The sequence below is a fragment of the Arthrobacter sp. R1-13 genome, from assembly GCF_054161475.1.
On sequence record NZ_CP096420.1, the window covers coordinates 4,009,029 to 4,234,660 of the forward strand.

Below are 225,632 nucleotides of genomic sequence, written 5' to 3' on the forward strand. Positions count from 1 at the left end.
TGCTGGCCGTGCCGGCGTCGCGGTTCCGCTGGCTGGGCAGCACCCTCGCCGTTGCGGCATTTACGACGACGGCGGTTGCCGTTGCCGCCGGAGCCTCGGCCGCCGTCGTGCTCGCCCTGGGGCAAGCAGGGGGCAGCAGCCCCGGCACGGTTTTTGCCGCCGCGCTGGCCCACGTCCCGGCGGCGCTCGTCTTTCCTGCCGTGACCGTGATGGTGTTCGCGCTGGCACCACGCTGGAGCAGCCCAGCCGGCTGGAGTGCCTTGGCCGCCGCACTGGTCCTGGGGCAGTTCGGGGAGCTGCTCGGCCTGCCTGTGTGGCTTCAGGACCTGAGCCCGTTCCGGCACTCATCAGCCATGCCCGTTGAAGCTTTCAACCCCGGAGGCGCCATGCTGATGGTGGCCGTGGCCATCGCTGCGGCGGCCGCCGCAAGCCGCCTGATCAGGGAAAGAGACCTGACGGTGTAAAGGCGCTGGTAGCCCTGTGACCGCCACCGGGTTATACGATCGTCTTAAACAGTCGCATGTGCTCGGGTCAGTGAGCACTGAAGCTGCCGGTCCAACGGTGTGAGCGGGGTTCTAAATGGGACGCGACTTTGGTCCGTTGCTGGTGACCGTCGGCGTGCTCGTTGTCCTGGTCGGTGTGCTGGCGTGGAGTGGCTGGCTGTCTTGGTTCGGGCGCCTTCCAGGAGACATCCGAATTGAACGCGACAACATGCGCGTCTACATTCCGTGGGTCTCCATGCTCATAGTTTCTGTTGTGGTGAGCATCGTTATGTCCCTCTTCCGCAGGTGACATTCGGGGCATAAGGGGGGTCCAGTGGCACTTATGTCGGGACCGGAACCGACGGGCATGGCGCCCGTGGTTCAGTGAGAGCAATATGGGGAGATGAACGTTCCCAGCGACGGTGGCGGAATCGCGGGTGGCACTCTTGATGACAGAAATGGCCTGCACCCTTGGAGCCGATACGTGGCTTTGGGCGATTCGTTTACTGAAGGGGTGGGGGATCCCGAACCGCGGAGCCCCGGAGGCCTAAGGGGCTGGGCGGACCGTGTTGCCGAGGAGCTGAGTATCGGTCACGAGGATTTCGCCTACGCGAACCTGGCGGTGCGGGGACTGTTGCTGCGGCAGATCCTGGATCAGCAGGTAGGACCGGCTCTTGCCCTGAAGCCTGATCTGATCACCCTCAATGGGGGAGGCAATGACCTGATTTTCAGGAGAAGCGATCCGGACAAACTATCCGCCAGGCTGGACGCAGCAGTGGAGTTGCTGGCCTCCACCGGCGCAACGGTGGTGCTGTTCGCGGGCCCGGACTGGGGTGCGACCCCGGTCCTGGGAAGCACCCGTGGCAAGGTGGCCATCTTCAACGAAAACCTGCGGATCATCGCGGCCCGCCACGACGCCGTGATTGCTGACCTGTGGGCACTGCGAGAACTCACCCATCCGCTGATGTGGGATCCTGACCGGCTGCACTTCTCTCCCCTGGGTCAGCACACCATCGCCGCCATGGTGCTGGATACCCTCAACATCCCCCACACCCTGGAACCGATGATGCCCAAGGAGCTGCCAGAGCGGAGATGGCGGGAGGCCAGGGCGGATGACATTCTCTGGGCACGCGAACACCTGTTCCCCTGGGTTCTGCAGCGGTTGAAACAACGCATCGCGGAAGAAGAACGGCACGCCAAACGGCCGAACGCCGCTCCCGTCTTTGGGCCGGGAATGCCGCCGGGGTCATTCGTGGGGACCCGTCCGAGAAAGAGTTGATGGGCCTTGGCCGAGTTATCACTCGGGAGCTGCCTTATGAGCACGAATGAAGGATCCGATCAACTCGCCTAATACGCTGAGCTAGTGCAGATTCGTGAAGCGGCGGCGGATGACTTGGAACATGTAAATGCAGCTCGCGATGCCAGCGGACGCCCACACTGGACCAACGAGATGATCGCGCCCGGACACATCCGCCTCGTGTTGGTGGCTGTCATGAAAGGTGAGGTCGTTGGGGCAGTTAAGACGCATTACCACTCGGACCCCGATGGAATGGCCCCTGCAGGGCACTATTTGGCTGGCGTCGTGGTCGCCCCGCGTTTCCGGCGACGATGAAACGCTTGGCTTCCGCTTCGTCGCCCGTTCCGTCGAGATTCATGGAGTGACAGGCTGACGACGGATGCTCAGAGCTCGTTCTCTCCGAGGCATCCCTCTAGAGATAATCACTGGCGGATCTCTTTCTATATGGCGCCACAAATACCTGCACGCTTCTCCAGGCGGCCCGATCCTGACGACCGAGTCTGCTGTCCCTTAAGCTCGTCGCCGTGCAATAGTAAGCAGAACCTGCCATCGGGGACCGGGGCGATTCACCAAAACACGACACAAAGGACTGGCATGAATCCGATAGCAGCTCAGATAGGCATGGTTTTCATTCCGGTCAGCGACCTTCACAAGGCACGGGACTGGTACTGCGACGTGCTGGGAGTTCCTGCCAACGGGGAGATCCTGCACAACCACCTTTACGTCCTCCCCATGGACGGCACCGGGCTCATCCTCGACAGCAAGATCTACTCCCCGGACGCTGTCTTTCAAATTCCCGCCGTCGTTCTCAACACAGGCGATATCCGGACAGCGCACCGGCACATGAAGGAAAAGAGTGCCGAGGTGGAGGAAATCCAGTTTGATAAGTGGTTCAACTTCAAAGACCCCGACGGAAATTCGCTGATGATCTGCCAGAGGTAGAAGCCTGCAACTGCCAGCGGTGTCCGTGAACGCTACCACGCTGTGGGATCGAGAACGAGGTCAGATCTCTGCTGATTTCAAGGGGTCAAAGTCGTAAGCGGGAAGCCCGTCGATGCTTGTGCGGTTTTTGCCGATCCGGTAGTCGGCGCTGCCGTCAGTCCCTTTACGTTCGAAGTACGGCCCGAGCACATCGCGATGGCCCTCAAAGCTCATGAGAGGGACGCCCCACCCGCAAGAATCGGAAACACGGGTAACGTCAGCCACAATGATGGCCCTCGTGCCGGGTTGGTCGTCGAAATGCCGGGCGAGTGACTCGAATTCGTCGTCGTACCGGCTGATGACGCGCCCCGTGCCGTGGAGGCGGACGATGTTCGGTGGGCCGTCGAAGGCGCAGAACATCACTGTGACGCGACCGTTCTCCCGAAGGTGGGCGATCGTTTCGCTCCCGCTGCCGGTGACGTCAAGCCAGGCAAAGGTACGCTCGTCGAGGACTGCAAAAGTGCCTGGCAGTCCGCGGGGCGACACATTCACGTGACTGTCGGCCGACAGCGGCGCGGTGGCCACGAAAAAGACCGGCTGCCGTGCAATGAATTTCGTCAACCGCTCATCAATCGCACCGTAGACCTTGCCCATGACAACACGCTCCCACGGGCGGGAGGGCTGTTCAAACCCGTCTCAGAACGCGGGACCGAAGAAAGGACCGCTTACCTGGATATGGTCCAGACCGCTTACGGCTCGATGAGCCCGGTGCGGATGGCAAACCTTGTCAGGTCCAGCCTGTCGCGCAACCCCAACTTCTGCAGGATGTTCGCCCTGTGGCGATCAACGGTCTTCACGCTTATGGTGAGGATTTCCGAGATCTCCTTGGCGGAGTTGCCTTCTGCGATCAGCTTAGTAATCTGCTCCTCGCGGGGAGTGAGAATGCTGTCCGGCATTCGGTCACCACGGCGGTCGCGCTCGAGATAGTCGCGGATGAGCGCGGTGACAGCGCCAGGATAAAGGAAGGACTCCCCTCGCATCGCTGAACGGCACGCCTCGATAAGGTCGCGGTCGGCGACCGACTTGAGCACATAACCTGAGGCTCCTGCCCGAAGCGCCTCGAAGAAGTACTGTTCGTTGTCGTACATCGAGAGGATGAGGATCCGCACGTCGGGTGCGCTCCGCGATATCTGCCGCGCCGCCTGAAGGCCGGTCATCTGGGGCATTGCGATGTCGAGAATCGCGAGGTCAACCCCGCCCGCAGCCGCGGCTGCGACTGCCTCTGTTCCATCGGCCGCTTCGGCCACGATGGTAAGGTCCGGTTCCGCATCAAGGATCAAGCGAAGGCCGCGGCGGACCAGGGCATGGTCGTCGGCAAGCAGGATGCGCGTGGGTTCGCCCATCGGTTAGCTCCTCGCCTCGACGCCGGGAACGATGAGGCGAACATCGGTCCCCCCGTTCCGCGGTGAGGTGATCGTCAGCTCGGCGCCTATGAGCAGGGCGCGTTCGCGCATCCCGCGAATGCCTGCGCCTTCGCGGAAGTCTCCGCCCTGCCCGTCGTCGGCAATCGTCAGGGTCAGCCCGGTCGCGGTCGAGGTGAGTGCGAAATCGACTCGTGTCGCGTGCGCGTGCCGGGCGACGTTGGTGAGTGCCTCCTGCGCGATGCGGTAAAGCACCAGCTCGATCTCGCCGCTGAGCTCCGGGAGCTCGTCGTCCAGCTCCCAGATCAACGGGATCCCGCTCGAGCGGGAGAACTCCGAGCCCAGCGAACTCAGCGCGCTCCGCAAGCCTAGGTCCGCGAGTACGCCTGGGCGCAGACGCTGCGCCACCTGGCGTACCTCCTCCAGGCTCGCGCGGACGGCCTCTTGGGCGACGAGGCTCTCCTGGCGGAGATCGTCGGGAGATCGGTCGACGACTCGCTTGAGACTGAGGAGAGCAACGGTCAGGCTCTGGCCGATCTGGTCGTGGAGTTCCCGCGAGATCCGCTGACGTTCCCCTTCCTGCGCAGCCAGCGCGAGGGCACTGCTCGCGCTGCTCTCCGTCTCCAACCGATCGAGCATCTTATTGAAGGTGTACATCAGATGCGCGAGGTCGCCGTTGCCGGCTTCCGCCGCCCGATCGCCGCCGCGCCGCAACAGGCTCACTCGGCGCATCACAGCCGTCAGGGCGTCAAGCGGTGCGAGGCTGGCCCGAACCAGGGCGGCGTTCGCGGCGAGGATGAGAGCCAGTCCAATGAGGAGGACCGGCACCTCCGTGAGCAGGACGGGTGACGACACCGTTGCCGGAGAAACTGCCAATACGAGCGTGCCCACCGCGAAAAGCAATCCGTTGATGATGAACAGCCGCCAGAACAGCAACTGTGCCGGTCCTTTGAGAGGCAAGCCATGTGTCGTGCCGGCCGCCATGGTTTCGGGCAGGGTCCGCATGCGACTAGCCTTGCGCGGCCCACGTCCTTTGTCCATGAGGGCTCGCACCCACGAGCAATAGAGCCCGCGCATTTGACCCTTCGGAAATGGGTGTCAGCCCCGATGGCAGCTCTGTGCCACCACAAGTAATACTGAATCCACATCTGGAACCGGCGGAAGGAGGGCCAAAATGGAGGCTACCCACTCAACCGTGCCCGGCTCCGGGGTGCTGCACGACTGCCAGACCCGCGGCGGCCAGCAATTCCGCATCCTCGTGGCGCGTCCTGGCACACGCGAGATCTTCGTTTACGACCCGGTGGAGCCCGATCGGATCGTGGCAAGGATCGTGCTCGAGGAAGACGAAGCCGATCAGGTCGCCGAGATCCTGCACAGCCAGCCCATCACCGAACTCGAACGCCGGGTCGCCCAGCTCGCAGAGAGCTGGCGATGACGAGCGTGGACCCGACGGGCATCGCCTCGGGTTGTCGACATGACTGGGCTGGACCGGCAAACTGAGCCCCCTGGTACTCACAGGATCATTCCCGGGAGAGGACCGGATGGAGCACCTCAGCCGATTCGCCAGCGAATTCCTTAAGGCGCTCAAAAACCTCCTGCCCATCGTTGTCGTCGTTGTTCTGTTTCAACTGCTGGTCTTCCGCTCCATGCCCGATGAGCCTCTGGGGCTGGTGGCGGGGCTCGTGATCGTAGCTGTGGGCATTGCCCTGTTCTTGTATGGCCTGGACCTGAGTATCTTCCCGGTCGGCAAGAACCTGGCCAATCAGTTCGTCCGTCGCGGTGCACTGCGGTTGTTGCTGCCTTTTGGATTTGCCATTGGCTTCGCTGCCTCTATCGCGGAGCCTGCGGTGATCGCTGTCGCGGACCAGGCCCAATTGGTCAGCGATGGTCGGGTCAATGCGCTGGTGCTGCGCTTCGTCATAGCTGTATCGGTGGGGCTTGTCCTGATCCTGGGGATCCTGCGTGTCCTGCGTGGCTGGGCAGTGTACAAAATCCTGATCGCGGGCTATGCGATGGCGCTGGGACTCACCTATATTGCCCCGCCGGAGATCATCGCGCTCGCCTACGATTCGGGCGGGGTCACCACCAACATCGTCAGTGTTCCGTTGATCGCAGCAATAGGGCTCGGTCTGGCCAACTCGATCAGGGGACGCAGCCTGCTCGGGGACGGCTTTGGTCTGGTGGCGTTGTGTGTGATGGTGCCCATGATCGGGGTCCAGCTCTACGGCATCTGGGTTTACACTTTTGGCGACTCCGGGGGCGTGCCGCCAGTTACCGATTCCGGGGAGGGCCCAACGGACTGGGTGGTAGGGATGATCTTTGGCCTGGTGGGGATGGTCCGGGAGGTCCTGCCAATTGTGGGTGTTGTTCTGTTCTTTCAGTTCGTTGCGCTCCGGCGAAGACTGCCCCATGCCATGCTTGTCGTCGTCGGGTTCGTCATGGTCCTGGTCGGACTCCATGCCTTCGTGGTGGGACTCAAGCTCGGTCTCTTCCCGATCGGGACGTTGATGGCCGAGCAGCTCATCGAACAGGGTGCCCCTGTCTTGATTGTGCTGTTCGGGCTGCTTATCGGCTTCGCTGTCACCATGGCAGAACCTGCGCTGGTGGCGATCGGTGAGCAGGCAGAGGACACGGCCCCCGGTCGGATCAGCGCGTTCGCCGTGCGCGTCATTGTCGCCGTCGGAGTCGCGTTCGGCATCGCTTTCGGCGTCTACCGCATCTTGGTGGGAGGGCCCTTCCACTACTTCATCATGAGCGCCTACGCAGTTGCCATCGTCCTGGTGTTCTTCGCCCCGAAGTACATCACAGCGCTGGCCTTCGATCTTGGCGGGGTGACGACGTCGGAAGTCACCGTGCCGCTGGTAACTGCCCTCGGCATCGGGCTGGCCGACGCGGTGGAGGGAAGAGACGTATTGATCGACGGCTTCGGTCTGATAGCTTTCGCCTCCATCTTCCCTGTCATATCCGTCATGGTGTATGCCATGGTGATGGAAAGATTTCCTCGGCTGAGGAGGGAACCGGCATGAGATTCACCGCCATAGTAGTCATCGCCCCCGACGACCTGGAAGAGCAGGTAATTGAGCACGCCCAGCGGGTCGGCGCGACGGGGGTGACAATTCTGGCGGGGAAGGGAATCGGCGGCGAAGCCAGAAAGACGTTTTTCGGCCTGACCTTCGAGGGGACCCAGTCTGTGTTGCTGATGGTTGTCGGGGCACACCTGACCGCCCCGATCCTGAAGGAACTTCACCAGGTCCTGGTCAAGGGCGTTGAATCCCGGGGCCTGGCGTTTGCCGTCCCCATCGAGCACCTGACGGGCATAGACAGGCGGCAGGTAGTCAGATTCGAGGAGCACCTGCGCCGCGAGGGCCTCTGAACACGGCCCAAACTCGTTTGCGAGAGGAAGAGAAGATGATGCTAACGGTCAAAGATGTCATGGTCCCCCAAGTGGTCACGATCTCCCCCTACAGCAGCCTGCGAGAGGCACTGTCCACGATGAAGGAGCGCCAGGTCAAGAGCCTGGTGGTGGAGCGACAGCACGCCCACGACGCCTACGGCATGCTGAGCTACAGAGAGCTCCTGGACACCGTCGTCGCCCAGGAGGGCGATGTGGATCTCCTGAACGTCTACGACGCCGCCACGATTCCTGCCATCACAGTCAACGAGGACCTGTCGGTGCGCCAGGCAGCAGCCCTGATGAGCCGCTACCACCTCAGCCGGCTCGTTGTGGTCGAAGGCAACCAGCTCGTCGGCCTGCTCGCGATGAACGACATCCTCGCCCGCCGGATGGAGGAACTGACCTGACTTTCACCTGGCTGCGCTGCTTCACTTGATGAGCAGAGGCACATGAAGAAGCATTGGGGCCCTAGAGATGCTTGTCGTAGACGTCCCTGAACTTGAGCAGGATGCTGTACTGGGAGTCTGGGTCCGAGGGATCCATGGTGATCTCGTTGATGAGCCTCCCCTGCTCGTCGTACTCCTTCTCATCCAGGCGTACTCCCCACTCGTAGTTGCTCTCCTGAGCGAGCTGGCCGTTGGCATGCCACTCCTTGCGGTTGCCATAGGCGGCACCAAGGCGGCATCTGAACTGCGAGCGCAGGTGGCCATGCTCGTCCCAGGTGCGCGAAAGTCCGTCCTTGAGGCCATCCTTGTAGGTCGATTCGCTCTCGATGGGGCAATTCGGAAAGCGCCACACTTCGATACCGGTGAAGGGCCGGGCCGTTCCAGATCTGAAGCTGGCCCTCCCACTCGAGGTCGTCGCCGTCGACCCGCGGCAGCGGTGCACTTTCATTTTCCATCCAACGAGGATCATAGTCCCGGTGGGCGGTGCTGTAGTCTCGTGACACCGTTGCTCCAGTCACTTCACGTTGTGTACAGGAAGATCCAGCATGCAGCTTGCAGTATTTAATGCCCTCAAAGGAGCGGATGCCGTCGCGGCGCTCCGCCCCTGCCTCGATGTGGAGCGTTGGCTGGGGCAGATTGTGGACGCCCGCCCCTTTCCCTCGCTGCCGGCCCTCATAGATTTCGCCCGGACTGCCGCAAGCCCGCTGACAAGCGCTGAGATCCAGCAGTCGCTAAGCCATCACCCCCGGATCGGGGAACGCCCGACGGCGGAAACCGCCGAAGCCTCCATGTCCCGTTCCGAGCAGGCCGGAGTGGATCCTGCGGACGCGAAGGTGGTTCAGGAACTGGCTGAGGGAAACCGCGCCTACGAGGAAAAGTTCGGACACGTGTTCTTGATTCGCGCCGCCGGACGAACGGCGCCTGAGATCCTGGCCGCCCTCAAGGAACGCCTCACTAATACCCCGGACCTGGAAGAGGCCACCATTGCCCAACAGTTGCGGGAAATTGCCCTGCTTCGCCTGCAAGGAGTGATCAGTGAATGAATGTTTCACAGATAACCACACATGTCCTGGACACCGCGTCGGGACGCCCCGCGGCGGGAGTCGCCGTCGGGCTTTATACGCACGACGACGGCGCGTGGCACCTGCTGGCCAACGGCACCACTGACGCCGACGGCCGGATCAAGGACCTGGGACCCGCAGCATTGCCTGCCGGGACCTATCGCCTCAATTTCGGCACCGGTAGCTATTACGAAGGCCTGGGTACAGAGACATTCTTTCCCGAAGTGGACCTGGTGTTCACAGTAAACGGCACCGCCGAGCACTACCATGTGCCCCTGCTGCTGAGCCCCTTCGGTTACTCCACGTACCGCGGCACCTGACGATGCCCACTCAAGAGGACGTGCGGAGCATCTGTCTGGCCATGCCCGGGGTGACCGAGCGGCTCAGTTGGAACCAGCCCGCGTGGTTTGCACGGACCCTCATGGCCAGGATCTGGGAGCCAGGGGTTCTCACAGTCAAAACCGAGGAGCGCGAGGCGTTGGCCGGAACGGACCCCAATACCTACTTCTGGACTCCCCATCACCAGCGCTCGCCTCAGCTGGTCCTGGTCCGGTTGGACAATGTGACCAAAGAGGAGCTCGGTGAGCTCCTCGAAGATTCCTATCTGCTGGCCGGAGGCCCGGGGAGGACAGGTCAGGCCTGACATCCACCGGGTCGCACCAGCTAAGCGTCCCTTGTGGGCCGTCCTTATGCTCGCGCCGGTGCCTGGTGGTTCCGGCCCCGGGTCAGAAGCAGTGCGAGCGCAATCATGGCCACGCCCAGCAGCAGGTGAAGCCAGTTGTCAGCAGCGTTCAGCGGGACAAAATTGCCGGCCGATTCCTGATCAACCACCAGACCGTAGATCCACAGGACGAGGTAGATGATGCCGCCGAAGAGCAAGTAGGAGCGGGCGCCTGACGCGCTCCGGGCAAGGACCAGTCCCGCCACACCGAACAAAAGGTGCACGGCATTATGCAGCACGGAAACCTGGAACAGACCCAGAAGCATGGCCCCTGAATGGTGCCCCGCGAAGCTCAACTGGTCCACGTTGCTGGTGATCCCCGGGATGAAGCCCAGGACTCCGACGAGGAGGAAAACGGCACCGATAGCCAAAGCTGCCTTTTGCACGTTAGTGCGCACCCCGGCGCGTGAGTTGCTGACTGTTGTCATGATCGCTCCTGATCAATTCCTATATGGGATGGGTAACAGAACCTGCTGGTTCTAGCTGGTATTCGGGAGCGACGGCACAACGGATGGGCCATCCTTGAATTTTTTCTTAGTGCTTGTCCGACGGCGGCTGCCCGCTATCGTCCTCGCCTTTTACGTCAGGCTCTTCCTCATTTTTGTGGCGTGCTTCCTGGAGGTGTTGCTCCAGTTTTGCTTCCGCGTCACGACGCCGGTGACCGATCGCCCGCAGCTGCCCGGTGGTCGGGGTGCGATGCTCCCGTTCCCAGGCATGGTCGTTGACTCCGGTCCGGTACAAATCGTCGTCGCGATGCTGTTCCCGGTCTTCACCCATAGCTGTTCTACCCTTCACACTCGGTGCAAAAGGTCATGCCGTTGGACTGGCGGGCTGCTTGGGATCTGTGGCGGACCAGGAAACACGACGAGCAGACAAACTCATCCTTTTGGGGCGGGATGATCTCGACTGTGAGTTCTAGTCCCGAGAGATCCGCGCCGGGCAGCTCGACGCCTTCTGCAGTCTCAGCTTCATCGATGTCGGCATCCCGTGTCCGTACTGCACCCGGAACGGCTTGAAGCTCGTCGAGCGATTCCGGAACCACGTCTGCTTCAGACTTCCGGGGTGCGTCATAATCGGTAGCCATGCCAGGTCTCCCTTCAACGATCTGGCCGGGACCAATAAGCCCCGGAGTGGCTGCTAGGACAAGCAGGTGTCATCCTTTGGTATGCAATAGTAAGCGTACTTATTTTCTATGTACAGTTCCGGCAACCTGACCCGGGGTTGAGCTTGAGATGACCTCTCAGGCCCGGTTTCGATCCCGCAGCATCTGAAGGTGTTCCTTTCTGGCGGCCGCATTGAGCGGGCCAAAAAGCGCCAGATACAGTCCGAGGGCGATGAAGAACGCTGTCCAGAATTCCAGGAACGTCATCAGCACCAAGCCGAGCCCTACGGCCAACACCAATCCAATGGACCCCCACTTCGCGAGCCTTCGCGCTTTAGGCGGGAGTGATTCATATGCTTTCATCGGCCTCCTCCCGGAATTAATCGTAAGCAGCCCCGGTAAGCCTGTCGATTGCTACCCGCATTCACTACAGGACAACCCGCACAGTAGGCTTGATGGCATGGCTTTCGAAGAAAACCCCGCCGCTGCAGGCAACAACCCACAGCCGGCTGAGACAGAACGCCGGGACATCACTGTTCGCAGGGCTCCGAGGTATGTGCCTTTCCTCATATTGGGAGGCCTCGTGGGTATTGCGGTGGCAGCCGTCGTCGCCTTCGCCGTGCCAGGGAGCGCCAGCTACGACCCCGGCTCGGTCTTTGGTTTCTTCATGATCCTGTTCGCCGCGGGTGGAGCCCTCCTGGGCGCCGCTGCGGCCCTTGTGCTGGACCGTTTGAGTGTCCGACGCGCCGAGCACGCCGTCGTCGAATCCGTTCCCGAAACGGAAGCGGACGCGGGCCCTGCCACAGGCACCAACACCGAGCCGGGCGCAAACGGCCGTCCTTCTCCGCAGTCATAAACGCCCTGCCGGAAAAGTCATAGCGTATGGCGTGAGATAATCGACCAGTGGCACGCGGCGACGGAAAACTTTCTCATGATCTTCTCCCTGGCGAAAAAGGCCCTCAGGACGCATGTGGCGTCTTCGGGGTCTGGGCACCAGGTGAAGAAGTAGCAAAACTCACCTACTACGGGCTGTATGCATTGCAGCACCGCGGTCAGGAGTCGGCTGGCATAGCCACGTCCGACGGCAAGCGGATTAATGTCTACAAGGACATGGGCCTGGTATCCCAGGTCTTTGACGAGACGACGCTGAACACCCTGACCGGGCACCTTGCTGTAGGCCACTGCCGCTACTCCACCACCGGCGCAAGCCACTGGGCCAACGCCCAGCCCACCCTCGGCGCAACCTCAACAGGCACCGTTGCTCTGGCACACAACGGCAACCTCACCAACACCGCCGAACTCAAAGCCATGATCATGGGACGCAACGGCGGCCAGCTCAGCGGCGAAATGAAGCAGGGAAACACCTCTGACACCGCCCTTGTCACGGCGCTCCTCGAAGGTGAGCCTGGCAAGTCCCTCGAACAGACCGCCATCGAGCTCCTGCCAAAGATCAAGGGTGGATTCTGCTTCGTCTTTATGGACGAAGGAACCCTGTACGCGGCACGCGACACCTACGGTATCCGCCCCCTTTGCCTCGGCAGGCTGGAACGCGGCTGGGTTGTCGCCTCCGAGCAATCCGCGCTTGCCACCGTGGGCGCGAGCTTCATCCGCGAAATTGAACCCGGCGAATTCATCGCCATCGACGAAGAGGGTGTCCGGTCCCAGCGCTTTGCCGAGGCGACGCCGGCCGGTTGCGTTTTCGAGTACGTCTACCTTGCCCGCCCTGACGCCTCCATCGCAGGGCGTTCCGTGTACGAATCCCGTGTGGAAATGGGGCGCCAGCTCGCCCGGGAAAACACCCAGGAAGCCGACCTCGTCATCCCGGTCCCGGAATCAGGAACGCCGGCGGCTGTAGGGTACGCCGAAGAATCCGGCATCCCCTTCGCGCATGGGTTCGTCAAGAACTCCTATGTTGGCCGTACATTCATCCAGCCGTCCCAGACGCTGCGCCAACTGGGCATCAGGCTCAAACTCAATGCCCTGGAATCCGTCATCCGCGGCAAGCGTGTTGTTGTAGTGGACGACTCCATCGTTCGCGGCAACACCCAACGGGCCATCGTCCGGATGCTTCGCGAAGCCGGCGCCGCCAGCGTCCACGTCAAGATTTCCTCGCCGCCGGTCAAATGGCCCTGCTTCTACGGCATCGACTTCGCCTCCCGGGCCGAGCTCATTGCCAACGGTGCCACCGTGGATGAGATCACCCAGGCCATCGGCGCCGACTCCCTGGCCTACATCTCCGAAGACGGCATGATCGGCGCCACGCAGCAGCCACGCGAACGTCTGTGCACGGCCTGCTTTACGGGCAAATACCCCATCGAGCTCCCCGGAGCGGACAAGCTCGGCAAGAACCTTCTGGAGCGCACCGACCTCGGCGGCATCCCGGCCAGCGGAGCCTCAGCCTCTGGCAGTCCCTCTGATGAGGTCCCCGCTGACGAGGACCCCGCGGAGAAGGCGGGCGCTACCGGCTGCGATCCCGGACCGGACTCCGAATTTGAAAACCTGCTGACTGACGCTGATCGCCTGATCGACTCTGACAAGAAAGAGCCAGTATGACTTCCGCTTCCCCAGCCGCCGGAGCCAACAGCGCCGGAATCACCTACGCCTCTGCCGGCGTCGACGTCGAGGCGGGCGACCGCGCCGTCGAGCTGATGAAGGGCGCCGTCAAGGCGACCCACAATTCCTCAGTGCTTGGTGGAGTGGGCGGCTTTGCCGGCCTTTACGATGTCTCCCGATTGCTGACCTACAAGCGTCCGTTGCTGGCGACTTCCACGGACGGCGTCGGCACCAAGGTTGCCATTGCCCAGGCGATGGACATCCACGACACCATCGGCTACGACCTCGTGGGCATGGTGGTGGACGACATCGTGGTGGTGGGCGCCGAGCCGTTGTTCATGACTGACTACATTGCGTGCGGCAAGGTTGTGCCCGAACGCATCGCCGACATCGTCCGCGGGATCGCCGCAGCCTGCTCCGTAGCCGGTACCGCGTTGGTGGGCGGCGAAACGGCCGAGCACCCGGGGCTCTTGGGCGAGCACGAGTACGACGTTGCCGGTGCGGCCACCGGTGTTGTCGAAGCCGATTCCCTCCTCGGCCCGGACCGCGTCCGTGCGGGAGACGTTGTGATCGGCATGGCCTCTTCCGGGCTGCACTCCAACGGCTACTCCCTGGTCCGCCGGGTCATCAACCACGCCGGCTGGGCCCTCGACCGGCAGGTTTCCGAGCTGGGACGCACCCTTGGCGAAGAACTCCTGGAACCCACACGCGTCTACGCCGCAGATTGCCTGGACCTCGCCCGCACATTCCCGGTAGGTACTCCGTCTGCCGCCAGCGGCGCTGTGCACGGCTTCAGCCACGTCACCGGCGGGGGCCTCGCGGCAAACCTCGCCCGCGTCCTCCCCCAGGGTCTCGTGGCAACAGTGGACCGGGCCACCTGGGAGCTGCCCGCCATCTTCAAGCTGGTCTCCGAGCTCGGCAACGTGCCTCTCGCCGACCTTGAGCGCACGCTGAACCTGGGCGTGGGCATGGTGGCCATCGTGTCTCCGGAAGCCGCCGACGCCGCGGTGAACCGCCTCAATGACCGCGGCCTGCCCTCGTGGATCATGGGCACCGTGGAACAGGACTCGGACTCCATCCTCAAGACCGGACCGGACTACGTCCAGGGTGCCAAGGGTGTTGACGGCGGCGCGGTCCGCCTGGTCAACGCCTACGCCTGATAGTTCTCAATGGTGTTTAAGGAGAGGTCTCAGTCTCCACGACACTGAAGACGCCGCCCTGCGGATCCTTCAGTGTTGCCACGAGGGTTCCCGCATCTTCAGTGAACTCCGGCTCCACCAGAACTTCCGCTCCCGCGGCCGCAGCTGCCAGGACGGCCTCAGAAGCACTCGATACACCGAAGTACACCTGCCAACCGAGGCCGGCCGGTGAAGCCTTGGCCGTTTCCTCGCCTTCAACACTTCGCGCAGGTGCTATCCCAGCCACCTCGGCGCCGTCCACCGTCAACGTAATATACGTGCCGCCGTCGTCCTGGGCATATTCGGTGACGTCATGGCCAAAGAGGTGCTGGAAGAACGCGACGGCGGCCTGCGGCTCAGGCGTCAGCAGCTCGGCCCAAGCGAATGCCCCGTGCTCGTTGTACAGCGCGGAACCGGTATGCGTGCCTGCCTGCCATACCCCGGTTGTTCCCCCGCCGGGTACCTCCATAAACAGCATCACCCCTGTATCGTCCACATCCTCCGGGCCGAACTGGACTGTGCCGCCGGCATGCATGACGTCGTGTGCGAGGCTCCGGGCGTCATCCGCAGCAAAGTAGACGTTCCATTGAGCCGGCTGGCCCGCCGCCTCCTGACTGGGGTTCTGGGGCGCGATCACACTGACCAGGTCCTCACCGATGAAGGCCTTTGCGTAGCTTCGGCCATCCGGAGTGGGAAGGTCCTGAAAGGTCCAACCGAACACAGCGGCATAAAAGGTCTTGGCTGCCTCCACGTCAGGGGTTTGGACGTCAGCCCAGCAGGGTTCGCCTTCTTGGTAGCGTTCGACTCGCGACATGATCATCCCTTCGCAGCTTTCTGTAACCCAATCAATCTAGTGCCGGGAAGGGTCCCTACCAACAGTCGGATCGCAGGCCAGCAAGGCGGATTGGTTAAACAGCAGGGCCCGTTGGTACGCCAACATACGGCGTGGCCAACGGGCCTGATAACTAGGGTCGGAACTCCTCGTCCATACGTACATGGATTCGGGGTACCGCAAAGAAGCATCGCACTCTGGGCACGACGGCGGCACGCTACTGAGAGTGCCTTACGGCAAGTTCAGTGGTGACAACTAGCCGATGCGACGGGTGTCTACCTCGTCGTCGTCTTCTTCCAAATCGTCCGCGTACTTATCCACATAAGCTGAATAGTCCGGTTCTACCGGCTCATCCGCGAAATGGCTCGTGGCACGACTTCCCGGGCCCGTCAGCTCGCGCTGAAGTGCCGTGTAGTCAGTGTTCGGGGAGTAGTACTTGATGTCCCGAGCCTGCTTTGTAGCTTTTGCCTTTTGACGGCCGCGCCCCATGGCGTGACCCCCTTTTGTACTTGGACCGGAGGTGGTCACCTTGGCGATCGGTGAGGCCCCGGAATGTTTGGTCAATTTGTCGTACACCTAGGTTACATGCTTTCTGGAGCAACTGCGCGCCAGATAACCGCCCCTGTGGCAAGTGTCTCGCGCAGCACACTCTTCGCAGACCACTTCCTTGATTGTTTCTTGGGTAGAGTCGGGGTGGGGGATGCACGGATTTGCTGGCCACCGCCGGTATCCCGCATCAGGAATAGCAGGGAAGAGGTGAGCTCCGGAGTGGATAAAAAAGATGCTGGGCAGAACAAAGATGACTCGCATCAGGGCGGCTCCGGCGCGGGCAAAAGCGCTCCACGTGTGCCGCCGCAACCTGCAAAACCTCCGACCGTTCCCATCGCGGTGATCCCTCCCGCCCCGCCACGGAAACCGGCGGCCGTCCCGCCGCCCGCCAAAGAGCCAAGCGCCGCGGACGTACTCACGCCGGGACCAAGCTCCCGTGAATCCGTTGAATACATACCAATCGCAGCCGAACGCAAACCGAGACAGCCCATGTCAGATCGTTCCAAGCAACTCCTCATCAATGGCAGCATCATCGGAACCGGCCTGTTGCTGCTGGGGCTGATGGCCTGGGGCCTGCTGACGTTCTTGAACACAGGCTCCCAGAACGGACAGGCTTCCGACGGCGGCACCCCCACGGCCACTGCTGACGCCAGTCCCCTTCCGCTGCCCCGGGAAGGGGTGAGCCCGTTGGACTTCCGCCTCGGTGACTGCTTCAAGGACTTCGACCCCAACGCGACAGCCTCCACCGTGGTGGCATGCGATACGGAGCACTCGGCGCAACTCGTCGCTGTCCATCACTATCCGGAAGGTGATGACTACCCCGGACAAGATGCGCTCAGGAACAAGGGCCGCGAAGTCTGCCAGGGCGCCAAACTCAATGGCGCCGAGGCAAACTACGTGCTCCTGCAGCGCACTGCGTTCCCGAGCACTACGAGCTGGGAAACGGGCGACCGCCGCGTGGACTGCTACGTCACGGCCGATGCTGGCAATGTCATCAAGGAAAACCTGCTCCCCTGAGCGGCGTCACCCAGCTAGCCCTTCCGGCCGCGCCTAGCCCTTCCGGCGGACCGAGAGACCGCTCCCTACGAGTTCCCTGCCGTCATTCCCGCCTGCTGACATCAGGCCCTCAACCGTGAGTTCGTCGACGTCGGCTGCCGTATCCACCAGGACCGTGTCGCCGTCGGCGATTTCCCCGGCGAGTATCGCCTTGGCCAACCGGTCGCCGATCTCGCGCTGCACCAGGCGGCGCAATGGCCGGGCGCCGTAGGCAGGGTCAAACCCGGACATCGCCAGCCAGGCACGAGCACCGTCGGTCACTTCCAGGGTCAGCCTCCGCCCGTGCAACCGCGCGGCCAGCTCGTTCACCTGAAGCTCCACGATTTTCGCAAGCTCCTCCACGGTCAGCGCATCGAAAAGCACCACTTCGTCAAGCCGGTTGAGAAACTCGGGCTTGAACGATGCGTTCACCGCAGCCATCACGGCATTGCGCTTCGCGTTGGCATCCAGGGTCTGATCCACCAGGAACTGGCTGCCCAGGTTGGACGTCAGCACGAGGATCACGTTCCGGAAGTCCACGGTGCGCCCCTGGCCGTCGGTGAGCCGGCCGTCGTCGAGCACCTGCAGGAGGATGTCGAAGACCTCAGGGTGAGCCTTCTCCACCTCGTCAAGGAGGATCACGGAATACGGACGACGGCGGACGGCTTCAGTCAGCTGGCCGCCTTCCTCATAGCCCACGTAACCGGGAGGGGCACCCACCAGCCGCGCCACAGAGTGCTTCTCCGAGTACTCGGACATGTCGATCCGGACCATGGCCCGTTCGTCGTCGAACAGGAAATCCGCCAGCGCCTTGGCCAGTTCCGTCTTACCCACGCCGGTGGGTCCCAGGAACAGGAACGAACCTGTGGGCCGGTTGGGGTCGCTGATCCCTGCTCGGGCACGGCGAACAGCATCGGAGACGGCAGCGACTGCCTTGGTTTGACCGATAAGCCGGGCTCCGAGCACCTGCTCCATGTTCAGCAGCTTCTGGCTTTCACCCTGGAGCATCCGCCCCGCCGGGATCCCGGTCCAGGCGGAGATGACTTCAGCGATGTCATCCGCCGTGACCTCCTCCGCCACCATCTGGTTGGACTTGTCCGTTACGGCAGCCTCGGCCTCGGCGGCGGCGTTCAGCTCCCGCTCGAGGGCAGGAATTTCGCCGTAAAGCACGCGTGACGCAGTCTCCAGGTCACCTTCACGCTGGGCCTTGTCCGCGGCAGAGCGCAGCTCGTCCAGCTTCGCCTTGAGGTCGCCCACGCGGTTGAGGCCGGCCTTTTCTGCTTCCCACCGGGCGTTCAGGGCGTCGAGCTGTTCCTTCTTGTCAGCCATGTCCGCCCTGAGGGCAGCAAGGCGTTCCACAGAAGCGGCGTCCGTTTCGCCAGTGAGGGCCAACTCCTCCATGGTGAGCCGGTCCACTTGGCGGCGCAGCTGGTCGATTTCTTCCGGGGCGGAGTCGATTTCCATACGCAAGCGGGAAGCGGCTTCGTCTACGAGGTCGATCGCTTTGTCAGGCAGCTGCCGCCCGGAAATGTAGCGGTGGGACAACGTGGCAGCAGCGACAAGGGCGGAGTCGGCAATGGCGACCTTGTGGTGCGCCTCGTAGCGCTCCTTGAGCCCGCGAAGGATTCCGATGGTGTCATCTACGCTCGGTTCACCCACGTAGACCTGTTGGAAGCGACGTTCGAGCGCCGGGTCCTTCTCGATGTTCTCGCGGTACTCGTCAAGGGTGGTGGCACCGATCAGGCGCAGTTCGCCGCGCGCAAGCATGGGTTTGAGCATGTTGCCGGCGTCCATGGAGCTGTCGCCAGTTGCACCTGCACCCACCACGGTGTGGATCTCGTCGATGAAGGTGACAATCTCTCCCTCAGAGTTCTTGATCTCTTCCAGGACAGCCTTGAGACGCTCCTCGAATTCGCCGCGGTACTTGGCCCCGGCCACCATGGAGGCAAGGTCCAAGGCGATCAGGCTTTTGCCGCGGAGGCTTTCCGGGACGTCTCCGGCGACGATGCGCTGGGCCAGACCTTCGACGACGGCGGTCTTGCCAACGCCAGGCTCACCGATGATGACGGGGTTGTTCTTGGTGCGACGGCTCAGGACCTGGATGATGCGGCGGATCTCGGAATCGCGCCCGATGACGGGATCCAGCTTGCCTGCCCGCGCCATGGCTGTCAGGTCCGTGCCGTACTTTTCGAGTGACTGGAAGGTGTTTTCCGGGTTCTCAGTGGTGACCTTCCGGTCCCCCCGCAGGCCCGGCAAGGCGGCAAGGAGCGCTTCATGGGATGCACCCGCGTCGCGCAGCAGTCTCGCTGCAGCGTCGTTGCCGGCGGATATTCCCAGCAGGAGGATCTCAGTGGAAACGTACGTGTCTCCAAGCTTGTCCGCTTCATTCTTGGCATTCTGGATTGCCTGTAGGGCAGGCCGGGACAGCTGTGCCTGCTGCGTGGATGATCCGGAAGTCGCTGGGAGAGCTTTGATGGCTGAACTTGCTTGGACGCTGACCGCATCGACGTCCGCACCGGTGGCACGCAAAAGCGCGACGGCGACGCCCTCGCGCTGATCCATGAGCGACTTGAGCAGGTGGGCCGGCTCCACCTGCGGGTTTCCTGCCGTGGAGGCATTCATGGCTGCTGCCGAAAGAGCCTCCTGGCTCTTGGTGGTGAATTTGACGTCCAAAGAGGGCTCCTTTCGAAGTTGTGGTCTAAGTTGAGTGTACTACGCTCAACTTTCGGTTAGTACCTCACGAGGTGCATTTTTTGCCGTGGGCGAACAGTCGTTTTCAGCGTTTCCGCCGCGTCCACTCCAGGAGTTTTTCCAGAGGCCAGGTGGTGACGATCCTGTCGGCCGGCACCTCATTCAGCACAGCACGCTCCGCCCCGTACTGGAGGAAGTCGAGCTGACCGGGGGCATGCGCATCGCTGTCGATACTGAAGAGGCATCCGGCGTCGAGGGCAATTTGGATCAGGTTGTCCGGCGGGTCCTGGCGCTCTGGACGGGAGTTGATTTCGACCGCGACGTCGTTCTCCACGCACGCTGCAAACACCCTTTCGGCGTCGAACTCTGATTCGGGGCGCGTGCCCCTGGAGCCGGTGACGAGCCGGCCGGTGCAATGGCCAAGGACATTGGTGTGGGGATCCCTGATCCCTCCCAGCATTCTCCGGGTCATGGTGCCTTTCTCCGAGCGGAGCTTCGAGTGCACGCTTGCCACCACGACGTCGAGGGTGTCCAGCATGACGGCCTCCTGGTCCAGGCTGCCATCCTCCAGAATGTCCACTTCGATGCCGGTCAGGAGCCGGAACCCGTCGGACTGTTCACCCCCGCTCTGTTCATTAATAACGGCTACAACGTCCAGCTGTTTCGCGAGGCGTTCAGCTGTGAGCCCGTTGGCAACTTTGAGATTCGGCGAATGGTCCGTGAGGGCCAGGTATTCGTGACCCAGTATCCGCGCCGTGTCCGCCATAACCTCAATGGGGGAACCGCCGTCGGACCAGTCACTATGGCTGTGAAGGTCGCCACGAAGGGCTTTCCGCAACCCTTGGCCGCCCTGGACAAGGGGCTTGGCCGCGCTGCGAAGCTTCTCCAGGTAATCGGGCACCTGGCCTTCCAGCGCCTGCCTGATGACCTCGAATGTCCTGTCCCCGATTCCTCCCATTTTCCGCAGCCGGCCAGTCCGGACCCCCTCAGCCAACTGGTCCTCGCCCATTCCCTGGATGGTCTCCGCTGCATTCCGGAATGCCTTCACTTTGAACGTGGGAGCGAGGTCACGCTCGAGCCAGAAAGCAATCTCATTGAGTGCGTCAGCGGCGTCCATTTCTCCATCTTGCACGAACTTCGGCTCTTCGCGCAGGGTCCCGCAGCTCTGATTGCCAACGAGTTGGCGTTTCATCATCTGCTCAAAACATTTTCTTGACCGGCGATAGTTACCGATATATCGTTAAGTATCGTCGAAGCATCGGCGATACTCTGACAAGAGAAAACCAGATGGAAGGACGATGCCGTTATGAAAGGCATTCACGACAATAAATTTGTAACCCCTGAACAAGGCGGACCAGCAGGACAAGTCGGCCAAGCACTAGGACGCTTCGGGCGGGGCAGGAGCCGACGCGGACCCCATGGACATGGCGGTTTCGGACCAGGCGGATTCGGCCCGGGGGGCCGTGGTTTCGGTCCCGGCTTTGGGCCTGGCTTCGGCCCCGGTTTTGGTCCCGGCGGATCACGGCGGGCCAACAGGGGGGACGTTCGTTCGGCAATCCTCTCCCTCCTCGCCGAAGCACCATCCAACGGGTACGGGCTGATCAAGACGATCGCCGAGAAGACCTCAGGTACCTGGCGCCCCAGCCCGGGCTCCGTGTACCCCACTCTGCAGCAGCTCGTTGATGAGGAACTCATCACTCCTGTTGGGGAGGGCCGGCGTACGGAGTTCACGCTCACTGACGAGGGCAGGGCGTATGTGGAAGAGAACGCCGAGGAACTGGAAAACGCCTGGAACTCCGACCCCAAGGGAACCGGTCCTGCGTTTCATCAGAGCGTGGGCAAGCTGATGGGGGTTATCCACCAGTTCCGCTTCTCGGCCACCGAGGAACAGCGCAATGCGGCCATCGAGAAAATCGACGAAACCCGCCGGGCGCTCTATCACATCCTTGCGGACTGAGGCGGGCAATGATCAGGGCGGCGATATGATCAGGCCGGCACGACCTGACGAACTCTCCAGGCTTCAGGACATCGAAGTGGCCGCGGGGGCGATGTTCCGGCTGGCCGGGATGGACGCGATAGCCGAGGATCCTCCCCCGGAACTCAGCCACTTGGCTGCCATCAGCGGGCAGGCCGGATCCTGGTGGCCACAGACACGTCGGATCTGCCCGTTGGGTACCTGATCCTGGAGGAACTTGACGGGTGGGCGCACATAGACCAGGTGACCGTCCCCCGGACCATTCCCGTCAAGGCCTTGGCCGAAGCCTGATTATCGAAGCTGCGGGCAGGGCTGCCAAGTGTGTTCTCCAGGGGCTGACTCTGACAACGTTCAGGGACCTTGAGTGGAACGCTCCCTACTACAGGCGCCTAGGCTTCACGGAAGTCCCGGAGAACCGCTGGTCTGAAGGCATCCGCGGGGTCGTGGCAGCAGAGACTGCGCATGGGCTGAACAGGTGGCCGCGGGTCGTCATGGAAATGCCCGCTATCCCTCCGCCCGCCTGACCTATTGTGGGAGTCATGAACCAGAGCCCGCCTGACGATACCCCTACAAAACATGTCTTCATCGACAAGCAGCATCCTCCGCTCTGGCGGTCGCTGAACGGAGTTGGCCTGAAGGTACGGGAGGCCGCCGAGGAGGCTGGAATCAGCCGCATGCTGGTCGAACTGCTGTACGTCCGCATCTCCCAGCTGAACGGCTGCGCCTTTTGCCTCGACATGCATGTGAGTAATGCGTTGAAGCAAGGCGAGACCACCCAGCGGCTCGCAGTCCTTTCGGCTTGGCGGGACACCGACCTCTTCACTGAACAGGAAAGCGCAGCGCTCGCCCTAGCAGAATCCGTCACGGAACTCCCTGATGCGGCCGCCCGCGAGCGGGAGGAAGAGTCCGCACGCCAACACCTGAGCGATGAGGAGTTCTCGGTTGTGACGTGGCTGGCCATCACCATGAACGCCTTCAACAGGGTATCCATGATCAGCCATCACCCGATCCAGGACGACGCCTGACACCTGGCCCCGGGAATGGATACACCTCAGGCGGGATAGACAGAAACTGCTGCTGCCTTGGTCACGAAGTACACCCTCATCCCCGGCGCCAGCCCGAGGTCCGCCACTGCTGCCGGCGTGACATCGGCCGCCAGCTCACCCTGGGCCCCGGCACGCACGCGGATCTGGTCACCGTGGGGTTCAAGGTCCGTTACGGTCACCGCCATGGAGTTCCGCGGGCTGCCGTGGGCCTCGCCAAGGAATACGGAAACGGCCGACGGCGGGAAGGCAGCCACGCCGTCCTGCCCGGGCTCCAGGCCGTCGTCGTGCTGGCCTGAAAAGTGCACGCCTTCCGCAGTGGTGATGCCGTCCTCCGTGACGGTCCCCGCCAGGAGGTTCAGCCCGGCCAGCCCGGCCGCAAACCTGCTCCGGGGCCGCTGGAGAACCTGGCGCGTGGGCCCGTCTTCGGTGATCCTGCCGTTCTCCAGGACGATGACACGGTCAGCCAGCATCAGCGCGTCGAGGACATCGTGCGTGATGATGATGGCGCTCCGGCCGGCGAGTACATGTTTAAACAGGCGGCGGAGCAAGGGAGCGGCGTGGATATCCAGCGCGGCGAGCGGCTCGTCCAGCAGCAGCAGTTCGGGACTGGCCGCCAGTGCCCTTGCTACAGCAACCCGCTGCGCCTGACCGCCGGACAGTTCACCCGGCCGCCTTTGAGCCAGGCCTCCTGCTTCGACGGCGTCCAGCCACTCGTGCGCAGTGTTCCGGGCGGAGGTCCGGCTGGCTCCGCTGCTGCGTGGACCGAAGGCGACATTTTCCAAGGCGCTTAAGTGCGGAAAGAGCAGCGGGTCCTGTGCCAGGAGCGCGGTACCCCGACGGTGTGGCGCCAGCCAGTTACGGCCGCCGTCGCGGGCCTCAAAAAGGACCCTGCCGCCAAGCACCGATTTTCCCGAATCGGGATGGAGCAAGCCCGCGATGAGATCCAACAGCGTGGACTTGCCTGCTCCGTTCGGTCCCATGACCGCCACCGTCTCCCCCGGTCCTACGGTGAAGGAGACGTCGAAATTCCGCTCGCGGACTGCGGCGCTGAAGGTGAACGTCACCGGAGGCTCCCGCCGGTGACAACCGCCGTCGGGGATTCCTTGGACGTGCTGCCGGTCCCGCCAAGGAAACCCTGACGGCGGTACGAGAGTCCCACCACGGTGACGGCAACTGCAACAAGGACCAGTGAAAGGGCGACGGCGGAATCGGCATCCGATTCCCGCTGCAGGTAGATTTCAAGCGGCAAAGTCCTGGTCACCCCCTCCAGGCTCCCGGCGAAGGTCAGGGTGGCGCCGAACTCTCCCAGGCTCCGGGCGAAGGACAGGACTGCGCCCGAGACCAGGCCGGGCAGGACCAGGGGCAGCGTCACGCGGCGAAGCACGGTGGTGGGGCGGGCCCCGAGCGTGGCGGCCACCGCTTCGAACCGGCCGCCCGCGGAACGGAGGGCCCCCTCAAGGCTCACCACCAGGAACGGCAAGGCCACAAAGGTCTGCGCGAGCACCACCGCCGTCGTCGAGAAGGCAATCTGCAGGCCCAGCACCTCAAGCGTTCCGCCGAGCAGGCCCTGCCGGCCGAACGTGTAGAGCAGGGCGATGCCACCAACCACCGGAGGAAGGACCAGCGGCAACAGGACAAACGCGCGAAGGATCTGCTGGCCCCGAAAGCGTCCCCTCGCCAGAACCAGGGCAAGCGGAACGCCCAGGAAGAGACACAGCACTGTGCTCGCCGCGGAGGTCCGGAGACTGAGGCCAAGCGCAGCGAGAGAGGATTCGGAGGTGATCAGGGGGATGAACTGAGGCCAGTTGACCCTGGCCAGCATCGCCACGAGCGGCAGTATCACCAGCAGCGCGCCCGCGATGGCTACTGCATAGATCCACGAAGGTATGCCGCTGTACGCTGCGGGATGGCTGGCCGGCTTTCTGGACGGCATAGCGCTAGTCCCCCTGAGCCGGACCGAAGCCGGCGACCGACAATATCTGCTGACCTTCGCTGCCGCGGACCATGGCAATGAAATCGTCGGCGAGTTCCGGCTCTCCCGCAGTCTTCAAGGCAGCGATCGGGTAGGTAATTCCGGCTGCTGATGCTTCAGGGAACGGAATGCTTTGAACTCTGTTCCCCGCAGACCGGACGTCGGTCACGTAGACAAGGCCGGCGTCGGCTTCTCCGGAGGCCACTTTTCCGAGCACATCCGTGACCGACGATTCTTCGCTCACAGGCTTCAGCTCCACTCCTGCGGACTGTGCAACAGCTGACGCTGCAGCACCGCAGGGAACCTGAGGGGCGCAGACAACAACCTTCACCTCCGGCCTGCCGAGGTCTGTGAAGGAACGGATGGACGCCGGATTGGAAGGCGGCACGGCGATGGCCAGGGTGTTGCTCGCGAAGGCCTTGGTGCTGCCGTTGACCAGGCCTGCGTCTGCTACTTTGGCCATGTTCCGGGTGTCCGCGGAAGCAAAGACGTCCGCGGGCGCACCCTGAATGATCTGCGTTGCCAGGTCAGAGGAGCCCGCGAAACTGAGGACCACCTTGACGCCGGGATGCCGGCTTTCGAAGCTGCGGGCCAGCTCGGTGAAACTCCCCTTCAGGGAGGCGGCAGCAAAGACCGTGACGGTCTCAGATCCGGACGCGCTGGTGTTTCCGCAACCGGAAAGCCCGGCGACGAGAGCCGCAGCCAGGCCAGCCACCGCCAGTCGCGCCGCAAGCCGTACTAACCGCTTGGTGGGCCCGCTCATCCTCACGACTTGCCCTGGGGCGTCTCGATAATAACCGTGGTGGCTTTGACCACCGCCGTGGCTACCGAACCCAGTTCCAGCCCAAGTTCCCGGACGGCTTCGCTGCTCATGAGGGAGACCACCCGGAAAGGGCCGCACTGGAGCTCGACCTGCGCCATAACCTTGTCCATTGTGATGCCGGTGACCAGCCCGACAAAGCGGTTCCGGGCCGAGCTGCCAACTTTGGTGGGGTCATCGGGAAGCTGGGACTGGTCCTTGGCGAGTCTTGCCAGGTCCAGTCCATCCACGGCCAGGCGTCCGGACTGGTCCTTCACCGGGGCTAGCGTTCCGTTCTCGGTCCAGCGCCGGACGGTATCGTCGCTGACGCCTAGGAATCTGGCAGCTTCAGCAATGCGGATCATAGGCATGGCTCCAGCATAATCCTCAAATGCGGAGTATTGCCCCCGTTTCCTCCGCAAATGTTCTTTCCTTCCGAACCGGGTCCAGCTGGGTCCGCTCCTTCCCGCCCGGTTACCTGATTCCCGTTGGCGCCTGGACCGGGATGTCGCGGGCAACACGCCGCAGCCGGGCCCAGTAACTGGGCGGGAAGGCGCGCCAACCCCCGGCACTAGACTTCGTCCATGGCCATCTACCTGGATCCGCCGCTGTGGCCGGCCCACGGAACGCTCTTCTCGCACCTGATCTCGGACACCTCCCTTGATGAGCTTCACGCCTTCACTGCCAAGGCCGGCATCCCGCCGCGGGCATTCGACGGCGACCACTATGACGTTTCCGAGACCCGCTACCACGCCCTGATAGACGCGGGTGCCATTCCCGTTGAGGCCCGTATCCTGGTCCGCAAGCTGATTGCCAGCGGCCTCCGCATCCCGGCACGCTTTCGGAACAAATCCCTCAAAGTCCCGCTCCTGAACCGCTGGAACACCGTCCTTCCAGGCCATGATGCTCTGTTCCTGGATCTGCTGGACCGCTGGGGTGAAGAGCACCGGAAGTACCACGGTCGCACCCATCTCCTGTCGACCCTCGAGGCGCTTGATGTGCTCACCGAACCGGAGGAACCACCCCGGACTGTGATCCTGGCTGCCTGGTTTCACGACGCCGTCTACCACGGGATAGCGGGCCAGGACGAGGAGGATTCGGCCGTCCTGGCAGAGGAGCGCCTTCACGAGGCCGGACTTCCCGCTGCGGAGGTAGCGGAAGTCGCCCGGCTGGTGCGCATGACAGCTGACCACCGCCCGGAGCAGGGAGACCGCGACGGCGCACTTCTGTCGGATGCGGACCTTTCCGTTCTGGGCGGAGAACCCGATGAATATGCCCGGTACGTCAGCGCCGTCCGCCAAGAATACGGACACATCGGTGACGCCGACTTCGCTGCCGGGAGGGCCGCCGTCGTCCGTCACTTGCTGGAGCTTGATCCGCTTTTCCACACACGGCGAGCTCGGGATCTGTGGCTGGAAGCAGCGCGTCGGAACCTTGCCGGCGAGTTATCCGGCCGGAAAGAATCGGGGCAGTAATGCTGGCACCTTATGTTCACGAGGCGGTTCTTGCGGTGAGCGGGAACTCCGACGACGACGCCCCCGGCGCCGCGGTGACGCTGGAGTTGTGCGGCAGCCTGGAGCATCCGCCGCCATGCCCTCTGGCGCCGCATAACACCAGGGCGGAACGGATCGACGGAACCCTGACTGTGCGAGTGGTCTTCGCGACGCATCCCGAAAACGAAGAGCAGGTGCGCAAACGTATAGAGAAGGCGTTGCGGGCCGGATCCGTCACCAGACCCGACGGTACAGCTGCCCACTGGGACTTCCTGGAGGGCGCAGCAGCCACGCTCAGTCCTTCTGAGGCAGCCCTGGCCGGTCGCCTCGCAGGGAGGTGAGCGGGCCTGCTGTGATCGTCCCGGCCGCCCTACTACGCCCCTTTGACGGCGGCCCGGTAACGTTCAAGGATCTCCGGCGTCGGCTCAGCGCTGACCGTGATGGCTCCTTCGGCTTCCCAAACAGGGAGTTCTCCAAGCAGGATGCCCGCGGCCTGACGAGCAGCGCCGTCGGCCACGTACTCCCCCGGTTCGGGGACGGTGACCGGCAGACCGAAGACCCCCGCCAGGATGTGCTGCAACGCGAGTGACCGGCCGCCGCCGCCGACGAGGATGACCCGCTCCGCCCCGATTCCGAGGTCGGTGAGGGCCTTCAGTCCGTCAGCCAAGGAGCAGGCAACACCCTCAATGGCCGCCCGGGCCACGTTTGCGGGTATGAAGTTGGCGAGCGTCAGGCCATGGAGCGAGCCGGTGGCATCGGGCAGGTTGGGCGTCCGCTCCCCCTCGAAGTAGGGAACCAATGTCAGGCCCCCGGCCCCGGCGGGGGCAGTCAGGGCAAGCCGGGAGAGCTCTGCCAGGTCCACGGAGAGCACGGCAGCCGTGGCATCGAAAACCCGCGAGGCGTTGAGGGTGCAAACCAGGGGAAGGAAAGCGCCCGTTGCGTCAGCGAAGCCGGCAACCAGCCCTGTGGGGTCAGCGGAGGGTTGCCCGGCGATGGCAAAAACGGTCCCCGATGTCCCGACCGACACCACAACATCGCCCAGTTTGGCGTTCACTCCGAGTGCCGCTCCTGCGTTGTCGCCGGCTCCCGCGCCAATCAGAACGCCCGACGGCGTTTTCAACTCCGCTTCCAGCGGACCGAGGACTTCCGGAACCAAAGGGACGTGTCCCAAAGTCCGTTCCAGAACCTCGGGCAGGTACGTCCCGGTAGCCGGCGACCAGTAGCCGGTGCCGGAGGCATCCGACCGGTCTGTCCGCAGGGCAGCGAGCCCCACCGCACCGCTTCCCGGCCCGAACCCAGCCAGGCGCCAACTCAGCCAGTCGTGAGGCAGGCAGACGGCAGCAGTGCGGGCAGCGTTCTCCGGCTCGTTTTGCGAAAGCCACAACAGCTTCGTGGCCGTGAGCGACGCCACCGGGACAGTCCCGGTGGCGTCCGCCCAGTATCCGGGGCCGCCAGGCGCCTCACTGATCAGGAGCTCGGCCGCAGCTGCCGATCGTGTGTCGTTCCACAGCAGTGCGGGCCGGACAACGCCACCGTCGGCATCAAGGCACACCATTCCGTGCTGTTGCCCTGCGACCGAAACAGCTGAGATATCGTCCAGCCCGCCGCCGGCCTCGATCGCGTCCTGGAGTGCGCTCCACCATGCTTCCGGCTCCACTTCCGTTCCTTCCGGATGCCGAGCCTGCCCTTGGCGCACCAGAACTCCCGTTTCAGCATCGCGGATGACGATCTTGCAGGACTGGGTGGAGCTATCAATTCCGGCTACCAAGGGCATTGCTGGGCTCTTTCAGAGGAGGGCTAGTGAGGTGGACGGTTCAGCGGGCGACCCGGATTGTCAGCGGGCGCCGAGGAGGTGCTCGATGGCCAGCTGGTTGAGCCGGACAAATGCGAAGGAGCGCTCGGCGGCCTTGTCGGCGTCGAACTCCGCGAAGGCTGACGGATCGGCCAGCAGATCAGCTGCGGACTCGCCGGCTGCCAGCGTGGGCTCTCCGAGCTCGAACACGCCAGAGGTCTTGAGGGCATCCTGGACCTCGGCGTCCGCGCGGAAGGCGAGGGCCCGTTCCTTGAGCAGTAGGTACATGGCCATGTTCGCCTTGGCCGATTCCCAGACTCCGTCGTAGCCGTCGGTGCGGGAAGGCTTGTAGTCGAAGTGGCGGGGGCCGTCGTACTTTGGGCCGCCGTTGGGGAAGCCGTTCTCCAGCAGGTCCACCGTGAAGAACGCGCTGGTGAGGTCGCCATGGCCGAAGACGAGGTCCTGGTCGTACTTGATACCGCGCTGGCCGTTGAGGTCGATGTGGAACAGCTTCCCGGCCCACAGAGCCTGGGCGATGCCGTGGGTGAAGTTCAGGCCTGCCATCTGCTCGTGGCCGGTCTCCGGGTTCAGGCCCACGATGTCGCCATGCTCGAGCTGCGCGATGAAGGCGAGCCCGTGCCCAACCGTGGGGAGGAAGATGTCGCCGCGGGGCTCATTGGGCTTGGGTTCAAGCGCGATCCGCAGCCCGTAACCCTTCTCCTTGATGTAGCCGGCGGCCGTATCCACGCCTTCCTTCATCCGGTCAAGGGCTGCTGAGAGGTCCTTGGAGCCGTCATATTCACTGCCTTCACGGCCGCCCCACATCACGAACGTCTCGGCGCCCATTTCAGCCGCAAGGTCGATGTTGGCGAGCACCTTGCTGAGCGCAAACCTGCGCACCGAGCGGTCGTTCGACGTGAACCCGCCGTCTTTGAACACGGGGTGGCTGAACAGGTTGGTGGTCATCATGGGGACCTTCAGGCCTGTCTCGGCCAGGGCTGCCCGGAAGTTCTTCAGAATCAGCTCGCGCTCTGAGGCACTGGCGCCAAAGGGGATCAGGTCATTGTCATGGAACGTGATGCCGTAAGCGCCTGCCTCGCTGAGGCGATGAACTGCCTCCACCGGGTCCAAAGCGGCACGGGTGGGCTGGCCAAAAGGGTCTGCGCCGGTCCAGCCGACCGTCCAAAGGCCGAAGGTAAAGCGGTCCTCAGGTGTGGGATGTGTTGACAATTCAGGCACCTCGTTGGGCTTGTAGGAGAAAAACGCAATTAGTTTTCGTTCTGAACTATAAGTGGCATGATCAACTAAGGTCAATGACCTGCTGACAATTACAAGGAGTGAAATGTCAACGGCACGCCTGGAAGACAGACCCACCCCCGGCCGCGTGGGCGACGTGCGTAAGCAGAACCTTGCACTGGTGCTGCGGAACGTCCAGCCAGTCGTCCAGACAACCAGGGCTCAACTGGCGGCCGAAACGGGTCTGACCAAGGCTTCTGTTTCCAGCCTCGTGGCCGACCTCCTGGGCGCAGGACTGCTGACGGAGGTGGGAATCACCCGCGACGGCGAGAGGGGAAGACCCGGCGTTGCGCTGGCACTCAATCCTCTACGGGGCGCCCTTGGAGCTGAGGTGAACGTCGACTACCTGGGAGTGGGAGTTGTCGACCTCAACGGCAATCTCCATTTTCAGGAAACTGTTGAGCGACACAACAGCGGGAGCAGCCCCGAGGACGTCCTGAGGGCACTGCGGCTGCTGGCCACACGCGCGGCTGATGCCGCCTCGAATGCAGGCATTCTCCTCCTTGGCGGAGGGCTTGCCGTTCCGGGCCTTGTTGACGCGGACAGGAATTACGTGGCGACCGCCCCGAACCTCGGGTGGACCGGCGTCGAACTTTCCGGCGAGCTTGAAGCCTTGCTTCCCCACAGCCCGTTCGGAGTCACACTTTCCAACGAGGCCAACAGTGCAGCCCTGGCGGAGCTTTGGTACGGGCAGGGAGCGTCCTTCCGCGCGTATCTGTATATTTCGGGTGAAGTGGGCGTCGGTGGTGGCCTCATCATTGATTCGCGGCTTTTCACCGGACCTGCCGGTCACGCAGGCGAAATCGGACACACCGTGGTTCAGCCAAAAGGACCAAAGTGCACCTGTGGGGGCCACGGCTGCCTGGAAACATTCGCGGGCCAGGAAGCCATATTCTCGGCTTCGGGCATCGGAGATGGGCCCACAGGACACCGAATGGCACAGTTGCTGGCAGCCCTGGCTGACGGTGAATCGCGAGCCTTAGCGGCGGTCGAGGAGGCCGGCTACTATCTGGGAGTGGCGACTGCGACCACCGCCAGGCTCATGAACGTGGCCGCTGTGGTGCTGGGTGGCCATTTTGCCGTGCTCGAGGAGTGGATCCGGCCGGCCCTGCAGCGAAGCCTGGACGACTTTGCCCCCGGCGTGGTGGCGGCGGACGCCGTCGCGTTTTCCTCGCTGCGGCAGACTGCCGCGCTGATGGGCGCAGCGGGAAGCTGCCTCCGCAGGGTTCTGGCAAACCCGCAGGAGCTTTTCCCGTAGGCCGGCTTCCCGTCAAGTCAGTCATGGCGGACCCGGCCCCCTAGGTGGAGAATCAACTCACGATTCAAACAGTACTTCACCTTGCTGGGTGTCAGAATATTCACGCACCTCAACGATTCTGTCCCCAGTGAAGATGAGGTTGGCGCTGTAGGAATTCTTGTAAATACTGCCCGAAGCTCTTGTCGCGGTTGACTGCCATTCGAGCACGGCGTTGCTTCACCAACAGTCGCGCTGACAAGGTCGGTGGAGACTGAGCCTGGCACCATCTGAGCGGCAGTGAGAGCCGGTCCGTGGTTTATTTGCTGAAGCCTGCCGTCAAGCCAGCCACAAGCTGCCGGCGTCCAACGATGTAGACAAACACGAGCGGCAGGGCGGAGAGGACGACCGCGGCGAGAATCGCCGGAGTGTTGATGGTGAACTCTCCTTGGAATGCCCAAAGGGAAAGAGGGAGTACGCGGTTTGACGCGCTCTGGGTAAGGATCAGTGGGAAGAGGAAACTGTTCCAGACATTGAGGGCGTTATACACGGCAATGGTGGCGATGGCCGGGCGGATCAGCGGAAACGCAAGCCGCCACATCATTGACCAGTCCGAGCAGCCATCCAGGCGCATGGATTCAAACAACTCATTCGGAACGTCACGCAGGAAGTTGGCCAGGATGAGCACTGACACCGGGACCGCGAAGGCGATGGAAGGAAGAATCAAGGCCAGGAGCGTGTCGTACAGGTAGAGGCGGGTGATGCCCCAATAGATGGGGATGATGATTGCCTGCAACGGAATGGCCAGTCCCAGAAGGAACATCCGGTTGACCCCGGTGAGCAATCGCCCGCTTCCGCGGACGATCGCGTAGGCGGCCATGAAGGAGATCAGCACTGAGGGCAGCACAGCTCCCGCCGTCACGATGATGCTGTTAAGGAAGTACTGAAGGAAGTCGTTTTCCAGAACGAGCACGTAGTTCGCGAGTGTGGGGTTTGTTGGTGGCAGCAAGGGGTTGGAGGCGAAAAAGCCTTCTTGGTCCTTGAAGCTGGTGATGACCACGTAGTACATGGGAAGGATCACTACGGCTAGCCACAGCCATCCCGCAATCCCTGCGGGGATGTTGAAGGTTTTTTTCGTCTTGCGGACGCTCGTCTTGTTTGAGTCTGCCGCCACGATGCGGTCGAGGACGGGTGTTGCACTCATCAGGCACCTTCCAATTGGCTTGCCTGGCGGTTCTTGCCGCCGAGTCGTTGAATGATCAGGGCCAGTCCCAGACCGAATACGGCCAGGATGACGCCGAGGACGCTGGCGCCACCCATGTCGTTGGCACGGAACCCTTCGAGGTACATGAACAAGGGCAGCACGTTGGTCGCGTTGCCGGGTCCTCCACCGGTCAGGACGAAGATGAGGTCGAAGAAGGTCAGGGTTCCAACGACCATGAGCGTGGTGGACGTGATGAACGTGTACTTGAGCTGGGGCAAGGTGATGGTGAAGAACTGCTGGACCACGTTGGCTCCGTCGATGCTGGCTGCCTCATAGAGTGACTTGGGAATCTGCCGGACTCCGCCCTGGTAGACCAGCGTGTGGAACGGGATGTTCTGCCAGGAGAACACGAACACGACGACCATGACGGCCAGGTCAGGGTTTCCGAGCCAATCCTGCTTCAATGCGTCAATCGGAAGCGCCCCGCTCAACCCGAAGTTGGGATCCAGGAGGGCCGTGAATGCCAGGGCCACTGCTGCTGAGGACAGAAGGATCGGAACGAAGAACAGGACCGACAGGACTGCCCGGTAGCGCTGGAACCCTGCCGTGAAAACACCCAGCAGCAGGCTGATGGGAATCTGGAAGGCGCAACTGAGGAGGATGACCTTCACCGTGATCCACAAAGACTCCGCCGTCACCGGGTCGGTGAGGATTGAGGCCCAGTTGGCGAAGCCCGCCCAGCTGATCGCCCCGATGCCGTCCCACTGCATGAAGCTCAGGACGAAGACTCCGCCCAGAGGAACAATGGCGAAGGCAAGGAAGAAGACCAGCGCGGGAACTGTCAGCCAGGCCAGGGAAGCGCGGGAACCGTCAATGCTGGGCGCTGCTTTTCCGGTTCGGTGCAGTGTGGTGGTGGTCATTTATCACTCGCTGCGTTCATGGCGTCAACGAACTGCTGAGGGGTTTCCTGCTTGAGGAAGACCTGGCCCAGGTGGGTCAGCAGAGTATCGGCAAGGGATGGAGCCAGCGCCTGGTCCCAGGAGAGCTGGAACGTGGTGGCTTTCTGGGAAAGGTTGTAGGTGTAGTTCAGGAAGTCGCTGTCCGGGGCCCCGGAGAGCTTGTCCTCAATGCCCTTCAGCGGGGGAACGGCACCGGTTTTGATGATGCCTTCTGTGTAATCACTGCTGTAGAGCCCGCTGGCGAGGAAGTCCTTCGCTGTTTGTTTGGCGGGCTCCGAAGCCGCTGTTGCCACGGAGAAGAACGTGGCGGGGGTTCCGACGATGTAGGAGGGGTCGCCCTTTCCGCCATTGATGGTCGGGAACGGGACGTAGCCCAGCTTGTCCTCGGAGATGAAGGTCGGTGCGCCTTTCTTCATGGCCTGGAATTGGGACGCGAGCTGCAGGGACATGGCAGCTTTGCCCGTGTAGAGGAGGGCAAGCTCGGATCCGGAGGTAGAAGCGGTGGAGGCGAAGCCTTCCTGGAATCCTCCCGCGTCCACGAGCTGCTGGATCTTGGTCAGCGCATCGATGACAGCCGGGTCAGACCAGGCCCCGCGTTCACCCTTCTGAATCCGGTCCCACACAGCGGTCCCGCCCTGGCGGTCAACAAGGTATTCCAGCCAGATAAGTTCGGGCCACTTGGACTGGCCACCCAAGGCAAACGGGGCAACGCCGATAGCTTTGAGCTTGGGGACGGCGGCCATCAGTTCGTCCCATGTTTTGGGCGGCTGCACCCCGGCGCGCTCCATGAGCTCCTTGTTGTAGTACATGGTCGCGGGGTTGACCTTACTCATGGGCAGCGCATAGGTCTTGCCGTCGACGACGCCGTTCTGGAGCACGCTGGGAAGGTAGCGGTCTGTGACTTCGGGCTTGTCCTTGGCCAGGCTGCTCAGATCTTCGACGGCGTTGGCGTCCACATAGGATTTCAAAACGCCGCCGGTCCAGTTGAAGATCAGCGTTGGGGGCTGGCCGGCGCCGACGGCGGTGCGCATCTTGGCCTTTATGGCGTCGGAAGCGAAGAATTCGACGGTGATGTTCCGGTCGGGGTTCTCCTTGTTCCATTTTTCAACAGCGGCTTCAATGACCGGCTGGTCCCCGGTGGTCAGTGACCACATGGTGGCGTTTGCTCCGGTGGCTTGGGTCGGTCCGCCGCTGCCGCAGCCGGCGATCGTGGCACCAATTGCTGCGGCCATCGCGACGGCTGCAAAACGCCTGCGGGTTTGTGTTGTGGAAAGCGGTGAAAGCATGAGGATTTTTCCTTCTTCTTTGAGGGTTTCCCGTCCGGTCCGTGGGAGTGTTGCGGGCCGTGGTGCGTCTGGAGGGCGATTCAGGTTGGGTTCGGTGGAGTCTCTTTATTAAGTTGGCGCAACAGATCGGTCATTCGTCAGATGACCGGGCCCTGTGCCCCGGAGAGGCAGGCGGTGTTCAGAGAGATCTTTTGTCACTAGCCTCCGACCAGGGTTTTGGCGTCTTGAATCAGGCGTTCTCGGGCCCGTGTGATGCTGTCAGTCAGTGAGACAAGAGTGCGGTGGTGCGCCTCGATATCCGCCGCTGCCTCGGCCGCCAGTTCGCGACGTCGGATGCTCGAGGTCCCGCCCGCGCTGGCGCGGCTTTCCACGAAGGCTGCCGGGTCCAGGATGGCCGTGAGTTGCTGCTTGGTGTACTCGCTGAGGGGCGCCTCACCCAACTCCGGCCGGAGGCTTCCTTCGGGCTCGTCGGCTGCCTCATGGGCGGTGACGAAGCGTGCGACTGCCTCATGGGCGGGGCGGAAGCTCATCCCTTGCGTTCGGGCCAAGTCATCAGCCAAGGCGCTTGCGGTTGTCCAGTGCCGGCCCGCTGACTTCTGCATCTTCTCGATATCAACTTCCAGGGTGGCAATTGATTCCTTAAGCAGGGAGATGGCTCCGGAGGTCTCGCGGCAGTAGCCGGGAATCAGGTTGTGCACATAGGACTGGTCCGCGTCCGTGGACGTCGCGGTGTGTAGTACTCCGAGTTGGCTCGCACCCCACCCAGCGGCGTTTCCGGCCAAACCGCGGATCCGTTCAAAGACCATGGGGTTCCTTTTCTGCGGCATCATGCTGGAGGTACCGCACAGCGACGGGTGGAGCCGTACCAGCCCAACTTCCGTGGACGACCAGTAGTACAGATCCGATGCCAACCGGCTGATTCCGGCAAGTGCGAGCCCGAGGGTGGCAGCCAGTTCAGCACCGACGTCCGTGGAGGCCATGCCAGCGTCCCTGGCGTTTGATATGGGACGGACAAAACCAAGATATGCGGCGGTCTCTTCGCGGTCGATCGGCCAGGATGTTCCGCTGTACGCCGCTCCCCCCAGAGGGCTTTCGTTCAGCCGCGCGTAAGCCTCTGCAAGGCGGGTCAAATTGCGGGAGACTGACCAGTAATGGGCGTTGAAGTAGTGTCCCAATGTGGTCGGCTGGGCATGCTGTAGATGGCTGTACCCCGGCATCAGCGCACCGTCATACCGGTCAGCAGTAGTCAACAAGACCTCGCCCAAGGCGAGCAATTCGGTCATCACAGACAGGACTGCCTTGCGGTTGATCATGCGCCAACCGGTAGCCTTTTGATCGATCCGGCTACGGCCCCGCTGGATGTCCAGCCCACCAGGGCCACACTGCTCCTCCAAGTAACGCTCAATCTGGAGCCCGATGCTGCCAATTTCGGGGTCGCCGGCCAGTACTGACCGCGGGTCATTATCGAGCAGTGCGAGCAGGGCTGCTACCAGGGACCGCCCGTGCCCCTCCTCGAAGATACTCTGCCGCGTCAACATCACTGAATGGGCGATGTCTATCAGGACGAACTCTTCGGCCCCGACGAGTTCGTCGGTGAGTTCGAGGCCGTTGACATGCTCAATGAGCCCTCTGGAAGGTCGGGCACCGAGGCGCCCATCGGTCAAAGTAGTCCTCATCGCAGTGCCTGGTTCGAAGCGGCGGCGCAAGCTTTTACTTCGGCCTGCTCACCGGCTGTTGTCCATGCGGACATCTTTGTCTCCTCGTTTCATGTAATCGTCAACATAGCCCAGTATTAGGGCGAACATCCGCCGATGTCAACGATTACATTAAATCCATGTCGACGATTACACTAGGAGGACCAGACCCATCAAAGGAGCAGGAATGGCAGATCTCGAACAGCAGCGCGTGACGGTCAAGGACGTCGCGCGTCTCTCAGGGGTAAGTACTGCCACTGTCACGCGGGTCCTCCAAGACTCTGAAAAGGTTATGCCTGACACCAAGCGGCGTGTCCTCGAAGCAGTGGAACGCCTTGGTTACCGCCCAAACCCGATGGCCCGAGACCTCCGACATGGAAACCGCACGGGGGCGGTGGGACTCGTCATGGCGACGTTCACCAACGTGTTCCAGGCCGGAGTGGCAGCCGGCGCAGAGAGGGAGTTGCGGCGGGCGGGCCTGCAGCTGCTCCTCGGATCAACGGATGATGATTCTTCACGCGAGCCGGAGCTAGCAAAAGCCATGATCGATCGCAGAGTCAGCGCACTGATGATGATGCCTGATGGAAACGAACGCAGCTATCTCACACCAGATCACCTTTTCGGCACACCCGTAATTCTGGTGGGTCGGCCCGCTGACGGAATCGACGCGGATGTGGTCATGACGGACGACGACCGGGGCGTCGAGGAGGCAACAAAGCAACTCCTTGACCTTGGACACCGTCGAATTGCTGCCTTGGCCGGTAGAAATGACTCCTTCCGTGCCAGACAACGACTCAGTGGCTACAGTGCTGCCCTGACAAAGAGCGGGGTCACACCGGACCGGGATCTGGTCGTGGACGGCCTCATCACGTCAGAGCAGGCTCGTGCTGCGATGTCCGACCTGATGAAACTGCCTTCTCCCCCAACTGCGGTACTTGCGCTGAACCTCGGCATCAGCACTGGAGTGTTGCTGGACCGAATCGACAACCAGCGTCAGCTGGCTTACATCTCGCTCGATGAAACCGAGCTGTCCGCAGGACTGCATATTTCAGCGGTGGTCCGTGACCCGGAGGAAGTCGGCCGGCAGGCAGCCCTCCTCGCTATCGCCAGGATGGCTGATCCTGGACTGCCCCCGCGCACCGTTACCCTTTCGAGTCACCTCATCAACCGCGGATCAGGCGAAATCTCTCCAAGAGAGTCCGCTGTGCCCACAGCTTCGGCGAGGTAGCAGTCGGCCCCCGTCCCGACGTGACCAGACCAGCGCCAAGACCAGGAGCCCCTAGTGCCGGACGAGATGGCAGTCGTTTTGGCAGAGCACATCTACGCAGCCGCCCGGGCCGACATGGAATTTGTAACCAGCCTGACGTCCGCCCGGCACCACATCGAAAATCTGCTAAGCGCATTCAGCCACGCGGTCTGCGTCCGTGACGCCAGCGCTTTGGAAGAACTGATCCGCGACGTAGCCGTCAGCCTCGACGGGCACATCCCATGCGGCACATCCAAAGCTGCCAAAATCATGGACTGGTTCGACGGAACCGATCCTGCCACTACTCAGACCATCACTAACATCAGCCTTCGATTCGATGAAAACAACGTGCTCTATAGCGCCACCTATCAGGACTGGAATACAGCATCTCCACCTCAATGCATGGCCATAGGCAGGTTCACCGGACGACTCAAGGCAGGACCTCAAGTCTGGCGCTGGGAGGAACACAAGGTAGCCACCTTCACCGATCATTTCGACCACCCCGAGGCTGTCGTCCAGCAAAACCCAACGTGTTACCCAGCCCGGTCCTCGCTTCCTTAGGGCGCGAGCTAATGCCTAGGTGGAAAGAATCCATGTCCACCGGCTCAGCCGCTTACACACCTAAGCGTTAGTCTGTGCTGTCTCTGGAGGCTTCGATGTCAATGATTCCCACACCATCCTGAATTTTCACAACGGTTCCAAACGCCCGCGAAAGCCAGGTAAGACGCTCAAGGATCGCGTCCGCTATCTGCGGAGGGGCCACCCTGGGAATGCCTCGATCGGCATCCCGGGCACCGTCCCAGTGCAGTTCAATGGGCTGCAGGCGTATTTGGCGGAGCTGACCTGTTTCACCGAAGACACTTGTGGCCACAATGCTTTCAAACCAGACCCGTTCACCGAAAACCCCTTCCACCCTGCGCATCTCGGTGAACTCGGCCTCGGTTATGGAAGTCGGATCAATTTTGTCCTTTTCCCACTCATCCCGGGCGAGAGGCTGCCAGGTGTTGTCGGTGAAGAAGAAGTTTCCCAAGGAGTAGAAAATTGGCTTGCCTTTATAGATTTCTATTCCTCGCAGCTGATGCGGACCGTGGCCGATAAATGCGTCAGCGCCGTTGTCGATCGCTTCTCGCGCCAAAGTTTCCAGGAAGTCGGGCGGGCTGTCACTGTAGTTTCCCGGTTCATGGGTATGCATGGTCACGATGGCAAAGTCAGTGGATTGCTTGGCTTGGCGGATGGCCCGAATGATCTCTTTACGATCCCGGTCATCCATCTCGAAGGCGAACGCAAGTTCACTTTCGATCTGATCGCAAGCTCTGTATTTGGCGCCGAATAGGGTAACAGTGCTCGTTTTTGCGTCTGACGCCAGCACTGATTTCCGAACTGATCCGGCAGGTTGGGAGTCCCTTATGGCAGCTAACTGGGAGAACTGCTCAGGTGTCACTAGGGCGTAACGAGTTGTGCGAAGTGAGTTCAGCCCTGGACGCCCTGGGATCTGGCCTAGGGGGTCGATGGCCCTTGCGTTCTCTTCGTAGCGCGACGCGATGGAGACAAGTGCTACACGCCCTGCTGACGTCGATAATATTCCTGCGGCCCGTGCCTGCTCCAAAGATTCGCCCGTGCCAGCGTGAACAATTCCTGCTTCATTAAGTAGCTGATCGGTATACCGCATTCCAGCCACTCCCCAATCGGCAGTGTGGTTATTAGCGCGGCCCATGAGATTGAATCCCATGGCACGAAGGTCACCAGGCACACCCGCTGAACTTAGAAGCCACGCTCCGCCGGACAATGCTTCCGGATAGCCGCCAAACTTTTGCAGATCAAGCGCAGTACTTTCGAAATTTCCAAATGTAACCTCTGCGTCTCGCAAGACCTTCAGCAGGTCCGGACTGGTGCGTTCCATCCGGGCGAGGACGGCCTCCGTCATGATGACGTCTCCCACTGCCGCGAGAGTGAACCCGTCCGGAACGTTGGCAGCCATCCAATTCGACTGAAGGTAGTTGTCTTTGTCCTGAAGGTGCAGGTTCGGATGGATAACGTCTGCGCTGTTGTCCCTGGCGTTACCTGTCGCTGCTTCGATTTCTTCAGCTGTCATTTTTCTGAACTGTCTCCATATTTCTAGGTCAAGTCGCTCGGTGCCGTACTAGCCTGCCGAAGCTGCTACGAAAATGCGGAACCTGGGCGTCGGTCTTCGCGTCTAGACGTTGCAGGTCGCCGTGTGCGACTTTTTTGCTTCGCGGCAGGGTCGCAACTTCTGTATCAGGAGAAGGTGACGCTCTCGGCCTCCCGCCGCAGTTCCTCGGCGTCCTCGGGCAGCAGAAAGCCTTCGGCAAGCATTCTGTCCACCACTTGGGCGTGTACGCGGCGGTATTCAACAGGGCTGGAATAAGTTTCCAGCAACTGATGAAGGTGCAGAGGAATTTCGTGTCCCTGATACCAAGCCGGTCGACCCATGGGCGTGGCTGCGACCAAGGTCGACAGTGCCGCATCGGTGTACGTAGTGCGAAGGCCTCCCACCGCGTTCCCCCAGTCGTCCCTGACGATGGTGTCGGTGTCCCCTACCGTGGCGAGGAGTCTCGATGACTGCGGCGTGCGCAATCCCTCCGCCCAGTCGGCGAGCAACTCCAGCAGGGCGTTGTAGATGTGAGAGTTGGGGAACGTTGACCATTTGGCACCCTCGGGCAACGGGCAATTGCGCAGCCTCTCCTTGTCTTTCTCGCTCATGTGGCGGGTTTCCCTGTGGGCCATTCCGGCAACTTCAAAAAGCCGGAAGGTCGGGGAGTCCTTTCGCCGGTGACTGAGGCCCCGGACTTGGCCGGACACTCCGCAAGCCCAGCGAACAGACTGGAATTCTGCTTCCCCTAGTACTTCGATGACAGGTACATCAATATCAGGCAGGGCATCTCCTCCCGATGCCCCGGGAAGGTAGCCGTCGAACACGGGACCTCCATCAGGGCGCCGGCGTAGGTTGTGGTGCCTCTCGATGAAACGCCGCACCACTCCGCCTGTCTGGGAAATACCAGCAAAGAGAAGAGTTCTGACGGCCGACTCCGGAAGGCCAGGCAAACCATGCCTCAGGGAATTGGCCACCTGGGCGATGATTTCAAAAGACTGGGGAGTTGCAGTCCACCAGCGTCTCTTGAAGTCGTCGTACTGCCGGGCTAGCAGTTCAGGTGTGGGATTCTCCGTGAACGGGATGGTCGCCAAGAAGTTGTGCGCCAGCTCCCCCTGGATGAATGTCATCTCGGCGTAGCGCTCCGGGTTCGCGCCTTTGATGAGGTCCACAGCTGATGGGGACTGGGAATCAATTTCCACCCAAATGTAACCAGCACGCATGATTTGCCGGTTGTAGGCGCGCCAGACGGAGGTGCCGCCCCAAATGTGGCTGACTTCGGTAAGTGCACGGCCGTTGAACTTACTCATGTCCGCGGGCCGGCGGACGAGAATCCGTGTGGAGTAGTCATGCTCTGCGGCTACTCCTGAGACGAAATATTCCTCTTGGATGTAGTCGTAGCCGGGTAGCCTGTCCAGGCCATACGTCTCAAGGACGACGGCGTGATCGCTTGGGGATTCCGAAATTGGGCCCTTAACTTTAGCTTCCAGTGCAATGGAAGGTGTGCGCATATGCTGCATCTCCTGTGGGTCTCTGTTGTAAGTTGTGTGGCTCAAAGGCTTGGTGTGGATTCCAGCAGCACCTGCGTGTAGGGCTTCGAGGGCTGGCCAAAGACCTTCACCGCAGGGCCGGATTCGACAATTTCGCCCTGATACAGCACCGCTACTTGATCGCTCATGAACTCGACCACAGCCATGTCATGGCTGACGAAAATCATCGACAGGTTGCGGGCTTCCTGAATGTCCTTGAGCAGGTTCAGCACGCGGGCTTGGACTGATACGTCCAGCGCGGAGACGGGCTCGTCCGCGACGATGAGTTCCGGCTCCAGGGCAAGCCCGCGTGCAATCGAAATCCGCTGCCGCTGGCCTCCGGAGAACTCGTGTGGCAGACGCCCGAGCCAGCTTTCTGCGAGCTGAACCTCATCTGCCAAGGCCCGGGCGTGCTGGTGACGGTCCGCTGGGCTGTACAGGTTCTGGACCCTGTATGGTTCCTCCAGAAGTTCCTGGAGCGTCATTCTGGGGTTCAGAGAATTGGACGAATCCTGAAAAATCATCTGCATTTTGCGCCGGTAGAGCCTGAGCGCTTGAGGCTTCATCGCAAAGATGTCCTGGCCTAGAACGCTGACTGAGCCGGATGTGGGCTTAATCAGTCCAATGGCGATCCTACCCAGCGTGGATTTACCTGACCCCGACTCGCCTACGAGACCAAGGATCTGGTTGCGTCCTACCGTCAATGATGCGTTCTTTACCGCTGTGTGCTTCGTTTTACGAAGGGTCCCGCCAAGCTGGAATTCTTTGGTAACACCGGACAGTCGCAGAACGTCCTCTGAGTCGGTTTGGTCTGAGTTCTGGATCATTTCATCACTGCTTTCGTGAACTCGCTTTTATCGACCACCGGCAGGCGGTCAAGCCGCTGACCCAGGCGCGGTGCCGCCTCGAGCAGCCCCCTGGTGTAGCCAGAACGCGGGTAGGAAATAACCTCTGCGGTTTTCCCGGCTTCCATTTCGTGCCCGTCCAAGAGGACGACCACATCATCCGTGTACTTGGCGACTAGTCCCAAGTCATGGCTAATGAGAACCAAGGACAGTCCCAGTTCTTGGCGAAGCTCCATCAACAGGTCCAGGATCTGCTTCTGAATGGTGGCATCCAGAGCCGTTGTTGGCTCGTCGGCCAACAACAAAGCCGGCTCGCATGAAATGCTCATGGCAATCATGACGCGCTGCCGCATTCCGCCGGAAAGCTGGTGGACGTAGGAGCTCTGGACGCCCCTCTGAGCCGGTATGCCTACTAGATTCAAAAGCTCTTGAGCCCTGGCCCGCGCCTGCTTCTTGGACAGACCCAGGTGCAGGCGCATCGGGCGGATCATCTGTTCGCCAATGGTCATGGTCGGATGCAGAGCGCTCATTGGTTCCTGGAAGATGAACCCCAACTCTGGTCCGCTGAGTTTCCGGCGGTCTCCGGGAGTGGCCTGCAGCAGGTCTTTGCCCTTGTAGAGAATCACGCCTTCAGCGATCGCAACGTCGGGAAGGATGCCCATGATCGCCGTCGCCGTCATGGACTTTCCAGAGCCTGATTCTCCAACGATGCCCAGGGTACGGCCGCGTTCAAGCCGGAAATTGAGGTCGTGTACGACTCGCTGGGGGCCGGTGTCGTTGACGATGTCAACGTTGAGCCCTCGGACATCCAGCAGGACGTTTTCCATGTTGTTGTTCATAACTAGACCTCGATATCCAGACGGATCCGAGGATCCAGGAACGCGCAGACGACGTCCACCAGGAGGTTGACGAGCACGAAAATGATTGCAATGAAGAAAACGCACCCCTCAATGAGCGGGTAGTCCCGCCGCTCCACGGCTGTGAGGAGCAGTTTGCCCAACCCCGGCAGCGAGAACACATTTTCAGTGACCACGGCCCCGCCCAAGAGCGATCCCATGCTCAGACCGACCACAGTGACGACCGGGACAACTGCGGACCGGAAGACATATTGACCTGTGATGGTGCGCTCGGATAAGCCTTGTGAACGGGCCGTGGTAACAAAAGGCTGATATTTTGCGTCCAAAACGCCGTTGCGCGAGTAGCGGTACAGCGTCGCTGCCTCCAAAACGCCCAACGCGACGGCAGGGAGGGTCATAAATCGCAAGAACGCACCAAAGTCTGCAGTTGGCGAGGCGTAGCCGGCTACAGGAAACCATCTGAGCATGACGCCGAAGACCAAAACCATCAGGATGGCAAGCCAGAAGGTTGGCGTTGCGATTCCCACTGCTGACCCGACGACCATGGACTTGTCCAGAGATCGGGACTTTGTAGTAGCAGAGATGGCCCCCAGGACAGGTCCGATAAGCACTGCAACGAGAAGTGCAAGGACAGCGAGTTGGGCTGTCACTCCCGCCGAGGCGAGGACTGAGTCACTCACAGGGGTGTGAAGGAAAATGGATTCGCCAAAGTCAAAGCGAACCATTCGGCCGAGCCAAGCAATGAACTGGATCCAAAGGGGATCGTTTAGACCCATTTCCTGGCGAAGGTCTGCAATGTCAGCCGCGTTTGCTTCTTCCCCAAGGATCACGGCTGCCGGGTCCCCGGGAGTGAGCCTAAGCAAGACGAACAATATGACCATGGGGACGGCCACTGTCGGGACGAGCGCGATAAGACGCTTGAAGATGTAACGAAGCATGGGTTAGTTCCCTGCCTTTGTCGCAACTCTGGCAAGCCCATTGAGCTTGGCCAATCTGGCGATCCGCCGTGCCCGAGGATCTAGTGCATCCCTGAGTCCGTCACCGACGAGGATCAACCCGAGAACGGTAAGGAGAATCGCCACGCCTGGGAACACTCCGATCCACCAAGCCACAGCAATGTATCTCTGGGCCACAGAGAGACTGGCACCCCAACTTGGCACCTCGGGGGGAAGCCCAATCCCGAGAAAACTGAGCGCCGCGATGGACAGTACTGTCGTGGCGAAGCCGAGCGTCGCCTGAACAATCAGTACCGAAACCGCCTCTGGTGCCACGTAGCGGGAGAGTATCCAGCTGTCCTTCGCGCCGATGGCACGGGCAGACTCAACCATTGCAGTGGATTTGATACTTACAGCTGCAGAGCGGACAACGCGGGCGATCGGCGGGATCAGCACAATTGTCAACCCGAAGATCACGGGGCCCACGCCACGGCCCATGACGCCAACCAGGCTCATGACCAGGATGATGTTGGGAAACGACATCATCCCGTCGACGACCCGCATGACCACAGCATCAACCTTGGGGAAGTAGCCACAAGCGATGCCCAGGAGGAAGCCTGTGATGGTGGCCAAGACGGTGCATAATGCGGCAATTCCAAGGGCCGTTTGCGCTCCGTAGAGCAGGACTGTCCACATATCCCGGCCAAGTTCATCAGTGCCCAGGGGAAAAGAGCTCTGTGGTGGCTTCAACCGGTTCGCCGGATTGATAAAGTTCGGGTCACCGCCCAGAATCGGCGCGAGGAGAGCCAAGGTAACTAAAACGGCGAGAATACAGACGCCGGTCATGGCTGAGGGGTTTTTCACCAAAACCCTAAGATTCGATTTCATTGGTCGCTCTTCGTGCTAGTGCTCATGCCCTATTTGTTAAGCCAGACGTTGTAGAAGCCACGAACTGTCCCTTGGGTGGCTTCAAAGCCGCCCACCTTCGCTGCCGTAACCGTCAACCGTGGGTCATGGCCAAGTTTGACGAACGGCAAGTCTTCCCAGATAAGCTGCTGCACTTTCTCCCAAGCTGGTTTCCGCTCCGCCTGGTCCTTGCCAGCAGCGACTTCTGACATGAGCTCCGTCTTCTCCTCTGTCACCCACCATCCGGGAAAGTCATCACTGAGGAACACAACCGTCATGGGATCTGAGTACGCAGTTCCAGATGCAAGGAAGAGGTCCCACTTGGAAGCGTCCGTTCTCGTGGATCCAAAGGTTGCGGCGTCCATAAGCTGCAGATCGACAGTGAAGCCGACGGACTCCAACTCCTGCTTCAGGAGAGGTCCGAAGGCTCCGGTCTCCTGGCGGTACAGTATGCGGACCGGGGCACCGTTGTACCCGGCCTCCTTGAGTAGCTGTTTTGCCTTTTCGGGACTGCGGTTTTCGTAAATATCTTTGCCTGCGTCTGAGTACCAGGGAGAGCTCTTGGGAAATAGGCTTGAGATGTTTTGAAAGTATTCGGTGCTCCCGAGATTTTGAGTAGCAAGTGCTTCCGGATCGATCGCGTTGAGCACGGCTTGCCGCAACTTCAGATCGTTCATAAGCCCTGCCTTTCGGTTGAACTGCACAAGGGAGAACTCCGATCCCTCGCTCACGACGGGCTTCAGTGTCGGGTCAGACTCGTAAACCGAGAGCTGGTCCATGGTCAGCCACTGGGGGACCACATGCACTTCGGAGGTGCGGAGCTGGTTGAGGGAGTTGGACGCGCTAAAGGGGATGAACTTGATGGAGTCGGCATAAGCGGTCTTCGCGCCGGTCGCTCCGTCTGCTTTCTCGTCACGCGACACATAGCCATCGAACCGTGACACCACTGCCTGCTGGTCGACTGTGAAAGAGTCCAGCTTGTACGGGCCGGTGCAGTCCAAGGTGGTCAGGTCCTTGTCGCCTGCGCTCCTCAGCGAGGCGGCGGACATGATGTATGCCCCCGTGTCGGCAGTAGCAAGCAAGGCGGGAAGGGCACCAGTAGGGGTTTTTGTTGTTATCACAACCGTCGCAGGGTCAGCTTCGCTGATGTCTTTGACCAGGTTCTTGAATGTCTTTCCTGCGTCACCATTGCGATACCGCTGTAAGGACTCAACAACATCCTCCGCAGTAAGTTCCGCCCCGCTGTGCAGCTTCACACCTTTGCGAAGGTGAATCGTATAGGTCCTGAATTGGGGTCGTAGTCGTAATTGTCGGCCAGGCCGTTGCCGATTGAAGTGTTTGCTGCATTTGCGAAGAGTCCCTCACAAACCGAAGCTGCAACCATCCAATTGGAACGCGAGCTGGTGAGATGCGGGTCGATCACAGTTGGGAGTGATGCGACCACCAACTCTCCCCCCTTGACAGGATCGGAACTTGCTTCGGTCCCCTGAGCCGGGGAGCTGCTGCACGCGGAGAGCAGGAGCGAAGCACTTATCACGGTGCCAACAACACCGGCGTTCGTTTTGGATATCACAACAAAGCCTTTCAAGAAATGTTCCGGGGCGTCCCGGGGCTTGGTAAAAGAAGCGTATGTCCGCCGAGTGTGACCTGCGCCATAAATTACCGCTTGGGCGGTAAACCAAGGTTTGTCTTCGGCAAACGTCTGCCACCGCACTACAGCAAACACCCCGATCCTTTTGGGAATATCGAAAAACCATTCAGTCCCCTGTAGGTGGTCTGAATCTTGGGTGCGCGACGGGCGTCGGTAAAGCTGCGAGGGTTGCCAGCCACAAGGGGCAGCGTGTCAAGAGTTTGCTTTGTTCCTCAAGGAACAATCGGATGCATAGAGACTATGCACTCCTCAAACCTGGACGGCATGAATTACCACTACCTCGGTAAAGGTGCGGAAGGGCACTAAGCCGGACGCCGAGCCGGACGCTTACCGCCACCTATCTCGTGGCTGCCCAGGACTTGCAGTCAAGCGAGCATTGAACTGATGAAATCGACGCCAAGCCGCTGTATCACTTCCAGCTCAAGGTTGTAATAAACGTAGCGGCCCTCACGGGAAGACGTAACCAGCCCCAAACGAGCCAGCTGTTGTAGATGCCGGGACGTCTGGGGAACCGTCATGGAACAACTTTCAGCTAAGGCCGAGGTTGACATCGGTTCCCTTGACAACAGCCGGCACATCATTGCCCTCCGGGGGTCGGCAAGCATCCTCATTCGCGCCAAGGTTACTTCGCCGGTCTGCCGCAGTTCGTGATAGAGCGGGTAGTGGAGCAACGGCACGAACCCAGGTTCATTCTTAACGAGAAGGTGGGGGCGTCCGTGCCTGCTCGGGACGACCACAAGACCTGTTTTCAGCGGCTTAAGAATTGCGTTCTTGTTCTTCTCAATGTGCACCCGCAACGGGGCGGTCAGAACACTGGCGTTGCCGCCGATGCGCGCCAGGCCGAAGGCCGGGCCTTCCTTGTCGAGAACTTCGCGTAAGTGGGACTGCTCCTGTCTCAGCGCGGGCAGTATGGACTCCCACGTGGCGTCAAAAAAGACTGCACGGCATTCCTGCAGAAACGAGATCAGTTCCGAGCGAAACCTTTCAGGGTTGGTGAGAAGTCTTTCAGACAGTTCCAGCCTTCGCCCGGAATGAGCCCCCGCGGCAGCGAGTAGGTTTGCAGACTGCGCAGGGTCAGATTGAAGGTCGTCGAAAAGGCCTCGACTGTTGCCCCCCGCACACGCCCAAGCGGTCTCCTGCATGAAGCTCGACAACGACAGCTCTCCCAGACGCCCAATTTCAGAGTCAAGGCTTTCCACACTGTCGCCCCCACTTTGGCAGCCGATGTAGAAGTATCTGGCCCTATAGGCCATCCACAGAGGCGAAAGGCGCATCATGTTCTCAATGAAGTCGCTGGAGGCGGACTCAATAACGTTGGAACCCCAGCTCTCCTGACCTCGATGATGGTCAGACTCTGTCAGTGCGTGTAAGCATGCGGAAAGCTCTGCCAGAGGTGACACGACTATCGAAATGGCCCTGTCGCTTGTTCCAGCAAGCAGGATTAGAACGCTCATACGGGAAGTCTATTCATAGAGAAAATGGGTACTGACGGCTTAGCGCGTTTATCATCCCGCGATCCTGACGCCCCAACCATTGGGGCTGCGGACCCACTGTTCAGCCGATCTCCTCTAATAAGTGGCAATTCTCACGTTCGCCGTTTCGGTCTCCAAGGGCCCCAGCTACCGGTAGCTTTGCACAAACGGCCGGTCCGTCGGAACGATCTGCTTTCCCAGCGGCATGAGCGAGACCGGAATGAGCTTAAGGTTGGCGATGGCCAGCGGAATACCGATGATGGTGACGGCCATTGCCACCGCCGTCACTACGTGGCCGATCGCGATCCAGACGCCCGCCACCACCAGCCAAATCACGTTGCCGAGCAGCGCAAACACCCCGTTGCCGCCGGGTTTGTCCACCACCATCCGGCCAAAAGGCCAGAGCGTGTAGGCGGCGATCCTGAAAGACGCGATGCCCCACGGAATGGTAATGATCAGCACACAGCAGATGACTCCCGCGAGGAAATAGCCAAGCGCGAGCCACAGGCCGCCAAACAGCAACCAAATGATGTTCAGGAGTGTTTTCACGCGGCCTGCTTCACCATTGCGGCGTCCACGGTGATCCTGACTTTGTCACTGACCAGCAGCCCGCCCGTCTCAAGCACCGCATTCCAGGTCAGCCCGAATTCCTTGCGGCTGATTTCGGCCTCGGCACTGAAACCTGCACGGGTGGCACCGAACGGGTCAACAGCTACGCCCGTGAACTCGACCTCCAGCTGTACGGGCTTGGTGACCCCGCGGATGGTGAGGTCGCCCGTGAGGGTGTAGTCCTCGCCGTCGCCCTCTATGCCTGTGGCATGAAAAGTCATCTCCGGATATTTCTCGACGTCGAAGAACTCGGGACCGCGCACATGGGCATCTCGGTTGGCGTCGCCGGAATCGAAGCTGGCAGTTTTAACGGTGGCATTCAGACTGGAGTGCGCCAGCGAATCGCCCACGTGGGCTTCTGCTGTGACATCCGTGAAGCGCCCGCGTACCTTGCTGATCCCGGCATGGCGGACGGTGAAGCCGACCTCGCTGTGGGAGGGATCCAGAGTCCAGATGCCTGGAGTCAGTCCTTGTGGAAGTGTCATTGCTGTCTCCTTCGTGCCGGGTGGGCCGGGAGCGGCGGCCCCAACCAACGATGCGCCGTCAACGGGGTGCTCCCACTGTGCATGCTAATCGCGACACAATCCCAGCCGCTACCCCGCCCGCAGTCACGGGAAGTGTGTTGAGGAGTAGGGCTCGCTGGGGAGTCGGCCCGCAGTCCACGGGCGATGGGTGGGCTCCGGAGGCAGCGTGCCGTGTCCGTCCCTCCGCACAAGGGAAACAAGAACGGCTGCGGGAACGAAAACCAACAGGACGACAACGGCGACTATCAGCAACATTTCAAACTCGCTTTCTTGAAGGGTGAGTACGGGCCCCGTGTGCCGGCTCCGCTTGAGGATGAGAAGGGGTGGCTGTTTTCGGGCGCAACTGATCGTCCTGGCGCCTTTTGGGCACAGTGATGCGCGGCGGTGCCGTGATTTACGACCGGGGAGGGTTCGCGGAAAATCGGCGCTAAAGAGGCCTGGCGGGAGAGTAGCGCTTTCTTCCGATGGACAGTAGCGCTATTGTTGTCTTTCATGAACCACGATAGCAGTAGCAGCAAGCGGACAACAGAGTATCTGCGGCAGCTATCTGGCGGCCTGCGGCCCGGAACGAAACTGCCCTCGACCAGGAGTCTCGTTGCCGAGCTCTCCGTGAGCCCGGTAACGGTACAAAGCGCAGTTCAGAACCTGGTGAGTGAGGGGTTGATCGAAACCCGGCCGGGATCAGGTAACTTCGTCGCCGCCCAGCGGCCGAAAGGGAAGTCAGATTTCAGCTGGCAGACCACTGCCCTGGGACCTGCCCACAGAACCTCTCAGTTCGGTTCCATTATGTCCTCGCTCCCCGATGGCGCTATTGCCCTGCACACCGGTTATCCGACCTCGGAGCTTGTGCCGTTGCGCCTTCTTCGCGCGGCGCTCATCAGGTCAAGCCGTTCCGATGCCATTGAGGTTCGGCCTGCTGCAGCAGGCCTTCCCGAACTACGGAGATGGTTCGCCAGCGAGTTGGCTGCCGGTTCCCGGAGGGGCGGACCGGCGCCGGACAAGAACGACGTCGTCATCACCCCCGGCGGGCAAAGTGCACTCTCGTCCATCTTCCGTGCCCTTACGGCCCGTGACGGTGCGATTGTCATGGAGTCGCCTACCTATTGGGGAGCGATTGCCGCTGCCCGGCAGGCCGGGCTGCGCATCATCCCCATCGCTTCCAGCGGTTCCGCCGCCCCCGACCCCGAAATCCTTAGGACCGCCCTCAGCTCGAGCGGCGCGAGAGTGTTTTACGCCCAACCCCATTTCCACAACCCCACCGGGTACCAGTGGACCGAAGCTGAGTCCGAGGCAGTTATGGATGTCATGCGGGACACTGGCGCGTTTCTCGTCGAGGATGACTGGGCCCATGACTTCGCCATCGATTCGACCCCCAAACCGCTAGCCGCCGACGACGCAGATGGTCATGTGGTGTACGTGCGGTCCCTGAGCAAGAGCGTGTCCCCGTCAATCCGCGTCGCGGCCATCATCGCAAAGGGTCCAGCCATGCAGCGGATCCAGACCGACAGGACGGTTGACCACCTTTACGTCAGCGGGTTCCTTCAGTCAGCAGCGCTAGACGTTGTGACCCAGCCTGGATGGCACTCCCACAACAAGCAACGGATCAGGGAGTTGCGTCAGCGCCGTGACGACCTCGCAGCCCTGGTCACCAAATACCTCGGGAAGGAAACAATCACCCGCATACCCAAGGGCGGGATGAACCTTTGGCTCCAGCTTCCCGACTCCGTGGATACCCTGCAACTGGCCCAACGCTGTGAGGCCAATGGTCTGTTGATCTCGCCGGGGCCGGAATGGTTTCCTGAGGAACCCTCCGGGCAGTTCATCCGCCTGAACTACTCTGGCCCGCAGCCTGAGAGATACGAGGAAGCGATCCAGATCCTGGCGTCCGCAGTGAAAAGCCTCTCGGACTCCACGGTCTGACAGGGCCAGCCACTAGCGAAGCGCCCGCACCCACCTGCCCCTAACCTGAAGTGTTGGGCTTCCAGCCGATGGCCGGGGCTATGTGCCTCGCGATGTTCCCCAAAAGCTTGGCGTTGTAGTCGACCCCCAACTGGTTGGGGACCGTGAGCAGCAGTGTGTCAGCGGCCTGGACTGCGGAATCGGCCGCGAGCTGCTCGGCCAGCACATCAGGCTCCCCCACGTAGCTCTTGCCGAACCGTGCCGTGAACCCGTCAATGATTCCCACCTGGTCCCGCGTTTCCCGCAGGGCGCTGAGCCCGAAATACCGCCGGTCCTCGTCATCCACCAAGGGCAGCACGCTCCGGCTCACGGAGACCCTCGGCTCGTGCCCGTGACCGGCATCAGCCCAGGCCTTCCTGAACATGCTGATTTGCTCGGCCTGGAGTTCGTCGAACGGCACACCGGTGTCCTCGGTCAGCAGGGTGGAGCTCATGAGGTTCATCCCCTGCTCCGCAGTCCAGACAGCCGTTGCCCTTGTTCCGGCGCCCCACCAGATCCGCTCGCCGAGGCCGGGAGAATTGGGCTGGACGGGTAAGAGTCCGGTCGCCCCTCCGGCGTAGCGCGGGTCAGCTTCGGCAACTCCGGCGCCTGTGACGGCCCGCCGGAAGACTGCTGCATGGCGGCGCGCCATGTCAGCGGCAGTTTCGCCCTCGATCGGGACATGGCCAAAAACAGCGGCGCCGTCCCGGGCCGGTTCCGGTGAACCACGGCTGATGCCGAGCTGCAGGCGTCCTCCGCTGATCAGATCAGTGGCGGCTGCCTCCTCGGCCATATACAGCGAGTTTTCGTAGCGCATGTCAATGACGGCCGTGCCCATCTCGATCCGGGTGGTCCGGGCAGCGACGGCGGCAAGAAGCGGGAATGGTGAGGCCAGCTGGCGGGCGAAGTGGTGGACCCGGAAAAAGGCGCCATTCACTCCCAGTTCCTCGGCGGCTACAGCAAGTTCTATGCCTTGGAGCAGGGCATCGCGCGCGGTCCGGGTGCGTGAACCCTCAACATTTCCCCAGTGGCCGAAGGAGAGAAATCCAATGCGCTTCATGGGAACGGCAACAAAGCGGGCGGCAGTCTCATTCCCGCTAGCGGAGGCGCAGTCTAGCTGTATTGACCGGAGAGGTTAGTGACGCGGCTGGCCGGTGTCTGACCTTTGAGGGCAGTGTGGGCTCGGTGGTGATTGTAGGCATGGAGCCAGTCCGGGAATCCGGCAACACGCTCAGTTTCTGATCGGTAGGGGCGGGCGTAGGCCCATTCCTCGAGCATGGTGCGGTTGAACCGTTCGACTTTACCGTTGGTTTGGGGCCGGTAGGGGCGCGTGCGTTTGTGCTTGACATCCGGGCCCAAGGCCTCGGCGAAGAGGCGGGACCGGTAGCAGTTTCCGTTATCGGTCAGAACCCGTTGGATCGTGATGCCACGGGACTGGAACCACGCGTTGGCTCGCTGCCAGAACGCTGCTGCGGTTTCCTTTGTCTCGTCGGTGAGGATTTCGGTGTAGGCCAGGCGAGAATGGTCATCGACGGCGTTGTGGAGGTAGTGGTAGCCGGGCCTTCGGTTGGACGGGGTCCTGGTCCTGTTCTGTATTCCGGTGGCCCTGCCGAGGGCCCTGTGCCCGCCGCCGTCGGGGATCCTGCCGAGTTTCTTGATGTCAACGTGGACCAGGTCTCCGGGGTGGGCGTGTTCGTAGCGGCGGATCACTCGTCCTGTGCCTCGGTCCAGCCAGGTCAGCTTCGCCAGCCGGTAGCGGGAGAGGACGCGGTGCACGGTGGAGGGGTGGATGCCCAGCAGATACCCGATTCTTGCCGGACCCCACCGGCGGTTCACGCGCACGGCAATGATCCGCCGCTCCGTACGCCTTGCGGTCCGTTGCGGCGAGGAGTGCGGCCGGCTGGAACGGTCGGTCATCGCGGCCGGACCGTGCTCGCGGTAACGCTGTGCCCAGCGCGCAACCGTGGGTACCGAGACCTGAAACCGCTCAGCTGCGCGGCGCAGGCTCCAGCCCTGCTCAACAACACATTGCGCGAGGTGCAGCCTGCCACGTGGGGACAGGAAAGCGTTAGGGTGGGACATGAAGACCTCCGTGCGTGGAATTGGACTCTAGACAAGCCCCACTCCACCCGGAGGTCTTCTTCATGTCACCAAACCACGCCGAGCGTCACTAATGTCCGTGGTCAATACATCTAGCCTTTTGCGGCCCTGACAAAAGCAGTGACTTTAGCCAGGTCCTTAACACCGCGGGAACTTTCGACGCCGGAGGAGACATCCACTCCCCGCGCCCCTGCCTCTCTCGCCGCATTGGCCACGTTGAAGGGGTCCAGTCCGCCTGCGAGCAGCCACACGCGGTCTTCGAGTCCTTTGGCCAGGACCGATGCGTAGTCCCAGGCCTCGCCCGAGCCAGGTACGGCCGCGTCGATCAGGAGCAGTTCCTCACCCCAGTTCGTGAAGGCGTCAGGAGTGGCACTCATGGTGACCGCCCGGATAACCTTCATTCCGGCGTCGTGCGCTGTTTTGACGTCCAATGGAGTCCGCTCGCCGTGAAGCTGGATCCACTCCAGGCCTGCCTGCCGGGCCAGCCCAATCGCCTGGTCTACCGGTTCATGCCTGAAGACGCCTACGGCCCGTACGCCAACGGGAACGTGCGCCAGCAGCTCCAGTGCCTGCGCCGGAGTCACTTCGCGGGGACTGCTGGTAAGGACAAAGCCGACGGCGTCCGCACCGGCCTGGACGGCAGCCTGGACCGATTCCGGGGTACTGAGACCACACACTTTGACGAACATCGGGCTCCTTCCATTTTCTTGCTCATCTGACGTTAGCAAGCAATCGGCGGCAGCGGGTTGCCCATGGTGCACAATGAACCCTAAGCGGCACCCATCCCGTGGAGAGGAAGTCACCGTGACCGAAACAGATGATCCGCGCCGGTCTGCGGAGCGGATGGCGGAAGCCGCCTTCCAGCTTGCGCACTCCACGAGGAGCCTGAGCCGGCCCTCCGACAGTTACGTGGTTTTGGGTGAGCTCCTTGAAACCCAAAGAGCCATTGAACAGACCCTCCGGCAGCTCGCCGAATGGCACCGTTCCACTTCTCCCGGTGTCCACTACGCCGAGGGGCACGAGGAAAGCGCCCTCGGGATCATGACCTCCGTTGCCGAGCTTGACCTCGCCGCGCAGCAGGCCGAAGGGCTGCAGGAAACCCTGGCCCGCGCCTACGGCGGCAACAGCGTGGTCCAGTGGTTCGACTCGATAGGTTGAGGAGTCCAAATGCAGCATGAACAAGCACCGGATGCGGGACAGGGAGCACAGCAGACCCCGCAGTCCTTCGAGGGACGAGGCCAGCTCCCCATTGCCGGACAGAGCCCGGCCCAGTATCCCGACCAGCAGCCATTGTCGTGGGGCCAGTTCCGCTACCACATGCAAGGCCTGCAACACGCCCGGGATGGGCTGGTCCTGGCCGTCATCGGCATTGTCTTCTTAGGCATCGTCTTCGGTCCTCTGGCCCTTGCCCAGGCAAAAAAGGCCGAGGCCTATGGCATCAACGCCCAGAATACGAAAGTAGTGGCCTGGGTTGCCATCGGCTGGTTCTGCGCTCAGTTGATCTTCCTGGTGCTTTATTTTGCATTCTTCTTGTTCTTCATTTGGCAGGCCTACTCGCAACGCATCGGCCGCTGACCCATTGATCCGGTTCCTACCTGTCCCGTTAGGCTGGGCGGATGGAGATCATCCGTTATTCCGAGCTGAAACCCCAACCATGGCGCAACGGCGGCGGGGTGACCAGGGAGCTCGCCAGCCACCCGCAGGCTGCCTCCGCCCAGGATGGTGCCTGGGACTGGCGCGTGAGTATCGCCGAGATCTCCAAAGCGGGACCATTTTCCGCGTTTGCGGGCACAGACCGCGTGCTGACTGTGATCGACGGCGAACTGCTGCTGCTCAATGTGGACGGTGCGGAGCAGCCCCTGGAGAAGCACCGGCCTTTCCGGTTTTCCGGTGACGCCCCTTCCTCGGCCACCCTCCCGACGGGCAACGTCCAGGCCCTCAACGTGGTTACCCGCAAGGGATTGTTCAAGGGATACACCTCCATCATCGAGCTGTCCAAGAAACGCGCCCACCCCGTTTTCGGTGGCCAACTCGGCGTCCTGCTGCATGGCCAGGCGACCGTCACTCCGGGTGGTACAGCTTTAACGGGCACGGCTTCATCCAGCACGGGTCCCGACGGCGGGGCGGAGCCGCTGGGCCGCTATGACGCCGTCGTCGGTTCTGATAGCGAGACGCCGGAAATCCTTGGCCGGGGTTTCCTGGCCGTGGTGTCCATCGACAGCGTGGATCCGGCCCCATCCGCAGGCTGAAGAGTCGCTCTGGCAAGTTCCGCCGGACAAACCCTAGACTCGGTCCATGAGAAAAGCATCCTTCAACGATCTGCTGAGCACTCAAGTTGGCAACGAATTCTCGGCCTCCCAGCAATACATTGCGGTGGCCACATGGTTTGCGAACCAGGACCTGCCCCAACTTGCCAAGTACTTCTACCGGCAATCCGTTGAGGAACGGAATCACGCCATGATGATGGTGCAGTACATGCTGGACCGGGACCTTCCCGTGAACATCCCCGGCATTCCCGCCGTCCGCAATGACTTCACTTCCGTGACCGAGCCGTTGGCGCTCGCTCTGAAGCAGGAGAAGGAAGTCACCAAGAACATCGAAGACATGTTCCGTGCTGCCCGCTCCGAGGACGACGCCCTCGGCGAGCAGTTTATGCTCTGGTTCCTGAAGGAGCAGGTGGAGGAGGTGGCATCCATGACCACGCTTTTGAACATTGCCCAGCGGGCGGACAACCTCTTCGACATCGAGAACTTCATCGCCCGCGAAACCGTCGGCGACGGCGGCCACGACTCCTCGGCACCGGAAGCGGCAGGCGGCACGCTCTAGGTCCGCCGGAGCATCCAGGCACACTGGGCATCAAGGGGTCCGGTCCCTTCCGTACGGAAAGAACCGGGCCCCAACTCGCCCGTCTAGCGGGTGAGGGTGATGGAATCGATCTCGGCAAACCCGGTGCCGCCCCCATAGTTCGGGGCACCCTTGGCGAGCCGGATAGTGTTGAATCCGGCTTTGAGACTCAGCGGGGCCGTGACACTCTGGGAGAAGTTGCCCCAACTGCCGGTACTCGGGTAGGACACCTGCGTGAACGGGCTGCCGTTGGCGGCCAGACCCTGCGTCGCAGTTCCCGTTCCGCCATTGGCGTAGCGGATGGCCATGGAGTACGCACCCGCAGCGGGGACTTCAACCACGAAGTCCACGAAGCTGCTGTTCCGCGCGTTTGCTGCACCGTCGATGCGGCCCACGTAGGAACCGTTCGAGGCGGAGGCGGCGCTGAGGATGCTGGCGTTCACTACGGTGGCATTCTCCGCCTCATAGACCTGCTGGTAGCTGGTGGTGGGTCCGGCCGCAGGAGTTACCACGATCTGGTACGCGCCCAGGTAGTCCTGGTTAGTCACGGGAACAGTGATACTGCCGTTGGTGATTGGAATTGTTGTGGTGGAGACCGTGGTGGGTGCATCGACGTTGGTCTGCCGACCCGAGCGCGGAGTGTAATTCAGGGTGACCTTGGCCGAGGTACCGAATCCGGAGAGACCCTTGACTTGCACTGCGTTATCGCCAAAAGTCCCACCAAAGGCCACGTTAACAATCTTGCGGCTGGAATCGTAGGACGCGAAGCCATCCAGGTCACCGGAAGGCGTGACGGCGAGCATGTTGCCTGCCATTTCGCCGTACCACTTGTAGAGCCAGTAGGAACCGGTGGGGCGGTTGTTCCAGACCAGGCCGCCCACAGTCCCGGACTCGTACCAGTAGGCCCGCTCGGCGTCTTTGATGCCGGTGCGTTCGAACTGGGCAATGTAGTGAGCAGCCACGCTGGGCGAATCCACTTGGTTGGGCGAACCGTACTCATTGATGGAAATAGGACGTGGGGAAATACCCAAAGAGCGTTCAATCGCCCGGTAATCGGCTACGTGCTCATCCACCGCATTCCAGGTTCCGTCTTCGAGTTCGTGCCAGGAGATGACGTCAGGCAGCGTGTTGTCTGCCTTCGCCCGCGTGAGAAAGTCCCGCAGCCACTGACTCTCATAGCGGCTGTAGCTTGGCCCGACAATGGGCGTCACCGTGTCCTGGAGCTTGACCTGGCGGAACGTGCGGGTCCAGCCGTCGAGGAAGGGACCCGCCTTGGTAGTATCCCAGGTCCAGTCAGGTTCGTTCCACAGCTCCCAGCCGTTGATGTTGGTGGTGCCCGTGGCGTCCATCCTTGCTTTGACCATGGTGTTGACCTTGGATTCCCAGTCCGCCCAGCTGATCCAGCGGTACGGGAAGTCGGGGTATACGTCAGGCATCCGCGCGTAGGACTGCGCGCCGTCGGACGTGAACTGCGGGGCGGTCTTAAGGATGTCCCCGGTAGGTGAGGTGGCACCATTGCCCAACTGCAGGACTCCAGGAGCCGGCTGCGTGTGCTGCTTCAGACGCAACGGCGTCAGGAGACCAGGAGCCGGATCCGTTGCGGTTGCCAGGGCGTACAAGCCGCCGGCACCCACGCGGGTAACCGGGCGGATGGGCGAGGCGGCGTCCACCACGAGGGTATTGCCGGCGGCTTCTGCCGGCGGCGCTGGGACGGCCAGAGAGGAAGCAAGGACAGCCATGGCGGCTGCCCCGAGGACTAAGCGGTTTTTCTTCACGTATTGCTCCATTGCGTAGGTGAGATTGGCGGCCGGGTGCTGCCCGGCCGGGTGCTGCCCGGCCGGTTACTGCCCTGTTTCAGTTCTCCTTTCGGTCCGGTGCTGCAGGGATGGCGGAACCGGGCTCTGCGGCGGGAATCCAGACGCGCATGGTGGCCGGACCTCGGTTTCCCCACGTGTAGTAGGGCATCAGGTTCAGGTCCACGGTTCCGGTTGAGGCGGTTTCGTCGTGGTCTGCATAGGGCCAGTCGGCGGCTGACGGATGACGCAGGTGTGCGCGCGCCACAGTGCAACCGTCGGATGTGGTGCGCAGGCCGTGCGCCGCGTCCAACGCGATGTCGTTGACCGTGTAGCCGGCGGGGAGGTCCACATCCTCGGCGCACAGGACGAGAGGTCCGCGTTCCACGGCGACGGTGCCGCGTACTGCGTCGATCTGCGGGTGAGGGTGCGTGATGCGCGGCTCCATCGGCAGTACCAGGGCCACCACGTCGCCGGTTAGGAAATGACGCCGGAGAACCCCTCGCGCGGGCACGTCCTGGCCATTGAGGCTCATCCGGGCGTCGGTGGCCCATGACGGGATCCGGAGGTCTATTCCGAACTCGCGGTCCGGGGCCTCGAGGATCTCAACCCGGATGCTGCCGTCGTGGGGATATCCGGTGCGCACGGAAAGGGCAACGTCGCCGGCGCCGTTCAAAGTGGTGCGGATGTCTATGTCACCGAACTGGTGGATCTGGACTGCGTCCCCGGTAGCCGTGACGAAGTAGAGCTCCACGCTGGCGAGAGTGCGGGCCACGTTGGTGGGGCAGCAGGAAACCTCGAACCAGGGCGCCCGAAGGGTGGACAGCGCGCGGACGTTGATGCTGTCGTCGTCCGGGACCGTGCTGGCTGTCCGCTGGTGCAGCGTGTTGGTGTAAAAGAAGCCGCGACCGTCCTCGCGCGGGGAAGCCAGGATGTTGTTGAGCAGCGTCCGTTCCATCAGGTCCGCGTATTTGGAATCACCCGTCTGCAGCAGCAGGCGCCAGCTGAGCATCACAGAGGCGATGCCCGCGCAGGTTTCAGAGTAGGCGCGATCCGAGGGCAGCTCGTAGTCCGCGCCGAAGGCTTCGTCCTGGTGGTGGGACCCCATACCGCCCGTAATGTAGGTCCGCTTGGCCACCGTGTTGGCCCACTGCTGTTCAACGGCATGGATGAGACCAAGTTCATTGGCCTCGGTGCCTACGTCAAGCGCCCCGGAAGCGAGGTACAGGGCTCGAACTGCGTGGCCCCGCAGGACGGTGGCGTCACGGACGGGCATGTCGTCCTGGAAGTATTCCTGGCCCCATTCGATGGTGGCCAGTGTCCCGGTCCCACGGCGTTCCACGAACAGCCGCGCCAGTTCCACCGCCTGCGCGCTTCCGGTAGCGCGGCCGAACTCCACAAGGGCGGGCTCGATCTCCGGGTGTCCGCAGACTGCCGGCCGCCCGTCAGGGCCGAACTCCCGGTACACATGGTCAACCAGCCGGCGGGCCACAGTGACCAGTTTGTCGTCGTGCCCGGTGCGCAGGCGCGCGACTGCCGCCTGGATCAGGTGCCCAAAGCAATACAGTTCGTGGCCCCATTCCAGATCGGAATACCGGTCGCGCTGGCCGGGGCGGCCGAAGCTGGTGTGGAGGTATCCGTCCTGGTCCTGGGCGGCGGCCACCCGGGCCACGAGGGCGGCATACCGGTCCGCCAGGTCCTGCTGGTGCCCACGTCCCAGTTCCCAGGCCATGGCCTCAAGGAGCTTGTAGACCTCGGAATCCACGAACTCGATGCCCGAGTGGTTCGTGGCCACGGTGCCTTCTGCCGCCCGGTCAAAGTTGGCGATCCAGCCAATGCGTTCCATCCAGTTTTCGCAGTGTGCCAGGATGACCTGCGAATTGAGATCAACCAGTGCACCCCAGAAGCCGCCTGCCACCCTGACCTCATGGGCGCCGAGGGGACGGAGAGTGGCGGTGCTGGGCTGGACTGGACCGCCGATCAGGGACAGGTTGGTGATGGTCACGAGGAATCTCCAGGGGTAAATGGGGTTGGTGTAGACAGGCAAAGGCCGGGGCATGCCGCAGGTTCGGAAGGGCCGGTGCGCGATGCTGCGGTGGCACTGCGGAATGTTCGGGGGTGCGCTAGTCCTTGACGGCGCCGGCTGTGACTCCGGCCGCGACGTAGCGCTGGGCGATCACCAGGAGGATGGCGGCAGGAACGGATGCAATGACGGCGGTGGCCATGATGGCGTTCCATTGGGTGGTGTTGTTGCCGATGTACTGGTAGATGCCCAGGGTGATGGGAATCAGGTCACCGCTGCGGTTGAGCGTTGACGCGAAAATGAAGTCGGACCAGGCCCAGAGGAAAGCGAACAGCGACACCGTGAGGATCGAGTTCCTGCTGATGGGCAGCACGATCATGGTGAACGTTCGCCACACACCCGCGCCGTCCAACCGGGCCGCCTGGATCAGTTCGCGCGGAATCCCGGACATGAACGCTCTGAAGAGCAGCACCGCGAACGGCACCGCCACCGTGGAATTCGCCAATATCAGGCCCGGCAGCGTATTGAGCAGGTCCAGTCGGAGGTATATGGCATAGAACCCCATGGCCATCACCACCGCCGGGATCATTTGCGCCACAAGGAGGACAAAGCCCAAGGCATTGCGCCCCGGCAAGACCAGGAGGGACATGGCATAGCCAGCGGGGGCAGCGATAACCAGGGTAAGAGCTACGGTGGCGACGCCGAGGATCAGGCTGGTGGTCAGGTGCGGCAGCTGCTGGTCCAGGGCTGCGGTGTAGCCTTCCAGCGTCGGGTTCAGGGGCAGCAGGCTGGGTGGGGACTTTCGCAGGTCCGAAGTCCGGGTAAAGGACACGTTCACGATCCAGTAGACCGGGAACAGCATCAGAGCGGTGAAGATGAGGCCGAGGCCCGTTTTCCACCAGGTTCGTGTGGCGGTCATGATTCCTCCTGGTTTTTCTGCACCCGAAGGTAGAGCAGGCCAAAGGCGAGAGCTATCAGGATCAACAGGTTTCCTACTGTGGCTGCGGGGCTGAAGTCCGGCGTCCCCGTGCCGAAGGCTTCACGGTACGACCAGGTGGCGAACGTGGTGGACGTGTCACCCGGGCCACCGGAGGTCATGATCCAAATGATGTCCACCACTTTCAGCGTGTAGACCAGGCCCAGGAGGAGAGTAATGGCCGTAACCGGCCGAAGGAGCGGGAAGGTGATGTTCCAGAACTGCTTCCAAGAGGAAGCGCCATCCAGTGCGGCCGCCTCATAGTAGTCCTTGGGTATGTTCTGCAGTCCGGAGTAGAGGATCACCAGGTTGAAGGGGATGCCTAGCCAGATGTTGGCGATAATAACCGATGTCAGGGCCAACCCTGGGCTGGTCAACCAGTTGAGCGGTTCGAACCCCAGGCCCACCAGCGCAGCGTTGACTATCCCGTTGTCGCTGTTGAGCATCCAGGACCAGGCTGATGCAGAAACGATCAGCGGCAGCAGCCACGGGATAAGGAACAGGCCCCGCAACACGGAGGACAGCCGGAAGCTGCTCCTGAAAAACACTGCAAGGGCAAGGCCCAGGGCGTACTGGAACACCAGGGAAACTGCCGTGAAGACCGCCGTGTTGGTGAGGGCTGTTACGAAGGTGCTGCTGCTGAAAACGGCAAGATAGTTGTCGAGGCCCACAAACTCAGCCTTGCCCTGCACAAAAGCCCGGAGGGTGTAATCGTGAAGGCTCAGTTCAATGTTCCGGTACAGCGGGAACGCGTAGAACACGAGCAGGTACACCAGCAGTGGTGCGGCGAAAAGCGCTGCCGCGATACGGGGGCCAAGCGAACGCTGCCGCCGGTTTCCCGGCACTGCAGCGTCCGCCTTCTTCCCCACGTCCGGCCGGCTCTCAGCCGTGTGGGTCACAGTCATCATCTTGTCCGTTCTATGTTCCTGGCCCCGGGCTATTTGCCGGTGGCGGCCGCGGCTTTCTGCTGGGCGGCCTTGAGCGCATCCTGGGATGACTGGGCGCCACTGAGGGAATTCTGGACGGCGGTCCAGAGTTGTTCCGAGATCACGGGGTAGTCCGTGCCCAGGTTGTCGCTGGTACGGCCCTTGGCCTCGTTTACCGCCTCCACCCATACCTTCAGCTCCGGGTGTTCCTTCAGCAGCAGCTCCTGGCCCGGGACTGTCGCAGGGATGTAGTAGGCGAACGTGTTGGCAGTTTCCACCTGACCCTCAGTGGTGCTCATGCACTCCACGATCTGTGTCGACGTTGCGTAGCGGCTTTCATCCTTCTGGACGGGCATGAGCAAGAATTCGCCGCCGGTAGGGGCTGGCGCCAGGCCACCGGCCTTGGACGGAATGGGGATGTAGCCGGTGGCGAAGCCGGCCTTTGCGGCGCTGTTGACCTGCCACGTGCCGTTGACCACGAAACCGAAGTCACCGGTGAGGAACTCCTCCCACGTCGTGTTCTGAGAGTTATTGATCACCGAGTTGGGCGCCAACCCGTCCTTGACCCACGAGCTCCACAGGTCAAGCGCGCTGACCGCTTCGGTTGAATCAAGAGCGCTCAGCTTCGCCCCGGAGCCCCAGAAGAACGGCAGGAATTGGAAGGAGCCTTCCTCGGTGCCAATACCGGCGAAGGTAATGCCCTTGTGCCCGGAACCCTTGATGCTTTGCAGGGCTGCGGTTAGTGAATCCCAGCTGGTGATGGAAGCGGGGTCAACGCCGGCTTGGGCCAGAATGTCCTTGTTGTAATAAAGGGCCAAGGTGTTGGCCCCTACCGGGATGCCGAATGTCTCGCCGTCCAGCTCACCGGCCGCGAGCAGGTTCGGTTCGATGGCTGAGGTATCCAGGCCCGCGGTCTTCATGTCCACCAGCGCCCCGGTTTCAGCCAGGGTGGAAACTGCAGGGTTGTCCAGCAGGATTACATCGGCGGACTTGCCCTCCTGCGCGGCGAGGAGTGCCTGGTTGGTAAGAGCCTGGGTGTCGTAGGCCGTGCGGGCAATGGTTACGCCGGCTTCCTGTCCGCACTTGTCGATCCGCTTGGCCCAAGCCGATGACGCGTCATGCTGGGGATAGGGATCCCAGACAGTGAAGCTTCCGCCGCCCTCCTGGGAGGCTGTTGCCTGCCCGGTTGTTCCTGAGCAACCAGTGACAGCTAAAGCCAGCGACAACGCCCCGACAGTGGCAAAGGCTATCTGGGTAAATTTTTTCGACACGGCTGATTGTCCTTTTCTCCGTTGAAAGATGACTGCTGACTGCAAGACCGACTGTTCCGCCAATTTCCACAAGACCGTAGCCTTCGTTTTCCGAAAATTCCGAAACTAGTTTCTGCCGGAAAACGTACCAGTGAAAATGGCGCTGGTCAACGGTCAGTCCAGCGCTTTCGGAAATGGCTGCGAAAGGACGCTTGATCATTTCCCGAAACTTTTCCGTTTGTGCAAGGATGGAGATGACGAATGCGAAGGGGACGTGATGGCGAAGACCAGCAAACGGGCGGTACTCAACGATGTGGCGGCGGCAGCCGGCGTTTCGGTGGCAACCGCGTCGAAGGCGCTCAACGGCAGGCACCACGTCAACGAGGCCACACGCAAGCGGGTGCTCGACGCCGCCGAACAGCTGAGATTCACGCCCAATCCGTTTGCCCAGGCGCTCAACTTTCCGGTCACAGGCACCATCGGAGTGCTCACTGCAGACCTGTCGAGCAGGTTCGTCCTGCCCATCCTGATGGGCGTGGAGGAGGCGTTCGGCGCCGGCTCCACCTCCGTGATCATCAGCGACGCACGCAACGACAGGGTCCGGGAACAGTTCCTCCTGCAGACGCTGGTTGCCAAGCGCGTGGATGGCATCATCGTCCTGGGTGCAGACGCCAATCCCCGCCAATCAATCTCTGCTGACGTCCCCGTCCCCGTGGTGTACGCCTACACACCCTCCGTTGTGGAAACCGATTGTTCCTACACGCCGGATAACGCCATGGGTGCCCGGCTGGCCATCGACCATCTGGTGGCCCGCGGCCGGAGAAACATTGCGATGCTCAACGGCGAACCCCGCTATGACGCAGCGACCGAACGTGGGGACGCGGCGGTGGAAACCCTCAAGAACCACGGGCTGGGGCTGGTCACCGGCGAAGTGCTGTACGGGGACTGGAGTGAACGGTGGGGCCGTCAAGGCGTGCAGGCGCTCCTCAATTCCGGGCTGCCCGTGGACGGGATCTTCTGCGGCAGCGACCAAATCGCCCGCGGCGTCGTGGACGAACTGCGAAATGGCGGAATATCCGTACCACACGACGTCGCGGTGGTGGGCTTCGATAACTGGGAACTGTTCAGCACCACATCCCAGCCGCCCCTGACCACAGTGGACATGAACCTCGAAGAGATGGGCCGGGCAGTGGCGGAGGAACTCCAGGCCGCCATCTCGGGAAAGCCGCGTACAGGAAATCACCGGTTACCCGTCCAACTCATTCCGCGCGAATCCACCGCCAGCCTCGCTCGCGGCGCGGGAAATCCCGGCGCATAGCAGCGCGATCCAAGGGCCAAGGTCCCAGCAGGAAACAGGGATCTGGACGCCGAGGAGGCTAAGGGAGCGGGTGGTGAGGTTGGCCACGAAAACTGGCCCGCCGGCGTCGGGCGTTGCTAGGCTGGAATGAAGGGTCCGCACCGGACCCTCCGGACGACGGTTCAGTACCCGGCACGCGACAAGACTGGCCAAAGGATCTGTCATGTCGTGGATAATTCTTATCCTCTCCGGTGCGCTTGAGGCCGTCTGGGCCGCTGCCCTGCACCGGACCTTCCAAGCCACAGGCCGCCGTCGGGCTCTTCCCGCCCTGCTGTTCCTGGCCTCCGTCATCGCGAGCACTGGCGGACTGGCCATCGCCATGCAATCCATCCCCACCGGCACTGCCTACGCGGTGTGGGTGGGCGTGGGAGTTGTGCTGACCAGCGCCTACGCGATCATCACCAAAGTGGAACAGGCGACGGCGGCGCGGCTCCTGCTGCTCGGCGGGATTGCAGCCTGTGTCGTCGGCCTGAAAGTGGTGGCGTGATGCTCTCGAAAGCCGCAATTGCCTGGGGTGTCCTACTGGCTTCGGCCGTTCTCGAAGCCGTGTGGGCCACCGCCCTTGGCTTATCCGACGGCTTCACCAGGCCCCTGCCCACCATGGTTTTCGCAGTCACGGCAACCCTGAGCATGCTCGGCCTCGGCCTGGCCGTGAAGCAGATTCCGCTGGGGACTGCCTACGCGGTTTGGGTGGGAATCGGTGCGGCCCTGACCGTTGGGTGGGCGATGGCCACCGGCGTCGAACCGGCCAGTCCGCTGAAGCTGCTGTTCATCGCTGGAATCGTTGCCTGTGCGGCGGGGCTGAAGATGCTGCCGGGCCATGGTCCGGCGGACCCGGATGCGCTCCCGCCCAGTTAGTCGAGCCCCTGTCGGCGTGTTGCGGGAGGCACGCCGCGTCAGGGGCAGGCGCCGGACAGTAACTGGGCTGGAGCGTCCGGAGCACTAGGATTTTGGCATGGATTCTCCCGAAATTGCGCTGGCAATGGATACGCTGCGCCACCGGATCGAGGCGGGGAACAGGACCCTGCTGGGCATCACGGGCTCCCCGGGAGTGGGTAAGTCCACGTTTGCTGCCTACCTCCGGGACGCCTTCGGTCCCGAAACCTCCGTGGTGGTCCCCATGGACGGCTTCCACCTGGGCAACGCGATTATCGACGGCACGCCCCTGAAGCAGCGCAAAGGCGCCATTGATACGTTCGACGTCGGCGGTTACCTTTCGCTGCTGCAGAGGCTCAGGCGGCGGGATGAGGACGTGGTGTACGCCCCGGACTTCCGGCGCTCCATTGACGAACCGGTGGCTGCATCCATCGCCATTCCTGCGGCGGTTCCCCTGGTGATCACCGAGGGAAACTATCTGCTCGCGGACCACCCGCAATGGCGCGAAGTCAGAGCCCAACTGGACGAGGTCTGGTTTATCGAGGTCCCGGCCAGCATCCGGATGTCACGGCTTGTGGAACGTCACGTGCTGTTCGGCAAGGAACGGAGCGCGGCGGAAGCGTGGGCTGGCGGTTCTGACCAGGCCAACGCAGAGCTGATCGAAAAAACGAAGGCCTTTGCAGACCGGGTCATCAGCTGGTCCTAAGGGACGCCTTCTACGATGACGGAATACCTTGACCGGCCGTGGGGTTCTTGGCTGGGACAACACTTCAGAGCAGCGAACGGAGCGCATTATGACTGCAGCATCAGTAGAGCTCGGCGACGGCCTCAAGGTCAGCCCACTGGGATTTGGCGGGATGGCGTTGACGCCGGTTTACGGAGAAGTGGATCAAGTCGATGCCCTGCGTACCCTTCATCACGCTGTGGATGCGGGAATCAGCTTCATCGACACCGCCGATATCTACGGCGGAGGCAGCAATGAGGAACTGATCGCGCAACTGCTGGCCGAGCGGCGGGGTGAAGTCCAGCTCGCCACCAAGTTCGGCATCGTCGGGAACCCGCACGATGGCTACACCGGCATTCGAGGGGATGCCGCCTATATCAAGCAAGCAGTGGAAAACAGTCTCCGCCGTCTGGGCACGGACACCATCGACCTTTACTACATGCACCGCCGGGACCTCCGCGTTCCGCTAGCGGAAACCGTTGAGGCCATGGCAGAGCTGGTTCGCGAGGGCAAGGTCCGGCACCTTGGTCTGTCCGAGGTGACCGCTGCTGAGCTGCGGGAAGCCAACAACATTCACCCCATCGCGGCAGTCCAGAGTGAATGGTCCATCTGGAGCCGCGACGTGGAAAAGAACGTGGTTCCCGCGGCTGGCGAGCTTGGAGTGGGCTTTGTCCCCTACTCGCCGCTCGGACGCGGATTCCTGACCGGAACCGTGGACGCTACCCAGCTTTCCGACACTGACTTCCGACGCCGGATCCCCCGTTTTGCCGAAGACGCTGCTGATGCGAACCAAGGGGTGGTGGCCGCCGTGCAGTCTGTTGCTGAGGATCTGGGAGCAACTGCGGCACAGGTTGCCCTCGCCTGGCTGCTCGCCCACGGCCGGCGTCTCGGCCTGCCGGTCGTGCCGATCCCCGGTACCCGGAAGGCGCACCGGATCGACGAGAACCTGGGGGCGCTTTCACTGGACTTCACCCCATCACAACTGGAGACGCTCGACGCCGCTGCGGACGCCGTCGTCGGCTCCCGGTCCGCTGACCCGAAGTGGGTATCGCAGGGGCGTGAATAGCGCATGGACACGCTCATTCACTCACTCCGGGACATCACCATCCGCAGCATTTCCGTCAGCCAGATGGACAACAATGTGTATCTGCTCACCGCCAAGAAGTCCGGCGCGCAGCTGTTGATCGATGCCGCGGATGACCTGCCTGCGATCCTGAACCTGCTCTCTGACGCGGCCGCCGATACTGCTGCCGCACCCAAGCTGGCACTGATCGCCACCACCCACCAGCACTGGGATCACGTCCGGGCGCTTCCGGAGCTCGTGAAAACCACCGGTGCAAAAACAGCGGCCGGCACTGATGACGCTCCGGAACTGCCCGTGCCCGTCAATGTACTGCTGGACCATGGGGACGTGGGCAACTTTGACGGCTTCGATGTGACGGCCGTGCACCTGCGCGGGCACACCCCGGGCTCGGTGGCACTGGTCTATGAGGACCCGAAGGGACCGGCCCACATCTTCTCGGGGGATTCCCTGTTTCCGGGCGGAGTGGGCAACACCCAGAAGGATCCCGAGCGGTTCAAGCAGCTGATCACCGATGTCACCGAGCGGCTGTTTGACGTCTACCCGGATGACACTGTGGTGCACCCGGGCCACGGCAAGCCGACTACCCTGGGCGCCGAACGTCCGCACCTGGAGGAGTGGCGCGCCCGCGGCTGGTAACGGCCCGGGTGGCGCCCGGACGTTGAGACGCGCTACGAAAAAGGACGGCCGCACCCTGGATCCAGGGTGCGGCCGTCCTTTTTTTGGCGGGGTAATTCTTATAGCCAGAAGACCTTAGCGGCCGCGGCGTTCGTTCGATGCCGGAGCGGAGGCGCGACGGGGGCCGCTGCGCGCCGGACGGCCTGAGCCGCCGTTGCCGCCGGACTTCGAGCCGCCGTTGCCGCCACCCGAGTAGGATCCGCCGGAGGTGCCACCCGTGTTCGAGGACCAGACGGCAGCGTTTCCGCCCGACTTGGCGCCGGCAGCGGCACGCTGACCCGTTCCTGCGGCACGCTGGCCGGTTGCCGGACGTCCGCCACGCTGGCCACCTGTTGCGCCGGAGCGGGCTGCGCCGCCACGGGTATCAGCAGCGCGTCCGTCCGATCCGCGGCCAGCCGCTGCACGGCCACCTGCCGCGGGAACGTCATTGCGGTGAGAGTTGTACGCAGACGTCCGGGTGCGGGCGCTGCGACGGGCAGCGCGCTCGGCATCCAGGCGGTCCTCGTTGCGCTCGGTGACGCGCTCTGCAGCATTGCGGGCAGCGGCCTGGCCTTCGTAGGCCACAGCACGACGCTCGGCGCGGGGCAGGTCGGTGCGGGGCGCCTCAGCTGAAACGCGTCCGCGTCCGCCACGTCCACCACGGCCACCGGCAGTGGGAGAACCCTGGGTGGATCGGCGGGCGCGCTTGCGCTCGGCGTTGGCACCGGTGGAGGTGCCACCGCCCTGCTGCTGCGCCTTGGCAGCAAGGAGAGCTGCGCGGGTGCGGGGATCGATCTTGTCGGCCATTTCGCCCACCAGTTCAGCAACCAGGGGTGAGTTGGCGGTGACGCGCTCGAAGTTAACCTCGACGCCGGCAGCCTTCATCAGCTTCTTGACGTCCGACTGCTGCTCGGGCAGGGTCAGCGTGACCACAGTTCCGTCAGAACCCGCGCGGGCCGTACGGCCTGAACGGTGCAGGTACGCCTTGTGCTCGGTGGGCGGGTCAACGTGGATGACCAGTTCGACGTCGTCCACGTGGACACCGCGGGCGGCGACGTCGGTGGCCACCAGGACGCGGACGTCGCCGTTGGAGAACTCGGCGAGGTTGCGGTCACGGGCGTTCTGCGAAAGGTTGCCGTGAAGATCGACGGCGGGGATCCCGGCGTCGGTCAGGGTCTTGGCAAGCTTGCGGGCGTGGTGCTTGGTGCGCATGAAGAGGACGCGGCGGCCGGATCCCGAGGCGAGCTCAACGATCAGCTGCTTCTTGACGGTCTGGTCGTTGACCACCAGCACGTGGTGCTCCATGGTGGTCACGGCGGCCTGCGGATCGTCAACGGAGTGCGTCAGCGGGTTGGACAGGTAACGCTGGACGATCTTGTCCACACCGTTGTCCAGCGTGGCCGAGAACAGCAGGCGCTGGCCCTGGCTGGGGGTCATGTCCATGAGCTTCTTCACGACGGGCAGGAAGCCGAGGTCAGCCATATGGTCGGCCTCGTCCAGCACGGTGATCTCGACGGCTTCAAGGGTCAGGATGCGCTGGCGGATCAGGTCCTCGAGGCGTCCGGGGCAGGCGATGACGATGTCGACGCCGGCGCGGAGTGCCTTCTCCTGGCGCGCCTGGGAGATGCCGCCATAGATCACGGTGGTGTTCAGCCCGGCAGCCTTGGCAAGCGGCTCGATGGTTGCGTTGATCTGGGTGGCCAGCTCACGGGTGGGTGCAAGAACCAGGCCCATGGGGCGGCCGGGCTTGCGGAAGTGCTTGGCTTCCCGCTCAGCGAGTCTTGCTACAAGCGGGATAGCGAAGGCAATGGTCTTGCCGGATCCGGTGCGGCCGCGGCCAAGGACGTCGCGTCCGGCCAGGGTGTCCGGAAGAGTCTTGACCTGGATGGGGAACGGTTCCACGATCCCCTGGGCTGTCAGGGTGTCGGCGAGTGCCTTGGGCGTGCCGAGGGCAGCGAAAGTAGTCATGTGTTTCAAAGGTCTTTCAGGCGGTATCCATGCGGATATCGGCCCCCAACGCCGGTTGGCTCAGGGGTTCGCCGAAGAAAAGTCAGGTGATCAACCAGGCTGCTGCCATATTGCAAGGGCGGAAGTCGGGACCAAATAGAACGCGTTCATCGACGCAGGATGTGCCTCTCACATGAAAAAACCCACTCCCTTCCGGATAAATCCTTCGGGGAACCGGTTGATGAACCGGTTCAAAAGTGGGCATCACTGCACATCAAGTTCCACCAGCTTAGCATCCGGCTGGACCTTACCCTGCATCGCCACCGCTTCCGCTCCTCCAACTGGGTAGCAGTAGATGCTGTGGTGAGAAAGGTGTTAAGCGGAAATTACACAGCCCGCAGAAGGCTGTAACACGGCGAGCGCAGGATGGCCCTATGCCGGGATAAGTGCACCACTTGCCGAAAGGGTCTGCCCATGAATCTGAAGAACCTCTTCCTCCAAGGCATTTTCCCCTTTGTGGGAGCCGGGTTGGATAAACCCGTCCCCATTCACAGCCAGCTCTCCCATTTCGTTCCCGACGGGGTCATCAACCAGATTCTCTACTTCCGCGGTGGCAACTCCTCTCCCGAGCTGATCACCGTGGCACTTATGAGGGACGGCATCCCCTTGCGGTACTTCCCGATCGGAGCAAAAGGTGATGTCCATGTACCGCTGCGCGTAGTAGAGGACATCGACGGCGGTTCGCTGATTGAGCTGAGGCTGCTGGCGGATACGGGGGTCACCGGCTCAGTGGTGGTGGATCTGGGCATGGTGGAGCACTGATGACCGCCATGGCCAGCAGGGCCGCCCGGTCCGTAACCAAGGACTCCCGCCGTCGGCTTGTGGTGATCGGCAACGGCATGGCCGGAGCCCGTGCAGTGGAGGAGATCCTGGCCCGCGGCGGGGGCGCCCAGCACAGGATTACCATGTTCGGGGACGAACCCTACGGCAACTACAACCGCATCATGCTCAGCCATGTTCTGTCCGGCGACGAGGATGCCGGTGACATCTTTCTCAACTCCTTGGCCTGGTACCAGGAAAACAACATCACCCTTCACGCAGGAATCCGGGTGGAGAGGATCGACCGCTTCGCCAAGCTGGTATTTTCCGACGACGGGAGGGCAACCCCCTACGACGTCCTGATCATTGCCACGGGCAGCCGTTCGTTCATGCCCGCAGTGGACGGGCTGTACACCGCGGGCGGACTCCTGCGCCCAGGGATCTTCGCTTTCCGCACCATCGACGACACCCAGAACATGGTGGCGTACGCCCAACAGGACCATCATCACCGTGCCGTTGTGATCGGCGGCGGCCTGCTGGGCCTGGAAGCCGCACGCGGTCTTCAAAGCCACGGTATCGACGTCGAAGTGGTTCACTCGGGCGGGCACCTGCTGAATACGCAGATGGGTCCGGACGGAGGCGCCGTCCTGCGGCGCAGCGTCGAGGCCCTCGGAATCAAAGTCCACACCAGCAGCCGGACAACAGCAATCCTGGGAACGGACAAGGTGCAGGGCGTCCAGCTCCGGGATAAGCCGGACATCGCGTGCGACATGGTGGTAGTTGCTGCTGGGATCCGGCCCAACGTCGACGTCGCCGTCACCAGCGGGCTGCCGGTGGAGCGCGCGATTGTTGTTGATGACCAGATGCGGGTACCGGACGAGGACGAGATCTATGCCGTGGGCGAGTGTGTCCAGCACCGCGGCGAAGTGTACGGGCTGGTGGCACCAGTGTGGGAGCAGGCCGCCGTGCTGGCCGACCACGTCACGGGGGCTGATCCGTCGTCGGCCTATCTCGGTTCCCGGACGGCCACCAAACTCAAGGTGGCCGGCGTCGACGTCGCCTCCATGGGGCTGCAGGCCCCGGAACGTGACACTGACGAGCACGTTGTTTTCTCGGAGCCCAGCCGCGGTGTTTTCAAGTCCATAGTGATCCGGGACAGCAAGATTGTGGGCGCGACGCTCCTGGGAGACAGCCGCAAGGTGGCCTACCTGACGCAGGCGTTCGACCGTGGGCTGCCGCTGCCGGAGGAACGGGTGTCCCTGCTCTTCGATATTGGCGGCCCCGGTGAGGAAGCGGGTGTGGCTGAGCTGGATCCGGACGCCCAGGTCTGCAACTGCAACGGCGTCAGCAAGAAAGCGATCGTGGAAACCGTCAAGGGAGGCTGCAACACCGTAGCAGGCGTTATGGATGCCACGCGGGCCGGAAAGGGCTGCGGCTCGTGCAAGCTGCTGGTGCGGCAGGTGGTGGAATGGGCCGCTGACGGCGCCGTGGCGGAGGATCCCGCTTCCGGCTATTACGTGCCGGGGGTGCCCCTGGAGAAGGCCGCGCTGATGAAGGCCATCCGGCAGCAGGGGCTCCGCTCCGTCTCCGCGGTCTTTGCTGCGCTGGCCCCGGGCGGTGCGGAGGACGCGAAGTCGAAGATGGGCCTGGCGTCGCTGCTGAAAATGATGTGGGCAGACCAGTACATCGACGAGCGTGATGCCCGGTTCATCAACGACCGCGTCCACGCCAACATTCAGCGCGACGGCACCTTCTCGGTGGTGCCCCAAATGAAAGGCGGGGTTACGACGCCGGACCAGCTCCGCCGGATTGCCGACGTCGCGGACAAGTACAGCGTTCCGATGGTGAAGCTGACCGGTGGGCAGCGGATCGACCTCCTGGGGATCCGGAAAGAGGACCTCCCGAAAGTCTGGGCTGACCTGGACATGCCCTCCGGTTACGCGTACGGCAAGAGCTTCCGCACCGTGAAGACGTGCGTGGGGAAGGATTTCTGCCGCTACGGAACCGGCGACTCAACCAAGCTTGGCATCGAGATCGAATCCAGGTTCCAGGGGATCGAGTCCCCCGCGAAGCTGAAACTGGCAGTCTCCGGCTGCCCGCGGAACTGCGCAGAGTCCTTGGTCAAGGACGTCGGCGTGGTGGCGGTCGACGGCGGCCGCTGGGAAATCTATATCGGCGGCGCTGCGGGCGCTCACATCCGTAGGGGAGATCTGCTGGCCACAGTGGACAGTCCTGAGGCTGTGAAGCTCTTGACGGGCCGCTTTATGCAGTACTACCGGGAGCGGGCCAACTGGCTTGAGCGGACGTATTCATTTGTTCCCCGTGTGGGCATCGAGCACCTCCGCTCCGTGATTGTTGATGACGCTGAGGGGCTGGGAGCCCAGCTGGATGCGGCCATACAGGCGTCCATCGGCAACTACGTTGACCCTTGGACTGAACGCGGCGACCCGTTCACTCCCGGGCAGTTCCGTACCTCGCTTCCGCTTGAGGTCCTCCCCCAGGTGCCGGTCCGATGACTTCCGATACGTCAAGCGGGGAGCTGCACAGGCTCGGGCCGATCGAGCAGGTGCCGGTCGGGGAAGGCCGGTCTTTCGGCGTCAACAGCCAGCAAATTGCTGTGTTCCGCCTACGTGACGGTTCCCTACGGGCTGTCTCTGCCGTCTGCCCGCATCGGGGCGGCCCCATCGCTGACGGCACCATCGACCAGCGGGAGGTCTTGTGCCCCCTCCACCAGCACGCGTTCGCTCTGGATACTGGATGTTCCACCACCGGAGCCCCGCCGCTGCAGACCTACCCGGTTTTTGTAGACGCCGACAAGAACATCATGCTGCAACTGGAGTGAGGATCCCCGCCCGGGGCAATTGGCGCTGTGAGCTTGGCGCTGCGAAAGCGGCACTGAACCCCTTTCGAGGGGTTTGCAACCCATTCGTGTCGTACCCCTCCCCCACAATGGACACCACGCGATTCGGAGAGAGTTACCGGTAACCTGCCCAGTAGCTTTTCCATCAATAGCCGGAAGCCTCTCCTCCTTGTTTGGCGAAACCCCTCAGAGGTCTCTGAAAGACTGATCGCATGGAACTCGACCCGTCAACTTGGGGAACCGCTGGACAGTGGGCGTCAGCCGTCTTCGCTGGCTCGGCCTTCGCCACCTTCTACGTCATCCGCAGAGATGCAAAGCTCCGTCGCACCTCTCATGCCCGCCGTATCGCTTATTACTCCAGGTACTTCCTTCCGGATGAGCTGATGGACGATCGCTGGTTCCACATCCGAAACAACAGCGACGAGTCGGTCTACGACGTCTTCTTCTACGACCACGGTGGCCGACAGATTGAGCAGGGAGCCAGACAGGTGCTGCACCCTGGCGAGGAGACCAAGTACCGGAGCATGGAAGCGCCTCGGATATCATTTCGGGACGGGGCGCAGGTGCGGTGGCTGCGGAACATCGACGGCGATTTGAAGTCCGGCCGACCCAAGTACAGCAAGCGGTTCAGGCAGCATCAACGAATGCTGGGGAAGAAACCGAGCTAGGCATATGCCTCTGGTCTATTGCTCTCGATGCCCTCTGAGCCCTAGATGCATGAACGATTGATTCGCCTGACGTTTTTTGATGTTAGGCAACGGCAGGTTCGAGCTCGTCTGAAAATTATCGTTCCGGCTCGCTGATTCTGATCCAATAGCGCCACGCAGCCTCGTTTTCGCTGTCGCGGCCCACCTCTAGGATGCCGCCTTGGCGTTCGATCGTCTTGGCAGAGGCTCCCTTGCCGGCCTCGCAGACGACCATCACCCGGTCCATGCCGAGCACCCCCGAGCCTCATCTAGTACTTGACCTAGGCCCAAGTAGCCAACCCTCGTCCGCGAGGAGGCCCGGATGCCCTAGCCGATATGTCCGGCCCGTGCCGCTAGTTCGTGGTTCTGGTGCCGCAGCGCGATCCCGCCCAGGACTTGGTCATCCTCCACGATCCACCAACAAGTACCACCTGACTCGTCGGCAAGCCGTGCCACCCAGATCCGGAACCCGGGCAGCGAGCCGACCTCATCGGTTGCCAGCAACCCGAACCCATTCTCGTGGAGTCCGGCACCCCACTCGGCATGGCCCTGGAGCCAGGCTGCGTACAGGCGTTCAGTCGGTGCGATCAGCTCGGCCATGCCGCAACCATATATGGATCAACAGCAAACGCTGTGGAGACCCTTCGTGTCGTACCCCTCCCCCACACAGGACATCGGCGGCAGAAGAAAGGCTATCGGTAGTTTGCGGAGTAGCTTTTGAACGAACAGCTCTCGAAGTTGATCTGATCGGCCCGAGCAATCAGGCGGCCGTCCCCATATGGAAGGAAGGGCTGGCATTGAACTGCACCCCAAACGTTGGAGCCGCAATTAAGCGGTGACACCAGCTTATGGGTCTGTTCGTTCCGATGAGCTGGGTGATTCAAGGAGGGCTCTGTCGATTCAAACGACGGAGCCTTCCTTCTTCATGTCGCAGGGTTTCTCGCGACAGCTGCCTCAGGGCGACGCGTTGCCCGGGACGGCCTGCTCGGCTGTTTGTGTCAGGAACCGGCCCGCCCGCCGAAAGTCCCGTACGAGTAACCCAACCCCGGCCACTGCTACTCCCGCACCAATTGCCATCAGCCAAGCCACTGCAGTGTCACCGCGCAGGGCAAAGTTTATCCCTTGAGGGATGAAGATGAGCGGAAACAGCGGTTGCAGGAACAGTTGCGTGGCAAGGCGCTTTCGTAGTTGCACTGCGGCGGCGCGGGTGACCGCAAGGTGTTCCGGATCTAGCGGTGCCTTCCCTGTGATCTGACGGTGGACCTGCTTTTGTTCCTCGCTCGCCAGGGAAAGCAGCACGTCGATCCGCCCCACGTTGGCTGCAGGTACCACTTTCTTCGCGTTGTAGACCAGTCCCCCGATCAGGGCACCTAGAAATCCAAGGACAAGCCCGAAGGCTAGAAAGGTCGGCCATCTCTCCCGTATGCCTGGGAATGCCAGCGTTCCGCCGATGGTCCCTGCCGTGACCAGGATCAAGAATCCGGCCGGGAAATAGCGAGTGTAATAGGTTTTCACGGCGTCGCCGAGGCCGTTGTCCTCGATGCCTTGGGCTCTCCTTTTGGCTTTTGCCCAACGGTCGTTGGACTCTGCCATGAGGTCGTCAATGCCGCTCATCGTCCTTACCCTTGTCTTCCAGCGTCCGATTGTCTTCGCCGCGCCCAGCGGCTCCGATCACGGCCAACGCTCGGGATGTTTGGGGTCCCGCCCTCTTTCCCGCCAGTACTCATCTCTCTGCCACAAGGAAAATCGGGTTACCAGGATGCCCGCTACGATCGTGCAGGCGGCAAGAATGATGAGGATGAGAGCGTGGATCAAAAGCCACTCTTCCGAATCAGCGCCCAAGATGCTCAGACTGGACGAGACGAACCCCAAAACGATTACCGCTAGTAGGAAGTAGAGAGGGCGTCGGAGCCGACGCTCCATCTCGTCTCGGCTAGCCATATCTCCTCCTGAAGCCATTTGAGCATCGCCAGCGATCTCTACTACCGGTTCCTTGTCCTGAGCATCATCCAGATACCACCGGCGAAGATCAGGGAAACGACTGCAATGGGCAGGAGCAACGGAAGAGCGAAGATATTTCCGACCACCGCGCCTATTCCGGCGATGGCCCCCACTCCGACGCCGATCACAAAGAGCACAAAGGACATTTTCTTCCAAGTCCCGGCATCACGATCGCTGAGGTCCGATAGCTTGAGCTGAGCGGTGCTTTCATGTTCATACAACTGGGCAACGAACCCAGTGATCAGGAGTAATACTGAAACCCAGAAAAACGTTTGTACCGGGACGGTCAAGATTGGGTTGCGTGACCATGATAAGGATGATGGTCACCAAGACGATCGCAGCGAGTGCGAAATACTTCCACCGCCGGCGGGTCAGCACAAGGCGCCCCGCTTTGGTCCTCCCGACCATTACTATGATGCCCAAAGCAAACTGACCCACGGCCACCAAGGTCGAAAGGTTTCTGGGCCCCGGGTCCCTGTCGCCAGTCGCTGGATACCAATACAAGAACAGCGTCGCGAAGCCGAGAGCGATGATCACCAGGCCACCCGCGATCCGAAGCCATGCCGCGGTCCCTTTAGATGCCATGCGCTAAGTGCAGCCTTCGGCTGTCCGGTTGTCAATAAGCACAGGCGCGGTCGACTGCCCGAACTGTGCCCGGTATTGCACGGGACACATTCCCTGCAGCCTTTCCTTGATCCGGACGTGGTTGTACCAGTGCATGTAGGTGTTCAGTTCTTGCACGAATTCGGCAGTTGAGGCGTAGTGCCGGCGGCGGTAAAACTCTTTCTTCAGATGGCCGAAAAAGCTCTCCACCATTGCGTTGTCAGGCAGTTGCCCTTGCGCGACATTGACTGTCTCATTTTTGCTGGCCGGCGCTCAAGGCCCAGAACTCATCGCCCGGGGGCGTCAGGGAGATTGCGTGCCTGGCTGGCCGACGTTGTGGCGTGCCATACAGCAGCCCTTCTTATGGTGATACCGGTCAGCCGGGCCAGGACGACCGGGGGCAGTTGCATAGCTAGTTGCCCAACGGCTGTACTGCGCGCGGGCGCCGGTTCAGCCCGATCCCTCGGAGTCGGCGGGTGAGGGTTGATGCAGTAACCGGCCTGCCGTGGATCGGGCCGGGGAACAGCCATTTGTGGTCGTCACCAATGCCGCCGAATCGGGCCACGGTGCGTGTGGCTAGGGCGGCCCGGGCGTGGATTTCGAGAGCTTCCGGAAGCCGGAGTGGCTCCGGACCGAAACGGATGTAAACGGAGTCTTCGCCAGTGACGAAGTCGTCCAGTCGGAGGCCGACGAGTTCGTGTGGTCTTGACCCATACACGAGTACCACACTCGCCCGCAGCCGGCCATCTCGAAGGCTGGCGCGGGAGTTCTACCAAGCACCAACAAGTTTTACTCTCTATCAGGCGGCTCGAAGGCCGCGAACACAATGGCCAAAGCCTGCTCTTTCACCGGAGCGACGCTGGCTCTGATGGGTGACAGGTCAAAAAACCCATCGAGAAGGTCAAAGTCGGAGACAATGTCATTGCTACCGACCCTGAGACCGGCGAGCAGGTCAGCCGACCACCCCCCCGCTGGCTTTGAAGATCCGCGTGGCGACACGGACACGTACTGTCGCGAAATGCCGTCTAACAACCGAAAGTCTCACAACTGCAAATCGTCGGGATTAAGAGAATACGGGGACGGCCAATGGCTGTGATCGGGTACGCGAGAATTTCCACTACCGAACAGAACCTAGATCTGCAGCTAACCGCGCTCAAGGCAGCCGGCGCAGCCGGAGTCTTTGCCGACAACGGCGTCAGCGGGTCCACTATCGAACGCCCTCAACTCTCCAAGGCCATGGAAAGGTTGCAGCCCGGTTACGTACTGATTGTCTGGAAGCTCGACCGCTTGGGACGCAGCACCAGGCAGGACTCGCTGCGGCCGCGGCTAACAATCGTCGCGGCGGAAGGCCCCGGAACGTGGACACCGCGCAGACGCTGCCAGCGCCGAGGAACTCAAAGGCAAAGGAATCAGCGCAACCGACATCGGCAAGATGCTCGGAGTCTCCCGCGCCACGGTCTACCGGTACCTCATCTAAGCGACACAAAGGCAAGGCAAGCTTTGGCAAGCCGGCACCACAGCCAAAACGGGGCCCGAGGGACATTACCGTTCGCGCCTGCCTCAGCCTGCTCTTTGACTTCATGGACCAGCACTCCCCTACCCAGGGCTCCCGCGGCTGCGGCGCTGCCCACCCCTGGGTCAGCACAAAATCTCATGCCCTTAAGGCATGCAAGAATGGCGCCATGCTAGTAACGAGTCGGGAGTCAATAATTGCGGATCTCCTGTCCTATGGGGAGAAGGCTACGGCAGAGTGGATCTCCCGATGCAGCGACGACGAGTTGATGCGCACCCTATCAGTAGGTGAATGGTTGCTGTACTACGGTCCTGGACCTGCATCAGGAGGGAGCATGCTGATAGGCAAGGCAGCTGCGCTCGCAGCGGTCTACGTGCACGAGGGCAATCCCCGTGACCTTACTCGTCGGCGCCGCGACCTCTCGGCGTGGGCCGCCGCAATACCCAGCGATGGCACCGCACGGCTTCCCGGGCTGCCAAAGAACACACACTGGCCAAAGGAGTACGGCGTAGGAACGGATGCGAAGGACTATTGGACACACAGCGATTAGGCAAAACAAGATCGCACAGTCAAAAACCGTACCTTCAGGTTTTGACCACCCCTTGATTCCGGCACCGAGTTTTGAACGGCACCATGGGTGGCTTGAGCCACCTTCAGGCGAAACGATCGTCATCAGCCAGAAACGGTCGGTTATTGACTACCTCTCCCAATGACTGATCGTCCCCTGGGCGGCTCATGATTTGATCAAGGTTCTGTGGCAGGGTGGTGCCATGAAGGACGCCACGGATCCGCATCACAACCACCCCGGACACTCCGAGCAGCACGAGCACTCAACGGACGACGTCGGCGGTGGCAGCAACACGGCCGACAACGCCGAAGTGTGGGACGCCTTGTACAGCAGCCGGCCCAAGGTGTGGAGCGGCCAGCCCAACGGGCAGCTGATTGCTGAGGCTTCCGGGCTTGCTCCCGGCAGTGCCCTTGACCTGGGCTGCGGCGAAGGAGCCGATGCCATTTGGCTCGCCCGGCACGGCTGGAGTGTTACCGGTGTGGACGTTTCCGCCGTCGCGCTTGAACGGGCGGCTGCCCACGCGGCCGACGCCGGCTGCCGGATTGAGTGGATCAGGCAGGACCTCGTCGACTGGATCCCGGAGCAAGAATACGACCTTGTCAGCGCCCAGTTCCTGCATTCGGACGTTATGGCCTGGCAGGACGCCCTCCGCCCGGCGGTCTCAGCGGTCCGCCCTGGCGGGACGCTGCTGATCGTGGGCCACCATCCGGATGGGCTGCCGTCTGGGGGAAGGCACCACTCCCCCGACAAGTTTTTCACTGCCGAGCAGGCCGCTTATGAACTTGGAATCGGATCCCCCGGCTGGAAAGTGGAGACGATGGACTCTCGCGAGCGCCGTGCCAAAGGTTCGGATGGCCAGCAGATGACAGTGGCCGACGCAGTGCTCCGCGCTACGAGGCTCGCGTAGGAGTCTCCGCCCCAGACGCCTTTCCTGCAGCTGCCTGAACTGCGCGCGCCTGCACCCGCGGGGCAATGAACACCGCGGCGACGGCTATGACCACGGTCAGGGCAAAGACGCCAGCGAAGGAAGCTCCCGCCGTCGTCAGGGCGGTGAAGATAATCCCGGTAGTGGCGAGAGCGAGGGCCGCGCCGAGGGAATCCGAGATGGACATGGCCGAGCTGTTGAAGCCTTCGTTATCCGGTGTTGACAGCGCCAGGGTCATAACGCTCAGCCGCGGGTACATCAGGCCCATGCCGGCCCCGGCGAAAACCCAACCGATGATCGCGACGGCGGCAGGCCAGCTGAAGACGGTTGTCACCAGCGCCATTGCAACTGCTCCCAACACCAGCAGGGATCCGATCCGCACGGCCATCTGGTTCTCCAGCCGGCTGCCAAGCCGTCCCTGCACAGCCGAAGCGCCAGCCCACGCGAGGGCACCGCCCGTCAGGGTGAGCCCGGCGAATGTGGGAGAAAACTCGTACTGCTCCACCAGTAGATACGGCAGGTAAACCTCGGCGCCGAAGAACGCCGCGGAGACCAGGCCGCGGCTGAGGATGACACTCGGCAGGCCTGGCCGTGCGGTGAGCGTTCCACGTGGAACCAGCGGGCGTACGGCGAGCAACGCAATCACGACGGCGGCCGCGGCCAGAACTCCGCCCACCGCGGGAACTCCAGATCCAAGGTTCATGCCCAGGACGGCGACGGCAGCAAGACCGGCCCAGGCGAGCCGTCCGTACGCCCATGGCTTTTCCGACCCTTCCTGCGCGTCCTCGGATGGTCCCTGCAGTCCGCGGAGGGCCGGAATGATCATGAGGAGTGCTGGGACGACCAGTCCAACCACGCCCAGGAACACCCAGTGCCAGCTGGTGGCCTGGGCCACGATCCCGGCGGCAAACGGTCCGATGAGGGACGGGATCACCCAGGCTGCAGCGAAACCCGCGAAGATTTTGGGGTGCAGCACGGGCGGGTACACCCGTGCCACCACCACGTACAGGGCCACCGTCATGGCGCCGCCGCCCAGCCCTTGAACCAGTCTGCCCAAAACGAGGATGCCCATGGTCCCGGCAGTCCCTGCTATCAGGAGCCCGAGGACAAACATCACTACCGAGGTGTACAAGGGACCCACAGGGCCGCGGCGGTCGGACCAGTTACCTGCAGCCACCATGCCGATGACCCCGGTGGCCAGCGGACCCGCGAAGGCCAGCGCGTACAGCGAGGCCCCATCAAGTTCGCGGCTCACCAGCGGCATGATGGTGGTCACTGCGAGCGACTCGAAGGCGCCGAGGAAGACGAGGGCGCAAGCACCCACCGTTACCAGCAGGTAGGGGCGATGGAAGATTCCGGCGCCGGCGGCCAAGGTGGGAGGGGCGGAACTTTGCACGGGTACGGCCTGATCGGTAGTCATGAACGTTACCGTAGGACCTCAACTAAGGTTGAGGTCAAGGTTCGGTCCGGCGTCGGTTTTCGTGGTGCGTATTTGTTTTTGTCGGTCCGGGACAACGGAAGGCTAAAGGGGAAGCATGCCACAGGTACCGGGCGGAACGCACCATGTTCTATCGATAGGCGAGTTGGCCGAGCGGAGCGGAGTGGCGCCGTCGGCCCTCCATTTCTACGAACGAAACGGCCTTATCTCGTCTGTCCGGACGTCTGGCAACCAGCGCCGGTACCGCCGGGATGCCCTCCGTCGCGTGGCATTCATCCGGGTTTCCCAGCGCGTGGGGATACCGCTGAAGGACATTGGAGCTGCGCTGGACTCCCTGCCCGAGGCGCGAACCCCCACCAAACGCGACTGGGCCCGGCTCTCGAAGCTGTGGCGCTCCGAACTCGACGGGCGGATCGAGGCACTGGAACATCTGCGTCGCGACCTGGACGGGTGCATCGGCTGCGGCTGCCTGAGCCTGAAAGCGTGCCGGCTGCAGAATCCCCAGGACGAACTCGGCGGGACGGGCAGTGGAAGCGGCCCCCGCCGCTGGGAGCCCTGAGGGAAGCAGAGGTCCGGGACTCAACTATTCTGGAAGTGATGAGTGAATCCCCAGAAAATCCCCAGCAGCCGCAGACTCCGCGGCCGGTCACACCAGGCACCCAGGCGTCCTTCGGCACCTACGGCGGCCGGCCGGTCAGCTTTGTGCGCCGCGGGACCCGGCTCCAGGGCCGCCGTCAGCAGGCCTGGGAAGAGCATGCGGACCGTTGGGCACTGGACGTCCCCCGGCATGTAGCCAACACCTCGGTGCACCCTGACTATGTGTTCGACGCCGAGGAGGAGTTCGGGCGCAAGGCACCGCTGATCGTGGAGATCGGGTCCGGCCTGGGCGACGCCGTGTGCCACGCCGCCGAGGAAAACCCGGGCACCGATTTCCTCGCAGTAGAGGTTTACACCCCGGGGCTGGCCAACACCATCATCAAGATCAACAGCCGCAAGCTCAGCAACGTCCGGGTTGTGGAAGCGAACGCTCCGGAAGTGTTGTCCACCATGTTGCCGCCCGGATCGGTCACCGAGATCTGGGTGTTCTTCCCCGACCCTTGGCACAAGTCCCGCCACCATAAGCGCCGCCTCATCCAGCCCGAATTCGCCGAGCTCGCGGCAAAGTCCCTCAAACCGGGTGGGCTGTTGAGGATTGCCACTGACTGGTCCAACTACGCAGTGCACGTCCGCGACGTCATGGCCGGCTCCCCTCATTTCGAGAACCTGCACGACGGCGAGCGCCGCGGTCCGCAGAGTCCGCTCACCCAGGTGTGGCAGTCCGGCGTCGAATCCCTCGTGGGGGGCGCGCCGGTCAAAGAAGGCCGGGCCCCGGTGAGTACGGAACACACTGGCCCCAACGAAGGGATCGACGAAACCGGCGGCTGGGCACCGCGGTTCGAGGGCAGGATCCGGACGAGCTTCGAGAACAAAGCGCACGAAGCCGGCCGGCTGATTTTCGATCTGTGCTACCGGCGGCTCGAGCCGTAACTGAACAGGGGTTCCACGGTTCCTGCCGCCCGCTTCGATTGTCCAGCCGGGGTTATGCCCGGGCCAGGGTTGCCGTCCCAGCTATCGCGGAGCTGCCAAGATCGCTCTTTTCCAGAGCCCGCCGGGCGTCGAGGGCATCAACCCACGCATCGGTGGTGCCCACAGCTGCCCAGTTTGATTGCAACAGCGTAAGCAGGGTTGAGTGCACTGTCTTTGCGTCGGCGAAACCTGCTTCATTGGCGAGGTTGATCGCCCCGGTGGCGTCCGAGAGAACCTCGGTGTTGAAGCCGAGGGACTCCGCTTCAACGGCAGAAGCGAGGACGCAGTTGTTGGTCATGTACCCAACGAGCGTGACGGTGTCGATGTCCTCCTGGCGCAGCCACCCAGCCAGGTCAGTGCCTGCGTAAACGGAGCCATACTGCTTCACGACGTCCTTCCACGCATCGGTTTTGCGGCTTTCAATCTCGGGATGGAGTTCGAATTCGGGGGTGCCGGGTGCGAAGACCGGAGCGCCCTCACCCGCACTGTGTTGTACGGCCACAATGGGGACACCGGCGGCGGTGGCCGCGTCGACAGCCCGCGCGATCATCGGCAGGGACTCCTGGTGCGGCGGGTACTGGATCTCGAGGAGTCCGTTGAAGTACTGCTGCTGGACGTCGATGAGGATAAGGGCGCGACGAGGGGTGCTCATTGTCTTGTTCTCCCGGTAGTGGTTCGCTGGCCGCCGTGTGGCGACCATTCCATCCTTCGCCCTGGAGGCAATGACCACCAGTGGCACGAAGGCCGTTGTACGATGGATTCGGGCCAAGGTAAGGGGAAACGGATGCGCATCGCGGTTTACGCCTTCGACGGAGTGACGATGTTTCACCTCGCTGTGCCTCAGATGGTTTTCGACGAGGTCACGCGTCAGGGACTGGCGGACTGGAAGACCGTCCTCTTCTCCGACCAGGCTGGACACGTTCGAACAACAGAGGGTTATCAACTCGGAGAGGTCCAGGGCCTCAACGCCACGGAAGACGCCGACGTCGTCGTGGTGCCGTCATGGTTCGACGACTATCGTGCTCCGAGCGAATCACTGCGGCGGCTCCTTCAGGAAGCGCACCAGCGGGGTGTGACTATCGTGGGGCTTTGTCTTGGCGCCATCCCCCTCGCTGACGCCGGTCTGCTGTCCGGACGTCGGGCAGTCACGCACTGGGGAGCCTTTGAATCGCTCGCTGTCCGCCACGCTGATGTGGTCCTTGACCAGAGCGTCCTGTATATCGATCATGGTGACGTTTTGACGTCGGCCGGCACGGCTTCCGCACTGGATGCCTGCCTGCATCTCGTCCGGGGGCGTCTCGGAGCGGATGCGGCAAACAAGGTAGCCCGCAGTCTGGTCATCGCCCCGCACAGGGAGGGCGGACAGGCGCAGTACATCGAACACGCAGTTCCGCCGCGGTCCACGGATGACCCGATCGCACGCTTGCTCGAATGGGCGCTGGGCCGTCTGGGTGAGCCCCTCAGCATCGACCGCCTCGCCACCCAAGCGCACATGAGTCGCCGAACCTTCGTCCGGGCCTTCCGGTCGACAACAGGGACAACGCCATCCGCCTGGATACGCACACGACGGCTCGATGCGGCCCGGCGCCTGCTTGAAACCACAGACTTATCCGTTGATCAGGTTGCAGCTGACTGCGGCTTCGGCAGCGCTGTGACGCTAAGGCAAAACTTCGCCACGGCCTTTTCCACCACACCGACCGAATACAGGCGCCACTTCGACGCCCGCGTCCCGGATCCGGCGTCGCGCTGACTCTTAGCTGAACGCCGCCGGGGTGACGCGCTTGTCATAGGACTCCCGCGCTGACATCACATCTTCGATATATTCCTCAGCCCAGAGGCCCAGCGCCGTCAGAGGCTCTCGCAGGGTTTGGCCGAGAGCGGTCAACTCATACTCAACGCGGGGCGGCATCTCGTCATACGATGTCCGGTCCACGATCCCGTCCCGTTCCAGGTCCCGCAGCGTATCGGCCAGTACCTTACCGCTGATGCCATCCACGGCTTGACGCAGCTCACCGAACCTCAACGGACCCCCACTGAGAGCAATGACGATCATGGCCGTCCACTTGTTTGCGATCTTCGCCAGGGAAGTCCGGGAGGGGCACGTGGCCACCATTACGTTCCAAGCCGGGACAGTCACTGAATCAAGCTCCTTAGTTACGTTGATGTAACAGGTTACCGACTGTAACTATAGGCGGGTAAGCCCAAGCGAAGGAGAACCAGATGACTGAACAGACTCCGGCGGCCGTGACCGCCTCATATTTTGACGCCCTCGGCCGCGGTGACGTACCCGCGGCCATGGCACTCCTGAGCCCTGACGTGGTGTGGCATCAGCCGGGTGCGAACCGTTTCTCCGGTGACCACACAGGCCTCGATGGCGTGGGTTCGTTGCTCGGCGGGATGATGGAAACGAGCCAGGGCACGTTCCAGCTCGCCGTCACCGGGCCCGCAATGGTCAATGGCGAGTACGTTGCCGTTCCTGTTCAGTTCTCCGGCAAGCGCTCGGATGTTTCCATGGACATGTCCGGTGTCGATCTCCTCACCGTCCGAAACGGAAAAATCGCCGAGGTGCGCCTGTTCTCAGAGGACGGCGCGGCAGAGGACGCATTCTGGGGACACCCCTAAGCCATCCAATAGACGACGGGCCGGCGGCACTGGAGAGTGCTGCCGGCGTCTTGTTCCATCACGTCGTCGAACGGTCTATGTTGTAGGCAGACATGCAACCAGCCCCGTGACAGGCCTCTCGCGGAATCAACATAACTGAGTCAAGTACAAGGGGCCGATCATCAAAAAGGAACTCAGAGAGGCGGCAGCAACCGCCGAAGAAGCAAGTGATTCACGGGCGCTTGAGCTGGTGGCGCGTGCCGGGTTCGCCGTCAGCGGTGTCCTCCATTTTCTCGTAGGCGCCATCGCCATCCGTCTGGCAACCGGCGGAGAGGGCCAGGCAGACGTGAGTGGCGCCGTCGGAGAGCTGTCCAGCCAACCAGCCGGCCCCCTGCTGCTGTGGAGCTGCTTTGTAGCTTGCGTCGCACTTGCCCTCTGGCAAACGGGCGATGCCGTCTTCCACTTTAATCATCTCTCCGGCAGGCAGAAGCTGATGAAGAAACTGAAGGCGGCCGGCCTGGCTGTGGTTTTCGTTGCCTTCGCCGTCACTCTTGGCTCCTTCGCCCTGGGAGCACGACAGGACAACGGCGAGTCTGCGAGCGATCTGACTGTCGCTGTGATGAAGGTTCCCGGTGGGATGGTGCTGCTGATCCTCGTGGGAACAGCCGTGGCCGTCACTGGTGTGGTTTACGCCATCCGGGGGTTCCTTCAATCTTTCGCCAAACTTCTCCGTTGGCCCACATCAGCCCCTGCCCGCCGCGCCGTGAAGATCGTGGGAATCGCCGGTTATGCGGCCAAGGGAGCTGCCCTTCTGCTGGTGGGCCTGCTGATCATCATTGCTACGGTGCAGGCGCAGCCGGAGGAGTCCACCGGCTTGGACGGCGGACTCCGGGCTCTCCGCGAGCAGCCTCTGGGCGTGTACGCTTTGGCTTCTGTAGGAATAGGGCTCGCCTGTTATGGGGTGTTCCAGGCGGTGCGGGCCAGGTTCGGAAAGATGTAGCGGGGTTACTCCGTTGTCCAGCGGTTCAGGCGTGGGTGGGCTCTTCCACCAGAGCGGTGGCGATGCTGTCCGCGTCGTCCAGGGCGGCCAGGTAGCGTTCGGCGTCGAGGGCTGCGGCACAACCGGTTCCGGCGGCGGTGATGGCCTGGCGGTAGCGGTGGTCCACGGCGTCGCCGCAGGCGAACACCCCTGAGAGGTTGGTGACGGTGGTGGGCGAATCAACCTTGATGTAGCCCTCGGCGTCCAGCTCCACCTGCCCGGCCACGAGCTCCGTGCGCGGTACGTGCCCGATCGCCACGAAGATGCCGGTGGCGGCCTGCTCCCGGGTTTCGCCGGTGCGGGTGTCCTTCAGCGTCACGCCGCTGACTTTTCCGTCGCCGTGAATGGCTGTGACGGCCGAGTTCCACGCGAATCTGATCTTCGGATTGTCCTTTGCCCGCTGGGCCATGATCCGGGATGCACGCAGCTCGCCCCTGCGGACGACGACGGTCACGGACTTTCCGAAGCGGGTCAGGAAGGTGGCTTCCTCCATTGCGGAGTCACCGCCGCCGACGACAATGATGTCCTGGTCGCGGAAGAAGAATCCGTCGCAGGTGGCGCACCAGGAGACGCCGTGGCCGCTGAACTTCTTCTCCTCCGGCAGGCCCAACTCCTTGTAGGCGGAGCCGGTGGCGAGGATCAGCGCCGGCGCCTCGTGGGTCTCGCCGGCGCCTGTGACCACACGCTTAAGGTGGCCCGTCAGCGTAACTTCGGTGACGTCGTCGAACACCACCTGCGCGCCGAATCGTTCGGCCTGCTGCTGCAGCCCGTCCATAAGCTCCGGCCCCTGGATCCCATCGGGAAAACCCGGGAAGTTTTCGACGTCGGTGGTGTTCATCAGGGCACCGCCGGCGGTGACGGATCCCGCCAGAACGAGCGGCTTCAGCCCGGCCCGCGCCGCGTAGATGGCGGCGGTGTAGCCGGCAGGGCCGGAGCCGATGATGATCAGCTGTTCGGTGTTCTTGGCGTCGCTCATGAAAGGCTCCTGCTCGAAACTGTTACTTGACTGCGGGCGTAAGGGACTCGATCAGGTTCTCAATGCGGCCTTTGATCTCGTCGCGGATGGGCCGGACGGACTCGACGCCCTTGCCGGCAGGGTCCTCCAGGACCCAGTCCTCGTAACGCTTTCCCGGGAAGTACGGGCATTCATCGCCGCACCCCATGGTGATCACGACGTCGGATTCCTTGACGGCCTCGGTGGTGAGGACCTTGGGGGTCTCCTTAGACATGTCGATGCCGAGCTCGGCCATGGCCTCGACGGCGGCAGGATTGATCTTGTCGGCGGGCTGGGAACCTGCGGAGCGGACTTCGATCTCGCCCTTGCCCAAGGTGGTGAGGAAGGCGGCGGCCATCTGCGAGCGGCCGGCGTTGTGGACGCAGACGAAGAGGACGGACGGCTTCTTGGTTGTTTCGGTGGTCATCGTGTATCTCCTGATTGAAGTGAATTGCGGACGGAAGTCAGGCCGCATGAACCCGCGGAGCGAGATCGCCTATCCGGTGGGCGATCTCCTGGAAGGCATGCTCAAATGCTTCAGGGGTTCCTTGCCGCACAGGATCGGGGACTGACCAGTGGACGCCCCCGAGTCCACTCAGCTCTTCATGGGCGTTGTCGCAGACAGTGACGACAAAGTCACCCTCGCCCGCCAGCGGGTCAAGCCGCTGCGGTGCCGTATCCGGAAGGCTGAGACCGTGGCGCCGCGCAACCTCAATGGCACCGGGTGCAATGCGGCCGGCGGGATGGGTTCCGGCAGATGTAGATGGGATTTCGCTGATCTGCTGCCAGAGCGCTGTGGCCAGTTGCGATCTGGCGCTGTTTCGTGTGCAGACGAAGACCACGCGCTGGGCTCCGTGCTCAATCCCCGGGACCAGGCCTTCGAGAGCGCCGGGAGTGAGCCGGATGTAGCTGCGCCTCCTGTCGGCCTCTGAGCGGCGCCGGGTCACAAGGGCCGCCTCCTCAAGAGTGCGCAGATGATGGGACAGCAGGTTCGATGGCATCCCCAACTCGGCCTGCAGTTCTGTGGGAGAAAGATCCCCAAGAGTCAGCAGGTCAACGATGCGCAGCCGTGCTGCATCAGCGAGTGCGGCATGCTTGGCCACTCGCTCACGAAACTTGTCCATTTCGTCAATAGTCATTGCCTCAAGTTTGACTGAGATAATTCTTTCGGTCAAGCTGGTCCAATGAATTCTCCCCAGCCCCCTCTATGGCGACGTGCCATCGCGGAACTCCTCGGTACCAGCCTGCTTGTGACAGTTGTGGTCGGCTCCGGGATCGCTGCCGAACAACTCTCGCCGGGCAATATCGGCTTGCAGCTGCTCGAGAACAGCACCGCCACAGTTTTCGGCCTGACCGTGCTGATCCTGATATTCGGTCCCGTCAGTGGCGCCCATTTCAACCCTGTGGTCTCTCTCGCGGACTGGGTTCTTGGACGGCGGAGCGGCTCGGGGCTAAGCCTGCCCGAGGTGGGCATTTACGTGGTGGCCCAGACTGCCGGCGCAATCAGTGGAAGCGTCCTGGCTAACGCGATGTTCGACGTCGGGACCTCTATTTCCACGAAGGACCGGCTCACCCCGGGGCACCTCCTTGGTGAGATCGTCGCCACCGCCGGGCTGATCCTTCTGATTTTCGCCTTGGCCAGAACCTCCCGCGGCGTACTCGCCGCTCCGGCCGTGGGCGCCTACATCGGGGCCGCCTACTGGTTCACCTCTTCAACGTCGTTCGCGAACCCGGCAGTCACAGTGGGCCGCATGTTCAGTGACACTTTCGCCGGGATTCTGCCGGGCTCGGTCCCCGGCTTCGTCCTGGCGCAACTCGTGGGAGCGGCAGCCGGGATGGGCCTTCTCCTGATCCTCTTCCCCACGGCGGGCCGCTCCGCCGATGATGTTGTCATCCCCCACCGCGCTGCAGTGGACTCCTGACGGGCGAGCTCCTCATACGGGATCTCCTCCCGAGGTCCGGCACCCCACCACTATTACACCGGCTGGGATGCCACAAGAACGCGCAGAGCGGTTCATCAGCCTCGATCCGGAAACGGCCTTTGCGTTCTCCAAGACCACCGGGGAATTCCCTTTGAAGGCTGGTGATTTCATCACGGACGCCGTTGTGCCGATCAATACGAGTACGCGGACGGGCGCCGGGTCCTGTCCGAGGCGGGGGCGTCAGGCCAGCCGCGGCCGGGATTTGAAGGGCCGATCAGCTTTGCCCAGCGTGAAGAGATTGCGGTGATGCGCCTCATCTGTCGATTAGAACGACGGCTTTGGGTCGGCTATGATCTTCTCATCAAGGGGAGTACTCCCGTCTGTGATCGGCCCGTCAATACGGATGCACTTACGCATCTCGGGCCGACGGTTCCGGTGTCATCCGGGCGGAGGAGACCTTGGCGTCTCTGTCCAACGCCTACCCCTTTGGAGCATCCTCATGCAGGTCACACCCCTGATCTGGTTCATCACGATCGCCGTGACGATCCTGTTCTTCGTCTACGAGTTCTTCGCCCACGTCCGCAAACCCCACGAACCGTCCATTGCAGAATCGGCGCGCTGGTCGGCGTTCTACATCGGACTCGCACTACTGTTCGGCGTGGGAATCGGCGCGGTCTCGGGATGGACGTTCGGCGGCGAGTACTTCGCCGGCTACCTCACCGAGAAGGCACTGTCGATCGATAACCTGTTCGTTTTCCTCATCGTGATGGCCGGATTCGCAGTACCGAAGAAGTACCAGCAGAAGGTGCTGATGATCGGGATCATCATCGCCCTGATCCTGCGCGGCGGATTTATCGCGATCGGAGCGACCCTGATCGAAAACTTCTCCTGGGTCTTCTACATCTTCGGTGCCCTGCTACTCGTTTTGGCCTACCGGCAAGCGTTCAGCAGTCATGCGTCCAACCCGGCTGACGGTAAGTTCATGACAGTTGTGCGCCGGGTCCTGCCTGTCACTGATGAGTATCACCAGGACAAGCTCACCGTGATGCAGGACGGGAAGCGTTTCGTCACGCCGATGCTGCTCACAATCATTGCGATCGGTTTCGTAGACCTCATCTTCGCCGTCGACTCAATCCCTGCAATCTACGGCCTGACCAACGAGGCGTACATCGTCTTCACCGCCAACGCGTTCGCGCTGATGGGTCTGCGTCAGTTGTTCTTCCTCATCGGTGGACTGCTCGAGCGCTTGGTCTACCTTGCCCAAGGGCTGGCCGTCATCCTCGCCTTCATCGGCGTGAAGCTCGTCTTCCACGCCCTGCACGTCAACGAGCTCCCCTTTATCAACGGCGGGGAACCGCTCCTCTGGGTGCCGGAGATTCCCATCTGGCTCTCGCTGCTCTTCATCGCCGGCACCATCGTCGTAGCGACCATCGCGAGTTTGCTCAAGACCCGCGGCGACGGCCAGAAGGACGACCGCGGACTGATCCCCGGTGAACCAATGGTGATCACCGCCGACCCACGGAACGAGGAATCCGAGGCCGACAAGAAGACGATGACGACTACCATGTCCAAGTAGCTCCCCACCGGCGCCTCACACCTGAAACGGGCCTGACGATCGGGTATCCCATATGCCTCTATATGGGATACCCGACCCCCTCCCGAGCATGATGACAACGGGCTACGGCTCTCTCCGAAACCACCGCTCTGCACCAACCCAATAAAGCGCCATCCCGAGAAACCCAAGCACGGTAATCAAGATAATTTGCAATGCCGCTGATCTACTTCCTGCACTACTTTGTCGCCTGCAGAAACACCAATCAGGGTGAACCGTCAGGTACCGAAATAACGGCTACAGGCTGCTGGCGATCATTGCGTAATTCCACTTCGGAAATGCTGGTCAGCTGTACCGGCGTAGCGCCGGTGACACGGATTCGGCCGCTGGGCGTCGCTGTCCACGCGCAGGCCCGGTCCTCAGCGCCGGCACGGTCCTTTACCCACAAGGACAACGTTCCATTCAAGGGCATGCTCCGGCCTTCCAGGGCGAGCTCGGTCCCCCAGTTTTTCTTGACAAGCCCAACGGTCACCTGGAGGCCGCTGCTTGCCTCCACCGAATAGCTGGCATCTGGCTTGGGCGGCTGATTCAGCAGCGGCGCGGCGACGAAGCCGACAGCCAGGCAAGCGGCAGCAACTGCACCCACAACAGCCGACCAGCGCCGTCGCATTTTCCGCTGACGTATAGCAAGTCCATCCAGCAAGGCTGGCGGAACGGCACGGACATCCTGGGTTTCACTCTCTGCGGAGCGGTGCCAGGTCAGGGCCACAGCATCCGGGACCGGAAGCGCCTCCAGCAGTGAGGGGAGGCTTTTGAGATCCTCAAGCTCGTTGCGGCACTCTGCACAAACGTTCAGATGTTCCTGGAAACGGCCGGTATCCGCCGCATCAAGGCCGCCCAGGAGGTAGGCGCCCAGCAAGTGATGGAGCTGATCCCTGCTCACCTCTCGACCCCCATTTCATCCAGGACGGTTCTCAGCGCCTTGACCGCATAGTAGGCGCGGGACTTGACCGTGCCGAGCGGAACGTTGAGCTGAACGGCGGCTTCGCTGACCGTGAAACGCCGGTAGTGCAGAGCCACCAGGACATCGCGGTGCTCTGCGCTCAACCGCAGCAGGGCTTCCTCCATGAGAACCCTGTTCAGCAGTTCGTCGACGCGTTCGACCGCCTCGGCGGGATCAGCCACGTCGCGTTCCGTCGCTTCGATGGGGCGCCTTTGGGCCTTGCGGTAGTTGTCAATCATGATGTTCCTGGCCGTACGGAAGAGGTAGCTGCGAAGGCTGCCTGTGATCTGCGGAGCATGCTGCCACACCCTGAGCACTGTCTCCTGCACGATGTCATCAACACCGTGCGGGTCAGGAGACGCGTTCAGGACAAAACGGCGCAGCGCTTGCCCGTGTTCCCGATAGATGGCAGCCACTACCTCTTCGTCAAGCGGCACGTGCCTTCCTCTTTTCTATCCCGCCCCGTACGACGCTTCAGCGCCGTGATTGGTTCATTTGAACCATTCTCCGCCCCTTGGCGTCATACCTGTTATCCCCGGCTGAGTGCCATGGTTCGTGGTATCCCAACCAGAAATATCCCCGCACGCAAACCCCGTACTCACCTCAAGGAGTAGATATGAACAAGCAATGGGGCATCGGCTTCTCCGCTCTGGCGCTGGCGGCAGCGCTTGCCGGCTGCGGCGGGAGCCCGGGAACTACGGCCCCCACTACCGGAGCGCCTCCTACGGTTTCCTCGGCTCCGGCGCCCGGTGCCACCACTACTGCGGCAGCCGACGTCGAACTTAAGACCGCTTCCTCAACTGCCGGGCAGATAGTGGTGGACGGCGAAGGGAAGAGTGTCTACTTCTTCACGAAGGACGTCAAGGATTCCGACACCAGTGCCTGCAAGGATGCATGTGTCGCGGCGTGGCCTGCCGTTACCACCACCTCTGACACACCGAAAGTTGAAGGCGTCACCGGGGAGATCGGCACCATCAATACGGCGGACGGCGCCAAGCAGATCACCATCAACGGCCTGCCGATCTACTACTTCGCCCAGGACAAGGCGCCTGGCGATATTTTGGGCCAGGGGGTCATGGACGTCTGGTATCTGGTCAGCCCGGCAGGAGACATGATCAAGTCGGCGGAGGCAAGCGGCTACTAGAGCAGGAACATTGGCGCGGTCTGTCGAATGCCACGGGCGGTACGGTTGAGTTGTGAACGCCACTATCGATCACCTGGTCATCGCCGCCGATTCGCTGGAACAGGGCGAGAATTGGTGCGCGGCCACGTTCGGGGTTCAACCCTCCGGTGGTGGCAAGCATGTGTTGATGGGTACACATAACCGAGTGATTGCCATCAGCAGCGAGAGCTTCCCGGACTGCTACCTTGAGGTCATCGCGATCGATCCTGACGCGCCGCCGCCGGGGAGGCCGCGCTGGTTCGGACTCGACCACCCCGAGGTGCGCGAGGCTGTCCGCGAGCGCCCTCGACTGGTGCACGCAGTGGCCCGCACCCGGGAGATTGAGATGCTGCGCCGGAACCTTGCCAGCTCCGCCCTCAATCCTGGCGAGGTGCTGTCAATGCAGCGCGATACTCCTCACGGACTGTTGAGGTGGCGAATAACAGTCCGCGACGACGGTGGTACTGAATGCGCAGGCGCGCTGCCCAGCTTGATCCAATGGGAAGGGCAACATCCGTGTGCCCATATGGCGCCGACGGAGTTGGCGCTGCAGGATCTGATGCTCCGCGGCGTTCCGACGCAGGTGGTCGACGTGCTGAAGCTTCCGGCCGTTCAGGCGAGCCCGATCGAGGATGCGCAGAACCCACCAATCACCGTGACACTGGAATCGCCGCTTGGCCGTGTTGTGCTCGACGCCTGGCACTTCAAAGGCTGAACAGCCCCAGATCGGAGAGCATCATGCTCAAGTCCCTGCTGTGGCAGGGCGTCATGCAGAGCGGTTGCGGAATCCTCAGGGCTGTGGAGTGGCGCCGTCAGTCCGCTCAGAAGAGGGAAGTGCAGGCAAGGACGGCAGGCCCGGCGGCGTCAGCGCCGGGGCCGGGATACTCGGCGCGGCCGGAACGTTCGGAATGGCAGGAGTGGTTCCGTTCGGCCAGGGTATTTCGGAAGACCTGCCAGGTGCTGTGCCTGGATCACCCGGAGCTTGGCCCCCGTCCTGACGGGGGTGGGTGCCGTCAGCCGGACGCCCGTTCGTCCCGGAGGGGGTCGGGGAAGATCCGCCGGGCGACGGCGATGTCCGCTGGAACTCCCCGCCGGTTTCCGTTGGTCCCGGTACCGTTGGGTTCTTGGGGCCCTGTTTGGGGTTCCCGCTCCCGAAAGTGGAGGCAATAGAAGTGAACGCCGAATGAAGTGTGTCGCGTACGCCCTGGTCAGCTGCGGCCGCTGCGCCACCACCGACGGCCAGCGCAGCAGCTACTCCCAAGACGGTCAGCGGAAGCCTGCGCTGGTTGCGACGCCGGGCGGCGAGGTCGACGACGTCCGCGCCGCCGCCGTCGGGCGATCCGAAGTCGGGAGTTCCGGCGTGCAGGCCGGAGCCAGCGGGCGTGGTTCCCTCCATGAGGGCGAGGATCTCCGCGCTTGGTTCCGGCTGCTCCGTTCCCAGGGAACGCAGCTCATGCAGGACGGGGCGAAGGTCGTCTGCCTCTTCAAGACCGGCCTCGGCCAGGACTTGGTCAATGAGGCGGTCGCTTCCGGATACGGGTGTGTAGCTCATGATGTGCCTTGTTTCGTAATTGACGCACGGTCCCTGAGTGCGCTAAGTGCCCGGCGCTGCAACTGCTTTACAGCTCCCGGAGTCTTGCCCATAATGTCTGCCACTTGTTCTACTGACAAGTCGGCTACGACCCGCAGAGCCAGAACCTCGCGGTAATCCTCGCTGAGATCCTCCAGCAACGCCGCTGTGCCCAGCCCGTTGGCCTGCGACAACGCCTGGTCTTCAGCCGATGTCGAACTCCGGCCGTCCAGCTGTGCCTCGTACGGGCTCAGTGCCGGCGCGCGTTCGCTGCGGCGGTAGTGGTCCACCATCCGGGCATGTGCAATAGAGAAGATCAACGATTTTGCCCCCTGCAGCCCGCCCGTCAGGCTTTCCAGTTTGGGAAAGAAGGCCAGGAAGACGTCTTGGGTGACGGCCTCAGCGTCGTCGACTCCCTTGGCCCGGAGGTAGCCCAGAACTGCACCGGAATATCTGCGGTAAGCGACCGTGAATAGCACGGACGGGTCTGCGCCGTCAGTGTGCACATATTCATCAGTCACAGAGTCCAGCAACCGGGCTCCTCCATCCATGCGGCGAAGTCAGCGTTCCTGATCCTGGAACAGCTCTGACGTCACGCGCTTTTGTGGGCCGCGGAGCTCCTGCGGAAAGGCACAGAGCCCCGCGGCCGCTAGAGATTAAGCGCTACGGGCGTACAGCCGATGAGGCAACGTCAGCGGCCTCCGTGGGAACCTCGACCGGCAGTTCCGGAGCTGCCGGTACGGCAGCCTGGGTCGGCAGCTCGGGAACTGCCGGAGCTTCTACCTTAGCAGTGGCCGATCCGGAGACCTCAGCCTGGCCTTCAACGTGGCCTGCAGCCTTGCCTGCCTCGATGACACCGGCGCAGTAGCTTTCAATGCCGGTTTCGCCACCGGCAGCAATGCTCAGTGAGACGAATCCTTCAGAGGAAGCTTCGAGGCCGCCCTGGGTGAATGCTGTGCAGAGACCGTAAGCGGCGGGACCGGCTGCATCAACGGCAGCGGCTACACCGGCGTTGGCGGCAGCGCTGGCTCCGGCTTCGGTTCCTGCTTCGGTTCCGGTGCCGGCCTCAACATTGGTGTCTGCATCGGCGTTGGCAGCAGCGTCAGCGGCAGCCTTGGCGGTGCCTGAAACTCCGTCAACGTGGGGGGCAGGGGCTCCCAACAGCTCGTGGGCGCTCTGCTGAACCTCGGTGGGAAGTGCGCCGGCGTATGCTGCGGCACCGGTGCCACCAACCGCCAGGGCGCCTGCGGCCAATGCGCTCGCGGCGACTTTACTGGTGGCAATAACAGTGAACAAGGACATGGAACCCTCCGAAGAATTTGGGACTTGTGCAAAACCGGCTCTCGTACTGCCGGCAGGTCAGGTGGTGCGGAGCAACGCCCGCACTCCCTATACATCGCCTTGCACCATGGATCGGTTACGCGATATCCAAAAGTTTTTTCACGGAGACTTTGTGAGCAGCTTTTCCGTCCGCCGCAGTCTGAAAAAGATCGCCAGCGCTATACCCGCCACAGCAAGCGCAACGATCCCCCACCACACCAACGCGCTCCCCTTGCCCTGGTGGACTAGGGAGGCCTGCTCAAGATGCCGGGAGGATGTGGCGCTGTTGTCCTTTGCGCCTGAGGCAGGAGCAATACCTTGGCCAGCGGGTCCCGCCCCGCCGGTTACCTGGACCTGTTGCGCGTTGGAGCCAGAACCATCAGTTACCGAATTCGAGTCTGTGGACGAAGCTCCGGGGTCATCACCGTCCAGCGAGCTGTCAGCGGGAGCCGAAGGGTTTGGACTGGGCGCGTAGGAAGGAGCGACGGTCTCCTCCGCCGGCCCCGGACCGGAAGGAACGGCCGGGGCAGGGTCGGGAGGCGGGTTTGAGGGCGATCCCGGAGCCTCAGAGGGGCGTGTTGGAGCCGGTGCAGGTTGAGTGGGTGTGGGTTCCGCAGTCTCTGGCGGGGAGGGGGAGCAGATCAACAGGAAGCACGTGTCCTGCGGCGCCCGACCCGCAGCGTTGGCTACAGGAATCCCTGCGGAAAGAACCAGCATCGCCCCGAGCGCGCCGGCTGCAGCACCGCGTCGAAGCCCCCCATGGAAACCAGTCATCGTCTGAAAAACGGTGAACATTGGAGTGACCATAGTGACTCACACTAATCAATGGTCACTGCGAAGGAAACCCGGGACTGCGCCATCGCTTCCTTGCAACAGCAGCATCCCACGCGCTTTCGCCGGGTACTGCAGAGGCCATTGCCATCCGATTTCGACGATGCAGCTCAGCAGTTCAGCATGGGCATTTTGGGAGCGTCCCTGCTCTTCAAGCTGCAGGCAGGCTGCCAGCCGGTAGCATTTAGACCATGGCGAAGCCAAGCAATCTGAAAGATACTGCGAAGTCCTGGCAGACCATGGTGGACAGCAACCAGGCCCTTCTGCAGCGTAAAACCGGGCATGACGTCAGTTGGTGGGCTGAGCGCGCCCGGGCAGCAGGTTTGCAAAACGACGCCGAGCTCCGGGTTTGGATGAGGGAGGAGCACGGCATCACCGGTTACGCCCAGTACGCCGTGTCCTGGGAGATGTTCGGCTACCCGGAATTCATGCTGCGCGACGCTGACGAGCTTCTGGATGCCCAGTACGCCAGTCATCCGGAGCTGCGGCCGATAGCCGATGCCTTGCTGGCGTGGGCAGCTGAGACTGAAGGTGTGGAGATCCAGCTGCGCAAGGGCTACATTTCCCTGCACAGCCCCCGACGGAAATTCGCGCAGGTGGCACGCACCACGAACACGAGTGTTGATGTAACCCTTCGTCTGAATGCGCCCATAAAGGGAAGAGTCGAAGCTGTGAAGTCCCGTGCCGAAGATCCCTTCACCCGCAGGCTTCGGCTCAAGGCCGCATCAGACGTGGATGCGGAGGCTCTGTCTATCCTGCACAGTGCCTTAGAGCAGAACCTGTAGGCAGGAACCAGCAGGGGAGTCTACGGCTAAGGCCGGGCGCGACGGCGGGACGCTCCGATGCTCTGGAGCGTCCCGCCGTCGAATGCCGGCTGCCGGTAGTTGCTAGCCTTCTCCCGGGACCGGCGGACCAACCGGCCAGCGGAGGAGCGCCGCCACGACGGCGCCGCCTGGAATCGCTGCCTTGGGCAGGATTTCGACGTCGGCGTCTGTCAACACTGCTGCCCGGATCAGCGCAGCGGCAGCGGACGCCTTGCCCAGGATCTGAGCTCCGAGAGTTTCCTCTTCCACGGTGGCAACCCAGGGGCTGGAGCCCAGGACCAGCATTTCCCTCGCCGGATTGCTGTCAGGATCAGTAGCCGTGTTCCCTCCGCCTGGATCTGATGTCAGTTCCGTGCTCAGGACCAGCGTTTGCACTTGCGCCTGCTGGAGGGCGTGAACAACGGCCCCGATCCCGGTCGCAGCCTTTCCGTTGCTGTGCCCCTTCTCCTCCTCGAGCTGTTCGAGCAGCCGCCGCTGTGAATACGCCTGGTTTTCAGCCAGCAGCTTTTCAACGGCAGCATCCATCACTTCCGGATGGGCGCCGCCGGCCCTGGTATGCGAGTCCACGGTGGTGGCAATCGCACGGGCATTCTCCGACAACTGGTGCAGGACGAGGTCGCGTGCCCGGATATCCCCACCGATAGCGACAATTGCCGGGCGTTCGGCCTGCACCAGACGGTTTATTTCGGCCGCCACATCTTCAGCGTTTTTCCGCCAGATCTCCTCGGTCCGGTGCTGGAACTGCCCTTGGGACCAACCGCCACCGGGTACCTTTTTGAGGTTCTCTGTGCTGCCCTGCACTGAGTGGCTGGATTCAGATCCGCCCGTGATGGCGCGACGCGCGTAGGCGAGCTTGATGTCAGCACCTGAGCGGTCAACACTGGCGGTCACCACTGGTATGTCGGAATCGGCATGACGCAGAAGCGGCAGGAGGTCCGGCGCCACCCCGACTTTTACATAAGGACTGTCGACGCGCTCGCCGGCGAGCACCTCGTCCACTTCAACCCGGCCGTCGTGGACCAGCAGGAAGCGGGCCACTGGATTTTGCACTCCCTCCAGCGGCTGGATAGCTTGTTCGACAGCCTGGGCATCCGCTTTGGCAGCTCCCGCTGCAAGAAGTGCATCACGGATCTGCCCGGGCCGGACGTCTGCCGCCTCCAGGGAATCGACTGTTCCCGTTCCGGCGTCAGCCAGCACTGTGCACCAGGTGCCGTCCTTCTCAAGGAGCTTCGAGAATCTTTCAAGGGTCGAATTCATCCCGTTCACCCGTTTCCCGGTGTTTCGGTGTTCTTCCGGCTGCCGGCCTCGGTGGGTTCAGGCTCACCGGCGGGCAGATTTTCCCGGACGGATTCCCTGATTTCCTGGCTGTCAGTGTCGTCCGGAAGGGGCTCGGTTTCCCGCCATTCCTCTACGTGTCCTGACCTGTTTCCTTGGTGAAGCGCTTGGGTTTCCTGCTTCATCTTGTCATCCAAGGCTGGCCCATGGGTGGTATTTCCCCGCTCAACCATCTCGATCTCCTTTCCTTTTGAACCTAAGGTCAAACGTGCTGCAGATCACTTTCAACGTTAGCATCGGGCTGTTTCAAGGAGAACTGTCAGCGGCTACGTTCGGGCGCAGGTTTCGCTGACTAAGATGGATCAGATAACCTGCAGCATTTTGACCTGCCGAAAGTAGTGCATACCATTCCATCCCAACCGGACCAGAGTTCGGCGCTGGCAATTCAGACCCCCGCTATCAACGACCGCTCCCTTGCGGCCGGCCTGGCCTATGCCATGGGCAGCCGGGTCTCGGGCATCACGTTCGATGCCGCAACAGGGCTCATGCTTGGCAAGGTCAGGGGCGGCGCCGAGGTCCCGTATTCGACCACCGCCAAGCTTGTCCGGAAGGCCGGTGGCTGGAGTTGCACTGTGGGCGTGTGCAGTTGTCCTGTCCGCAAGGACTGTAAGCATGTCGCTGCCCTGTTGTTCGCAGCCGAGGACAATCCGGCAACGCGCGTCCAACTGCTGGCCCCTGCGGAGATCTCCCGGCTTTCCCGGGATCAGCACAGCCTGGAGCTGGCCGACTGGGAGCAGGCATTGAGCCCCCTCATCGCCAAGCCGGGCATCACCCAGTCCTCCAATGGCATCCCCCTGGCTCTGCAGTTTGAGATCGAAGAACCTGCACCACACTTCTCCTACACCGGGCGCCGCGATCCGCTTCGAAGCGTCCGGCAGCTGAAGGCCCGGCCAGTCATCATGGGCACGAAGGGAAAATGGATCCGGGGCGACGTCTCCTGGAACACCCTCAGCTATCTGAACTTCAAACGCGAGTGCAACCAGGAGCATGTCGAGTGGATGCAGGAGTTCCTGGCATCGCATACCGTCCAGGCCAACCGGCAGCACGTCGCGTCGGCCCCGTGGCTCGGCCTGAACACCTACGCCGGCAAAAACCTGTGGACCCTGCTCGCTGAAGCACGGAAGATCGGCGTCGCCCTGGTCCACGGCCGCGGACAGGAACCTGTCCGCTTCGCGGACTCTCCCGCCGTCGTCGGGCTTAACCTCACCCGTTCCGGGCCAGCCGTCACCGAGGACTCGGCCGGCGGGGCGGACTCAACCGGCGGGGCCGCCGCTTCACTTGATGCGGCCGACGGCGGCGGGCTGGTGCTATCGCCCACCGTCACCGTTGAGGGCGAGGTGGTGGACCCGGCTTCCGTGGGCACCATCGGCCGGCCGGCGCACGGGATCTTCCTGACCTCGGACCACGCCACACTTCCCGGAGTGGACGGGCCGGCGTCGGGTCCCGGAACCCCTTCCGCTGAACCTGTGATTACGCTCGCGCCGCTCGAGAGCGGGCTCAGCGAAGAGCTCCTGAACTTCGTGACCGCTGCGAACACCCTTCATATCCCGGCCAAGGATGAGAGCCGGTTCCTCACTGGCTTCTATCCGAAGCTCAAGCAGGCTGCCCGCGTGACCGCCTCTGATGAGTCGGTGAAACTGCCCACCCTGGCCGTTCCCACGCTCTCCCTGCTGGCAAATTATGGCGCAGACCACCGGGTCCGGCTGCACTGGGAATGGCATTACAAGTCCGGAAACCTGGTGACCGCCCAGCCTCTGTGGCGCCATTCGGACGATCATGGCTACCGCGATGATCCCAGCGAAGCACGCATTCTGGAGGCCGTGGGTCAGCCGTGGGACGTTGTGCCTGCCCTCGGCGAATCCGCAGCCGGAGGTTGGGGCACGCCCCGGCTCGCGACTTCTGTTGAGCTCAAAGGCCTGGACACGCTGGCGTTCACCGAGGAGGTGCTGCCGCGGCTCCGCGAAACAGCCGGCGTCGAGGTGGACACCGCAGGCGTCATCGCCGATTACCGCGAGGCTGACGAAGCCCCCGTCGTCGCTATTTCCACCAAGGCCACCGAGCAGCGGGACTGGTTCGACCTCGGAATCGTCATCACCCTCGAAGGCCAGCCCGTCTCCTTCGCTGCACTGTTTTCCGCGCTGGCAGCAGGGCAAACGCGCATGCTGCTGCCAAGCGGCGCCTACTTCTCCCTGGATCTTCCGGAGCTGCACCAGCTCAGGGCGTTGATAGATGAAGCCCGGTCGCTGCAGGACAACAAGGACGCTCCCCTGCAGATCAGCCGGTTCCAGGCCGGTCTGTGGGACGAATTGGCGCACTTGGGAATTGTGGATGAGCAGGCGGCCGCGTGGCGGGAGGCGGTTGGCGGACTGCTCGACGGCGGCACCAACGGGCTTCCGCTGCCGGCCTCCCTGAACGCTGAGCTGCGCCCCTACCAGCTCGAAGGATTCAACTGGCTAACCTTCCTGTACAAGCACGGCCTGGGCGGAGTGCTGGCGGATGACATGGGACTCGGCAAGACAGTCCAGGCGCTGGCACTGATTTGCGCTGCCAAAGAGGCATCCGGGGTTGATTCCGCTGGGGTTGATGCTGGAGTTGCCGGAGCTGGCAAGGATGGAGCCGTAGTTGATGTCAGCGGCGCAGCCGTGTCCGGGCGGGCACCGTTCCTGGTGGTCGCGCCCACCAGCGTGGTGGGCAACTGGGAAGCGGAAGCTGCACGCTTTGCGCCCGGGCTGACAGTCCGGGCCGTCGGCGAGACCTTTGCCAAAAGCGGCGCCGATCCTGTTGAAGCAATGGCCGAAGCCGACGTCGTGATCACCTCGTACGCCCTCTTCAGGATTGACTACGAGGCCTACGCATCCCGCGCCTGGGCAGGCCTGATGCTGGACGAAGCCCAGTTCGTGAAGAACCACCAGTCCAAGGCGTACCAGTGCGCGCGGAAACTGCAGGCGGGTTTCAAGCTGGTGATCACCGGCACGCCGTTGGAGAACAACCTGATGGAGTTCTGGGCTTTGACGTCCATCGTGGCTCCCGGGCTCTTCGCCAGCCCGGGCCGCTTCGCGGAGAACTACCAAAAGCCGGTGGAAAAGAACGGGGACAAGGGGCAGCTGGACAAGCTCCGGCGGCGCATCCGTCCGCTGATGATGCGCCGGACCAAGGAGCAGGTCATCCGGGATCTGCCGCCCAAGCAGGAGCAGATCCTGGAAGTGGTCCTGAACCCGCGCCATCAGAAGGTCTACCAGACCCATCTGCAGCGTGAGCGCCAAAAGATTCTTGGCCTGATCGACGACGTCAAAAAGAACCGCTTCACGATCTTCCAGTCCCTTACCTTGCTGCGTCAGCTGGCCTTGGACGCCTCGCTGGTTGATCCTGCCCTGACCGCGGTGCGGTCCAGCAAGCTCGGCGTATTGTTTGAGCAACTGGACGACCTTGTGGCCGAGGGCCATCGGGCGCTCATCTTCAGCCAGTTCACCGGCTTTTTGGGCAAGGTCCGTGAGCGGCTCATCGAGGAAAAGATTGAATTCTGCTACCTCGACGGCAGCACCCGTAACCGGTCCGACGTGGTCAACGAATTCAAAAACGGAACCGCACCTGTGTTCCTCATCAGCCTTAAGGCCGGCGGCTTTGGCCTGAACCTCACGGAGGCCGACTACGTCTTCCTCCTGGATCCCTGGTGGAACCCCGCCTCGGAAGCCCAGGCCGTGGACCGGACACACAGGATCGGCCAGGCGCGGAACGTTATGGTCTACCGGCTGGTGGCCAAGGACACCATCGAGGAAAAGGTCATGGCTCTGAAAGCCAGGAAATCCCAACTGTTCTCGGATGTAATGGAAGGCGATACCCTCGCTGGCGGATCACTGACAGCCGAAGACCTGGCCGGGCTGTTCAACGACTGACGCTGAGGTGGCAGCGACCGCTTAGCGGCCAGCCTGGAGCGCCATCTAGCGCGTGATGGCCACAACGTAGATCCCCAACACACCCAGCACGAGCACCGCCGAAGCCGTCCACAGCACTGACCGGACGTTGGGGCCCATCAGCCCCCGGCTGATCCCCTCCCCGTGCAGGGTGTAGCGGGTGCGTTGGGTAACAAAAATGGCGGCGGCCGTGAGGCAGGATATCCCCCACAGGGTCAGGACAAAGAGACCGTGCTGTTCGATCCACCGCAGGAAGATTGTACTGACGGTTGCCAGCGCCAGCATGGTCCTGCCCCAGGCGAGTGATGTCCGTTCGGGCTGAAGACCGGGGTCACTGTGGAGCCGGACCGGAGGCTGTCCGTCGCTGCTGCCCATGATCAGGAGAGAAGTACCAGAAACACGACGACGGCGGCCACTACTGCGCCGCCGATGCCCAGAATCGGCGCAATGAGCGGCAGCGGCAGGGGCAGTCCGTGCCGCAGGCTGCGCTCAACGTTGATCCAGCGCACGGCCGATCCCCCGCTGATGAACATGCCCAGGAGCAGCAGAATGATGGAGAGCGCCTTGCGGACAGGCTCCTGGAAAAGATCCCCGGTAAAGGCCTCGACGGCGACGCCCCCGGCAAGGAAAGCAAGCGACGTCCGGATCCAGGCCAGGAAGGTGCGCTCGTTGGCCAACGTGAACCGGGGATCGGGTTCGTTTCCGCCGGCCAGCAACCTTTCGGCAATTCGGCCCCGTTTTTTGATCACTGTTACTCCGCCCGGGGCTTCCAGACAACCAGCGCTTGGGAGCGTGCCCTCGGCCGCTGGCCCCTGGCCAGGGTGACGACGTCGCCGGCTGCACCAGCGGCGAAAATCCTCGCATCCAAAGGACGACGCCGCTGGCTCAGTTCCTCGGTCAGCTCACTCACCCGGCGCTGCAGGGCGGCTACCTGGTTTTCAAGCTGCAGGATCCGCTTGATGCCCTCCAGGGAGACGCCCTCCTGCGAGAGCCTTTGCACTTCCCGGAGCATGTTCACGTCTCGCTGCGAATATCGCCGTGACTTCCCGGGCGCACGGCGCGGCGAAACGATGCCCAGGCGGTCATACTGGCGCAGGGTCTGAGGGTGCATGTCAGCGAGCTCCGCCGCCACCGAAATAACGAAGATTGGCTGGTCGAACTCGATGTCCATGCACCCTCCTAAAGTCGGGCCTTCGCTGCCAACCCGGCGCGCACGTCGGCATCCGCCGTAGCTGCAGCAAAAGCCTTGACAGCTTCTTCGGCTTCCTTGGTGAGCTTTTTGGGAACCGCGACGTCGATGGTCACCAAGAGATCCCCGGCCCCCTTGGAGGTCTTGACGCCGCGGCCCTTTACTCGCAGAGTGCGTCCGGAGGGCGTGCCCGCCGGGACACGGACCTTGACCTTGTCGCCGTCGATCGTGGGGACCTCGATGTCCGCACCAAGCGCAGCCTCGGGGAAGGAGACCGGCACGTGGATCCGCAGGTTGTCGCCGTCGCGGGTGTAGAACTCATGCGGCTTCACATTAACTGTCACCATGAGGTCTCCGTTACCGGCGGGGCCGTACTGCCCCTTCCCGCGGACACGGACCTTCTGGCCGTCCTTGATGCCGGCCGGAACACGGACATCGATGACCTCGCCGTCGGGCTCACGCAGGCCTATGGTGGTGCCGCGGATGGAGCCGGCGAAAGAAATGGTGGTGTTGGCGGTACGATCGGCGCCTTTCTGGGGTGCCCGCTGATAGCCGGCGGGTGCGCCGCCGAAACCGCCACCGAACAGGTCCGCGAACTCAGGCGGGACACCTCCCGCAGTGCTGAAGCCACCTGAGTGCCGGCCGCCACCGCCCGTGAACAGGCCACCGAAGAGGTCCTCGAACCCGGCGTTTCCGCCGCCGGCGCCGCCCGGGGCGAAGCGGGCACCGCTGCCCATGGCCCGGATGGCGTCATACTGCTGGCGCTCATCAGGATCCGAGAGCACGGAATAGGCCTCGGAGATGTCCTTGAACTTCTTCTCCGAGGCGGTGTTTCCTGAGTTTGTATCAGGGTGGTGCTGACGGGCCAGCTTACGGTAGGCCTTCTTGATGTCAGCATCGGAAGCGTCCTTGGCGATTCCAAGGATCGCGTAAAAGTCCTTGTCCACCCAGTCCTGGCTAGCCAATGGCGTTTCCTTTCAAATCTGTGTGCCGAGATGACAGTTCACGGCAATGTTCTTTCGAATCACTGCCGCGAACTGTCATCTCGATGGGGTAATGCTAGGCCGGAACCGCGACAATAACCTGTGCCGCGCGGAGGACCCGGTCACCGGACTTGTAGCCCGAGCGCAGAACCTGGCTCACGGTGTCGAGTTCCACCTCGCCTGGCTGCTGGATGAGGGCCTCGTGGATCGTGGGATCGAACTCCACTCCGGTCTCATCGATGCGTACCAGTCCGTAGGTCTTCAGCGCATTCTCCAGCTTGGCGGCGATCGCGGCGAACGGTCCGTCCGCGAGGTCGCCGTGCTGGCGGGCAGCATCGACGTCGTCCAGCACCGGGAGAAGGGAGTTCAGGACGCCGATGACGGCCATCTCCCCTGCCACGGCGCGGTCACGTTCCACCCTCTTGCGGTAGTTGACGTACTCAGCCTGAAGCCTGCGGAGATCGTTCCTGAGCTCCTCGGCTTCGGCAGAAGCGACACCCTGCGCCACCGATTCCTCGGCCGGCACCTCAACACTGTTGAGGATGTCCTCAACCTGCGACAACGCGTCTCCGTCCAGTTCTTCCGAACCTGGTTCGCCGGAACCGGACTGTGGGCCAGCACTGCCGGCCTGCGCCTCGTTGTCCGGTCGCCTGGTCTGTCCGGTCTCCGGGTCAACCTTGCGGTTATCCCGGATCACGGGCTTCTGCGTCTCGTTTTCGCTCTGCTGGCTCCCCCGCTGCTGGCTTTTCCGCTCGGCCCGGTCTTCGGAAGAAACGTGCTCTTCTTCGTTACCGTGATGGGGCATGGCTACTTCTTCTCTTCTTCGTCGACGATTTCGGCGTCAACGATGTCTTCGTCAGAAGTGGAACCAGCTGCACCTGCGGGACCACCCTCAGCACCCGCTGCGCCCGTTTCACCGTTCGGTGATCCGGCCTGGGCGTAGATGGCCTCGCCGAGCTTAGTCTGGGAAGCCTGCAGCTTCTCAAACGCGGTCTTCACAGCGGCGTCGTCGGTGCCTTCGAGCGCCTTCTTGAGGTCGTCGACGTCGGCCTTCACGGAGGTCTTGACGTCCTCCGGCAGCTTGTCGTCGTTGTCGGCGATCAGCTTGTCCACGGAGTATGCGAGCTGCTCGGCAGTGTTGCGGGTATCCGTTGCCTCACGGCGTGCCTTGTCCTCTGCGGCGTGCTCCTCGGCGTCACGGACCATGCGGTCGATGTCTTCCTTGGAGAGGGCGGTGCCACCGGTGATGGTCATGGACTGTTCCTTGCCGGTGCCCTTGTCCTTCGCGGAGACGTGAACGATGCCGTTGGCGTCGATGTCGAAAGTGACCTCGACCTGCGGTACACCACGAGGGGCGGGAGCAATGCCGGTGAGCTCGAACGTGCCCAGCGGCTTGTTGTCGCGGGTGAACTCGCGCTCGCCCTGGAAGACCTGGATGGCCACCGAGGGCTGGTTGTCATCAGCCGTGGTGAAGGTCTCGGACCGCTTGGTGGGGATGGCTGTGTTGCGCTCGATGAGGTGGGTCATCACGCCGCCCTTGGTCTCGATGCCGAGGGACAGCGGGGTGACGTCGATCAGCAGAACGTCCTTGCGCTCACCCTTCAGGACACCGGCCTGCAGAGCGGCACCAACGGCCACAACCTCGTCCGGGTTTACACCCTTGTTCGGTTCCTTGCCGCCGGCGAGTTCCTTCACGAGCTCGTACACAGCAGGCATACGGGTGGAACCGCCCACCAGCACGATGTGGTCGATGTCCGAAAGCTTGATACCGGCTTCCGTGATGACATCGTGGAACGGCTTTTTGGTGCGGTCCAGGAGGTCCTTGGTCAGGTCCTGGAACTTGGCACGGGTGAGCTGCTCGTCCAGGTGGACCGGGCCGTCGGGGGTGACGGACAGGTACTGCAGGGAGACGTTGGTGCTGCTGGAGGAGGAGAGTTCCTTCTTCGCCTGCTCGGCTGCTTCGCGGAGACGCTGCAGCGCGATCTTGTCCTTGGAGAGGTCGATGCCCTTAATCTTGAGCTGCTTGAGCAGGTACTCCACAACGCGGTTGTCCCAGTCGTCGCCGCCGAGGCGGTTGTCACCGGCGGTGGCGCGCACCTGGATGGTGGAGAATTCGTCTTCGTCCTTACCAACTTCAAGGAGGGAAACGTCGAACGTTCCGCCGCCGAGGTCGAAGACCAGGATGAGCTCGTCTTCCTTGCCCTTGTCCAGGCCGTAAGCCAGGGCGGCCGCGGTGGGCTCGTTGACGATGCGCAGGACGTTCAGGCCAGCGATCTCGCCGGCTTCCTTGGTGGCCTGGCGTTCGGCATCGTTGAAGTAAGCCGGAACGGTGACGACGGCGTCCGTGACTTTTTCGCCCAGGTACGACTCGGCGTCGTTCTTCAGCTTCATGAGGATACGCGCGGAAATTTCCTGCGCGGTGTACTTCTTGCCATCAATGTCGACGTTCCAGTCAGTGCCCATGTGGCGCTTGACGGAGGAGATGGTGCGGTCGATGTTGTTGACGGCCTGGCGCTTGGCGATTTCACCAACCAGGACTTCGCCGGACTTGGAGAACGCAACGACCGACGGCGTGGTGCGGCCACCCTCGGCGTTGGCAATGACGGTGGGCTCGCCACCTTCGAGAACGGAGACGACGGAGTTGGTGGTTCCGAGGTCGATACCTACTGCACGTGACATGTGTTGCTTCCTTCTTTCCTTGGAAACTAGCTGGCCCCGGTGCTCGAACCCGTTGAAACGCTTGTCGCAATCGGTGTCGAAAATCAGGGCACGCCCGGTTGTTGAGCGATCTACACTCAACTTTACTCAGGAGCAGCACGTTGTCAATCCAAGTTGAGCGCACTCCACTCAACTTTGGTTTTTGGCCGGAGCGAGTCCGGATGGCCTCCTCTTCAGTCAGTCACAGTCAGCCGAACCGCTAGTTCCGCTGGACGCGACCCTCCGTATCGTCGTCATCACGGCCGGGCACGACGTCGTCGCCGGTTGCGTTCCGCTGGCTCTGCGTCAGCCCGGAAGGGTCCACCTTTCCGGCATCGCCGTAGTCACCCTCCTCATATTCACCTTCCACGGGCGCTGTAACGGGTTCATCCACAACACCGGCATCCCCATAGTCACCGTCGACGTACTGGCCACCCTCCCCCTCCAGGGCCGGGTTGGGCGTGCTGGTGTGGCGCTTTTCTTCGCGCGAGGTTTCGAACTCTTCATTCTCGGACATGAATGGATTCCTCCTCAGTCAGTGGCGCCCAGGCGGGCACAGTGGCAGTCTATCGACGCCGCAGTTCGCATGACAGAGCCCCACGCATCCGGTACGGGGACAGCCCCGGTGGCCTAGTTGCGGATCAGTAACGGCTATTCGAAGCGGGTTGCAGTCACTGCGGTGTTGGTCCGGATGAGTCCGAAAGTCGCCGTTACCGCCCCGAGGGCAAGAAGCAGGCTTAGGCCCAGGGCCATGAAGTAGTCAGCCGTGGGCCACGTGACCTTATAAGTGTCGTCGATGCTTGTGACCATCAGCCAGGCCACAAGAAACCCGAGTCCGATCGACAACAGCAGCACGGCCAGGAGGGGGACGGCAGCCTCCCGCGCGATGATCCTGCGTATGACGGACACCGGCATCCCCATCAACCGCATCAGACCGAGCACTCTCGCCCTGTCCAGCACGGCGGAGGCTGTGGCAACGGCCAGGGAGATTCCGGCAATTGCGGTCGCCACGAACATGCCCAAGTAAGCGAGTACAGCAAGGCCCTGGACGATGAGTGTGCCGGTCTGCAGTTTGCTGTCGGCCACTGAAGCGGCGGGCATGGCGGTGATGCCTGGACTGTTCAGGACTGTCCGTGCCCGATCCATCGCTTCGGGCGAGCCGTCGGTGTCGATCATCATCACCACCGGATGCAGTCCCTCTACTTTGTCGGTAGCAGCGGCGCTCAGCGGTACGGGCTGCGTAGTCCAGAAGTAGAGGAAGGAGAAATCGAAAGCAAAGACTCCTGTTCCCGGGATGTGCTCAAATCCCAGCTTGGGAGCATCGGCAGCCCTGATGGTGAGGTCAGGTATGGAAGCTGCTCCCAAGAGTGGTGTTTGGGCGTAGCCAATGACAGCACTTCTGATTCCCGGGAGCTCCTCCGCCCGCCCAGCGACCTCTAGCACCTCGGCAGGGGAACGTCCCTCGGCTACGGTCGCGTGCAAGGCAGTGTGCTGCAACAGGCCAGGGCAGGCAGGCGCCACATCTTCGGCCTGGATAATGCTGGATCCCCCGGCGAAGACCTAGACGACGAACACCGCAATAACCAACCCCGACACGGATCGGAAGGTGGCCACGGGGGTCCTCCCGATCCGGCTCGCCGCGATGACTGCAGAGGCATTGCGCGCTCGGGCTAATCCCAGGCGGCTCGCGAAGAGAGTCAGCCACGGGCCGATCACCACTAGGTTGCCCCCAATGGCCCGATTCCGGTGCGAGCTGTGCGGAAGCCAGCCACAAGCGCGGAAGCCGTGACCACCAGAACTACGACGGCGGCGGCAGGCCTGGCTTCAGCCTTCCAGCACGGTGTCGTTCAGATGTTCCCCGTAGTACGACGACTGGTTTTGCATCAGCTCGCTCATTGACGTCCCTCGCGGCACTCCATAGACAGTGCCAGGGAAGTCAAGGGTCCGCTGGATTTTCCAGATCTCCTCATGGCGTTCGGGGGAAAGGATGCTGACGGGATCACCTACCGCCACCCAACCAATGGGCACTACCGCTCCGGCCTCGAGCCTGGAGTTCACCTGAACTACGCCGTTGATGCGCACTTCCGCTCCCGCACCTATGAACGAGCCGGGAAAAAGCGAAGCCCCTGTTGCAACAAAGGCCTCTGTTTCCAGAGTGGCACCGTTTATGTGCGCGTGTGGCCCCACCATCACACAGTCTCCGATGAGGGCTGGATGCCCCAAGCGCCCGCGCACCAAGGCGTTCTCCATCACCACAACATTCCGGCCAATGCGGACCTCGCCATCCTCCGCGGTTACCACCGCGCCATGGAGTATCCGGGTTCCCTCACCGATGACCACGGCACCCGACACTACGGCCGTGGGCGCAACATATGCGGAGGGATGGATGGACGGGCGGGCATCGCGGTGCTCAAGCAACATCCAGTCATCCTAGCCTTGGCTTCCCTTGGCCCGCTCCCCCTGCTACCAACGTTGTACCTCACTGCTTCCAACGTTGTACCCTGATGGCAGGGCAGTCTTCCTGCCCGTTCGCGGGGGAAGGAGTGGCTGTGTCAGTCACAATCAGGGATGTTGCACGGGTCAGCGGCTTTTCCATCAAGACGGTGTCCAACGTGATCAACGGGCATCCCCAGCTGCGTCCCGAAACCAAACAGCGGGTTGAAGACGCCATAAAGCAGCTGGGTTACCGACCTAATCTCTCCGCACGGAACCTGCGGTCCGGCAGGTCTGGGGTCATCGGGTTGATCATTCCCGATCTCACCACCGCGTATTTCGCCGAGCTCGCCGACGCGATTATGCGTGCCGCCGCAGTCAAGGGGCTTGCGGTGCTGATCGAACCGATTGGCAGCGGCCGCGAAAACGAACTCGCCGCGCTCCAAGGCCAGCACCGCCACATGGTCGATGGGGTGATCTACAGTTCCCTCACGCTGGGTGCGGCAGACGCCGACCTCCTGAAGCGCGTCGACACGCCGCTGGTGGTCCTCGGCGATACGTCATTCGATGGGCAGGTGGACAGAATCACGATGGCGAACACGGCTGGTGCGTGCGCAGCGACTGAACATCTGTTGTCAACGGGCCGGCGTCGTATTCTGGCCCTGGCTGCCCACGAGGGTGACATCGTCGCCTCAGCGGAACTCCGTATGGCTGGTTACCGCGAGGCCATTGAGGCAGCCGGCCTGCCTTTTGATCCCCAACTGGTCTGCTACGCGGAATCCTGGCATCGTCGCGGCGGTGCGGCAGCCATGACCAGATTGCTTGAAGAGGGTGTACTGTTCGACGGCGTATTCGCCTTCAACGACACCCTGGCTCTTGGAGCGATGCGTGTGCTGCAGGAATCCGGCCGGCGCATTCCCCAGGATGTTGCGATCGTGGGCTTCGATGACCTGGATGAAACGCGCTACTCCCTGCCGGCACTTTCAACAGTGAACCCGCGAAGGGATGAGATCGCCACGGCCGCGGTGGAGACCCTGCTTCGCCGGATCGAAGGTGGGTCGGAGCTGGAAGCAGTCGAGCTTGAGACAGGATTTTCCCTCGAAATCCGAGAGTCCTCCGGCACCTCCAGGGAAAAGGCTCCGTCCGCAACGAACGCCGCCTGAAGAAAATCCCGTGAAGGTCTTGACCCCTCGGCAATAGCGCTGCATGCTTAGTACAACGTTTACTTACAACGTTTACCCTACGGTTTGTAATCAGGTTCAGGGACACGGAAGTCCCACTCATTGAAAGGGCTGACATGAATAGGTCGCTCACACTCCTTACTGCGGTTGCTGCCGCGTCGCTGGTCCTGACCTCCTGCTCCGGCGCAGGGGCAGGCTCCGAAAACAAGGAAGGCTCCAAAGCGGAGCTCACGTTCTGGCACGGCTACACTGAAGCCGACGGCAAGGTCTTGAACAAGATCGTGGAGGACTTCAACTCCTCCCAAAACGAGATCAGCATCAAGGTCCAAACCAACCCCTGGTCCGTCATCGACGACACGCTGCTGCCGGCACTGTCCTCCGGAAACGGACCGGACATTGTCGCCATGCCCGCTGAACGCCTCCCGGTATACGCCGACAAGGGCGCCTTCGTCGAACTCGATGACCTCTACAAAGACCCCAACAGCAATCTGGACAAGCTGGTCCCCGCCGCAGCCGACATGGAGAGCGTCAACGGACACAAGTACGGTGTGCCATCCGGCTTCGTACCCCTGGCGATGTTCTACAACAAGGACCTCTTTGCCAAGGCAGGCATTACCACTCCCCCCGCCACTTGGGATGAATGGATCGCAGCGGCCAAGAAGCTTACTGTGGACGCGAACGGTGACGGTACGCCCGAGCAGTTCGGGCTCGGCCTCCCGGACCACGCCACCGTAGCCAATGGTGTCTGGCCCTCTCTCTTCTACGGAAACGGCGGAGACATCGTCAAGGACGGCAAAGCCGTCGTCGACTCGCCTGAAAATGCCGAAACCCTGAAGACCTGGGTTGATGCCATCCGCAACGACAAGATCTCCCCGGCGGGCCTGGACGGTATTGCCGGCGACAAACTCTTCAGCAGCGGGAAGGCCGCCATGTATCTCGGCGGGCCCTGGATGTCCTCGATTGCCAAGGAAAACAACATCGACTATGGCATCGCCGCCGTTCCCGCCGGCCCCGAAGACCAGGCCGCATCGGCCATCGGCGTCTCCATGGCCATCACCAAGCAGAAGGACGATTCCAAGGCCGCTGCCGCGCAGAAGTTCTTCAGCTATTTCCTGCAGAAGGACCAGGCGACCGCCTGGTCGCTGGGTTCGGGATGGCCCCCACTGCGCTCGGACATTCCCGCCGCTGATGTTGCCGCGAACCCGGTAGTGGAAGCCCTGACGAAGCAGTCTGAGTTCGGCCGGCCCCTTCTGCCCGGCGTCGTGAACAGCACCGATGTCCTCACAGCCGTGGACAAGCTGACCCAGCGAGCCGTGGCCGGCGAAAACGTCCAGGACCTGTTGGACGAGACACAGACCTCGATCCAAAAGATCCTCGACACCAAGTAATCAAGACCGGATGCGGCGCCTCCTCCCGGGCGCCGCATCCTTAGAAAGAAGCTCCCCATGAGCACGACAGTGCACAAAAAACCGCTGGAGACACGGCGGTACCGGGCTCCCGCGCCCCTCGGCGGCCGCCGCAACCCTGCCATCGGCCAGCGTCGCAAGAACTTCCAGGCGCTGGCATTCCTTCTCCCGGCCCTCGTGGTCCTCGGCGCCTTCACAGCCTGGCCCATGTTCTCCGCTCTCCGCCTGTCCTTCACCGACGCCAGCGGCTTCGGCAAAGAGGAATGGGTGGGCTTTGAGAACTACGCCCGTATCTTCACCGACCCCGTCATCATCAACGCCGTCGTCAATACCGCTCTTTATGCACTGTTGTTTACACCGACGGCGGTGGCCCTCGCGTTGGCCCTGGCCCTGCTGCTGAACGATCCTAGGCTGCCATTCCGTGGATTCTTCCGCACCGCCCTGTTCCTGCCATTCATCATCAGCCTCGCCGTCGCCGCTATCGCCTGGGCCTACCTGATCGACCCCCAGGTCGGGTTGCTGAACTACTGGCTTGGTAACGCCGGAATCCGGATTGGAAACGTCCTGCAGGATCCCGTCCTTGCCATGCCGGCCGTCGCATTCGTCGCCGTCTGGAAAAGCTTCGGCTTCTACATGGTCATCTTCCTCGCCGGACTCCAGGAAATCCCCGGAAGCCTCTACGAGGCCGCCCGCGTCGACGGAGCAGGACCTTGGACGCGCTTCCGGCATGTGACTATGCCGATGCTCTCCAACACCACCGCGTTCGTCCTGATCTTCGCCCTCATCGCCGCATTGCAGGCCTTCGACCAGATCTACGTCATGACCGGCGGCGGCCCATACGGCCACACCGAAACCGTCGTCATGCAGATCTACACGTCCGGCTTCCGCAAGCTCGACGTCGGTTTCGCCTCCGCGCTGTCCTATGTACTGCTCGCCGCCACATTGCTGCTGAGCGTTATCCAGTTCGTCTTCTTCGGAAAACGCGAACGGGAAGGTGACTGATGTCCACAACACTCCGCCCACGTCTGGCTTCCCGGTTCGCCGGAGCCGGCATGCGTGCCCCGAAACGGTCCACGTTCAACCGCGCTCTGGTGGTCGCACTGCTGGCCTTGGCCACCGCGGTGATCCTGCTGCCCATCGCAATCATTGTCTTCACGGCTTTCAAGCCCGCCGCCGAGGTCAATGCCTTCCCGCCCACGCTCGTACCGGGTCAGTGGACGCTGGATAACTTCGCAAGGATCTTCCAGGAACTGCCCTTTGCGCGGCTGATCGCCAACAGCTTCATCTTCGCAGGCGGCGTCACGTTGTTTGCCCTGTTGTTTGACTCCCTGGCTGCATATGCCTTGGCGAGGATTGACTTCACCGGCAAGAAATTCCTGCTCATCGCCATTATCGCCAGTCTGATGATCCCGTTCCAAGCCACTCTCGTGCCGGTCTACCAGCTCGCCAGCGACCTCGGGTGGGTCAATTCCTTCGCCGCCCTGATCATCCCCCGGGCTGCGGACGCCTTCGGGATCTTCTTCCTGCGTCAGTTCTTCCTTTCCCTGCCCAGGGATTTAGATAACGCGGCCCGCATCGACGGCGCTTCCGAGTGGCGGGTCTACTGGAACATCATCCTGCCCAATGCCATGCCGGCCATCCTGACCCTGGGCGTCTTCGTGTTCGTCAACAACTGGAACGACCTGCTCTGGCCGCTGATCTTCACCACAGACAAGGACATGGGCACCCTCACCTCGGGACTGACCCTCCTGACCGGCCCAGGCGGAATCGTCCCTTACGGCGTGATGATGGCAGGAGCCCTCGTGGCCATCCTCCCCCTCGCCGCCATCTTTATGTTTGTCCAACGCCGCTTCATCGAAAGCGTCGCCACCACCGGATTGAAGTGAGTAGAAATTTGAACTGGTACCAAGACGGGCGTCTGCACTTCGGCCTCGGCATCGAAGATACGTTCATCCCCCAGGAGCGCCCCGGGGAACGCTCCCTTGACGAATACGACCTCACGCAGCACTACAGGTTCTGGCACCAGGATCTTGGCCTGGCCAAGGAAGCCGGCGGCGAATTCCTCCGCTGGGGAATCCCCTGGTATCGGATCAACCCCGAACCGGGAGTGTGGAAGTGGGAGTGGCTGGACAAAGTCATGGACCGTTTCGCCGAACTTGAACTCAGGCCGCTGGTGGACCTCATGCACTACGGGACCCCGACCTGGCTGGACAACCAGTTCCTGAACTCCAGCTACCCCGAACGCGTCGCGGACTACTCCGCCCGCGTCGCCGCCCGCTACGCAGACACAGTAGTGGACTACACCCCTGTTAACGAGCCAATGATCCACACGCTGTTCTCGGGCAAGTTCGGACACTGGCCACCTTACCTGTCAGGGGACGATGGGCTGGTCGCCCTGGTATGCAATCTGTCCAAGGGCTTTGTCCTGGCCCAGCAAAACATGGCAGAGGTCCTCGGGGACCGCGCGATCTTCACCCATGTAGACGCCGGTTTCCGGTTCGTTAGCGACTCCGCTGACGGCGCGCACGACGAGGAAATCCGGCACCTCACTGCGCGTTCCTACCTCGTTGAAGACCTCGTCACCGGCAAGGTGAACGCCAACCACGAGCTCGCGTCATGGCTCAGCCGCCATGGGATGACGGACTACGACCTGAGCTGGCACCAGGACAACGTCGTGCTTCCCGATGTCATGGGTGTGAACTACTATCCCCTGCACTCCACGGAACTGCTCGAAGCCGGGAAACCCCGGCGCGGCGACATCTCCGACCCGCGCGCGGTCCGCAATGACTGGACCGAAGGGCTGGCCGATGTCCTCACCAACTATGGGCAGCGGTACGGCGCCCCGGTAGCCCTTACTGAAACCTGCCTCACCGGCTCCTACGACCGGCGCCTGGAGTGGTTAGACGCGTCAGTGGAATGCGTGCAGCAGTTGCGCGCCGCTGGACAGAACATCGTCGGCTACACCTGGTGGCCCGTCACGGACATGTACGAATGGACCTACCGCTACGGAACCGAACCCCTGGAACACTACCGGCTGACCATGGGCCTGTGGGACCTGGTGCCGGATGAAATCGGTACCCTCCACCGCGTCAAAAACCCCGTAGCGGACCGATTCCTGCACCACGCAACCAAGGCCATCGCCGACACCACCCCAAACTCCGTAGTCGTCCTTGAACAGGAAAGAAGCCCGTGGCCACTGCACGCCTGACCCTTGATCCTCGGCGCACCATCGGTGTCATCAACCGCCGCATGTTTGGTTCCTTCGTTGAGCATCTCGGCCGCAGCGTCTACGACGGAATCTACGAACCCGGGCACGAACACGCCGATACAGCCGGATTCCGAAACGACGTCAAGGAACTCGTAAAGGAACTGGGCATCTCCGCCATCCGCTACCCCGGCGGCAACTTTGTATCAGGCTTCAAATGGGAAGACAGCGTCGGTCCCGTCGAGCAACGCCCGCGGCGACTCGATCTCGCTTGGCACTCTACCGAGACGAACGCAGTGGGACTCCACGAATTCGCGGGCTGGCTAGAAGAAATCGGCAGCGAACTCATGCTTGCCGTCAACCTCGGAACCCGAGGAACCCAGGAAGCCTTGGAGCTGCTGGAGTACTGCAATCTCCCCTACGGCACAGCACTGGCGTCCGAGCGTTCCGGCAACGGCCGGGACAAGCCGTTCAACATAAAGATGTGGTGCCTCGGCAACGAAATGGACGGACCCTGGCAAATCGGGCACCGCAGTGCAGAAGACTACGGCAAGCTCGCCTCCCAAACCGCCAAGGCCATGCGCCAGCTGGACCCCTCCATCGAACTTGTTGCCTGTGGATCATCCAGCGCCGATATGCCTACGTTCGGCGAATGGGAACGCGTCGTCCTCAACCACACCTACGAAGACGTCGACTTCATCTCCTGCCACGCCTACTACGAAATCAAGAACGATGACCTCGGAAGCTTCCTCGCATCGGCGGCGAACATGGACCGCTTCATCAACTCCGTCACGGCCACCGCAGATCACATCAAGGCCGTCCGCGGCAGCAACAAAACCCTGAACATCTCTTTTGATGAATGGAATGTCTGGTACAACGAACGCTTCGAAAAAGTCGACAAAATCACAGGAATCGACAACTGGCCTGTAGCCCCGCGTCTCCTGGAAGACACCTACACCGTCGCGGACGCCGTCGTCGTCGGGAACCTGCTGATCTCGCTCCTCAACCACGCCGACCGGGTCACCTCCGCATCCCTGGCCCAACTGGTCAACGTCATCGCCCCCATCATGACCGAACCAGGCGGACCGGCCTGGAAACAGACCACGTTCTTCCCGTTCGCTCTGACCTCCAACAACACCCGCGGATCCGCTCTCGACACCGGGCTGGAAAGCGAAACCTACGACACTGCCATGCACGGCACTGTCCGTATTGTTGATGCGGCTGCCAGCTACGATCCCGCAGACGGGAAGGCATCGGTTTTCCTGGTGAACCGCAGCACCCACGGGCCGTCGACAGTCACCATCGACACCAGCCACCTCGGAAACGTAAAGATCATGGACGCACAGACCCTGACGGACTCCGACGTCTTAGCAGCCAACACACTGAGTAACCCCCAACGCGTGCAGCTCCAACCCTTGGAAGGGATCGAACAGCAGGCAGGCTCCATCACCCTGACGCTGCCCCCCGTATCCTGGACCGCACTCCTCCTGACCAACACTCCCGCGCCGGCCTAGGAAGCTAGACCCGCGGCGCCCACTGCGATTCAGGTTCCCCCGCCCGCCGCTCGCATCCCCCAAAAACACACATCGGAGAAGGAATGAAACATGTCTCGCCAGGTTCAACCATGCCCCGCTACTTTGCTGGGCCGGGAGGAGCCAGACCGCTCATAGCCGGCGTACTGCTGGTCCTCTTGGTGGTTCTAACAGCACAATTCACCGCAGCGACTCCGGCATCGGCAGTCACCACGGGAAACGGCGCCCTCGTCTACTCCCCACCAGCGGGCTCCTCGTTCAACCCCGAGGGCGGTCGCGCTGCTGGCACCACGTACCCCAAAGTCATCACGCTGAAGAACAACGGAACCGCCAACGGAACACTGCTGGCAACGTTCGACAAACTGGTCCTGACCAACGGAGTACAGACCTACCCGATCCACCGCAGCACCGATAACGGAACCACGTGGACCAAGATCTCCGATGTAAATCCCAGCATCAACTTCCCCGCGCTGACCCGTACCGCTCAGCCATACCTCTTTGAACTGCCCCAACAAGTGGGCAACCTGCCGGCCGGGACCGTTCTGCTCGCAGGCATGATCATGCCAGAGGACAGGTCGAGCAGCAGACTCGTTGTCTACAAGAGCCTGGACAAGGGAGTCACTTGGTCCTTCCAGAGCACCATCGACTCCGGCGGCCCGGCTGTGTACGACCCGAGCCCCACCTCCTCCACCACCACCGTGTGGGAGCCTTCGCTCGCCATCGATGGACTGGGCGGCCTCGTCGCCTACTTCTCCGACGAACGACAGAAAGCCAACGGCGTGCTGCAGGCAGTGTCCTACCGCCGCTCCACCGATGGCGGTCTCACCTGGGGTGCATTGGCCAACGTATCCGCTCCGCCGAACAACAGCGACCGCCCCGGCATGATCACCGTGACCAAAATGCAGGATGGCCGCTACTTGGCCACTTTCGAAGTGGTGAACCGCCCAAGCCAGGGTCAGAACACAGCTCCCGTCTACTTCAAGATTTCACCGGACGGCCTGAACTGGTCCCCCGAGGCCAGCATCGGCACCAAAGTAGCCCTTCAGGACGGCCGGGGAATAGGATCGTCCCCCTACGTCAAATGGGTCCCGACCGGCGGTCCAAAGGGCATGGTAATCATCGCCTCAAAGTGGTCCCTGGATGCCTCCGGAACCATCGACGGGGGCCAGAACTTCTACGTCAACTACAACCTCGGCGACGGCCAGTGGGAACGCTTGCCGTTCGCCGTCACCTATGATGCCACGGACACACAGGGGGGCTCCTTCACCGGATTCGCTCAGGGATTCGACACCAGCGTGGACGGCAGAACCCTCTACCAGGCCACTAACGTGGAGAATCCCAGCACTACTTACAACGACGTCCGGGTCGGCTCTATCCCCTTGGACGCCCAACAGTACGAAGCCGAACGCGCAGTACGTCAGGATACGGCCCTGGTCACAGACCCCGATACGTCCAATGGGGCCAAGGTCGGCAACATCAACAACACCGGCAGCTCCGTCACGTTCACTGTCAGGGTGCCGGCAGCCGGAACCTACACCCTAAACATGCGCTACTCCAACGGAACAGGCGCCACCAGCTCCCACTTCGTCAAAGTCAACGGAGGAGCCTCGAGCACGTTGAACTACCCGGCCACAGTCGACTGGGGACGCTACGGCTGGGCGCAGATGACGGCCACCCTTGCCGCGGGAACCAACACCGTCTCCTTTAGCAAGGCGGGCTCATTCGCTGAGCTGGACACTCTCCACGTCTACCGCGCATCCTCCGGACTGGACCCGCAATTTCGCATCGTCAACCGCAACAGCGGAAAATCACTGGAAATCCTAGGAGCTTCCACCGCTGACGGTGCAGGGGCCGGACAGTGGGGCGACACCGGCAACCCCACCCAACTGTGGAATGTCAGCCAGGCCACCGGCGGAATCCAACTGACAAACGTCAACAGCGGCAAACTGCTCGAAATCGGCTCTGCCGCAACAGCAAGCGGAGTGCAGGCAACACAATGGAGCCCGACCGGGAATGCCACCCAGGTCTGGTCACCCACCGTCAGCGGCGGCTGGTGGAAACTCGTGAATGCCAACAGCGGAAAGCTGCTTGAAATAGCGGGCGCTTCCACCGCCGACGGAGCCATCGCGCAGCAATACACCGCCAACGGCTTCACTTGCCAGCAATGGAAACTTGTACGCGAAGGCATTCAATAGCAACCCATTAGGGCACACTGCGAAGAAAGAGTCGACAAAGCGGGGAAGGCTCCTGTCCACCACGATGGGCAGGGACCTTCCTCGTCGTTTTGATGGTTGTGGTTGACCCCGGGCTTGTGCCCGATACCCCCTAGGGGTATATTGAACGTGTTGTCAGTGAAGTGGTATGTCCAGGCCGGACCTCCGGCCGTCACAGCCGTTCAACCCCAGCGCCATAACTTTTTTCTAGGAATGGATCTGACATGCACGGAAAAGAAGACGCAAAAGGACTGCAGGAGTCAAGGGCTCCCGGAGCCACCACGGCCGCTGCAGGGAGCCATCATCATCACGACCACAGTGGGCATCAGCACCACGATCACGGTCATGGCCACCACATCACTGAAAGCCCCGCGACTCATGGCCTCAACAGTCATAAGGCACACGGCCGGGACGATGATCACGTGGTGCACAGCCACGGCCAGCATGCCGGACACAGCACCGCCATGTTCAAGAACAGGTTCTGGCTGACCCTGGCATTGTCAGTGCCGGTGGTGTACTTCAGCCCGATGGTCGGGCATCTGCTCGGCTACATGGCACCGGTCTTTCCCGGATCGAGCTGGATCCCTCCGGTACTGGGAACAGTCATTTTTCTATACGGCGGCCAACCATTCCTGACGGGCGGCCTGAAAGAACTGAAGTCCAGACGCCCCGGCATGATGCTGCTCATCGGCATGGCCATCAGCGTTGCCTTTGTAGCGTCCTGGGCCACGAGCCTTGGCATCGGCGGATTCGACCTCGACTTCTGGTGGGAACTGGCCCTGCTCGTAGCGATCATGCTGCTGGGGCACTGGATCGAAATGCGTGCCCTTGGTTCTGCCCAAGGCGCCCTTGATGCCCTGGCGGCACTGCTTCCTGACGAGGCCGAGCGGGTCACAGAATCAGGTACTGAAACGGTCAGCGTCTCCGAACTCAGGGCCGGTGATGTCGTCCTCGTCCGCTCCGGTGCACGGATGCCTGCGGACGGCACTGTGATCGATGGCCAAGCCGAGTTCGACGAATCCATGATCACCGGCGAGTCAAAGACTGTTACGCGCGCCCCGGATGACCAGGTCATCGCCGGAACGGTTGCTACGGACAACGCCGTGAGGGTCCGGGTTACGGCCATCGGCGAAGACACTGCCCTTGCCGGTATCCAGCGCCTGGTCGCGGAAGCACAGGCGTCGTCGTCCAGGGCCCAGGCTCTCGCGGACAGAGCAGCAGCCTTCCTCTTCTACTTCGCCGCCGTCGCGGGCATCATCACGTTCATCGCCTGGACGCTGCTCGGGAGCGTCCCCGACGCCGTCACCCGCACCGTCACCGTTCTGGTGATCGCCTGCCCCCACGCTCTTGGCCTTGCCATCCCGCTGGTCATCGCTATCTCCACCGAACAGGCGGCCCGGGCCGGTGTGCTGATCAAGAACCGGATGGCCCTGGAACGCATGCGGACGGTCGACGTCGTCCTGTTCGACAAGACGGGAACGCTTACCAAAGGAGAGCCTGAGCTCAAGGACGCTGCAAGTGCAGACGGTGTCAGCCGGAATCAATTGCTGGCGCTGGCTGCCGCGGTTGAGTCCGACAGCGAACACCCGGTGGCCCGTGCAGTGGTCCGTGCCGCTCAGCGGGAATCACTGGACATTCCCCAGGCCACAGACTTCACGTCGCTGACAGGGAGGGGCGTTCGAGCCACGGTTGACGGCCGCAGCGTTCAGGTGGGCGGCCCCGCATTGCTCCGCGAACTGGGAATCACCGAGCCTCAAGAGCTGTCGCAGGCTACCCGAGTCTGGATGGACCGCGGCGCTGCCGTTTTGCACGTCGTCGACGGTGGAAAGGTCCTTGGCGCCGTAACTCTCGAGGACGCCGTCCGCACCGAATCACGGCAGGCCGTGAAGGCGCTGCAGGACCGTGGCGTCAAGGTGGCCATGATCACCGGAGATGCCAAGCAGGTAGCGCAGGCCGTTGGATCCGAGCTGGGTATTGACGAGGTCTTCGCCGAGGTCCTTCCGGCGGACAAGGACAAGAAAGTGGCAGAGCTGCAGGCCCGCGGGCTGAAAGTTGCAATGGTGGGCGACGGCGTCAACGATGCGCCCGCTCTGGCGCGGGCAGAGGTGGGCATTGCCATCGGCGCCGGCACGGACGTCGCGATGGAGTCGGCGGGAGTCGTTCTTGCCGGCAACGACCCCCGGGCAGTCCTCTCGATGGTGGACCTCTCCCGCGCGAGCTACGGAAAGATGTGGCAGAACCTCGTGTGGGCCACCGGCTACAACGTCCTCGCCGTCCCCCTGGCCGCCGGAGTGCTGGCATTCGCTGGCGTGTCGCTCTCCCCTGCTGCCGGTGCTGTCCTGATGTCAGCCTCGACGATCGTGGTTGCGTTGAATGCGCAACTGCTGCGGCGCGTGAAACTGAGCCCCGCCCACGTCCGGTGAGCTGCCGCCGACGTTGATTAACAGTAAGGCAGCTGCTCAGAACGGTAGCCTTGAAACCGCCTGCATCATTGGAAGGAGGGAACGCCATGACCCGGGACCGGACTCTTGATGCCACTGCATTCTTGCGCAAGATAGGCCTGCTCGCCGCGGTCCTCTGGATCATCGGCGGCATCTTCGGTATGCACGTCATAAGCCCGGCGCACTCTGCTCAGCATCACGCAACAACTCATCAGCTGACGGCCTCGCACCATGACCCGGCCTCGCACCACGATGCGGCAGGTCACCATGATGTGGCAGTGCACCGTGAAGCGGCAGCACACCTCCACGCAACGGCCCCGGACGTGGGGGCCGCGTCGTTCTCGGACCAGTGCTCATGCTCAGGTGATTGCACCAGCATGGAGGGGACCCGGGCGTCGTGCACCCTCTCAACGAACACAACCTCCCTGGCCGCACCGTTTCCAGGCCGCACCTGGGTGGGGGCCGACACCAATGCCAGACCTGCGAACAGTGCTGCTGTCCACTGGAACTTCTATCCATCCAGCCTTTCTCCAGGCGAACTGTCCATCAGTCGGACGTAAAAACAGGCACTCGATCGCAACGATGACCTGGACCATCCCGACGGCGCAAAGCGCCACATCAAACTTGAAGGATCCGACTGATGAACAAGAAGACGTTTTTGACCCTGTCCGCCACCACCCTCGCCGCCACTCTTGCCCTTGCCGGATGTGCTGCTGATTCCGGATCCGGCGGGCACAACATGCCCGGCATGGACCACAGCACCACGGCCGCCTCTCCGTCCGGCAGTGCAACCGCGACAGCCGTGCTCCATAACGCGGCCGACACGGTGTTTGCCCAGATGATGATCCCGCACCACGCCCAAGCCGTGGAAATGAGCGACATGGTGCTGGAAAAGCAGGATATCCCGGCTCCGGTGAGGGACCTGGCCGCCAGGATCAAGGCCGCCCAAGGCCCGGAGATTGAAACGATGACCGGGTGGCTCAAGAGCTGGAACGAATCCGCAACGGCCCACTCCGGTCACGGCATGGAGGGCATGATGAGCGAAGCGGACCTAGCACAGCTGGAAGCCGCTCAGGGAACGGAAGCTGCGAAGCTTTTCCTGAACCAGATGATCACCCACCACGAAGGCGCTGTGACAATGGCCAAAGCCGAGTCAACAGACGGAGCGAACCCGGACGCCGTGAATCTCAGCAAGGTGATCGTGACTGCACAGGAAGCGGAGATCGTCGAAATGCGGAACCTGCTGGGCACTCTCTAACCGGCCGCCGCAGGCCGAGCCTGCGCTGTTAGTCGCTGCCCGCCGTCGTTCGTTCCAGGACCCACCGGCGGGCAGCGGCGGCTGCAGCCCGGCTTGCTGTTGTTCGCCGGAGACTAGGTCGCCCCATCCCATTGGGCGCTGATCGCGGTGCCGCCGTTGGCTAAGACCCGCGCCTGCCCGTTGGGCGCATAGCCGACGGCAACATGGAGGTCACCGCCAGGGTGGTAGATGCGGGCGTCGTGCTGATAGTTCAGCAACGATGCCAGGTCGCTCCGGACTGCATCCCGTTTCCCATTGGCCGAGACGAACAGGAAACCGGCAGTTGATCCATACAGGACTGCGTCCCCGTCGAGCTTCCACCATCCCCGGCGCGCATCTCGGATGGTCCCCTCAGCGAGGTTGACACCGCCTATCCCAGTGAACGCTGTGTCAGCACTGCCTGGGCGGGCGAAATCAGCGAACGCGGCACCGCGTGGAATGCCGCCCGACAGGTTGTCCTGAACCCAGCCCGCGATTACAGCGTGGCCCCGCCCATTGGGATGGCCGTCATAGTAGTTCCATTCAGGGCGTCCCACCCTCAGCCAAGGTCCGCCTTCGACGTATGGGACGGTGGAGGGCAGGGTGCGACGGATTGCAGCGTCCACCTGGAGGAGCTGCGGGGACGGTGTGCTGTGGATCCACATCGGGGAAATCACCGTTATCTGAGCGGCTGGGGCCGCCAGCTTCACAGCTTCCAGGGTGGCGCGGACGGCGGCTTCAAGCTCGGCATTCGGGCGGTTCAGGCTTGCGTCATTGATTCCACCGCTGATCAGGACAGTCTCCGTATCTGCCGGAATGCCCTGCGCCTGTTGAAGGAACGTGGCGCCTGCGCCACGATTTATGTACCCGGAGCCGGGCACAGCCTTGTTGATCTCCACTGCGCCCCGGCTGGCGGCGTAGAGGGTAGTCCACCGCTTGGACGGATCCGGAAGCATGTACCCGGACCCGAAACTATCACCGATGATGGCGAGCTTTCCGCTGGTTACGGTGGCTGATGCCCGTTCGACCGGCAATGATGGCGATAGCGACAGGAGCAGGCAGCAGACCAGCAACAAAGGCACCAGCCGAAGTGCGGACGATCCCTCGATTCGTTTCCTGGAGTCCTTTGATAGCAATATTCTGAACACCCTGCCCCCCGGTCAGTTCCCCTAGCGCCCGGACCCCTTTAGTGCTTTCCCTAACCTGGGTCCCCTTGCTGGAATTTTTGCGTGCACCACTCAAGGACCCATCTGTTTCTTCACAGCATCAAGGAAGGAACACACAACTAAAGCTCAAGTTCGCGGGGCAGCTACGTTTTTCTGAACGGCCGCGGGCTTTTTGAGGAACGCTGCGACCACCAGCCCTGTGGCAAGGCACATGCCTGCGTTGACCCAGATTGCGAGGGTGACGCCACTGAGAACGGCCGGGGCATGGGTTGATCCTCGGGCGACCAACTGTCCGGCAAAAATGGCGCTCATGATGGGGATGCCCATAGTGATGCCGATCTGCTGGCTCATGGTGGCCAAACCAGTGGCGAGTCCCCGCTCCCCCTCCGGCAGCCCGGAGGTGGCTGTGACCATGAAGCCGACGATGACAACCAGGTTGGCAACACCGCCCACAAAGGTGGCGGCCAGAAGCAGCGCGATGGAGGCGGGGTCGTTGCTCAGCATGACCAGGGAGGCTGTCGCGATGGCCTGGACGAGGAAGCCGTAAACGATAGCCCGTTTGTGCCCCACCTTGCCGATTATCTTGGGGCCAAGGATTCCGCCCAGGACGGTTCCCAGTCCCAGCACGGCGAACGCTAGCCCGGCGCCCAGTGGGGTGTAACCCAGCACCTGCTGGAGGTACAGGGTCAGCAGGAACACCAGAGAGGTTTCGGTCACAAAAGCCAGAACACCCGCGGTGTTGCCCCAGGCGACGGTGGAGCGCCTGAGGATCGCCAGTGGCACGAGTGGGAATTCTGCCCGTCGCTCCACGGCGGTGAAGGCAAGGAACATCGCCGCTGCCGCTGCCAACGAACCCAGCGTTAGCGGGTCTGTCCAGGAGTTCTCTGCTGCATGCGTCATGCCGAATACGAGGGCAAGGAGGCCTAAGGTGACGGTGATTGCGCCGGGGACGTCCAGCCTTGTTTTGGTTGTTGGCCTGCTCTCGGCCAATACGACCGGTGCAATGGCCAGTACGGCAACTGCAACCGGGACGTTGATGAAGAACGCCCAGCGCCAGCTGAAGGTATCGGTGAGGAGCCCGCCCAGGATGGCGCCCGCGGTGAAGCCGGCCGCCATCAGCGCCCCGTTGAGGCCCAGTGCCTTGTCCCGTAGTGGGCCCTCCGGAAATGAGCCCAGCAACAGTGCCAGGGCCGCAGGGACGACCATAGCCGTGGCAACGCCTTGGCCTATACGGGCGATCAGCAGGATCGCGGGGTCAATCGCCAGACCTCCCATCAGCGAAGCGGCGCCCAGCAGGGCCATGCCTGTGAGAAACATCTTGCGCCTGCCTTCCAGGTCGGCGACCCTGCCGAACAGGAGGGTAAGGCCCGCAGCACAAAGGGAAAATGCCGTGGCGATCCATTGCAGGTTCTCCAGGCTGAAGCCGACGTCGGCGCCAATAGTGGGCAGGGCGACGTTGAGGATGGAGAAGTCGACGGCGAGCGTAAAACTTGCGGTCAGGAGCACGATCAGGGCTAGCCGCTGCTTGCCGCTCATGCCCTGAGTCGATGAGGTGTTGGGAGTAGGCGGCCTCAGTAGTGTGTCTGGATCGATGGTCTCGGGCTGAGTGGTCATGAGAAGTGGTCCTTGTCTACTTATCCGAGCCGCCAAGGCTGCGGGCGGCATCCTCAGCTTTGAGGAATCCAGCAAGATCAACCACACCCCGCTGTGGGTACCCCTGCCAGTGACAGGACAACTACTCCAGTTACCGGCAGACTGGGCTCATGAGTAATCTGAGCGAACTTGGGGAGTTCCTTCGCGTCCGCCGGGCGGCCCTCCAGCCGGAGGACGTCGGTCTTTTGAACTACGGTATCCGCAGGGTGCCCGGGCTTCGGAGGGAGGAACTGGCCATGCTGGCCGGGGTCAGTAACACCTACTACACCCGGCTGGAGCAGGGCCTGAGCACCAATGCCTCTGAATCGGTCATCGGTTCCATTGCCCGGGCCCTGGGCTTGAACACCGATGAGCGTACACACTTGTTCAACCTTGCCCGGCCCGGCAAAACTAGACGTCGCGCAATGACCAAACCCGACAAGGCCAGTCCGGGAACTGTGCGCCTGGTGCGCTCTATGTTTACTATTCCAGCGGTTGTGTTGAGCCGCCGCAGCGAAGTATTGGCATGGAATCCGCTTGGCCACCGGCTGGTTGCCGGGCATCTGGATCTGGAGGCGCCGGAAAAGCCATCAACTCGTCCGAACATGACCCGGATGCTGTTCCTGGATCCGCACACGCGGGAGCTCTACCCGCACTGGCAGAAGGAGGCGAGGCGTGCCGTCGCTTCCCTTCGCCTCCTGGCCGGGATGAGTTCAGACGATTTTGAACTGGCAGCCCTGGTGGGTGAACTGACCGTAAAGAGCCCGGAGTTCGCCACGTTGTGGGCTAACCATCCGGTGGAGAACTGCATGTCAGGCCTGAAGTCAATGCACCATCCTGAAGTGGGTTCCCTTGAACTGAACTTTGAAGTCCTCGCCCAAAGTGACGAGTCAGGGCACAGGATTCTGATGTACACCGCTGATCCCGGGACCCCTGCAGCCGAAGCCCTGCAGTTGCTGCGCGCGGAAACAGATGAGCCCAAAGCGGCCAGAACTACGAGTTCCGGGGTGGCCATCGGCACAACCACAGACTGCAGCGCGTTGATACGGTGACGCAAGCCGGGACGGCAGTACCTGTTCGAGCTTGGCCAGCGCCCGGAAAAGCCTGCAGGTTTCTAGTAGACGCAACCATGTCTCGCTAGGGTGTGTGCTATGACTCAGGATGAGGTCCGCAGCAGAATCGATGCCTTCGTGGCCGACTTCCACACGAGGTGGCAGCGGTCCGGCAAGTCCCCGGGCATGTTCTCGTTCGATCCAGGGGCCTTCCAAGTCTGGACCGGCGAGTTGGCCGAACTGGTCGCGACCCATTGCGCCCCAGGAGTACGCACCGGCCAAGAAGGTGCACTGTCTTCCAGTCCCGCGCACGACCCCGCCGCCGAGCAGATCACCGACGTCGAGGTCGCCGAGGACACGGCGACGGTTCGCTCGGTCATCCAAACGGCAGGGAACACCACCTACTACCACGAGTACCAGCTGCTGCGCGGCGACGACGGGTGGAGGATCTCCCACATCTCGACCTTCCTGGACCCGCCCGGCAAACCGCTGGTCGATCCCGCTGTGGCCGAGGCACTCATGCAGAGGACCTCAGCCCGCGCTGCCCTGCCCGATCTGCCGGCACACCTGGAGCTGGACTTTCCGGGACTATTCACAGCGGGCAGGATGGTGGAACCGTTTGGCGAACCGGCGCGGCTCGACGTCCTCCACCTTGGCAAGATCACCTGCGCCTCCGGCGTGCTCACGGTCTTGGACTTCGGTTTCGTTGACGCACACTTCGTCCCCTTGGCCCGACGGATAACGCCGGGGACGTACGCCATCGAAGTTGCCACGGTGTCGGGCGTGACGGTCGCAGTACGGCTGCTGCTGTCCGAGGCGCCCGCAGTCAGCTGGCACCGCGCCGAGTTCACCGACGGCACATACAATGTGGGAGTCGATGCCGGTAACGTTGCCCTCCTCGACGTCGGGTCGCTGGTGATGTGTCAGGCCCAGCGCGTCCATGCGATGTTTCAAGAGCATGTGGAACGGCTCATAGAGACACCGGGCACAATGTTCGGCCTCGCCGGCGAGGTGGTGGATGCGGTCATGGTCACGAGCGGGTATGGCGACGGGGCCTACCCTTGTTACTGGGGTTTGGCCGCCGACGGCACTCTCACCTCACTCGTTGTCGATTTCCAGGTGCTCGCAGAGAACATCCTTCGCACTAGCAGCGTTCCGTTCCAACCCAGTCCGGTCAGCACTCCGGAACTCGCCGGTCACGAACTGCAGATCACTGCGAAAGGCGGCTCGTTCGTAGTCAGCAACAGGGGTGAGGACATCCGCTTCCGAGTGCTGGCACCGGACGGTGAGCTCCTTGTGGACGGAAACCATCTCGGCACCTTCATCACGGGAGGCACCTCCAGCAAGACGTGGAACCCGGACGTGCCTCCTCCGCCCGGCTCCGTCCTCGAGGTCACTGAGTATCTTGGCTACCGGCACATCTAGCCCATGGTTGGCAGGGATGGATAACGTCGCCCCCCCGCTAGATTGATTGAGTGAAACAGGACACTCCCGCTCAGGAGAGGATCGGCGCATGAGCGAACTACAGGGCCTGGTGGCCATAGTTACAGGAGGGTCATCCGGCATCGGCGATGCGGTCGTGGGCAGGCTCCAGTCGCTGGGGGCCCAGGTCGCCATTTTGGACCGCCATCCCACCAGGTCAGCACGGGGCGCCTTCCCCGCCGTCTGCGACGTGAGCGACGACGGCTCGGTCCGTGCCGCCGTCGACGCCGTCCTGGCGCAGTTTGGCCGTCTGGACATAGTGGTGAACAACGCCGGCATCGGTGCGCAAGGCAGCGTGGCTGATAACGACGACGACGAATGGCACCGGGTGTGGGACGTCAATGTCGTGGGCATGGTGCGGGTCAGCCGTGCGGCGCTTCCAGCGCTGCGGAAGTCGCCGTCGGCAGTCATCGTTAACATGTGCTCCGTTGCCGCTACGGCAGGCATGCCACAACGGGCTCTGTACTCCGCCACCAAAGGTGCGGTGCTCTCGCTGACCCGGGCAATGGCGGCGGACCACATCCGTGAAGGCATCAGGGTGAACTGCATCAATCCCGGGACGACTGACACGCCGTGGGTGTCCCGCCTGTTGGAGGGTGCCCCGGACCCTGCGGCGGAACGCGCCGCCCTTGAAGCGCGCCACCCCCACGGCCGGCTGATTTCCGCAGAGGAGGTGGCAGGCGCGGTTGCCTACCTGGTCAGCCCCCGCTCCGGTTCCACCACCGGAACGTCCGTAGCCGTCGACGGCGGCATGCAGGCTTTGCGCCTACGCCCGCCAGCGCAGTGAAGAGGCCTAAAGGCAGGGCCGCAGGCTAACCCGGGGCCGCGGCCTAAACCGGAAGTGTCACCGTAAAGCGAGTGTTCGCGGGCTCGCTGGTGACACTGATGGTCCCGCCATTCGCGTGCACCAGAGCCTGAACAATGGCGAGTCCCAGCCCTGTGCTGCCGGTGCCGGATCGGGCTGTGTCGGCCCGGCTGAAACGAGTGAAGATACTGCCGAGGAAAGCGTCATCTATCCCTGGCCCGTTGTCCGAAACGGTCACTGTGGCTACTGAGCCCTCCTTCCGGACGGTTGTCCGGATGGTCGTCCCCGGCGGAGTGTGTTTGTGCGCGTTGGCGATGAGATTGATCAGCACCTGACGGATCTCAGACTCGACGGCGGTGATTTGCACAGGATCTTCCGGCAGGTCCAGAGTCCAGACGTGGTCCGGCGCGGACAGCTGAACGTCACTCGTCACCTCGACTGCCAGCTCCGTCAGATCCACTTCCGTTGGATCACCGCGCTGCCCTTCGTCAAGGCGGGCAAGGAGCAGGAGATCCTCCACTAGGGAAGACATCCGCTCGGATTCACTGGCCACGCGCTTCAAGGCTGCCTTGTCGGCGTCCTGGAGCCGGTCCCCCATCAGGACGAGCTCTGTGTACCCCCTGATGGACGTCAAAGGCGTTCGCAGTTCATGGCTGGCGTCAGCCACAAAACTCCTCACCCGGGTTTCGCTATCCTGCCGGGCTTTAAGGGCCCGGGTGACGTGGTCGATCATTTCGTTGAGAGCGATTCCCACCGTCCCCACTTCCGTGCCGGGTTGCGCCGCGGTGGGAGGAACGCGGACGTTCACGGCGACTTCCCCGGAAGCAAGCGGGAGCTCCGTCACGGAGGTTGCAACAGCGGACAATTCCTCCAGCGGCCGCAGCGATCTCCGGATGATCAGGGTGCCCGCCAGGCCTGTCAGGAGGACCCCGAACAGTGAAACGGCCGCTATGGTCCCGTCCAGGGAAGCGAGCGTACTGTCCCGGTCCGCCGTCGAGAGTCCTGTAACCAGGATCTTCCCTGTGTTCGGGACGATGGCGGAAACCAGCCGGTACCGGCCGCTGGACAGCACCATCTCCTTGGGCGGCGAATTAGGCGTCAGCCTGGACACAACCTCCAGGTCGGACGCAGTCAGCGGTTTGGTGCTGCCGTCGTCCTGCACGACGGCGGAAACCCTCGCGGCGCCGTCGTCGAACAAAGCATTTAAGGTGCCTGGGCGCTGCCCTCGGGCTTCTGAAGGATCCGGGACAGAGGGTCGCCGCGGCCCTCCGCCGGGCGGACGCACCACGCGCTCGGCAGCGGCCACGAGGCCGCCGTCCAGTTCACTTGTCAGGTAGGCGTTCATGGCAACATGGCTCACCACACCGATCGCCGCGCAGATCAACGTCAGCAAAACAAGGGTTGCCACAACCAGCTTGGTGCGAAGATGCCACGCCCTCCGCACCCCTGCCGCCGCCGTCTTTGGCCCCGGCTTGCTTGGCTGCGTCACTGGGCAGCCGGTTTGATGACGTACCCGGCACCGCGGACTGTGTGGATCATCGGAGGTTTCCCGGCGTCAATCTTCTTCCGTAAATACGAGATGTAGAGTTCAACGATGTTGGCCTGCCCGCCGAAATCGTAGTTCCACACCTGGTCCAGGATCTGGCTCTTGCTCACAACCCGGCGAGGGTTCTCCATCAGGAAGCGCAACAACTCCCACTGCGTTGCTGTCAGGGATATTTCGTCAGCGCCGCGGGTCACGTCCCGCGTCTCCAGGTTCAGCACGAGGTCACCGACAACCAGCTCGGCCGAATCGGAGGCGGCCACCCCGGACCGTTGAACGAGGCGGTGCAGCCGCAGCATCAGTTCCTCCATGCTGAACGGCTTCGTGACGTAGTCATCCCCGCCGGCAGCCAATCCGGAAATCCTGTCCTCAACCGCGTCTTTGGCAGTAAGGAACAGTGCGGGGATACGGGGAGCGAAGACCCGGATCTTGCGCAACGCCTCAAGTCCATCGGCTCTTGGCATCATGACGTCGAGGACCAGCACGTCCGGACGGAAATCCCGGGCAATCTTTACAGCGGACAGCCCGTCATTGGCGATGGCAACGCTCCAGCCGGCCATCCGCAGGCCCATCTCCACCAGTTCGGCGAGGCTCTTTTCGTCGTCGACAACGAGCGCACGGATGGGGCTTCCATCGGGATGCGCCAGGCGCGGCAGGTCGGAGAGGGAATGACGCGGACCTTCAGACATGGGTTCTCTTCCTTCATCCCTTGGATTTCCTCCTTCACTGTAAGCGCTGGGCCCACAATGTGATGTGCCGGGTTGCGCTCCTTTCGAAGGCACCGGGGGTAGCGTTTCACTATGAGTGCCGAGCAGCCTGACGACGTCTACACCCACGGCCACCACGAATCCGTCGTGCGCGCCCATGCGTCCCGGACTGCAGAGAACTCGGCAGCGTTCGTCATCCCCCATCTCGCCGCGGGCTCATCGGTATTGGACGTGGGCTGCGGCCCGGGAAGCATCACGTGCGATTTCGCCGCCCTGGTTGCCCCTGGCAAAGTGACTGGGCTGGACAGGTCCCCTGACATCATCGCCCAAGCCAGGTCGCTCGCCGCAGAACGCGGCGTGGAGAACGTCGAGTTCGTCGCCGGGAACATCTACGACCTTGACTTCGAAGACGGAACGTTCGACGTCGTCCATGCCCACCAGGTCCTCCAGCACCTGACCGACCCCGTGGAAGCGCTGCGTGAGATGAGGCGGGTGGCCAAACCCGGCGGGATCGTGGCGGTGCGCGACGCAGATTTCCACGGCATGAGCTGGTACCCCGCCATCCCGGAACTGGATGAGTGGATGGAGCTGTATCAAAAGATTGCCCGCCGGAACGGGGCGGAGCCGGACGCCGGGCGCAGGCTTGTTTCGTGGGCCCAGGCCGCAGGCTTCACCGACGTCGCGCCCAGCAGCAGCAACTGGCTGTACGCCACTGGTCAGCAGCGGCGCTGGCAGGCACGGGTTTGGAGTGAGCGGGTCCTGCACTCGGCCTTCGCGGAGCAGGCATTGGAGTACGGCTTCGCCCAGGAAGCCGACCTGACCCGGCTCTCCGCCGGGTGGCACCGATGGGGCTCCACTGACGACGGCTGGTTCCTGATCCCCAACGGTGAGGTCATCGCCCGGGCGTGACCCCGGGCCTGGCGGCGAGGCGAACGCCCGGCCCGAAACCGCATTCGAACTTTTCACAAAATGTCCCGGAGCATGTAGAGAACCAAGCTGCAGCTCCGACCTATCCATGAAGGCACCACCAACAGGTGCCGCTAACCAAGGAGCCAGAGATGAAATACATGATCATGATGTTCGGTTCGGGCGAAACCATGATGCAAACGGCCGATCCGGCATGGATCCAGGAAATGATCGGGTTCATGATCCAGATCGACAAGGACCTCACGGACTCCGGCGAGCTGGTGTTCAATGCCGGGCTGGCTGACGGCAGTACCGCGAAACTCGTCAAACAGACTGACGACGGCGTGATCACCACGGACGGTCCCTATGCCGAGTCCAAGGAATCACTCATCGGATACTGGGTAGTCGATGTGGCAAGCGAGAAACGTGCCATCGAGATCTGCTCCAGCATCGTCAAATATGCCGGCACCGTGGAACTGAGGGCCGTCCAGGACGGACCCCCGGATGTCTAGCCCCCGGTAAGGCGGGAAAGCCGAAACACGTGGAATTGGGAAGCCGTTCCCTGGAGGACCTGCTGCGCACCCTCGCGCCGCAGGTCCTCGGCGCGCTTGCCCGCCGCTACGGCCAGTTTGATGCGTGCGAGGACGCGGTACAGGAGGCGCTGCTGGAAGCCTCCCTCAGCTGGCCCCGGGACGGCATCCCGGATAATCCACGCGGGTGGCTGCTGACTGTCGCCGGGCGACGCCTGGTGGATCAGTGGCGCAGCGAGAGCGCCCGCCGGCGTCGGGAAGAAACCTTTGCCCTGGAATCTTCTGCATTGCAGGGTTCCGAAGCTGTGTCCAGGCCCGGGGAGCCTGCCTGGGAGCACCAGGAGTACGACGGCGGGGTGTCACCTGACGCCGATGACACACTGACGCTGCTGTACTTATGCTGCCACCCGGCACTTTCGCCGCCGTCCCAGCTTGCCCTGACCCTTCGTGCCGTCGGCGGCCTGACCACTGCTGAAATCGCCAGCGCCTTCCTGGTTCCCGAGGCCACCATGGCGCAGCCGATCAGCCGGGCCAAGGGAAGCATCACCGGTGCCGGTGCCCGGTTCGAGCCGCCGGCACCTGACGAGGTCATGGCGAGGACCGCCGTCGTCCAGCATGTCCTATACCTGATCTTCAATGAAGGGTATGCCGCGAGTTCAGGGCGTTCCCTGCAGCGCTCGGACCTGACAGGCGAGGCCATCCGACTTGCGCGTCTGCTGCTGGACGTCATCCCGGCAACATCACCGGCGAGGGGCGAAACAACCGGCCTGCTGGCACTCATGCTGCTGACGGATGCCCGAAGGTCAGCCCGCACGCTGCCCGACGGCGGCCTGGTGCCGCTCGCTGAACAAGACCGCAGTCTTTGGGACACCGCCCAGATCCGGGAAGGGGTTGGGCTCTTGACCAGCACGTTGGGCAAGGCCCCGGTGGGTCCCTACCAGCTGCAGGCGGCCATCGCGGCCATCCACGACGAAGCACCAACGGCCAAAGATACCGACTGGCCCCAGATCCTGGCGCTTTACGACGTACTGGAGCGGATCGCGCCAAGCCCGGTGGTCACGCTGAACCGGGCAGTAGCGGTAGCCATGGTGAAGGGACCGCTCGCAGGCTTGGCGGTGCTGGGCACTGTCGAGGCAGATCCACAGCTCGCCCGCAGTCATCGCCTTGATGCAGTACGGGCCCACCTTCTAGAACTGACCGGCGATGCCACGGGGGCGCGTGAGGCTTATCTCCGCGCTGCAAGCTCCACGGCGAACCTCTCAGAACGCCGGTATCTCGCCGCACGGGCAGCCCGGCTGGGCTAGGACTTGATTTCGCCCCTGGAACTCGAAGGGCTGGCAACCTTCACAGCCCCTGCTCAGCCCCATCAGGGTGCGTCCACAACCCACTGCTGAATGCTGATTACAGGCAGGCAAAGGATGGGAGGGCTGAGATGGGAAGGATCGTCCGGGCAACAGCCGGCGTGCTGCTCGCCCTGAGCATCGGAACGGGACTGACCATGCCAACCGCCTTTCCCGCCACCGCCAGCACAGGCCTCCACCTTGGCGGCGGCACACAGGCCAGCTCGCTCATCAATCAGACCGGCTGCGACGACGACGGCGGCCCTGATACGGAAAGTGAACTGACGGAAGGCGGCCAGGACAGCCACACTTCGGGGAGTTGAGCCCAGCGTTGACTCAGGGACCGAACGCGGCCGGCGTAATGGACGGCGTCGGGCTGTCAAATGACAGGGGCAGGCGGAGGCTCGGTGCTAACATGGAGCTGCGCTTGGGGGTCGTCTGAACCGCCTTCGCTGTCGGTTCAGCCTAGCCCATCCGAGAGTTCCCCATCATGATGTCCGCCAATTCGTCCAAGGGCACCGGAGGTCAGGTGGAGCACCAAGTAGAGGAGAGTCAGCCCTCCCGCTCCGGCACAGGGGAGATCCCCGTCGAGGCTCCTCCCCGCGCCTACTGGGCCATCCTTCAGGGTCTGGTGGGCTCCCTCATGATGTTCGTAGGATCCATCGGCACAGGATGGATCGCAAACGGTTCCCCGATGATCCGCCACCCCCTGGTGATTGCCCTCCGCACTGAAGGCTGGGGAGTCACCACCGCAACCCTGCTGCTCACGCTCGGCGCCATGATGCTGATGCGCTCCTGGCTTCGCCTCGGACAGCGGCTGGGGAATTGGGGGCCGGGATCGCTGAGATCGGTCGCCTGGGCTATCGCCGTCTGGTCAGCTCCCATGCTCTTTGCCGTGCCCATCTATTCCCGCGATGTGTACGCCTACACCGGGCAAGGGCGGCTGGTCCAGGAAAACCTCAACCCCTACAACACCGGCATCTCGGCCCTCAGTAACTGGTTTGCCCTCGGCGCTGACCCCGCTTGGGCCGAGGCCAGGACGCCCTACGGACCGTACTTTCTCTGGCTTGAGGGCCTGGTGGTCCAGATCACGGGAGCGCAGCCCGACTTCTCGGTTTTCCTGTTCCGCCTGATCGCCGTTGCCGGTGTGGTCTTATGCATGGTCTACATCCCCAAGCTCGCGCAGCTTCACGGAATCAACGGCGGCCGGGCCTTGTGGATAGCCGTGGCTAATCCGCTCTTCCTGATCAGTTTTGTGGCCAGCGCCCATAACGACGCCCTCATGGTGGGACTTGCCGTGGCCGGCACATACTTCGCGGCCACCAACCGCGGTCTGTGGGGTGTCCTCCTGGTCACGGCCTCCATTGGTATCAAGCCCATTTCCATAGTTCTCCTGCCCTTTATTGGCCTGCTTTGGGCGGGCCAGGCCGCGGGCTGGGGGCGGAAGTTCTGGTACTGGTTCCTGACAGCCGCCATCAGCTTCGGCGTGCTGGCAGTGAGCGGCCTGCCGTTCGGGCTTGGTATGGGCTGGGTTTCGGCCATCACGGATCCGACGCCAGGTTACACCGGCTATTCACCTTCAGGCTTCCTCGGCCAGCAGGTGGAGGGCCTGGCCAATGCGTTGGGGCTCGACGGCGGAATGCTGGCCTCGGGATTACGGTCACTGCTCAAATGGGCCGGGGTGGGCCTGGTTGTCCTGCTGATGTTCAGGGGAGACCACTCCAGGCTCATCCGGAGGATGGCTCTGGGCTTCGCCGCGATCGTGGTGCTTTCGCCGATCATCCAGCCCTGGTACGTCCTCTGGTTCATCCCCCTGCTCGCTGTAACGGGCATCCGGGACGACTGGCAGATCTGGACCGTCTACGTCATCATCACGTTCTTTGTGGTGTTCGGTGCCCAGGACCAGCTCTCGGTGTGGGGATTCGTTGAGTTGGACTACCAGGCCTCCACCCTGGCCTTCTTCGTCGCCCTGGCCTTCGTCCTTTATCTGCTGTTCATAGACAAGAAAACGCGGAAGCTCCTGGTAACGCCGGCCGCCAGGGCAGCGCTGCTGTCCCGCCAGCGCCGCCCCGAGGACATTCCAAGCTAGTCCTGCGAGCGTCCCGCAGTGGCGGCTTCGACTGGCCGTCCCTTGCGGGCCGCCAACTCCAGCGTGCGTTGTACAGACCAGTACAGGAGAACCACCAGGAGCACGTTCCGCGCCGTAAGGACCAGGGCAATAAGCGGGTGTCCGTGGATCAGCGGTGTGTAGAACAAGGGATAAATCACGAAGGTGAGCGCTGCTATGGACATCAGCAGGGCGCCGGGCACCTTCCAGCGGTTCCAGTCATGGCTGAGGCCCGCGACCACCACCGGAGCGAGCCAGATGATGAACTGCGGTGAACCCACCTTGTTGAAGACGATGAACGCCGCCGTCATCATGAGCGCACCTTCGAGGAACAGCTCTTCGCGCTCTGCTCCCCTGTGCAGGGCCCACATCAACAGGACAGCAGCGGCCGCCGCGGCCACGAGGAACAGAGGCTGCATCAGAACGGCTGCGATGGAAACCCCGGGGCCATACACCTCCGAGGAGTTGATGGCCACGTTGTCCGCAATTTTTGCGTCGCCGATGTTCAGGACGCTCAGCCAAAGCCAGGGAGTGGAAAATGTGGCCTCGAGCTGCATGCCCCGCTCGCCTTGGTTGGTGAGGAAATCGAACAGGTGGCTGATGCCGCCGGCCCAATACGTACCCACCACTACGGCTGCGCTCACGGCAATACCGGCGGCGATGATTTTCACGCGATCCCTGCTGGCAATCAGGATCGGCAGCAGGACTGCCGCCGGAGAGACCTTGATCCAGGTGGCTATGCTGAGCAGAACGGTGGCAACCGCGGGCCTGCGGGCCGCGAAGAGCAAAGCAATCAGGACGATGGGCGCAGTGATTCCCTCCACACGGGCGAAGCTGAGGTATCCCATGAACACGGTAAAGCCCAGCCACCACCAGGCTGGAGCAATTCCCTCAGGACGTCTGCCGCCGCGGATCAGGTAAGCCAGGGCCATTGCATTGAGGGCCGTGATCATCAGCGTCCACACCAGCAGGTACTGGTCCGGCCCGGCGATGTTGGAGAAGTAAATGGGCAGCTGCGCCAGCGCGGGGTACACCCAGGGGCTGATGGACGCCTCACCGTTTCCGGGGTTGGCACCGTTCACGGCCCATTCCCGGTACTGCAGCGTGTCGCTGAACATCTCGTCCTTGAGAATGAAGGACATCATCCAGCCCAGGAAATAGAGATGGACAACCGCGAAGCCCCACCAGACGGAGGAAGGCCTGCTCAGCCAGTTCACCGCAGCCGGTGTGAGGACCTTGTCACGAAGGCGTGTCAGTCCGTGGCCAACCCTTTGCAGCATGTCAGCGGGCCTCGGCTTCATCGGCAACTTCACCCTCAGGTGCATGCTTGCTCAGACGGTAGAGACGTCGCACGGACCAGCAGAAGAGAACCACCAAAAGGACGTTACGGATGGTCAGAACCAGCGCCATCAGAGGGTTGTTGTGACTCAAGGCATCATAGAAAAGCGGATAGATAAAGTAAGTGGTCACAGCGATGGCGATCAGAATGGCCGCCGGCACCCGCCACTGGATCCAATGACTGGCCAATCCCACCGCAACAGCAGGAGCCAGCCACACCATGAACTGGGGTGATCCCACCTTGTTGAAAACCACAAAGGCAGTGGTCATGGTGAGCGTTCCGACCAGCAGGAGTTCGCTGCGGTCCGACACCCCGATGCGGTTTCCAGCGTGCAGTGCCCGGAAGATCAGCACTGCGACCAGGACGGCAGCAAGGGCAAGCAAGGGCTGCATGAGGAAGGACATGATCTCGGTCCCGGGACCATCAACCTGCATGGAGTTGATCTCGGTGTTCATGTACATCCGGGAGCTGCCCGTATTCAGTACGCTCAGCCACAGCCACGGCGTGGTGAAGGTGGCCTCGAGCTGCATGCCCCGATCCCCTTGCGCGGTCAGGAAATTCAGCAGCTTGGGGGCAACGCCAAACACTATTCCGCCGCCAACGGCAACAGCTGTCACCAGAACTCCGGCAGCCAGCACGTGCAACCGGCGCTTGGCGACGGTGAGCAGAGTCAGGACAACGGCAGCAGGCCACACCTTGATCCAGGTGGCGATGCTGAGGAGCAGAGAGGCCGCGAAGGGGCGGGTGACTCCGAAGAGAAGTGCGCTCAGAACCAGCGGGGCCGTTAAACCATCCACGCGGGCGAATCCCAGGAAGCCCATGAGGAAGATGAAGCTGAGCCACCACCAGGCGGCGGGGAGGGCGGCGGTGTTCTTGCCCCATTTGGTCAGGTGCCCAACCGCGAGCGCGTTGAGCGCGATGATCATCAGCACCCAGATGAGCAGGAACGGCCCGGGCCCGGCCATGCCGGCAATAGCGATGGGGAGCAGGGCCAGAATCGGGTACACCCACGGGCTGGGCAGCCCGGCCAGGTTCTCTTCGCGGAACCCTCCGGCGGCCCAGTCGCGGTAGATGTTGGTGTCGCTGAAGGCCTGGCCCTGGAGCACGAACGTCAACATGTACGCCAGGAAGAAAAGGTGGACAACAACATAGCCCCACAGCAGGCCTGAGGGCGTGTTCAGGCGCCGCTCCAGCTTTTCCGGGATGAGGGCTTTTCTGCAGCTTGTCAGGGCACCGAAGAACCGTTCGGTCCTGGCAGAACCGTGCGGACCCTTTGCGGGCTGCGTATCCGGGGAGGTCACCGGCCCTCGATTAGTTTCCGGCACCGAGTTTTCCTTTGAGTCGTTCCCGCATGAGGGTACTGGCGTCATTGAGGCCGATGATCTTCACGTCCTTGCCGTGCTTGTGGTACTTGTCGGTGATGGCGTCCAGGGTGGCGATGGTAGAGGCATCCCAGAGGTGCGAGGCGTGCATATCGATAATCACGCGTTCCGGATCCAGGGCGTATTCGAACTGGGTATAGAGGTCGTTCGAGGAAGCGAAGAAGAGCTCGCCGTCCACAACGTAGCTCGCCGTCTCCTGCCCGTTGATGGTGGTGACAGTCCGCTCGACGGTGACGAAGTGGGCCACTCGGCGGGCAAACAGCACCATGGCCACCAGGACTCCGACGCCGACGCCGATGGCCAGGTTGTGGGTGGCGACGACGACGATGACAGTGGCAACCATGACCAGGGTTTCGCTCCGGGGCATCATCTTCAGCGTTCGGGGGTGGATGCTGTGCCAGTCGAAGGTGGCCCAGGAAACAAAGATCATAACGGCTACGAGTGCGGCCATCGGGATCACGGCTACGACGTCACCGAGGGCGACCACCAGGATGAGCAGGAAGACACCGGCCAGGAAGGTCGAGATCCTGGTCCGCGCGCCCGAAGCCTTGACGTTGATCATGGTCTGGCCGATCATCGCGCAGCCGCCCATGCCCCCGAAGAAACCGGTAACGATGTTGGCGACTCCCTGTCCCCACGCTTCGCGGCTCTTGTGTGAGCGGGTGTCCGTGACGTCGTCGACGAGCTTGGCTGTCATGAGCGATTCCAGCAGGCCAACGAAAGCCATGGCGAGGGCGAAGGGGAAGATGACCTGCAGGGTCTCGAGGCTGAAGGGCACATTCGGGATCAACAGCGACGGCAGGGATGCTGGCAACGCACCCTTGTCCCCGACAGTGGGCACCTCCACCGAAGCTACTACCGCAATGAGCGTCAGAACCACTATGGCAACAAGCGGGGCCGGCACCGCCCTGGTCAGTTTCGGTAGCCCGAAGACAATCACGAGGCCAAGGGCAACGAGGGGGTACACCAGCCACGGGACGCCCAGCAGATCCGGTACCTGCGACATAAAGATCAGGATGGCCAGGGAGTTGACGAATCCCACCATCACGGACCGGGGGATGAAGCGCATCAGTTTTGCCACCCCGGACAGCCCCAGGACAATCTGGAAGATCCCGGCAAGGATGACGGCTGCAATCAGGTAATCGACGCCGTGGGACTTGACCAAGGGCGCAATCACCAGGGCTACGGCGCCGGTGGCAGCGGAGATCATGGCGGGACGGCCGCCGACGAAAGCGATGGTAACGGCCATCGTGAACGACGCGAACAGGCCGAGCCGGGGATCAACGCCTGCAATGATGGAAAACGCGATTGCTTCCGGAATCAGGGCCAGGGCCACCACCAGCCCGCCCAGAACTTCCGTCTTGAGCCTGCGCGCGGACAGAAGCGTCCCCCGGACGGACTGAAGCTGTTCGGGAGTGAGGGCCAGGACCGTGTGGTCCGTACTAACGGCCATGACTGGCTCCATCCGTGGTCTTGAAGAAGCGCTGGAGCGCCCTCTAATTGTTGAAGAATCGAGCGGTGCGGCACAGCACCGGGGCACGGGAAGAGGGGCAGTCTGCCTTCCGGAATCCGCCCATGCCTTATAAAGGCTAACCCAGCGCCAGGGGAGGGCTACAATCCAGCCCCCGCCATATGGACCGATATTTTCTTCCCCGAATGGTTCCCCCTGCACCGAAGCGTCTATAGGGTGCAAGAACAATCCACTACCGAGTCCTCCAGGGAGAACCTCAATGCGCAAATTGTCAGCCGGCCTTTTTTACTCCCTCGACGGCGTTGCTCAGTCCCCAAACCTGTGGCAGTACGACAGTTTCGATGATGAGCTGGGCGCCGGACTGGACAGCATGATGCAGAGCGTAGACGCAGGCATTCTGGGCAGGGTGAGCTATGAGGAATGGGCGGGCTATTGGCCTAACGCCAGCCAAGATCAGGATTTCGCCGGCTTCATCAATTCCCTGCCGAAGTTTGTGGCGTCCAGCACTCTTCCGGACCGGCTGGAGTGGGAGAACTCTCAACTGATCCAAGGGCCGCTGGAGGACTTCGTCCGGCAGCTGAAGGAAACCGAAGGCGGCGACATCAACGTGTTCGGCAGTATTTCCGTAGTGCGGCAACTGCTTTTCGCCGGCTTGCTCGACTCGCTGACGCTGATGATCCACCCCGTGATTGCGGCAACGGGCAAGCACCTCTTCGAGGAAGGCGATCCCGTCACAAGGCTGGAACTTCAGGACTCGCAGCGGACCAGCAAAGGCAACATGATCCTGAGCTACGGCCTCCGTTCCAGCTGACTGGACGGCAAGGACAACCGCCCCAAGTAGGACAGTCCGGCTACCGCGAAGTGGCCAGTAAACTTGACTGATGCAACCTTCCCTGTGGCTCGCGCTCGCGGGCACCGGAGTCCTCATCAGCCTGACGCCCGGTGCGGGGGCCATCAACACGATGAGCAACTCGCTGAACTCCGGCTTCCGGCGTGCCATCTGGGGAATCTTGGGCCAGCAGGCCGCGCTGATCATTCAAATCCTGCTTGTGGCCTTGGGCGTGGGCGTGCTGGTGTCCGGGTCCCCGCTGCTGTTCAACGTCATCCGGTATGCAGGCGCCGCCTACCTCGTCTACCTGGGAATCCGGCAGTTTATGCACAAGCCGGACCTGGACCAGACCGTCGTCGAGTCCCTCCGGAACGAGCCCGCTGCCTCCATGTTCCGGCGCGGCTTGTGGGTGAACATGCTCAATCCGAAGGCGATCGTCTTCTTCCTGGCTTTTATGCCGCAGTTCATCCGACCTGAACAGCCCCTGGTTCCGCAGTACCTGGTGCTGGCCGTAACCATTGTGCTGATCGACGTCGTGGTGATGTGGTTCTTCTTTGCCGCGGCCGCCGCCTGGTTCCATCGTTTCACTCAAAATGCCCGCGGACAGACCATCCTGAACCGGGTTTTTGGTGTGCTGTTCGTTGCAGTTGGCGTGATGCTGGCGCTCATCCACTAAAGGATGAACGCAGTGCGGCCTTGCGGATCTTTCCGCTCGCCGTCCTCGGCAGATCGTCCACGAAGATCACTGATTTCGGGATCTTATAGCGGGCCAGCCTGCCTTCAAGGTGCTCCCTAAGCTCGTCCTCGCTGAGGTGCGTATCCTCGCGTAGCACCACCACAGCCCTGGGCACCTCGCCCCACTTGTGATCCGGGATACCAATCACTGCCACGCTGGAAACTGCGACAAGCTCGAGGATGGCCTGTTCCACCTCTGCCGGGTAGATGTTCTCTCCGCCGGAAATGATCATGTCCTTGAGCCTGTCGGAGATGAAAAGGAATCCGTCCGATCTGAACCAGCCGCCGTCGGTAAAGCATTCGGCAGCTGCCTCCGGCCTGTTCCAGTACCCGGGGATGACGTTGGGCCCTTTTATCTGGATCTCCCCCACCTCACCTGCGGGGACCACGACTCCCATGAGGTCAGCGATCCGGATGTCGGTGAAGAAATGCGGCAGGCCCGAAGAACCGGCTTTCTCCCGGGAACGGTCCGCCGGAAGGGTGTGGTTCCGGGTGCTGTTCGGTCATGCCGTAGCCGTTGGAAAACCGCAGGCCGCGCGCCTCATAAGCCTCCAGCACCCGCATGGGCACTGCAGACCCGCCGCAGGTGAGCTTTGCCAAAGTCAAAGGCAACCCAGCACCGATCTGCACAGACCTTCCTTGCGGGCTAGCCAAAGCGGAAACGCTGCAGCATGCTTAGCTGCATGTCCCCGTCGTCGAACCCCTACCGGATCATTGCGGTTTGCACCGGCAACATCTGCCGATCCCCCATGGCTGAACGGATGCTCGCAGACGCCTTCGCAGCAGCCGGTCTCAGCGACGTCGTTGTTGTGGATTCCGCCGGTACGACGGCCTATGAATCAGGCCGTCCGGTTGATCCCCGCGCTGCCCGGATTCTTGCAGCCCGTTCGATCGACTCAAGCGGGCATCGGGCAAGGAAATGGCAACAGGAGTGGTTCGCTGAGCGCCACCTCATCCTGGCCTTGGACGTCGACCATTACGGCTGGCTCCTGGAAGCGGCGCCAGACGAGGAATCCCGGGCCCGGATACGGATGCTGCGCTCCTTCGATCCGGTGGTGGCCGACGGCGACAATCTGGACCACGGCATTGACGATCCCTGGTACGGAGGCCAATCCGATTTCGAAGAGACCTGGCGACTTATCCAGGCCTCTGTGCCCGGAATTGTTGAGCATGTCAGGGCCCAGCTCCAGCTCCAGAAGCACCAGGACCCTCCGGAGCAGCAGGTACGCTCTATTCCATGAGCCCCGCACCTGTCATCATCGCCATCGACGGGCGGTCCGGAGCAGGCAAAACAACCATCGCCATCGAACTGGCAGCGCGTTTGCGTGCCCATCACAAGGTCTCCCTTTTCCACCTCGAGGACATCTATCCGGGCTGGAACGGGCTCGCGGCCGGAGTGGAACGCTACATCACCACCGTGCTCGCCCCCTTGCGAAGCGGACAGGCCGCCGAATGGGTGACGTGGGATTGGGAAAAGCACTACGACGGCGACGTCAGAGTCACGCTTCCCGCTGAAATTGTGATCGTCGAAGGTGTGGGAGCGGCCTCTGACGCGGCCCGGCCCCTTTTGGACGCAGTGGTCTGGGCAGAGGCCCCCGACGACGAACGCCGCGCACGCGCCTTGTCCCGTGATGGAAGCACTTATGAGCCGTACTGGGATCTCTGGGCGGCGCAGGAAGTCGAGTGGCTGGCCGCGGATGCGGTGCTGGACAACGTTGACGTGCGCGTGCTCAACCGGGCAGACGGCAACGCCCCGGGGGACGTCCTGCGGGCTCTTCAGTACCTGCCGTCCTGCTCCGGTGTGCTGTCGCCCGAGCTCTCAGCCCGCCGCGGCCTGAAGCTGCGAGCGCAACGGATAGAGGCAGAGCCCGACGCCCCTGCCCTCTACGAAACGCTGTACGGAGCCTCGACCAATGCCGTGTGGCTGGACTCTTCGGACGGCCCGGACCTTGCGCGGAATACCGGTCTTTCCGCAGACGCCGCCGGGGTCTCGCCTGCGGCCGGCCTCTCCCCGGAGGCGGAGCGTCCAGTCTCCCCGGCGGCGGAGCGCAGGCGGTTCAGTATTCTGGCCGACGACGGCGGCAGCCACGGCCAGTTGGCCATGCACCACAGCGGGATCACAACGGTACGCACAGGCTGCGCCACGGCGAGGATCGAGGGCCCCTTCTTCCGCTGGCTGGATGCGGCCTGGGGAAGCAGCATCGTTCCCGCTCCCGAGGGCTTCGGTGGTGAATTCACTCTCGGCTGGCTGGGCTATCTGGGCTATGAACTGAAGCGCGAGACCGGCGGAAGTGACGTCCCATCCCCCACACCGGATTCGGCCTTGATCTTCGCCGGACGTGCTGTGGTCCTGGACCACCGGGAGGGTTCCGTCTGGCTGTTCGCCCTTGAAGCGCCCGACGCCGCGGAATGGGTGTCAAATGCGGCGCACGCCATCGCGCTTGCCTCGGGGGCCGCGGGGAGCACTGCCGCAGGTGACGGTGCTGACGCAGGTGTCCACGCCGTCGAACTTTCCAAAGAACCAGGCGCAGGCGGCCCGGAATTCACTGCCCGGGACACTGAGGTGGATTACAAACATAAGATAGGGGTGGCCCAGCACGAGATTGCTGAAGGCAACTCCTACGAAATCTGCCTGACAACAGCCCTCCATGCACATGGGACCGCAGTGGATCCGTGGCGAAGTTACGTGCAGCTCCGGCAAAGGAATCCTGCCCCTTTCGGGAGTCTCCTGCGTTTCGGCAGCCTCTCAGTGGCCAGCACCTCACCGGAGCGCTTCCTCAGGATCACTTCCGTCGGCAGCATGCGGGCCGAACCCATCAAGGGCACGCGAGGCCGCTCATTAAATGCGGATCAGGACGCTGACCTTCGTGCCGATCTGGAATCGTCCCAAAAGGACCGGGCCGAGAACATCATGATTGTGGACCTGTTGCGGAACGACCTCAGCCATTTTGCCGAGCCCGGCAGCGTGACAGTGAGCCGCCTGTGCGTGGTGGAGAGCTACGCCACGGTCCACCAACTGGTGAGCACCATAGACGCGCAACTCCGGCCAGGGGCCTCCCGGGCCGAGGCGGTTGCGGCGTGCTTTCCCGCCGGCTCCATGACGGGCGCTCCGAAAATCAGCACCATGGCCATCCTCGACCGGCTGGAAGAGGCACCGCGCGGCGTGTACTCCGGTGCCATCGGGTACTTTTCCCTCAGTGGCGCCACCGATCTCGCCGTCGCCATCCGGACGCTGGTGATCACAACCGGCGGCGACGGCCGCGCCGAGCTCAGCCTCGGCGTCGGCGGTGCCATCACGGCCGATTCCTCACCGCAGGAGGAGTACGAGGAGATCCGGACCAAGGCGTACGGTGTGCTTTCCACGCTTGGGGCCCAGTTCCCCGGCTAAGCCTCCCCGGACGCAGGCAGGCCCGGGACTACTGCAGGGTCGCCGTTAGCCGCGCCACGTTGTCCACATACTTGACCAGCATGGGCCGCTGCATCCAGTCATCGAGCAGGAGTTCATGCGAGATGTCCCGGTAGGTGTCCTCAACAGCCCGCATCCGGGTGACGATGTCCTGCCCCAGGAGCATCACAGACACTTCGAGGTTCAGTGAAAAGGACCGCATGTCCATGTTGCTGGAGCCAAGGACGGCCACTTCGTCGTCGATGGTGAAGTGCTTGGCGTGCAGCACAAACGGGGCTTTATAAAGATAGATGCGCACGCCGGCTTCCAGCAGCGACTGGTAGTAGGACCTCTGGGCGTGGTGCACCAGGAGCTGGTCGCCCTTTTCGGAGACGAAGAGTTCGACGGCGACCCCCCGCTGCGCCGCTGTGGTCACCGCATACAGCAGTGAGTCGTCGGGGACGAAGTAAGGGCTGCAGATAGAGATCCGGTGCTGGGCGGAATAGATGAGGGTGTTGAAGAGCCGCAGGTTGTTTTCGGTGCTGAATCCCGGGCCGCTGGGCACCACCTGGGCGGTCACGGTCCCGGGTGAGAGTTCCGGCGGGTGGGCCAGCTGATCCTCCAGGGAATCGTCTGTTTCACTCAGCCAGTCCGTGGCGAACACCACGTTCAGTGTGGTGACAATCGGGCCGCGCAGGCACGTCATCAGCTCTACCCATTCGCGGCCGACTTTGCGGTGCCGGGGATTGTTGTATGACGGCTCGATCAGGTTCTGGGATCCGGTGAAAGCCACTTCGCCGTCGATCACCATGATTTTGCGGTGGTTGCGGAGATCCGGCCGCCGCCATTGTCCGTGGACCGGACGCAGCGGCAGCATGGGGCGCCACTGGATCTTGCTCTCGTTGAGCCGTCTTATGAGCTTCCGGTATCCGTTGATGCGCAAGGTGCCGAGATGGTCGAACAGGACGCGGACCTCAACACCCCGCTCCGCCGCTTCGACCAGGGCCTCGAAGAGGTCTTCGGTCACATGGTCAGTGCTCATGATGTAGAACTCGGCGTTGACGAAGACCTTGGCCTGGCGCACGGCTGCAGTCATTGCCTTGATTGAGTCCGGATAGCCTGGCAGCAGCTCCACACTGTTGCCGTCCACCATGGGCAGCGAGCCAAGTTTACGGTTGAGCTCCGCGGCTGAGCCGACCCACTCGGGGCCGGAATACCGGCTCGCGAGGGTGGCCAATTGCGATGTGCCGGCCTGGATCCGCTTGTTCACCGCTTCCTGCTGTGCCCTGCGTCGGCGCGAAAGCCTGAAATTGCCAAAAAGCAGGAAAAGCACGAGGCCCAGCACAGGCACAAAGAAGATACCCAGCAGCCAGGCCATGGCCGTCGTGGGGCGACGGTTCCCGGGGATGATTCCAACGGCCAGGACGCGGATCACCAGGTCAAGCAGGCTCAGGAACAAGATGAGCCAAGGTGGCAACGTGCCAGCCAACGGAAACGGCCACAGCAAAATGAACCCCCATAGTCCACAGCCCGCCGGACCTGTTCCAGAGCGGGCAATGTCCACAGCCTATCCCGCAGCAGCCCCCACTAAGCTGGAGGCATGACTTCTGCTGCTCCCGCCACGGTGCTGGTGTTCCTTGATCCCGAGTTCCCCAGCGGCCGGATTGCGGACGCCTCACAGCCGCAACTGATGGCTACGGACCAGGGAGCCACCCGCGGCGATGGCGTCTTCGAGTCCCTCCTCGCTGTAGCGGGACATCCCCGGAAGCTGCAGGCGCACCTGAACCGGCTGGAGAGCTCCGCCGGGCTCCTGGACCTTCACATCCCGGGCCAGGATACGTGGCGGTTGGCCATCGCGACGGCATTGACGGAGTACCGCGCGAAGCATCCTGCCGTTGAACCGGTGGAAGAGGAAGCAGTGGTGAAGCTCCTGGTAACACGTGGCGTCGAAGGCTCGTCCGGTCCCACCTGCTGGGTCCAGGTGTCACCAGTGCCCGCCACCGGCCGTCGTCAGCGTGAAACCGGCGTGGACGTTATCCTGCTGGATCGGGGCTATGACAGCGAAGCGGGTGAGCGTGCCCCATGGCTGCTCCTCGGAGCAAAGACCCTGTCCTACGCCGTCAATATGGCAGCCCTGCGGTACGCCCACAGGCAGGGCGCCGACGACGTCATCTTTACATCAGCTGACGGCCGGGTCTTGGAGGGTCCCACCTCCACCGTGCTGCTCGCCCAGATTCAAACGATCGACGACGACGGCGGCGTCAGTCGCACAGTCAAGCGGCTTGTCACGCCCCAACTGGACAGCGGGATCCTCCCGGGCACTTCCCAGGGCGCGCTTTTCACGGCCGCCAAGACTGCGGGCTGGGAGCTGGGCTATGGCCCGCTGGAACCGCAGGACCTGCTGGATGCCGACGCCGTCTGGCTGATTTCCAGCATCCGCCTCCTGGCGCCGGTCAACCACATTGACGGCAAGGAAATCGGGACCCCGGCGCTCCGCAAACAACTCACGGCGGAACTCAGCGAGCTTTTCGCGGGGACTGAATAGGGCCTGTCCAAGGCAGGGTCCGGCGACGGAGAAGTGTCGTCAGGAAGGACCTTGTGGCGGCTCGTCCTGCTCCTTGGAGTCCTCGGAGACCGGCTCTTGATGGGTCTTCGCTAGGGGCTCGCGGCGTACTTCCGCTAAGGCCTGGGGTCCAGTCCGTATGTCCGGAATCGGGCCCGGCCGGTCCGGAAAAAAATCAATGACACGGGCCAGTTCATCGTGAAGGGACCGGCGGCGCGAAATGCCAGGAGGAAGGGCGTCCCGTTCGGCCTGCCGCGCGGCGTCCAGCGCCCTGCGTCCGGCTTCGGTAATGGCTACATCTATGCTGCGGCGGTCCACAGGGCTGCGGGAGCGTGTTACCAGGCCGCTCGCTTCAAGCCGCGCCAGCACTTTGCCCAGGCTTTGGCTCTGCACTTTGATTTGAGCTGCCAGCCTTTCCTGATTCAGTGGGCCGCCGTCGAGGCACTGGAGAGCTATGACTGCCGCGTGGGTAAGCCCTAAGGCTGCCAGCGCACGGTCCTGCCGTCGTTCGACGAGCCGTGCCGCCATAGACAGCAGCTGATGCGTGCTCCAGGTATTGGCGTCCTGATTCCGAATCATCCGTCCAGCCCTCCTCCTGGTTGCGATTCTTGCTGCCATGGGCAGAACCCTCAGCGCATACCATCCAACGCTCTACCATAAGCATGCTTACTATCCCTATGGCAAGTATGCTTATCAACTCTTTGCAGCCGACCCCGGTCAACCCCTTGCGTCTACGCCGAAATTTCCTGGGATCCAAAACGGCAGTGGTGGACATGTCCACCCGTTACGGAACATGACGACGACGGCGGTGCAGGCTGCCGTCGTAAGTGTTACTTTTTTGAGGAGTAATGAGAACCGGCGCCAAGCCCTGACTTGCCGGTCGGCAACCCTCCTCCCACGGCGGGGTGCCTCAGGTGAATACTCGGCATTCGACCCCATCGAGCTGCAAGCGTGAGAGAAGGAGACCCTCGTGTCTGACGCACCTGCCCAAACCATTCCGGCCCCCAGCGCCCAAGCTGCCGCTTCGGAAGAAAAACTGACCTACCGGCTGATTACCGGCCCGGATGACCGCAGCTTCTGCGAGCGGATCTCCACTGCCCTGGGCGAGGGCTACGTGCTGCACGGAAGCCCGGCCGCCACCTACAACGGCATCAACGTCATCGTGGCGCAAGCACTCGTGCTCCCCACGGCCATAGCCAGCGCCGATGCCGCAGTTGCCACCGCTGTTGACCGTCTTGAAGCCGACGAAACCGCTGACGACGACGCCCAAGACGCATTTGAGGGGCACGCATGAGCTATGCAGGAGACCTCACACCTGAAGACGCCTGGGCCAAACTCGAAGCCGGTGCCATCCTTGTGGACGTCCGCACCGAGGGCGAATGGGCCCACATCGGCATCCCCGAGACCAAAGCGACGGAGAACGATCCTCTGTTCATTTCCTGGTCCTTCCCCGGCGGAGTGCCGAACCCGGATTTCATCGACCAACTCAAGCAGCAGGCCCCGGAAGATGCCGGCGTCGAGCTCGTTTTCCTTTGTCGCTCCGGCCAGCGCTCCATCTCGGCAGCCATCGCCGCCACGCAAGCGGGCTACACCTCGTACAACATCCTGGAAGGGTTCGAAGGCGAGCCCGACCGCTACGGCGAGCGCATCGTCAACGGCTGGAAGAACCGCGGCCTTCCCACCAACCTTGGAAAGAACTAAGTGACCTTCAACCCTGACGCCGCTGGCTGGAGCCCTGACACCCAGGCTGTTCGCGGCGGGCTCGACCGTACCAACTTCCAGGAGACTGCTGAGCCGGTTTTCCTCAATTCCGGCTTCGTCTACGAGTCTGCGGCTGCAGCCGAGCGCGCCTTCACTGGTGAGGACGAACGCTTCGTCTACTCGCGCTACGGCAATCCGTCCGTGGCAACCTTCCAGGAACGCCTGCGGCTGTTGGAAGGAACCGAAGCATGCTTTGCGACGGCGTCCGGCATGTCCGCAGTCTTCACAGCGCTCGGCGCGCTCCTGGCTGCAGGTGACAGGGTGGTGGCGGCCCGCTCGCTGTTTGGTTCCTGCTTTGTGATCCTCAACGAGATCCTGCCGCGCTGGGGCGTAGAGACTGTCTTCGTCGACGGCCCGGACCTGGAGCAGTGGCGTGAGGCATTGTCCGTGCCCACCACCGCCGTTTTCTTTGAATCACCCTCCAATCCCATGCAGGAAATTGTGGACATCGCGGCCGTCAGCGAACTGGCGCACGCCGCGGGCGCAACCGTCGTCGTCGACAACGTATTTGCCACTCCCCTGCTGCAGCGCTGTGGAGACCTCGGCGCGGATGTCATTGTTTACTCCGGCACCAAGCACATTGACGGCCAGGGCAGGGTACTGGGCGGCGCCATCATGGGAACCAAGGAATTCATCGACGGCCCCGTGAAGCAGCTCATGCGGCACACCGGCCCTTCGCTGTCCTCCTTCAACGCCTGGGTGCTGACCAAGGGCCTTGAAACCATGGCGCTGCGCGTCAACCACTCCTCCGCCTCAGCGCTTCGCCTCGCCGAATGGCTGGAGCAGCAGCCGGGCGTCAGCTGGGTCAAGTACCCGCTGCTGAAGTCGCACCCACAGTACGAGCTCGCGGCCAAGCAGATGAAGGCCGGCGGAACGGTGCTGACCCTGGAGCTGAACCCCTCGGCGGGGCGCACCGCCAAGGACGCGGCGTTTGCCCTCCTTGACGCCCTGGGAATCATCGACATCTCCAACAACCTCGGCGATTCCAAATCCCTCATCACGCACCCGGCCACCACAACCCACCGCGCGATGGGACCGGAAGGCCGGGCTGCCATCGGGTTGACGGACGGCGTGGTGCGGCTTTCTGTGGGGCTGGAAGATGCAGACGACCTCATTGGCGACCTGGAGCAGGCACTCAAGCAGGTCTGAGGCCATAGCTATGGTGGCGGTACCGGCCGCCGCTTGTGTTGGTTTGTTTCCCGGATTCAAAACCTGCCGCCCTCCCCACGCAGGTGCTGCAGTTCCTGGCTGTCAGCACGAAGGGCATTCGGTGTTCAGCGATACTCAGATCGTTCGATAAAAGGAGAACCAATGCAGACCGGACAAAACATTGCAGCCGAAGAGCAACGCACCTCGGCCACACCCTCACAGGAGCCAGCAGCCAGCAGCGCACCACTGGCGCCCGCAGCTGCCCGCCCCCTCGCAGTCGTCAGGATCGTGCTTGGAAGTGTTTTTCTTTGGGCATTCCTGGACAAGGCTTTCGGGCTCGGCTTTGCCACTTCGTCCGGGAAGGCGTGGATCGCCAGTGGCTCGCCCACTGCGGGCTACCTCGGCAGCTTAAAGGGTTCGTTCTCCGGAATATTCCAGGCCTTGGCAGGTTCGCCTGTCGTGGATTGGCTCTTTATGCTCGGACTCCTGGGCGCGGGAACCGCACTGGTTCTGGGGATAGCACTCCGCACCGCGGCGGCCGGCGGGACCCTTCTTCTTGGCCTGATGTGGCTGTCATCCCTGCCGCTCCAGAACAATCCCCTCATTGACGAACACGTTGTGTACGCCGCGGTCATCATAGCCCTGGCCGCAGCGCGGGCCGGGGACACCTGGGGCCTGGGCCAGCAGTGGTCCGCCCTCATCAAGAACCCGTCGCTACGCTGGCTGCGCTGACAGCTTCGCCCGCTGCAAAGAGAACCAGCAACAGATGCAGGCTCCTGATTTCAGGGGCCTGCATCGGTTCTGCCCCACTACGCTCGTTTCATGAAATCGCCTCGGATTGTGGGGGAATGAGCTGGGAATGTATAACAGCTGCGCTCAGCGTGGCGTAAGCGACTCTGGCTCTGGGACCCGTTCTGGGTGATGGGGGTTGAGACGTTGTCGTCGATACCTCCCTGGCATTGGCCTTTTCCGGGCTTGCCGGAATGCCGTCACGATCTGTCATCCCGCCCGTTAACAGCTGTAGGAAGCAAAAAATCCTGAAGCAGCGACGTTGAACGTGATGTTGCTACTTTGTTGCGCCGCGCAAAATGTAGTAACAGCTAGCCGGTTCATTTACTAAACATGGATTCCAAGTAGAATTGTTTGCGGGCTTTGATAAACATTTCAAAATTAAAGGCACGAAGGGCGGCGTGTCTTTACTTTTGGTTGACAGAACACGATAGGCCTCCGATTAGTTGACGACTCGTGAGGGTTTACCCGTGTGAAACTGATGAGCGATGCGCCAGTTTCCGCGTCATGTAGGGGTACTGATACCGGATCGTTGATCCATGTCAGGACATGTGAGCGTTTAAACCGGTCATCCGTATTAGTTTATATTGGCAAGCATGCTGACCTTTATTGACGGCCTTGTAATGTACTTATCCGGTAATTGACAAGCCGACAGTTGCATCTAATATTTAGCTTGGGGGGAAGCAAATTACAGAGCCATCAGCTGTAAATGACGCGACCCAAAGCTACATTGGGGTCGAATCTGTGCCCTGATCCAACCGTCAGGTGGTACTCAGTTGAACTATTTACGTCAGAGCCCAAGTCTCGGGAAAGGTCCAAGGAACCTCTGGGAGGGTGTTGGCTCCCGGACTCCCCTTAGGAGCATCGACGGGAGCATGGCGCGAAAGACTCTGTCTTTCACTGTCGCGTTCGCACTGCTGGCAGCACTTATCATGGGAACTCTTCCCGCAGCCTGGGCAGCCCCCGGCTCCATTCACGAGATCACTGCTAACTGGGCCGGCGATCCGGCTCCTACCGACGCCCCCTTCGCGTCCACCCGCGTCGCCGAATTTCATGTCAACACCAACGACGCCGATGCACCTCAACTCAACGAGCCCGTAGACAACGTCCGGGCCACCCTGACGGCCGGCAACGGAGTCTTCACAAGCATGCCCGCCGTATGCAAGAAGACCGATGTCGATCCTGTTTCCTCGATCTCCGCTGACGGCACAACCCTCGTCTGCAACATAGGGACCATCGTTGAGGGAACGTCCACCGTCATCCAGGCGCCCATCCGGGTTTCCGGAGAAAACGGCGGCAATCTGACCGCATCCGGCACCGCGACTTCGGATGAGGCAATTGCTCCGGCAGGACCGGCAAGCCCGGCACCGCTGCCGATCACCTACTCCCACGGGATGGACCTCTCCCTCGTCTCAGCGCCCGGCCAAGGGTACCAGGGAGGCATTCAGGAAAGCCGCTCCGGAGGCAACCGCACGTTCATCAAGATGAACTACTCGCTGATCCTTGACGCCGGGAGCCGTCCCGGCCCCGCCTCCTACACTTTCCCCGTCAACGTCACGGGCTCGGTTGCCGGTGCCATGACGGGCTTCCAGTTTGAAAACTGCGTCCCCGTCGGTGCTCGCTCAAGGTCAACGGGCCAACCCTACTCGGACCCCGCACAGACCGACAGAACCAACTTCCCCACCTGTGCAGTCACCGGTTCGGGTGCCAACTACTCCGTCACTGTCTCAGACCTGACCTACACCCTGGTCAACACCCCGGTCAATGACAGCATGGGATCGCCGTTGCCGGGAAGCGGCGCTTACATCGCTTCGGGCACGATCGAATTCAGTATCCCTACGCCTGTCACTGTGCTCACCACCTACACGTTCAGCGCGGCCGGTTCCCCTGCCTTTACGTTCACTGACGGGGTGACCTCCCCCGACCCCCAGACCAACAACGTCTCCTCCGCCACCCTCCCGCCACCGGGCGGCTTCAGCAACCACTGGATCGGAACACCTACCTATTCCCGCACCCCCTGGGACGCGAACCTTTGGGTCAGCCCCGGCACCAGCCAGGACATGCCCCTGCCGATCCCCGGCATGGACACGTATGAGGAATTGGTGGCAGCATCCAACGCTGGCGAGGACGTCGACTTGCGGATGTATATGCAGGCCAACAGCACCGTTTGGGAGTCCTATACGGGCCCCGGCGGTGCTCAGATGGCCGGCATTTGCACGATGAACCAGAACCCGGCCTTCATTCCTACCCATGTGGACGGCGGAGGCTGGGACGGTCTTATCGGTGGTGTTAACTCGTACATCAACTACCCGACGGCGCGGTACTTCTACACCACCGCTGCCATTAACCCCAAGACCGAAACCTGCGGCCAGACTGCACCGAGTGGCATGTGGACCGAGATTTCCCCGGCTGCGGGCACCTCACTGACTGACCCTCGGGTCACGACCGATAGCCTGATGACTCTTCCAGCGGGCGTGACCGGTGTGAAGATGACCTGGGACCCGGCTGTGGACCGTTCACCGCACACATTCCTCCGTGCCTTTGGTTACATTTCCCCTGACGCGCCCACCAGCGGTGAAGGCTGGACTGTCGGAGCGTTCAACCACCCGACGCCGGGCGCTTACCCGGAGTATCCGTCTCTGAACGGCTGGCACAACATCAGCAGCGCCCCCGGTGGTATTGATCTGCCGGGCAGCACTTTCGGGCCGAACATGAATGGCTCCGGGGATGCTTTCCGGCTCCAGGGCCCGCAGGGTGTGATCACGAAGGCGACCACGGAGACAACGGCCCAGCCTGGTGTGCCGATCCCGTACACGATCACGGCCAAGGCGGATAACCTCGTCACCAGCCCCCCGCCTGTCTCGTTCCCGGTAGTGGACACCCTTCCCGAGGGCATGGTGTACGTCCAAGGCTCGGCAAGCCCTGCGCCGTCATCGGTTTCCCTTGACGGGCGGACCATTACCTGGGACTTCACCGATGTCCCTGCCAACGTGGACCAGACCATCAGCTACCAGGCCCAGGTCCCGGAGGACGGAACCCCGGTTCCGGGCAGCAAACTGACAAACACAGCCGTGATCAGCGTTCCAGGTGACCAGCGCCCGGTCGGTGCCCGGTCAGCGTCGGCGACGGTGACGGTCCCGAACTCCTCGGCCACCACACTGGGGAAGTCCGCGGCCGATAACGTGCTCTCCTTCTACGGGGATACCTCCTCGTGGGAACTGATCGTCAATTCCCAGGACCCTGTCGTGAACCCGTTCACGGACACCATCGACATCCTGCCCGTGGCCGGCGACGCCGGCGGGACGAACATCGACGGAACCTACACCATCACCGGAGTGGACGCCCCGGCCGGTTCCACCGTCTACTACACGACGTGGCCTTCCGGTGACCTGAGCAATGACCCCAGGGATGGTTCCAACGGCGACGCCCCCGGCTCCGTCACGGGCAACTCCGTGAACTGGTCCACCACCGCTGTTCCGAACCCCACCGCGGTCAGGATTATCGGCCCGGCCCTGGAACCCGGTGCGTCCCAGCGGATCTCGATTAATTTCGCCACCCCGGCAGGGACGGACTGTGTTGCCCCGGCCGCCGGGGACAACAAGCCCGGTCAGGTCCTGGTCAACACAGCCAACTCCATCGCCGGGCACACCATGCTGCCGATGCTCTCCTCAGCAACAGCCGTTATCGGTGACTGCTACGCCATGGACCTGAAGAAGTACGTCCTCGTCAAGGGCGGGGACCCGGCCAACGACGCGGACTGGAGGGACGCGAACGCCACCGCTGACTACCCGCAGTACCTGGTCGGAGACACTGTTCCGTTCCGGATCATTGCCACCAACAAGGGCAGCGGTGAGCTCACCAACGTCCTTGTCTCCGATTCACTGATCCCGGACTGCGGCACCACCATTCCCAGCATCGCCGTAGGCGCCTCAGCCACAGTGAACTGCGCTATGACAGCAGCAGTCGGTACCACCATCAACACCGCTACAGCCGCAGTCACCCCACCGGACGGGCCACCCCTGGAACCGACAGACCCCGCAGGCTTCCTCGTGCCGGAGCCCTACAGGGTGACAAAGACCGCGGACCCCGCAGCCGGCACCAACGTCAAACCCGGCGACGTGATCCGTTACACGGTCACCATCACCGAACCGGCAACCAGCGCCGCACCCTATCCGAACCCGTCAATTTCAGACAGCCTGGCCGGGGTTCTGGATGACGCCGACTACAACGGCGACGTCACCGTGGTCGAACCGGACAGCGGTACCGCCACTGTCACCGGCGACACCCTCTCCTGGTCAGCCGGACAGATCATGCCCGGACAGACCATCACCCTGACGTACTCAGTCACGGTGACAGGACCGCTGGACGGCGGCGACGGCGAACTACTCAACGTTGTCACCCCCGGCACCGGAGGCGAATGTGTCCCGGCCGAAGGCCAGACCACCGCATGCACCACCACACACCTCAAGGGCGGCTTCACGGTCTCCAAGACTTCGGATCCGGCCAACGGCTCCTCCGTCGCCGAGGGCAACAAGATCACCTACACCGTCCAGGTCCGTCAGGCCGGGCCGGCAACCGTACCTGGTGCTCTCGCCACCGATAACCTGTCCAAGGTCCTGGACGACGCCGCCTACAACAACGACGCCACGGCCTCGGCCGGGAACGTCACGGTGGACCAGGCCAGCAACAAACTGACCTGGACCGGGGACCTGGCGGTCGGGGACGTAGTCACCATCACGTACTCCGTCACCACCGGCACTTTCGGCGCCGGCGACGGAACCCTGACAAACGTGGTTACCCCCGGACCCGGAGGAGAATGCGTTCCGGCCGAGGATGAGAACCCGGACTGCACCACCACCCACCTCCAGGGCGGCTACACCGTCTCCAAGACCTCGGACCCCGATAACGGTTCCAACGTGGTCGAGGGGAACAAGGTCACCTACACCGTCCAGGTCCGCCAAACCGGGCCCGGATCAGTGACCGCAGCCGTCGCCACCGATGACCTGGCCAAGGTCCTGGACGACGCCGCCTACAACAACGACGCCACAGCCTCGGCCGGGAGCGTCAACGTGGACCGGTCCAGTGACAAACTGACCTGGAACGGGAACCTCTCCGTTGGGGACGTAGTCACCATCACCTACTCCGTCACCACCGGCGCAGTAGGATCCGGGGACGGCACACTCACCAACATTGTCACCCCCGGCATCGGAGGCGTGTGTGTACCGGCCCAGGACCAGAACCCGGACTGCACCACCACCCACAAAGTGACCACGCAGGCCGCCGCCCTGGCCAACACCGGAACAAACATCCTCACCGGACTCGGAGCAGCCCTGGTGCTCCTGATCGCCGGCTTGGTTATGGTCAGCGTCCGCCGGCGCCGTGCAGGGCAAACAATTGCCACACAAACCACGGAAGGGGCACTCCCCTAACCTAAAGCTTCGGTCACCGCCATTTCCCCCTGAGGTGGCGGTGACCGAAAGCGGCACTGGTGAAACCCAGCCGTAAAAAACAAGTGCAGGCTCCTGATACCCCGGGAGCCTGCATTTGTTTATTACCCGGTACGGCATCGCCCCCGACCCGGGACCGCACGCTGCCGGATCAGCCACGCCTCACGCGCTGGAGGACGGGCAATTGGGCCCCCGTCGGAACCGCGTCGGCTCCGCGCATGGTGACCTCCACCGCGCGGGCGACGACGGCGCTCAGCCCGCCGCCGTCGAGCGCCGCACCCGACCCCGCTTCTTCCCGTGCGCGCCGCTGCTGCTCAGCACCGGTGCCATGAGACAGGATCCGCATGACTCCTGCCCGGACCAGTTCCAGCTCACCCTGCTCCCGCAGAACCGGTTCGAGGTAGTCCACCAGGGCGTTCACGACGTCGGCGGCGGGGGCAGGCGTGAAGGTGCCGAAATGGAGGAGCTCACTGCGAAGCCCGCGGTTGCTGGCCTGCCAGGATGCCGTCCTCAGCAGGACGGTGGGAACCGGGATCGGATCAACGTCGTCCCGCCATTCCCGGCTTGCCGTTTCGACCAGGGCGCGGACCAGCACTGCGATAAGGGCCGCATCCTCCGCGCGGAGGCACACGTCCGCCACCCGCACCTCTACAGTGGGATGGTTCCGGGCCAGCCTGGCATCGAAGTAGATCATCCCCTCGTCAAGGAGCACTCCTGTTTCCAAGAGCCTGGCAACGGTACGCCGGTATACGGGCAAGGTGCCGAAGATCGCCGAAGGACCCGACGTCGGCAAGCGGTTCCAGGCTTGGGTGCGGTAGCTTTCAAACCCGGTCTCCACTCCGTTCCAGAACGGCGAATTGGCACTCAGGGCAACAAGGATGGCCAGCTTGTCCCGGATCCTGTCCAGCACGGCCACACCCTCCTCAGGGGATTCGATGAAGGTATGGACGTGGAAACCGCATGTGAGCAGCTCGTGCAGAGTAAGGCCGAAACGCTCCTTGATGGCCGCATACCGCGGGTCTGGTGTGGTGTGGGTTATGGAGGCAATGGGCGACGTGGCGAGTGCAGCCACACGCGCACCGTGCTGCCGGGCAGCCTGGTCCGCCATGGCCCGGCCGTCCCGGATCTGCTGGAGGAGCTCCGTATGGTCCCGGCAGGGCAGGGTCTGGGTTTCAATCTGCTCCAGCTTGAGCTCGGCAGTCAGTCCCCTGTCGCCCTCAGAATCCGGGGCGTCGTCGTCGGCAGTGGGGGGCCGGACGGCCAGCAGCGCGTCGGCCAACGCCAGCGGCTCCCCCGTGTCAGGGTCCACAATGAGCAGTTCTTCCTCCACGCCAAAGGTCCGCATAGATCCATTGTGCGTCAGTGCTCAGTGCAGGGCTTAGTCCTGGAAGTACTCGATCCGGGCGCCAAGCGTGTTAAGGCGTTCTGCGAGATCTTCATAGCCGCGCTCGATAACGTAGATGTTGCGGAGCTCGGAAACGCCCCGGGCAGCCAGCATCGCGAGCAGCAGGCAAGCCGCCGGACGGAGCGCAGGCGGGCAGCCCACTTCTGCAGCGCGCCACTTAGTGGGCCCGTTAACGTAAATGCGGTGTGGATCCAGCAGCTGTACCTGAGCGCCGAGCTTGTTCAGTTCTGTCAGGTAGATGGCGCGGTTCTCATACACCCAGTCGTGGATCATCGTCTGCCCCTCGGCGTTCCCGGCAATCACGGCGAAGAACGGCAGATTGTCGATGTTCAGGCCGGGGAACGGCATGGGATGGATTTTGTCCTGGGGAGCATGCAGCTCGGATGGCTTGGTTGTGACATCAACCAGCCGTGTGCGCCCGTTGCGGGCAAAGTACTCGCCGGACACCTCCAGCTCCTGCCCCATCTGCTCGAGGGTTGCCAGTTCGATCTCCATGAACTCGATGGGCACCCGACGGACAGTGACCTCGGAATTGGTTACGATGCCGGCCGTAATGAGGCTCATCGCCTCGATCGGGTCTTCTGACGGGAAATATTCGACGTCGGCGTCTATAGAGGGCTGGCCGGTGATCTTCAGTGTGGTGGTGCCCACCCCCTCAATCTCCACGCCCAGCATCTGCAGGTAGAAGCAAAGGTCCTGAACCATGTAGTTGGGGCTGGCGTTACGGATGACAGTGGTTCCGCGGCGGTGTGCTGAGGCCATGATGGCGTTTTCGGTGACGGTGTCGCCGCGTTCGCTGAGCACAAAGGAGCGGTCTTGCTCATCCGATAGCGGGGCCTGGACTGCGTAAAATCCTGCGCTTGCCTCAACTGAAAGGCCGAATTGCCGCAGTGCCTGCATGTGCGGTTCCACGGTACGCGTGCCCAGATCGCACCCTCCGGCATAGGGGAGGCGATACTCTGCCGACTCATCCAGCAAGGGGCCCAGCAGCATGATCACACTGCGTGTGCGGCGGGCGGCTTCGGCGTCCATCGAGCCCAGGTCCAGAACTGCCGGCCTGCAGATCTGCAGGTCCGTGGCGTTGAGCCAGGTGCATTCGACGCCGATGCTGGTGAGCACCTCCACGATCCTGTTGACTTCCTCGATCCTGGCCAGCCTGCGGAGAGTAGTGGTCCCCCTGTTGATCAGGCTGGCGCAGAGAAGCGCAACTCCGGCGTTCTTGCTGCTGTTTACGTCCACCGAGCCGGACAGGGTGAGTCCGCCTTCCACCCGGAGGTGGGTCATCTGTGGCCGGCCCACTTTGACGATCGCGTGGCCGAAGATGGTTTCCAGCCGCTGGATCATCTTGAGGCTCAGATTCTGCTTGCCCTGTTCCATCCGGGCGATGGCGCTCTGGCTTGTTCCAAGCTCTGCGGCCAGCTGGCCCTGGGTCCAGCCTTTTTCCGTCCTGGCATCGCGAAGCATGGCGCCGACAGATTCCGCAGTCTCTTGAGTCATATCAAAAATATATCATTTATGAGCTGCAAACTCTGAGAAACGGCTGGTTTTGGGAGTAACGACACATTCTTACCCGTCTGGTGCGATACGAGACTGGGTAGAAGAGGCTCCCCGTGCAGGTTCCCGGCGCAACCGGCCCCGCCCCGCATAAACGTTGCTTGCCCGGGCCGTCTTTGCGGCTCCAGACCGCTCGTGTTGGCGAGGGCCGCTTGTGAGGCCGTTCCTGGGAGCCAGAACGTTCGGGAGGGCTACATCAGCACCGTTAACCGGTTGCCGCCCAGACCAGGTTCCACGTCCCTGCGCCGATCGCGGCAGTCACGGCGGCAGCAGCGATCACCGTTCCGCCCACGAGCACCCAGATGTCCAGCCTGCTGTACGTGGATTCACGCGCCCACGTCCGCTGGGCTCCGCCGAACCCACGCGCCTCCATAGTGACCGCCAACCTTGAAGCGCGCCGGATGGCCTGCACCAGGAGCCCGAAACTCTGGCCCAGCGTGGCCCGGAGCCGCTGCGAGGGAGCGCCGCGGGAACCTACTCCACGCGCGCGGCGGGCCATCCCGATGGTTTGCCATTCCTCCGCCATAAGCCCTACAAGGCGCATCGCAGCCAGAGTTCCCAGGACGAAGCGGTGCGGCAGTTTCGCTTTTTGGGCCAGGGCGTCGGCAAGGTCTGTAGGGTCGGTGCAGCTCATAAGCAGCACCGCCGGCAGTGCAATTGCCAGCCCCCGGAGCATAAATCCCAGCCCCAGTTCAAGGGAACCTGCGCTGATGGACCAGATGCCGACGTCGAGCAGTATCCTTCCGGTGTCCGGAGCCAGGATGGCGGTACTCCAGCCGCCCAGGGCTGCGGCGATGATCAGAGGCCAGCCCCGCTGCCACAGGAGCAACGGAGTCAGTCCTGCCAACGGGAACAGCAGCAGCTCGAAGCCCAGCGCCACAGTCGCCGAGACCCAGTCGATGGACAACGCCAGGACCAGCGTGATGAGGAAGACGGCGACAAACTTAGCCAGCGGGTTGGCGCGGCTGAGGAGCGATTCACCCCGGAGGGTCAGGGCTTCCCTCATGATGCCACCATTTCCGGAGTCCCCATTGCGAGTTCGGTGCCGCCGAGGACCGAGGAGAATTCCTGGTCGTGGGTCACGGAAACCACTGCGGCTCCGGCGTCCAGGAGCTCGGAGAGGAAAGAGGCGAGTTCGGCCCAGGTGTTGGCGTCCTGGCCAAAAGTGGGCTCATCCAGCACCAGCACCTGCGGGTGGGCGGCCAGTACTGTAGCCACCGAGAGCCGTCGCTTTTCGCCTCCGGACAGTGTGTAGGGGTTGGCGTCCACGAGGGAAGTGAGCCTGAGCCGCTCCAGGAGTTCGTCGACGCGTTCCTCGCCATGACCCAGATGCCGGGGGCCGAAAAGGAGCTCGTCCAAGACTCTGCCGGTGACAAACTGGTGCTCAGGTTCCTGGAACACCGTGCCGATCCTGGAAATCAGCTGTTCGGCCTTCCACTTGTATGGATCAATTCCTGCGCCGGCGCTGAGCTCAAGGGTGGCAGATACCGCTCCGGCCACAGGCTTCAGCAGCCCGGCCAGCGTGAGGGCAAAGGTGGACTTTCCCGAGCCGTTAGGCCCCGTGACGGTCAGAGCTTCGCCGGCGCGAACCTGCGCCGATATCCCGCTTTGCACGGGTGTGGGAGGAAGCGTCTTGAAGCCGCGACGCCGGGGCTGTTCACGCGAGACCGCAAGCTCTTCCGCGGCGAGGAGCAGCTGGCCGGTACCGGTGCTGCCGGGGGGCAACGCAGCAACTGAACCCCGCGGGCGGGTCGCCGGAATATGGCCGGGAACCCAGACGCCCGCCCTGATCAGCATCTCCTTTGCCTGCTCCAGGACCCGGTCAGGCGTTCCGTCAATGAGCACCGCGCCCTCATTCGAAGCTCCCGGCTGCAGCACCACGATGCGGTCCACAAGGTCTTTCCACACCGCAACACGGTGCTCTACCACCACCAGGGTTGCGCCGGTCTTCTCCAGACAACGGCTCACGGCGTCACGGACTTCCAGCACCCCGGCTGGATCGAGGTTGGCGGTGGGCTCATCCAGCAGAATGAGTCCGGGACGCATGGCCAGGATGCCGGCGAGCGCCAGGCGCTGCTTTTGCCCGCCGGACAGGGCGGACGTCGGGTGGTCCAACGGCAAGTGACCCAGCCCGACGTCGTCGAGCGCCTCATGCACACGTGCCCAGATCTCCGCCCGGGGTACTGCAAGGTTTTCGGCACCGAACGCGACGTCGTCGCCGAGCCGGGACAGGATCACCTGCGTTTCCGGATCCTGCTGCATTAGCCCGGCACGCCCGCGCTGGGCACGTGGCGGCTGGCTGTCAATGAGCAGCGAACCGGACTCGTCGGAGTCCCCGGCCTCGCCGTCGTCGTTCGTGTCGCCGAGCACCCCCGCGAGGGCGTGCAGGAGCGTGGACTTACCGGCACCCGAGGGGCCGAGCAGGAGCACCCGCTCCCCCGGGCGGATGTCCAGATCAAGCCCTTGGACGGCAGGGCTGGGCCTCCCGGCGTGCCGCCAGGCCCACCCTTGTGCCGTTACCCCGGCAGGGCGGACGCCGCCGTCGCGAATCGGAGTCATCAGGAGAAGACGGGCTCCGTCGCAGCCTTACGGGAGGCGAAGGAGCTCAAAACTCCGGTCTTCGCGAGGCCACGGGTGGCGATCCAAGACAGGGCCCCGGCAATGACGGCACCCGAGATTGCCGTGAACAGGATGTAGGCTGCCTTGTCGCCGGCTGCGTAGGCGATGTTCCAGCCCCAGGGCGCGAACGAATCGTTCAGGCCGCAGAACAGTCCCGCCCCGGCGCCGGCAAGCAAAGCGACCGGAAGGTTGAACTTCTTGTACACAAACGCCGCGAACACCAGTTCGGCGCCAAGGCCCTGCAGCAGGCCGGAAATCAGCACGGTGGTGCCGTACTGCGAGCCCATGAGGAGCTCGCCCGTTGCCGCCACTGTCTCGCAGAAGAGGGCCGCGCCCGGCTTACGGATGATGAGCATCCCCAGCACCGCGGGGATCATCCAGCCACCTGCGTAGAGCCCGGTCAGGGGCGGGTAAACCGCATTAAGCGGAGCCGAAATAACGTTGGCGCCCTGGGACCATGCCCAGAAGATCACGCCTCCGGCGACGGCAATCAGCGCCGCCACCACAATGTCCACAACGCGCCAACTCTTTTTGCTGGCAGTGGGGGTCTGCTTTGCAGAAATTCCAGTCATGTCTTCCTCCTGAGGAACAGGAGGGGAAAGTGCTCCCCGGCTACCGCGGATTGCGCCGCTTCTGCCGGACACTCTGAGAACTCGACTCCCTTGCGCCGGTACTAACCGGATCAGGTTCGAGGGTCTGCGGCTGTCCGCACTCTCAGCGCCCATCCATCGCACTCCCGGAATCCCGGTAATGCCCGACGGCGGCGCTCCCCTGTCGTAATCAATCTGCCCTTGTGGGCGTTGTCCAGTTTACACCTGACGGTGCTTGAAATTTTTGTGCCGATGTCACAATCGGTGGCGTAGGACTCTTGCCGACTGGCGGGGCCTCTAGGTGCCGGTTGTCCGTTCCGATTGGGGGTATTGACCCGTTTCCCGCTGAGGGCTACGTTGACCCTGCAGCCACGGTTCAATGTAAGGGATGGACCATGAAAATCCTCGCAGCGGTTTCGATGGCGCAACTGCTTGTCCACGTTGCGGGCGCACGGAAGGCGATCCGTGACCGGGTGCCGTATGACACTCCGTCCGGGCGCGGGAAGCCCGAGAACGTCGCCCGGGACATGTGGAACCCTGCCCTAGGCAGCGGGATGGCCGCGCCGTGGCCGGTCCTTGGGGCCCAAGCTATTGGCATCCTGATGCTCTTTGGCAAGCCGCGGCCCTGGGTGGGGAGGGCCTTGGGATGGCTAGGCTTCGGGTACATCTACGGCTACCTGAGTGAGCGCAGCGTCCGGGCATCCTTCCGGCACCCCGATATGAAAACCACTCCCCTGACCGTCCTCGGCACCGTCCTCTCCATTGCCATGGCCCTGTCAGGTCTGTCACGGACTGAACGGTCCGATGACTTCGGCCCTCATGAGCTCGCACGCGACGGCGTGGCTCCGACGCTGAGAGAACACCTCGTGAGAAGGCTCCAACTGGAATCGCGAATTGAGCTTCAGGCTCCGGCTTCAAAGGTCTTCGACTTCGTTGCAGACCACACGAACGCTCCCCAATGGCAAAGCGGCATCGATGAGATACGGCGTATCACGCTGGGTCCTATCGGCGTTGGCACCGAGCATGAATTAACGCGGCGATTCGCAGGGATGAAGGTCGTCGCCCGTAACCGCTTCATTGCATACGAGCCCGGCCGCTTCGTCGCCTTCGAGATTCCCTCGGGCAAGATGACCGGAGTCGCCTCCTATCTGGTCGAGCCCACCGGCGCCAACACCTGTCGGCTCATCAGCAATGTGGATTTCCAAGTGACCGGGCTGGCCCGGTTCGCCATACCCCTTCTGACGCTGATGTTCAAGCGAGACGACGAAAAGGCGCTAGCCAACCTTAGGGCCCTGGTGGAGCACGCCTGAGCCGATGATTGGTCCCCCGATTCCCTCTTGTCAGTTAGTCCGAACGGTGGGAATCTGCTCAGAGAAGAGAGGTCCGTGAGGCTATGGCAGAGAGCACGGAGATCGACAGCGGTGCTGTCGATGAACTACAGACATCCTTTCGGGGTGAACTCCTCCGGCCGGATGATGTTGGTTACGACGCCCATCGCAAGGTGTGGAACGGATCGATTGATCGCTATCCCGCACTCATAGCGCGCTGCACCGGTGTCGCAGATATACGCGCTGCCCTCCGGCTCGCCCGCTCGCAAGACCTGCTGGTCGCCGTGCGGGGAGGCGGTCATAGCTTCCCTGGGCTGTCAGTGTGCGACGACGGCATGCTTATTGATCTCGGTCCCATGAAAGGGATTCGAGTGGACCCCGAGGCCGGAACGGCCCGTGTTCAAGCCGGCGTACTCCTTGGCGAGCTGGATCGCGAGACGCAGGAGTTCGGTCTCGCTGTTCCTTCGGGAATCGTCACCCACACCGGAGTGGCGGGCCTCACGCTGGGCGGCGGCCTCGGGTGGGTCATGCGCAAGTACGGGCTGACGATTGATCAGCTTCTGTCCGTAGATGTGGTCACCGCCGAAGGCGGACTGGTCAGGGCCAGCGAGGATCAGAACGCCGACCTCTTCTGGGGCGTGCGGGGCGGTGGCGGGAACTTCGGCATAGTCACCCAGTTCGAGTTCCGTCTTAACCCTGTGGGCCCCTACGTAATGGCGGGTCCGGTCTTCTGGCCGATGGAAGATGCTCCGGAAGTGCTGCGCTTTTATCGGGACTGGATCGGGGACTGCCCCGACGAGCTTATGACCATCGCGGTGCAGAGAAGGGCGCCGGCGCTGCCGGTCGTCCCGCCTGACCTGGTCGGAAAGCACGTCGTTGCGATCGCAGCCTGCTATGCAGGACAGGTCGAGGAGGGCGAACGGGTCCTGCGACCCCTCAAGGAATTCGGTTCGCCTGTGCTCGATCTTTGCCGGCCAAAACCCTTTCTAGAGCATCAGAAGATGTTCGATCCATCGTTCCCCCACGGCTGGTCCTACTACGTCCGGTCCTGTGACGTCGCAGCGCTGGACGACGACGTCATTGACATCGTCGTCGAGCATGGCATGCGCATCACCTCGCCGATCACCAGCATCGGTCTCTGGCAGATGGGCGGAGCGGTGGGGCGTGTCGGAGACGGTGCCACCGCGTTCAATGGCCGCCAAGCCGGGTTCACCTTCAACATCAACGGCAACAGCATGACCGCCGACGGCTTCGATGCTGAGCGCGAATGGGCCCGCAACTACTGGGCGGCCCTCGAGCCCCACCACACCAGCGTCTACGTCAACTTCCTCATGGAAGAGGGCGAGGAGCGGGTCAGGCAGGCCTACGGTGCCGCCAAGTACGACCGGCTCAAGGCACTCAAGCGCAAGTACGACCCGACGAACTTCTTCAGGCTCAACCAGAACATCAAGCCCGGCTGACGGCGTTACCAGTTGACTCCCTGACACGCTTATGATCCTGAGATGGGGGAAATGCGAAGCAAGGACGTGCCCGCGCGCGGCAAGCAGATTTACGTTGAAATCCTGATCCACGCCCCGATGGAAAGACTTTGGGAGCTGAGCCAGGACCCGGACCTCCATCCGCGCTGGGATCTCCGGTTCTCCAGGATCATCCCGACGGGCCTTGGCAACGACGGGCATTCACAGTTCCGGTATGAGTTCCGGCTGCCGTTTTACGCCATCAGTGGCATCGGCACATCGCTGGGCAATAAAACGACAGCAGGCGGACAGGCGACGTCGGTGCTTAAGTTCTCCACCAGCAACCCTCTCTCGCCGATCGGTCCCGGCTCGGGCTACTGGCGTTACGTACCCGTGGATCAGGGCATCCGCTTCATCACCGGCTACAACTATGCTCCCGGCATGGGCGCCATCGGGCGAACGCTGGACGCACGGTTCATCCGCCCCGGTCTCGGCTGGGCGACATCGTTAAGCTTTGACCGGCTTCGTCTGTGGGCCGAGTCGGGCGTTGATCCGGCCCGGAGCCGCAACGCGTGGTTCCTTGACGCGGCAGCGCGCACCGCCGGCCTCGCCGGAGCGGCGGCGCTCCTTCGCCATGCTGTTGCGGCACGCACGGCTTCCGCTGCGGCACTTGGCGTGACCCTTGGCGCTTTGGCCCTGACGCTGCCCTCCCATCCAACGGTGCCCAAGGCAAAACGCTGCCTTCGTCAGCCACCGGACAGGGGTCCGGCGGAAGCGCCGGCGTCACTGAAGACACTGCCGGAACCGGACCACAGGACCCAGCGACAACTTGAGGGGGCAGGGGTATGACCTCCATCTTCGCGACGGCCCTGGGCCCGGATTTCCACCGGCTGCACCCGATGCTGCAACGGCGCTTCGGCGTGGACCTTGACTTAGGCTATGCCTGCATCGGAAGCGGCAACTTCTCGGAAGTGCGCCGCGGGGCGTGGTGGACTGTTCCTTTCCTCCGCTTCGGCGCTTTCCGGAACATCCTCTTTCCAGACCAGGGGAAGGACATCCCCTTCACCATCGAAAACTACCCCTACGTTGATGGCTTTGGGCGCCCGACTGTGACCTTCGTGCGGACCATGACTGTGAAGCCGGGCAAGAAACGCCGGTTCGATGCCACCATGATCTACAGCGAAGAAACGGGCGGCATTGTGGACTACCTGGGGACGCACCAGCATCTGGCCACAGATCTGAAGCTCGAAGTCCTTCCGGACGGGTCCCTCCACCTGAGGTCCGAAGGGCAGCGCTTCTACGAAGGCAGGCTGGGTTTCACCTTTCCCGCTTTCCTGACGGGGACAGCTGATCTGTTCGAAGCTTATGACGATCAGCGCGGCGTGTTCACCATCCAGATGCAGGTCCGGAACCCTGTCTTCGGTTTCCTGTTCGGTTACCGCGGCGAGTTCACGTGTACCTTTCCGCCTGTGTCAGCGGAGGGGATGCCTGCCCGTCTCAGACCTGTCCGAGAGGAACGGCGGGAGTAGCAGCCTCCTAGCTGGCAGCGTCGTCACGGGCAGTAGCCTCAAGGGCGGCTGCCTCCCGGACAGCAGCCTCACGCGCGGCGGCTTCAAGCCGGACCCGGTGAGTCACCCACTCGTCGCTGCTGCGTACCGAGAGATTCGGATCGCCCGTCCGCTGGCCTGCAGAGCCGTCAATGAGTTCGCGGAGGATATCGGCGTGCCCCAGGTGATGGGCGGTCTCCACGCACATATGGACAAGGATCTGGTGGAGAGTCACCCGGCGTCGTTCTTCCGGCCACCACGGAACCTCACCTGAGGCATCCAGCGGGAGCGCCGCGATGGTGGCATCGGTATGTGCAGCGGCGAAATGGTGCAGCTCGATGATCTCCTCGCGCGTTTCCTCAGGGGCCGCCCACAGATCGGCGTCCGGTTCTGCGTCATCGCTCAGCCAGGGCAGGTCGCGTCCGCTGGGCCGTCCGAAGACCAGCCCGAAGTAGTCCAGTTCAACGCTTGCTACATGCTTGACCAAGCCCAGCAGGTTGGTGCCCGTAGGCGTCATTGGCCTGCGGGCATCGTATTCGCATAAGCCGTCGAGTTTTCCCAGGAGGTTGGCCCTGCGGGTGCTCAGGTACTGGTGCAGAATCCCCTTGTCGTCCATAGCGGGCACTATACAGCGCCCCTCTGTGCCGCCCTTGGCCGAACTCCGTCGACGATGCCGTTAGTCTAGGGGAAGTCCCGTTTCCTCCTGTTTTACTGTTAGGAGCCCCTGGAAATGAGTTTTTTCATCAAGTTGCTTGGTACGGGCATCAGCCTGCTGGCCGGTTATGCCGGGACCAAGGTAGTGGATGCGGCCTGGGAAAAGGTCACCGGCCGGAAGCCTCCCAAGGGCGACAAGGATGACGTACCCACCACGCTCCGCACAGCATTGACGTTTGCGCTGGTCTCCGCGTCGGTCAGCGCCATCATCCAGGTCCTCGCGAACCGCGGAACCCAGCGGGCTATCACCCGTTTCGCCAAGACCCAGGACATCGTTTAGGGCTTGCCAGGCGGGCTGCCGCTCACCGCTCAGGCGGGGTCGTCGCCGTCCTCTGAGGCGAACTCCGCTGTGTCCTTGGCGGCCGCCTTCTGCACCACGGCTTCCAGCTCGTCGGTACTGAGCAGCTCGCGGTGGAGGTGCTTGGTCCGGTAACCTGCCCGGCCCACCATGTGCGCCGAGACCGGAACAGTCAGCAGCTGGAAGATCCAGGCAAGGAGCAGTACCGGCCAGACCCACCATGTCCGCAACTGCAGCCCCACAGCGGCCAGCAGCAGGAAGAGCCCCAGCACCTGGGGTTTGGTGGCGGCGTGCATGCGGCTCATGAGGTCCGGGAAGCGCAGCAGCCCGATGGCAGCCCCCAGCGACATCGCCGCACCCACCACCATAAAGACGGCCGAGACGGCGTCGATCACCGTGTCCACAGTGGTATCAGGAGTCACTGGGCTGCTCCCGCCGGTCGGCCACAAAACGGGCCACAGTGACTGATCCTATGAAGCCGATGACAGAGACGGCCACAACAAGCATCAGGTTGTTCAGGTGCCGGTTGACGGCCATGTCAATGCACAGCGCGGCTCCCAGGATGGCCAGCAGGACGTCCGCAGCAAGCACCCGGTCCAGGAGCGAAGGGCCAACGGCAATCCGGACGATCGCCCCTGCCGCAGCAAGGGACAGGGTCACTGCAGTTATCACCAGAATAAGCTGCATCATGCGCCAACCTCCTGTTTGAGTGCCGCGAGTTCTTCTGCTGTACCCATGATCCGGATCAGTCCGGCTTCCGCCTCTCGGACAGACCTCCGGAACTTGACGACGTCGTCGGCGTTCCGCACGTTCAGGGCGTGGACGTAGAGCGTGGAGGTGGACCTGTCCACTTCCACCACGAGAGAACCGGGGATCAGGGAGATGACGTGACCGGTAGCCGTCACCATGAGGTCAGAGTGGCTGCGCAGGGGGACGGCGACGACGGCGTTGGTCACCTTGGGGCCGCGGGCGACGGCGAGGTAGAAGACCTGGAAACTGGCTGCCGCTACTTTTGCAAGGAACTGCAGCGAAAACGGAATGGCCTGCAGAATGCTGAACCGGCCGCTCAACTCCACCGGAGGAAGGTAAAACATGCGGGCCACGAGCACGGCCAGGACAGCGCCGAACAAGAGGTTTCCAGGGCTGAAGTTTTGCCACAGCGCGCCCCAGACGAACACGAGCCAGACGAGCAGCGGCAGTTCCTGCCGCAGCGACACACGTCGGCGGCTCATTTGTTTGCTCCTGAGAGTGCTGGCTCCGGTGACTCAGCCGCCCCTGAAGCCGGCGGTTCTGAATCAGGCAGGGCAATCGCAGGGACCGGCGCGTTGTCCCCGAGCACGGCCTGGATGTAGGACGTCCTGTCCAGCATGTCCTGCGCGGACTGATCGGCTACCTTGAAGATCGGGCCGGCAAAGACTGTCAGCCCTATGCCCAAAAGCACCAGCGCCATGGTGGAGCCCACCATGGTGCGCGGCAGCAGCACGACGTTCTTGCGCCCGTGCCGCGTTCCAGTGTCCGCGTGCCCGGGAGCCGCGAGGAGCACGGGATCAGGGTGTTCCGCGTCGCTGGGCTTCCGCCAGAAGGCACGGTTCCACACCCTCGCAACGGCCAGCAGCGTGAGAAGGCTTGTGAGCACCCCGCCGATGACCAGGGCGTAGGCGAGGGGCGTGCCCAACTGAACGCCCGCCTGCATCAGGCCCAGCTTGCCGAGGAAGCCTGAAAACGGTGGAATGCCGGCGAGGTTCATGGCCGGAACGAAGAACAGGAGTCCCAGCAGCGGTGACAGCTTGGCCAGGCCGGCCACCCGGTCCATCGAGGAACTCCCGCCACGGCGTTCGATCAGGCCAGTGACGAGGAACAGGCTGGTCTGGATGGTGATGTGGTGCGCTACATAGAACACCGCGGCGCCCAAGCCGGCTACCGAGGACATGGCAAGCCCAAACACCATGTAGCCGATGTGGCTCACCAGCGTAAACGACAGCAGACGCTTGATGTCGCTTTGAGCCAGGGCGCCGAGTATGCCCACCACCATGGTCAGCAGCGCGGCTATCATGAGCGGGGCATTGAGGGTGTCTCCCGGGAAAAGGAGGGTTTCCGTCCGGACGATGGCGTAGACCCCTACCTTGGTCAGCAAGCCGGCAAAGACGGCGGTGACCGGAGCAGGTGCCGTCGGATACGAGTCCGGAAGCCAGAAGGACAGCGGGAACACCGCGGCCTTGATGCCGAAGGCCACCAGGAGCATAACGTGCAGAAGCGTGCGCGTCCCGGGATCGAGTTCGGCAAGTTTGATAGCGAGGTCGGCCATGTTGATGGTGCCTGTGGCCCCGTAGATCATGGCGATGGCGATCAGGAACAGCACGGAGCTCACCACCGACACCACGACGTACGTGACGCCTGCCCGGATCCGGGGGCCGGTTCCGCCGAGGGTCATCAGCACGTAGCTGGCTGTGAGCAGGATTTCGAAGCCCACATAAAGGTTGAAGAGGTCACCCGAGAGGAAGGCGTTGGAGACGCCGGCCACGAGGATCAGGTAGGTGGGGTGGAAAACGGAGAGCGGGGCGTCCTGGTCGCCGTCGGCCATTCCCTGTCCGGTTGCATAGACCAGCACCGCCAGGCTCACCGAGGACGACACCACCAGCATCAGGGATGAGAACTGGTCCACCACCAGCACGATTCCCCACGGCGGGAGCCAGCCCCCAATGTTCACAGCGGCGGTCCCGCCGTTCCAGACGGAGGCCAGCAGGACGCACTCCAGCAACAGCGTGAGGGACAGAAGAGTAATGCTCACCACCCGTTGGGCCCGGGAGTGCCGGATCAGCACGAAGGTGAGGGCAGCTCCCAGGACGGGAAGTACGACGGCGAGCGGCGCAAGGCTGGCAATGTTCACTTTCCGCCTCCTCCCGGTCCGGGGTCGATGTTGGTGGAACCGGGTTTTTCCTCTGCCGCCGCGTCCTCAACCGTCAGCACCGCACTGCCCGCCCGGACAGTGTCATGAGGGTGTGGATCTCCGCTGCCTCTATCGTTGCCCGGGGGCCTGTTGGAGACTGCCCGTCCGTCGGTGCCGAGCATAGTGAGCGGAAACTCAGAGGTTTCCACGGGAACTTCCGCGTCGTCTTCGGCATCGTAGCTGGGGGTTTCGGCGACACGGAGGTCCTCGAGGTCGTCCTGGATCTCGTCCTGCCGGCCCAGCACCCAGGTGCGATAGATGATGCCCAGCATAAAAGCGGTGACGGCAAACGAAATCACAATCGACGTCAGGATCAGCGCCTGCGGTAAGGGGTCGTTGTAGTCACCCGGCGCCGTATCTTTGCTGAAGATCGGCGCCAGCCCGGCGTACCCACCCGTAGTGAGGATGAGCAGGTTGGTGGCGTTAGCCAGGAGCATCAGGCCTAAGAGGACGCGGGTAAGGCTGCGTTCGAGGATCAGGTAAATGCCACAGGCGTACAGCGCACCCATGACTGTGAGCAGCGTCAGGTTTACACTCATGCCTTGCCCTTTGCTGTGGTTTCAGCCGTGGTTCCGTCGGGTTCCTGCTCGGCTGTTGGCTCCGCTGGTTCTTCCTCGAAGTGTTCGTCGATTTCAGCCCCCAGGCTTCGCAGAACGTCCAGGACGAGCCCTACCACCACGATGTAGACGCCGATGTCGAAGATGGTGGAGGTGACAAACTTGATATCGCCAAAGACGGGCAGCCACAGCTCGATAATGGCCGTCTGGAAAACCTGCCCGCCGAGCAGCAGCGGGACAACTCCGGAAGCGGCCGCCGTCGCCAGGCCGGTGCCCAGCAGGGTGCCGGCGCTGATGGGGGTTGCCTCACTGAGTTCGAAACGGCCGCCGGCCAGGTACCTGATGGTCAGGGCGAGGCCCGCCATCAGCCCGCCGGCAAAGCCGCCGCCGGGCAGGTTATGGCCTGCCAGCAACAGGTACAAGGAGAAGATGATCATCGAGTGGAACAGGAGTCGTGTCACCACCTCGAAGATGATGGAGCGGCGTTCGGGGGCGAGCGTCCGGCCGGCAACAAGCCAGGCGTCGCGGGTTGATGCCGCGAATTTGCGGCTCAGTTCCAGGGCCGCGCTGTCACGGGAGTTACGCACGACGCTGGTCCGCCGGCCCACCGTTCCTGCCGCGACCGATGATGACGCTTTGATGCCGTCACCCCGGCCCCGGATGAAGATCAGGCTCGCTACGCCGGTGGCGGCGAGCGCCAATACCGAAATTTCGCCGAAGGTGTCCCAGACCCGGATGTCAACGAGCGTGACGTTGACCGTGTTCAAACCGCCACCGCCTTCGTACGCCAGTCTCGGGAAGGCAAGCGAGACCGGCTCGGCGATTCGGGCACCCATGGCATAGATGCCCACGAAGATCATGGTGATTCCAAAACCGATACCGATGATCACGCGGGTAATCCTGTACTTGCCTCCCGTTCTGTCCCGCAGCTCAGCCGGCAGGCTGCGCATGGCAAGGACGAAGGCAACCAGGATGATGGTTTCCACCAGCATCTGCGTCAGGGCAAGGTCCGGAGCGCCCTGGAGTGCGAACATCAGTGCGATTCCATAGCCCGTGACGGACACCATGAGCACGGCCAGGAAGCGCTTGTTAGCCTTCACCGCGGCCAGCGCTCCGATCACGATCCCCGCGCCCACCACTATCTGCAGCGGTGAGTTGGGGTCGATGAAATACAAGTCACCGGGCAGTGGTTTGTTGGCCGCGACGAGAGCGGCCAGCGGCAGGACAAACGCTACAGACAGAATGACGGCGAGGTAAAAATACAGTGATCCTCGCTGGGTGCGCCCGGTGACCCAGACTGCAACGTCGTCCAGTGCGCCGATGGTCAGCTGGTAGGAGCGGTCGCCGTCGATCCAGCCCGGGACCCTCTCCTGAAGACGGGAGAGGGCGGCGCGCCAGCGGAACATGGCCCAGCCGAGCACAAAGGTGACTCCCGTGAGGCCCAACGCCAGCGTGAAACCGTGCCAGAGCGCAAGGTGGCCTGCCTCGCCGGCCACACTGCCGCCGTCGGCTCCTCCTCCGTCTACGCTGCCGGTACCGAAAAGGGCCGCGTAAGGCTGCAGCCATCCGTCAACGGGCACAGGCCAGAGGCCGTACGCGATCGTCAGCAGGCTCAACACTGCAGGTGCCGCCAGGAACGATGGCCTGATGGGCTTGAACTGTGTGCGTTCAACGCCCGGCTTGGTGGCGAAGGCTCCCCACATAAAGCGCGCGCTATAGGCGAACGTCAGGACCGAGCCCAGCACCAGCCCGATCAGCACCACATAACCCCAGACCGGCGATTGCCCGGCGCCTGGCGTTGCAGCGTGGTGCACGAACGCCACGAACACTGACTCCTTGGCGACAAATCCCGCCAGTGGCGGCACTCCCGCCATGGACGCGGCGGCCACGGCAGCCACAATGCCCAGGGCGCGGGATGAGCTGAAAACACCGGAGAGTTTGTTGATGTCCCGCGTACCTGATTGGTGGTCGATAATGCCCACCACCAGGAACAGCGTGGCCTTGAACAGCCCGTGGGCCAGCAGCAAAGCGAGTCCCGCCAGGGCGGCATCCGGCTTGCCCAGGCCCACCACCATGATCAGGAAGCCGAGCTGGCTGACGGTGCCGTAGGCCAGGATGAGCTTGATGTCGGTCTGCCGCAGCGCCCGGTAGCCGCCTACCAGCATCGTGGCCAGGCCCAGCCCCAGCACCAGCGGCAGCCAAAAGCTTGTTTCCGCGAAGCCCGGAGCCAGCCGGGCCACCAGATAAACGCCGGCCTTGACCATTGCGGCTGCATGCAGATAAGCACTCACCGGCGTCGGGGCCGCCATGGCTCCGGGGAGCCAGAAGTGGAAAGGGACCAGAGCGGACTTTGTCACCGCGCCAACCAGGATAAGTACGACGGCGGCACTGACCGCCCCGGCGGCGTTCCCTGTTATCAGTGCCGGAGCCTGCTCCAGGATGGCTGAAATCCGGTACGTGCCGGCGCTGTGGCCAAGGATGATCAAGCCAACCAGCATGCTCAAGCCGCCGGCCGTGGTGACCACGAGGGCCTGGAGGGCAGAGCGGCGGGCGGACAGCCTGGTCCTGGCGTAACCGATCAGCAAATACGACAGGACAGTGGTGAGCTCCCAGAAAATGAACATCAGCAGCAGGTCATCGGCAGTGACCAGGCCGAACATTGCGCCGGCGAATGCCAGCAGTTGGGCCCCGAAGCCGCCCAGATCGCTGTCCTTGTCCTTGAAATAGCGGGCGCAGTACACGAGCACCAGCGATCCGATTCCAAGGACCAACAGCGACATCACCCACGCCAGGGCGTCCAGCCGGAAGGCCAGTTCAAGCTTGAGCTCAGGGATCCAGGGAATCACCTCGACGGCGGCCCCTGGTTGCGCCGCTTGTCCGGCGGACGCCGAGTACACCGAAGCATGCTGGAGGATCAGCCAGAGGAACGATGCGGCGGGAACCAGGGCCAACGCGTAGAACGAATTCCTGCCGAATTTCCCGAACAAAAAGGGCGCCAGTGCAGCCACCGCAAAATGCACGGCAAGGACTGTAATCACTGGTATCTCCGCAACGTCAGGAATTCGATTATCAAAGGTTGGAGCTGGCGGTCAATAGTCGGGTTCAGCGGGTCCAGTTTACCAAGCGGGCGCACCCGTTCCTGACCCCGATTCCGGCTGAAGGGGCGATAGCATCGGGTCATGAACTCCGCCACCGCGTCTGAGGCCCAACTGCCGCCGTCGGAACTTGAGACCGGAAGTCAGGCGGCCAGTAAGGGCCAGATCCTGGCCTGGGCTTCCTGGGATTGGGGCTCAGCGGCTTTCAACGCGATCATGACCACCTTTGTGTTCACTGTTTATCTCACCTCCGATGCCTTTGGCGGAGAAGATCAGGCCTCGGCTGTCCTCGGCGGGGCATTGGCGGTCGCCGGTCTGGCCATTGCACTGTTGGCGCCTGTTACGGGGCAACGCTCCGACATCGGCGGCCGGCGGAAGCTTTGGCTGGGCGTCAACACGGGCGTCGTAGCGCTTTTGACCGCTATGTGCTTTTTGGTGTTTCCCCGGCCGGAGTTCCTGCTCCTCGGCGTCACCCTGATTGCGCTGGGCAACGTGTTCTTTGAATTTGCCGGGGTGAACTACAACGCCATGCTGGCCCAGATCTCCAATCCCCGGAACATCGGCAAGGTCAGTGGCTTCGGCTGGGGCATGGGTTATCTTGGCGGGATCGTGGCGCTGCTGGTTGTGCTGCAACTGTTCGTCCAACCCAGCTTCGACTGGTTCGGGGCCTCGACCGAGGATGGCTTCAACATCCGCCTCGTGGCAGTCTTTTCCGCTTTGTGGTTCTTTATCTTCGCTCTCCCCGTGCTGTTTGCCGTTCCCGAGCTCCCCCGGCCAGCAAGCGCGGCGAGGCTCGGCTTCCTCGCCTCCTACGGGCTGCTGATCCGGCGGATCACGGCCATTTACCGGACGAGTCCGCACACGATCTATTTTCTTCTTGCCAGTGCCATCTTCCGCGATGGTCTCGCCGCCGTCTTTACGTTCGGGGGAATCATCGCTGCGGGCACCTTCGGGTTCGAGCTGAAGGACGTGATCTTTTTCGCCATCTTTGGAAACGTGGTGGCGGCTGTGGGGGCCATGATCGGAGGGTTCCTGGATGACCGCGTGGGTCCCAAAGCAGTGATCCTTGGCTCGCTGGTGGGGCTCTTGATCGCCGGTACCGTCATCCTTGTCCTGGGAAACGGCGACTACGTCTTCTTCGGCATTCCCTGGGCGGGTGCCACCACCTTCTGGGTCTTCGGCCTGTTCCTGTGTTTGTTCGTTGGCCCGGCCCAGTCATCATCCCGCGCTTACCTAGCCAGGCTTGCACCGGATGGCGAGTCTGGTGAGCTTTTTGGCCTATATGCCACCACGGGCCGCGCTGTTAGCTTCCTAGCGCCCACGCTCTTCACTCTCTGCATCGCGTTGGCCGCCCCCTTGGTCGCCGAGGGTGAGGCCCAGCGTTGGGGAATCCTGGGCATTATGGTGGTGCTGCTGGCCGGGCTCCTGGTCCTGCTGCCGGTCAAACCGCCAGGCAAGGCAGAGATAGCGGTGGTTCCTTCGGCATAGCAAAAAGTTCTCTTGACAGTCTGCCCCGCTTGATGCCCACTTAATAAGTAACCTTACTATTTGAGTGGAATTCAGACCGGAAAGGATCACTACAGTGGCAGACAAAGCGGACAAGCAGATGCAAGACCAACGAGGAAGCGAGGGGGACTTGGGCGCCGGACCGGACGACGGCAAGGTCCGCAAGGGGCCGGGTTCATCCGATTCGCTGAAGTACTCCCAGGAAGTCACCTCACCGGAGGATGAGCCGGAGCGCGAGGGCAGAAGCCTCGTTACGACGCATCATGAAGTCATCAGGCAGTGGGCAGAAGAGCGCGACGGTGTTCCGGCCACCGTTGAAGGAACGGAACACGGCGACCACCTTGGAGTGCTCCGCATCGATTTTGGCGGCGATGACGACAAGCTCCGCCATGTCAGCTGGGAGGAGTGGTTCAAGACCTTCGATGAACGAGGCCTGAATTTCATCTACCAGGAACAGCGAAGCGACGGCACCCAGTCCAACTTCTTCAGGCTCGAGAACCCACAACGGGAGGACGCTTAGCTCGTCGCGTATTCTCCGGAATCGTCTTCCGCTTCAGCCCCGAAGCACCCTTCGGAGCACTAGGCTGGACCCATGAACGTGGATGAGACAGACCTCCCCGGCCTTGGCAGGCGCAAGGACTTTATGACGGCATCTGGGCGTCGGGTCGGCGTCGTGGAGTACCGGGAGGGCCAGAGCGAACTGATCGTTTCGACTTGGGACGATCCTGACACATGCCAGGCGTCCATTCCCCTCACAGCTGACGAGGCTGCAACGCTCGGTAATCTGCTGGGAGGGCAGCACCTTGCCATGCAGCTTTCTGAAGCCCACCGTGAAATCCCGGGGATCGTTACACGGCAGTTTTCCATCGCCTCAGGTTCGCCCTTCGAGAACCAGCCGATGGGTAAGGCATGCATCCGCACCCGAAGCGGTGTTTCCATTGTGGCCATCATGCGCGAAGGCGAGGTGGTCCCCTCCCCTGGGCCCGACGTCGTACTCCACCGGGGGGATCTCCTCGTTGCCGTAGGCACTCAGGAAGGCCTCGATACAGCGGCCGACATTCTGCGCAACGGATAAGCGGCAATGGATCCGCTGGCACTGACCCTCATCGAACTGGGGGCCGTTGTGTTCTGCCTTGGCCTGTTGGCCAGGCTGGCTGAACGGATCGGAATGTCACCCATACCGCTCTATCTCGTGGGTGGATTGTTTTTCGGTGCTGGCGGCTTCATGGAGTTCAAAGGGATTCAGGAGTTCGCCCATATCTCGGGGGAGATCGGTGTCATTCTCCTGCTGCTGATGCTCGGGCTGGAATACACTGCTACTGAACTTGTCACCGGCCTGCGACGATCCTGGCAGGCAGGTGTGCTGGACCTCATCCTGAATTTCCTGCCCGGAGCAGGGCTGGCCATCCTTCTTGGGTGGGGCCTCGTCGGCGCGATGGTGATGGGCGGAGTGACCTACATTTCGTCTTCGGGGATTGCCGCCAAGGTCATCACTGATCTGGGCCGCGTGGGTAACCGTGAAACGCCCACCATCTTGTCCATTCTTGTGTTCGAGGACCTGGCGATGGCCCTATACCTTCCCATCCTGACGGCGATCCTCGCCGGGGTCAGCTTCCTGGGCGGGCTTCAGACCGTGGGGATTTCCTTGGCCGTGGTCACCGTGGTGCTGATGGTGGCGCTGCGGCACGGCCACAGGGTTTCCCAGGCGGTGCACAGCGAAAACTCTGAAGTCTTCCTGCTGAACCTGCTGGGTGCCGCCTTGTTGGTCGCCGGTGTGGCGTCAGCCCTTCAGGTCTCCGCCGCGGTGGGGGCCTTTATGCTCGGCATCGCGATCTCCGGGGTGACTGCCCACAACGCCACCCGCATCCTGGAGCCGTTGCGGGATCTTTTCGCCGCCATCTTTTTTGTGGCCTTCGGCTTGAACACGGACCCCGCGTCAATTCCGCCGGTCATCGGCTGGGCTCTTGCCCTCGCGCTGCTCACGGCCATCACAAAAATGGGCACCGGGATCTGGGCTGCCAAAAGGGTGGGAATCGCGGTTCCCGGCCGTTTCCGTGCCGGCGCCACGCTGATTGCCCGTGGCGAATTTTCAATCGTCATCGCCGGTCTCGCCGTGGCTTCAGGTGCCGTGCAGTCTGAGCTGGCGGCGTTGGCCACTGCCTACGTCCTGATCATGGCCATCATGGGTCCACTCGCGGCCAAGTACATCGAACCGCTGGTCCGGGCATTGCGCCGCCCGGCAAAACCCCAACCGGCGGGAGTGGCCTGAGGAAGCTGCCGGGCACCGCCGCTACAACGACGCAGGCAGTTATGCAGCCTTTGATCCAGCCTCTGGGGATGCTTCGCAAAGATCCTTGATCAGCCCCATTCCGGCATATTCGCGAACGGCACGAATTCCCTGGACCGCGGAGGCCTTGTCCGGGAACTGCCCGGACACCGCCACGATGGCCCCATTCGGAGCTTTGATTCTGAACCCGTAGGACGTGTTGCCATCAATAAAAAGTTCGAATGTTCCGGACATGATTACCCCTATATTTCAACCGAGGGATCTAACCTCGGGGCTGTGTCACTAACGAAACGCGACGCTGCATCCCGGCTGCCCAGCCATGCCATTCTTAAAATGTAAGGGCGAAACCGTTTACTTGCGAGTAGGTAATTCAAGGCGCCCAGAGTCTGACGTTGCACCAAAGCATGGATGGCCATTGACCCGGCGTCTGCGGTCCACTTACGCTGCGCAAGCAGTCGCTGGGGCTGCGCAAAAAAAATGAACAGGGAGGCACCTTCGTGCTTGGAAGAATCATGCGTTTGGCGATTTATGGGGTGGGCGTAGCGGCGCTATTGACAGCGGGAGCAACGCCTGCGAGCGCGGCCAGCACGGAAGGCAGCACCACAACAACCTTTGATCGGTGCGTCAGCCAGGAGGAGTTTCAGACCACCTACTGCATGTCGGGGACAGAACGACGCATCGAAGTCCACACGCCGGCAGGCGTCGTCGTCATACGGGGCGAAGGCGACTTTTCGAGTACAACAACCTACCCGGGCGGGGAAACCTCTTCCGAGGGTACTCGCAGGTATGTGACCGTCTGGGGCTCGTCTATCCAGGGACCAGATGGAGTCATGTACTTCGATCGCAAGGTCGTTAGCTCGCACGGGTTAACTACATTGACCACTCCGGACGGGATGACCTGCACCTTCGACATGAGTTACGTCATAGCAAATGAAACGGGCGGATACGACCACCGATCGATGACCTGCACGGCACCATAGCCATCCTCACAAAAGGCCCGCGCTGCTCCCTAGCAGCCGGGCCTTTTGCTGGGATCCAACTTCCCTATACCTAGAGCTGCTATGTTTGATACCCTTCACATCTAGGTATAGGAGGCGCCGTGCGCATTGATAAGGATCTGGTCGCTGCTTCGGCCACCCCGCTTGTGCTGGGGATCCTGTCCGACGGCGATCTGTACGGCTATGCGATCCTCAAGCGCGTCAGTGAGTTGTCAGGCGGAGGCATGCAATGGACCGACGGGATGCTCTATCCGCTGCTGCACCGGCTCGAGCGGCTCGGGTACGTTTCGTCGTCGTGGGGTACCTCCGAGGCGGGGCGCCGACGCAAGCATTACGCAATCACACCAGCCGGCCGCGACGCACTTGCCGAGCGGCAGCAGCAGTGGACCGTTGTCGCTGACGCCCTCCGGCAGGTGTGGCGGAGCGACCAAGGGTCCTCTGCCCCGATGGAAGGCTGGGCATGATGGAGCCGCACGCTGAGCTGGAGGCACAAATTGACCGGTGGCGCGGGTACGTTCAGCGGAGCCAGGCCATCTCCCCCGCCGACGTCGACGAACTGGAGGACCATCTGCGCGAGCAGATAGCCGACAGGCAAGCGACCGGCCTTGACGACGACGAGGCCTTCCTCGTCGCCATCAAACGCCTGGGCAACCTCGACGCAGTTTCGCTGGAGTTTGCCCGCGAACACTCCGAGCGGCTGTGGAAGCAGCTTGTCCTGGTGCCTGAGGGTTCCGACGGCGGTACGCCACCATGGCGGGAGCTGGCGATCGTCCTCGCACTGGCCGTCGGCGCTGGCATCGCGGTTAAGGCCGGCTTTGGATTGATCGGCGACGGCACAGCGCTGACCCGAAACCTCGGCCTCCTCGTCTTCCCGTTCCTCGCAGGGTACTTCGCGTGGAAGCGCCGCCTGACAAGCAAGGTGGCGGCCATGCTGCTCATACCGTTCGCCGCCCTCGTGGTTGTGCTTAACGTCTACCCCTTGGCCGCTGGCGGTTCCACCGAGGTGCTTGCCGCATTACACGCACCGGTGATTCTGTGGCTGCTGGCGGGAGTGGCGTACGTCGGAGGTAGGTGGGGCTCGGACAAGGGGCGTATGGACTTTGTCCGTTTTACCGGCGAACTGGCGATCTACTACACCCTGATTGGGCTCGGCGGTGCAGTTCTGATTGCGCTTACACTCGCAACGCTTCAGGTGGTTGGAGTGGACTTCGAACCGGTCCTGGAAGACTGGATCCTGCCCTTCGCAGTGCCCGGCGCCCTCGTTGTCGCAACCTGGCTCGTCGAGGCCAAGCAGCAAGTCGTCGAAAACATCGCCCCGGTCCTCACACGCATTTTCACACCCCTGACTGTCGTCATGCTCCTGGTCCTTCTGGCCGTGATTGCTACCACGGGCGGATTCGTGGACATCGACCGCAACCTGCTGATCCTCATGGACGCGATCCTCGTGCTGGTCCTGTGCTTGCTGCTCTACTCGATTTCCGCCCGTGACTCCCTCACGCCTCCCGGACTGTTCGACGCCCTGCAGTTGGTCCTCGTCGTCGCGGCCCTGGCAGTCGACGCCGCGATGCTCACGGCAATGCTCGCCCGTATTGCCGAATTCGGCTACAGCCCCAACAAGATCGCAGCCCTGGGCCTGAACCTTCTGCTGCTGGTGCACCTGTTGCGGGCGGCTTGGCTCGCCGTCGGATTCCTGCGGGGGCGGCGTCCGTTTGCAGCGTTGGAGCGCTGGCAAACACAGTACCTGCCGGTTTACGGCGCCTGGGCCGCCGCCGTCGTCGTCATCTTCCCGCCGATCTTTGGCTTCCTCTAGCAGGCACCCACGGCACTATCGTCGCTACAAAAGCCGCAGGTGCGAAGGCCCTGATCGGGTAGAGCACCCTTCCCCATGGAGCCCCGACGGCAGAAATCAGGGTGCCTGGATGTCCGTCAGATGGAAGTTCTGGTGGCTCCGGCTGGCGGTAGGTCCGCGCTGGCCCTGGTAGCGGTTGCCATACTCCCCTGCGCCGTAGGGGTACTCGGCGGCGGACGTGAGCCGGAAGAAGCAGAGCTGCCCGATCTTCATGCCCGGCCACAGCTTGATGGGAAGGGTGGCCATGTTCGACAGTTCCAGCGTAACGTGCCCGGAGAATCCCGGATCGATGAATCCGGCCGTGGAGTGCGTCAGCAGCCCCAGCCTGCCCAGCGAAGATTTTCCTTCCAGCCTCGCCGCGATGTCATCCGGGAGAGTGACCGTCTCATAGGTTGAACCCAGCACGAACTCCCCCGGGTGAAGGATGAACGGCTCGCCGCGGTCCACTTCCACCAGACGCGTGAGCTCCGGCTGTTCCTCCGCGGGATCGATGTGCGCGTATTTGTGGTTGTCGAACAACCGGAAAAACCGGTCAATCCTGACGTCCACTGAGGACGGCTGGACCATCACGGGGTCGAACGGTTCCAGCACAATCCGTTGGGAGTCTATTTCGGCGCGTATATCGCGGTCAGAGATCAGCACAGCTCAAAAATACCGTATGCACTGTTCCCTGCGCTCTCTCAGGGCTAGTCTGGCCTCCTACGCACGCCGCAGAGGGGTGGGATGCGGCATGAGGGGAACTGGGGTCTGGTCTTGAAGAAACTTGCTGCGCCCGCTGTTGTTGCCATGTTCTCGGCCCTGGCCCTGATGGGTCCCGTTCTGATGGGTCCCGTTCTGACGGGTCCGGCCGCCGGCCCGCTAACTGCCGGCCCAGCGTCCTCCAGTTCCGGCCTGAGCACAGCCCCTCGCCCCATATCGTCCACGGATGGTTCGGAAGTCCCTTTGAAGATGCCCGACGACGACGCACGGCAGCTGGCCATCTCGCCGCCATCAGGCCTCACCCAAGCAGTTGACCCCACTGAGGTTGCCCCCGTCATTGCACCAGCCGCTAAGCGTTTGCCTGTGCTTGAGCCCAGGCCTGCGCTCGCGCCTGGAACTGCGTCCACGCCGCCGGAACCGCCGCTCATTCCGCCGTTGTCCGCATCGCCGTCGGACCTTAAAGAGCTTTCCGGGCGGACGCCCAGTGCCGATGTCCCTGGTACATCAGGCACCACGCCCGGAACCATGACCCCCGAAGCGCTGATCCGGGACGACAACTCCGCCCACATCAGGGAGGTGTTCTCAGCCATCAACAGCTACCGGAACTCCCTGGGGCTCGCGTCCGTCAAGTACCACCCCACTGTCGCCGGCATGGCCCAGGAGTGGTCCGACAATATCGCGGCCCGCGAGGTGATCGAACACCGGGCCAACTTCTGGACCGATCCGCGGGCCATGAATCCAACCAACGGCGCCGGTGAGATCATCGCCGTCCGGTGGGACAGGAACGCAGCACAGCTCGTGGAGATGTGGAAAGGCTCCGCGCCCCACGACGCCATCATGAAAGACCCGCGATTCAATGTGATCGGCATTGGCATCACATTCACGGATGGCAACTGGCAGACCACGCCCAACCGCTACACCATGTGGGGAGTCGTCAATTTCTTCGGCTACAACTCCCTCCCCGCCGGAACCATCAACCAACCCGGCGGCAGCGCAGCCATCCCGCCCGCGCCGGCCACCATGTGCGATCCCCAGGTAAGGCACATGCCGCCCACCGTGGATCTCTCGGCGGCAGCAATAAAGAGTGCAGGAGACCTCGTCTCAGTGGACCCGGCGGGGCAGCTTCTGAACCGGCCATCGTTGGGAAACCGGGGGTACGGCGCCCAACAGGTGATCGGCTCCGGCTTCGCCTCAGCGAAGGAATTATTTGTCATCGACTGGCAGAAGGACGGGGTTTTTGACGTCCTGACTCAGTGGGGCGACGGCCGTATTACCCTGCACCAAGGCATTTCCGGCGGAGGCTTTATGCCATTGGTGACCCTGGGTCAGTCCGGCTGGGCAACCATGACCCTCGCCGTCGGGGAATGGTGTGCCAACAACCGCCTGCCCCAGTTGCTGGCACTGGACCCTTCGGGAAATCTGTGGCTTTACCCAAACCGTGGGACAGGCGACCACACCGCTCGGACCCAGATCGCAGTGAGCATCGCTGCCACTCGGCTGGCTATGGTGGATTATGACGACGACGGGTTCCAGGATGTGTTGGCGCGGCGGAGTGACGGAAACGTGGTGCTCTATCGAGGAACCGGCAGCACAACGCCGAGAACCGAATCGCGCCCGGTTGTGGCCACAGGGTGGAGCGATGTGACAGCCATCCGAGCACTGCGGGATGTCACGGGCCTCAGTTCAACAGGGCTGGCGCTGCGGCGCTCCGGTGGCAGTCTGGGCGATTCGGTCCAGTACTGGGATCTCACCGGTGGCGGCCTCAATTCGCCCAGCACTGTTGCCGGTCCCTGGACAGGGCTCAGGCTGGCGCAGTAGAGCGTGTCCGGTAAACCCCGCGAAGGGCAGGCCTACTCCTCGGGAGCTTGTTTCTCCAGGAGGACCTTGAGCCGCTCGAGCTGGGCGACCTCAGCCTTCAAGGACTGATGGGCCGCGCCGATGACCAGCCCCATAAGCCCTTTCGGCTGGTACTCAAGGGCAAAGCGGACCCGCGTGCTCTTGCCTTCGGAACTGAGATAGTAGCCGCCCCGGGGCTGGGCAGGACCGGCGATGACCTGGAACTGTATCTCCGCCCCGGGACGGACCTCTGTGATCTGGAAATCGCAGGCCACCGGGCGGCCGCCCGGTCCGGCGATGGTCTGTTGGTAAACGCTGCCCTTGGCTCCCGGTGCGCCGGAGAACAATTCGATGCTGCGGACGTCCCTGCACCAGAGTGGCAGGTTCAGCCCGTCGGCCAGGAAATGATAAACGCTGATGGCATCACGCTGAATGAGCACCTCGTACTCTGCAAATGCCACGGGGAACCCCTACGTGATGGACGGCTGATCGGCGTAAGCCCGTTCCCCAACGACTGCAGCTAACTGATTCAGGATAGCCAGCCACTCTCGCGGCTCCTACGCACGGGCGGGGCCTTTACCGAATGGTTACCGGATGCCCTTCATGTGACGCCGCGGTTGCTGGCCCGCTCCCGCGGTCAGTCCGTGGGAGAGACCCGGATGAGGTTTCCATCTGGATCAGTTATCACGAAAGTACGCCCGAAGACCTCGTCGCGAGGTTCTTCAATGACGTTGACTCCCTTATCCTTCCATTTGGCAAAGTACTGGTCTACGGCATCACTGGAACCCGGCACCATGAGCCCCACCTCGCTGGAGCGCGGTGTTGTTGGTGTGACACCGTCGCCGGCTCCTGACCACAGAGCAAACAACACGCCTGGGGCCACTTCGAATGGAACATAGCGAGGGGTCACCATAACGGGCTCCATCTCGAAGAGGTCGCTGTAAAAGCCGGTGGAGCGCTGGACATCGGTCACATAGATAAGGAACAGGTTTGGCGTTGCCATGGGATCTCCTTCGTCGATGCTTCTGACGATTACCAGCCTTACATAAATCCAGGGGGCAACGCCGTCACTGCAGATGTTCCGGGAAAGTCCAAGACTGGGGTAATGTAAATCTCGATGTTTCACCGGGACCGTTTACCAGTCTTTTGGCCGGTCCCACTGCGGCTGTAGCACAATGGTAGTGCGCTAGCTTCCCAAGCTCGACACGCGGGTTCGATTCCCGTCAGCCGCTCTCCTCTGAGGCCACCGACGCCCTTGGGCTCGGTTTCAACGCCAATGGTGACCCCGGTGGCACAATCACGTAACGCCGCCCTCAGACAGGTACTCATGTCACTCCGCCGGGTCGGGCCCAGCCTTAGCACCCTGGGTGTATCGTCATGAGTCAGGAACCCCTTCGGTTCCGCTACAGGAGCGATCATGGCTGACAAGTCCCCCCGTCAAGCAGCATCTAAAAAAGCCGGCAAGTCCATCAAAGAAAAGCGCGCGGACAAGAGGGCTGCTGCAGCACCGCCCTCCTCATTGGACAAAGCCACGTCAAAGCCGGCGGCCGCCAAGAAGAAGTGACCCGGACGGCGGGTGACCGCCGTCCGCCAGCTCGCCGCGTCGGAGGAACTCCTGGCTAGGGCTGTGACATTGGCGTAAGCAGGCTGCCGGCCCCTGCTTTAGTGAAAGCCTCGATGTTCCTCACTCCCTTCGTGGAACTGGGCCCAGCCTTCGAAGTGGGCAGGGACGACCCGGTGCGCCGCCCAGCAGCTTTGCGGCTTGGGCCCGGGCGGCGTTATCCATGGTCACGAGCGCGCCATCGAGCACTGGCTTGTGCTGCACGCCGCCAGTAGTTAGAACCGCGATATCAATCGCCCCAACCCGCTCATCGATCTGTTCGATGAGCGGCAAAGACGGCGCCACCGTTTAACCTCTTATGCAGCCTCCATTGGCGCGCACTCCCCTCCGCTCCCCGGCGACACAGACATCATATGTTAGGAATCTGCTCAGCGGGAAGATCCCCGTCAATCTCATGACCTCTCCTATTGACACCTTCGGATTTGGCCATAACATCGGACGTATCATCAAATGTTGTTTGCGCTAACAGTGCTGGTGCGGACCCCTAACAAAACTTGGAGCTAAGACGATGACGTCACGAAATTTTGGCCGCCGGCACTTTCTCGGTGCGGCTGGTGCCTCTGCTGCAGGCCTGCTGGCCACCTCCGTCGGTGGCGGAGTATCACCAGCCGCAGCAGCTGAGGTCCTGGCAACAGGAACGGGGTGGGACACGCAGGCTCTGCTGCAGAAGCTGGTCGATATGCGTTTCGGGATGTTCAATCACTTCAATCTGGGCACCTACACGAACGAGGAGTGGGCCGCACCGAACCAGAATCCCGCGATCTTCGCACCGCCGTCGGTGGATACCGATCAGTGGGCCGATGCCGCTCTTTCGGCGGGGATGAGCTACGGGGTGCTCACCACCAAGCACCATGACGGATTGGCGCTGTGGCCCACCAAATACGGCACGCAGAACGTCATGAACTCGGGTTACAAGCACGACGTCGTCAGGCAATACGTGGACTCGTTCCGCTCCCGGGGCCTGAAGGTGGGCTTCTACTTCTCCATCTGGGACCGTACCTATCCCGTACAGGCCACCGGCGGATACCATGTCAGCGACCCCGCGGCCGGTGTCGACTCGCCCCAGATCACCTATGTGCTGAACCAGCTCAGAGAACTGCTCACCGGCTACGGCGAGATCGAAGTCCTGATGCTCGATGGGTACGCCTGGCAGATGGGCCACCAACAGGTCCCGATGCAGCGGGTCCGCGACCTGGTCAAATCCCTCCAGCCCAACTGCCTCATCATCGATATCTGCGCGGTCCTCACCCCCTGGCTGGCCGACGGGATCTTCTGGGAGGAACCTTTCGGGATCACCGCGCCAGCCGGGAATACCTGGGCCGGGATGCAGGGCCAGACCATCAGCAACGGCTGGTTCTGGCACCCCTCCACCCCCTCCGAGGCACTGATGTCCAGGGACGCCATCATCACCCACCTCACCGAACTCGAATCGAGGTGGACCTCCTTCATCCTGAACTGCCCACCCAACCGCAACGGCAAGCTGGACCCCAACGTGGTGGCCCGTCTCGCCGAAGTCGGCGCGGCCTTCTCCCCCAACCCCCGCGGCGCGCTCCCCGCCCAGCCCCTGCGCGCCGAACACCTGATCACACCCGTGGCCGCCTACGCCACAGCGTTCCGTGAGCCGGAACCCCCGTACTTCGCAATCGACGGACGCGCCGACAACAAACTGCAGACCTGCTGGTCCACCTGGCCGGGCACCGGCGAACTCGCCATGCCCGTATCGATAACGCTGGATCTGGGCGGTGTGTATACCGGTGTGACCACGCTGGAGTACCTTCCCAAGCAGTGGTCCCGCGAAAACGGCACCGACGGCGACGTGACCTCCTTCGAGGTCTCCACCAGCGCCAACGGGGTGACCTTCACAACCGTCGCCTCGGGCACCTGGGCCACCGGCCCCACCCCGAAGCTCGCCGAGTGGGCCCCCGTCACCGCCGGATTCATCCGGTTCACCGCAAAGGCAGGCTCCGGCGGCTATACAAACGTCGCCGGCCTCCGGGTCGGCGGCCGCACCGCAAAGCCGGACCGCCAGTCCTTCGCCGTCGCCCCCAACCGCGCCTACAAACTCATCAACCCCGCCAGCGGCAAGGCCCTGACCGTACTCAACGGCTCCACCGCCAACAGGGCTGCCGTTGTCCTGGCCCCCGACACTAACGCGGCGAACCAGCGCTGGACGCTGACCACCGACGTCGACGGCTACTACAAGCTAAGGGACGCCAACAGCGGAAAGGTCCTTGAGATCGGTTTCCGCTCACGGACCATCGGCGAGAAGGCAGCGATCTATACCAGCGCCAACGTCCTGCAACAGCAATGGGCAATCACGCCCGTAAGTAACGGAAAAGTGGCCCTTACCAACCGCTTCTCCACCTATGCCCTCGGCCTCACCGGCGCAGCCACCACCGACGGAACCACCACGGAACAACAGCTCTACCGAGGCTCCGCCCACCAGCAATGGGCACTCGTCGACGTCACCTAAACCGAGCTCAGCCCCGACGAGGCCCGGCGGACAACGCGGACCAGGTGCCGCCTGTCCCTCACGTCCAGTTTGAGGGTCAGGTGGCCCTTGCGTGCAATCACGACGGCGACGGCCACCGCTGCCAGCGCGGGGACCCCGCCCGAAACCAGGATGGCGGTCTGGGGGTCAACATGCTCGGCCACCCAGCCGACCATAGGGCCGCCGATCGCCTGGCCGCCGATCAGCACCATGATGTAAAGGCTCATCACGCGGCCTCTGATGCCCATGTTGGAGCTGATCTGCACCAGCTGGTTGGAGCCGGTGAGGAACATGAGGCACCAGAAGCCTGAGAGGACCATCGCGGCGCCGAACCACACCAGGGACGGCGCCAGCGATGCCAGGCAGAGCATCAATCCGTACATTCCTGCGCAGCTCACCACCGATCGCAGCCGGAGTTGCCGCCGTCGCGTCGATGCCACAGCACCCGCCAGGGCGCCGAGGGCCACCAAGGCGTTCAGCAGTCCGTAGCCGGCGGCGCCGATGTCGTAAACGTGGTCAGCGAAGGCGGCCAGAATCACGGGAAGGCTCATGGCGAAAACGGCCACAAAACCAGCCATGAGCCAGGGCCAGTAGATGGTGGGCTTGCTCAATGCGTAGTGCAGCCCCTCCCTGAGCATGCCTTTCCGCTTGGGAGTGGGCGCCGTGATGAAGAGTTTGTCCTTGCGGAGCAGCAACAGCATGGCCACCGTCGAGCAGCAGGCAAGGGCGTTCGCCGCGAAGGCCCAACCTGCACCCACTGCAGTCAAGAGAATCCCCGCGAGCGCCGGCCCTATCAACCCGCCCAGCTGGAAGGTTGTGGAGTTCACGCTGATGGCGTTGCGCAGGTATTTGGGACCCACGAGTTCGTTGACAAATACCTGGCGTGCCGGCTGATCCAGCACCGTGACCAGCCCCAGTACCAGTGCGATGACATAGACGTGCCACACCTGGACCACCTGGCTGATTGCGAGAACGGCCAGTGTGGCTGCAAGGACAGCAGCCATGCACTGGCACAGGATCAGGATCTTTCGTTTGGCGAAACGGTCCGCCATCATCCCGGCCCAGGGTCCCAGGAACAGCGACGGCATGAACTGCAGGGCCACGGTGATCCCAACCGCTGTCACGGAGCCGGACAGCTGCAGCACCATCCAGTCCTGGGCGATCCGCTGCATCCACACTGCAATGACGGCGATGAAGTGGCCAATGGCGAACAGGCGGAAGTTCGGCACACGGAGGGAAATGAAAGTCTGGCTCCAGGGCAGCCGTTCACTGACGACGGCGATCGGCTGGGTGATGTTGCCCGGTTCGGTTTGGTGGTGTGTGGCGGAGGTAGCGGAATCGATGACGGGTTGGCTGACAGTTGCCGTTGACGGCGGTGGGGGTGCCACAGAGAATCCTAAGGAAGCGGTGAGCGGGGACGTCCTTAACGCTAGGATGACCGTGAGTAATTATGGAAGCGTATGGCGGCTATAACTAACATTGCGCATCGTAATGGGGGACCACCACCCGCCACCGACCGAGCAGGCGACGCCGGCCGCAAGAGGAGACAATGATGTTCGAACCAGCCCAGCTCCGCTCATTCCTTGCCGTCGCGGAAACCCTCAGCTTCACCAAAGCGGCGGAACGCCTCGGGTTGGCGCAGCCAACGGTGAGCCAACACGTAAGGAAACTGGAGACGGCGGCAAAAAGAGTTCTGATAGCCCGTGATACGAGGGACGTGCGGCTAACCGACAACGGCGACGCGATGGCAGGATTCGCACGAAACATTCTCGCCGCACACGATGCCGCGTCCCGCTACTTCTCCGGTTCGGCGATGCGGGGCAGACTGCGTTTCGGCACTGCTGACGACCTGGCCATAACCGGCCTCCCGCGCATCCTGCGGGAATTCCGCCAGATCTACCCGCAGATCAACCTCGAGCTGACAGTTGGACAGAGCGACCAGCTGTACAAACGCCTCAACGCAGGGCAGCTCGATCTTGTGTTTGTGAAATGGGTGGCCGGTGCCAAGGACGGCACCGTAGTCCAGCACGATTCCTTTGCCTGGGTGGGACTGGAGCAGACGGCCCTTGCGCCGGGCGATCCGGTGCCGCTGATCGCCTACCCCTCCCCGAGCCTCAGCAGGAAACTCGCCATTGACGCCCTCGAAGCCGGCGGCCGGACCTGGCGCATCACGTGCACTACCAAACAGATCAGCGGCGTCCTTGCCGCTGTCAGGGCAGGGATCGGAGTGGCGGTCATGCCGTCCTCCCTCGTTCCGGAGGACCTGAAAATCATTACCCGCCGCTTCGATCTACCGCCGGTAGGCGACGTCGATTTCACCCTGATCCGGAACCCCCTGGCCAACTCAGAAGTCATTGATGCACTGACTCAGTCCATCGTGGGACGTACCATCAGGCGCTCTGCCTAGCAAAGATAACGATTGAACATCGAACGCGTATCGCTTATGCTGAATTCTGCTTATGGTCAAGAAGAGGCCTGAGACATCGCTCTGACAACGAACGCGTGTCCGCCACTCTTGGAATGCGTTCGGGATAGGCCGCCAATGACGACAGCCCAGAATGCCCACGCTCACACCGCACCCGTAGTGCGCCCCCATGAAACCACGCGCCCCACAAGCACCGGGGCCCATCACACCAACCGCGCCTCAACCGCCACCTGGGTGGATGCCGATTACGTCGGCAACCCGTACTGCGAGCGCTGCGGCACGGACGAGTTCATCTACCTGGAAGCTTTCGTTCCGGCCAAGCATCGGCCTGACGGTTCGGTAAAGAAGCTGGGGGAAGTGACCTATTTCTGCACTGGCTGTGATGACTTTTCTGCGCACTCGGTCCCGGCATCGTGGGTGCCGCCGGGCTGGTACTTCGGCTAGGAACCCGCCACTGGGTCTCAACCCGGAGAAATTCCCCGGCGTGGCAGCGGCATTGAACTTAAGAGCAACCGGGCTGGCACCAAGAGGTGCCAGCCCGGTTCCGTTTGTTCAACGGCGGACGCTGAGAATGCCTAGATCAGGCCCTCGGAGAGGTGGTTCGGCGTGCCGAACCGGTGCGCCGTGATGCTGACAGCCTGCTCGTGCACGAACGGGAGCAGTTCCACCCGGCCCGCCTCTGTGACCTCGTGGGCATAGACGGCCACGTCGGGTCGGCCACCGAGGGCCTCTGCCAGCTTGGAGGCATTACCGCCGATCAGGCGGATGCGTCCGTTCGAAAGCTTGCCCGCTGTGGCGAGGCGGTCCACGCCAGCCAGCCAGTCGGCGTCGTTCTCCATGCGGGCTTTGATAGCCAGCCCGGAGAGGACCGCCGCCAGCTGGGCAGGGAGTTCGACGGCGGTGGACACCGTCACTGCCGAACCGGCAAGCACACCGGCGGCGACGGTGCGGATGAGATCACCGAGCGTCTGGCCCTCGGAGAGACGGACCGTCACCGGGAGCGGGCGGTAGCGGAAGACGTTGCGTTCGGCGCTCAGCCCGGACACATCCTTGGCGGTACCGAATTCCTCTGCCCAGGCCAGGGCGTCTGAAGCAAGAGCGCGCTGCAGCGTTTCAAGCTCCGCGGGCTCCAGCCAGCCCTTCGCCGCGTTCAGCAGCCTCCGCACACCGGAGTTGGTGACCGCAGCCTTGCCGCCGCCACGCTGATCTGCCGTGCTGGCCTTGCTCACCCAGTCACCGAGCCCGGCGAGGTAGTTTGGCCCGCCCGCCTTGGTGCCGGCCCCAACGGCTGACTTCTTCCAGCCGCCGAACGGCTGCCGCTGCACGATGGCGCCGGTGATGCCGCGGTTCACGTAGAGGTTTCCAGCCTGGACGGTCTCCAGCCAGACAGCCAGTTCGGCGCTGTGAAGGGAATGCAGGCCTGCGGTCAGGCCGTATTCAATCTCATTCTGGATGGCGATTGCTTCTTCCAGAGTGTCCGCGGTCATCACGCCCAGCACCGGGCCGAAGAATTCGGTCAAGTGGAAGTAGGAACCGCGCTTCACGCCATACCGGACTCCCGGGCTCCAGAGCTTGCCCGTTTCGTCGAGCTTCTTCGGCTCCACGGCCCAGCTTTCGCCGGCGTCCAGGGTGGTCAGGGCGTTGAGGAGCTTGCCCTTGGCGGGTTCGATAATCGGGCCCATCTGGCTTGTGGGGTCCTCAGGGTAACCGACCGTCAGCGAGGTAACGGCGTCGATCAGCTGGTTATGGAAACGCCTCGATTTGGCTGCCGAGCCCACCAGGATCACCAGTGAAGCAGCGGAGCACTTCTGGCCGGCGTGACCGAAGGCGGAGTAGGCAACGTCCTTGGCGGCGAGATCGAAGTCGGCGCTCGGCGTAACGATGATGGCGTTCTTGCCACTGGTTTCCGCCAGCAGCGGCAGGTCCTGGCGGAAACTGCGGAACAGTTCGGCCGTTTCGTAGCCGCCGGTCAGGATTACGCGGTCCACAGACGGATGGGAGATGAGCTGCTTGCCCAATTCCCGCTCGCCGAGCTGGACCATGGTGAGCACGTTGCGGGGAACGCCTGCCTCCCACAGCGCCTCGATCATCACCGCACCGCTGCGGCATGCCTGCTTGGCCGGCTTGATCACGACGGCGGAGCCGGCAGCGAGCGCTGCCAAGGTGGAGCCGGCCGGAATGGCAACCGGGAAGTTCCACGGCGGGGTCACCACGGTGAGCCTCGCCGGAACGAACGTGGCGCCGTCGACCTCGTCAAGCTTGCGGGCAGACTCTGCGTAATAGTGAGCGAAGTCGACGGCTTCACTCACCTCCGGATCGCCCTGATCGAGGGTCTTTCCGGTTTCGCTGGCCATGACTTCGAGCAGGTCAGCGCGGCGGGCTTCAAGGACGTCCCCGGCTCGGTGCAGGATTTCGGCACGTTCGGCCCCGGACATCGCAGCCCAGGCCTTGCCCTTGTCCACAGCCGTGGCGATCACCGTGTTGAGGGTGTCCTCGTCACTGATGGTGGCTGCGGACACCGAGGCGTTGCCGAGCGTGGAGAACGGAACGCGGCCAAGGATCGCCCTGCCCCAATCCCGGTTCGCCGGCAGTGCGGGATCTGTGTCCGGGGTGTTCCGGAAGCCGGTCCGGGGCATGGGCTCAGGCGGCAGGTTGCGGTTCTGGCGACGGTTCGGCCCGGGGACCTCGTCGTCGAGCTTGTCCAAGGAGTTGAGGAAGCGTTGCTTCTCACGCTCGAACAGAGACTCGTTTTCGCTGAGCTCAAATACTGCGGACATGAAGTTGTCCTGGCTGGCGCCTTCTTCGAGGCGGCGGATGAGGTAAGCAATCGCGACGTCGAATTCGGCCGGGTGGACTACCGGCGTGTAGAGCAGGAGCGAGCCGACGTCCTTCTTGACCGCTTCGGCCTGCCCCTGGGCCATACCGAGCAGCATCTCGAACTCAATACTCTGCTCTGCGGTATCCGCGATGCCGCGCTGCTTGGCCAGGAGCCAGGCGAAGGCGATGTCGAACAGATTGTGGCCGGCCACCCCGATCCGGATGTTGCGGATCCGGTCCGGGTGCAGGGCGTAGTTGATGACCCGCTTGTAGTTGGTGTCGGATTCCTGTTTGGAGGAACAGGTAGCCAGCGGCCAGTCATGCAGGGAGGACTCGACCAGCTCCATGGGGAGGTTGGCACCCTTTACAACGCGCACCTTGATGGCCGCTCCGCCTTCTGCCCGTCGGGCAGCAGCCCAGTCCTGCAGGCGGATCATGGCAGCCAGGGCATCAGGGAGATAGGCCTGAAGGACGATACCGGCTTCAAGGTTCTTGAATTCGGGCTTGTCCAGGATCCTGGTGAAGACCGCGATGGTCATGTCCAGGTCCTTGTATTCCTCCATGTCCAGGTTGATGAACTTCGCCTTCTGCCCGTCGGCTGCATAGGAGGCTGCGCGAGCGAAGAGCGGCGTGAGCTTCTCAACCACGTGCTCGACGGCCTCGTCAAAAGCCCAGGGCGAGTGCGGAGCCACCGTCGAGGAGACCTTGATGGAAACGTAGTCGACGTCGGGGCGTGCAAGGAGGGTGTGGGTGCCGTCAAGTCGGCGCGACCCTTCCCGCTCGCCGAGCACTGCCTCACCAAGCAGGTTCACGTTGAGGCGGACATCGTTCTTGCGGATCTTGGCGATGGCCGGACCCAGCTTGGCGTCGGTTGCATCCACGATGAGGTGGCCGACCATTTCGCGCAGGACGCGGCGGGCGATCGGAATAACCACCTGCGGGAGAACCGGGGCCATGGTTCCGCCTACACGCACGGCGCTGCGCATGTACCACGGCAGGAACGAGGGGACCTTCGGCGCGAGCTCGGCCAGGTTTCGGGCGGCCACGTGGAGGTCGTCGGGGCGGATGACGCCGTCCACGAATCCGACGGTGAATTCCAGGCCGTTGGGATCCTTCAGGACGCCGGCCAGCTGCTCTGCTGAGGCGTCGACGGGAACCTTGGAAGCTTCGGTCAGCCAGTGGCGTACCAGTGCGATGGTTTCGTTGGCGAGGGCGTGGGCCTCAACGACTGCGTGGGCTCCGGCGACAGCCGTCTCTTGGGCCCTTTTTCCAGTGCGGGCACCGTGCTCCGTGGAGATGTTGGTCATGGCTGGTACTCGTTCTTTCCGTGAGTGTGGAACCGTCTTCATTCATCAGTATGAGCTTCGAATCACATAAGATAAAGCGATGTTTTCTAAGCAATACAGGTTAGGAAAACCATTGTTTTAGAAAACCGTCCAAACGTTCGGAAAACCCCAAAAACCCTCCGTCACCTTTCGCGGCTTTTCAGGAAACCCTCCGTCACCTTTCGCCCGAAAACGACGAACCCTCCCTCACGTGATGTGAGGGAGGGTTCGTCATTAACGCCCGATACCTGAGGGAGCGTCGCAGAATTTCCTGCGAGAAGTGAGGGAGCGTTGTATTGCCGCGTGGGCTAGACGCGGCTCGTCACCTCAGCGCGCGCCTGGTGGCGCGGGCTGTTGGGGTTCATCAAGGAGTGCTTACGGCCGTAGAAGAAGTAGATGCCCAGGCCGATGAGGAGCCAGACACCGAAACGGGCCCAGGTCTCCCAGTGCAACTGGAACATCAGGAATGCCGAGGCCAACACACCGAAAGCAGGGATCAGTGGCATGAGGGGCAGGCGGAAGGTACGCGGGGCGTCGGGCTTCTTGTAGCGGAACACAATCACAGAGAAGCAGACGACGACGAACGCAGCCAAAATGCCGATGTTGGTCAGGTCCGCTACAGCCTTGATCGGGAACACACCAGCCAGCAGGGCCGAGGCGACGCCGGCAATCCAAGTGACGCGCTGGGGAGTGCCGTGCCGGTCTGTCTTGGCAAACCAACCGGGCAGCAACCCGTCACGGCTCATTGAGAACCAGACGCGGGTGACTCCGAGAAGGAAGGTCAACATAACGGTAAGGATGGAGAGCACGGCAAAGACGGAAATGATGGTGGCAATGACGGGCAGTCCAACACCTGTAAAGGCTGATGCGAAGCCGGCCTTGGGGTCAATATCCTTGTAATTCTGCATGCCGGTGAGAACCAGCGTGGCGGCAACATAGAGGAGCATCGCGATGATGAGGGACAGGATGATGGCCTTCGGCATGTGCTTCTTGCCGTCCTTCGCCTCCTCGGCGGCGGTGCTCATGGCGTCGTATCCGAACACCGCGAAGAACACTGTTGCCGAGCCGGCCAGGACCGGGCCGAAGCCGCTGGGCATGAACGGGTTGTAGTTCTCCGCATTTATGTAGAAGACACCCAGCCCGATGATGAACAGGATCAGGACCACCTTGATGGCCACGGCCACGAGTTCGAAGCGACCGAAGGCCTTGGTGCCGCGGGAGAGGATCCAGGTGACGATCAGGCAGACGACGATGGCCGGAATGTTGACGATGCCGCCCTTACCCTCATCCGCCGTCGACGTCATCCATGTCGGCATGTGGATGCCGATCCCGGAGAGGAAAGCGTCGAAGTAACCGGAAATACCGATGGCCACCACGGAAACAATCGCAATGTATTCCAAGAGAAGGTCCCAGCCGATGAACCAGCCGATCACCTCACCCAGCGCAACATAACCGTAGGTGTAGGCCGAACCAGCACGAGGGATCATGCCGGCAAACTCTGCGTAGGAAAGCGCCGCAGCCGCGGAAGCGAGACCAGCGATCAGGAAGGAGAACAGCACGGCCGGACCAACGCCCGGCGTTCCTTCACTGCCGGCAGCCACCAGGCCAGCCAAGGAGAAAATCCCGACGCCGATGATGCCGCCAACGCCGATGGCCGTGAGCTGCCAGAGTCCAAGACTCTTGAACAACCCGCTGTGTTTGTTTTCTTCTTCGATATCGTCAATCGGCTTTCGCCGCATGATTGACTGGGTCAAATCTTTAGTACTCATCAGGGACTCCTGCTTAGTGTGTGGACCCATCGCTCCGCCCTGTGATGGGGGTTACTGCATCCTGAACAGTATGCAAGCGCTGTCCCATTAGATAAAGTGACTTTTGCTAAACATTAATCATTAGATTATGTAATCCTATTGAGAGAGCGGCGATGCGGAGGAGGAATCCATGCTCGACGTAAGGCGTCTGAGACTGCTCCGTGAACTGCAAATCAGGGGAACCCTGGCGGAGGTGGCGGAGGCCCTGCAGTACAGTCCATCGTCTGTCTCGCAGCAGCTCGCACTGCTCGAGAAGGAGGCCGGAGTTGAACTGCTCCGAAAGACCGGCCGAAGGGTTCAGCTGACCCCTCAGGCAGAGGTCCTCGTGGCTCACACTGCCCAGCTCCTCGAGACATTGGAGCAGGCAGAGGCCGACCTCGCCGCTTCCCTCACTACAGTGACCGGGACTGTCAGGATCGCGGTCTTCCAATCCGCAGCGCTTGCTTTGATGCCGGACACCTTGACGCGAATGGCAGCCACGTATCCGGAAGTCCGGATCGAGATGACGCAACGCGAGCCCGAGACGGCTCTGCACGAGACCTGGGCCCGGGACTTTGATTTGGTGATTGCCGAGCAATATCCAGGCCATGCAGCCCCCCGCTACCCCGAACTTGACCGCATCAAATTGACCAGCGACGCCATCAGGCTCGCTGTCCCGCTGCCTTCCCCGGACCGCCCGGCAATCACTTCTATTGCTGATGCGGCTGACTTGGCATGGGTTATGGAGCCGCGGGGAGCAGCTTCCCGTCACTGGGCAGAGCAGGCCTGCAGGAGCGCAGGATTCGAACCGGATGTGCGCTTCGAAACCGCCGATCTGCAGGCCCAGATCCGCTTGATCGAGTCGGGGAACGCCGTCGCGTTTATGCCGGACCTGGTCTGGACAGGGAAGACGACGACGGCGCAACTCCTGGCATTGCCGGGGGATCCCCACAGGACCGTGTTTACGTCAGTACGCCGCTCCAGTGTTAAGCGCCCCGCCATTCTTGCGGCCCGTGAAAACCTGGCCTTCACAGCAGAGTCGATCGCGCCCGCGGTCCCCCAAAACGGGTAAGCCTGGAACGTACGGCCCGGACGAGCCGGCACCCTGGGTTACGTGGATCACTGCAGCTATCGCACGGGTGGCGCTACACTGGGCGGGTTATGAATCGCACAATGTTCAAGTCCAAAATCCACCGGGCCACGGTCACGCATGCTGACCTGCACTACGTCGGTTCGGTCACTGTTGACCTCGACTTGTTGGATGCTGCCGATATTCTCCCTGGCGAGCTGGTGGCCATCGTTGACGTCACCAATGGCGCACGCCTGGAGACCTATACGATTGCCGGCGAGCGCGGATCCGGCGTGATCGGCATCAATGGCCCCGCTGCCCACCTGGTGCAGGAAAACGACATCGTCATCCTCATCACCTACGCAGAGATGACCACCGAAGAAGCCAAGGCCTACGACCCCAAAGTGGTCCACGTGGACAAGGACAATAAGATCGTCCAGCTGGGCAACGATCCCGCCGAGGGCATCACGCCAGGCCTGATGCGACCGCCTTACGCCTTGAACAATGCCGCTCTGAGCTGACTGGGCCTCCTTCACCTTCACTGCCTTGGGACTTGCTGCGCCTGTCCTGCATGAGCTCGCTCCTGCTACCCTGCCGCGTCCGTATCCCGAGATATAGCCTGCCTCGGCAACTCCGGCCTAATAAATCTGATTAGCTATACCCGTGACCGCTCACCATTGCACCGTTGACCCCCCGGGGACGTCACGGTGGTAGATGTTCTTGCGGGCTTCTTTGTGGTGTGGTCCATCATCCTGGTGGGAATGTTCGTCGGCAGGCGAAAGCTTCTGGGAGAAAATGCCCGCTCCGTACTGAGCGCTCTGACGTTTTTCGTGGCCAGCCCGGCCCTGCTGTTTGAAACACTGAGCAAGGCAAAGCTGCAGGACGTCTTCGCCGCTCCGCTGCTGGTCGCCGCTGTTGGCGCGGTAGCAACAGCAACCCTATACCTGCTGATTTCCCGGCTGCTCCTCAAACGCAAAATGCCCGAGGCACTGATCGGCACTATGAGCGCCTCCCTCGCCAACTCAGCGAACCTGGGCATCCCCATCGCCGTGTTCGTCCTCGGCGATGCCAACTACGTGGCTCCTCTGCTGATCTTCCAGCTGGCTTTCTTCACCCCTGTTCTGCTGATGGCCCTCGATGCCACCACCAGTTCACACCGGACAACGCCCTTGGGCTTTCTGCTGCTGATTGTCAGGAACCCAATGATCGTCGGTTCCGGCCTTGGACTCCTGGTCGCAGGCACCGGCTGGCAGGTTCCCGCGCTGGTGATGCAGCCGATCCACCTGATCGGCGGCGCCGCGATCCCCGCCATGCTCATAGCGTTCGGTATGAGCCTGAACGGTTCGCGCCCCCTGCAGGCCTCGGCTGAGCGGCGCTTGGACACGTTGCTGGCCAGCGGGTTCAAGCTCCTGGTCCATCCGCTCCTGGCTTATCTCTTCGCCCGTTTCGCGCTGGGGCTTGAAGACCATGCCCTGTTTGCCGCGGTGGTTACATCAGCCCTGCCCACGGCGCAGAACGTCTTCGTGGCGGCAAGCCGCTACAGGACCGGCATCACAGTGGCCAAGGATACGGTGCTCATCACGACGGTGGTCGCCGTCCCTGTCCTGATCGCCGTGGCATTCCTGCTCAAATGAGTGAGCCAGGCTAGGCGGCGCACCGCAGAACAACCACCGTGGCGTCGCCGGTGACCTCCCGCCCGGCGGTGAGCGACAGAATTGCACCACAGGCAGCCTGCGCGCTGGTACTCCCCGGGACGGCATTCCCTTATTAGACTCTGTGATTGCCAACTCGTCACCTCGCAGTCACATTATTTACAAGACCGGCTGCCTCAGCCACGAGCTCCACAGACTTGAGCCGGCCTTCGGTCCCGGTGCTTTGGTGGGCGATGATCAGCTCGTCCGCGTCGGCGTGGGAAGCGAACCCCTCCAGGTACTCCAGAACTGCCTCGGAGGTGCCAACGGCGGAGTACTTCATCATCGTCAACACGTGCTGTCCTTGCGGGGAGTCGAGGATCATGTCCGCTTCATCGTCCGTAAAAACGCGGCCGTTACCGAAAAACAGACCTACCCGCGCGCGCTTCGTGGCCTGGAACATCTCCTGCGCCTCCCCCGTGGTATCCGCTGCGATCACGTTTACGCCTGCAATAACGTAGGGCGCCTCGAGTTGGGCGGACGGCTTGAATTCGCGTCGATAGAGAGCGACGGCGTCCTGCAGCGCGTTGGGAGCAAAATGGGAGGCGAAAGCGTAGGGAAGGCCGAGTTGCGCGGCCAGCCTGGCTCCGAATAGTGATGATCCCAGGATGTAGAGCGGCACATCGGTGCCTTTGCCGGGAGTGGCTTCAACTCCTTGGATACGGGTAGGGCCTGTCAGGTAACCCTGCAGTTCCAGAACATCCTGGGGGAAGCTGTCGGCCGCCAGCGGATCCCTCCGGAGTGCACGCATGGTGTTCTGGTCGCTACCTGGGGCGCGGCCGAGCCCCAGGTCGATGCGGCCGGGGTGAAGCGCTTCCAGCGTGCCGAACTGTTCAGCGATGGTCAGCGGCGAATGGTTGGGCAGCATGACTCCCCCGGCGCCCAAGCGGATGCTCTTTGTATGGGCAGCAATGTGGGCAATCAGGACACTGGTAGCCGACGAGGCGATGGCAGACATGTTGTGGTGCTCGGCATACCAGACCCGCCGGTACCCCAGTTCCTCCGCCAGTTGCGCCATGGCCACACTGCCCGAAAGACTTTCGGCCGCAGTCTGGTCTTTTTCGATGGTGGCCAGGTCAAGGATGGAAAAAGGGAGAGTCACAGGTAGCGGCCTTTCGTAGCAACGGTCGGTCCCGGCCGCTTCACGGCCCCGGGGGACTGCGGGCGGACCCACTCTTTGGACAACGACGGCGGCAGTCCCGTTATTTCTGGACGTCACGCGACGTGGACCACAGAGTCCCAAAATGCAGATCCGGAAGCAGCTAGCGTCGGTCAGGGTACCGGGCGCAGTCAGGTACCGGGCGCAGTCAGGCACCGTGGCGCAGGAAGAGGGCCGGTCTGATGGGGACCGGCCCTCTTCCCGGATGCCGCTGCTATAGCACCCTGCCCTACGTCATTGAACTCATCAAGCAGTTGCCATCAGGCCACACATCCCCCGAGGGCTATCTGCCCGTCGAGCGCCTTTATCTGGTTCTGGACTGATCCAAGTTGGGTCTGAAGCGCGCTGACTGTGGCTTTCTGGGCCGCAATGGCAGTCGTGTTGTTTCCCTTCTTCGCTTCCAAATTCCGGAGCACCCCTTGGGCGTCGGTGACTTGCGTGTCCAGGCCCGTCAGCTGCTTCTGCAGTGTCTGCAGCTGCGCTTCTGTGGCACTGATGTCGTTGTTAAGTTGGTTGAGCTGCGTCAGCAGAGGGGCAACCCTGCCCTGCAGCGAGAGTACCTCCTTCTCCGCCGATGCAATTTTCGCGTTCAGTACGGACAGATCGGCCACCAGTCCGTCCAACTGGCTGCTGAGCGCCGCGATATCGGCCGTCTTCGCCAGTACAGCCGAGTTGGCGTCCGCTACCGCTCCCTCAAGGGCCGGCAATTGGGCCACGAGATTGCTGATGTCTTCCTTCTTGCTATCCACGTCAGCCTTGGCGGCAGTCAGGGCGGCGTTCGCAGTGAGTAGCTCTCCCCGCAGTCCCTGGAGCACGCCCTTCTGCTCCGCGATAGCGGCATTTGCCTCCGCAACACCGTCAACAAGGCCTGATACTGCGGCCTCCAGATCGGCGACTACCTGCTCCTGCGCCACCACGGCCTGATTGGCTTCAGCGGCTGCAGTCTCGAGCCCGGGCAGCTGATCCTGAAGATCACTGAGCTCCCCCTGTTTGTCAGTCACGGCGGTATTGGCGTTGCTCACGTTTGCCTGCAGCGTTGGAAGCTGGTCCTCCAAGGCACTGATTTCAGCTTCCTTGGCGGTCACGGCACTGTTGGCCTCGGATACTGCTGTCTGCAATGGCGCTGCCTCCTGCTGAAGGGTGCTGCTCTCCTGCTGCTTCGTCAGCAGTTGGCTGTTAAGGGAGTTAACCTGGATCTGCAGGGTGCCCAGATCACCCTGCAGGCCAGAAATCTGGGCGTTCTTGTCCGTGATCTGCGTATTTAGATCCGTCAGCTGTGTGTTCTTTGCAGTACGTTGGTCCACCAGCGCCTTCCGGGCCGGGTCGTTGCCACTGAGATCCTTGATTTGGGCCGAGAGAGCGGCGATTTGCCCTTCAAGGATCACCTTGTTGGCCAGCAGCGTTGCCAGCTCTGTCTGGGCAATTCCGATAGAGGCCTGTTTGGCGGTGATCTCGGCGTTCTTAGCTGTGATCTGCTGCTCCAGAGCAGAGATTTCCCCGCTGACGGCGGTGATCTTCTTTGCATGGGCGGTGAGCGCCTGGGCTGCCGCCAGGGCATCGGCTTGGAGCACCTCAAGTTCGCCCTGCGCGGTGACGATGCCGGCTTCGTGCAGACCAAGGATGTTGGAGGCGTCTTCTGCAGCGGCCTCCAGAACCTCCAACTCACCTTGGGCGACTGCGATTTCCTCGCCCTTGGTCACCACGGCGCCAGCGGCAGCGGTAGCCATGCCCTGAAGAACGGTGAGCGCTGACTTAGCCTCAACAATTTTTGCCTGCTGAGTGTCCAAGGCGCCTTGTGCCGCCGCCCCATCCGCTTCCAGGCTGGCTAGGACGGCCTCGGCGTCGAGCACTGCCCGCGACGCTGCATCCGCTTCAGATTGGGCGGCCTCTGCTACCTCGACCAGCAAGGCAAGTTCACTTTGTGCATCCCCGATCTCAGTATTTTTGGCCGCCACCGAGTCTGCCGCCGCTTTCACCGTCGCCTCAAGATTCACCTTTTCGCCTTCAGCTGTTGCGATCTGGCTCTTCTTGTCTTCAATCCGTTCGCCGAGCTCTACAGCCTGCTGCTCCAGCCGGGAAACAGCGGCTTCAGCCAGGCCCAGCTCCTCCTCCAATGGGATGAGCCGGCTCTGGACGTCAGCCCTTTCGGCCGTGAGATCGGCCAGCGCTTTCTCGGCCGCCGTGATGGCGTCCGATGTGGCCGTACGCTGAGCGGTGAGACTGGCCAGTGCGCTCTCGGCGGTCTGGATATCGGCGTCGAGCTGCACAACCTCGGCGTCGAGCGCACCGATGGAAGTATCCAGCGCCGAAATCTCAGACTCAAGCGCGGTTTTGCTGGACTGGAGCACTGCACGCTCGGCCTGCAGTTTTGCAATGAGCTCAGCGTTCTTGCGGGCGGACGCCTTCAGCAGGTTCTCCTGCACCGCTCCGCGATGGGCAAGCTGATTGACCACCCCGGTGCAGATTCCGGAGGCAGATGCGGTGACGGCTGTTGCGAGCGGAGCCAGGACAAGCATGCTGGTGACTATCCCGGGAAGGACAACAGCAGCTGCAAGACGACGGACGAAGACAGGCGCGGACAGATCGCTGTTCATTGAAACCCCCAAGATGAGACGAGACGCTTAGTTGCGGGCCACTTTGGCCGCGAAGTGTAGTCAGATCGTAGGGCCGCGTCACATGTCCGGCCACGAGTAACAGGTACCCGTCTTTTCGACACCGGAGTACTTGTTTGCTGACACCGAGTACTCGCTTTTGTTGGTACGGACTACTTGTTTTGCTTCAGCAACTTTTCGTTCCGTACAACTGGGTCAGCGGCTAAGGAGGCACTCGTCGCCTTGCAGAATAGCCTGATAGCGCGAACATTTTTTCAAGTTTAGGCGTCACGATCCGGCTCCAAGTCCGTAAACTGAGTGGACGTTCTGCGGGCCCCGTCAGTTGCAATGGTGTGCGTAAGAAGAAGCCCTGAAATCCAGGGCACGTCCATGGGGTGGAAGACGAGCGATCGTGACGCTGGAGCGGAAATCAAGATTATGGGGCCATGATGCCGAAGCCAGAGCCGCCGTCGTGCCGCCTCAGAGCCTGAAAACATGACTGCCCCTAACGGCGTCCTGGTTTCCGATGAGGATCTCGTCGCGGCCGTCGCCGACGGTGACGATCCCGCGGCCGTCGAGGAGCTCTACCGGCGTCACTGGGATGCGAATCTTCTGTTCGCGAAGCGGCTGATGGCAAACGACTTCGACGCAGAGGACATCGCCTCCGAATCTTTCTTGAAGGTCCTCGCAGCCATTCGCCGTGGTCTTGGGCCCCGGGGCCCATTCCGCCCCTACATGTTCCGCGCCGTCCGCTCCTGTGCAGCCGATCACTGGGGTGCCCAGGCAAGGCACAGCGCTGATGGGGATGTTGAGGCGGCGCCGGAAGAAGATCCTGGCTATGCCAGAGTCCTGGATGAAGCCGACAGGTCCCTTGCGGCCTCAGCGTTCGCCACACTGCCCGTTCGCTGGCAGACGGTACTGTGGCACCTTGATGTTGAGGGCGATCCTCCCCGCAGGCTGGCCCCGCTGCTGGGGCTGGAGCCAAATGCAGTGTCCGCCATCGCCGCTCGAGCACGCCGAGGCCTTCGGCAGGCCTATCTGCAAGCCTACGTAGCAGGATCGCTTGATGAAGCCTGCGAACCGACGTTGCCCTTGCTGGCGAAATCGGTGGTGGAAAACCTCACCGGACGGGAGGCCCGGAAACTCAGGATCCACATTGACCGCTGCCTCAAATGCAGGGCCGCCCTCGGCGACCTGGAAGACGTGAGTTCCACTATGCGTCGGGCCGTGGGCCCTTGGTTTGTCGGCCCGCTGATCCCCTTTCTGGGGCTCACGGGCGCCGGGCAGATCGGGTCTCTTCCCGCCGACCCCGCCTCCTGGATCGCGGCGCAAACCGCACTTACCCAGTTGTCCCTTGCGGCAGCGAGCGTTGCCGTCGTCAGTGGCATCGCGACGGCGGTGGTAGCCCCTACGCTGCCGACACCGCCCTCCGGTGTGTCAGTGACTGCAGGGGCTCAGGTAGCAGTCTCACCAGAAAATTCAACGGGCCAGCCGGCAGGATCGAATCCGATGCCCGGCGCTAAGGTGCTGGCACCAGGAAGTTCGGCAGACCCTTCAGCCGTGCCTCGTACGGCTACGCCTGGGAACCCTGACCAGGGACAGTTGGGGACGGACAGTGAGGCCTTCGCTATGATCAGCCCTTCTCCTCAAGCCCCCGCTGCTCAGCTGCCAGTCCTGCTACCAGGAGTCCTTCCCCCGGCAGTAACAGATCCCTTAGCCGGTGTCCTGCTTCCAGGAGTCCTTCCCCCGGCAGTAACAGATCCCCTGGCCGGTGTCCTGCCGTCCTCTCCCATCCCGTTGGTCACGTTAGCGCCCGCGCCAGATCCGACCGTGGCGCCGGTTCCAACGGTTACGCCTATCCCGACCAACCCCGACGGAAATTGCGCAGTGATCATAGTCGTGTCCATCTGCTTAGATTCTTGACACTCAAGTTTCCGTAACTTCGCATGGCTTCCGGTGTTTGCACAGGCAAGAGCGGAATGAACGCGAGTTAAGAAGCTCAACGGGCTGGTGGCGTTATCGTGACGCCGATTAGGCAAATTCTTTTGTGGTGATCCTCACATTTAAACTCGGCCATCGCTATCCGGGTTGCGATGATTCACTCGGGGCCGAACAGTTGCGTGCAGCTGTCAGGAAAAGTATTTAAAATATTTGGCGTTTATGCCGTCACGATTCAGACACTGCGACGTATATAAACAGGGTGTACCTTGAATTGCTTGACTGTTGGCCGTAATAGCTGCCTTCCCTCCTGAGTTGTTGGGGGCGGGGGAGGGTAGGCACCCGATTCCGAATGCCTTAGTGCGCTGCCACGTAGTCGGCCATGACGGCAGCCTGAACCCGTCCCCGCTCATTCACTGACAGGCCTTGCGCCTTCGCCCACTCACGAACCTCCGAGGAAGTCGGCGAAGTTACCTGAACCGTGGCGCGAGGACGTCCTCTGCCGCGGCTAGGCGCCGAAGAGCGGCGCGCTGCAGATACATAGCGATCAAGGACGAGACGAAGCTCAGCGGCGTTCCTGTCGTTCAGATCAATTTCATACCCGACCCCGTCGATTGCGAAGTTCACTGTTTCATTTGCTTCGGAACCATCAAGGTCATCTTCAAGGAGAATTACCATCTTTTTTGCCATAAGAAAACGGTATCACCCCCCATTAGCTGAAATTCCTGCATTTTGTACGTCGGGGGAATTAATTGCGCGCCCAGCCATTTATGGATCATTTCTGAAAGTCGACTGTATCTCTGCCCGCGAATGGGCATGCTGAACGTCGCGTATACAATTCGGGCTAAAGCGGTGCATCCTAGTTCCGTTGGGCCAGCCAGTAAAAAGGAGTGAAACGTCGTCGTTGTTCACTCCCCCCGCTAAGCTAAGCCGCATGGCTGAGAAATCAACTGCTGGCAAAGTCCTCACCATCCAGCAGGGCTACGAGTTGGAAGGGCCGGTCATTGAGCTTGGGGCGGCAATCGTCGACGGCGAGTTGCACAAGGAGGCACCTGTCAGACTGCCCCTCGCCATGATGAACCGGCATGGCTTGGTGGCAGGCGCAACAGGCACCGGCAAGACCGTTACGTTGCACATGATGGCCGAGCAGTTGTCTACCGCGGGGGTGCCGGTATTTCTTGCGGATCTCAAAGGCGACCTGTCAGGACTGGCCACCGCCGCCGTCGCAAGTGAAAAACTGCGCCTGCGCACGGACGGGATCGGCCAGGCATGGTCGGGCAAGACTTTCCCGGTTGAATTCCTGGCGCTAGGTGGCGACGGGATCGGCATCCCCGTCAGGGCGACTGTCACCTCTTTTGGGCCTATCCTGCTGTCCCGGGTCATGGAGCTGAACGATACGCAGGAATCCAGCCTGCAGTTGGTTTTTCATTTCGCCGACAAGAACAACCTGGAACTGATCGATCTGAAGGATCTTCAGGCCGTCATCCAGTTCCTCACGTCACCGGAAGGCAAGCAGGAGCTGGCCAGTCTCGGCGGACTATCCAAGGCCACCGCAGGGGTCATCCTCCGGGAGCTGGTCTCCTTGGAAGCGCAAGGCCTGGAGAAGTTCTTCGGCGAACCGGAATTCGACTCAGCCGAGCTTCTCCGCATGGCGCCGGATGGGCGTGGCGTCATCTCCTGCCTCGAACTTCCAACATTGCAGGCCAAGCCCATGCTCTTTTCAACGTTCCTCATGTGGCTTCTGGCTGACCTTTTTGAAGAACTGCCGGAGGCCGGCGACCTGGACAGGCCCAAGCTTGTCTTTTTTCTCGACGAGGCGCACTTGCTCTTCAACGACGCGTCCAAATCTTTTCTGCAGGCGATCACCACCACCGTTCGGCTGATTCGGTCCAAAGGAGTCGGGATCTTCTTTGTGACCCAGGCTCCGAAGGACCTTCCCGCCGATGTTCTGGGGCAACTTGCCAACCGGATTCAACATGCCCTCCGTGCCTACACGCCGGAGGACGCAAAGGCACTCAAGGCCACTGTCTCCACGTTCCCCCTGAGCGATTACGACCTCGAGGAAATCCTGACCTCCGCCGGGATCGGCGAGGCCGTGGTCACTGTGATGAACGAGAAAGGCGCCCCGACTCCTGTGGCGCTGACGAGGCTTCGTGCCCCTGAATCCGTGATGGGTCCGAGCTCGACGGAGCTCCTGACCAGCACCGTGGCAAGCTCGTCCCTGCTCGCAAAATACGCAACGGCCGTTGACAACGTCTCAGCTTACGAAAAAATAGCCGGCAGATCTGCTGCCCCCACCGGGCCAGCAGCGCCTGGCCTGCCGCCGACTCCTTTCGAACCGGACGGCGTTCTCAGAGAACCGGACGGCGTTGCGACCTCCGGCGTCGAGACTTCCGACATCGACGCCGAGGCCCGCCGAATTGAGGAGGAGATCCTGGGCCGCCCCAGCAGCAGGGCGCTTCCGAACGACGGGGAGGTTCCTACCCCGGAGCCGCAGGCAGCACCCGCTCCGCGACCACGCGCTGGCGGGACGAATGGCGGGCTGTCAGGAGTTCTTGGCGATGCCCTGGGTGGCGGGCTCAAGAGTATGGCACGTTCCGTCGGGACCCAGCTGGGGCGAGAACTGTTGCGCGGCGTCTTCGGCACCTCGTCGAGGCGCCGCCGCTAAGTCATGACGCTGAGTCGACGGCGTTGATTCAGCAGGAGCTCGTCCCTCATCCCCCTGCCGCAAAGAGCGCCAGTAGGGCCCTGTTGACCCTGCCTTTCGTCATACCGACGACACTCTTCACCGGGATATCCGCGCCTTACAGGTAACGTAAGGTAAGTGCAGATGAGTCAAGCGTTGGTGAAGATCGCGGCCGGGTGGCTGTTGGGTCTTATGCTCGCCGTCGCCGCTGCCGTTGTAGCAGTCAACCTCGTGAACGATTCCGTCGCCAGTCCACAGCAGCCTGTGAGAGAGTATCTGGACGCTTTACACAAGGGCGACGGCGGAAGGGCCCTGGGATTGTTGAGGGCATCCGTACCCGAGAGCAGTGCCGCGATGTTGGACGGATCAGCCTTGCAAACCGCGGCGGCAAGGATCTCCAACGTCAAGCTGGGCAAGGAAGAGGTCCAGGCAGACGGCCAGGTGAAGGTCCCGATGGACTACACCATTGACGGCAGCAAGCTCCATACCGACTTCCTGCTCGAAAAAACCGGAACACACTGGCTTTTCTTCGACACGTGGGCCTTTGTGCCCGCGCCTCTTCCCGTTCTGGATGCAACGGTAGTGAATTCAAGCGAGGCAACGCTGAACGGTGTGCCCGTGAACATGCCGAATGGGCGCAACTCCTTCGCCGTCTTCTATCCCGGCGAGTACGAGGCCAGCCTCAACGACGAATATTTTTCGGCACCACCAACAAAGGCCACGGTATCCGGGCGGGATGTACCTCCCGCGCCGTTGAACCTGTTGACCCAGGCCACTGACGGGCTGAAGGAAGCCGTGAGCGGCAAGGTCAAGGAGTTCCTGGATACGTGTGCCGCCGGAGCCGTGGAGCAGCAACGACTCCAACCGGACTGCCCGTTCTATCACGCCACCAACAACCGGGTTACCCCTGGCACCATCAAGTGGGAGATTACCGAGTATCCCAAGGTGTCCGTCGAGCCCTTCGGCGGGCAATGGGTGGTGTCACCTTTGGATGGCAAGGCCAGAGTCACAGCGCAGCAGGAGGATCTGTTCACGGGCCAAATTTCGGAGCTGAACGTCATTCAGGACTTTAGCTTCACAACCCGCCTGGACATCGGCGCCGACAGCATCACCGTTACGCCCATCCTGACTTATTGACCGCACGCCCTTGGGTGCAAGGCGCGGAAACAGGGCGGGGACCGGTCGCGGGTACCGGTCGACGGCGGTACTCGCCGACGGCGGGCCGTCCCCAGAACGGCCGCCGAAGACCGCAGGACGGCCTCTGGCGGCGGCCCACCGTCCAGTCTTCCTAGTCCATGCCGCGCAGATCCAGCACGAGTTCCGTGTCGCCGTCGGGCTGCAGGAGAACGGGGATACCCCAGTCCTGCTGATACAGGTGGCAGGCAGCGTGGTCAGGGATCTCGCCGTCGGCCGTCTCAGGACCGTCACAGGCCGCAGCGCGCGCCGTGATGTGCAGAATCCCCTCCGGGATATCGGAGGCAAGCTCCAGCGTGCGGAGCAGGCCCACAGAGGTTCCGGCCCCGGATACCAGGAGCTCAGGGGGTGTGGAGGAAATCTTCAGCTGGGTGGGGTCACCCCAGCGGTCATCCAGCTTTTGCCCGGTGGGAGCCGTGAATCGGACCGTTAGCTCCATGGGCCCAGGCGCCACGGGGCTCTTGGGCCGGTGGGTCTGCACAGCGCCCTCGTCCACCTGCTGTGCTTCCTTGGGAATCGGGACGTAGACCAGTTGGTGTTTGTTGGCTTCAACCACCACCAGCAGGGGCTCACTTCCCGCGACCTGGGTGTGATCCACGATGACGTCGGACGGCTCCGAAAGTCCCCGGGCCAGAGTGGAGACCGTGCCGGCCACGGGGTCGTAACGTCGTACTGCCCCGTTGTAGGTGTCGGCGATAGCGACGGAACCGTCAGGCAGTACCGTCACGCCGAGGGGGTGCTGCAGGCGGGCGGCGGAGGCCTCTCCGTCACGAAAGCCGAAATCGAACAGGCCCTTGCCAACGGCGGACTGCACCGTGACAGAGCCGGAATCGTCAATCACCAGTTTGCGCAGGGCAGAAGTCTCAGAATCCGCTACCCAGATGTTGCCGTCAGCGTCTTCAGCCAGGCCTGAGGGCTGGGCGAACCATGCCTCATGCGCATCGCCGTCCAGGAGGCCTTCAAGTCCGTTTCCGGCGAGGATGGAGACGGCGCCTGAGCGGGGGTTGAAGCCGAAGATCTGGTGCACGCCGGCCATCGCGATCACGACAGCATCCAGTTTGCTGGACCACACCACATCCCAAGGTGAGCTGAGCGAGACATCCAGGGGGTGATCCCCCAGGGACCCGCCGAAGCCCGCGCCGTCCTCGTCCACTCGGGCGGGGCCGGTTTCGAGGAGACGCTGGACGCCGTTGCCGACGATCGTCCTCACCGTTCCGTCCGTGAGTGAGAGTCCGCGCAGGCGATGGTTGACGGAGTCGGCAATGACGACGTCGTATCCTGCTTCGACGGCAACGTCTTCCGGCAGCAGAACAAGGCCCTGGGGCTCGTTGAAGCGGGCCGTTGCGTCCGGACCCGCGCCAGGGCCGTCTTCGTGGCCCTTGATCCCGGAACCAAAAGTACCCAGGACGGTCTGGAAGTCGGTATCGAGTTCCACCAGACGGTGGTGACCGGTATCAGTCAGGAGCCAGGATCCGACGTCGGATGGCGTTCCGGTGGCGTCTCCGGCCGCAGTTCCACGCCCGGCAGGCAGGTACAGCGCCTTGCCCGGGAAACGCAGGGTTCCCGACGTCGGCTCCGGAGCCACGTACGGACCGTTTCCGCGGTGCAGCGTGCCCTTGTCCTCGTGCGTGGCAATGAGTTCAGGGATTAGCACGGACAGGCCGTCAGCATGGCCTTCGCCGGACAGATGGGCCACGATGTAGCCCTCGGGGTCAACCACCACCAGCGTCGGCCAGGCGCGGGCAGCGTAGGCCTTCCACGTTTCCAGCTCGGGGTCGTCCAGGACCGGATGGTGGATGTCGTAACGCTCCACTGCGGCCGCAAGGGCCACAGGATCGGCCTCGTGCTCGAACTTCGGCGAGTGCACCCCGACAGTGACGAGGACGTCGGAGTACTGCTCCTCGAGAGGCCGCAGCTCATCCAGTACGTGGAGGCAGTTGATGCAGCAGAAGGTCCAGAAATCCAGTAACACGATCTTGCCGCGCAGTGATTCCAGGTCCAGTGACTTTCCACCCGTGTTGAGCCAACCCCTGCCCACGAGTTCAGAGGCGCGGACCCGGAGGTGGGTGCGTACGGTGTCGCTCATCAGCGTCCTTCCAGCTTTTGGTTTCGTTCGGCAACCTTGGCATCACGCTCGGCCAGCTTGGCAAACATATCGTTGTAAGCAGTCAGATCGGCGTCGTTATTCCTGTCCGCCGCCCGATCGGTCCGCCGGGTCTCCCGTTCATCGGAGCGGGACCACATCACTGCGACGCCGATCGCCACCAGTAACGTGGGTACCTCGCCGATTCCCCACGCCACGGCACCTCCTGTTTGCTGGTCAAGGAGGGCTGGCTGTCCCCAGGACCTGCCCAGGTTGCCGAAGTAATCAGCGGCCAGCAAACCGGTGCCGCCCATGATGGAAACACCGAAGAAGGCGTGGAAGCCCATAGTCGCCAGGAGCAGCAGGAGCCGCATCGGGTAAGGGGCACGCTGAGGCAACGGATCAGTACCGATCATGGTCAGCACGAAAATGTAGCCGGTCAGTGCGAAGTGCAGATTCATGAGTTCATGGCCCACATGCTCCCGCATGGCAAAGCTGAAGGCATCGGAGAAATAGAAAAGGACAATCGAACCGGCAAAGTTGGCTGCCGCGAAGAGTGGGTGAGTGACCAGTTTCGAGAAGCGGGAATGCACAAACAGCAGCAGCCATTCCCTGATCCCGCGCGAACCGTCAGAGCGGGCAGGCAGGGCGCGCAGGGCAAGAGTCACCGGCGATCCGAGCACCAGGAAGATGGGGGCTACCATGGTCAGCGCCATGTGGTCCACCATGTGCGCCGAGAAAAGCACACGTCCATAGACCGACGGCGCACCGGACGTAACGTAGGTCAGGATCAGAAGACCGATGACCCAGTTGATGGTGCGGAACCAGGACCATTTGTCACCGCGCCGCAGGACTTTCCGCACACCGAGGATGTAGGCCGCAAGCCCGAAGACAGCCACGGTGATCCACAGCCAGTCCAACCGCCACTCGGTGAGCCAGCGCTCCGGGGTCAGCTCGGGTGGAAGCTCGTAGCCGGTGAGGATGAAGGCAGGTGAGGCGTTGGGGGCGTACGTTGTGGGCTGGGGCGGGGCTGAACGTGCCAGAGCGACGGCGATGCCCGACGTCGCACCCATGATCAACAGTTCCGCTATGACCAGCTGCCAAAGAACCCGCCGGGTTGAAAGCGCGGCTCCTGCCCGGCTCAGCTGCGGGATGATCCACTGCCGGTGCATGAGTCCAATGGCGCCCAGCACCAGCGTGGCAATGGCTTTGGCCACCACCAGCTGGCCGTAAGCCGAGCCGAACAGATCGTTCCAAGTGGTGAGGCGGATGCTGGCGTTGATCACGCCCGAGGCGAAGACCAGGACAAAGGCGAAGCCGGCAAGAGCTGAAAACCGGCGGAGTACGGCTTCGGTGATGTCGGTCTTTCCTGCCGGTTTGGAGCCGGTAAGGATTCCGGACAGGGCCGCCAACATGATGATTCCGCCCACCCAGGCGGTTACTCCCATCACGTGCAGGCCCAAGGAGTTGATGGCGCCCTCGTGATCGCTCGAACTGGAAGAGTGGCCGACGAGGGCTGGCGGCACCAGGCCGACCAGCGCCAGTATGAGGGTCAGCGCCAGGCCTGTGAGGGACCGCACGCCAAACAGTGAGGTGGTGACCACGGCAGCGATGATGACGACGGCCAGCCATGCCCGGCCCGTTTCGATATCCGTCATGAAGTACGCCAGGGCGCGCGTGAATTCTGCGTCTCCTGCGACGGCTTGGCCGGCGACATCCGAGTAAGTAAGCACCAGGACGGCGATGGCGGACAGAGTCCACGCCACACCGGCCGCAGCGGCCACAGCCAATGCCCTCGTAAAGGCAGGGTGCTCCGGCGATTCGTTGTCCCTGGAGCGGGATCCGCCGACGGATCGGGGCAGGATGGCTACCGCGAAGATGAGCCCACCGATTACTGTGGCCAGCGAGACGTTATGGGCGGCTTTGCTGATTGGCAGCCCCCACCGGACAAAAGCTCCCGGATCGGAGACGTCACGGGCGGTTGCAGCCCCCGAGAAAAGCAGTGCCGCTGCCAGGCCGAGAATTACTGCGAGCAGGCCTCCCAACAGCCACGGCCTTGAGACGCCGAGGACGCCGGCGGCTCCCCGCTGCCCTTCTGAGGGTGGCAGCGTTGGGGCTGTGGAGGGGGATTTTGATGCGGAAGGCACCTATCCATTGTCCGCTACACCGGTGAACTCCGCGAATCGGGGGGTCTGGTGATGGGGGTCTGCGGGGGGCGAGGCAAATAGCGGCGTGGGTTAAACGGCAAAGGAGCGGCAGCCCGTAGGCCGCCGCTCCCTCTAAGCCTGGAAGAAGACTCTACTTTTTGGAGACAGCAGCCTTCAGCTTGGAGCCTGCCGTCAGCTTGACGCTGTGGCCAGCGGCGATCTGGATGGTCTCGCCGGTCTGCGGGTTGCGGCCGGTGCGGGCAGCGCGGTCGGTACGCTCAACTGCGAGCCAGCCCGGGATGGTGATCTTTTCGCCCGAGGCGACAGAGGTCTCGAAAACCTCGAACAGTGCATCCAGCACGGAGTTGACGGCTGCCTGGCTGGTGCCGGCCTTGCCTGCTACCTCTGCAACAAGTTCACTACGGTTCTTAGCCATTTATGTCCTCCTGGACGGTCATGATTCTGGAGCCTGCATGCGGCATGCGTACAAGCCACTGTTCGAAAACTTACCAGCTTGCCGCGAGGAGGGCTGCAAATTCCGCGTGTTTCCGCCACTTTTTGAGGAAAAACACGGGAAATCTCCCCTTTCGAGGGCATATTTCGCCCAGAGCGGACGCTCCCTCACCTTTCGCAGGTCGTAGCCTGACGCTCCCTCACCTTTCGCAGGTTCTGGCCTGACGCTCCTTCACGTTTCGCAGGTTCCGGCCTGATGCTCCTTCACATTTCGCCGGTTCCGGGGTCGGGAGGTGAGGGAGGGTTGCCCTGTTGCCCGCGGGAGGTGAGGGAGGGTTGCCCTGTTGCCCGCGGGAGGTGAGGGAGGGTTGCCCTGTTGCCCGCGGGAACTGGGCGAGGGCTGCCCGGTTCGTGGTTGGGGGGGTTAAATGAGGGAGAGCCCCAACCGTGTGTGGTTGGGGCTCTCGACCCTTTTTTAATGGTTGTCCGGCGGTGACCTACTCTCCCACACCCTCCCGGGTGCAGTACCATCGGCGCTGTGGGTCTTAGCTTCCGGGTTCGGAATGGGACCGGGCGTTTCCCCCACGCTATGACCGCCGTAACCCTGTGTCCCGTACCCCTGGGGGTGGGAAATCTGGTGGTTACAACATGTTCTCTCTGCCCTTTGGGGGGCAGGTGTGGTGTTGTTATTCAGTTGTGTTCCCTTGTCAGCAAACCGGTGGTGCGGGTTTGTTGGTTGGGAACCACATAGTGGACGCAAGCAGTCTTGTTTTCTTTTTACCGCCCCCTGGGTGCAAACGCTTTTGAAGTTCGTTTGCGGGGGTGGTGTGTGGTGTAAGTTATCGGCCTATTAGTACCGGTCAGCTTCACGAGTCGTTAGTCCTCGCTTCCACATCCGGCCTATCAACCCAGTGGTCTGGCTGGGGGCCTCTCACACACAAGGTGTATGGAAATCTCATCTCGAAGCGAGCTTCCCGCTTAGATGCTTTCAGCGGTTATCCCATCCGAACGTAGCTAATCAGCGGTGCACTTGGCAGTACAACTGACACACCAGAGGTTCGTCCGTCCCGGTCCTCTCGTACTAAGGACAGCCCTTCTCAAATTTCCTGCGCGCGCAGCGGATAGGGACCGAACTGTCTCACGACGTTCTAAACCCAGCTCGCGTACCGCTTTAATGGGCGAACAGCCCAACCCTTGGGACCTACTCCAGCCCCAGGATGCGACGAGCCGACATCGAGGTGCCAAACCATGCCGTCGATATGGACTCTTGGGCAAGATCAGCCTGTTATCCCCGAGGTACCTTTTATCCGTTGAGCGACGGCCATTCCACAATGTACCGCCGGATCACTAGTCCCGACTTTCGTCCCTGCTCGAGATGTCTCTCTCACAGTCAAGCTCCCTTGTGCACTTACACTCGACACCTGATTGCCAACCAGGCTGAGGGAACCTTTGGGCGCCTCCGTTACTTTTTAGGAGGCAACCGCCCCAGTTAAACTACCCATCAGGCACTGTCCCTGACCCGGATTACGGGCCGAAGTTAGATGTCCAAAGTGACCAGAGTGGTATTTCAACGATGACTCCACCCGAACTGGCGTCCGGGCTTCAACGTCTCCCACCTATCCTACACAAGCCACTCCGAACACCAATACCAAACTATAGTAAAGGTCTCGGGGTCTTTCCGTCCTGCTGCGCGTAACGAGCATCTTTACTCGTACTGCAATTTCGCCGAGTTTATGGTTGAGACAGCGGGGAAGTCGTTACTCCATTCGTGCAGGTCGGAACTTACCCGACAAGGAATTTCGCTACCTTAGGATGGTTATAGTTACCACCGCCGTTTACTGGGGCTTGAATTCTCAGCTTCGCCTTGCGGCTAACCGGTCCTCTTAACCTTCCAGCACCGGGCAGGAGTCAGTCCGTATACATCGTCTTGCGACTTCGCACGGACCTGTGTTTTTAGTAAACAGTCGCTTCCCCCTGGTCTCTGCGGCCCCTGCACGCTCCGGACAGCAAGTGTCCATCACGATGGGGGCCCCCCTTCTCCCGAAGTTACGGGGGCATTTTGCCGAGTTCCTTAACCATAATTCTCTCGATCGCCTTAGTATTCTCTACCTGATCACCTGTGTCGGTTTGGGGTACGGGCGGCTAAAACCTCGCGCCGATGCTTTTCTAGGCAGCATAGGATCACCGAATCCCCCCTTACGGGAGTCCCATCAGATCTCAGGCATCATGAACGGCGGATTTGCCTACCGTTCGCCCTACATCCTTAGACCGGGACAACCATCGCCCGGCTCGGCTACCTTCCTGCGTCACACCTGTTAATACGCTTACCTCCCAGGATCAGGTCCCGCGCTCCACCAAAAACCTCACACCACAAGGGTGATCGGTCAGGTCTCGGGCGGTTAGTATCCCCTGTTCAGCATGGACGGTTTTTCGCCGGTACGGGAATATCAACCCGTTGTCCATCGACTACGCCTGTCGGCCTCGCCTTAGGTCCCGACTTACCCAGGGCAGATTAGCTTGACCCTGGAACCCTTGATCATTCGGCGGACGGGTTTCTCACCCGTCTTTCGCTACTCATGCCTGCATTCTCACTCGTGTAGGCTCCACCGCTGGTTTACACCGCGACTTCACTGCCCACACGACGCTCCCCTACCCATCCAGACGCCTGAACCACAAGGGCTTAGCAAAAATCTGAATGCCACAACTTCGGCGGTGTACTTGAGCCCCGCTACATTGTCGGCGCGGAATCACTTGACCAGTGAGCTATTACGCACTCTTTTAAGGATGGCTGCTTCTAAGCCAACCTCCTGGTTGTCTTCGCAACTCCACATCCTTTCCCACTTAGCACACGCTTAGGGGCCTTAGTTGGTGGTCTGGGCTGTTTCCCTCTCGACTATGAAGCTTATCCCCCACAGTCTCACTGCTGCGCTCTCACTTACCGGCATTCGGAGTTTGGCTGACGTCAGTAACCTTGTAGGGCCCATCGGCCATCCAGTAGCTCTACCTCCGGCAAGAAACACGCAACGCTGCACCTAAATGCATTTCGGGGAGAACCAGCTATCACGAAGTTTGATTGGCCTTTCACCCCTACCCACAGCTCATCCCCTCCATTTTCAACTGAAGTGGGTTCGGTCCTCCACGACGTCTTACCGTCGCTTCAACCTGGCCATGGGTAGATCACTTCGCTTCGGGTCTAGATCACGCCACTGCAACGCCCTGTTCAGACTCGCTTTCGCTACGGCTTCCCCACACGGGTTAACCTCGCGACGTAACACTAACTCGCAGGCTCATTCTTCAAAAGGCACGCCGTCACAACTACACAGCAAGCTGCGGCTGCTCCGACGGATTGTAAGCACACGGTTTCAGGTACTGTTTCACTCCCCTCCCGGGGTACTTTTCACCTTTCCCTCACGGTACTGGTCCGCTATCGGTCATTAGGGAGTATTTAGGCTTATCAGGTGGTCCTGACAGATTCGCACGGGATTTCTCGGGCCCCGTGCTACTTGGGATACTCTCCAGGCGGTACACAACATTTCGGTTACGGGGCTCACACCCTCTCTGGCCGGCCTTTCAAGACCGTTCACCTATGCCCGTACTCTCACCTCACTGTCCCGGCAGAGACAGAACGGAAAGTCCCACAACCCCGACCATGCAACGCCCGCCGGCTATCACACATGGAACGGTTTAGCCTGATCCGCGTTCGCTCGCCACTACTAACGGAATCACTGTTGTTTTCTCTTCCTGCGGGTACTGAGATGTTTCACTTCCCCGCGTTCCCTCCACGCACCCTATGTGTTCAGATGCGGGTCACCAGATCACTCGCGCGTCTGGCGGGGTTTCCCCATTCGGACACCCTGGGATCACAGTCCGGTTATCGACTCCCCCAGGCTTATCGCAGATTCCTACGTCCTTCTTCGGCTCCTAATGCCAAGGCATCCACCGTGTGCTCTTAAAAACTTGACCACAAAAGATCAAAAAAACATTTCGAGAGAACCTATGGAAACCACACCACAAACACAGCCACACCAAACCCCGAAGGGAACAGCACAACCACATCCGCAGCACAGATCCAGGTTCATATTCTTGGAAATTGCTTCTTATAAAAGATGCTCGCGTCCACTATGTAGTTCTCAAACAACAACCCCATGCCACACACCCCACACACACCCCCACCAAAGGGAGCAAAAAACGTGCATGATCGGTCCGACCAGGAAACCAGAAACAAACAAACCCGGACAAAGAGTCACCCCTTCCCCCGGCCCTGTTGCCTCAGGACCCAACAGTGTGCCAAACACCACCCAACAACCCGCACCGGAAACCTTCCTGAACCCCGCACCCCACCCCAACAAAGGAGAAGAGCAACCAGGATCCGTACTAATAACCGGCCCGTGCCACCAGGCACCTATTCGTTGATATTCCACCCTTGAGCACCCACCGCAGAACAATCGCCTGCGCAATGGGCCTTTACTCCTGACAACCCCTCCACACTCACATACATGAGGCAAGGTGACTGTAGGTGCTCCTTAGAAAGGAGGTGATCCAGCCGCACCTTCCGGTACGGCTACCTTGTTACGACTTAGTCCCAATCGCCAGTCCCACCTTCGACAGCTCCCTCCCACAAGGGGTTAGGCCACCGGCTTCGGGTGTTACCAACTTTCGTGACTTGACGGGCGGTGTGTACAAGGCCCGGGAACGTATTCACCGCAGCGTTGCTGATCTGCGATTACTAGCGACTCCGACTTCATGGGGTCGAGTTGCAGACCCCAATCCGAACTGAGACCGGCTTTTTGGGATTAGCTCCACCTCACAGTATCGCAACCCTTTGTACCGGCCATTGTAGCATGCGTGAAGCCCAAGACATAAGGGGCATGATGATTTGACGTCGTCCCCACCTTCCTCCGAGTTGACCCCGGCAGTCTCCTATGAGTCCCCACCATCACGTGCTGGCAACATAGAACGAGGGTTGCGCTCGTTGCGGGACTTAACCCAACATCTCACGACACGAGCTGACGACAACCATGCACCACCTGTGAACCGGCCCCAAAGGGGAAGGACTGTTTCCAGCCCGGTCCGGTCCATGTCAAGCCTTGGTAAGGTTCTTCGCGTTGCATCGAATTAATCCGCATGCTCCGCCGCTTGTGCGGGCCCCCGTCAATTCCTTTGAGTTTTAGCCTTGCGGCCGTACTCCCCAGGCGGGGCACTTAATGCGTTAGCTACGGCGCGGAAAACGTGGAATGTCCCCCACACCTAGTGCCCAACGTTTACGGCATGGACTACCAGGGTATCTAATCCTGTTCGCTCCCCATGCTTTCGCTCCTCAGCGTCAGTTAATGCCCAGAGACCTGCCTTCGCCATCGGTGTTCCTCCTGATATCTGCGCATTTCACCGCTACACCAGGAATTCCAGTCTCCCCTACATCACTCTAGTCTGCCCGTACCCACTGCAGAACCGGAGTTGAGCCCCGGTCTTTCACAGCAGACGCGACAAACCGCCTACGAGCTCTTTACGCCCAATAATTCCGGATAACGCTTGCGCCCTACGTATTACCGCGGCTGCTGGCACGTAGTTAGCCGGCGCTTCTTCTGCAGGTACCGTCACTTTCGCTTCTTCCCTACTGAAAGAGGTTTACAACCCGAAGGCCGTCATCCCTCACGCGGCGTCGCTGCATCAGGCTTTCGCCCATTGTGCAATATTCCCCACTGCTGCCTCCCGTAGGAGTCTGGGCCGTGTCTCAGTCCCAGTGTGGCCGGTCACCCTCTCAGGCCGGCTACCCGTCGTCGCCTTGGTGAGCCATTACCTCACCAACAAGCTGATAGGCCGCGAGTCCATCCAAAACCACAAAAAGCTTTCCACCCCCCACCATGCGATGAGGAGTCATATCCGGTATTAGACCCAGTTTCCCAGGCTTATCCCAGAGTTAAGGGCAGGTTACTCACGTGTTACTCACCCGTTCGCCACTAATCCAGGAGCAAGCTCCCTTCATCGTTCGACTTGCATGTGTTAAGCACGCCGCCAGCGTTCATCCTGAGCCAGGATCAAACTCTCCGTTGAAGTAAAACAAAAACGAAACACAACCAGGAACCACGGGAAAACGCGGAAACCCGGCCGCACAAAATTTGAAACCAGCCAAAAAAACCAGACCATCCACGGGGTGGACAACCTGGCCAATTCAACCAATCAATAAAACAATTGGTATCAACAAACTTGGCACACTATTGAGTTCTCAAACAACAGACACACCCGGCACCACCACAACCAAAACCCAGCCGTGGATCGCTCCGGAGCAACTTTTCAAACTTACCCGGTTTCCTAATGCTTTGCAAATCAGCGTTTCCGCGATGTCAGCTTCAGATAACCGGCCCCGCCTGTATACGGCACGCAAATCAGCGAACCATTTTTCAGGCTGTTTTCAGGGGGTTGGCCGCTCTCCGGTAACCAGCTCTTCGCTGGTCTCCCTCGCGGCGACTTAGAAAACAATACACGCAGCCCATCCGCAACACAAATCAGCTCCGCACACGTCAGAGGGGTCCCAGAATCCCCGGAAAACCAAGGATTTGGGACCCCTCCTGAACGTACGGCGGCGGAAATCAGCCGGGCGCCGCCTTTATGGCGTGAGTCACATGGGGCCTACATCCCGGCGGTGAGCACCACCGTGAAATCAACATCCCGGGGAGTTAGCTGGTAGGGCTCCAGTGCTCCCGGTCCACAGGCTGCGGTGCCAACGCCCTCCCGGGCAGCATCCAGGTAGATGTAGCTCCGGCCGTCGCGGCTCAGATCCTCGCGATGCGTCGCGGCGTCCAGCACTTGCTGGCTGTACGGACGGACGGTGAGCGCAAAGTCGTTACCGGCGATACTGAGCGATCCGGCGTCGAGCTCCAAGGAAGCCGAACGTACTCCCGACCTTGCCCCCGCTTCCTGAGGCCGAACATACTCGACGTCCATCTCATCCAGGGGAAGTGCATACCACCCCAGGCGAGTGCCCTGGCCGGTATCCGGGTAGCTTTGGTACGGGCCCTGGCCGAACCACTCGACGTTCTGCGTTTCGGCTCCCAGGATCAGCTCAACTCCAACCCTGGCCCAGCGGACTGCGTTCCCCCGGTCTATCCAGTCCCCGTCGGGGCGAACGGACGTGTTCAGGCTTACGCTGGTGCCGTCACTGGTCCACGCGTAGTCCACCAGCACGCCGTACTGCTTGTCCGCTGGAGCCATCCGGGTACGGACCAACAGCATCTCCCCGCCGTCTTCAGCTGAAACGGCCGAAATGCTGATCAGCCGGGAATGGAGCCGGTTTAGTCCCGCGTCCAACCAGCGCCGTTCTATTGTGCGGGGGTCCGTGTCGCTCCATTCCCTGCCCAGATCGTTGTCAGTGGGGGCGCGCCACAAGGTGACTTTCATCCCCTCCACGGACAGGTCGCCCAACCGCCTCAGCTCTCCGGTGATGCGGTCAAAAGCGGCCGGGCCGAGCCGAAGTTCGTTGCCTTCTTCCTGAACAGACGCGTGCGCTGTGAGCGTGCCAGGACCGTTGAGGTTGGCGGCTGCTTGGCCCCAGGCGATCTCATGACCGGCATCGGCCCAGTCGGTGTCCTCGCCCAGAACAGCGCTGACGGTCAGAACCGCCGGACCGCCGGCAGGGAGCTGCAGCAAGCCGGCAGGCAGCTCAACAAACACATCTTCGCCCGGCGCCACAGGCGCCAAGGCGACGCTCCCCCCGTCGAGCGTCACGCCGTCGGCCACCACTGCGTACCGGAAGCTGAAGGCAGATGTGTCAGCGAAATCGAAGCCGTTGCGCAGAGTGAAGCCGGACCAGTCCACCGCTACAGAAAGCGTGAGGGGTTCGATGACCTTCTTGAAATCCAACAGTCCGGGCCGGGGCTTGCGGTTGGCGTCCACGAGGCCGTCGGTCACAAAGTTGCCGTCGTGAATTTCCTCACCAAAGTCACCGCCGTATGCAAACTGCTCCCGACCGTCGGCTCCAGTAACGGTAATGCCGTGCTCCAGCCACTCCCACACAAAGCCGCCCATGAGACGTGGGTAGCGGTCAAACAGTTCCTGATACTCGGTCATTCCGCCGGGTCCGTTGCCCATGGCGTGAACGTACTCACACAGGACGAAGGGCATGGCCCGGCGACGCGTATCAAGGGCAGGATCCTCGAGGGGTTCCTCCACGCCCTGGCCGATCAGCTCGGTCTCCGCGTGGGTCGCGTACATCCGCGAGTAGACATCCACATAGGCGCAGCTCCAGTCGCCTTCATAGTGGATGGGCCGTGACGGATCCCGGTGCTTCGCCCAGCGTGACATTGCAGCAAGGTTCCTACCTGCACCAGCCTCGTTGCCGAGCGACCACATAATCACCGAAGCGTGGTTCTTATCCCGTTCCACGGTGCGCCGCATCCTGTCCAGCAACGCGGCCTCCCACTGAGGATCGTCGCTGGGGTTTTGCTTCCAACCACCGCTTTCAAACCCGTGGGTTTCGAGGTCGCACTCGAGGACCACATAAAAGCCGAGCTGGTCAGCAAGGGCCAGAAATTCGGGATGAGGCGGGTAGTGGGATGTCCGGATGGCATTGATGTTGTGCTGCTTCATGAGCCGCAGTTCGCTGACCATCAGCTCCCTGGGCACCGCACGGCCCAGTTTGGGGTCGTGCTCATGGCGGTTCACGCCGCGGAGCAGGATGCGCTTGCCGTTCACCTTGAACTGGGCGTCCTCGATGCTGATCGAGCGGAATCCGAGCTGAAGCTCGATGGACTCAGCTGCGGTGCTGACGCTGGCCCGGTACAGCTTTGGTGCCTCAGCCGACCAGGGTTCTATTCCGGGAATCACGTGTTCTGCGCCGGCACCGAGTTCCAGTCCCAGCTCCGGAATACGCACGACGGCGTCAATCGCCTCACCGTCCCGGCTCGCCTCCACACGAAGGATTCCTTCGCCCCGCAGGTGGTCGAACTCAGCGTGCACAAAGACGTCGTCGATTCCTCCTGCCGGCCGAGCCTGGAGGGTGACGTCCCGGAATATGCCGGGAAGCCACCACATGTCCTGATCCTCAAGGTAGCTTGCTCCGGAGAACTGGGCTACCTCGACGGCAAGGACGTTTGCACCTTCAGCCAGAGCGCCCGCGACATCGAATTCATGGGCCAGCCGACTGCCGCGCGTGGTGCCAAGGCGTTGGCCATTCAGCCACACCTTTCCTGCAGATTCAATGCCGTCGAAGCGGAGCACAGCCCGAGGGAAAAATTCCGGGCCGGCCGTGAATTCAAAAACGTGCTGCCCGATGGGGTTGGCTTCCGGAATCTGGGGCGGCTCAACAGGGAACGGGTACTGGATGTTTGTGTATGCGGGGCTGCCGTGGCCGTGCATTGACCAGCTTGACGGCACAGGCAACTCTGTGAAGTCGGATAGGTCCTGGCCCAGTTGCCAGCTATCCTCGGGTGCTGTCCTGATGCCCGGTAACAGCCGGAACTGCCATGTTCCGTTCAGCGACAGCCGGGCAGCATCACTGTCAAGGAACGCTCTGGCCGGAAGTGTCCCTTCAGCCGGGGCAACCGATGCCAGCGCTGCCACGCGTCCCCCGCCGAGTTCCAGGTGGCGTTCCACCATGGAGGTGGTGGGCTGGAGCGGGGACTGCTGAAGATCCCGTGCGTCGGGCAATGATTCGACTGACATAAGTGTTCCTCGTCTCGCTGATTCTGCGGGATTCGTTGGTGGATTGTGGAAACGTGAACGTTCACGGACTGGGTACAACAGTACGGCAGGTCAAGAACTTTGGCCATAGTTCGCACGGGATTTCCTGGTCAGGCGGACTGCCTCACCACCAGCCGATGCCGAAGCGTAAGGCGCGCCTCCGCACTCCCGGCAGTCAGGGATCCAGCCAACAATCCGTCAAGGAGTTCGACGGCGGTGCGGCCCACCTCCCGAAGGTCCAACGACAGTGTGGTCAACTCGGGAGACAATTGTTCTCCGAGTGGAATTCCGTCCATTCCGATGACCAGGCAATCTTCGGGAACCCTCTTCCCGGCATCCGCCACCGCCTTCAGCACCCCCGACGCCACAAGGTCATTGAAGGCAACAATTCCAGCAATCCCAGGTTGCTGCGCAAGGAGATCCCGCACGGCAGTACGAGCGGCAGATGCCGACTCCTCAACCGCCACAGCCGAGCAATCGAAAGCATCACCATAGGATTCCGCGAGTACAGCAGCGAAGGCCCTGCCCCTGGATGTGACGAACCCACCACCGCTGCCCGGCCCGTGGGGGAGTATTTCCGCGCTGCTGGCCATACCCGGGACGTGAGTGTCCGGGTCCGGCTTTTCGGGGCCACGGATGGAGTCTACGTACGCGATCTGCCGGCGACCGGCACTCCACAAGCGCCTGATCGCCAGTTCGGCCGCATGCCGGTAGTCAAAGGTAATGGCACCGGCGGCTGAGCCGGGTTCCTCATCCAGGACAATCAACGGCCGCCGGCCCAGGACCGATTGGGCCTGACCTGCGTAGCCGCCCAGGTACCCAATCACGGCATCCACGTGCGGGGCGAGATGCTCGACGGCGTCAAGGCCGTTACGTCCCCCATGGCCGTAGTCATCCATAACCACCTGCCATCCACGCTGAGTGGCCTGCTCCACCACGCTCGAGGCGAAAGCGGGAAAGTAGGGGTTGGTGAGATCCGGGATGGCCAGGCCTACCGAAGTCCGTGCCCCTTGCACCAGGCCCTTGGCGAACCGGCTCGGGGTGTACCCAAGTTCCTTGGCCAGCTCCTGGATACGCTGACGGGTTTCCGTTTTGATGCCCGGCATGTCGTTCATGGCGCGGGTGACGGTTTGTCGTGAAACACCTGCAGCGGCAGCGACGTCCAGGATGGTGGCTCGCTGGGAGCGGCGGCCAGCAGGGGTTTGGGTCATGCTCGTAAGTCTAGGGGCCAGCTACGGCGGTCCGGGTTTGCCTGGCCTGACGCTCCTTCACGTTTCGCCGGTTCTGGCCTGACGCTCTCTCACGTTTCGCAGGTTCCGGCCTGATGCTCCTTCACATTTCGCCGGTTCCGGGGTCGGGAGGTGAGGGAGGGTTGCCCTGTTGCCCGCGGGAGGTGAGGGAGGGTTGCCCTGTTGCCCGCGGGAGGTGAGGGAGGGTTGCCCTGTTGCCCGCGGGAACTGGGCGAGGGCTGCCCGGTTCGTGGTTGGGGGGGTTAAATGAGGGAGAGCCCCAACCGTGTGTGGTTGGGGCTCTCGACCCTTTTTTAATGGTTGTCCGGCGGTGACCTACTCTCCCACACCCTCCCGGGTGCAGTACCATCGGCGCTGTGGGTCTTAGCTTCCGGGTTCGGAATGGGACCGGGCGTTTCCCCCACGCTATGACCGCCGTAACCCTGTGTCCCGTACCCCTGGGGGTGGGAAATCTGGTGGTTACAACATGTTCTCTCTGCCCTTTGGGGGGCAGGTGTGGTGTTGTTATTCAGTTGTGTTCCCTTGTCAGCAAACCGGTGGTGCGGGTTTGTTGGTTGGGAACCACATAGTGGACGCAAGCAGTCTTGTTTTCTTTTTACCGCCCCCTGGGTGCAAA

209 protein-coding genes, 1 tRNA gene, 4 rRNA genes, 3 pseudogenes and 3 riboswitches (1 of these 220 only partly in view) are annotated in these 225,632 nt (G+C 62.3%); of the genes and pseudogenes, 105 read left to right on the plus strand and 112 right to left on the minus strand.

Annotated features, from left to right (window positions below; genetic code table 11):
* From M1D88_RS18525 to M1D88_RS18540, 4 genes are all read left to right on the plus strand, one after another.
* On the plus strand, window positions 1–464 hold the end of the coding sequence (locus M1D88_RS18525) for an ABC transporter permease (protein WP_458112196.1). Its footprint begins 1,156 nt before the window's first position; only the last 464 of its 1,620 coding nucleotides appear in the window; its start codon lies beyond the left edge, outside the window; the stop codon is at window positions 462–464.
* Between the two features lie 115 nt (window positions 465–579).
* Window positions 580–792, plus strand: a complete 213-nt coding sequence (locus tag M1D88_RS18530) for a DUF2905 domain-containing protein (RefSeq protein WP_458112197.1) — start codon at window positions 580–582, stop codon at window positions 790–792.
* A gap of 93 nt (window positions 793–885) precedes the next feature.
* The gene (locus M1D88_RS18535; protein ID WP_458112198.1) at window positions 886–1,761 is read left to right on the plus strand and encodes an SGNH/GDSL hydrolase family protein; all 876 of its coding nucleotides are present in this window, start codon (window positions 886–888) and stop codon (window positions 1,759–1,761) included.
* 612 nt (window positions 1,762–2,373) lie between these two features.
* The gene (locus tag M1D88_RS18540) at window positions 2,374–2,721 is read left to right on the plus strand and encodes a VOC family protein (RefSeq protein WP_458112199.1); all 348 of its coding nucleotides are present in this window, start codon (window positions 2,374–2,376) and stop codon (window positions 2,719–2,721) included.
* A gap of 60 nt (window positions 2,722–2,781) precedes the next feature.
* Here the strand turns inward: M1D88_RS18540 and M1D88_RS18545 are convergent, their stop codons facing one another.
* The 3 genes from M1D88_RS18545 to M1D88_RS18555 form a co-directional block, all read right to left on the minus strand.
* Window positions 2,782–3,354: a pyridoxamine 5'-phosphate oxidase family protein gene (locus tag M1D88_RS18545; protein WP_458112200.1), complete on the minus strand. Its 573-nt coding sequence runs from the start codon at window positions 3,352–3,354 to the stop codon at window positions 2,782–2,784.
* Between the two features lie 95 nt (window positions 3,355–3,449).
* Window positions 3,450–4,103, minus strand: coding sequence for a response regulator (locus M1D88_RS18550; RefSeq protein ID WP_458112201.1), 654 nt, complete (start codon window positions 4,101–4,103; stop codon window positions 3,450–3,452).
* Window positions 4,104–4,106: 3 nt separating this feature from the next.
* Entirely contained in the window at window positions 4,107–5,126 is a 1,020-nt protein-coding gene (locus tag M1D88_RS18555; protein ID WP_458112202.1) for a sensor histidine kinase, read from the minus strand.
* A 169-nt stretch (window positions 5,127–5,295) separates the two neighbouring features.
* Between M1D88_RS18555 and M1D88_RS18560 the strand changes: the two genes are divergently transcribed.
* The 4 genes from M1D88_RS18560 to M1D88_RS18575 all read left to right on the plus strand — a co-directional run bounded on the left by M1D88_RS18560 (window position 5,296) and on the right by M1D88_RS18575 (window position 7,922).
* On the plus strand, window positions 5,296–5,556 hold the full coding sequence (locus tag M1D88_RS18560) for a hypothetical protein (RefSeq protein ID WP_458112203.1): 261 nt from the start codon (window positions 5,296–5,298) through the stop codon (window positions 5,554–5,556).
* Window positions 5,557–5,662: 106 nt separating this feature from the next.
* Complete coding sequence (locus tag M1D88_RS18565; protein ID WP_458112204.1) at window positions 5,663–7,147, plus strand: DUF1538 domain-containing protein; 1,485 nt, start codon at window positions 5,663–5,665, stop codon at window positions 7,145–7,147.
* Complete coding sequence (locus M1D88_RS18570) at window positions 7,144–7,494, plus strand: P-II family nitrogen regulator (RefSeq protein WP_458112205.1); 351 nt, start codon at window positions 7,144–7,146, stop codon at window positions 7,492–7,494. Before M1D88_RS18565 ends, M1D88_RS18570 begins: the two co-directional genes overlap by 4 nt.
* 35 nt (window positions 7,495–7,529) lie before the next feature.
* Window positions 7,530–7,922: a CBS domain-containing protein gene (locus tag M1D88_RS18575; RefSeq protein ID WP_458112206.1), complete on the plus strand. Its 393-nt coding sequence runs from the start codon at window positions 7,530–7,532 to the stop codon at window positions 7,920–7,922.
* A gap of 61 nt (window positions 7,923–7,983) precedes the next feature.
* Here M1D88_RS18575 and M1D88_RS18580 read toward each other — a convergent pair whose 3' ends face one another.
* On the minus strand, window positions 7,984–8,409 hold the full coding sequence (locus tag M1D88_RS18580) for a toxin-antitoxin system YwqK family antitoxin (protein ID WP_458112207.1): 426 nt from the start codon (window positions 8,407–8,409) through the stop codon (window positions 7,984–7,986).
* A gap of 97 nt (window positions 8,410–8,506) precedes the next feature.
* Between M1D88_RS18580 and uraD the strand changes: the two genes are divergently transcribed.
* Genes uraD through M1D88_RS18595 form a run of 3 tightly spaced genes read left to right on the plus strand, consistent with a single transcriptional unit; the run spans window position 8,507 to window position 9,665 of the window.
* Entirely contained in the window at window positions 8,507–9,004 is a 498-nt protein-coding gene (uraD, locus tag M1D88_RS18585) for a 2-oxo-4-hydroxy-4-carboxy-5-ureidoimidazoline decarboxylase (protein ID WP_458112208.1), read from the plus strand.
* The gene (gene uraH, locus M1D88_RS18590) at window positions 9,001–9,342 is read left to right on the plus strand and encodes a hydroxyisourate hydrolase (protein ID WP_458112209.1); all 342 of its coding nucleotides are present in this window, start codon (window positions 9,001–9,003) and stop codon (window positions 9,340–9,342) included. The genes uraD and uraH overlap by 4 nt, the downstream gene beginning before the upstream one ends.
* Window positions 9,343–9,344: 2 nt before the next feature.
* Complete coding sequence (locus M1D88_RS18595) at window positions 9,345–9,665, plus strand: MmcQ/YjbR family DNA-binding protein (RefSeq protein WP_458112210.1); 321 nt, start codon at window positions 9,345–9,347, stop codon at window positions 9,663–9,665.
* Between the two features lie 44 nt (window positions 9,666–9,709).
* Here M1D88_RS18595 and M1D88_RS18600 read toward each other — a convergent pair whose 3' ends face one another.
* The 4 genes from M1D88_RS18600 to M1D88_RS18615 all read right to left on the minus strand — a co-directional run bounded on the left by M1D88_RS18600 (window position 9,710) and on the right by M1D88_RS18615 (window position 11,208).
* Complete coding sequence (locus M1D88_RS18600; RefSeq protein WP_458112211.1) at window positions 9,710–10,171, minus strand: DUF4383 domain-containing protein; 462 nt, start codon at window positions 10,169–10,171, stop codon at window positions 9,710–9,712.
* Between the two features lie 106 nt (window positions 10,172–10,277).
* Entirely contained in the window at window positions 10,278–10,520 is a 243-nt protein-coding gene (locus M1D88_RS18605; protein WP_458112212.1) for a hypothetical protein, read from the minus strand.
* A 7-nt stretch (window positions 10,521–10,527) separates the two neighbouring features.
* Complete coding sequence (locus tag M1D88_RS18610) at window positions 10,528–10,827, minus strand: DUF4193 domain-containing protein (RefSeq protein WP_458112213.1); 300 nt, start codon at window positions 10,825–10,827, stop codon at window positions 10,528–10,530.
* Between the two features lie 156 nt (window positions 10,828–10,983).
* Window positions 10,984–11,208 carry a hypothetical protein gene (locus M1D88_RS18615; protein WP_458112214.1) on the minus strand — a complete coding sequence of 75 codons (225 nt, stop codon included), beginning with the start codon at window positions 11,206–11,208 and terminating at the stop codon, window positions 10,984–10,986.
* A gap of 97 nt (window positions 11,209–11,305) precedes the next feature.
* Here M1D88_RS18615 and M1D88_RS18620 point away from each other — a divergent pair, with 97 nt between their 5' ends.
* The 3 genes from M1D88_RS18620 to purM are packed head-to-tail and all read left to right on the plus strand — an operon-like array spanning window position 11,306 to window position 14,558.
* Window positions 11,306–11,701 carry a hypothetical protein gene (locus tag M1D88_RS18620; RefSeq protein ID WP_458112215.1) on the plus strand — a complete coding sequence of 132 codons (396 nt, stop codon included), beginning with the start codon at window positions 11,306–11,308 and terminating at the stop codon, window positions 11,699–11,701.
* 47 nt (window positions 11,702–11,748) lie between these two features.
* Complete coding sequence (purF, locus tag M1D88_RS18625) at window positions 11,749–13,398, plus strand: amidophosphoribosyltransferase (RefSeq protein WP_458112216.1); 1,650 nt, start codon at window positions 11,749–11,751, stop codon at window positions 13,396–13,398.
* Window positions 13,395–14,558 (plus strand): phosphoribosylformylglycinamidine cyclo-ligase, encoded by a 1,164-nt coding sequence (gene purM / locus M1D88_RS18630; protein WP_458112217.1) that lies wholly within the window; start codon window positions 13,395–13,397, stop codon window positions 14,556–14,558. The genes purF and purM overlap by 4 nt, the downstream gene beginning before the upstream one ends.
* A gap of 16 nt (window positions 14,559–14,574) precedes the next feature.
* Here purM and M1D88_RS18635 read toward each other — a convergent pair whose 3' ends face one another.
* The gene (locus M1D88_RS18635; RefSeq protein WP_458112218.1) at window positions 14,575–15,390 is read right to left on the minus strand and encodes a VOC family protein; all 816 of its coding nucleotides are present in this window, start codon (window positions 15,388–15,390) and stop codon (window positions 14,575–14,577) included.
* 273 nt (window positions 15,391–15,663) lie between these two features.
* Complete coding sequence (locus M1D88_RS18640; protein ID WP_458114571.1) at window positions 15,664–15,897, minus strand: DUF3073 domain-containing protein; 234 nt, start codon at window positions 15,895–15,897, stop codon at window positions 15,664–15,666.
* Between the two features lie 549 nt (window positions 15,898–16,446).
* Between M1D88_RS18640 and M1D88_RS18645 the strand changes: the two genes are divergently transcribed.
* A complete protein-coding gene (locus tag M1D88_RS18645) occupies window positions 16,447–16,974 on the plus strand; it encodes a septum formation family protein (RefSeq protein ID WP_458112219.1) in 528 nt (175 codons plus the stop codon).
* A 33-nt stretch (window positions 16,975–17,007) separates the two neighbouring features.
* Here M1D88_RS18645 and clpB read toward each other — a convergent pair whose 3' ends face one another.
* A complete protein-coding gene (gene clpB, locus M1D88_RS18650) occupies window positions 17,008–19,665 on the minus strand; it encodes an ATP-dependent chaperone ClpB (protein WP_458112220.1) in 2,658 nt (885 codons plus the stop codon).
* Window positions 19,666–19,768: 103 nt separating this feature from the next.
* A complete protein-coding gene (locus M1D88_RS18655; RefSeq protein WP_458112221.1) occupies window positions 19,769–20,800 on the minus strand; it encodes a PHP domain-containing protein in 1,032 nt (343 codons plus the stop codon).
* 189 nt (window positions 20,801–20,989) lie between these two features.
* On the opposite strand from M1D88_RS18655, the gene M1D88_RS18660 reads away from it, so the two are divergent.
* The 3 genes from M1D88_RS18660 (at window position 20,990) to M1D88_RS18670 (ending at window position 22,683) form a co-directional block, all read left to right on the plus strand.
* A complete protein-coding gene (locus tag M1D88_RS18660) occupies window positions 20,990–21,640 on the plus strand; it encodes a PadR family transcriptional regulator (RefSeq protein ID WP_458112222.1) in 651 nt (216 codons plus the stop codon).
* 25 nt (window positions 21,641–21,665) lie between these two features.
* Window positions 21,666–21,863 (plus strand): hypothetical protein, encoded by a 198-nt coding sequence (locus M1D88_RS18665; protein ID WP_458112223.1) that lies wholly within the window; start codon window positions 21,666–21,668, stop codon window positions 21,861–21,863.
* A gap of 334 nt (window positions 21,864–22,197) precedes the next feature.
* Window positions 22,198–22,683 carry a carboxymuconolactone decarboxylase family protein gene (locus tag M1D88_RS18670; protein ID WP_458112224.1) on the plus strand — a complete coding sequence of 162 codons (486 nt, stop codon included), beginning with the start codon at window positions 22,198–22,200 and terminating at the stop codon, window positions 22,681–22,683.
* Window positions 22,684–22,709: 26 nt separating this feature from the next.
* Here M1D88_RS18670 and M1D88_RS18675 read toward each other — a convergent pair whose 3' ends face one another.
* The 4 genes from M1D88_RS18675 to M1D88_RS18690 are packed head-to-tail and all read right to left on the minus strand — an operon-like array spanning window position 22,710 to window position 25,846.
* Window positions 22,710–23,768: a sulfate/molybdate ABC transporter ATP-binding protein gene (locus M1D88_RS18675; RefSeq protein WP_458112225.1), complete on the minus strand. Its 1,059-nt coding sequence runs from the start codon at window positions 23,766–23,768 to the stop codon at window positions 22,710–22,712.
* Window positions 23,765–24,637, minus strand: a complete 873-nt coding sequence (locus M1D88_RS18680) for an ABC transporter permease (RefSeq protein WP_458112226.1) — start codon at window positions 24,635–24,637, stop codon at window positions 23,765–23,767. Before M1D88_RS18680 ends, M1D88_RS18675 begins: the two co-directional genes overlap by 4 nt.
* A gap of 4 nt (window positions 24,638–24,641) precedes the next feature.
* The gene (gene modA, locus M1D88_RS18685; protein ID WP_458112227.1) at window positions 24,642–25,439 is read right to left on the minus strand and encodes a molybdate ABC transporter substrate-binding protein; all 798 of its coding nucleotides are present in this window, start codon (window positions 25,437–25,439) and stop codon (window positions 24,642–24,644) included.
* Between the two features lie 2 nt (window positions 25,440–25,441).
* Window positions 25,442–25,846, minus strand: a complete 405-nt coding sequence (locus M1D88_RS18690) for a TOBE domain-containing protein (RefSeq protein ID WP_458112228.1) — start codon at window positions 25,844–25,846, stop codon at window positions 25,442–25,444.
* A 213-nt stretch (window positions 25,847–26,059) separates the two neighbouring features.
* On the opposite strand from M1D88_RS18690, the gene M1D88_RS18695 reads away from it, so the two are divergent.
* Together M1D88_RS18695 and M1D88_RS18700 are read left to right on the plus strand one after the other, a co-directional pair.
* Window positions 26,060–26,950: a DUF4031 domain-containing protein gene (locus M1D88_RS18695; protein ID WP_458112229.1), complete on the plus strand. Its 891-nt coding sequence runs from the start codon at window positions 26,060–26,062 to the stop codon at window positions 26,948–26,950.
* Window positions 26,950–27,309 carry a hypothetical protein gene (locus tag M1D88_RS18700; protein ID WP_458112230.1) on the plus strand — a complete coding sequence of 120 codons (360 nt, stop codon included), beginning with the start codon at window positions 26,950–26,952 and terminating at the stop codon, window positions 27,307–27,309. Before M1D88_RS18695 ends, M1D88_RS18700 begins: the two co-directional genes overlap by 1 nt.
* Window positions 27,310–27,341: 32 nt before the next feature.
* Here the strand turns inward: M1D88_RS18700 and M1D88_RS18705 are convergent, their stop codons facing one another.
* Both M1D88_RS18705 and xylA read right to left on the minus strand, forming a co-directional pair.
* The gene (locus tag M1D88_RS18705; protein ID WP_458112231.1) at window positions 27,342–28,742 is read right to left on the minus strand and encodes a xylulokinase; all 1,401 of its coding nucleotides are present in this window, start codon (window positions 28,740–28,742) and stop codon (window positions 27,342–27,344) included.
* Between the two features lie 60 nt (window positions 28,743–28,802).
* Window positions 28,803–29,990 (minus strand): xylose isomerase, encoded by a 1,188-nt coding sequence (gene xylA, locus M1D88_RS18710; protein WP_458114572.1) that lies wholly within the window; start codon window positions 29,988–29,990, stop codon window positions 28,803–28,805.
* Window positions 29,991–30,102: 112 nt separating this feature from the next.
* Here xylA and M1D88_RS18715 point away from each other — a divergent pair, with 112 nt between their 5' ends.
* Window positions 30,103–31,314, plus strand: a complete 1,212-nt coding sequence (locus tag M1D88_RS18715; protein ID WP_458112232.1) for an ROK family transcriptional regulator — start codon at window positions 30,103–30,105, stop codon at window positions 31,312–31,314.
* Between the two features lie 295 nt (window positions 31,315–31,609).
* Here the strand turns inward: M1D88_RS18715 and M1D88_RS18720 are convergent, their stop codons facing one another.
* From M1D88_RS18720 to M1D88_RS18735, 4 genes are all read right to left on the minus strand, one after another.
* The gene (locus M1D88_RS18720; protein WP_458112233.1) at window positions 31,610–32,494 is read right to left on the minus strand and encodes a carbohydrate ABC transporter permease; all 885 of its coding nucleotides are present in this window, start codon (window positions 32,492–32,494) and stop codon (window positions 31,610–31,612) included.
* Window positions 32,494–33,414, minus strand: a complete 921-nt coding sequence (locus tag M1D88_RS18725; protein ID WP_458112234.1) for a carbohydrate ABC transporter permease — start codon at window positions 33,412–33,414, stop codon at window positions 32,494–32,496. The genes M1D88_RS18720 and M1D88_RS18725 overlap by 1 nt, the downstream gene beginning before the upstream one ends.
* Window positions 33,411–34,739 carry an ABC transporter substrate-binding protein gene (locus M1D88_RS18730; protein ID WP_458112235.1) on the minus strand — a complete coding sequence of 443 codons (1,329 nt, stop codon included), beginning with the start codon at window positions 34,737–34,739 and terminating at the stop codon, window positions 33,411–33,413. Before M1D88_RS18730 ends, M1D88_RS18725 begins: the two co-directional genes overlap by 4 nt.
* Window positions 34,740–34,936: 197 nt before the next feature.
* Complete coding sequence (locus M1D88_RS18735) at window positions 34,937–36,415, minus strand: argininosuccinate lyase (RefSeq protein WP_458112236.1); 1,479 nt, start codon at window positions 36,413–36,415, stop codon at window positions 34,937–34,939.
* 205 nt (window positions 36,416–36,620) lie between these two features.
* Here M1D88_RS18735 and M1D88_RS18740 point away from each other — a divergent pair, with 205 nt between their 5' ends.
* Both M1D88_RS18740 and M1D88_RS18745 read left to right on the plus strand, forming a co-directional pair.
* A complete protein-coding gene (locus M1D88_RS18740) occupies window positions 36,621–37,661 on the plus strand; it encodes a LacI family DNA-binding transcriptional regulator (protein ID WP_458112237.1) in 1,041 nt (346 codons plus the stop codon).
* 54 nt (window positions 37,662–37,715) lie between these two features.
* Window positions 37,716–38,240, plus strand: coding sequence for a hypothetical protein (locus M1D88_RS18745; protein WP_458112238.1), 525 nt, complete (start codon window positions 37,716–37,718; stop codon window positions 38,238–38,240).
* Between the two features lie 67 nt (window positions 38,241–38,307).
* Here the strand turns inward: M1D88_RS18745 and M1D88_RS18750 are convergent, their stop codons facing one another.
* From M1D88_RS18750 to M1D88_RS18795, 10 genes are all read right to left on the minus strand, one after another.
* Window positions 38,308–39,771: a CapA family protein gene (locus tag M1D88_RS18750; RefSeq protein WP_458112239.1), complete on the minus strand. Its 1,464-nt coding sequence runs from the start codon at window positions 39,769–39,771 to the stop codon at window positions 38,308–38,310.
* 164 nt (window positions 39,772–39,935) lie between these two features.
* Window positions 39,936–41,300: an alpha/beta hydrolase domain-containing protein gene (locus M1D88_RS18755; RefSeq protein ID WP_458112240.1), complete on the minus strand. Its 1,365-nt coding sequence runs from the start codon at window positions 41,298–41,300 to the stop codon at window positions 39,936–39,938.
* A gap of 41 nt (window positions 41,301–41,341) precedes the next feature.
* Window positions 41,342–42,145 carry an ATP-binding cassette domain-containing protein gene (locus tag M1D88_RS18760; protein ID WP_458112241.1) on the minus strand — a complete coding sequence of 268 codons (804 nt, stop codon included), beginning with the start codon at window positions 42,143–42,145 and terminating at the stop codon, window positions 41,342–41,344.
* A complete protein-coding gene (locus M1D88_RS18765) occupies window positions 42,142–43,002 on the minus strand; it encodes an ABC transporter ATP-binding protein (RefSeq protein WP_458112242.1) in 861 nt (286 codons plus the stop codon). The genes M1D88_RS18760 and M1D88_RS18765 overlap by 4 nt, the downstream gene beginning before the upstream one ends.
* A gap of 2 nt (window positions 43,003–43,004) precedes the next feature.
* Complete coding sequence (locus M1D88_RS18770) at window positions 43,005–43,958, minus strand: ABC transporter permease (protein ID WP_458112243.1); 954 nt, start codon at window positions 43,956–43,958, stop codon at window positions 43,005–43,007.
* Window positions 43,959–43,961: 3 nt separating this feature from the next.
* Complete coding sequence (locus M1D88_RS18775) at window positions 43,962–44,843, minus strand: ABC transporter permease (RefSeq protein ID WP_458112244.1); 882 nt, start codon at window positions 44,841–44,843, stop codon at window positions 43,962–43,964.
* A gap of 29 nt (window positions 44,844–44,872) precedes the next feature.
* Window positions 44,873–46,117, minus strand: coding sequence for an ABC transporter substrate-binding protein (locus tag M1D88_RS18780; RefSeq protein ID WP_458112245.1), 1,245 nt, complete (start codon window positions 46,115–46,117; stop codon window positions 44,873–44,875).
* A 760-nt stretch (window positions 46,118–46,877) separates the two neighbouring features.
* On the minus strand, window positions 46,878–47,912 hold the full coding sequence (locus M1D88_RS18785; protein ID WP_458112246.1) for a DUF5937 family protein: 1,035 nt from the start codon (window positions 47,910–47,912) through the stop codon (window positions 46,878–46,880).
* Between the two features lie 219 nt (window positions 47,913–48,131).
* Complete coding sequence (locus tag M1D88_RS18790) at window positions 48,132–48,533, minus strand: YccF domain-containing protein (protein ID WP_458112247.1); 402 nt, start codon at window positions 48,531–48,533, stop codon at window positions 48,132–48,134.
* Window positions 48,530–49,078, minus strand: coding sequence for a YceI family protein (locus tag M1D88_RS18795; protein WP_458112248.1), 549 nt, complete (start codon window positions 49,076–49,078; stop codon window positions 48,530–48,532). The genes M1D88_RS18790 and M1D88_RS18795 overlap by 4 nt, the downstream gene beginning before the upstream one ends.
* Before the next feature lie 531 nt (window positions 49,079–49,609).
* On the opposite strand from M1D88_RS18795, the gene M1D88_RS18800 reads away from it, so the two are divergent.
* Window positions 49,610–51,037 carry an aminotransferase-like domain-containing protein gene (locus tag M1D88_RS18800; RefSeq protein WP_458112249.1) on the plus strand — a complete coding sequence of 476 codons (1,428 nt, stop codon included), beginning with the start codon at window positions 49,610–49,612 and terminating at the stop codon, window positions 51,035–51,037.
* A 40-nt stretch (window positions 51,038–51,077) separates the two neighbouring features.
* Here the strand turns inward: M1D88_RS18800 and M1D88_RS18805 are convergent, their stop codons facing one another.
* From M1D88_RS18805 to M1D88_RS18815, 3 genes are all read right to left on the minus strand, one after another.
* The gene (locus tag M1D88_RS18805) at window positions 51,078–52,115 is read right to left on the minus strand and encodes an LLM class flavin-dependent oxidoreductase (protein WP_458112250.1); all 1,038 of its coding nucleotides are present in this window, start codon (window positions 52,113–52,115) and stop codon (window positions 51,078–51,080) included.
* Between the two features lie 53 nt (window positions 52,116–52,168).
* Window positions 52,169–53,137 (minus strand): IS481 family transposase, encoded by a 969-nt coding sequence (locus tag M1D88_RS18810; RefSeq protein WP_458112251.1) that lies wholly within the window; start codon window positions 53,135–53,137, stop codon window positions 52,169–52,171.
* A 110-nt stretch (window positions 53,138–53,247) separates the two neighbouring features.
* Window positions 53,248–53,844: a phosphoribosylanthranilate isomerase gene (locus M1D88_RS18815; RefSeq protein ID WP_458112252.1), complete on the minus strand. Its 597-nt coding sequence runs from the start codon at window positions 53,842–53,844 to the stop codon at window positions 53,248–53,250.
* A 115-nt stretch (window positions 53,845–53,959) separates the two neighbouring features.
* Here M1D88_RS18815 and M1D88_RS18820 point away from each other — a divergent pair, with 115 nt between their 5' ends.
* Genes M1D88_RS18820 through M1D88_RS18835 form a run of 4 tightly spaced genes read left to right on the plus strand, consistent with a single transcriptional unit; the run spans window position 53,960 to window position 55,981 of the window.
* On the plus strand, window positions 53,960–54,313 hold the full coding sequence (locus M1D88_RS18820; RefSeq protein ID WP_458112253.1) for a hypothetical protein: 354 nt from the start codon (window positions 53,960–53,962) through the stop codon (window positions 54,311–54,313).
* 9 nt (window positions 54,314–54,322) lie between these two features.
* Complete coding sequence (locus M1D88_RS18825; protein ID WP_458112254.1) at window positions 54,323–54,730, plus strand: hypothetical protein; 408 nt, start codon at window positions 54,323–54,325, stop codon at window positions 54,728–54,730.
* A 41-nt stretch (window positions 54,731–54,771) separates the two neighbouring features.
* Entirely contained in the window at window positions 54,772–55,404 is a 633-nt protein-coding gene (locus tag M1D88_RS18830; RefSeq protein ID WP_458112255.1) for a HutD/Ves family protein, read from the plus strand.
* A 46-nt stretch (window positions 55,405–55,450) separates the two neighbouring features.
* Window positions 55,451–55,981 (plus strand): ferritin, encoded by a 531-nt coding sequence (locus M1D88_RS18835; protein WP_458112256.1) that lies wholly within the window; start codon window positions 55,451–55,453, stop codon window positions 55,979–55,981.
* Between the two features lie 83 nt (window positions 55,982–56,064).
* Here the strand turns inward: M1D88_RS18835 and M1D88_RS18840 are convergent, their stop codons facing one another.
* From M1D88_RS18840 to M1D88_RS18860, 5 genes are all read right to left on the minus strand, one after another.
* Window positions 56,065–57,774, minus strand: a complete 1,710-nt coding sequence (locus M1D88_RS18840; protein WP_458112257.1) for a CBM35 domain-containing protein — start codon at window positions 57,772–57,774, stop codon at window positions 56,065–56,067.
* A 79-nt stretch (window positions 57,775–57,853) separates the two neighbouring features.
* Window positions 57,854–59,797, minus strand: a complete 1,944-nt coding sequence (locus M1D88_RS18845) for a glycoside hydrolase family 127 protein (RefSeq protein ID WP_458112258.1) — start codon at window positions 59,795–59,797, stop codon at window positions 57,854–57,856.
* Window positions 59,798–59,915: 118 nt separating this feature from the next.
* Window positions 59,916–60,734 (minus strand): carbohydrate ABC transporter permease, encoded by an 819-nt coding sequence (locus M1D88_RS18850; protein ID WP_458112259.1) that lies wholly within the window; start codon window positions 60,732–60,734, stop codon window positions 59,916–59,918.
* On the minus strand, window positions 60,731–61,696 hold the full coding sequence (locus tag M1D88_RS18855) for a carbohydrate ABC transporter permease (RefSeq protein WP_458114573.1): 966 nt from the start codon (window positions 61,694–61,696) through the stop codon (window positions 60,731–60,733). Before M1D88_RS18855 ends, M1D88_RS18850 begins: the two co-directional genes overlap by 4 nt.
* Before the next feature lie 32 nt (window positions 61,697–61,728).
* Complete coding sequence (locus M1D88_RS18860) at window positions 61,729–62,988, minus strand: sugar ABC transporter substrate-binding protein (protein WP_458112260.1); 1,260 nt, start codon at window positions 62,986–62,988, stop codon at window positions 61,729–61,731.
* A gap of 256 nt (window positions 62,989–63,244) precedes the next feature.
* Between M1D88_RS18860 and M1D88_RS18865 the strand changes: the two genes are divergently transcribed.
* From M1D88_RS18865 to M1D88_RS18890, 6 genes are all read left to right on the plus strand, one after another.
* Entirely contained in the window at window positions 63,245–64,285 is a 1,041-nt protein-coding gene (locus M1D88_RS18865) for a LacI family DNA-binding transcriptional regulator (RefSeq protein WP_458112261.1), read from the plus strand.
* Window positions 64,286–64,412: 127 nt separating this feature from the next.
* Window positions 64,413–64,478, plus strand: a riboswitch (guanidine-III (ykkC-III) riboswitch).
* Window positions 64,479–64,487: 9 nt separating this feature from the next.
* Entirely contained in the window at window positions 64,488–64,811 is a 324-nt protein-coding gene (locus tag M1D88_RS18870; RefSeq protein WP_458112262.1) for a DMT family transporter, read from the plus strand.
* Window positions 64,811–65,182, plus strand: a complete 372-nt coding sequence (locus tag M1D88_RS18875) for a DMT family transporter (RefSeq protein ID WP_458114574.1) — start codon at window positions 64,811–64,813, stop codon at window positions 65,180–65,182. The genes M1D88_RS18870 and M1D88_RS18875 overlap by 1 nt, the downstream gene beginning before the upstream one ends.
* Before the next feature lie 97 nt (window positions 65,183–65,279).
* Window positions 65,280–65,906: a nucleoside/nucleotide kinase family protein gene (locus M1D88_RS18880; protein ID WP_458112263.1), complete on the plus strand. Its 627-nt coding sequence runs from the start codon at window positions 65,280–65,282 to the stop codon at window positions 65,904–65,906.
* An 88-nt stretch (window positions 65,907–65,994) separates the two neighbouring features.
* Window positions 65,995–66,990: an aldo/keto reductase gene (locus M1D88_RS18885; RefSeq protein ID WP_458112264.1), complete on the plus strand. Its 996-nt coding sequence runs from the start codon at window positions 65,995–65,997 to the stop codon at window positions 66,988–66,990.
* Window positions 66,991–66,993: 3 nt separating this feature from the next.
* Complete coding sequence (locus M1D88_RS18890) at window positions 66,994–67,644, plus strand: MBL fold metallo-hydrolase (RefSeq protein ID WP_458112265.1); 651 nt, start codon at window positions 66,994–66,996, stop codon at window positions 67,642–67,644.
* Window positions 67,645–67,758: 114 nt separating this feature from the next.
* Here M1D88_RS18890 and M1D88_RS18895 read toward each other — a convergent pair whose 3' ends face one another.
* Window positions 67,759–69,630, minus strand: coding sequence for a DEAD/DEAH box helicase (locus tag M1D88_RS18895; protein WP_309107312.1), 1,872 nt, complete (start codon window positions 69,628–69,630; stop codon window positions 67,759–67,761).
* A 453-nt stretch (window positions 69,631–70,083) separates the two neighbouring features.
* Here M1D88_RS18895 and M1D88_RS18900 point away from each other — a divergent pair, with 453 nt between their 5' ends.
* The 4 genes from M1D88_RS18900 to M1D88_RS18915 all read left to right on the plus strand — a co-directional run bounded on the left by M1D88_RS18900 (window position 70,084) and on the right by M1D88_RS18915 (window position 73,956).
* A complete protein-coding gene (locus M1D88_RS18900; protein ID WP_309107313.1) occupies window positions 70,084–70,431 on the plus strand; it encodes a molybdopterin oxidoreductase in 348 nt (115 codons plus the stop codon).
* A complete protein-coding gene (nirB, locus tag M1D88_RS18905; protein WP_458112266.1) occupies window positions 70,431–72,944 on the plus strand; it encodes a nitrite reductase large subunit NirB in 2,514 nt (837 codons plus the stop codon). The genes M1D88_RS18900 and nirB overlap by 1 nt, the downstream gene beginning before the upstream one ends.
* A complete protein-coding gene (locus tag M1D88_RS18910) occupies window positions 72,941–73,270 on the plus strand; it encodes a Rieske (2Fe-2S) protein (RefSeq protein WP_458112267.1) in 330 nt (109 codons plus the stop codon). The genes nirB and M1D88_RS18910 overlap by 4 nt, the downstream gene beginning before the upstream one ends.
* 230 nt (window positions 73,271–73,500) lie before the next feature.
* The gene (locus M1D88_RS18915) at window positions 73,501–73,956 is read left to right on the plus strand and encodes a hypothetical protein (RefSeq protein WP_458112268.1); all 456 of its coding nucleotides are present in this window, start codon (window positions 73,501–73,503) and stop codon (window positions 73,954–73,956) included.
* Window positions 73,957–74,071: 115 nt separating this feature from the next.
* On the opposite strand, the gene M1D88_RS18920 is transcribed toward M1D88_RS18915, so the two are convergent.
* The 6 genes from M1D88_RS18920 to M1D88_RS18945 form a co-directional block, all read right to left on the minus strand.
* Window positions 74,072–74,230 carry a hypothetical protein gene (locus M1D88_RS18920; protein WP_458112269.1) on the minus strand — a complete coding sequence of 53 codons (159 nt, stop codon included), beginning with the start codon at window positions 74,228–74,230 and terminating at the stop codon, window positions 74,072–74,074.
* 71 nt (window positions 74,231–74,301) lie between these two features.
* Window positions 74,302–74,574, minus strand: a complete 273-nt coding sequence (locus M1D88_RS18925) for a hypothetical protein (protein WP_458112270.1) — start codon at window positions 74,572–74,574, stop codon at window positions 74,302–74,304.
* Between the two features lie 354 nt (window positions 74,575–74,928).
* A complete protein-coding gene (locus M1D88_RS18930) occupies window positions 74,929–75,588 on the minus strand; it encodes a hypothetical protein (RefSeq protein WP_458112271.1) in 660 nt (219 codons plus the stop codon).
* A gap of 368 nt (window positions 75,589–75,956) precedes the next feature.
* Window positions 75,957–76,121 (minus strand): hypothetical protein, encoded by a 165-nt coding sequence (locus M1D88_RS18935; protein ID WP_458112272.1) that lies wholly within the window; start codon window positions 76,119–76,121, stop codon window positions 75,957–75,959.
* A 442-nt stretch (window positions 76,122–76,563) separates the two neighbouring features.
* Window positions 76,564–76,791, minus strand: coding sequence for an IS3 family transposase (locus M1D88_RS18940; protein WP_458112273.1), 228 nt, complete (start codon window positions 76,789–76,791; stop codon window positions 76,564–76,566).
* Between the two features lie 199 nt (window positions 76,792–76,990).
* Window positions 76,991–77,305 (minus strand): hypothetical protein, encoded by a 315-nt coding sequence (locus tag M1D88_RS18945; protein WP_458112274.1) that lies wholly within the window; start codon window positions 77,303–77,305, stop codon window positions 76,991–76,993.
* Between the two features lie 359 nt (window positions 77,306–77,664).
* Between M1D88_RS18945 and M1D88_RS18950 the strand changes: the two are divergent.
* The 4 genes and pseudogenes from M1D88_RS18950 to M1D88_RS18965 form a co-directional block, all read left to right on the plus strand.
* Window positions 77,665–77,826 (plus strand): annotated as a pseudogene (locus M1D88_RS18950) (recombinase family protein); the annotation flags it as partial.
* Between the two features lie 160 nt (window positions 77,827–77,986).
* Entirely contained in the window at window positions 77,987–78,055 is a 69-nt protein-coding gene (locus M1D88_RS18955) for a helix-turn-helix domain-containing protein (RefSeq protein WP_458114575.1), read from the plus strand.
* A 205-nt stretch (window positions 78,056–78,260) separates the two neighbouring features.
* A complete protein-coding gene (locus tag M1D88_RS18960; RefSeq protein WP_458112275.1) occupies window positions 78,261–78,641 on the plus strand; it encodes a hypothetical protein in 381 nt (126 codons plus the stop codon).
* Between the two features lie 220 nt (window positions 78,642–78,861).
* On the plus strand, window positions 78,862–79,566 hold the full coding sequence (locus tag M1D88_RS18965) for an SAM-dependent methyltransferase (RefSeq protein ID WP_458112276.1): 705 nt from the start codon (window positions 78,862–78,864) through the stop codon (window positions 79,564–79,566).
* Here M1D88_RS18965 and M1D88_RS18970 read toward each other — a convergent pair.
* Entirely contained in the window at window positions 79,550–81,004 is a 1,455-nt protein-coding gene (locus M1D88_RS18970) for an MFS transporter (protein ID WP_458112277.1), read from the minus strand. The genes M1D88_RS18965 and M1D88_RS18970 overlap by 17 nt on opposite strands.
* 115 nt (window positions 81,005–81,119) lie before the next feature.
* On the opposite strand from M1D88_RS18970, the gene soxR reads away from it, so the two are divergent.
* Both soxR and trmB read left to right on the plus strand, forming a co-directional pair.
* Window positions 81,120–81,581: a redox-sensitive transcriptional activator SoxR gene (gene soxR, locus M1D88_RS18975; protein ID WP_309106343.1), complete on the plus strand. Its 462-nt coding sequence runs from the start codon at window positions 81,120–81,122 to the stop codon at window positions 81,579–81,581.
* Between the two features lie 38 nt (window positions 81,582–81,619).
* Window positions 81,620–82,549, plus strand: a complete 930-nt coding sequence (gene trmB / locus M1D88_RS18980) for a tRNA (guanosine(46)-N7)-methyltransferase TrmB (RefSeq protein WP_458112278.1) — start codon at window positions 81,620–81,622, stop codon at window positions 82,547–82,549.
* 52 nt (window positions 82,550–82,601) lie between these two features.
* Here trmB and M1D88_RS18985 read toward each other — a convergent pair whose 3' ends face one another.
* Complete coding sequence (locus M1D88_RS18985; RefSeq protein ID WP_458112279.1) at window positions 82,602–83,240, minus strand: isochorismatase family protein; 639 nt, start codon at window positions 83,238–83,240, stop codon at window positions 82,602–82,604.
* 132 nt (window positions 83,241–83,372) lie between these two features.
* Here M1D88_RS18985 and M1D88_RS18990 point away from each other — a divergent pair, with 132 nt between their 5' ends.
* Entirely contained in the window at window positions 83,373–84,338 is a 966-nt protein-coding gene (locus tag M1D88_RS18990) for a GlxA family transcriptional regulator (RefSeq protein ID WP_458112280.1), read from the plus strand.
* A gap of 3 nt (window positions 84,339–84,341) precedes the next feature.
* On the opposite strand, the gene M1D88_RS18995 is transcribed toward M1D88_RS18990, so the two are convergent.
* Window positions 84,342–84,725, minus strand: a complete 384-nt coding sequence (locus tag M1D88_RS18995) for a winged helix-turn-helix transcriptional regulator (protein WP_458112281.1) — start codon at window positions 84,723–84,725, stop codon at window positions 84,342–84,344.
* A gap of 83 nt (window positions 84,726–84,808) precedes the next feature.
* Here M1D88_RS18995 and M1D88_RS19000 point away from each other — a divergent pair, with 83 nt between their 5' ends.
* From M1D88_RS19000 to M1D88_RS19010, 3 genes and pseudogenes are all read left to right on the plus strand, one after another.
* Window positions 84,809–85,210 carry a nuclear transport factor 2 family protein gene (locus M1D88_RS19000; protein WP_458112282.1) on the plus strand — a complete coding sequence of 134 codons (402 nt, stop codon included), beginning with the start codon at window positions 84,809–84,811 and terminating at the stop codon, window positions 85,208–85,210.
* Window positions 85,211–85,439: 229 nt separating this feature from the next.
* Window positions 85,440–85,589: pseudogene (locus M1D88_RS19005) on the plus strand (DUF1206 domain-containing protein); the annotation flags it as partial.
* 93 nt (window positions 85,590–85,682) lie between these two features.
* The gene (locus M1D88_RS19010) at window positions 85,683–86,189 is read left to right on the plus strand and encodes a DUF1206 domain-containing protein (RefSeq protein WP_458114576.1); all 507 of its coding nucleotides are present in this window, start codon (window positions 85,683–85,685) and stop codon (window positions 86,187–86,189) included.
* A 25-nt stretch (window positions 86,190–86,214) separates the two neighbouring features.
* On the opposite strand, the gene trxB is transcribed toward M1D88_RS19010, so the two are convergent.
* From trxB to M1D88_RS19025, 3 genes are read right to left on the minus strand one after another with little or no spacing between them, the layout of a single operon-like run.
* The gene (gene trxB / locus M1D88_RS19015; protein ID WP_458112283.1) at window positions 86,215–87,204 is read right to left on the minus strand and encodes a thioredoxin-disulfide reductase; all 990 of its coding nucleotides are present in this window, start codon (window positions 87,202–87,204) and stop codon (window positions 86,215–86,217) included.
* Window positions 87,205–87,226: 22 nt separating this feature from the next.
* Window positions 87,227–87,649: an arsenate reductase ArsC gene (locus M1D88_RS19020; protein ID WP_458112284.1), complete on the minus strand. Its 423-nt coding sequence runs from the start codon at window positions 87,647–87,649 to the stop codon at window positions 87,227–87,229.
* A gap of 37 nt (window positions 87,650–87,686) precedes the next feature.
* Entirely contained in the window at window positions 87,687–88,361 is a 675-nt protein-coding gene (locus M1D88_RS19025) for an arsenate reductase/protein-tyrosine-phosphatase family protein (protein ID WP_458112285.1), read from the minus strand.
* A 45-nt stretch (window positions 88,362–88,406) separates the two neighbouring features.
* On the opposite strand from M1D88_RS19025, the gene M1D88_RS19030 reads away from it, so the two are divergent.
* Window positions 88,407–89,144, plus strand: a complete 738-nt coding sequence (locus M1D88_RS19030; RefSeq protein WP_458112286.1) for an aquaporin — start codon at window positions 88,407–88,409, stop codon at window positions 89,142–89,144.
* 499 nt (window positions 89,145–89,643) lie between these two features.
* Window positions 89,644–90,720: a TerC family protein gene (locus M1D88_RS19035; RefSeq protein ID WP_458112287.1), complete on the plus strand. Its 1,077-nt coding sequence runs from the start codon at window positions 89,644–89,646 to the stop codon at window positions 90,718–90,720.
* Between the two features lie 241 nt (window positions 90,721–90,961).
* Here the strand turns inward: M1D88_RS19035 and M1D88_RS19040 are convergent, their stop codons facing one another.
* Complete coding sequence (locus M1D88_RS19040; protein ID WP_458112288.1) at window positions 90,962–91,639, minus strand: anti-sigma factor family protein; 678 nt, start codon at window positions 91,637–91,639, stop codon at window positions 90,962–90,964.
* Window positions 91,636–92,136, minus strand: a complete 501-nt coding sequence (locus M1D88_RS19045; protein WP_458112289.1) for a sigma-70 family RNA polymerase sigma factor — start codon at window positions 92,134–92,136, stop codon at window positions 91,636–91,638. The genes M1D88_RS19040 and M1D88_RS19045 overlap by 4 nt, the downstream gene beginning before the upstream one ends.
* A 179-nt stretch (window positions 92,137–92,315) precedes the next feature.
* Here M1D88_RS19045 and M1D88_RS19050 point away from each other — a divergent pair, with 179 nt between their 5' ends.
* Together M1D88_RS19050 and M1D88_RS19055 are read left to right on the plus strand one after the other, a co-directional pair.
* Window positions 92,316–92,843: a COG4315 family predicted lipoprotein gene (locus M1D88_RS19050; RefSeq protein ID WP_458112290.1), complete on the plus strand. Its 528-nt coding sequence runs from the start codon at window positions 92,316–92,318 to the stop codon at window positions 92,841–92,843.
* A gap of 52 nt (window positions 92,844–92,895) precedes the next feature.
* A complete protein-coding gene (locus M1D88_RS19055) occupies window positions 92,896–93,576 on the plus strand; it encodes a VOC family protein (RefSeq protein ID WP_458112291.1) in 681 nt (226 codons plus the stop codon).
* A gap of 75 nt (window positions 93,577–93,651) precedes the next feature.
* Here M1D88_RS19055 and M1D88_RS19060 read toward each other — a convergent pair whose 3' ends face one another.
* The 4 genes from M1D88_RS19060 to M1D88_RS19075 form a co-directional block, all read right to left on the minus strand.
* Entirely contained in the window at window positions 93,652–94,413 is a 762-nt protein-coding gene (locus M1D88_RS19060; protein ID WP_458112292.1) for a hypothetical protein, read from the minus strand.
* A complete protein-coding gene (locus M1D88_RS19065) occupies window positions 94,410–94,964 on the minus strand; it encodes an RNA polymerase sigma factor (protein ID WP_458114577.1) in 555 nt (184 codons plus the stop codon). Before M1D88_RS19065 ends, M1D88_RS19060 begins: the two co-directional genes overlap by 4 nt.
* A gap of 130 nt (window positions 94,965–95,094) precedes the next feature.
* Window positions 95,095–95,733, minus strand: coding sequence for a protein tyrosine phosphatase (locus M1D88_RS19070; protein WP_458112293.1), 639 nt, complete (start codon window positions 95,731–95,733; stop codon window positions 95,095–95,097).
* 138 nt (window positions 95,734–95,871) lie between these two features.
* On the minus strand, window positions 95,872–96,546 hold the full coding sequence (locus tag M1D88_RS19075) for a hypothetical protein (protein WP_458112294.1): 675 nt from the start codon (window positions 96,544–96,546) through the stop codon (window positions 95,872–95,874).
* 227 nt (window positions 96,547–96,773) lie between these two features.
* Here M1D88_RS19075 and M1D88_RS19080 point away from each other — a divergent pair, with 227 nt between their 5' ends.
* Entirely contained in the window at window positions 96,774–97,367 is a 594-nt protein-coding gene (locus tag M1D88_RS19080) for a DUF5655 domain-containing protein (RefSeq protein ID WP_458112295.1), read from the plus strand.
* A gap of 102 nt (window positions 97,368–97,469) precedes the next feature.
* Here M1D88_RS19080 and M1D88_RS19085 read toward each other — a convergent pair whose 3' ends face one another.
* Window positions 97,470–98,663, minus strand: coding sequence for a baeRF2 domain-containing protein (locus M1D88_RS19085; RefSeq protein ID WP_458112296.1), 1,194 nt, complete (start codon window positions 98,661–98,663; stop codon window positions 97,470–97,472).
* A gap of 5 nt (window positions 98,664–98,668) precedes the next feature.
* Window positions 98,669–98,914: a hypothetical protein gene (locus M1D88_RS19090; RefSeq protein ID WP_458112297.1), complete on the minus strand. Its 246-nt coding sequence runs from the start codon at window positions 98,912–98,914 to the stop codon at window positions 98,669–98,671.
* 174 nt (window positions 98,915–99,088) lie between these two features.
* On the opposite strand from M1D88_RS19090, the gene M1D88_RS19095 reads away from it, so the two are divergent.
* A complete protein-coding gene (locus M1D88_RS19095) occupies window positions 99,089–102,634 on the plus strand; it encodes a DEAD/DEAH box helicase (protein WP_458114578.1) in 3,546 nt (1,181 codons plus the stop codon).
* A gap of 45 nt (window positions 102,635–102,679) precedes the next feature.
* On the opposite strand, the gene M1D88_RS19100 is transcribed toward M1D88_RS19095, so the two are convergent.
* The 9 genes from M1D88_RS19100 to M1D88_RS19140 form a co-directional block, all read right to left on the minus strand.
* Window positions 102,680–103,027: a DUF202 domain-containing protein gene (locus M1D88_RS19100; RefSeq protein ID WP_458112298.1), complete on the minus strand. Its 348-nt coding sequence runs from the start codon at window positions 103,025–103,027 to the stop codon at window positions 102,680–102,682.
* A gap of 2 nt (window positions 103,028–103,029) precedes the next feature.
* Window positions 103,030–103,401, minus strand: a complete 372-nt coding sequence (locus tag M1D88_RS19105) for a YidH family protein (protein ID WP_458112299.1) — start codon at window positions 103,399–103,401, stop codon at window positions 103,030–103,032.
* Window positions 103,402–103,403: 2 nt separating this feature from the next.
* Entirely contained in the window at window positions 103,404–103,823 is a 420-nt protein-coding gene (locus M1D88_RS19110; protein WP_309106316.1) for a heat shock protein transcriptional repressor HspR, read from the minus strand.
* Between the two features lie 8 nt (window positions 103,824–103,831).
* Window positions 103,832–104,806 carry a DnaJ C-terminal domain-containing protein gene (locus M1D88_RS19115; RefSeq protein ID WP_458112300.1) on the minus strand — a complete coding sequence of 325 codons (975 nt, stop codon included), beginning with the start codon at window positions 104,804–104,806 and terminating at the stop codon, window positions 103,832–103,834.
* A gap of 94 nt (window positions 104,807–104,900) precedes the next feature.
* Window positions 104,901–105,629 carry a nucleotide exchange factor GrpE gene (locus tag M1D88_RS19120; RefSeq protein ID WP_458112301.1) on the minus strand — a complete coding sequence of 243 codons (729 nt, stop codon included), beginning with the start codon at window positions 105,627–105,629 and terminating at the stop codon, window positions 104,901–104,903.
* A 2-nt stretch (window positions 105,630–105,631) separates the two neighbouring features.
* Window positions 105,632–107,503 (minus strand): molecular chaperone DnaK, encoded by a 1,872-nt coding sequence (gene dnaK, locus M1D88_RS19125; protein WP_458112302.1) that lies wholly within the window; start codon window positions 107,501–107,503, stop codon window positions 105,632–105,634.
* Window positions 107,504–107,741: 238 nt separating this feature from the next.
* On the minus strand, window positions 107,742–108,038 hold the full coding sequence (locus tag M1D88_RS19130; protein WP_458112303.1) for a hypothetical protein: 297 nt from the start codon (window positions 108,036–108,038) through the stop codon (window positions 107,742–107,744).
* 134 nt (window positions 108,039–108,172) lie between these two features.
* Window positions 108,173–109,003 (minus strand): FtsX-like permease family protein, encoded by an 831-nt coding sequence (locus M1D88_RS19135; RefSeq protein WP_458112304.1) that lies wholly within the window; start codon window positions 109,001–109,003, stop codon window positions 108,173–108,175.
* A gap of 342 nt (window positions 109,004–109,345) precedes the next feature.
* Window positions 109,346–109,942 (minus strand): gamma carbonic anhydrase family protein, encoded by a 597-nt coding sequence (locus M1D88_RS19140; RefSeq protein WP_458112305.1) that lies wholly within the window; start codon window positions 109,940–109,942, stop codon window positions 109,346–109,348.
* Between the two features lie 128 nt (window positions 109,943–110,070).
* Here M1D88_RS19140 and M1D88_RS19145 point away from each other — a divergent pair, with 128 nt between their 5' ends.
* From M1D88_RS19145 to M1D88_RS19175, 7 genes are all read left to right on the plus strand, one after another.
* Window positions 110,071–111,117 (plus strand): LacI family DNA-binding transcriptional regulator, encoded by a 1,047-nt coding sequence (locus tag M1D88_RS19145; protein WP_458112306.1) that lies wholly within the window; start codon window positions 110,071–110,073, stop codon window positions 111,115–111,117.
* Between the two features lie 134 nt (window positions 111,118–111,251).
* A complete protein-coding gene (locus M1D88_RS19150) occupies window positions 111,252–112,523 on the plus strand; it encodes an ABC transporter substrate-binding protein (protein ID WP_458112307.1) in 1,272 nt (423 codons plus the stop codon).
* Between the two features lie 57 nt (window positions 112,524–112,580).
* Complete coding sequence (locus M1D88_RS19155; protein WP_458112308.1) at window positions 112,581–113,543, plus strand: carbohydrate ABC transporter permease; 963 nt, start codon at window positions 112,581–112,583, stop codon at window positions 113,541–113,543.
* Complete coding sequence (locus M1D88_RS19160) at window positions 113,543–114,427, plus strand: carbohydrate ABC transporter permease (protein ID WP_458112309.1); 885 nt, start codon at window positions 113,543–113,545, stop codon at window positions 114,425–114,427. The genes M1D88_RS19155 and M1D88_RS19160 overlap by 1 nt, the downstream gene beginning before the upstream one ends.
* Before the next feature lie 8 nt (window positions 114,428–114,435).
* Window positions 114,436–115,749 (plus strand): family 1 glycosylhydrolase, encoded by a 1,314-nt coding sequence (locus M1D88_RS19165; RefSeq protein WP_458112310.1) that lies wholly within the window; start codon window positions 114,436–114,438, stop codon window positions 115,747–115,749.
* Complete coding sequence (arfA, locus tag M1D88_RS19170; protein ID WP_458112311.1) at window positions 115,731–117,260, plus strand: arabinosylfuranosidase ArfA; 1,530 nt, start codon at window positions 115,731–115,733, stop codon at window positions 117,258–117,260. The genes M1D88_RS19165 and arfA overlap by 19 nt, the downstream gene beginning before the upstream one ends.
* Before the next feature lie 110 nt (window positions 117,261–117,370).
* Window positions 117,371–119,473, plus strand: a complete 2,103-nt coding sequence (locus M1D88_RS19175; RefSeq protein WP_458112312.1) for an RICIN domain-containing protein — start codon at window positions 117,371–117,373, stop codon at window positions 119,471–119,473.
* A 278-nt stretch (window positions 119,474–119,751) separates the two neighbouring features.
* Here M1D88_RS19175 and M1D88_RS19180 read toward each other — a convergent pair whose 3' ends face one another.
* Window positions 119,752–119,946, minus strand: coding sequence for a hypothetical protein (locus M1D88_RS19180; RefSeq protein ID WP_458112313.1), 195 nt, complete (start codon window positions 119,944–119,946; stop codon window positions 119,752–119,754).
* A 9-nt stretch (window positions 119,947–119,955) separates the two neighbouring features.
* Between M1D88_RS19180 and M1D88_RS19185 the strand changes: the two genes are divergently transcribed.
* The 3 genes from M1D88_RS19185 to M1D88_RS19195 all read left to right on the plus strand — a co-directional run bounded on the left by M1D88_RS19185 (window position 119,956) and on the right by M1D88_RS19195 (window position 123,190).
* Window positions 119,956–121,914 carry a copper-translocating P-type ATPase gene (locus M1D88_RS19185; RefSeq protein ID WP_458112314.1) on the plus strand — a complete coding sequence of 653 codons (1,959 nt, stop codon included), beginning with the start codon at window positions 119,956–119,958 and terminating at the stop codon, window positions 121,912–121,914.
* An 86-nt stretch (window positions 121,915–122,000) separates the two neighbouring features.
* The gene (locus tag M1D88_RS19190; protein ID WP_458112315.1) at window positions 122,001–122,492 is read left to right on the plus strand and encodes a hypothetical protein; all 492 of its coding nucleotides are present in this window, start codon (window positions 122,001–122,003) and stop codon (window positions 122,490–122,492) included.
* 80 nt (window positions 122,493–122,572) lie between these two features.
* Window positions 122,573–123,190, plus strand: a complete 618-nt coding sequence (locus M1D88_RS19195) for a DUF305 domain-containing protein (protein WP_458112316.1) — start codon at window positions 122,573–122,575, stop codon at window positions 123,188–123,190.
* A gap of 113 nt (window positions 123,191–123,303) precedes the next feature.
* Here M1D88_RS19195 and M1D88_RS19200 read toward each other — a convergent pair whose 3' ends face one another.
* Window positions 123,304–124,242: an SGNH/GDSL hydrolase family protein gene (locus M1D88_RS19200; RefSeq protein WP_458112317.1), complete on the minus strand. Its 939-nt coding sequence runs from the start codon at window positions 124,240–124,242 to the stop codon at window positions 123,304–123,306.
* 258 nt (window positions 124,243–124,500) lie between these two features.
* Entirely contained in the window at window positions 124,501–125,910 is a 1,410-nt protein-coding gene (locus tag M1D88_RS19205; RefSeq protein ID WP_458114579.1) for an MFS transporter, read from the minus strand.
* A gap of 227 nt (window positions 125,911–126,137) precedes the next feature.
* On the opposite strand from M1D88_RS19205, the gene M1D88_RS19210 reads away from it, so the two are divergent.
* The 3 genes from M1D88_RS19210 to M1D88_RS19220 all read left to right on the plus strand — a co-directional run bounded on the left by M1D88_RS19210 (window position 126,138) and on the right by M1D88_RS19220 (window position 129,327).
* Window positions 126,138–127,058 (plus strand): helix-turn-helix transcriptional regulator, encoded by a 921-nt coding sequence (locus M1D88_RS19210; RefSeq protein ID WP_458112318.1) that lies wholly within the window; start codon window positions 126,138–126,140, stop codon window positions 127,056–127,058.
* A gap of 99 nt (window positions 127,059–127,157) precedes the next feature.
* Entirely contained in the window at window positions 127,158–128,483 is a 1,326-nt protein-coding gene (locus tag M1D88_RS19215; RefSeq protein ID WP_458112319.1) for a DUF4241 domain-containing protein, read from the plus strand.
* An 88-nt stretch (window positions 128,484–128,571) separates the two neighbouring features.
* Entirely contained in the window at window positions 128,572–129,327 is a 756-nt protein-coding gene (locus M1D88_RS19220; protein ID WP_458112320.1) for an SDR family NAD(P)-dependent oxidoreductase, read from the plus strand.
* Between the two features lie 43 nt (window positions 129,328–129,370).
* Here the strand turns inward: M1D88_RS19220 and M1D88_RS19225 are convergent, their stop codons facing one another.
* The gene (locus M1D88_RS19225) at window positions 129,371–130,834 is read right to left on the minus strand and encodes a sensor histidine kinase (RefSeq protein WP_458112321.1); all 1,464 of its coding nucleotides are present in this window, start codon (window positions 130,832–130,834) and stop codon (window positions 129,371–129,373) included.
* A complete protein-coding gene (locus M1D88_RS19230; RefSeq protein ID WP_458112322.1) occupies window positions 130,831–131,577 on the minus strand; it encodes a response regulator transcription factor in 747 nt (248 codons plus the stop codon). The genes M1D88_RS19225 and M1D88_RS19230 overlap by 4 nt, the downstream gene beginning before the upstream one ends.
* Before the next feature lie 111 nt (window positions 131,578–131,688).
* Here M1D88_RS19230 and M1D88_RS19235 point away from each other — a divergent pair, with 111 nt between their 5' ends.
* The 5 genes from M1D88_RS19235 to mptB all read left to right on the plus strand — a co-directional run bounded on the left by M1D88_RS19235 (window position 131,689) and on the right by mptB (window position 136,460).
* A complete protein-coding gene (locus M1D88_RS19235; protein WP_458112323.1) occupies window positions 131,689–132,504 on the plus strand; it encodes a methyltransferase domain-containing protein in 816 nt (271 codons plus the stop codon).
* A 149-nt stretch (window positions 132,505–132,653) separates the two neighbouring features.
* Window positions 132,654–133,013, plus strand: coding sequence for a YciI family protein (locus M1D88_RS19240; RefSeq protein ID WP_458112324.1), 360 nt, complete (start codon window positions 132,654–132,656; stop codon window positions 133,011–133,013).
* Window positions 133,014–133,042: 29 nt separating this feature from the next.
* Window positions 133,043–134,335, plus strand: coding sequence for an RNA polymerase sigma factor (locus tag M1D88_RS19245; RefSeq protein WP_458112325.1), 1,293 nt, complete (start codon window positions 133,043–133,045; stop codon window positions 134,333–134,335).
* A 128-nt stretch (window positions 134,336–134,463) separates the two neighbouring features.
* Window positions 134,464–134,694 (plus strand): hypothetical protein, encoded by a 231-nt coding sequence (locus M1D88_RS19250; RefSeq protein ID WP_458112326.1) that lies wholly within the window; start codon window positions 134,464–134,466, stop codon window positions 134,692–134,694.
* Between the two features lie 167 nt (window positions 134,695–134,861).
* On the plus strand, window positions 134,862–136,460 hold the full coding sequence (mptB, locus tag M1D88_RS19255; protein ID WP_458112327.1) for a polyprenol phosphomannose-dependent alpha 1,6 mannosyltransferase MptB: 1,599 nt from the start codon (window positions 134,862–134,864) through the stop codon (window positions 136,458–136,460).
* On the opposite strand, the gene M1D88_RS19260 is transcribed toward mptB, so the two are convergent.
* The 3 genes from M1D88_RS19260 to M1D88_RS19270 all read right to left on the minus strand — a co-directional run bounded on the left by M1D88_RS19260 (window position 136,457) and on the right by M1D88_RS19270 (window position 140,652).
* A complete protein-coding gene (locus M1D88_RS19260; protein ID WP_458112328.1) occupies window positions 136,457–137,779 on the minus strand; it encodes a glycosyltransferase 87 family protein in 1,323 nt (440 codons plus the stop codon). The genes mptB and M1D88_RS19260 overlap by 4 nt on opposite strands.
* Window positions 137,760–139,010 carry a glycosyltransferase family 87 protein gene (locus M1D88_RS19265; protein ID WP_458114580.1) on the minus strand — a complete coding sequence of 417 codons (1,251 nt, stop codon included), beginning with the start codon at window positions 139,008–139,010 and terminating at the stop codon, window positions 137,760–137,762. The genes M1D88_RS19260 and M1D88_RS19265 overlap by 20 nt, the downstream gene beginning before the upstream one ends.
* A 118-nt stretch (window positions 139,011–139,128) precedes the next feature.
* Window positions 139,129–140,652, minus strand: a complete 1,524-nt coding sequence (locus M1D88_RS19270) for a SulP family inorganic anion transporter (RefSeq protein WP_458112329.1) — start codon at window positions 140,650–140,652, stop codon at window positions 139,129–139,131.
* A gap of 277 nt (window positions 140,653–140,929) precedes the next feature.
* Here M1D88_RS19270 and M1D88_RS19275 point away from each other — a divergent pair, with 277 nt between their 5' ends.
* On the plus strand, window positions 140,930–141,481 hold the full coding sequence (locus M1D88_RS19275; protein ID WP_458112330.1) for a dihydrofolate reductase family protein: 552 nt from the start codon (window positions 140,930–140,932) through the stop codon (window positions 141,479–141,481).
* Between the two features lie 70 nt (window positions 141,482–141,551).
* Window positions 141,552–142,175 carry a LysE family transporter gene (locus tag M1D88_RS19280; RefSeq protein WP_458112331.1) on the plus strand — a complete coding sequence of 208 codons (624 nt, stop codon included), beginning with the start codon at window positions 141,552–141,554 and terminating at the stop codon, window positions 142,173–142,175.
* On the opposite strand, the pseudogene M1D88_RS19285 reads toward M1D88_RS19280, so the two are convergent.
* Window positions 142,165–142,837, minus strand: a pseudogene (locus tag M1D88_RS19285) (AMP-binding enzyme); the annotation flags it as partial. The gene M1D88_RS19280 and the pseudogene M1D88_RS19285 sit on opposite strands and share 11 nt — an antisense overlap.
* A gap of 80 nt (window positions 142,838–142,917) precedes the next feature.
* On the opposite strand from M1D88_RS19285, the gene M1D88_RS19290 reads away from it, so the two are divergent.
* Together M1D88_RS19290 and M1D88_RS19295 are read left to right on the plus strand one after the other, a co-directional pair.
* Window positions 142,918–143,475 (plus strand): low molecular weight protein-tyrosine-phosphatase, encoded by a 558-nt coding sequence (locus tag M1D88_RS19290; protein ID WP_458112332.1) that lies wholly within the window; start codon window positions 142,918–142,920, stop codon window positions 143,473–143,475.
* On the plus strand, window positions 143,472–145,622 hold the full coding sequence (locus M1D88_RS19295) for a chorismate-binding protein (RefSeq protein WP_458112333.1): 2,151 nt from the start codon (window positions 143,472–143,474) through the stop codon (window positions 145,620–145,622). The genes M1D88_RS19290 and M1D88_RS19295 overlap by 4 nt, the downstream gene beginning before the upstream one ends.
* 28 nt (window positions 145,623–145,650) lie before the next feature.
* Here the strand turns inward: M1D88_RS19295 and cls are convergent, their stop codons facing one another.
* Entirely contained in the window at window positions 145,651–147,126 is a 1,476-nt protein-coding gene (cls, locus tag M1D88_RS19300) for a cardiolipin synthase (protein WP_458114581.1), read from the minus strand.
* A gap of 93 nt (window positions 147,127–147,219) precedes the next feature.
* Here cls and M1D88_RS19305 point away from each other — a divergent pair, with 93 nt between their 5' ends.
* Window positions 147,220–148,164, plus strand: a complete 945-nt coding sequence (locus M1D88_RS19305) for an aminodeoxychorismate lyase (RefSeq protein ID WP_458112334.1) — start codon at window positions 147,220–147,222, stop codon at window positions 148,162–148,164.
* A gap of 39 nt (window positions 148,165–148,203) precedes the next feature.
* On the opposite strand, the gene M1D88_RS19310 is transcribed toward M1D88_RS19305, so the two are convergent.
* Window positions 148,204–148,761: a MarR family winged helix-turn-helix transcriptional regulator gene (locus tag M1D88_RS19310; RefSeq protein WP_458112335.1), complete on the minus strand. Its 558-nt coding sequence runs from the start codon at window positions 148,759–148,761 to the stop codon at window positions 148,204–148,206.
* A gap of 265 nt (window positions 148,762–149,026) precedes the next feature.
* Window positions 149,027–149,140: riboswitch (SAM riboswitch) on the plus strand.
* A 12-nt stretch (window positions 149,141–149,152) separates the two neighbouring features.
* Between M1D88_RS19310 and M1D88_RS19315 the strand changes: the two genes are divergently transcribed.
* From M1D88_RS19315 to M1D88_RS19335, 5 genes are all read left to right on the plus strand, one after another.
* Window positions 149,153–149,476 carry a DUF1737 domain-containing protein gene (locus tag M1D88_RS19315; RefSeq protein WP_458112336.1) on the plus strand — a complete coding sequence of 108 codons (324 nt, stop codon included), beginning with the start codon at window positions 149,153–149,155 and terminating at the stop codon, window positions 149,474–149,476.
* Window positions 149,473–149,883: a rhodanese-like domain-containing protein gene (locus tag M1D88_RS19320; protein WP_458112337.1), complete on the plus strand. Its 411-nt coding sequence runs from the start codon at window positions 149,473–149,475 to the stop codon at window positions 149,881–149,883. Before M1D88_RS19315 ends, M1D88_RS19320 begins: the two co-directional genes overlap by 4 nt.
* Window positions 149,884–151,092 carry an O-succinylhomoserine sulfhydrylase gene (locus M1D88_RS19325; RefSeq protein ID WP_458112338.1) on the plus strand — a complete coding sequence of 403 codons (1,209 nt, stop codon included), beginning with the start codon at window positions 149,884–149,886 and terminating at the stop codon, window positions 151,090–151,092.
* 162 nt (window positions 151,093–151,254) lie between these two features.
* A complete protein-coding gene (locus M1D88_RS19330; RefSeq protein ID WP_458112339.1) occupies window positions 151,255–151,824 on the plus strand; it encodes a hypothetical protein in 570 nt (189 codons plus the stop codon).
* Between the two features lie 932 nt (window positions 151,825–152,756).
* A complete protein-coding gene (locus tag M1D88_RS19335) occupies window positions 152,757–157,310 on the plus strand; it encodes a DUF7927 domain-containing protein (protein ID WP_458112340.1) in 4,554 nt (1,517 codons plus the stop codon).
* Window positions 157,311–157,479: 169 nt separating this feature from the next.
* Here the strand turns inward: M1D88_RS19335 and M1D88_RS19340 are convergent, their stop codons facing one another.
* From M1D88_RS19340 to M1D88_RS19360, 5 genes are all read right to left on the minus strand, one after another.
* The gene (locus tag M1D88_RS19340; RefSeq protein ID WP_458112341.1) at window positions 157,480–158,673 is read right to left on the minus strand and encodes a glutamate--cysteine ligase 2; all 1,194 of its coding nucleotides are present in this window, start codon (window positions 158,671–158,673) and stop codon (window positions 157,480–157,482) included.
* A 33-nt stretch (window positions 158,674–158,706) separates the two neighbouring features.
* The gene (locus tag M1D88_RS19345; RefSeq protein WP_458112342.1) at window positions 158,707–160,230 is read right to left on the minus strand and encodes a UDP-N-acetylglucosamine 1-carboxyvinyltransferase; all 1,524 of its coding nucleotides are present in this window, start codon (window positions 160,228–160,230) and stop codon (window positions 158,707–158,709) included.
* 262 nt (window positions 160,231–160,492) lie between these two features.
* Window positions 160,493–161,293 (minus strand): energy-coupling factor transporter transmembrane component T family protein, encoded by an 801-nt coding sequence (locus tag M1D88_RS19350; protein WP_458112343.1) that lies wholly within the window; start codon window positions 161,291–161,293, stop codon window positions 160,493–160,495.
* Complete coding sequence (locus tag M1D88_RS19355) at window positions 161,290–162,846, minus strand: ABC transporter ATP-binding protein (protein ID WP_458112344.1); 1,557 nt, start codon at window positions 162,844–162,846, stop codon at window positions 161,290–161,292. Before M1D88_RS19355 ends, M1D88_RS19350 begins: the two co-directional genes overlap by 4 nt.
* Window positions 162,846–163,478, minus strand: a complete 633-nt coding sequence (locus M1D88_RS19360) for an ECF transporter S component (protein WP_458112345.1) — start codon at window positions 163,476–163,478, stop codon at window positions 162,846–162,848. The genes M1D88_RS19355 and M1D88_RS19360 overlap by 1 nt, the downstream gene beginning before the upstream one ends.
* A gap of 69 nt (window positions 163,479–163,547) precedes the next feature.
* A riboswitch (TPP riboswitch) is annotated at window positions 163,548–163,689 on the minus strand.
* Between the two features lie 202 nt (window positions 163,690–163,891).
* Between M1D88_RS19360 and M1D88_RS19365 the strand changes: the two genes are divergently transcribed.
* From M1D88_RS19365 to M1D88_RS19380, 4 genes are all read left to right on the plus strand, one after another.
* Complete coding sequence (locus M1D88_RS19365) at window positions 163,892–164,806, plus strand: SRPBCC family protein (RefSeq protein ID WP_458112346.1); 915 nt, start codon at window positions 163,892–163,894, stop codon at window positions 164,804–164,806.
* A gap of 83 nt (window positions 164,807–164,889) precedes the next feature.
* Window positions 164,890–166,284 carry an FAD-binding oxidoreductase gene (locus M1D88_RS19370; RefSeq protein ID WP_458112347.1) on the plus strand — a complete coding sequence of 465 codons (1,395 nt, stop codon included), beginning with the start codon at window positions 164,890–164,892 and terminating at the stop codon, window positions 166,282–166,284.
* Window positions 166,285–166,335: 51 nt separating this feature from the next.
* Window positions 166,336–167,130, plus strand: coding sequence for a hypothetical protein (locus tag M1D88_RS19375; protein ID WP_458112348.1), 795 nt, complete (start codon window positions 166,336–166,338; stop codon window positions 167,128–167,130).
* A complete protein-coding gene (locus M1D88_RS19380) occupies window positions 167,127–167,810 on the plus strand; it encodes a DUF4166 domain-containing protein (protein WP_458112349.1) in 684 nt (227 codons plus the stop codon). The genes M1D88_RS19375 and M1D88_RS19380 overlap by 4 nt, the downstream gene beginning before the upstream one ends.
* A 7-nt stretch (window positions 167,811–167,817) precedes the next feature.
* Here the strand turns inward: M1D88_RS19380 and M1D88_RS19385 are convergent, their stop codons facing one another.
* Window positions 167,818–168,444, minus strand: coding sequence for a DinB family protein (locus M1D88_RS19385; RefSeq protein WP_458112350.1), 627 nt, complete (start codon window positions 168,442–168,444; stop codon window positions 167,818–167,820).
* 114 nt (window positions 168,445–168,558) lie between these two features.
* Between M1D88_RS19385 and M1D88_RS19390 the strand changes: the two genes are divergently transcribed.
* A complete protein-coding gene (locus tag M1D88_RS19390) occupies window positions 168,559–168,822 on the plus strand; it encodes a DUF4235 domain-containing protein (protein WP_309106262.1) in 264 nt (87 codons plus the stop codon).
* 29 nt (window positions 168,823–168,851) lie between these two features.
* Here the strand turns inward: M1D88_RS19390 and mnhG are convergent, their stop codons facing one another.
* From mnhG to M1D88_RS19420, 6 genes are read right to left on the minus strand one after another with little or no spacing between them, the layout of a single operon-like run.
* The gene (mnhG, locus tag M1D88_RS19395) at window positions 168,852–169,262 is read right to left on the minus strand and encodes a monovalent cation/H(+) antiporter subunit G (protein ID WP_458112351.1); all 411 of its coding nucleotides are present in this window, start codon (window positions 169,260–169,262) and stop codon (window positions 168,852–168,854) included.
* On the minus strand, window positions 169,252–169,530 hold the full coding sequence (locus M1D88_RS19400; protein WP_458112352.1) for a monovalent cation/H+ antiporter complex subunit F: 279 nt from the start codon (window positions 169,528–169,530) through the stop codon (window positions 169,252–169,254). Before M1D88_RS19400 ends, mnhG begins: the two co-directional genes overlap by 11 nt.
* A complete protein-coding gene (locus M1D88_RS19405; RefSeq protein ID WP_458112353.1) occupies window positions 169,527–170,072 on the minus strand; it encodes a Na+/H+ antiporter subunit E in 546 nt (181 codons plus the stop codon). The genes M1D88_RS19400 and M1D88_RS19405 overlap by 4 nt, the downstream gene beginning before the upstream one ends.
* A complete protein-coding gene (locus tag M1D88_RS19410; RefSeq protein WP_458112354.1) occupies window positions 170,069–171,727 on the minus strand; it encodes a Na+/H+ antiporter subunit D in 1,659 nt (552 codons plus the stop codon). The genes M1D88_RS19405 and M1D88_RS19410 overlap by 4 nt, the downstream gene beginning before the upstream one ends.
* Complete coding sequence (locus M1D88_RS19415; RefSeq protein ID WP_458112355.1) at window positions 171,724–172,326, minus strand: Na(+)/H(+) antiporter subunit C; 603 nt, start codon at window positions 172,324–172,326, stop codon at window positions 171,724–171,726. The genes M1D88_RS19410 and M1D88_RS19415 overlap by 4 nt, the downstream gene beginning before the upstream one ends.
* A complete protein-coding gene (locus tag M1D88_RS19420; RefSeq protein WP_458112356.1) occupies window positions 172,323–175,382 on the minus strand; it encodes a Na+/H+ antiporter subunit A in 3,060 nt (1,019 codons plus the stop codon). Before M1D88_RS19420 ends, M1D88_RS19415 begins: the two co-directional genes overlap by 4 nt.
* A 141-nt stretch (window positions 175,383–175,523) precedes the next feature.
* Here M1D88_RS19420 and M1D88_RS19425 point away from each other — a divergent pair, with 141 nt between their 5' ends.
* The 4 genes from M1D88_RS19425 (at window position 175,524) to M1D88_RS19440 (ending at window position 179,214) form a co-directional block, all read left to right on the plus strand.
* Complete coding sequence (locus M1D88_RS19425) at window positions 175,524–176,927, plus strand: MFS transporter (protein ID WP_458112357.1); 1,404 nt, start codon at window positions 175,524–175,526, stop codon at window positions 176,925–176,927.
* A gap of 94 nt (window positions 176,928–177,021) precedes the next feature.
* Window positions 177,022–177,465, plus strand: a complete 444-nt coding sequence (locus M1D88_RS19430; RefSeq protein WP_458112358.1) for a Rho termination factor N-terminal domain-containing protein — start codon at window positions 177,022–177,024, stop codon at window positions 177,463–177,465.
* Window positions 177,466–177,537: 72 nt separating this feature from the next.
* Window positions 177,538–178,020, plus strand: coding sequence for a cation:proton antiporter regulatory subunit (locus M1D88_RS19435; RefSeq protein WP_458112359.1), 483 nt, complete (start codon window positions 177,538–177,540; stop codon window positions 178,018–178,020).
* 6 nt (window positions 178,021–178,026) lie between these two features.
* Window positions 178,027–179,214 (plus strand): cation:proton antiporter, encoded by a 1,188-nt coding sequence (locus M1D88_RS19440; protein ID WP_458112360.1) that lies wholly within the window; start codon window positions 178,027–178,029, stop codon window positions 179,212–179,214.
* 39 nt (window positions 179,215–179,253) lie between these two features.
* On the opposite strand, the gene M1D88_RS19445 is transcribed toward M1D88_RS19440, so the two are convergent.
* Complete coding sequence (locus M1D88_RS19445; RefSeq protein WP_458112361.1) at window positions 179,254–179,466, minus strand: YegP family protein; 213 nt, start codon at window positions 179,464–179,466, stop codon at window positions 179,254–179,256.
* A gap of 865 nt (window positions 179,467–180,331) precedes the next feature.
* Here M1D88_RS19445 and M1D88_RS19450 point away from each other — a divergent pair.
* Both M1D88_RS19450 and M1D88_RS19455 read left to right on the plus strand, forming a co-directional pair.
* Window positions 180,332–180,694: a PadR family transcriptional regulator gene (locus M1D88_RS19450; protein ID WP_458112362.1), complete on the plus strand. Its 363-nt coding sequence runs from the start codon at window positions 180,332–180,334 to the stop codon at window positions 180,692–180,694.
* On the plus strand, window positions 180,691–182,040 hold the full coding sequence (locus M1D88_RS19455; protein WP_458112363.1) for a permease prefix domain 1-containing protein: 1,350 nt from the start codon (window positions 180,691–180,693) through the stop codon (window positions 182,038–182,040). Before M1D88_RS19450 ends, M1D88_RS19455 begins: the two co-directional genes overlap by 4 nt.
* Window positions 182,041–182,136: 96 nt before the next feature.
* Here the strand turns inward: M1D88_RS19455 and dcd are convergent, their stop codons facing one another.
* Window positions 182,137–182,721, minus strand: a complete 585-nt coding sequence (gene dcd, locus M1D88_RS19460) for a dCTP deaminase (protein WP_247046670.1) — start codon at window positions 182,719–182,721, stop codon at window positions 182,137–182,139.
* An 81-nt stretch (window positions 182,722–182,802) separates the two neighbouring features.
* Between dcd and M1D88_RS19465 the strand changes: the two genes are divergently transcribed.
* Entirely contained in the window at window positions 182,803–184,596 is a 1,794-nt protein-coding gene (locus M1D88_RS19465) for a CAP domain-containing protein (protein ID WP_458112364.1), read from the plus strand.
* A 32-nt stretch (window positions 184,597–184,628) separates the two neighbouring features.
* Here the strand turns inward: M1D88_RS19465 and M1D88_RS19470 are convergent, their stop codons facing one another.
* Together M1D88_RS19470 and M1D88_RS19475 are read right to left on the minus strand one after the other, a co-directional pair.
* Entirely contained in the window at window positions 184,629–185,075 is a 447-nt protein-coding gene (locus tag M1D88_RS19470) for an SRPBCC family protein (protein WP_458112365.1), read from the minus strand.
* A 176-nt stretch (window positions 185,076–185,251) separates the two neighbouring features.
* Entirely contained in the window at window positions 185,252–185,617 is a 366-nt protein-coding gene (locus tag M1D88_RS19475; protein ID WP_458112366.1) for a VOC family protein, read from the minus strand.
* Between the two features lie 158 nt (window positions 185,618–185,775).
* On the opposite strand from M1D88_RS19475, the gene M1D88_RS19480 reads away from it, so the two are divergent.
* The 3 genes from M1D88_RS19480 to M1D88_RS19490 all read left to right on the plus strand — a co-directional run bounded on the left by M1D88_RS19480 (window position 185,776) and on the right by M1D88_RS19490 (window position 188,708).
* Window positions 185,776–185,846 (plus strand) — tRNA-Gly (locus tag M1D88_RS19480).
* 185 nt (window positions 185,847–186,031) lie between these two features.
* Window positions 186,032–186,178: a hypothetical protein gene (locus M1D88_RS19485; RefSeq protein WP_309106246.1), complete on the plus strand. Its 147-nt coding sequence runs from the start codon at window positions 186,032–186,034 to the stop codon at window positions 186,176–186,178.
* Between the two features lie 565 nt (window positions 186,179–186,743).
* On the plus strand, window positions 186,744–188,708 hold the full coding sequence (locus M1D88_RS19490; protein ID WP_458112367.1) for an alpha-L-fucosidase: 1,965 nt from the start codon (window positions 186,744–186,746) through the stop codon (window positions 188,706–188,708).
* On the opposite strand, the gene M1D88_RS19495 is transcribed toward M1D88_RS19490, so the two are convergent.
* Window positions 188,705–190,114 carry an MFS transporter gene (locus tag M1D88_RS19495; protein ID WP_458112368.1) on the minus strand — a complete coding sequence of 470 codons (1,410 nt, stop codon included), beginning with the start codon at window positions 190,112–190,114 and terminating at the stop codon, window positions 188,705–188,707. The two genes, M1D88_RS19490 and M1D88_RS19495, sit on opposite strands and share 4 nt — an antisense overlap.
* A gap of 164 nt (window positions 190,115–190,278) precedes the next feature.
* Between M1D88_RS19495 and M1D88_RS19500 the strand changes: the two genes are divergently transcribed.
* A complete protein-coding gene (locus M1D88_RS19500) occupies window positions 190,279–191,133 on the plus strand; it encodes a LysR substrate-binding domain-containing protein (RefSeq protein ID WP_458114582.1) in 855 nt (284 codons plus the stop codon).
* Window positions 191,134–191,268: 135 nt separating this feature from the next.
* Window positions 191,269–191,595: a hypothetical protein gene (locus M1D88_RS19505; protein WP_458112369.1), complete on the plus strand. Its 327-nt coding sequence runs from the start codon at window positions 191,269–191,271 to the stop codon at window positions 191,593–191,595.
* Window positions 191,596–191,726: 131 nt separating this feature from the next.
* On the opposite strand, the gene M1D88_RS19510 is transcribed toward M1D88_RS19505, so the two are convergent.
* Both M1D88_RS19510 and M1D88_RS19515 read right to left on the minus strand, forming a co-directional pair.
* On the minus strand, window positions 191,727–195,275 hold the full coding sequence (locus tag M1D88_RS19510) for a proline dehydrogenase family protein (protein WP_458112370.1): 3,549 nt from the start codon (window positions 195,273–195,275) through the stop codon (window positions 191,727–191,729).
* Between the two features lie 326 nt (window positions 195,276–195,601).
* Window positions 195,602–197,062, minus strand: a complete 1,461-nt coding sequence (locus tag M1D88_RS19515; RefSeq protein WP_458112371.1) for an amino acid permease — start codon at window positions 197,060–197,062, stop codon at window positions 195,602–195,604.
* A 169-nt stretch (window positions 197,063–197,231) separates the two neighbouring features.
* Between M1D88_RS19515 and M1D88_RS19520 the strand changes: the two genes are divergently transcribed.
* The 3 genes from M1D88_RS19520 (at window position 197,232) to M1D88_RS19530 (ending at window position 199,783) form a co-directional block, all read left to right on the plus strand.
* The gene (locus M1D88_RS19520; RefSeq protein ID WP_458112372.1) at window positions 197,232–198,152 is read left to right on the plus strand and encodes a LysR substrate-binding domain-containing protein; all 921 of its coding nucleotides are present in this window, start codon (window positions 197,232–197,234) and stop codon (window positions 198,150–198,152) included.
* Window positions 198,153–198,241: 89 nt separating this feature from the next.
* Window positions 198,242–198,670: an aspartate 1-decarboxylase gene (panD, locus tag M1D88_RS19525; RefSeq protein WP_247046708.1), complete on the plus strand. Its 429-nt coding sequence runs from the start codon at window positions 198,242–198,244 to the stop codon at window positions 198,668–198,670.
* A gap of 186 nt (window positions 198,671–198,856) precedes the next feature.
* Window positions 198,857–199,783 (plus strand): AEC family transporter, encoded by a 927-nt coding sequence (locus tag M1D88_RS19530; RefSeq protein WP_458112373.1) that lies wholly within the window; start codon window positions 198,857–198,859, stop codon window positions 199,781–199,783.
* Between the two features lie 157 nt (window positions 199,784–199,940).
* On the opposite strand, the gene M1D88_RS19535 is transcribed toward M1D88_RS19530, so the two are convergent.
* Together M1D88_RS19535 and M1D88_RS19540 are read right to left on the minus strand one after the other, a co-directional pair.
* A complete protein-coding gene (locus tag M1D88_RS19535) occupies window positions 199,941–200,942 on the minus strand; it encodes an LLM class flavin-dependent oxidoreductase (protein WP_458112374.1) in 1,002 nt (333 codons plus the stop codon).
* Window positions 200,943–201,259: 317 nt separating this feature from the next.
* On the minus strand, window positions 201,260–203,593 hold the full coding sequence (locus M1D88_RS19540; protein WP_458112375.1) for a chromosome segregation ATPase: 2,334 nt from the start codon (window positions 203,591–203,593) through the stop codon (window positions 201,260–201,262).
* A 492-nt stretch (window positions 203,594–204,085) separates the two neighbouring features.
* Between M1D88_RS19540 and M1D88_RS19545 the strand changes: the two genes are divergently transcribed.
* A complete protein-coding gene (locus tag M1D88_RS19545) occupies window positions 204,086–205,513 on the plus strand; it encodes a sigma-70 family RNA polymerase sigma factor (RefSeq protein WP_458112376.1) in 1,428 nt (475 codons plus the stop codon).
* A 372-nt stretch (window positions 205,514–205,885) separates the two neighbouring features.
* Here M1D88_RS19545 and M1D88_RS19550 read toward each other — a convergent pair whose 3' ends face one another.
* On the minus strand, window positions 205,886–206,218 hold the full coding sequence (locus M1D88_RS19550; RefSeq protein ID WP_458112377.1) for a histone-like nucleoid-structuring protein Lsr2: 333 nt from the start codon (window positions 206,216–206,218) through the stop codon (window positions 205,886–205,888).
* A 244-nt stretch (window positions 206,219–206,462) separates the two neighbouring features.
* Here M1D88_RS19550 and M1D88_RS19555 point away from each other — a divergent pair, with 244 nt between their 5' ends.
* Entirely contained in the window at window positions 206,463–208,196 is a 1,734-nt protein-coding gene (locus tag M1D88_RS19555) for a helicase HerA-like domain-containing protein (RefSeq protein ID WP_458112378.1), read from the plus strand.
* A gap of 162 nt (window positions 208,197–208,358) precedes the next feature.
* Window positions 208,359–209,351 (plus strand): hypothetical protein, encoded by a 993-nt coding sequence (locus M1D88_RS19560; protein ID WP_458112379.1) that lies wholly within the window; start codon window positions 208,359–208,361, stop codon window positions 209,349–209,351.
* Between the two features lie 151 nt (window positions 209,352–209,502).
* Here M1D88_RS19560 and M1D88_RS19565 read toward each other — a convergent pair whose 3' ends face one another.
* The 9 genes from M1D88_RS19565 to rrf (M1D88_RS19605) all read right to left on the minus strand — a co-directional run bounded on the left by M1D88_RS19565 (window position 209,503) and on the right by rrf (M1D88_RS19605) (window position 225,435).
* The gene (locus tag M1D88_RS19565) at window positions 209,503–211,494 is read right to left on the minus strand and encodes an NHL domain-containing thioredoxin family protein (RefSeq protein ID WP_458112380.1); all 1,992 of its coding nucleotides are present in this window, start codon (window positions 211,492–211,494) and stop codon (window positions 209,503–209,505) included.
* Complete coding sequence (locus tag M1D88_RS19570) at window positions 211,494–213,638, minus strand: cytochrome c oxidase assembly protein (protein ID WP_458112381.1); 2,145 nt, start codon at window positions 213,636–213,638, stop codon at window positions 211,494–211,496. Before M1D88_RS19570 ends, M1D88_RS19565 begins: the two co-directional genes overlap by 1 nt.
* Window positions 213,639–213,789: 151 nt before the next feature.
* Window positions 213,790–214,074, minus strand: coding sequence for an HU family DNA-binding protein (locus M1D88_RS19575; RefSeq protein WP_247046834.1), 285 nt, complete (start codon window positions 214,072–214,074; stop codon window positions 213,790–213,792).
* Between the two features lie 501 nt (window positions 214,075–214,575).
* Window positions 214,576–214,692 (minus strand): 5S ribosomal RNA (gene rrf, locus M1D88_RS19580).
* A 228-nt stretch (window positions 214,693–214,920) separates the two neighbouring features.
* Window positions 214,921–218,054: ribosomal RNA gene (locus tag M1D88_RS19585) — 23S ribosomal RNA — on the minus strand.
* Between the two features lie 564 nt (window positions 218,055–218,618).
* Window positions 218,619–220,142 (minus strand): 16S ribosomal RNA (locus tag M1D88_RS19590).
* Together the 16S, 23S and 5S rRNA genes form the textbook arrangement of a ribosomal RNA operon.
* Window positions 220,143–220,718: 576 nt before the next feature.
* A complete protein-coding gene (locus M1D88_RS19595; protein WP_458112382.1) occupies window positions 220,719–223,748 on the minus strand; it encodes a glycoside hydrolase family 2 TIM barrel-domain containing protein in 3,030 nt (1,009 codons plus the stop codon).
* Window positions 223,749–223,876: 128 nt separating this feature from the next.
* Complete coding sequence (locus M1D88_RS19600; protein ID WP_458112383.1) at window positions 223,877–224,977, minus strand: LacI family DNA-binding transcriptional regulator; 1,101 nt, start codon at window positions 224,975–224,977, stop codon at window positions 223,877–223,879.
* A gap of 341 nt (window positions 224,978–225,318) precedes the next feature.
* Window positions 225,319–225,435 (minus strand): 5S ribosomal RNA (gene rrf / locus M1D88_RS19605).
* Window positions 225,436–225,632 lie beyond the last annotated feature (197 nt).

What these genes read in the sequence shown, in the direction of transcription:
- M1D88_RS19540 (WP_458112375.1), bottom strand. Translation starts at nt 203,593, where the DNA reads ATGAACAGCGATCTGTCCGCGCCTGTCTTCGTCCGTCGTCTTGCAGCT.
- M1D88_RS19415 (WP_458112355.1), bottom strand. Translation starts at nt 172,326, where the DNA reads ATGAGTGTAAACCTGACGCTGCTCACAGTCATGGGTGCGCTGTACGCC.
- M1D88_RS18740 (WP_458112237.1), top strand. Translation starts at nt 36,621, where the DNA reads ATGGCAGATCTCGAACAGCAGCGCGTGACGGTCAAGGACGTCGCGCGT.
- M1D88_RS19275 (WP_458112330.1), top strand. Translation starts at nt 140,930, where the DNA reads ATGCGCAAATTGTCAGCCGGCCTTTTTTACTCCCTCGACGGCGTTGCT.
- M1D88_RS19120 (WP_458112301.1), bottom strand. Translation starts at nt 105,629, where the DNA reads ATGCCCCATCACGGTAACGAAGAAGAGCACGTTTCTTCCGAAGACCGG.
- M1D88_RS18705 (WP_458112231.1), bottom strand. Translation starts at nt 28,742, where the DNA reads ATGCCCTTGGTAGCCGGAATTGATAGCTCCACCCAGTCCTGCAAGATC.
- M1D88_RS18940 (WP_458112273.1), bottom strand. Translation starts at nt 76,791, where the DNA reads ATGGTGGAGAGCTTTTTCGGCCATCTGAAGAAAGAGTTTTACCGCCGC.
- M1D88_RS18735 (WP_458112236.1), bottom strand. Translation starts at nt 36,415, where the DNA reads ATGAGGACTACTTTGACCGATGGGCGCCTCGGTGCCCGACCTTCCAGA.
- M1D88_RS19250 (WP_458112326.1), top strand. Translation starts at nt 134,464, where the DNA reads ATGGGAAGGATCGTCCGGGCAACAGCCGGCGTGCTGCTCGCCCTGAGC.
- M1D88_RS18990 (WP_458112280.1), top strand. Translation starts at nt 83,373, where the DNA reads ATGCGCATCGCGGTTTACGCCTTCGACGGAGTGACGATGTTTCACCTC.
- M1D88_RS19035 (WP_458112287.1), top strand. Translation starts at nt 89,644, where the DNA reads ATGCAGGTCACACCCCTGATCTGGTTCATCACGATCGCCGTGACGATC.
- M1D88_RS19205 (WP_458114579.1), bottom strand. Translation starts at nt 125,910, where the DNA reads ATGAGCGGCAAGCAGCGGCTAGCCCTGATCGTGCTCCTGACCGCAAGT.
- M1D88_RS19190 (WP_458112315.1), top strand. Translation starts at nt 122,001, where the DNA reads ATGACCCGGGACCGGACTCTTGATGCCACTGCATTCTTGCGCAAGATA.
- soxR (WP_309106343.1), top strand. Translation starts at nt 81,120, where the DNA reads ATGCCACAGGTACCGGGCGGAACGCACCATGTTCTATCGATAGGCGAG.
- M1D88_RS19440 (WP_458112360.1), top strand. Translation starts at nt 178,027, where the DNA reads ATGGATCCGCTGGCACTGACCCTCATCGAACTGGGGGCCGTTGTGTTC.
- M1D88_RS19360 (WP_458112345.1), bottom strand. Translation starts at nt 163,478, where the DNA reads ATGACTGGAATTTCTGCAAAGCAGACCCCCACTGCCAGCAAAAAGAGT.
- M1D88_RS19210 (WP_458112318.1), top strand. Translation starts at nt 126,138, where the DNA reads ATGAGTAATCTGAGCGAACTTGGGGAGTTCCTTCGCGTCCGCCGGGCG.
- M1D88_RS19425 (WP_458112357.1), top strand. Translation starts at nt 175,524, where the DNA reads ATGAACTCCGCCACCGCGTCTGAGGCCCAACTGCCGCCGTCGGAACTT.
- nirB (WP_458112266.1), top strand. Translation starts at nt 70,431, where the DNA reads ATGACCGCCATGGCCAGCAGGGCCGCCCGGTCCGTAACCAAGGACTCC.
- uraH (WP_458112209.1), top strand. Translation starts at nt 9,001, where the DNA reads ATGAATGTTTCACAGATAACCACACATGTCCTGGACACCGCGTCGGGA.
- M1D88_RS19185 (WP_458112314.1), top strand. Translation starts at nt 119,956, where the DNA reads ATGTTCAAGAACAGGTTCTGGCTGACCCTGGCATTGTCAGTGCCGGTG.
- M1D88_RS19340 (WP_458112341.1), bottom strand. Translation starts at nt 158,673, where the DNA reads ATGCGGACCTTTGGCGTGGAGGAAGAACTGCTCATTGTGGACCCTGAC.
- M1D88_RS18660 (WP_458112222.1), top strand. Translation starts at nt 20,990, where the DNA reads ATGAAAGGCATTCACGACAATAAATTTGTAACCCCTGAACAAGGCGGA.
- M1D88_RS19270 (WP_458112329.1), bottom strand. Translation starts at nt 140,652, where the DNA reads ATGGCCGTTAGTACGGACCACACGGTCCTGGCCCTCACTCCCGAACAG.
- M1D88_RS19380 (WP_458112349.1), top strand. Translation starts at nt 167,127, where the DNA reads ATGACCTCCATCTTCGCGACGGCCCTGGGCCCGGATTTCCACCGGCTG.
- M1D88_RS19150 (WP_458112307.1), top strand. Translation starts at nt 111,252, where the DNA reads ATGAATAGGTCGCTCACACTCCTTACTGCGGTTGCTGCCGCGTCGCTG.
- M1D88_RS18690 (WP_458112228.1), bottom strand. Translation starts at nt 25,846, where the DNA reads ATGCCTATGATCCGCATTGCTGAAGCTGCCAGATTCCTAGGCGTCAGC.
- M1D88_RS18565 (WP_458112204.1), top strand. Translation starts at nt 5,663, where the DNA reads ATGGAGCACCTCAGCCGATTCGCCAGCGAATTCCTTAAGGCGCTCAAA.
- M1D88_RS18835 (WP_458112256.1), top strand. Translation starts at nt 55,451, where the DNA reads ATGAGAAAAGCATCCTTCAACGATCTGCTGAGCACTCAAGTTGGCAAC.
- M1D88_RS19290 (WP_458112332.1), top strand. Translation starts at nt 142,918, where the DNA reads ATGTCCCCGTCGTCGAACCCCTACCGGATCATTGCGGTTTGCACCGGC.
- M1D88_RS19155 (WP_458112308.1), top strand. Translation starts at nt 112,581, where the DNA reads ATGAGCACGACAGTGCACAAAAAACCGCTGGAGACACGGCGGTACCGG.
- M1D88_RS18810 (WP_458112251.1), bottom strand. Translation starts at nt 53,137, where the DNA reads ATGTCCCACCCTAACGCTTTCCTGTCCCCACGTGGCAGGCTGCACCTC.
- M1D88_RS19090 (WP_458112297.1), bottom strand. Translation starts at nt 98,914, where the DNA reads ATGGTTGAGCGGGGAAATACCACCCATGGGCCAGCCTTGGATGACAAG.
- M1D88_RS18850 (WP_458112259.1), bottom strand. Translation starts at nt 60,734, where the DNA reads ATGACCGCCACACGAACCTGGTGGAAAACGGGCCTCGGCCTCATCTTC.
- M1D88_RS19235 (WP_458112323.1), top strand. Translation starts at nt 131,689, where the DNA reads ATGAGTGCCGAGCAGCCTGACGACGTCTACACCCACGGCCACCACGAA.
- M1D88_RS18655 (WP_458112221.1), bottom strand. Translation starts at nt 20,800, where the DNA reads ATGGACGCCGCTGACGCACTCAATGAGATTGCTTTCTGGCTCGAGCGT.
- M1D88_RS18855 (WP_458114573.1), bottom strand. Translation starts at nt 61,696, where the DNA reads ATGACTGTGACCCACACGGCTGAGAGCCGGCCGGACGTGGGGAAGAAG.
- M1D88_RS18875 (WP_458114574.1), top strand. Translation starts at nt 64,811, where the DNA reads ATGCTCTCGAAAGCCGCAATTGCCTGGGGTGTCCTACTGGCTTCGGCC.
- M1D88_RS18720 (WP_458112233.1), bottom strand. Translation starts at nt 32,494, where the DNA reads ATGAGTGCAACACCCGTCCTCGACCGCATCGTGGCGGCAGACTCAAAC.
- M1D88_RS18640 (WP_458114571.1), bottom strand. Translation starts at nt 15,897, where the DNA reads ATGGGGCGCGGCCGTCAAAAGGCAAAAGCTACAAAGCAGGCTCGGGAC.
- dnaK (WP_458112302.1), bottom strand. Translation starts at nt 107,503, where the DNA reads ATGTCACGTGCAGTAGGTATCGACCTCGGAACCACCAACTCCGTCGTC.
- M1D88_RS18595 (WP_458112210.1), top strand. Translation starts at nt 9,345, where the DNA reads ATGCCCACTCAAGAGGACGTGCGGAGCATCTGTCTGGCCATGCCCGGG.
- M1D88_RS19390 (WP_309106262.1), top strand. Translation starts at nt 168,559, where the DNA reads ATGAGTTTTTTCATCAAGTTGCTTGGTACGGGCATCAGCCTGCTGGCC.
- M1D88_RS19110 (WP_309106316.1), bottom strand. Translation starts at nt 103,823, where the DNA reads ATGGACATCGAGTTCGACCAGCCAATCTTCGTTATTTCGGTGGCGGCG.
- M1D88_RS19260 (WP_458112328.1), bottom strand. Translation starts at nt 137,779, where the DNA reads ATGAAGCCGAGGCCCGCTGACATGCTGCAAAGGGTTGGCCACGGACTG.
- M1D88_RS18830 (WP_458112255.1), top strand. Translation starts at nt 54,772, where the DNA reads ATGGAGATCATCCGTTATTCCGAGCTGAAACCCCAACCATGGCGCAAC.
- M1D88_RS18770 (WP_458112243.1), bottom strand. Translation starts at nt 43,958, where the DNA reads ATGCTTCGTTACATCTTCAAGCGTCTTATCGCGCTCGTCCCGACAGTG.
- M1D88_RS18535 (WP_458112198.1), top strand. Translation starts at nt 886, where the DNA reads ATGAACGTTCCCAGCGACGGTGGCGGAATCGCGGGTGGCACTCTTGAT.
- M1D88_RS18600 (WP_458112211.1), bottom strand. Translation starts at nt 10,171, where the DNA reads ATGACAACAGTCAGCAACTCACGCGCCGGGGTGCGCACTAACGTGCAA.
- M1D88_RS19195 (WP_458112316.1), top strand. Translation starts at nt 122,573, where the DNA reads ATGAACAAGAAGACGTTTTTGACCCTGTCCGCCACCACCCTCGCCGCC.
- M1D88_RS18700 (WP_458112230.1), top strand. Translation starts at nt 26,950, where the DNA reads ATGCTGGCACCTTATGTTCACGAGGCGGTTCTTGCGGTGAGCGGGAAC.
- uraD (WP_458112208.1), top strand. Translation starts at nt 8,507, where the DNA reads ATGCAGCTTGCAGTATTTAATGCCCTCAAAGGAGCGGATGCCGTCGCG.
- M1D88_RS19010 (WP_458114576.1), top strand. Translation starts at nt 85,683, where the DNA reads ATGAAGAAACTGAAGGCGGCCGGCCTGGCTGTGGTTTTCGTTGCCTTC.
- M1D88_RS19370 (WP_458112347.1), top strand. Translation starts at nt 164,890, where the DNA reads ATGGCAGAGAGCACGGAGATCGACAGCGGTGCTGTCGATGAACTACAG.
- M1D88_RS19475 (WP_458112366.1), bottom strand. Translation starts at nt 185,617, where the DNA reads ATGGCAACGCCAAACCTGTTCCTTATCTATGTGACCGATGTCCAGCGC.
- M1D88_RS19130 (WP_458112303.1), bottom strand. Translation starts at nt 108,038, where the DNA reads ATGTCCGAGAATGAAGAGTTCGAAACCTCGCGCGAAGAAAAGCGCCAC.
- M1D88_RS19520 (WP_458112372.1), top strand. Translation starts at nt 197,232, where the DNA reads ATGCTCGACGTAAGGCGTCTGAGACTGCTCCGTGAACTGCAAATCAGG.
- M1D88_RS19600 (WP_458112383.1), bottom strand. Translation starts at nt 224,977, where the DNA reads ATGACCCAAACCCCTGCTGGCCGCCGCTCCCAGCGAGCCACCATCCTG.
- M1D88_RS18925 (WP_458112270.1), bottom strand. Translation starts at nt 74,574, where the DNA reads ATGGCCGAGCTGATCGCACCGACTGAACGCCTGTACGCAGCCTGGCTC.
- modA (WP_458112227.1), bottom strand. Translation starts at nt 25,439, where the DNA reads ATGAGCGGGCCCACCAAGCGGTTAGTACGGCTTGCGGCGCGACTGGCG.
- M1D88_RS18635 (WP_458112218.1), bottom strand. Translation starts at nt 15,390, where the DNA reads ATGTCGCGAGTCGAACGCTACCAAGAAGGCGAACCCTGCTGGGCTGAC.
- M1D88_RS19490 (WP_458112367.1), top strand. Translation starts at nt 186,744, where the DNA reads ATGACGTCACGAAATTTTGGCCGCCGGCACTTTCTCGGTGCGGCTGGT.
- M1D88_RS18610 (WP_458112213.1), bottom strand. Translation starts at nt 10,827, where the DNA reads ATGGCTACCGATTATGACGCACCCCGGAAGTCTGAAGCAGACGTGGTT.
- M1D88_RS18545 (WP_458112200.1), bottom strand. Translation starts at nt 3,354, where the DNA reads ATGGGCAAGGTCTACGGTGCGATTGATGAGCGGTTGACGAAATTCATT.
- M1D88_RS18815 (WP_458112252.1), bottom strand. Translation starts at nt 53,844, where the DNA reads ATGTTCGTCAAAGTGTGTGGTCTCAGTACCCCGGAATCGGTCCAGGCT.
- purM (WP_458112217.1), top strand. Translation starts at nt 13,395, where the DNA reads ATGACTTCCGCTTCCCCAGCCGCCGGAGCCAACAGCGCCGGAATCACC.
- M1D88_RS19375 (WP_458112348.1), top strand. Translation starts at nt 166,336, where the DNA reads ATGCGAAGCAAGGACGTGCCCGCGCGCGGCAAGCAGATTTACGTTGAA.
- trxB (WP_458112283.1), bottom strand. Translation starts at nt 87,204, where the DNA reads ATGAGCGACGCCAAGAACACCGAACAGCTGATCATCATCGGCTCCGGC.
- M1D88_RS18890 (WP_458112265.1), top strand. Translation starts at nt 66,994, where the DNA reads ATGGACACGCTCATTCACTCACTCCGGGACATCACCATCCGCAGCATT.
- M1D88_RS19555 (WP_458112378.1), top strand. Translation starts at nt 206,463, where the DNA reads ATGGCTGAGAAATCAACTGCTGGCAAAGTCCTCACCATCCAGCAGGGC.
- M1D88_RS18680 (WP_458112226.1), bottom strand. Translation starts at nt 24,637, where the DNA reads ATGCCGTCCAGAAAGCCGGCCAGCCATCCCGCAGCGTACAGCGGCATA.
- M1D88_RS18645 (WP_458112219.1), top strand. Translation starts at nt 16,447, where the DNA reads ATGTCAGATCGTTCCAAGCAACTCCTCATCAATGGCAGCATCATCGGA.
- M1D88_RS19330 (WP_458112339.1), top strand. Translation starts at nt 151,255, where the DNA reads ATGCAGACCGGACAAAACATTGCAGCCGAAGAGCAACGCACCTCGGCC.
- M1D88_RS19485 (WP_309106246.1), top strand. Translation starts at nt 186,032, where the DNA reads ATGGCTGACAAGTCCCCCCGTCAAGCAGCATCTAAAAAAGCCGGCAAG.
- M1D88_RS18615 (WP_458112214.1), bottom strand. Translation starts at nt 11,208, where the DNA reads ATGAAAGCATATGAATCACTCCCGCCTAAAGCGCGAAGGCTCGCGAAG.
- M1D88_RS19465 (WP_458112364.1), top strand. Translation starts at nt 182,803, where the DNA reads ATGCGGCATGAGGGGAACTGGGGTCTGGTCTTGAAGAAACTTGCTGCG.
- M1D88_RS18555 (WP_458112202.1), bottom strand. Translation starts at nt 5,126, where the DNA reads ATGCGGACCCTGCCCGAAACCATGGCGGCCGGCACGACACATGGCTTG.
- M1D88_RS19160 (WP_458112309.1), top strand. Translation starts at nt 113,543, where the DNA reads ATGTCCACAACACTCCGCCCACGTCTGGCTTCCCGGTTCGCCGGAGCC.
- M1D88_RS19455 (WP_458112363.1), top strand. Translation starts at nt 180,691, where the DNA reads ATGATGGAGCCGCACGCTGAGCTGGAGGCACAAATTGACCGGTGGCGC.
- M1D88_RS18865 (WP_458112261.1), top strand. Translation starts at nt 63,245, where the DNA reads ATGGCGAAGACCAGCAAACGGGCGGTACTCAACGATGTGGCGGCGGCA.
- M1D88_RS18760 (WP_458112241.1), bottom strand. Translation starts at nt 42,145, where the DNA reads ATGATCCAGAACTCAGACCAAACCGACTCAGAGGACGTTCTGCGACTG.
- M1D88_RS18935 (WP_458112272.1), bottom strand. Translation starts at nt 76,121, where the DNA reads ATGTCCTTTGTGCTCTTTGTGATCGGCGTCGGAGTGGGGGCCATCGCC.
- M1D88_RS18580 (WP_458112207.1), bottom strand. Translation starts at nt 8,409, where the DNA reads ATGAAAGTGCACCGCTGCCGCGGGTCGACGGCGACGACCTCGAGTGGG.
- M1D88_RS18725 (WP_458112234.1), bottom strand. Translation starts at nt 33,414, where the DNA reads ATGACCACCACCACACTGCACCGAACCGGAAAAGCAGCGCCCAGCATT.
- M1D88_RS18530 (WP_458112197.1), top strand. Translation starts at nt 580, where the DNA reads ATGGGACGCGACTTTGGTCCGTTGCTGGTGACCGTCGGCGTGCTCGTT.
- M1D88_RS19080 (WP_458112295.1), top strand. Translation starts at nt 96,774, where the DNA reads ATGGCGAAGCCAAGCAATCTGAAAGATACTGCGAAGTCCTGGCAGACC.
- M1D88_RS18880 (WP_458112263.1), top strand. Translation starts at nt 65,280, where the DNA reads ATGGATTCTCCCGAAATTGCGCTGGCAATGGATACGCTGCGCCACCGG.
- M1D88_RS19545 (WP_458112376.1), top strand. Translation starts at nt 204,086, where the DNA reads ATGACTGCCCCTAACGGCGTCCTGGTTTCCGATGAGGATCTCGTCGCG.
- M1D88_RS19510 (WP_458112370.1), bottom strand. Translation starts at nt 195,275, where the DNA reads ATGACCAACATCTCCACGGAGCACGGTGCCCGCACTGGAAAAAGGGCC.
- M1D88_RS19445 (WP_458112361.1), bottom strand. Translation starts at nt 179,466, where the DNA reads ATGTCCGGAACATTCGAACTTTTTATTGATGGCAACACGTCCTACGGG.
- M1D88_RS19025 (WP_458112285.1), bottom strand. Translation starts at nt 88,361, where the DNA reads ATGACTATTGACGAAATGGACAAGTTTCGTGAGCGAGTGGCCAAGCAT.
- M1D88_RS19310 (WP_458112335.1), bottom strand. Translation starts at nt 148,761, where the DNA reads ATGATTCGGAATCAGGACGCCAATACCTGGAGCACGCATCAGCTGCTG.
- M1D88_RS18550 (WP_458112201.1), bottom strand. Translation starts at nt 4,103, where the DNA reads ATGGGCGAACCCACGCGCATCCTGCTTGCCGACGACCATGCCCTGGTC.
- M1D88_RS18775 (WP_458112244.1), bottom strand. Translation starts at nt 44,843, where the DNA reads ATGAAATCGAATCTTAGGGTTTTGGTGAAAAACCCCTCAGCCATGACC.
- M1D88_RS18885 (WP_458112264.1), top strand. Translation starts at nt 65,995, where the DNA reads ATGACTGCAGCATCAGTAGAGCTCGGCGACGGCCTCAAGGTCAGCCCA.
- M1D88_RS19365 (WP_458112346.1), top strand. Translation starts at nt 163,892, where the DNA reads ATGAAAATCCTCGCAGCGGTTTCGATGGCGCAACTGCTTGTCCACGTT.
- M1D88_RS18910 (WP_458112267.1), top strand. Translation starts at nt 72,941, where the DNA reads ATGACTTCCGATACGTCAAGCGGGGAGCTGCACAGGCTCGGGCCGATC.
- M1D88_RS18665 (WP_458112223.1), top strand. Translation starts at nt 21,666, where the DNA reads ATGATCAGGCCGGCACGACCTGACGAACTCTCCAGGCTTCAGGACATC.
- M1D88_RS18970 (WP_458112277.1), bottom strand. Translation starts at nt 81,004, where the DNA reads ATGACTACCGATCAGGCCGTACCCGTGCAAAGTTCCGCCCCTCCCACC.
- M1D88_RS18730 (WP_458112235.1), bottom strand. Translation starts at nt 34,739, where the DNA reads ATGCTTTCACCGCTTTCCACAACACAAACCCGCAGGCGTTTTGCAGCC.
- M1D88_RS18930 (WP_458112271.1), bottom strand. Translation starts at nt 75,588, where the DNA reads ATGAGCGGCATTGACGACCTCATGGCAGAGTCCAACGACCGTTGGGCA.
- M1D88_RS18870 (WP_458112262.1), top strand. Translation starts at nt 64,488, where the DNA reads ATGTCGTGGATAATTCTTATCCTCTCCGGTGCGCTTGAGGCCGTCTGG.
- M1D88_RS18540 (WP_458112199.1), top strand. Translation starts at nt 2,374, where the DNA reads ATGAATCCGATAGCAGCTCAGATAGGCATGGTTTTCATTCCGGTCAGC.
- M1D88_RS19405 (WP_458112353.1), bottom strand. Translation starts at nt 170,072, where the DNA reads ATGAGCCGCCGACGTGTGTCGCTGCGGCAGGAACTGCCGCTGCTCGTC.
- M1D88_RS19560 (WP_458112379.1), top strand. Translation starts at nt 208,359, where the DNA reads ATGAGTCAAGCGTTGGTGAAGATCGCGGCCGGGTGGCTGTTGGGTCTT.
- M1D88_RS18960 (WP_458112275.1), top strand. Translation starts at nt 78,261, where the DNA reads ATGCTAGTAACGAGTCGGGAGTCAATAATTGCGGATCTCCTGTCCTAT.
- M1D88_RS19175 (WP_458112312.1), top strand. Translation starts at nt 117,371, where the DNA reads ATGCCCCGCTACTTTGCTGGGCCGGGAGGAGCCAGACCGCTCATAGCC.
- M1D88_RS19435 (WP_458112359.1), top strand. Translation starts at nt 177,538, where the DNA reads ATGAACGTGGATGAGACAGACCTCCCCGGCCTTGGCAGGCGCAAGGAC.
- trmB (WP_458112278.1), top strand. Translation starts at nt 81,620, where the DNA reads ATGAGTGAATCCCCAGAAAATCCCCAGCAGCCGCAGACTCCGCGGCCG.
- M1D88_RS18765 (WP_458112242.1), bottom strand. Translation starts at nt 43,002, where the DNA reads ATGAACAACAACATGGAAAACGTCCTGCTGGATGTCCGAGGGCTCAAC.
- M1D88_RS19305 (WP_458112334.1), top strand. Translation starts at nt 147,220, where the DNA reads ATGACTTCTGCTGCTCCCGCCACGGTGCTGGTGTTCCTTGATCCCGAG.
- M1D88_RS18805 (WP_458112250.1), bottom strand. Translation starts at nt 52,115, where the DNA reads ATGAAGCGCATTGGATTTCTCTCCTTCGGCCACTGGGGAAATGTTGAG.
- M1D88_RS19550 (WP_458112377.1), bottom strand. Translation starts at nt 206,218, where the DNA reads ATGGCAAAAAAGATGGTAATTCTCCTTGAAGATGACCTTGATGGTTCC.
- M1D88_RS19350 (WP_458112343.1), bottom strand. Translation starts at nt 161,293, where the DNA reads ATGAGGGAAGCCCTGACCCTCCGGGGTGAATCGCTCCTCAGCCGCGCC.
- M1D88_RS19515 (WP_458112371.1), bottom strand. Translation starts at nt 197,062, where the DNA reads ATGAGTACTAAAGATTTGACCCAGTCAATCATGCGGCGAAAGCCGATT.
- M1D88_RS18670 (WP_458112224.1), top strand. Translation starts at nt 22,198, where the DNA reads ATGAACCAGAGCCCGCCTGACGATACCCCTACAAAACATGTCTTCATC.
- M1D88_RS18895 (WP_309107312.1), bottom strand. Translation starts at nt 69,630, where the DNA reads ATGACTACTTTCGCTGCCCTCGGCACGCCCAAGGCACTCGCCGACACC.
- M1D88_RS19060 (WP_458112292.1), bottom strand. Translation starts at nt 94,413, where the DNA reads ATGAGCTACACACCCGTATCCGGAAGCGACCGCCTCATTGACCAAGTC.
- M1D88_RS18800 (WP_458112249.1), top strand. Translation starts at nt 49,610, where the DNA reads ATGAACCACGATAGCAGTAGCAGCAAGCGGACAACAGAGTATCTGCGG.
- M1D88_RS19505 (WP_458112369.1), top strand. Translation starts at nt 191,269, where the DNA reads ATGACGACAGCCCAGAATGCCCACGCTCACACCGCACCCGTAGTGCGC.
- M1D88_RS19070 (WP_458112293.1), bottom strand. Translation starts at nt 95,733, where the DNA reads ATGTCCTTGTTCACTGTTATTGCCACCAGTAAAGTCGCCGCGAGCGCA.
- M1D88_RS18915 (WP_458112268.1), top strand. Translation starts at nt 73,501, where the DNA reads ATGGAACTCGACCCGTCAACTTGGGGAACCGCTGGACAGTGGGCGTCA.
- M1D88_RS18715 (WP_458112232.1), top strand. Translation starts at nt 30,103, where the DNA reads ATGTCAACGGCACGCCTGGAAGACAGACCCACCCCCGGCCGCGTGGGC.
- M1D88_RS18575 (WP_458112206.1), top strand. Translation starts at nt 7,530, where the DNA reads ATGATGCTAACGGTCAAAGATGTCATGGTCCCCCAAGTGGTCACGATC.
- M1D88_RS18755 (WP_458112240.1), bottom strand. Translation starts at nt 41,300, where the DNA reads ATGCGCACACCTTCCATTGCACTGGAAGCTAAAGTTAAGGGCCCAATT.
- M1D88_RS18570 (WP_458112205.1), top strand. Translation starts at nt 7,144, where the DNA reads ATGAGATTCACCGCCATAGTAGTCATCGCCCCCGACGACCTGGAAGAG.
- M1D88_RS19280 (WP_458112331.1), top strand. Translation starts at nt 141,552, where the DNA reads ATGCAACCTTCCCTGTGGCTCGCGCTCGCGGGCACCGGAGTCCTCATC.
- M1D88_RS19500 (WP_458114582.1), top strand. Translation starts at nt 190,279, where the DNA reads ATGTTCGAACCAGCCCAGCTCCGCTCATTCCTTGCCGTCGCGGAAACC.
- M1D88_RS18965 (WP_458112276.1), top strand. Translation starts at nt 78,862, where the DNA reads ATGAAGGACGCCACGGATCCGCATCACAACCACCCCGGACACTCCGAG.
- M1D88_RS19215 (WP_458112319.1), top strand. Translation starts at nt 127,158, where the DNA reads ATGACTCAGGATGAGGTCCGCAGCAGAATCGATGCCTTCGTGGCCGAC.
- M1D88_RS18795 (WP_458112248.1), bottom strand. Translation starts at nt 49,078, where the DNA reads ATGACACTTCCACAAGGACTGACTCCAGGCATCTGGACTCTGGATCCC.
- M1D88_RS18825 (WP_458112254.1), top strand. Translation starts at nt 54,323, where the DNA reads ATGCAGCATGAACAAGCACCGGATGCGGGACAGGGAGCACAGCAGACC.
- M1D88_RS19085 (WP_458112296.1), bottom strand. Translation starts at nt 98,663, where the DNA reads ATGAATTCGACCCTTGAAAGATTCTCGAAGCTCCTTGAGAAGGACGGC.
- M1D88_RS18900 (WP_309107313.1), top strand. Translation starts at nt 70,084, where the DNA reads ATGAATCTGAAGAACCTCTTCCTCCAAGGCATTTTCCCCTTTGTGGGA.
- M1D88_RS19050 (WP_458112290.1), top strand. Translation starts at nt 92,316, where the DNA reads ATGAACAAGCAATGGGGCATCGGCTTCTCCGCTCTGGCGCTGGCGGCA.
- M1D88_RS18985 (WP_458112279.1), bottom strand. Translation starts at nt 83,240, where the DNA reads ATGAGCACCCCTCGTCGCGCCCTTATCCTCATCGACGTCCAGCAGCAG.
- M1D88_RS19075 (WP_458112294.1), bottom strand. Translation starts at nt 96,546, where the DNA reads ATGTTCACCGTTTTTCAGACGATGACTGGTTTCCATGGGGGGCTTCGA.
- M1D88_RS18560 (WP_458112203.1), top strand. Translation starts at nt 5,296, where the DNA reads ATGGAGGCTACCCACTCAACCGTGCCCGGCTCCGGGGTGCTGCACGAC.
- M1D88_RS19355 (WP_458112344.1), bottom strand. Translation starts at nt 162,846, where the DNA reads ATGACTCCGATTCGCGACGGCGGCGTCCGCCCTGCCGGGGTAACGGCA.
- M1D88_RS18620 (WP_458112215.1), top strand. Translation starts at nt 11,306, where the DNA reads ATGGCTTTCGAAGAAAACCCCGCCGCTGCAGGCAACAACCCACAGCCG.
- M1D88_RS19400 (WP_458112352.1), bottom strand. Translation starts at nt 169,530, where the DNA reads ATGATGCAGCTTATTCTGGTGATAACTGCAGTGACCCTGTCCCTTGCT.
- M1D88_RS19575 (WP_247046834.1), bottom strand. Translation starts at nt 214,074, where the DNA reads ATGGCTAAGAACCGTAGTGAACTTGTTGCAGAGGTAGCAGGCAAGGCC.
- mptB (WP_458112327.1), top strand. Translation starts at nt 134,862, where the DNA reads ATGATGTCCGCCAATTCGTCCAAGGGCACCGGAGGTCAGGTGGAGCAC.
- M1D88_RS19140 (WP_458112305.1), bottom strand. Translation starts at nt 109,942, where the DNA reads ATGTTGCTTGAGCACCGCGATGCCCGCCCGTCCATCCATCCCTCCGCA.
- M1D88_RS19100 (WP_458112298.1), bottom strand. Translation starts at nt 103,027, where the DNA reads ATGGGCAGCAGCGACGGACAGCCTCCGGTCCGGCTCCACAGTGACCCC.
- M1D88_RS19295 (WP_458112333.1), top strand. Translation starts at nt 143,472, where the DNA reads ATGAGCCCCGCACCTGTCATCATCGCCATCGACGGGCGGTCCGGAGCA.
- M1D88_RS19000 (WP_458112282.1), top strand. Translation starts at nt 84,809, where the DNA reads ATGACTGAACAGACTCCGGCGGCCGTGACCGCCTCATATTTTGACGCC.
- M1D88_RS18750 (WP_458112239.1), bottom strand. Translation starts at nt 39,771, where the DNA reads ATGACAGCTGAAGAAATCGAAGCAGCGACAGGTAACGCCAGGGACAAC.
- M1D88_RS18605 (WP_458112212.1), bottom strand. Translation starts at nt 10,520, where the DNA reads ATGGGTGAAGACCGGGAACAGCATCGCGACGACGATTTGTACCGGACC.
- M1D88_RS19565 (WP_458112380.1), bottom strand. Translation starts at nt 211,494, where the DNA reads ATGAGCGACACCGTACGCACCCACCTCCGGGTCCGCGCCTCTGAACTC.
- M1D88_RS18695 (WP_458112229.1), top strand. Translation starts at nt 26,060, where the DNA reads ATGGCCATCTACCTGGATCCGCCGCTGTGGCCGGCCCACGGAACGCTC.
- M1D88_RS19335 (WP_458112340.1), top strand. Translation starts at nt 152,757, where the DNA reads ATGGCGCGAAAGACTCTGTCTTTCACTGTCGCGTTCGCACTGCTGGCA.
- M1D88_RS19345 (WP_458112342.1), bottom strand. Translation starts at nt 160,230, where the DNA reads ATGACTCAAGAGACTGCGGAATCTGTCGGCGCCATGCTTCGCGATGCC.
- M1D88_RS19385 (WP_458112350.1), bottom strand. Translation starts at nt 168,444, where the DNA reads ATGGACGACAAGGGGATTCTGCACCAGTACCTGAGCACCCGCAGGGCC.
- M1D88_RS19595 (WP_458112382.1), bottom strand. Translation starts at nt 223,748, where the DNA reads ATGTCAGTCGAATCATTGCCCGACGCACGGGATCTTCAGCAGTCCCCG.
- M1D88_RS19030 (WP_458112286.1), top strand. Translation starts at nt 88,407, where the DNA reads ATGAATTCTCCCCAGCCCCCTCTATGGCGACGTGCCATCGCGGAACTC.
- panD (WP_247046708.1), top strand. Translation starts at nt 198,242, where the DNA reads ATGAATCGCACAATGTTCAAGTCCAAAATCCACCGGGCCACGGTCACG.
- M1D88_RS19220 (WP_458112320.1), top strand. Translation starts at nt 128,572, where the DNA reads ATGAGCGAACTACAGGGCCTGGTGGCCATAGTTACAGGAGGGTCATCC.
- M1D88_RS19320 (WP_458112337.1), top strand. Translation starts at nt 149,473, where the DNA reads ATGAGCTATGCAGGAGACCTCACACCTGAAGACGCCTGGGCCAAACTC.
- M1D88_RS19240 (WP_458112324.1), top strand. Translation starts at nt 132,654, where the DNA reads ATGAAATACATGATCATGATGTTCGGTTCGGGCGAAACCATGATGCAA.
- M1D88_RS19020 (WP_458112284.1), bottom strand. Translation starts at nt 87,649, where the DNA reads ATGACCACCGAAACAACCAAGAAGCCGTCCGTCCTCTTCGTCTGCGTC.
- M1D88_RS19230 (WP_458112322.1), bottom strand. Translation starts at nt 131,577, where the DNA reads ATGTCTGAAGGTCCGCGTCATTCCCTCTCCGACCTGCCGCGCCTGGCG.